This window comes from Streptomyces sp. NPDC045778, from assembly GCF_056431945.1.
The window spans coordinates 109,632-321,185 of record NZ_JBWKJZ010000008.1 but is presented as its reverse complement, the minus strand read 5'-3'; the positions used below and the strand labels follow the sequence as shown (position 1 = coordinate 321,185).

Sequence of the window (211,554 nt, the reverse complement as noted above, 5' to 3'; positions counted from 1 at the left end):
GTGTGGGGCACGCCCGGCACGAACGGCCAGCACGCGTACTACCAGCTGATCCACCAGGGCACGAAGCTCATCCCTGCGGACTTCATCGGCTTCGCGCGGCCGGTCGAGGAGCTGGGGGCACTCGCGGGCCAGCACGACCTGTTGATGGCCAACCTGTTCGCGCAGGGCCAGGCGCTCGCCTTCGGCAAGACCGCCGACGAGGTGCGGGCCGAGGGCATCGCGGAGGAGCAGGTCGCCCACCGCACGTTCCGGGGCAACCACCCGACGACGACGATCCTCGCGCGGGAACTCACCCCCTCGGTCCTCGGCCAGCTCATCGCGCTGTACGAGCACAAGGTGTTCGTCCAGGGCGCGGTCTGGAACATCGACTCCTTCGACCAGTGGGGCGTGGAGCTGGGCAAGGTCCTCGCCAAGCGCGTCGAACCCGCCCTGACGGAGGGCGCCGAGGTCCCCGGCCTCGACGCCTCCACGCGGTCCCTGGTCGCCACCTACCGCGCCCTGCGCGGCCGTACCCCGGAAGGCGAGTGAACCGGCATGCAACTCGGACTCGTAGGCCTCGGCAAGATGGGCGGCAACATGCGCGAGCGCATCCGCCGCGCGGGGCACACCGTCGTCGGCTACGACCGCGACCCTGAGGTCTCCGACGTCGCCTCGCTCTCCGAACTCGTCGAGAAGCTGGAAGCCCCCCGCGTGGTGTGGGTGATGGTCCCCTCCGGTGCCCCCACCCAGTCCACGGTCGACGCGCTGAAGGACCTGCTCACCGAGGGCGATGTCGTCGTCGACGGGGGCAACTCCCGCTGGACGGACGACGAGAAGCACGCCGCCGAGCTGGGCGAGCGCGGCATCGGCTTCGTCGACGCCGGTGTGTCCGGCGGCGTGTGGGGCCTGGAGAACGGCTACGCGCTGATGGTCGGCGGCGACGACGAGCACGTCGCGCGCGTGCGGCCGGTCTTCGACGCGCTCAAGCCCGAGGGCGACTACGGCTACGTCCACGCGGGCAAGGTCGGCGCCGGTCACTTCTCCAAGATGGTTCACAACGGCATCGAGTACGCCATGATGCAGGCCTACGCCGAGGGCTGGGAGCTGCTGGAGGCCGTGGACTCGGTGACCGACGTGCGCGAGGTCTTCCGGTCCTGGCAGGAGGGCACGGTCATCCGTTCCTGGCTGCTCGACCTGGCCGTCAACGCCCTGGACGACGACGAGCACCTGGACAAGCTCCGCGGCTTCGCGGCCGACTCCGGCGAGGGCCGCTGGACGGTGGAGGCCGCGATCGACAACGCGGTGCCGCTGCCCGCGATCACGGCCTCCCTGTTCGCGCGGTTCTCCTCGCGGCAGGACGACTCGCCGCAGATGAAGATGATCGCGGCCCTGCGCAACCAGTTCGGCGGCCACGCCGTCGAGTCCAGGAGCGAGCACTGAGCCGCTCCTGATCCGCGGGGCTCCGGCACCCCGGGTCGTGTGGCCCCACGGGCAGGCCCTTCGCAGCCTGCCCGTGGGGCCACACGGAAAATCGCTGGCCGCACCACGGCAGGGGCCGTACGATCACGCCCCATGAAGTGAGTGATGACCCGCGCGCGCCGATCCGTCCGACGCCGTCCGAGCCCCCGGCTCCGGCGTCGGCGCGGCGCGCCCGCAGCACGCCCGTCATCCCCTTCACACGATCGGAACCCCATGACCGACGACGTCTTCCTGCACTCCGTCACCGAACGGCTTGCCGCCCTGCCCGCCGTGCACGCCGTCACCCTCGGCGGCTCGCGCGCCCAGGGCACCCACACCCCCGACAGCGACTGGGACATGGCCGTGTACTACCGGGGCGCCTTCGACCCGGCGGACCTGCGCGCCGTCGGCTGGGACGGCGAGGTGTCCGAACTGGGGGAGTGGGGCGGGGGTGTCTTCAACGGCGGGGCCTGGCTCAACGTCGAGGGCCGCCGCGTCGACGTCCACTACCGCGACCTCGACGTGGTCGAACGCGAGCTGACGGAGGCGCGGCAGGGGCGCTTCCACTGGGAGCCGCTGATGTTCCACCTCGCGGGCATCCCCAGCTACCTCCTCGTCGCCGAACTCGCCGTCAACCAGGTGCTGAGCGGCAGCCTGCCCCGGCCCGCGTACCCGAAGGCGCTGCGCGAGGCGGCCCCGGCGTTCTGGCGCGGCCGCGCCGCCCTGACGCTCCGCTACGCCGAGGGCGCGTACGCCGGACGCGGCCGGGCCACCGAGGTGGCGGGGGCGCTGGCCGTGGCCGCCATGGAAACGGCGCACGCGGTCCTCGCGGCGCGCGGCGAGTGGACCACGAACGAGAAGCGCCTCCTGGAGCGCGCCGGGCTGCGCGGCATCGACGCGATCGTGGCGGACCTGCGCCCGGACGCGGAGACCGTGACGCGCGCGATCGCGAAGGCGGCCGAGCTGTTCGAGGCAGCGGCCTGAACGGCGTAGGGGCGGAGGCCCGGAGCCTCCGCCCCCACGGGAGCCACGACGAACCCGGCAGGCGGCCGACGGCCGTCACGGCTCACGGCGAAGCGCTAGCGCAGCGTGCTGCCGAAGAGCGCCGCGACGGACGGGGCCGAGAGGTCCTTGGGGCCGAAGGCCACGGACTTCTTCGCCGTCAGGCCCGTGGACGTGCCGCGCAGCGACCACAGGGCGCCCGCGCTCGCGTTCTCGTTGACCGAGGACGCGCCGAGGTCGGCGCGGCCGTCGCCGGTGACGTCGAGCAGGGCGGTGGCGGCGCCGAACGCGTCGCCCTTCTCACCCACGCCGGGGATGCCCGGGGTGTCCTGCTGGAACGCCTGCGCGCCGGTGCCGGTCACGCCGGTGGCGCTGCCGCGGACCAGGACGACGGAGCCGGCGTCGCTGACGCGGCCCACGTCCTCGCCGGGCACGCCGACGGCGATGTCGGCGAAGCCGTCGCGGTCCACGTCGCCCACGGCGACGGAGGCACCGAAGGAGTCGCCGTCCTCCTCGGCGCCGGGCACGCCGGGCAGGTCCTGGTTGAACTTCTGGATCTGGCCGTCGCCCAGCTTCAGGCCGTCCTTCGAGCCGTAGGCGACCATGACCCCGGACTCGTACTCGCTGTCGCCGACCACCAGGTCGTCGAAGTGGTCGCCGTTGACGTCACCGAGGGCGAGGGCCCCGTCGGAGCCGTGGGCCTGGCCGCGCTTGAAGCCGGTGGGCGAGCCGTACAGCACCCTGTTGCCCCACTCGCCGTCGCCGTAGTAGTCGTTCATGGCGATATCGGCGCGGCCGTCGCCGTTGATGTCGCCGACGGCCTTGGGCACGACCGGGCCCTTCACGGAGCGCGGGCCGTCGATGCAGCTCTCGGGCTTGTCGGGCTCCGGCGAGCAGTTCTGACCGTCCTCGCCGTAGCCCCACCACTGCGACTTGTCCATGAAGTCCAGGGTCGCGGTGGGCTTGGCGGTGCGGGATATCGGGCCCTTCCACAGCTTGGCCCGCTGGTCGACGGGGTCGTCACCGTGGGACGTCACGGTGGCGAACAGCGCCAGGTCGGTCTTGCCGTCGCCGTCGAAGTCGCCCGCCTGCGGGGCGTGACCGTACGTGTTGATCTTCGTGCCGGTGACGAGGCCGGACGCGGAACCCCACATGATCACGGCACCGGCGTCCCGCCAGCCGGTGCCGATGACCAGGTCGGTGTAGCCGTCGCCGTCCAGGTCGCCCTTGGTGAAGGAGCGGCCGAACTCCTGCTTGGTGGCGGCGAGGCCGGGCACGCCGTCGGTGGAGCGGCTTATGAGCTTCTTGTGGGCGGGGTCGAGGCCGTTCTTGGAGCCGTAGGTCACCGCCACGTATCCGGCCTTCTTCTTGCCGGAGACGGTGGCGCCCGGGGCGCCGACGACCAGGTCGGCGTAGCCGTCGCCGTTGAAGTCGTCGGTCGCCTTGGCGGCGGCGGCCTTCTGGGCGGCGGGGGTGGCGGCCTCGGCCGGGCTCTGGCCGAGGGACCAGATCGTCAGCCCACCCGTCAGCAGGGACATGGCGACCAGGGGCGTGGTGAGACGGGCTCGGCGACGTGCTCGAGACATAGGGCTTCCATATTCCTTTGATCGAAGGTCGGCGGCATGCGTCCGTCGGGAATTCACCGCCGGTTCATCCCCCTTGACCTTCGACGCCTCCCAAAGGTTGCACGGCGCCTCGGGAGTCTCCGGGGGCTTCGGGTGTGGCTACCACCGACGGGCGGCCCGGTGTCGAGGGGGGGCGCCGGAGACACGGCTGCCCCGGTTGACATGCAGCCGCATGGCTGCCTATCGTTTTAGGCAGCTGAAAGGCTGCCTATGGGAGGGCGAGGATGGACAACCGGATGGACGAGGTCTTCAAGGCGCTGGCCGACAGCAGTCGCAGGCGGCTGCTCGACAGCCTGAACGCCCGCAACGGCCAGAGCCTGCGCGAGCTGTGCTCGGGGCTCGACATGGCCCGGCAGTCGGTGAGCAAGCACCTGGCCCTCCTGGAGGAGGCCCGTCTCGTCACCACCGTCCGGCGGGGCAGGGAGAAGCTCCACTACCTGAACGCCGAGCCCATCAACGCCATCGCCGACCGCTGGATCAGCCGCTACGACCGCGCGCGGGCACACGCGCTCGCCGATCTCAAGCAAGCATTGGAGAGCACCGCCATGAGCAGCACCGACACCACCGCGTTCGTCTACACCACGTACATCAGGACCACCCCCGAGAAGCTCTGGCAGGCCCTGACCGACCCGGTCTTCACCCGCCGCTACTGGGGCCTGGAGTTCGTCACGGACTGGAAGCCCGGCTCGGTCATGGCCTGGGAGGGGCGCGGCCTGACCGGCCCCGACCCCGAGCAGGTCGTCCTGGAGTGCGACCCCTACCGGAAGCTCTCCTACACCTGGCACACGTTCACGCCCGGCTTCGCCAAGGCGGTGGACCTGGACGACGAGACGTTCGCGAAGCTCACCGCCGAGAAGCGCTCCAAGGTGTCGTTCGACATCGAGCCGCAGGGGGAGACCGTCAAACTCACCGTCGTCCACGACGGCTTCGACCCCGGCAGCACCCTCCTGGAGATGATCCAGGACGGGTGGGCCGCGCTCCTCTCCAGCCTCAAGACCCTCCTGGAGACGGGCGAGGAACTCCCGGACCCGGCCGAGCGGGACGCCTGAGGCACGGCGCCCCCCGGTCGGTATGGAGGTAGCCTGACCGGGGAGGTGGGGGGAATGCGGGAGGCGGACCCCGGGCTCTTCGGGCCCTCGTCGGTGACGTGGCAGATGCACGGTGACCCCATGATGTGGGTCGCGGGCGTACGCGCCCTGTACCTCCAGGCGCTGCACCCGCGCGCCGTGCGCGGCGTCATGCAGAACTCCGACTTCCGCAAGGACGCCTGGGGCCGTCTGATGCGCACCGCGGGCTTCGTCGGCACCACGACGTACGGCACCACCGAGGCCGCCGAGAAGGCCGGCGCCCGGGTGCGCAAGATACACACGATGCTGTCGGCGACCGACCCGGACACGGGGGAGCGCTACTGCGTCGACGAACCCGAGCTGCTCCTGTGGGTGCACTGCGCCGAGATAGATTCCTACCTCCACGTCGTCCGCCGCTCCGGCTTCCGGCTCAGTGCCGCGGCCGCCGACCGGTACGTCGCCGAACACCGCGAGAGCGCCCGCCTGGTGGGCCTCGACCCCGCCCGCGTACCGGCGTCGACGGCCGAACTCGCCGCGTACTTCGCGAAGGTGGCCCCCGACCTCGCGGCCGGAGCGGAGGCGCGCGTCGTCGACGACTTCCTGCGACGGCCGCCCACCACGCCGCTGCTCGTCCCGGCGCGCGCCCTGCTGTGGCGGCGCGTGGCGAACCTCGCCTACGCGTCGCTGCCCCGGCACGCCCACGCGCTGTACGGAAGGCCCGCCCCGCCGCCCGCGACGGTGACGCGCCGCCTCGTCACCATGGGCACCGTGCTGCGCTGTGTTCCCGCCCGTCTGCGCTGGCAGTTGCCGCCCAAGCACATCCTGCGCGCCATGGCCCGGCTCGGCCCGGGCAGCCGCCCCGCGTCGTACAAAGTCGACAGACTGGACGCCATACTGGACGGGCCGGGGAGGGCGCGACGACGCGACGGGGGCGACAGCACGAGATGCCAGAGTCGGGGGACACCAGGCTGATCCAGGGCCGGTACCAGCTGCTCGACCTGATCGGCCGCGGCGGCATGGGCGAGGTGTGGCGGGCCCGCGACGAATCGCTCGGCCGCAGGGTCGCCGTCAAGTGCCTCAAGCCGCTCGGCCCCCAGCACGACGCGGCGTTCACCCGGGTCCTGCGCGAGCGCTTCCGGCGCGAGGCCAGGGTCGCGGCCGCGCTCCAGCACCGCGGCATCACCGTCGTGCACGACTTCGGCGAGTGCGACGGCGTCCTGTTCCTGGTGATGGAGCTGCTCGAAGGGCGCAACCTCAGCCAGCTCCTGGAGGACAACCGGCAGCACCCGCTGCCCGTCGCCGACGTCGTGGACATCGCCGACCAGGTCGCGTCCGCACTCGCCTACACGCACGAACAGGGCATCGTGCACCGCGACCTGAAGCCCGCGAACATCATGCGGCTCCGCGACGGCACGGTGAAGATCTGCGACTTCGGCATCGCCCGGCTCGGCGCCGACATCGGCCTCACCTCACGCCTGACCAACACCAACATCGCCATGGGCACCCCGCACTACATGTCCCCCGAGCAGATCAGCGGCGCCGAGGTCGACCAGCGCAGCGACCTGTACTCCTTCGGCTGCGTCCTGTACGAACTGGCCACCGGGGCACCGCCGTTCGACCTGGACGACGCGTGGGCGATCCTCGTCGGCCACCGCGACACCGAGCCCGAGCCGCCGCGCCGCCGCCGCGGCGAACTCCCCGAGTTCTTCGACCGGATCGTCCTCGACCTGCTCGCCAAACACCCCGACCAGCGGCCCGGCGACGCCCGCGAGCTGGGCCGCCGCATCGCCGCCGGCCGCGGCGCGCAGCCGAACCGGTCCGCCTACGTGCCCACGGTCGTCAGCCAGCCCCTGCGCCGCACCCAGCACCCGCCTCCCGGACGCCCCGCGCCCGACCGCCCCGCGTCCGACCGGTCCTCGCCCGGCAGGGCCGAGCCGTCCCTGCCGCCGTGGACGCGCGGCATGACCACAGGACACAAGGCGACCGGCGCGCGCCCCCTGCGCCTGAGCCCGCCCGACGCGGCCGCGGGCCTCACCGGCGAGTGGATCCCGCGCCCCACCGGACGCCACACCGTCGTGCCGCGGCCCGCCGCGGTCCGGTCCACCCCGCCGCCGGACGTCCTCGCCGCCCTCGCCGGCCGCCACAACGCGGGCCTGAGCCTCGGCCGCCTCGGCCGCTGGGCGGAGGCGGGCGAGGTGCACCGCGCCGTCGCCGCCGAGCGCGAGCACGTCCTCGGCCCCGACCACCCCGACACCCTCGCCAGCCGGTACGAGGTCGGGTTCACGCTCAGCCGCACCGGTCGGCCCGCCGACGCCCTGCGCGAGTACGTGCGCGTGGCCGAGGGCCGCGAGCGCGCGCTCGGCGACACCCACGTGGACACGCTCGCCGTCCGCCAGGAGATGGCGTACGTCCTGGGCCAGCTCGGCCGGCACTTCGAGGCCCACCAGGTGTACACATCAGTGCTCGCCGTGCGGGAGCGCATCGCGGGCCCCGACCACCCCGACACCCTGCGCTGCCGCCACAACCTCGCCTTCAACCTCAGCCGCCTCGGCCGCCTGGAGGACTCCTACCGGCTGGCCCGCGACGTCGCCGCCGCCCGCGCCCGCGTCCTCGGCCCCACCCACCCCGACACCCTCGTCACCCGCTACGAAGTGGCGTACACCCTGAGCCAGTTGGGACGCTGGCCGGAGGCGCTGCACACCTACCGCGAGGTCGCAGAGGCCCGCGCGAGGGCCCTCGGCGCCGACCACCCCGACACCCTCGCCGCGCGCTACGAAGTCGGCATCAGCCTCGGCCGCCTGGGCCGCAGCGCCGAGGCCCTGGAGCTGTACCGCGCCCTCATCGAGGACCGCACCCGCGTCAACGGCCCCGCCGACCCCGAGACCCTGCGCGCCCGACACGGCCTCGGCGTCAACCTCGGCCGCCAGGGCCGCTGGGAGGAGGCCCTTGCCGAGGCCCGCGACGTGTGCGCCGTACGCGAGCGCGTCCTCGGCGCGGACCACCCCGACACCCTCGTCAGCCGCCGCGAGATCGCCGTCGGCCTCGGCTGGCTCGGCCGCTGGGGGGACGCGCTCACGGCCTACCGCCACGTGGCTGCGGCCCGCGAGCGCGTCCTCGGCGCCTGCCACCCGGACACGCTCGCCAGCCGCAACGACGAGGCCCACTGCCTGGAGCAGCTCGGCCGCGGCGCGGAGGCGGTCGCCCTGTACCGCAGGGTGGCGGCCCTGCGCCAGCAGCGGGCCACGGGCGACCACTGAAACGACAACCGATCCGTGCTACGAAGAGGCATGCGACCCAGCTATGACGCCGTCGTGATCGGCGGCGGCCACAACGCGCTGGTGGCCACCGCCTACCTCGCCCGCGCGGGGCACTCCGTGCTGCTCCTGGAACGCCTCGGCCGCCACGGCGGGGCCGCCGTGTCCAGCCGGCCGTTCCCCGGCATCGACGCCCGCCTTTCCCGCTACTCGTACCTGGTGAGCCTGTTGCCCAGGAAGATCGTCCGCGATCTGGACCTGGACTTCCGGGTCCGCACCCGGGACGTGTCGTCGTACACGCCCACCGTCCGCGACGGGCGCCCCACCGGGCTCCTGGTGGGCGGCGGCGAGTCCCGCACGCGGGCCTCCTTCGCCCGGCTGACCGGCGACGACCGGGCGTACGAGGCCTGGCGTGACTTCTACGCGCTGACCGCCCACGCGGCACGGCGGATCTTCCCCACGCTCACCGAACCGCTGCCGGACAAGGCGGAGCTGCGGCGCGCCGTCGACGAAGACACCGTCTGGCGCACCCTGTTCGAAGAGCCGATCGGCCGGGCCATCGAGGCCCGCTTCACCGACGACCTGGTGCGCGGCGTCGTGCTCACCGACGCCCTCATCGGCACCTTCGCCGACGCCCACGACCCGGACCTGCGGCAGAACCGCTGCTTCCTCTACCACGTCATCGGCGGCGGCACCGGCGACTGGAACGTCCCCGTCGGCGGCATGGGCACGCTCACCCGCGCCCTCGCCGACCGCGCCCTGGCCGCGGGCGCCGAGCTGCTCACCGGCCACGAGGTCACACGTGTGGAGACCGACGGCCGCCTCGCCGAGGTGTCCTACCGCACCGCGGACGGCGACGGCACGGTGGCCGCCCGGCACGTCCTCGTCGGCACCTCGCCGCACGAACTCGCCGCCCTCACCGGGCAGGCGCCGCCCGCCCCCGCCGAAGGCGCCCAGCTCAAGGTCAACATGGTGCTGAAGCGACTCCCCGGGCTCCGCGACACCTCCGTGGACCCCCGCCAGGCCTTCGCCGGGACCTTCCACATCGCGGAGGGTTACGAGGACCTTGCGCGGGCCCACGCCGAGGCCGCGGCCGGCGCGCCGCCCTCGGCACCTCCCTCCGAGATCTACTGCCACTCCCTGACCGACCCCACGATCCTCGGCCCCGACCTGGCCGAGCGCGGCTACCAGACCCTGACCCTCTTCGGCCTGCACACTCCGGCCCGCCTGTTCACCGAGGCCACCAACGCCACGGCCCGCGACGCGCTCCTCGCCGCCACCCTCGCCCAGCTCGATACGCACCTGGCCGAACCGATCGCCGACTGCCTGGCCACCGACGCGGACGGCCGCCCCTGCATCGAGGCGAAGACGCCCCTGGACCTGGAGCGCGAGCTGCGCCTGCCCGGCGGCAACATCTTCCACGGGGACCTCGCCTTCCCCTACGCGGACGACGCCGACAGCGCCGTCGGCCACGAGGACCGCTGGGGCGTGGCCACCGCCTACCCGAACGTCCATCTGTGCGGCGCGGGCGCGCGCCGCGGCGGCGGCGTCAGCGGCATCGCGGGCCACAACGCCGCGATGGCGGTCCTGGAGCGCTGATCAGCGGGGACCCGCGCTGGTGTACGGTCGGTTCCGCCCGCCACGGGCGGGGCCGACGAGCGCCCCGGAGGTGTGAAGGAAACGAGAGGTGCTCACCATGGCTGCCCGACGAGACGGCCGCCGCGCGGACACGCCGACCTTCACCGAGCAGGTCCGCCGCCGCCAGCTCATCGAGTGCACGATTGACCTGATCTCCACCAAGGGCTACCCGGCGACGTCCCTTTCGGCCATCGCCGAGCAGGCCGGTCTGTCCAAGGCCGCGGTCCTCTACCACTTCGCCTCCAAGGACAACCTCACGCAGGCCACGCTGGCCCACGTCCTGGAGGAGTTCACCGCGTACGTCGGCGAGCGCGTCGCGGCGGCGCCGGACCCGCGCGCCGCCGTGGTCGCCCACGTCCGCGCCATGGTCGGCTACCAGCGGGAGAACCGCCGCCACGTCCGCGTCATCACCGAGATGCTCCTCGACGACCACGGCGGCACCCGGCTGAAGACGCCCGGAAGCCACGACACGGCGGGCCGCTGGCAGGGTCTCGCGGACCTGCTCGCCGCGGGCCAGGCGGCCGGGCACTTCCGGCTGTTCGACCCCGTCACGACCTCCTTGGCCGTCGGCGGCGCCATCGACGGCGTCATCAGCCACTGGCTGGCCCACCCCGACCTCGACCTGCACGCGGCCGAGGAGGAACTGGTGGACTTCACCCTGTACGCGATCGACCGGCGCTGACGCGGGCTCCTGTCACCCGTCCTTGCCCATGACCTTGCGCACGGCGTCACGGGTGCGGTCGACGAGCAGCGCGAGCGGCCCCAGGGCCGCGTTCGCGGTGGCCGACTCCACGCCCGGGTGCGGGCGCGTGGGTGCCATGGCCTCCGCCGCGCGCACCCCCGCCGCCATGGCGGTGAGACGGCTGGACGGGGTGTGCCGCCGCACATGGGGGAACTCGTACCGCTCCTCGGCGCGGGCGTGTCGCGTCACCTCGGCGCGCAGCACGGCGAGGGCGGGCAGGAACTTGGGGTCCTCCGGGTCCACGCCGTCGAGGCGGGAGAGCAGCTCCTTGGCCTCCTTCTCCTCCGTGAGCCGCTCCCGCACGATGTCGCGGCCACCCGCGAACGCCGTGCGGGCGAAGGGGTGCAGCACCTCCTCCTCGGCCGTCTCGTGCACCGCGAGCAGCCGTACGAGACGGCGGAAGGCGGCGCGGCGCTCGTCGCCCGTGGTGGCTTCCACCTCGTCGAAGAGGGTGCGGATGTCGCCGTGCTGCCGCATGAGCAGGGTGACGACGTCGCCGTCGCTCGCGGGTGTGTCAGGCATGGCGGTTCCTCTCGCGGGACGCGGTGTCGGGGTGGGCGCCGGCGGGCTGTGAGCGGTACTCGCGCCCGAACAGGTCGTGGTGCTGCGCCATGACGCGCTCGCTGGGGGGCTCCTCGCCGCCGTGGACCCGCTCCTGGAGGCGCTGGAACCGCTCGTGTGCCTCCCGTACGTAGCCGGTGCCGAGGGTGGTCAGGTCCATCTGGGTGTCCAGGAGGCCGCGTACGTACTCTTTGTTGGGCTCGAAGGTCAGCACGTTCGGCAGCTCGGGCGCGAGGACCTCCTGCGGGTCGCGGCCGTCGTGCCGGCGCATCAGGTCACAGGCGACGCGCAGGTGTTCCAGCTCCATGTTCAGGTGCAGCTCCCAGACCGCCTTCACCTTGGGGTCGGTCTCCTGCTCCAGGAAGGAGTGGTAGAGGTAGCACTCGTTGTACTCGTGGGTGACGAGCTGCTCCCACCACGTCTCACCGGGGTCGACGAGCGACTCGTAGTGGGTGACGTGCTCCTCCTCGATGAGTGCGATCTCCTGATAGAGCTGGCGCGCGATCGGCTCCATGTACTGCGGGCCGACGTTCATGTAGAAGTTCATGGTCTGCTGCTCGGCGGACATGACGGTCAGCGCGTGCAGCTTGGACAGCGGCTGTGCGGTGGCGCGGTCGTAGGGCGCCCGGACGTTGTCCTCGGGGTGCCGGTGGTGGAGCTTGGTGGGGCGGCCCGGCATGACCTCGGTGAGCTGCTCGACGATCGCGTCGGCCTTGCGGTGCTCGATCATCTCGTAGAGGTTCGCGTACCGGAACAGGTGGTCGAAGTCCTCCAGGACGCCGAACTGGTAGGCCTGCCGCAGCTCCGGGTCGGGCTCCGAGCGCGCCACCCAGGCGGTGAGGTCCACGGCGACCTGTTCGTACGCGATGGTCGTCTCCAGGACCGAGGCGAGCCCCGGCAGGAGCCAGTTGACGGCCTTCTGCTGCTGTTGCTCGACGTACCGGACCTCGGCGAGCTGCCGGCGCACCTCCGGATCCGGACAGTGCCGGGCGAATTGATGGCTGAAGAGTGCCGCCTCGACCTCGATGCCGTTCATCACGATGATCCGGCACCGGGTGTACGGATCGCAGTGATCGGGGTCGATCGGCTCCACGTCCAGCTCGCGCCAGGAGCGTATCTGGCGGTCAAGCGGAATGCCTCGCTGCTCCAGGGGATTCAGGGTCATGGGGACTCCTCTGCTCGGCCGTGCCGGACAAGGCCGACGCCGGGTACCCGGGGCCCGGTGGGCGAAACGACGGGTCGGCGTGGGCCGGCCGGGGGCACCCGGATCCGGGCATGTCGGCCTGCGCCCCGCGCGGCGCGGGAGCACGCTGGAGGCATGACAGCAGAGATTGTGGTGCACCGCGCGTCCCCGTCCGGCGGCCGGCGCGTGGACGTACGTGGTGAGAACGTCGGCGTCGCCCACGGCGTGGCGGACGTGGCCGAGTTCCTGCGGCGCGCGGGCCTGGACCTCGATCCGGTGGAAGTCGCGGTGTCGCCCCTCATCGAGTGGCGCGGGGGCGGGCCGGAGGTGTGGGGGCAGGGGGGTGCCGGGCGCCGGGGGTGAAGGGCGCCCTGACACAGGGCCGTATCAGGGCCATATGACGTCACGTCATATGGCCCTGTGTCGTGTTCGGCGCGTGGCCGGGTCGCGCGTGGGTGCGCGGCGTGAAGATCACTTGCGTACATCGCGCATAAGTAGTTAGGTTAGCCTTACCTGACCGAACGGGGGGGTATGCGTGGATCGCGGGCGCCGTCCCGCCAACTCCGTTCCGTCGCCGCCCAGGTGCCGCCCGGCGCGGCATCCCGCAGACCCCGTTCGCCGTCCACGGCGCGCCCTCGCGCGCCCGGGAACGCCGTCGGTACCGAATCCCACTGGAGCCACCCGATGAACCAGACCCTGTCGCCCGAGAGGATCCGTGCCGACGTCGCGGAGCTGCTCGACTGCGACCCCGCCGAGATCGCGCCCGACGACAACCTGATGGACCACGGGCTCGACTCGGTGCGGATCATGACCCTCATCGAGCGCTGGCGCGCCGCGGGAGCGGCCACCGTCGAGTTCCCCGACCTGGCCGAGCGGCCCGAACTCGGGCACTGGACCGCCGTGTTGACCGGCGGCGCGGCATGACGCTCAAGGACCACCGGGACCGGCACCTGGAGCGCATCGCGGAGGTCCGCGCGGGCCGCCACGCGGAGAAGGTGGGCTACCCGATCCGCGTCCGCGCGACCGAGGTCGTCCGCACCGCCATGGTCGGCACCGGTCTGCTGCGGCTGACCCTGGGCGGCCCCGGCGCGGCCGGGTTCGAGGCCCACGCGCCGGACGAACACGTGAAGCTGCTCTTCCCCGAGCCGGACGGCACGCTCGCGCTGCCCGAGCCGAACGGGTCGATGCTGCGCTGGCCGCGCCCCTCGCCCACCTCGCGCGAGTACACCGTGCGCCGCTACGACCCCGTCGCGGGTGAGATCGACATCGACATCGTCCCGCACGCCGGCGGCCTCGCGTCGGACTGGGCCCACCACGTCGAGCCCGGCGCCGTCGTGCACGTCGCGGGCCCGCCCGGCGGCCTGATCGTCCCGCACGCCTACGACCGCTACCTCTTCGCGGGCGACATCACCGCGCTGCCCGCGATCGCGCGGTGGCTGGAGGAGCTGCCCAGGGACGCGCGCGGCTGGGCGTTCGTCGAAGTCACCGACGCCACGCAGGAGATCGAGCTGTCCGCGCCCGACGGCGTCGAGGTGCGCTGGCTGCACCGCGGCGACCGCCCGCCGGGCACCGGCGACGCCCTCGCGCGAGCCGTGACCGAGGTGACCGTGCCCGAGGGCGAACGGCTCTACGTGTGGGTCGCGGGCGAGGCAGGGCAGATCAAGCCGCTGCGCCGCTGGGTCCGTGACGAACTGCGCCTGGAGAAGGCCGACCACGACATCACCGGTTACTGGAAGCGCGGCGTCGCCGACTTCGACGACGAGCACGACCACTGACCGTCCCTTCCCTCCCCACGGCCGCCCCACGAGGCGGCCTCCCCGAACGAGCAAGGAGCATTACATGTCGATACGCAGACCGTCGGCAGTCCACAGCCTGGCCGGCGCCGTCGCGCTGGGCCTGGTCCTGACCGGATGCGGGTCGTCCAAGGACGGGTCGGACGCCTCAAGCGAGGGCAAGACCCGGGTGTTCGCCGCGGACAACGGCAAGATCAAGATCCCGGTCGAGCCGAAGCGCGTGGTCGCCACCGGCTACGCCGTGCCCGCCATGATCGAGGCCCACGCGCCGCTCGTCGGCATCTCGTCGTGGAAGCGCGGCGAGCCCATGATGAGCAAGAGGGACCTGGCCGCCTACAAGAAGGTCCCCAAGGTCGCGGGCGAGGCCGCCACCGAGACCAACTACGAGGCCATCGCCGAGGCCAAGCCCGACCTGATCATCATCGGCGTCCCCGCCCCCGTCCTCGGCGACATCGACGTCAAGCGCCTGGAGTCCATCGCCCCGGTCGTGGCGATCGGCCCGACCGTGCCGTCCGCGTGGCGCGAGCTGTCCCGCAAGCAGGCCGACGCTGCGGGCTCGCTCGAGCGCTTCGACTCCCTCCAGTCCAAGTACGAGGCCAAGGCCGCCGGGCTGGCCAAGAAGTACAAGAACGTGCTGCCCAAGCTCAAGCTCGGCCACCTCGGCGCCTACGGCGAGGTCGCCAAGGGCACCTTCCAGCGCGAGTTCGGCCGTTCCTGGGGCACCAACATCGCCGAGGACGTCGGCGCGAAGTACTACGGCAAGGTCAAGAAGCCGGGCCCCGGCTCGCGCGCGGTCAGCGAGTACCCCTCCATCGAGGAGCTGCCTGCCTCGCTGCGCGACGCCGACGCCATCACGTACTCGGTGATGGCCGACGGCAGCGTCCCGAAGTCCGTCCAGTACGTCATGGACTCGAAGCTGTGGAAGAACCTCCCCGCCGTCAAGGCGAAGAAGACCTTCCCGATCCGCTACACCGAGGCCGCGACCTACGGGCAGGCCATGCAGACCCTGGACGCGATCGACGAGTCGTTCGCTCCGCTCCTGAAGCGGTGACCGTCGCGGGCCGCGCGTCCGATGCGGCACCCACCGAGCCCGCCGAGAAAGACCTGCATCGGGTCGGGCTGCTCGTCGGCGGCCTGGTGCTGCTCGCGGCCGTCGCCGTGATCAGCATCGGCGTCGGCACCCGCTCGGTGTCGCCCACGGAGGTCGTACGGGCGCTGTTCGACTTCCAGGGCACCGACGACCACCTGGTCGTACGGGACGTCCGGGCGCCCCGCGCGCTGCTCGCCGTCGCCGTGGGCGCCGCCCTCGCGGTGGCGGGCGCGCTGATCCAGACGCTGGCCCGCAACCCACTGGCCGAGCCCGGCATCCTCGGGGTCACCGCGGGCGCCGGGTTCGCCATCACCATCGGCTCCGCCCTCGGCCTGGCCGGCGGGCAGGTGGGCGAACTGGGCTTCGCCGTCACGGGTTCCGTGCTCGCGGCCCTGCTCGTCACCGCCGTCGGACGGCACTCACCGCTGCGCCTGGTGCTCGCGGGCGTCGCCCTCACCGCGGTCCTCAACGGCGTCGCCCTCGGCCTGCGCCTGATCCTCCCGGACGCCTTCGACACCTACCGCTTCTGGTCGGTCGGCTCGCTCGCGGGCCGGGAACAGGCGCCGCTGGCGTGGCCGTTGACCGCGATCGCGGTGTGCCTGCTCGGCGCGCTGCTGCTGAGCCGGGCCCTGAACGTCGTCAGCCTCGGCGAGAGCGTGGCGCACACCCTGGGCACGAGCGTGGTCCGCGTGCGGGCCGCCGCCCTCGTGCTGATCACCGTGCTCAGCGGGGCGGCCACGGCGGTGGCCGGGCCCATCCTGTTCGTCGGCCTGATCGTGCCGCAGCTCGTCCGCAAGCCCGCCGGGGGCTCCGTGCCGTGGCTGATCCTCTACACGATGGTGCTCGGCCCGATCCTGCTCCTCGTCGCCGACATCGGCTCCCGGGTCCTGCTGCCCACCGGCGAGGTGCCGGTGGCCATCGTGACCGCCTTCCTCGGCGGACCCATGCTGATCTGGGCGGTCCGCCGCCACGGGGCGGGGGCACTGTGAACACGCACGACACGACCGCCGTACGCACCCGGCGGGGGAGCGCGGTGAGCGCGCTCGGCCTGCGGGTCGAACGCCGCACGGTGGTGCTCGTCGCGGTACTGACCGCGCTGATCCTGGCCCTCGGCCTGGTGGGGCTCTGCTACGGCGCGTCCTGGTCGACCCCCAGGGAGGTCTTCGCCGCGCTGAGCGGGGCCGAGCCCTCCGTGGTGATCCGCGACTGGCGCCTGCCGCGGGTCCTGGCCGCCCTCGTCTTCGGCGCCGCCCTCGGCGTGGCCGGGGCCCTCTTCCAGAACCTCACCCGCAACCCCATGGGCAGCCCGGACGTGATCGGCCTCGACGCCGGTGCCTACACCGGCGCCCTGGTCGCCCTCACCGTCCTCTCGGGCACCTCCGCGCAACTGGCCGCGGGCTCGGTGCTCGGCGGGCTCGTCGTCGCCGCCGTGATCTACCTCCTCGCCTACGACCGGGGCTTCTCCGGGCTGCGCCTCGTGGTGATCGGCGTCGCCGTCAACGCCATGGTGACCGCGCTCAACTCGTGGATCGTGCTGCGCGCCGAGCTGGATGTCGCCATCGCCGCCGTCGGCTGGAGCGCGGGTTCCCTCAACGACGTGGACTGGGACGACGTGGGCATCCCCTTCACGGTCATCGGCGTCCTGCTGGTCCTGATCGCCACCCAGGCCCACGCCATGCACCAGGCGTCGCTCGGTGACGCCGTCGCCGCGACCACCGGGGTCGGCCTCGACCGGCTGCGCCTCCTCATGGTCCTCGTCGGCGTCGGCTGCACGGCCACGGTGACCGCGGTCGCCGGACCGATCACGTTCATCGCCCTGGCCGCCCCGCAGATCGGCCGCAGGCTGGCGGGCGCGCCCGGCGTGCCGCTGCTGCCCGCCGCGCTGACCGGCGCGGTCCTGCTGCAAGGCGCGGACCTGATCGCCCAGATGCTGCTCGCGCCCGTCTCCCTGCCGGTCGGCGTGGTGAGCACCGCGATCGGCGGCTGCTACCTGATCTGGCTGCTTACCAAGGAGGTGAGGCGCGCGTGACCGCACGCCTGACCGCGCGGGACATCACCCTGCGCTACGGGGACCGCGTGGTCTCCACCCGGCTGAGCCTCGACGTCCCCGACGGCGCGTTCACCGCCATCGTGGGCCCCAACGCCTGCGGGAAGTCGACCCTGTTGCGGGCGCTCGTACGTCTGCTGCGCCCCGGCGCCGGCCAGGTCGCGCTGGACGGCCGCGAGGTCGGCGGCTACGCGCCCAAGGCCCTGGCCAAGCAGCTCGGCTTCCTGCCGCAGGATCCGCTGGCCCCCGAAGACATCAAGGTCCGCCAGCTGGTGGCCCGGGGACGCTTCCCCCACCAGTCGCTCCTCGCCCTGTGGTCGCCCCGGGACGAGGAGGCCGTCACCGCGGCCCTGGCCGCCGCGGGCGTCGCCGACCTGGCCGACCGGCTGGTGCAGGAGCTGTCCGGCGGTCAGCGCCAGCGGGTCTGGATGGCCATGGTGCTCGCCCAGGAGACCCCGTACCTGCTGCTCGACGAGCCGACGTCGTTCCTGGACATCACCCACCAGTACCAACTGCTCGGCCTGCTGGCCAGGCTGCGCGACGAGGGCCGCACGGTCATCGCCGTCCTGCACGACATCAACCAGGCGTGCCGCTTCGCCGACCACCTGGTCGCCATGAAGGACGGCCGGGTGGTCGCCGAGGGCGAGCCCGGCACCGTCGTGGACGCCGCGCTGATCAAGGACGTGTTCGACCTGCCGAGCATCATCGTCCCCGACCCCGTGACGGACACGCCGATGGTCGTCCCCACACTGCAAGGAGAGTGAATTGAGCACCGCACGCGTGTCCTCGGACGGGCTGCTCGACCTGACGAGGGCCCAGCTGGGCATCTGGAACGCCCAGCGCCTCGAACCGGATTCGCCGTACTACGTGGTCGGCGACGTCGTGGAGATATCCGGCGAGGCGCCGGTCGACGTGGACGCCCTGGTCGAGGCGGTCCGCGCCACCACCGCGGAAGCCGAGACGCTGCGGCTGCGGGTGCGCGAGACGCCGGACGGACCGCGGCAGTCGGTCAGCGACGAGCCGGTCAGGGCGCCCCAGGTGCTCGACGTCAGCGGCGAGGCCGACCCCGCCGCCGCGGCGGCCGCGCTCGTCGACGCCGAGCGCGCGCGGGCGGGCGAGACATGTCGAGGCATGGTAGAACGAACGCTCTATTCACGCGCGGTCATCAAACTCTCCGACCGCGAGGTCTGGTACACCCAGCTCGGCCACCACCTGATCTTCGACGGCTACACCGCCGCGATGCTCGCCCGGCGCACCGCCGCCCGCTACACGGCCCTCGTGCGCGGCACCGAGCCGCCCGAGTCGACCTTCGGCTCCTTCGCCGACCTCGTCGCCGCCGACCGGGCCTACCGGGACAGCGACCGGTCGGCAAAGGACCGCGCGTACTGGGTCGAGCGGTTCACCCCGCTGCCCGACCTCGGTGACGCCGACACCGCCGCCGGTCCTCCCGACCGCACCCTGACCGCCCGCGCGGTCGTCCCGGCCGATGAGGTGGCCCGCTTGCGCGCGTTCGCCGACGAGGCGGGCGTCACCTGGGGCGAGGCGCTGATCGCCGGGTACGCGGCGTTCCTGCACCGCATGCTGGGCCGCACCGACGTGGTGTTCGCGCTGCCCCTGATGTGCCGTACGGGCTCGACCGAACTGCGCACCCCCGCCATGGCGGTGAACGTGCTGCCGCTGCGGGTGACCGTGCGCCCCGCCGACGGCCTCGGCGAGCTGGGCCGGCGCGTCGCCGCCGCCATGAAGGAGATGCGCGACCACCAGCGGTACCGCGGCGAGGACCTGCCCCGGGACCTCGGCGTGCCCGGCGCGGGCGCGCTCCTCCACGGCCGCGGCATCAACCTCAAGGCGTTCGACCTCACCCTCGACTTCGCCGGGTCCACCGGTGTGATGCGCAACGTCGCGGGCGGCCCGCCGGAGGACATGGGCCTGAGCGTCCTGCCCACCCGCGACGGCGGCCTGCTCCTCGGCTTCGAGGTCGACGCCCGCACCAACGACCAGGCCGCGGTCGACGGCAAGCTGACCGGCTTCAGGACCCTGCTCGCCGGGCTCACCGAAGGCCTGCCCGTGGGGGGCGTCGCCCTGACCGACGACGTGGACCGGCTCCTCGCGGACTGGGCCACCCCCGCCCTGCCCGGCACCCCCGTGGACGTGCCGACCGCCTTCGCCGCGACGGCCGCCGCCGACCCCGCCCGCACCGCCCTGGTGTGCGGCGCCGAGCGGCTCTCCGCCGGGGATCTGGCGGGCCGGGTGCACCGCGTCGCCCGCGCGCTGCGGGCCCGCGGGATCGGGCCCGACGACCTCGTGGCCCTGGCCCTTCCGCGCTCCGCCGACCTGGTGGTCGCGCTGCTCGCGGTCCTCGACGCGGGCGCCGCGTTCCAGCCCCTGGACGCCGCGCACCCCGCCGAGCGGCTGCGCGAGCTGATCGACGACACCCGCCCGGCGCTCGTCCTCACCGACGGCACGCTCGACGGGCTGCCCTGGGCCACCCTCCTGGAGGAGGCCACCGGGCTGTCCGCCGCTCCGCTGCGGGACGACGAACTGGCCGCGCCCCGCCACCCCGAGCACCTCGCCTACGTGATCCACACCTCCGGCTCGACCGGCCGCCCCAAGGGCGTCCTCGGCCGGGCCGGCGGCCTCGCCGCGCTCCTTCACCACCAGCGGGCCACCGTCGTCGCCGAGGCCGAGGGGGCCGCGGGCAGACCGCTGCGCGTCGCCCACACGTATTCCTTCGCCTTCGACTCCGCCTTCGACCACCTGGTGTGGCTGCTGTGCGGGCACGAACTGCACGTCTACGACGCCGAGACCACGCGCGACGCCGACGCCCTGCTCGCCGCGTACGCCCGCGACGGCATCGACGTCGTGGACACCACGCCGTCGATGGCCGCGCCACTGGTCGACGGCGGCCTGCTCGACCTGCGCCCGACCCTGCTCGTCCTGGGCGGCGAGGCCACCCCGCCCGCGCTGTGGCGGCGCGTCGCCGCCTCGGGGATCGCCGCGCGCAACATGTACGGGCCCACCGAGGCGACCGTGGACGCCACCACCGCGCGGGTCACGGGTGAGGAGCCCACGATCGGCCATCCGCTGGCGGGCACCCGGATCCTCCTGCTCGACCACGCGCTGCGACCGGTGCCGCACGGCACGGTGGGCGAGCTGTACCTGGCGGGCCCGCATCTGGCCCGCGGCTACCTCGGCAGGCCCGGGGCGAGCGCCGAACGCTTCGTCGCCGACCCGTTCGGCGCGCCGGGGCAGCGGATGTACCGCACCGGCGACCAGGCCCGATGGGTGGCGGGGCGCGGACTGGAGTACCTGGGCCGCGGCGACGGCCAGCTCAAGATCCGAGGCCACCGCGTGGAGACCGGCGAGGTGGAGGCCGCGCTCGGCGCGGTGCCCGGCGTCACCGCGGCGGCCGCCACGGTGCGTTCGTCCCGCCTGGTCGGCTACGTCGTGTCCACCACGGCCACCGGCGACGCCGTGCGCGCCCACCTGGCCGAGCGCCTGCCCGAGCACATGGTGCCCGCGGCGGTGGTGGTCCTCGACGCGCTGCCCGTGACGCCCAACGGCAAGCTCGACCGCGCCGCCCTGCCCGCGCCCGCGGCCACCGGCGGCGGCCGGGAGCCGCGCACCGAGCGGGAGCGGCTGCTGTGCGCCGTCCTCGCCGAGGTGTTCGACGCCGAACGGGTCGGCGTGGACGACGACTTCTTCACCCTCGGCGGCGACAGCATCACCGCCATCACCGTCAGCAGCCGACTGCGGGCCAAGGGCTTCGAGCTGCGACCTCGCGATCTGCTTGCCCGCCGCAGCTTCGCCGCCCTGGCCGCCTCCGCCGACACGGTGGACGACGGCATCCCGCTGACGGAGCTGACGGACGACCCCACCGGGCCCGTGCCCGCGCCGCCGATCGTACGGGGCCTGCTCGACCCGCACCCGGACGTGGACACCGTCGCCGGATACGCCCAGTGGACCGCCCTGCGCGTCGGTGAACTCGCCTACGGAGACCTGGCCAAGGGCGTCCAGAGCGTGCTCGACCACCACGACGCGCTGCGGCTGCGCGCGGACGACGGCCTGGAGGTGCTGCCCCGCGGGGCGGTGCGCGCCGTCGTCAACGAGGTGCACGGCGAGGACGTGACCGCCCTTGCCGAGCGCCTCGCGGGCGAACTCGACCCGCGCTCGGGGGACCTGCTGCGCGCCACCCTGGTGCGGACCGCCGACGGCACCCCCGACCGCCTGGTCGTCGTCGTGCACCACCTGGCCATGGACGGCGTCTCCTGGCGCGTCCTGCTGCCCGACCTGCACACGGCCTGCACCGGCGGCACCCTCGCCCCGGCCGGCGCGTCCTGGCGGCGGCACGCGACGCTCCTCGCCGCGCAGGGCACCTCCGGCGCGCGACGCGGCGAACTCGACCACTGGCGCAGCGCGCTCGACGCCGCGCCCCGCCTGGGCGCCCGGCCCCTGGACCAGACCCAGGACACGGTCGCCACCGCCCACCGCTCGGTCACCGTGGCCTCGGCCGAGACCACCGAAGCCGTCCTGACCACCCTGCCCGCGGCCTACCGCGCCGGAGTCGACGAGGTCCTCCTCGCCGCGCTCGTCCTCACCCTGCGCACCTGGGGCGTCGGCGGCGACGCGGTGACCGTGACGATGGAGGGCCACGGCCGCGAACACCTCGACCTGGCCCGCACCGTCGGCTGGTTCACCAGCGAGTACCCGGTGCGCGTGCCCGCCTCCGGAGACGTGGGACGGCTGCTGCGCGCCGCCAAGGAAGCACGGCGCGCCGTCCCCGACGGCGGCGTCGGCTACGGCGTCCTGCGCCACCTCGACCCCGAGGCCGGGCCCGGCCTCGCGGCGACCCCGCCGCCGGACGTGCTCCTCAACTACCTGGGCCGCTTCGCCCCGCTGACCGGAACCGGCTGGCGCCTGCCGGAGCGGGACGCCTTCGCCGTCACCGAACCCGAGGGCAAGGCCCTGGAGCAGGTCCTCGCCCTCAACTGCTTCGTCCACGAGGAGGGCGCACCGCGCCTCGCCGTGGAGTGGACCGCCGCCACCAAGGTGCTCCCCGCCGACGCCGTGACCGCCCTCCAGACGGCCTGGGCCGCGGCCCTCGACGCCCTCGCCGCGCACGCGCGCCACACTCCCGGCGGACTCACCCCCTCCGACCTGCCCCTCGTCGACCTCGACCAGGACGCCATCGACGCCCTCGAACGCACCGGCCGCGTCGCCGACGTCCTGCCCGCGACCCCGCTCCAACTCGGCCTGTCCTTCCACACCTTGGTCCGCGAGGCGCAGGACACCGACGTCTACGTGGTCCAGGCCGTGACGACCCTGGTCGGCGACCTCGACCCGGACCGGATGGCCGATGCCGCCCGCGAGTTGCTGCGCCGCCACCCCGCGCTGCGGGTGTACCTGGGCACCGCAGGGGACGACGTGGTGCAGGTGATCCCCGCCGACGTCGCCCTGGACTGGCGGCAGGACGACCGCTTCGAGGACGCCGCCCGCGCCGAACTCCAGCGCCCCTTCGACCCGGCGCGCCCGCCCCTGATCCGCTTCCTGCTGTCCCGCGTCGGCCCGCACGAGCACAAGCTGGTGATCACCAATCACCACGCCCTGCTCGACGGCTGGTCGATGCCGCTGGTCGGCCGCACCCTGCTCGCGATCTACGCCGAGCTGGGCGGCGGCCCCGCTGCCCCCACCGCGCCGCCGCTCCAGGAGTACTTCCGCTGGCTGGCCGGGCGGGACCACCAGGCGTCCCTCGCCGCGTGGCGGCACGCCCTTGAGGGCGTCGACGACGCGACGCGCCTCGCCCCCGCGCGCACCGTCACCGGCGTCGAGCGGCCCGGCCGCGTGACCGTCGACCTCGGCCGGGAGTTCAGCGACCGCCTCCGGGCCTTCGCCCGCGCCCAGGGCGTCACCCTGACCACCGTGCTCCAGACGGCCTGGGGCTTGCTGCTCGGCAGGCTCACCGGGCGCCGCGACGTCGTGTTCGGCTGCCCGGTGTCCGGGCGGCCCGCCGAGGTCGACGGCGTGGAGTCGATGATCGGCCAGCTCGGCACCACCATCCCGGTGCGCGTGGCCCACCCCCAGGACCGCACCGCGCGCGACCTCATGGCCGACGTACACGCCCAGAGCGTGGCCCTCGCCGACCACCACCACGTCGGCCTGCCCGCGATCCAGCGCGCGGTGGGCGTCGGCGAGCTGTTCGACACGATGCTGGTGATGGAGAACTTCCCGCTCTCCAGCCGCGAGCGCACCCCGCTCGCCCCCGGCCTCGACCTGACCGGCGTGGACATCACCGACGCCACGCACTACGCGCTCACCGTCATCGTGATCCCCGACGACGCGATCACCATCGGCCTGGGCTACCAGCCGAGCGCCTTCGCCGAGTCGACCGTGCGCGACTACGGCCGCTGGCTGCTCAACCTCCTGCGGGAGATCGTCGCCGACCCGGCACGGCCAGCGGTCCGGCTGCCCGCCCTCGACCCCGAGGAGCGGCAGCGGATGCTGCGCACCGGCACCGAGGCCGTCCCCGCCAAGGCCCGCGGCCACTGGCTGGAGGAGTTCGCCGCCTGGGTGCGCCACAAGCCCGACGCCGAGGCCCTGGTCTGCCGCGACCGCAGCCTCAGCTACGCCGAACTCGACCGCGCGGCCAACCGCCTCGCCCACGCCCTGATCGCGCGCGGCGTACGGCCCCAGGACCCGGTCGCCGTGCTGCTCGGGCGCGACATCGAGATGACCGTGGCCCTGTTCGCCGTGGCCAAGGCCGGCGCGGTGTACGTCCCCCTCGACCCGAGCTACCCGCGTGAGCGCCTGGCGTACATGCTCGACGACATCGCCCCGGCCGCCGCCGTCACGACCGGCGCCGAACTGCCCGCCGAGCGCGACATCCCGGTCCTGCGGCTCGACGAGCAGGCGACGCTCGCCGCCGTCCCCGACACCGACCCGGCCGAGGCGCGCGCCAAGCTCACCGACGACGCCCTCGCCTACGTCATCTACACCTCCGGCACCACAGGCCGCCCCAAGGGCGTCGGCGTCACCCACCGCGGCGTGCCCGACCTGATCGCCCTCCAGGAGGAGGTCGTCGGCGTCACCGAGCACGACCGGTATCTGCACTTCGCGTCGACGAGCTTCGACGTCGCGTTCTGGCAGACCATGGTGCCGCTGCTGTCCGGCGGCACCTCCGTGATCGCCCCCGAGGAAGTACGGGTCCCCGGCGACGAACTCCTCGACTACATCGTCGAGCACCGGGTGACCGGAGTGAACCTGCTGCCGTCGTTCCTGGCCGCCATGCCCGACGACCGCACCGTCGACCCCGACGTGTTCTTCGTCGTCGGCGCCGAGCGCCTCGACCCGGAGCTGGCGCGGCGCTGGGGCACGGGCCGCAAGGCACTGTTCAACGCCTACGGCCCCACCGAAGTCACCATCAACTCCGTGACCTGGCACTACGAGGCGGACGACCCCGGCCCGCTGCCGATCGGCCGCCCCGACCCGGGCGTCCGCGCCTACGTCCTCGACGGCGGGCTCCAGCCCGTCGGCGTCGGCGTCACGGGCGAGCTGTACCTCGGCGGGCCCAGCGTGGCCCGCGGCTACCTCGGCCGCCCCGGACTGACCTCCGAGCGGTTCGTCGCCGACCCGTTCGGCGTGCCGGGGGAGCGCGTGTACCGCACGGGCGACCTGGTGCGCTGGCGGCCGGACGGGCAGCTGGTGTTCCTGGGCCGCGTCGACCACCAGGTCAAGGTCCGCGGCTTCCGCGTCGAGCTGGGCGAGATCGAGTCCACGCTGACCCGCCACCCCGACGTGCGCGCCGGCGCGGTGATCGTGCGCGAGGACCGGCTCGTCGGCTACGTCATCCCCACCGACGGCGCCGACCTGGACACCGGCGAGGTGCGCGCGTACCTGGCGGGCGAACTGCCCGACCACATGGTGCCGACCGCGCTCGTACAGCTCGACCGGCTGCCGCTGAGCCCCGGCGGCAAGCTCGACACCACCGCGCTGCCCGCCCCCGAGACCGAGGCCGCCGCCCGCCGCGCACCGGCCACGGAGGCCGAGGCGCTCCTGCTCGGCGTGTTCCAGGACGTCCTCGGCACCGAGGACATCGGCCCCGACGACGCCTTCTTCGCCATCGGCGGCGACAGCATCGTGTCCCTGCAAGTGGTCTCGCGCGCCCGCCGCAAGGGCCTCGGCCTCACCGCGCGGGACGTGTTCGAGGGCGAGACGGTCGCCGGGATCGCCGCGCGCGCCCGCGCCCTGGAGGGCGCCACAGGACCCGTGACCGGGGACGCGCCGCTCACCCCGATCATGCGGGACCTGCTGCGCCGCGCCGGCACCGCCGCCGACGGCTTCTGCCAGTGGGTGGAGATCTGCGTACCGCCGGGCGGCGACGAGGCGGCCTGGCACACCGCGCTCGACGCGCTCCTGGCCCGGCACGACGTGCTGCGGGCGCACCTGGTGGACGACGCCCTGCGCATCCCCGAGCCCGGCGCCGTCACCGCGGCCGACGTCCTGACGTGCGTACGGACGGACGACGATCCGCGCGCCCTGGTGGACTCCCACGTCGCCGCGGCCCGCGAGGCGATGGACCCGCGCACCGGACCGCTCCTGCGCGCCCTGTGGGTGGACGCAGGACCCGAACGGCCCGGCAGGCTCGTCCTGATCGCCCACCACCTGGTCGTCGACGGGGTGTCCTGGCGCGTCCTCCTCGACGACGTGCGCCACGCCTGGTCCGGCGGCACCCTGACCCGGCACGGCCAGTCGTTCCTCGCCTGGGCGCGGTCCCTCCGCGACGCCGACCGGCGGGCCGAACTGCCGCACTGGCAGCGCATGACCGCCACCCCGGCGCTCGCCGGGCCCCTCGACCCCGCCCGGGACACCGTGGCCACCGCGGCCCACCACGAGATCCGCCTCGACGCCGACACGACCCGCGCCCTCGTCACGACCCTGCCCGCCGCCTACCGCGGCACGCCGGACGCCGTACTCCTGACGGCGCTCGCCCAGGCGGTCCACGCCTGGCGCGGCACCCCGGAGGTCCTCGTCGCCCTGGAGAGCCACGGCCGCCCGACCCGGGTCGACCTGTCGCAGACCGTCGGCTGGTTCACCGCCGTGCACCCCGTACGGCTCGACGCGCGCGACGACGTACGAGCGGTCAGGGACCGGCTGCGCGCCCAGGGCGACGGCCTCGGGCACGGCATCCTCACCGCCGCGGGCCTGCTGGACCTGGTCACACCGGAGGTCGCCTGGAACTACCTCGGTCAGTTCCCCGGCGCCCCCGCCGACGAGACGCCCTGGCAGCCGGCCCCTGACGCCGACCCCCTCGGCTCCGGCGGTACCGGCGAACTGCCCCTGCCGCACAGCCTGATGGTCAACGCCCTGGTGCGCGACGACGCCCTCGGCGTGCGGATCACCTGGCCGTCCGCGCTGTTCACCGCCGCCGAGGTCGAGGAGTTCGCCGGACATCTGCGGGCCGCGCTCCTTCGCACCGCCGCCGCACCGGAGATCAGCGGGCTCGACGAGGGCCGGCCGGTCGCCGAGGTGCAGCCGCTGACCCCCTTGCAGGAGGTGATGCTGCGGCACGCGCGCACCGAGCGCCCCGACCCGTACACCGTGCAGTCGGCGTTCACGCTCGCGGGGCCGCTCGACACCGACGCCCTGCGCGCCGCGGGCGCCGCACTGCTGGCCCGGCACCCGAACCTGGGCGCCGTGTTCCCCGGGGGCCTCGCGGTGATCCCCGAGTCGCCACGGCCGGACTTCCGCGTGTCCGACGGGCCCGCCGACGAGGTCCTGGCGGCCGACCTGGCCGAGCCGTTCGACCTGGCCGAAGGCCCGCTCGTGCGGCTCACCGTGATCCGCCGCGGCCCCGACCTCGCCGACCTGGTCCTGACCACCCATCACGTCCTCTCCGACGGCTGGTCGGCCCCGCGCATCCTGACCGAGCTGTTCGCCCTGTACGCCGCCCGCGTCCGGGGTGCGGAGCCGGACCTGCCCGCGCCCGTGCCGTTCGGCGACTACCTGCGCTGGCGCGCCGAGCACGAGCCCGACCTCGGCGTCTGGGCCGCGGAACTCGACGGCCTGCCCGAGGGCGACCACCTGCACAGCGGCGAGCCCGGCCCGGCCTGGCAGGAGCCCACGCTCATCACCTTCGACGCGCCCCTGGTGGCCGACCTCACCCGGCTCGCCGCACACCGGGGCCTGACCCGGAACACCCTGGTGCAGGGCGCCTGGGCGGTCCTCCTCGCCCGGCGCTCCGGGCGCACGGACGTCTGCTTCGGCGCCATGGTCGCCTGCCGCCCCCCGGAGCTGGAAGGGGTCGAGGAGATCATCGGTCTGCTCGCCAACACCGTGCCCGTCCGCGCGACGCTCGGCGGCACGCTCGCCGACACGCTCACCGGCCTCCAGGCCCGGCAGCGGGCGCTGGACGAGCACCAGCACGTGGCCCTGACCGACCTGGAGCGCCTCACCGGACGCCACCGGCTCTTCGACAGCCTCGTGGTGTTCGAGAACTACCCGGTCGACCCCGACCGGCTGCGTGAACCCGCCCCCGGGCTCACGGTCGTCGGCACCCGCTTCCGCGAGGCCACCCACCACCCGGTGACCCTCACGGTCATGCCGGACGGCGACGGCTGGACCGGCGTGCTCGCCCACCGGGCCGGCGTGGACGTCGACGGGCTCGCCGACGAACTCCTCGACCTGCTGCGCACCGTGGGCGACCACCTCGACACCGACGTACGCGACCTCCTGGAGCGCCGATGAGCGAGAAGGTCGCACCTGCGCCCGCGCGGGTCGACGCCGACCTGCTGCGCATCGCGTTCATCCTGGTCCTCGGCACCTTCATGGCCACGGTGGACGCCACGATCGTCAGCGTCGGCATCGACACCCTGTCCGCGGAGTTCGGCGCGTCGGTCACCGAGATCCAGTGGGTCTCCACCGCCTACCTGCTGGCGGTGGTGGCCGCCGTACCCGCCTCCGGCTGGCTGGCGGGGCGGTTCGGCGGCCGCCGGACGTGGCTCGCCGCCGTCGGCGTGTTCCTGCTCGGCTCGGCGCTGTGCGCCCTCGCCTGGTCGGCGACCAGCCTCATCGTGTTCCGGGTGATCCAGGGCCTCGGCGGCGGGATGCTGCCCGCCACCGGGCAGGCCCTGCTCGCCCGGATCGCCGGACGCGAGCGCACCGGCAAGGTGATCAGCGTCGTCTCGGTCGTGCCGCTCCTGTCCCCGGTCCTCGGCCCGCTGGTCGGCGGCTCCCTCCTCGGCGTCGCCTCCTGGCCGTGGCTGTTCCTGGTGAACCTGCCCATCGGCGCGGCCGCGGTGCTCCTCGCCCGCCGCTACGTGCCCGAGGTGCCGCCGTCGCCCCAGCGGACGGCGTTCGACCTGCGCGGCGCCGCGCTCCTGTCGCCCGGCCTTGCCGTCCTGGTCTTCGGCCTCACCGAAGTCGCCCACGGCCGCACCCTCCCGGCCACGCTCGGCGTCTCGGCGGGCCTCGCGATGCTCGTGGCCTTCACGGTGCACGGGCTGCGCACGAGCCGGACACCACTGGTCGACCCGCGCCTGTTCACCCGGCCGCCCTTCGGCGCCGCCGCCCTCGCGCTGCTCGTCCTGGGCGCGTCGGTGTTCGGCACGATGTTCCTGCTGCCGCTGTACTTCCAGACGGGCCGTGGCCTCTCCGCCTGGGAGGCCGGGCTGCTCCTCGCCCCCCAGGGCCTGGGCGCGGCGGCGGGTTCGGTCCTCGTCAACCGCACCATCGACAAGGTCGCGCCCCGAAGCCTGGTGCTCACGGGCATCGCGCTGATCATCGTGGGCACGGTCCCGTTCACCCAGCTCGGCCACGAGCCACCGGACCTCGTGATCGCCGCCGCCCTCACCGTGCGCGGCGTGGGAATGGCCATGATCGGGGCCCCGGTGATGAACATCGTCTACAGCCGCATCGAACCCGAGCACCTCCCGCGCGCATCCGGGGCGCTCAACCTGCTCAACACCGTGGGGGGCTCCCTCGGCACCGCCGTCCTCGCCGTGGTCCTGCAGAACCGCCTCTCCGCCCGCGACGCCGACATCTCCTGGGCCTTTGGCGACACCTTCTGGTGGGTGCTCGGCTTCTGCCTGTTCGCCGCCGCGGGGGCGACGCGGCTGCCCCGCACCCACGCCGGGAAGCCCTGACACGTTCTTACGTGCTTTTGCCGTCGCTCTGCCGTCGCTGTGCGCCACGCCCCGCATCGTGGTGCTCGCACCCGGGGAACACCGGGGGACCCGGGAGCCCGAGGGGCTCGATGCGGAGGAGAGGGCGATGACGTACAAGAACACGGCGCGGCGCGCGGGTCTGGCGGTGGGCCTGACGGTGGTGGTGGCCTCGGTGCTGCCCACCGCCACGGCGACGGCCACCGGCGCCGCGCCGACGAGCGGCCCCCCGGCCGCGGCGGCCCCCGGCTGGTGCCCGACCGTGCCCGGCCACGAGGTCGACTGCGGCCAGGAGAAGCGCCCCCTCGTCACGGGCAAGCCCGGACTCGGCACGGTCAAGGTCAGCTACGCGGTCGTGCGCCACCGCGCGCCCGGCCCCGCCAAGGGCACCGTCGCCCTGAACCCGGGCGGCCCGGGAGAGACCCTGATCGACAAGGCCACGGAGGTCACCTGGGCCCTGGAGGGCCTGCTGAAGGACCACGACGTGCTGCTCGTCGACCCGCGCGGCACCGGCACGTCGCAGCGCGTCCCCTGCGGCGTCACCGACGCCGAGTACCGGCTCGGCACCCGCGCCCAGCAGCGGGCCGCCGTCGAGCGCTGCGGCAAGAACCTCGGGCCCAAGGCCGCGGGCTTCACATCGGCGGCCACCGCCGACGACATCGACGCCGTCCGGGCCCGCCTGAAGGTGCGCAAGCTCAGCCTGTACGGCCTGTCGTACGGCACCTACCTGATGCCGGTCTACGCCTCCCGGCACCCCGACCGCGTACGCAACATCGTGCTCTCGGGGGCCTACCCCCTCGCGCTCGACACCATGGCGCGGCCCAGCGCACAGGCGGTCTCGACGACCCTGCGCCGGGTGTGCGAACGCAGCGTCCCGGCGGCGTGCGACGGGAAGCGGGCGGTCAAGGACCTGGCCACCACGGCGGCCCGCCTGCGCGCCGAGCCCCTGACGATTCCGATCACCACCGACCACGGCGTCTACAAGAAGAAGTTCACCGAGGACAAGCTCGCCAACCTGCTGTTCGAGGCGGCCAGCAGCCAGGTCGGCTTCCAACCGGAGAAGCCCTCGCTGCTCGGCCAACTGCCGTACGCCCTGAACCGCTTCGTCAAGGGTGACACCGTGCCGCTGCGCGAGCTGGTGCGCGAGGAGGGTGAGTCGGGCAGCGAGCTGGACCAGGCGCCGTACATCGCGGTCGTCTGCAACGACTACCGCAGGGACTGGTCGAAGGACGCGCCGCTGTCCGAGCGGTGGCGCCAGTACCGCGCCGCCCTCGCGGCCGTACGCCCCGGTGAGCACGGCGCGTTCAGCGCCAAGGGCTTCACCGAGGGGACCACGGACGCGGGCGACGTGTGCATCGGCTGGCCGGGCAGGGACACCCCCGACCCGCAGCCCACGAAGCCGAAGCTGCCGAACGTGCCGGTCCTCGTCCTGTCCGGCGACCTCGACTCCAACACCCCCGACGCGAGCGGGAAGAAGGCCGCAGCGCAGTTCCGTGACAGCCGGTTCTTCTCGGTCCGCAACATGGGCCACGTGCCGGAGCTGGAGCTGAGCCGCTGCGTGACGGGCGTCTCCTCGCGCTTCATCCGCGCCGACAGCCCGGGCGACACCTCCTGCCTGCGTACGCTCCCGCCGATCGCGGTCACTCCGGTACGGGGCTGACCCCGCAGGGCTCCGGGTGTCACTCCCGCCGCGGCCCCGGCGAGCCGATGAGGGTGAACGCGGCCCAGATCTCCGGGGCCTGCCACTTGCGGCGCGTCATGAGCACCGCGCGGCGCAGCGCCTCGGCGGGGTCGAAGGTCCGCGCCAACTCCTGGTGGAAGCGGACCAGGGCGTCATGGGTGGGCTCCTCGGGCACCTCCCAGAGCGTGGCGACGACCGTGGAGACACCCGCCATGAGGAAGGTGCGGGCGAGGCCGAGTACGCCGTCGGCGGTCACCAGGCCCTGACCGGTCGCGCAGCACCCCAGGACCGCGATCCTGGCCCGGGTCGGGGTGCTGGCCAGGAGCGTGCTGGTGAGCTGGCCGTGCTCGGCGCCGGCGGGGGTCAGCGCGATGCAGCCGGGGAGCTGGTCGAGCCGCAGCCGGGCGTCGAGCACGGCGTGGCAGGAGAAGTGCAGCAGGTCCGCGGAGCCCATCCGGTCGAGCACGGCCGGCACGGTCGCCGCCGGTCCCGCGAGGGCGGAACCTCCGTGGACGCGAGCGACGGCCCGCGCGGTCTCCAGGGTCAGCGGCAGGTCGGACAGCGGCAGCAGGCGCCCGTCCGGAGTCGGCACCACCGCACCCCGGACGCCGCCCACCACGAGCGCCCCGGACCCCCCGGCCTCCGGCCCGCCCCCGCGCCACACGTCCTCGTGCGCGATCAGCTCCAGCGCGTGCAGGGACGGCACCATGGTGAGGGAGCACCGGCTGATGAGCGGTTCCCCTGGGGCGACGGGCAGCGCGGCGAAGGGGACCGACCACAAGCCCCGCTGCGGCACGATGACCAGGCGCGCGGCCGGCCCCGAAGGCAGCAGGTGCGCGACCCTTCCCAGCAGGACGTCGGCCCACTCCGCCATGAGGGCGTCATCGCCGACCTGGCGCTCCAACTCCCGTACGGCATCGAGCAGTTCCACCGGGCGCGACGCGTCCGAGGGGTCGTGGGCGGCGAGACCGCCCCGCACCTCGTGGTGGATGTCCCCGTCGGGAGTCACCACCCACATGTGGATCTCCCGCAGCCGCGGGGCCCGCCCGCTGACGGCCTCGATCTCGAAGTGAGGGGCGTACACGAGCAGTGTCGCCCCCATGCGGCGGGCCAGCCGCCGCATCCGCTCACTGCCGGGCGGCTCCGCGGGCACCCGGGCCCGCGCGGGGCGGGCCGCGCGGACGCGCTCGCTCAAGGGCCCGGAGCGGCCCCGCTCGGCGGCTTCCAGCGCCCCGGTCACGTCGTCGACGCCGAGCCGCAGCTCCTGGGCGACCTGGGTGAGGGCCGTGGCGTGCACGTCGAAGAGGCCGACCGAACCGGCCTCGTCGCTCGCGGCCCCCAGCAGGGGTCCCCACAGTTCCTCGGCCCGCCGCGCGTGGTGACGGGCGGCGGGCAGGTCGCCGGTGCCCAGGAAGGCGTGCGCCAGATTGAGGTGGCCGATCGCCATCCCCCGGTGGTCGCAGAGGTGCCGTTTCAGCTCAAGGGCGCTCTCCAGGTCCGCGACGGCCTCCGCGGGGCGGCCTCCCTGGAGGCGGATCCCTGCCCGCAGGTTGAGCGCGACGGCCCGCTGCCGCGGCTGCCCCTCGGGGAGCGCGGCGAGCAGCGCGCCGGCCAGGGCCACGGCCTCGTCGTGCCGGCCCGCACGGCTGAGCACCTCCAGCCTCGTCACGCGTGCCTGCTGGGCGAGCAGCGGAATGGTCCGGGCCGCGGCCCACGCCCGCTCCATGGCCTCCTCGGCCTCCGCGGTGTGCCCCGCGCGGCTGAGGGCGAGCGCACGGTTGCCCTCGACCTCGGCCACCACCAGGTCGTCGTCGCCGGACCGCACGCAGCGGTGGGCGACCTCGGCCCACTCCAGGGCCCGCTCCCGGTGCCCCACGCCGTTCGCGGCCAGGCTCAACTGGCTCGCGGCGAGCGCCGCCCTGGCGGCGCTGTCCAGCTCCCGCGCGACCTCGAAGGCGCGGTGCTGCACCTGCTCCGCCTCCCCGAAAAGCCCGGCGTGGGCGAGGGCGCTGCCCAGGTTGCTCAGCAGCGACCAGCGCAGTTCCCCACCGGTCTCGTCAGCCGGTTCGCCCAGCGCCACCAGAGCCTCGCGGAACGCCTCGGCCGCCTCCACGAGACGCCCGATCTGCACGAGCACCTCGCCGTACTTCCCGACGGCGGTGGCCCGGTCCTCGGGGCCGCCGTGGTCCGCGGCCCACGCGCGGTAGTCGACGGCACGCCGCTCCGCCTCCTCCAGGAGCCCCGCCATCATGCAGACGGTGACCAGGGGTTCGAGCACCTTGCGCAGCTCTGCGTCCAAGCCCTCCGCGGTGAGTGACTCCAGCGCGAGGGTGAGGTCGTCACGGGCGGCCCGCCAGCGCCCCTCACGCGCCGCCTTCACCCCGTCGACGCGCTTGACCTCGGCCAACAGCCGTCGCCTGATCCCCATGCCGCCCCCCTGTCCTGTACGCACGCCGCCCTTGGGTTCACGCTGTCCCGGGGCTCACGCCGCCTTGTGCTCATGTCCCGTTCGGCCCGTGCCGCCCGTTCCGCCCGTTCTGTGTACGCCGCCTTCGGCCGAGCACGTCGGCCGTCACCGCGACCACCGCACCGGCCCCGGCGCCCACCAGCGACCACCGTGCCTGTTGCGCACCGCCCTCGGTGCCCTCGGCCACCAGGGTCGCCACGGTCCACCCCACCGCCGCGCCCACGGCTCCCAGCAGGACGTGATGCAGCGCGGCGAAAGGGCCCGTACGCACCGCGCTGCGCGACCAGGCGATCACCGTCACGGGCAGCGTCAGGGCGAGCGCCGCCAGCAGGGCGATCACCGGCCCCTGCACCGGGCCGGGCACCGGCACGCGGTAGCCGAACGCCTGGACGGCGGCGAGACCCATCAACAGGGCGCCGACGAAAGAGGTCTGCAACAGCGTCAGGTGCTGTCTGTGGTCGGCCAGGTGCACCTCGGTGGCCGCCAGGGCCTCGCGGGACACCTCGGCGGACGACTCGACGGTCGCCTGGAGGTACTCCAGCTCGTCGTCGATGTCCTGCCGCAGCCGCTCCGCGAGCAACCGGTCACCGCCGAACGGGCTCGCGGCCGGCAGCACGGCTCCCGGCGGCGGATCGAACTCCCCGGGCACGGCCGCCGCGAGGTTGTCCCGGGCGATCTCCACCGTGCGGCGCATCATCCGAAGCCTCGCCGCCGCCACGGTCAGGCCGTGGGCGTCGGCCCTCAACCCGATCAGTACGGCACGCGCGTCGAGGGCCTCGCGCAGCGCGGTCTCCTCCCCGCCGAGCAGGCGCCCGGTGACCTCCCACGCCCGCCGCACCGCCTCACCGGCACGGTCGCGCAGCTCGCCGTGCCGGCTCCGCTCAAGAACGGCCCGCTCGTACCGCAGCTTCGCCGCGTGCAGCACGTAGCGCGTCAAAGGGGCGGGACGGTCCCGGGCGTGCCAGGCGAAGGCGTCGAGCTGCCGCTCCTGGTCGACCGGGGCGAGCGCCACGAGACGCCTGCGCGCCGCCGGGCCGTCGGCCCCGGGCGCCTCCCAGAGGGCGAAGCCCTGCTGGGTGCGGTGCGGCTCGCCTGGGCGGTGCGGCTCATCGGGGCGGTGCGGCTCGCCGGGGCGGTGCGCGAACAGACAGCCCACGTCGGCGGCCACGTCCGGCGCCACCGCCCCGGAGCCGTCCGCCGTGAACAACGCCCCGGCGCTGAGCCCGAGCAGGACGTGCACGGACCCCAGACTCCCCGGACAGGGCCACGGCACCAGCCCCTCAAGGGCTTCCCAGGCGCTCTCCCGCTCCGGCGCCAGCAGGAGCGTGGCCCCGACGACGTCATGGGTCTGGAAGAGCAGCGCCTGACGCAGACCGCCGCCCGTGCGCTGCCGCGCCGCCAGGACGCGGTAGCGGGGCGCGGGCCCGGTGATCGCGGGCACCCGGTCGAGCAGGGGCTCGCCGGGCACGGCCGCGTCGAGGCCGAGGCGGCCGCAGCCGTCCCAGACGCGCTGGACGTGGGGCGTCCGGCCGCCCAGGCCCGCGGGGCCGACCCGGTAGAACACGTGGAGCAGCAGTGCCCGGCGCACCACCGGGCTCACGCGTCCGCCCCGTCCTCGTCGTCGGGGGCGGAGGAGCCGTCCACGTCGGGACCCGCCGAGGAGGCCTGCGAGCGGTTCAGGATCTCCGTGACCAGCACGTTGGACCGCTCGTGCACATCGGCCGGCGCGGGGACCAAGGGCTCGTCCTCGTGGCGCGTGGCCACAAGACGCGGCCCGGCCAGGGCCAGCCGGGCCGCCGCGAGCCGCAGCTGTTCACCGTCACCGGCCCGCCACGCCCGCCCCATGGCCTCGACGGCCGCTGCCACAGCTCCCCATCGGGCGGCGGGCATCCACCACTCTGCGACGCGCCGCAGAGCGGACGACGCCTGCCGGGCCGCCTCTTCGAAGTCGTTTCCCGCCGCCGTGTCCGTATCCGTCACGCTGCCCCCCAGCCGCGCACCCGCCCTCACGCGGGAACGGATGCCGATTGTCTTCGACTCCGCGCGGCCCGTACACCGCTTCGGCGGATCCGGTGTACCGGAAGGCTGCCGACCGCCCGCAGGGCGCACAGGAGCACGACGGTCTTCACCCGTGTGGGGGACGGGTATTGGCCAACCACATCGATCCGGACGAGACTGCGCCCGGTAGGCGGAGTCAGGGCGGCCGACCCGTGGGGGGTGTGCGGCTTCAGCCCGATCGGCCGTAGGGGGGCGTTTCCCATGCGTGACAAGGACGATCTCACCGATTGCAACAAGGACGATCTCACCGATCGCGACAAGGACGATCTCACCGAGCGAATGACGGCTCTGGTCCCCGCTGTGGCGCGGTGCGCGCTCGAAGCGGGCAGACGCGACCTGACCGTACGCCTGGACGAGGTCGAACGGCGGGCGCGGCAGGCGCAGTTGACCGTGGTGGTCCTCGGCGAGTTCAGCAGCGGCAAGTCGTCGCTGCTCAACGCGCTCCTGGAGGACGCGACGCTGTTCCCCGTGGACTCGTACGTCTCGACGCGGGTGCTCACCTCGGTGCGGTGGGGCGCGCGGGAGACCATCACCGTGGAGCTGACCGCCCCGGGCGAGGGCGCCACGGAGGAACGCGACGTGGGGCGCGAGGCACTGCGCGCCCACATCTGCGAGGCCGAGGTGCAGGACGGCACCGCCGACGCCGACGCCGAGCGGGTGCGCACGGCCTCGATCCGCACGCCCAACGCCAAGCTCCGCGACGGCGTCGTCTTCGTCGACACACCAGGCATCGGAGGAGTGCACCGCGGTCACACGGCCGCCGCCCTGGGCGTGCTGCCCCAGGCCGACCTCGTGCTGTACGTGATCGACGCCATGCGGCCGCCGCTGCCGTCCGAGATCGCCTTCGTCGAGCGGGTGGTGCACGCCCTGGGCGCCGACGAGAGCCCGGAGCGGCTGCTGTTCGCCGTGACGAAGGCCGACCAGGCCGCAGACCCCGACCGGGCGGTCGACGACGTCCGCGCCCGCCTCTTCGCGGTTCCGGGGCTCGACGCGCGGTCCGCGGTCCTCGCCGTGTCGAGCCGCAGCCGCCTGCTCCAGCTCACCGGAGCCGAGCCGCCGGCCGGCAGCCTCACCGGCTTTCAGGAGTTGGAGGCGCGCCTGTGGGAGGCCGTCGCCCGCGCCCGGCTGCGGCTGCGCACGGGCGCGGCACTCGCCGAACTGCACTCCGTCGTCCAGGGCCTGCTCGAACCCGTCGAGGAGGCCATCACGGTCCTGGAGACCCGGGACGCGGCAGCCCGCGACAAGCTGGCCGCGGCCGCGGCCGCGCGGCGTGCCGAAGCAGGGCGCCTGGGCGAGGGCTCCGCCACCTGGCCGGCGGACCTGGACACGGCCCTGGCCGACGTCACCGCGGCGCTGCGGGTCCGCGCGGACACCGCGCTCGCCAAGGCCTGGCGCGACCTGCGGGCCCGCTACCGGAGCGACGCCGCCTTCCTCGAAGACCCCCAGGCCGTCCTCGACGAGCTGGCGGGAAAGCTCGCCGTCCTGGCCGGGCAGCTGGGGCGCTCGGCGTCCGACCTGACCGGGGCCGCGTGCGAGGGAGTGGCCGAGCGCGGCGGAATCCGGTTGCGGAGCCCGGTGTTCACCGACCTGCCGCTGCCGCCCCTGCCGGATCCGCTGACCGTACCCGCGCCGTCCGCGACCGCCGCGCCGAGCGCCGTCACCAGCCTCATGACGGCCTTCGACGCCGCCGCCCGCGGGGCGCAGCTGGGCGTGGCCAGGGGCGAAGTCGTCGGCGCCATCGCCTGGGACCAGGCCGTGCAGCTCTCGCTCCCCGGCGGCAGCCGTACGGTCAAAGTGGTGAAGGGCGTCCTCCAGTCGGTGACGGAGGGCGAGGGCTCGCGCGCGCCCACCCCGGGCGTCGTGGCGGGGCGCGTCGTCGGCGGCCTGGTCGGCGCGGTCCTCGCCTTCACCGGGCAGATCCGCGAGACCCGCAAGGCGACGCAGACCGAGCACATCGCGGCCCTCGACCAGCTGTTCGCGCCGTGGGAGGCACAGCAGCGGGACTTCCTGCACGGGGCCGTACAGGACCTCGTCCAGGCCTACGGCGCCCGGGCGCGGGCCGAGCTGCGCGACCGGATCGCACAGCGCCGGGCCGAGTGCGAGACGGCCACGGCCGAAGTGGCCGCGGCGCTGGAAGCGGCCCGCCGTGACGCCGACGCGGCCCTCGCGCCGCTGGCCGCCCGCCGCGACGGCCTGCGGCGGATCGAAAGGGACCTCACGGGCCTCGTCGACGAGCTGCGCGGCCGCCTCGCGGCGGCCGGGGACGACTGACGCGGGCCCCGTCGCGGGCCGTCGCCGCGCTGAGCGGTCGGGCTGAACACGCAGGTGCCGTACGCCTGCCGGGCCGGGCCCGCCCCGGCACGCGGCACCGCCACCCAAGACGGACGGGGACGCACCCATGACCCTTCGGCACAGAGCCGAGCGAGCCGTGCGCGACGCGCTCGGCCGGATCCCCGTGACCACGGGCACGCGGCGCCCTCGCGCACTCCTCGAAGCCCAGCTGCCCAAGCTCACCGCCCCGCTGCGGATCGCGGTCGCCGGGCGGGTCAGCTCCGGCAAGTCCACCCTGGTCAACGCGCTCATCGGCGCCCCCGTCGCGCTCACGGGCAGCGCCCCGCTCACCCTGGTGGTCAGCGTGCTGCGCCACGGGGACCGTACGGCCCTGACCGTCCACCACAAGGACGGGCCGCCCACGCACCTCGAAGGCCTGGGCCGGATCGACGAGTTCACGGCCCGGGGGCACGGGCCGGCGGAACCGCGCCCCGTCGACTTCGTCGAGGTCTTCGGTCCGCACGCCTGTCTGCGGCGGTTCGACCTCGTCGACACGCCGGGATTCGACTCGCCCTACGCGCAGGACACCCAGGAGGCGATGCGCGCCATGGGCGTCGACCGGGACGCGGTGGCCGCTTCTTCGGCCGCCGGGCTCCGTGGCGCCGACGCCGTGATAGCCGTCCTCAACAGCGATGTGACCGCGCCCGACGCCGATGTGCTGCGCCGGTTCCACGACGCCGACGGCACCGGCTTCACGCCGACGCCCGTCACCTCCATCGGCGTCCTGACGAAGGTCGAACTGCTGTGGCCCGGTGAGATCGGGCAGCCGGTCGACGACCCCCGCGACACCGCGCGGAAGCACGCCCGCCGCATCATGGCGTCCGCGCACACCGCGCGCATGTTCCACGACGTACGCCCTCTTTGCAGCCTGTTGGCGGCGGGCGCGGCGGTGTTCGACCACGAGGACGACTTCGAGGCGCTGCACGCACTCGCCGACGTGCCCCCGGGCGAACTGGACCTGAGGCTCGGCCATCTGTCCGGCTTCGTGTCCGCCACCGACCTGCCCCTGCCCGCGGACCGGCGGCGGCGCCTGGCCGAACTGTTCACCCCGTACGGGGTGTCCCTGGCCTGCCGTCTCCTGCGGGACGGCGTGGACCGGCCCGCCGTGCTGCGCAGGGAACTGGAACGACGCAGTGGGATCACCGCGCTGCGCGAGGAGCTGACGGAGCGGTTCGCCGCCCGCAGCGGCCTGATCAAGGTGGCCAGGGTGATCGAGGAGATACGCGGCCTGCCGGCTCTCCTCGCACCGGACACGTCCGACCGGGACCGCGACCTCGTCGTCCGCGCGGTGGAGGCGATCACCGGCCTCGAGCACTCCGAACCCGCCTTCATGGAGTTCGACCTGCTGCTGCGGCACTACACAGGACGGCTACGGCTCCCCGAGCACGCCGCACGGGAACTGGAACGCGTCACCGGCGAACACGGCACCACGGTGGCGGCCCGCCTTGGCCTGCCGCCGGACACGAGCCTGGCCGCACTGGAGCGCGCCGCGCTGGACCGCCTCGCCCACTGGAACGGCCAGCGGCCCCCGCAGGGACCGGGCGACAGAGCCGTGGCCCACGTCCTCAAGCGCCGCTACGACGACGTGTACCACCGGCTGCGGCGGGCCCGGGCGCTCCTCGACGACGTCCCCGCGGGCGACGACGAGCCGGAGCCCGCGCGCCTCCCCGGCGCCACGGACCTCCCCGACCCCTCCGGCCCCTTCGACCGCACCGGCGGCGAGCCGGTCCTCGTGGTCGACCTGGGCACCACCACGTCCTCGGCGATCCTCCTCAGCGACGGCAGGACACGCCTCCTGAAGGAGCCCGGCACCGGACGGGACTGGTGGCCCACGTCGGTGTACGACGACGGCAGGCTGCTCGTCGGCTCCGTCGCGGAAGCCCGCAGGGCGGGCGGCCCGCACTGCTTCCGCACCGAGTTCAAACCCGAGATCGGCAGCCCCGTACCGGTGCTGCGCGGCCCCGGCGGCGCCCACACGGCGGAGGACCTCGCGGTGGCCGTCCTTGCCGCCTTCCGCCGTCGTACGGAGCGGATCCCCGGCGGCGCCCCCGCACGGCTGCTCGTCACGGTCCCGGCGCGCACCGCGGGGCGACGGCGGAACGCGATGATCCGCGCGGGCGAACGAGCGGGCTTCACCGATGTCGAACTGCTCGAAGAGCCCGTGGCCGCCGCCCTCGCCCCGTCCGACGGCGGGCCCTGGCCACCCGGCAGCACCGTGCTCGTCTACGACCTCGGCGGCGGCACCTTCGACGCGGCCCTCGTCGCCATCGGCGAGAAGGGGCACACCCTCCTCGGCACCGCGGGCCTCGCCGACGGCCACGGAGGGCGGGACATCGACTCCGCGATCGTGCGCGACCTGGCCCCGGCCATGGAGGACTGGCTGCGGGCGGCCCCCGGACGAGCCGGTGACCGCGACGAGTTGGCGCGGTTCACCCTGCGCACCGCCATCCGCCTCAAGCACGGCCTGGCGGCCGAGGACTGCCCCGTGGAGACCGTCGTCCCCGGCATGCCGCCGCAGAGCCTGAGCCGCAAGCGCCTGGCGCAGCTCACCGAGGAACTGCTCGCCGACTCGGTCGTCTGCTGTCGCACGCTGCTGGCCGAGACCGGAGTGGATCCGGCGGACGTCGACGTCCTGCTGGTCGGCGGAAGCACCCTGATGCCGTCGGTACGCCCGTACGTGGAGCGGCACCTCGGCACCCGCGTACCGGTCCGCTCCGCGCTTGATCCGGTGCTCGCCGTCGTGGAGGGGGCCGTGAGCTGGGCCGAGGGCATCCCGGACCGGCGGGTCACGAGCGACGAGCCCTCCTCGCTGCGCGCGCCCCTGTCCTGGACCCTGCCGGGCGGCCGGGCGACCCTGGTGCGCTGGTTCGTGGCCCCGGGAGCCACCCATCGCGCCGACACGGCCCTGGCCCGGGTCCGCCTCGCCGACAACAGCCTCCTCGACCTGCACGCGCGTACGGAGGGCCGACTCGAACAGCAGCACGTGTGGCCCGGCGACACGCTGTACTCGGGCACGTGGACGGCGACGACCCTGCGCCCGGCGGGCCCGGCCGACCTCCTGCCCCGCCCACGCGGAGTCCTGCGCTCGCCCGGTGTCGTCACTGCCCTGGCCGTCGCCCCCGACGGCCGCCACGTGGCCCTCGCCGTGCGGGAGGGCCCCGAGGACTCCGTGCTGCGGCTCCTCGACGCCCTCACCGGGGAAAGCAGGGCCGAACTCCGCATCCGTGGCCGGGTCCTGTCCGCGGCGTGGTCCTGCCCGGGGACGTGGCCGGTCTTCGGAGTGTCGGGGTCCGAGGGGTACGAGCACGGCGTGTGCGCCCTCGCCGCCCCGGCCGGCGACGATACGCCGGCGCGACTGCGACACCTGGCGGAGCAGCCCGCGGCGGTCCTCGGCCTCGCGCAACTGCCGGGTGGGCGGGAGGTCGTGGCGCTGTGCGGCGACGGCACGCTACGGATCGTCGACACGACCACGGGAGGGGACCGGGTGGTCGCGGAGTTCCAGCACCGCCCGGCCGTGCTCGCGGTGTGTGCGGACGGCAAGAGGGCCGTGGTGGCCGGCGGCGGTGCGCGTCGGGACGTCGTGCACTTCGTCGACCTCGCAGACGGCGGTCGACGGTCGTCCCGGCCCCTGCCGGCGCAGATCAGAGGACTGGCGTGCGGCCCGGACACCGAGGTCCTGATGGGTGGCGTGACCTCGGACGACCTGGGCTTCGTCGGACATCTGGGACAAGGCGACAGGCTGATGCCCTCCAACGCGCAGCAGGTGCGGGCCGTCGCCGTCTCGCAGGACGGAGCCCTGTTCGCGGCGGTCACCGTCGACGGTCATGCCTGGGTGGGAAGAACAGAGGGCCGCCGCACCTGGACGTGCCTGGGCTACCCGGACACGGCCGTCGCCCTGGCCTTCTCGCCCGACGCCCACTACCTCCACATCGCGGGCGACGCCGGACTCCGCACCTGGGCCCTCACCGCGGCCCACCGCCGGGCGAGCGGCGACCCCGCCGCCCCGGCCGACCCGCCCGCACCGCGACAGGAGCCGAGCCGCCATGACACCTGACAAGGCGCGCACCCCCGAGTCAACTCCCGCCCCGGAAGCGGACCCTGAGGACACCGCCCCTGACGGCCGCCCGCCCCTCGACCCGCGCACTCTGACGGACCTGTTCGCCGCCGCCCGGGGGAGAGCGGTCCCGCCCGCGAGCCTGAGTCCCGCGTACGGCATCGGGCAGGCGGTCGGCAACGCGATCGACGACGTACGCCGCGGCCTGGACGCGGAGCGACTGGATCCGCACACCCGCTACCAGCTCACCCACGTACTCGACGCGCTGAGCACCGCGGTGACGGAGACGGTCCGCGCGGTCCTCACCCAGCACGCCGCGACGGCGCCTGGAGCGCGGGCCGCTGAGGCGGAGGCCAAGACCTGGAGCGACAGGCTCAGGTCGGGCGGGAGCAAGCGGAAGGGCCGCCCGCCCGCCGACCCCCGACGGTCCGCCGCGCCCCGTCCCTCGCCCACCCCGGCCCTCGACGCGGTCGGCAAGGCCCTGCCCCACGTCGAGAAGGCATTCGGAAGGCAGCCCCCGTCGACCGGGCCGCCCGCCCGGCCCTGGTACGAGCACGACGTGATGATGGAACTCATCCAGGACCTCGTCAGCCTCCGCGACCGGGGCCGCGCGGAACGGGTCTGGGACCGCGTCGGGGTGTTCCGGGAACTCCTGCGGGCCCAGGGCATCGAGATCCTCACGTTCGACCCGGGGGTCAAACCGGAACAGCAGGCGGACGCCTTCCACGTGGAGCAGGTGACGCGGGACGCCGCGTGCCGGTACGAGACGGACCTGCCCGCTCTCGTCCTGCACCCCGACGGCGACGACCGCCGCGTCCTCGTACGGGGCAGGGCCCTGCGCCTGCCCGCCACGACCGCTCAGAACAGTGATCCAGGCAAGGAGGGCGACCGATGACCAGGTGGGAACGGACGCCGGAGGACGACAGGAGCCTCGTCATCGGCTTCGACCTGGGCCATGGGGAGACCGCCGTGGCCACCCTGTGGTCATCCGCCGACGGAGAGCCGCACGTGGAGGACATCTCCCGCACCCCGAGCCGCGTACACCCCACCGTCGTCGCCCTCTGCCGGGCGGAGGGCGACGACGGCGGAGCCACGACCCTGGTCGGGGAGCAGTGCTTCGCGGCGGTGTCCGCGCAGCTCGCCCGCGTTCCCGAGGCCTCGCGGGACGGTCTCGTGGCGGGTGAGCCGGAGTTCTACATGGCGTTCAAGCACGCCGGTCTCGACGCGCGGACGCGGCGGGCGACGGACCTGTTCCTGCGGCAGGTGGCCCGGGATCTCGCGTCGGAACGTACCGACGGCGTCGAGACCTCCGGCATCCTCAAGATCACGCCCGGGACGCGGCTGCACTGGGTCTTCGGCGTCCCGTCCGGATGGGACGAGACGGAGTACGAGGAGTACGAGCGGCTCCTGCACGCCACCGTGACCGGACTCTTCCCCGGTCAGAGCGTGGAGTTGGTGCCCGAGTCGCGCGCCGCGATGCTCTACGCCAAGGAGTCGGAGGAGTTCAAGGCCGCCGAGCAGGACCTGATGGGGTCCATAGCCGGGCGAGGCACGGTACTGGTGATGGACATGGGGTCCCTGACGACGGACTACACGTTCGTGTCCGGGATGAGCGAACTGCCCGTCGCCGACTGGAACTCCCGTTTCGGCGCCTCGCTCATCGAGCAGGAGTTGCTGCGCCGCATCGTGGCCCACCACCGCGACAGCGCTCTCCTGGAGGAAGCGCTCGCGCACGACCCGCTCCAGCGCGCGCGGCTGGAGTTCGCCTGCCGTCGTGCCAAGGAGCGGTACTTCGGGCTCTCTCCCGAAGAACTGCGGCTGAATCCCGGACCGCGACGCCTCGGCGGCGACGACGTCGTCACCCGGTCCGGGGAGCTGATCGAGGTCTCCATCCGGCTCTCGCCACCGCTGATGGACGACATCCTGGACACCCGCCTGGACGACCTCGGCCGGTCCTGGCGCACGGCGTTCAGGGAGGCGGTCGACGGCGTGCGCGACAAGCTGGTGAAGGAGACCGGGAAGCCGCCGGACATCGTGCTGATGACCGGCGGGGCGTCCCGGATGCGGTTCGCGCAGGAGATCTGCCTCGACGTCTTCGAGGCGGGGGAGGGCGGCACCCGGGTGCTGCTCGGCGTCCGCCCCGAGCACGCGATCGCCAAGGGCCTGGCCATCGCGGGCCGTACGCGCCGCCGGGTCGAGGGCTTCCTCGCGGAGGTGGACGAACTGGCCCGCGAACGTGTCCCCGCCGTCATCGGTGACAACCTGGAGTCCCTCGGCCTGGCCCTGGGCGTGGTGACCGTGGACCGCATCGTCGACGACCAGGTCTGTCCGGCCGCCGTACGGTGGCGCGAGGGGGAGCTGCGGCTGCTCACGGACATCGCCGTGGAGGTGGCGGCGAAGCGCGAGGCGTACCTCAAGAGCCCCGCGGGACAGGCGAAGCTGACAGAGGTCACACGTGCCTGGTACGCGGAGGTGACCGCGGTGATCGACCGTGAGGCCGCGGCGATCGCGCACCGGTACGGCATCCCGACCGAACCGCTGCGGGTCTCGCCCTTCGGCCCCGCGGCGACGACACCCCGGCCCGACGTCAACCTCGAACCGCTCCTGGAGACGCTGGACACGATCCTCGGCCTGGTGGCGGCCTGGATGACCACCATGACGGCGGGGGCGGCCCTCGGGGTCATCTCGGCGGCGTCGCAGAGCGCGGCAGGGGCCGGAGCCGTGGCCGCGGCGTCCAACCCGATCGGCTGGGTCATCGGCTCCCTCGTGGCGGCCGTGGCCGTGGTGATCGGCATCTGGGTGGGCAAGGACGCCCTGATGAAGTGGATCTCGGGCGCCGACATCGCAGGCCCTGTGCGCAAGCTCAACCGGGAGAAGACCCTCCTCAAGAAGATCCGCGGCCGGGCCGAAGAGGACCGCCTCGAAGCGAAGGCGGCCGAGGACTTCGCGAAGCAGTTCGCCGCCGGCCACCGCGAGACGATCGTCGCCCGCCTCTCCGCAGCCGTCGGAGCCCAGCTCACGGAGGCGGCACGGGAGGCGGCGCTCCTGATCGACCGCCGATCGGGACCGGTGTGAGCTACGGGGAGGGCCCGGGAGCGACCACTGGTGGCTGGTGGCCTGGCCGGTGCTGCGCTCACCGGCTGTGGGTGCGGTACCGGATGCTCCGCCTCCGGCTTGTTCGGCCTGCCGTGCCCCGCGTTTCCGGCCCGGGGGCCGGGGAACCCGAAAAGCACGCCACGGAGAGCCGGTGCCGCCCCACGACGGCACTGCCGCTCCTTCGACCGCCTTCCGACCCAGAGAGAAGTTGACGTGCCGTGACCACGCGCACCGGCAAGAGGGAAGTCCTGCGCCTGTACGAGACCGGCTGGGCGACGGCCCGCCGCCTACGCGGCAGGGGCGTACGCACCTGCGTCCGCCCCGTGGCCGACGACAGCGTTCAGCCCGCGGCGCAGGCGAGTCCTGAGCAGGTGAGTCCTGACGGGAACATAGTGCGGGGCGACGACTGAGGGCTCGCCGGCTTCCGCGGGGCCATCGGCTTCTGCGGGGGCTCACCCGCTTCCGCGCAACCCATCGCGTTCCGCGTGCCGGGATCGAATGATCCGGCAGACCGCTGACGGGCCGCCGGCCGTCGCGCGGAGGTGCGCGATACCGGTGTCCAGGGCCGCCTTGAGGTGGGTCGAGTCGCCGGTGGACATCATGATGGTCACGCCCTCCTGGATGCCCCGCACGCAGCGCGGCTGCCTCATGGGGCACGTCCGCCGGACCGGAGAGGTCGGCACCCCGGAGGCCGTCGCGCACGCGGCGGTGCGGGCTGCGCCTCGACAGCGTGCTGCGCCCTACGCGCGGCTTCCTCGCGCGGCCCGGCGGCACCGCGTTCAGCCTCCGATCACGCGCAGCGAGGCCCACAGCGCCACCACCGAGAGCACCAGCGCGGCGGGCACGGCGAGCAGGCCGAGCCGGGTGAACTCACCCAGGTCCACGTCGCTGTCGTGCTCGCGTACGATCCGCCGCCACAGCAGGGTGGCCAGGGAGCCGGCGTAGGTGAGGTTGGGGCCGATGTTCACCCCGAGCAGCACCGCGAGGACGGCTCCGGGCCCGGCCGGGGCGGTCAGCGGCAGCAGCACCAGGACGGCCGGAAGGTTGTTGATGACATTGGTTAGTACGGCGGCCAGGGCCGCGGTGCCGAGCAGCGCGGCGAGCCCCGTACCGTCGGGTACGGCGTGGCCCAACGCGTCGGCGAGCCCGTTGTCGACGACCGCGCGGACCACGACGCCCAGTGCGAGGACGAAGGCGCAGAACGGCAGGGCCGCGGCACGCACCAGGGCGCTGGGAGTGGTGCGGCGCCGGAGCAGGGCGCGGCCCCCGAGCACGGCCGCTCCCGCCGCTGCGGCCCATGCCGGCTCGATCCCGGCCGCCGAGGTCAGCACGAAACCCACCAGCGTGCCGGCCACCGTGGCCAGGGCGAACACCGGCACCTCGCGAGGTTCCGCGGCGGGCGGCGCCTCCGCTCCGGCGTCGAGGTCGGTGGCGAAGTACCGCCGGACGACCACGTACTCGACACCGATCGCGACCAGCCACGGCAGGGCCATCAGGGCGGCGAACCGCGTGAAGCTCAGCCCGCACGCGGCGAACGCGAGCAGGTTGGTGAGGTTGGACACCGGCAGCAGCAGGGAAGCGCTGTTCGACAGGTGGGCGCAGGCATAGACGTGCGGTGTGGGCCGGGCGCCGAGCCGGGCCGCGGTGGCGAACACCACCGGCGTCAGCAGGACGACCGTGGCGTCCAGGCTGAGCACCGCGGTGATCAGCGAGGCGGCGCCGAACACCTGCACCAGCAACCGGCGCGGGCTCCCGGCCGCCCGCCGGGCCATCCAGGCACCACAGGCCTGGAACAGGCCTTCGTCGTCACACAGCTTGGCCAGGATCAGCACGGCCGCGAGAAAACCGATCACCGGGCCGAGGCGGGCGGTTTCGTCCGCCACGTGGTCCAGCGGGACCGCCCCGGAGGCGACGACCACCCCGGCGGCCGGGACGGCGACGACCGCCTCGGGCCAGCCCCACGGCCGGATCACCGCGCAGGCCAGCACCGCCAGGAGCATCGTGGCGGAGAGGATTTCGGCGAGGGGGGTGTTCAGGAGCGGAGCCTTTGCAACGAGGTGGGGGAGGAGGGATACGGCAGGACAGCATGATCCGCTGTCGTGTCATCCTCCAAATCCACGGGGGCCCGGCGGTGGACGCCCTCGCTTCCGGGGCGGCCGGACCATCCGGGCGCGCGCGTCTACCGCCCACCGGTTACGTCAGGGCGCTGAAGCCGACCGGTCGGGTGCGGGCTTCCGGTCATCGGGAGCGGTCGCAGTACCCCTTTTGGAAAGCGGTCCAGAAGGGCGCGTCGATCCCTGTGTCGACGAGGGGGTTCCAGTTGGTGTGGGCCACGAGCTGCCCGTGCCCGTCACGGCTGTTGAGGGCGAAGGTCAGGTATCCGGGCGCGCTGCCTCCGTGGCCGTAGGCGGGGCCGCACTCCGTGGCGTAGACGTACATCCCCAGGCCGTAGCCGACCGCGGGGCGGGGGCTGCCGGTCGTGGGGACGGTGTCGTCGAGCATCCGCCGCAGGACGGCCGGGGGCAGCAGGCGCCCGCGCAGCAGGGCCCGGTAGAAGCGCGCGGTGTCGGCCGCGGTGGTCACGAGGGCGCCCGACGCCCCGGCTTCGGACGGGCTGAGGGAGGTGACGTCGTAGCGGGCGGGGTCCGGCACGTGCGGCAGCAGGCGGGAGACGTCCGCGTAGCCGTGCGCGTGGGGCCCGTCGATGGTGGGGTCCGCCAGCGGGTACGAGGTGTTCCGCAGGCCGAGCGGCTTGAGGATGCGTCGTTCGAGGTTGCTGCGCAGGTCGCGGTCGGTGACCCGTTCGACGATCAGGTCGAGCAGCAGGTAGTTGGTGTTGGAGTAGCGGAACCGGGTGCCGGGCGCGGGGAAGTACCGGTCTTCGCCGAGGCCGATGGCGATCAGCTGGTCACGGGGCCAGTACTGGTCGAGGCCGCGGAAGCGGGGGAGCAGCCCGTCGAGGTAGTCGTACAGGCCGCTCGTGTGGTTGAGCAGCTGGCGGACGGTGATGGGCGCGCCGGACAGGGCGTTGCCGGCGCTGACCTGGTCGGGCAGCAGGCGCTGCACGGTGTCGTCGAGCCGCAGCCGGTGCTCGGCCACGAGTTGCAGGACGACCGTCGCGGTGAAGGTCTTGGTGAGGCTTCCGGCGCGGAACCTCAGGTCCGGGCTCATCGGAGCGCCGGTGGACCGGTCCGCGACACCGGCCGCGCCGAAGCGGGTCCGCGAGCCGTCGCGGGCCAGCAGGAACGCGCCGGGGTTCGGGCGCGGGGCGGCCACCACCCGCTCGGCCAGCGCCTGCAAGTCCGGATCGCGGGCGGGACGGCGGCTGTCCTCTGCCTGGCCGGCACCGGCCGGGCCGGCCGCGGCCACGCCGGAGGGCAGGAGGAAGGCGAGAGCAAGTGCCAGGCCCAGTAAGCGGATTGAGCGACGTCGGATCATCGAAAGCCCTCCGTTCCGGTAGCAATATATGCGTACGGTTATAGCGCAGGGTACCTTCTTCACGTGCCGAGAGTCGCCGACCATGACGCCCGCCACGGGCAGATCACCGACGCCGTCCAACGCCTGATCGTGCGGGACGGCCTGGCCGCCGTGACCGTCGCGCGGACCGCGGCCGAAGCGGGCATGTCCGTGGGGCTCGTGCAGCACTACTTCACGGCGAAGGACGAGATGCTCCTAGCCACGTTCACCCGCGTGAACGCGCGCTTCAGCGCGCGCGTGGAGGAGCTGGTGAACCGCGGCGAGGCCGAGGGCCGCACCATCGCCGCGATGCTGCGGCAGGCCCTGGCCGAGCTGATCCCGCTCGACGAGGGCCGCCGCGCCGAGTTCCTGGTCCGCCTCGCCTTCGCGGACCGGGCCGCGCACCACTCCCGCCTCGCCGCCGTCCAGGGAGCGACCCTCGCGGGGATCCGCTCACGCGTCTCCCGGGCCATCGACAACGGCACCGCCTGCGGCGAGGTCGCCCAGGGGGTCGACGCCGCGGGCCAGGCCCTGCGGATCGTCGCCTTCGCCGAAGGGCTCGCCCTGCACACGCACGTCGACCCCGTCGGCACACCGGAAGCGGCGGTCCTCGCCGCCCTGGACGAGCACCTCGCCCGCGTCTTCACCGGAACGTGCCGACGTGCCCGGCGCCGGGAAGAAGGCTGAGGCGCGGCCGCCCGTGGCCCCGGCTCGGGGGCTGGTCCGCAGCGGCTAGCCCTGGGGGGCGAGCACGACGGCGGTTCCGTACGCGCACACCTCCGTGCCCACGTCCGCCGCCTCCGTCACGTCGAAGCGCATCATCAGGACCGCGTTGGCGCCGCGGGCCCTGGCCTGCTCCACCAGCCGTTCCATCGCCTGGTTCCGCGTTTCGACCAGGGTCTTGGTCAGCCCCTTCAGCTCGCCGCCGACCAGGGACTTCAGGCCCGCGCCGATCTGTGAGCCGAGGTGCCGCGAGCGTACCGTCAGGCCGAAGACCTCGCCGATGACCCGCTGCACCTGATATCCGGGAACGTCATTGGTGGTCACCACCAAGACGTCGGACTGCTCTGTCTGGCCGCCGCCGAAATCCTCGATGCCCATGCGTGTGCACCTCCTGGAGGTCAGCATCGCCTGCTCGGCGGCGTCGTGCCAGTGGGCCGCGCCCGGTGCTCCCCACGGGGAGCGCGGGCGCGGGCGCGCGAAGGCTCCGCGCACCCGGCCCCGGCCGCGAGCCGGGACGGGGTGCGCGGAGGGGTGCCGTGGTCACTCCGATGTGCGGGCCCGGCGGGCCGTGGTGCGGGCCGCCTCCTGGGCGGTGTCCCTGATCGACGACGCGGCCTCGCGGGCCGGTTCGCGCAGCTGGGCCCCGGCCTCGCGGGCGGCCTCCTGGGCGGTCTCCTTCACGGGGGCCACGAGGTCATCGGAGTGGTCGCGCACGCGCTGGCCGACCCGGGTCTCGGCGCTGGTCGGCGGGAACAGCGCGCCGACCAGCAGACCCGCGCCGAAGGCGACCACCCCGGCCGCCAGGGGGCTGCCCTGGGTCTGGGCGCGCACGCGCTCGGGCATCTGCCCCGCGGTGTCGCCGACCTGTGTGGTGGTGGCCTGGGCGGTGCCCATGAGCCGGTCCTTGACGGTCGCGGCGCGGGAGCGCACGGCCTGCGTGCGGCGGCGCACCACACGGGGCGGGCTGATCCGCTCGGCGAGGCGGTCCACACTGTCGGACAGGTGCGCGCGGGTCTCCTCGGTCTCCTGCCTCAACTGGTCGGGTGTCGGGCCCATTTGGCGTCCTCCTTCAACGAGTCCTTGGTGCGTTCGGGGGTGAGCTGCACGCCGCGCATCCGCTTGCGTCCCGTGACGTAGAGGACCGCGCCGACCACCGCCCACACCACGGCGACGATCAGGGCGGCCCACGCGCGGTCCATGACGTGGTCGAGGCCGAAGACCGCGGCGAGACTGGCGAGCGCGAGGGCGAGCCCGATGGCGTACCCGGAGCCCCCGTACAGGCCGGCCGCCTGCCCCGCCTGCCCGCCCTGCTCCTTCAACTCGGCCTTCGCCAGCTCGACTTCGGTGCGCACGAGGTGAGTGAGGTCGCTCGTCACCTCACCGACGAGCTGCCCGATGGACGCTTCGCGGTCGCGGTCGTAGTCGCGCGCGTGGTGCGGGGGTACGTGGCCGCGGTCCGGGTCGCGCTCGTGCACGGGGACCGGGACGGGGCCGCGGCCCGCCGCGCCAGGCATCTCCGGACGCTCGGCGCGCCGGGCCGAGGGGCGGTCGGTGTGCGGTGCGGGCACGGTCACCACCCCCGGCCGGTCGGCGGCGGAGCCGTCGGGCCGGGAGGCTCCGGCGTCGCAGAGCCGAGACGCGGCATGGGCGGTGGCCCCTCACCCGGAGCCAGGGCGGGGTCGGGCGGATAGGCCGGAGCGGGCACTTCGCGGGCGGGGGCCTCCCGGCCGGACGTCTCCCCGGCGGGGACCTCCCGACGCGGCTCGTCCGCCTCGGCGTGAGCGGCCGCCGTGGACGAGCCCGCCGCCGCGGCGCCCCGGCCGACGCGGGAGGCCGCGAACCCGGCGAGGGCCGCACCGACGAGGAAAAGGCCCGGGCGGCGCCGGGCGAAGTGCCGCACGTCGTCGACGAGGTCGGCGGCGCCGCCGTGCTCGATGCGGTCGGCGACGCGGTGGCCGCCGCCCGCCACCTGCCGCACCAGCGAGGCCGCGGGAGAGTCCGGCTTGCCGCTCTCGCCCATGTGCCGCAGGTCCGTCGACAGCTGGCGGAGGGTGTCCGCCAGGCGCCGCAGCTGCGCCTCGGTCTCGTCCACGGCCTGCTCGCGCAGCCGCTCGTACAGGTCCCGGCCCCGGTCGGCGGACTCGTGCAGCACGTCGGCCGCGCCCTCGCGGGCGGCGCCCGCGACACCGGGCCCCGCCGCCCGGCCCCGGCCGGTCTCGTGGGGCCTGTCGATCCGATCCATGGTGCCTCCTCGTGCCGGATGCTGATGTCGGACGCGGCGCCGGGTACCCGGGGCGCTGATCGGAACACCGTCCGTACACGACACGCGACGGAGCATTCCGGATTGGTGGGGGAGCGATCGGGACACCCGTGCCCGTATGGCAGACGGCGACGAGCGAGTGAACCGGCGAAACAGCGAGGTGGCCGACGCGCGGCAGCGGCCACAACCGGCCCCGGAGACGACGACAGCGGAGCGCGGCGACCACCCGCGCGCCACCGGCACGGCCGACGCTCCGCGGGAGCGGCGGCCGGACGCCGCGGCGGACGAGGCCGGACAGGAACGGGAGGCCGGCCCCGGCCAGGAGGTCGAGCGGGCCGCCCCGGACGAGCCGAGCCAGTTGGCCGCCCGCTCCTGGTGGGCGGTGCTGCGGCGCACCGTGAAGGAGTTCATGGACGACGACCTGCCCGACCGCGCCGCCGCCCTGACGTACTACAGCGTGCTCTCCCTCTTCCCGGCGCTCCTGGTCCTGGTGTCCGTGCTCGGGGTGATCGGCGAGTCCGCCACGCGCACCGTGCTCGACAACCTCGACGACCTGGCGCCGGGCCCGGTGCGCGACCTGCTGACGGACGCCGTACGGCAGTTGCAGGACCGGGGCGGGGTCAGCGGTGTGGTGGCCCTGGCGGGTCTCGCGGCGGCGGTCTGGTCCGCGTCCGGCTACGTAGCCGCCTTCATCCGCGCGGCCAACGCCGTCTACGACGTGGCCGAGGGCCGCCCCGTGTGGAAGCTGACCCCGCTGCGGCTCGGGCTCACCCTGATCCTGATGGTGCTGCTCGCCGTCAGCGCGCTGATCGTGGTCTTCACGGGCCCGCTCGCCGAGCGCGCGGGTGATGCCATCGGGGCGGGCGACGTGGCGGTCACGGCGTGGTCCATCGCGAAGTGGCCGGTGCTCTTCGTCCTGGTCGTCCTGATGATCGCGCTGTTGTTCTGGCGCGCGCCCAACGCCCGCTCCTCCGGCTTCCGCTGGATCAGCCCCGGCAGCGCCCTGGCCGTCGTCCTGTGGCTGATCGCCTCCGCGGGCTTCGCCGTGTACGTGGCCAACTTCGGCTCGTACAACAAGACGTACGGCACACTCGCGGGTGTCATCATCTTCCTCGTCTGGCTGTGGCTGACGAACCTGGCGGTCCTCCTGGGCCTGGAGTTCGACGCCGAACTGGCCCGCCAGCGCGCGATCAGCGGCGGGATGCCTGAGACGCAGGAGCCGTACGTGGAGCCGCGCGACACCCGCAAGTGGCCGCGCGAGCTGCGGAAGCGGCTGCGCAAGAGCGGCGGCGACGAGCAAGGGGGCCGGTAGGGGCGGCTCCCGCCCGAGGGCGGTGTCCGCCTCCGGCGCGGTCGGCCGGTCACCGGCGGGCGAACCCCGGCGCGTGCTCCGGCCGCACCCCCACCCCGCCCAGATACCCGGCGACCGTCCGCAGCGGCGGCACCTTCTGGAGCAGCTTGAGCGGCAGCGGGAGGCGGTCACCGCGCAGCGTCCCGGCCAGGGCGGGCCGCAGCAGCGTCTCGTGCTCGCCCCGCTGGGACGCGTGCGTCACGGCCGTGGGCAGCCGGCGCCGCTTCTGCACCCGCTCCAGGTCCCGTACGCCGACGTCGCCACGGCGCAGCGGCGCGGCGAGGAGACGGGCCGCCGCCACCGCGTCCTGCACCGCGAGGTTGACGCCGACGCCGCCGACCGGCGACATGATGTGCGCCGCGTCCCCGATGCACAGCAGTCCTTCGCGGTACCAGCGGCGCAGCCGGCCCATGGTGACCTCGAGGAGCTTCACGTCGTCCCAGGACTCGATCCCGCGCAGCGCCTCGCGGTCCCAGTCGAGCAGGGTGGCGAGCCGGTCCCGGAACCACTCGATGCCGTGGGCCCGCAGCCGGGCGTCCGCGCCCTTCTCGATGAGGTAGGAGGTCTGGTAGTAATCGCCGCGGTCCATGGTGGCGGCGACCTGGCCGTCGCGGACGCTGAGGAACACGCGGCCGTCCTTGACCGCGTCGCGCGGTGCCGGCACGCGCACCTGCCACACGTCGATCGGGACGTCGAAGTACTCGGGCGTGAGCCCAGCCTCCTGGCGCACCCGGGAGCGGCGGCCGTCGCAGGCGACGGTGAGGTCGGCGGCCAGTTCGCCGTGGCCCCCGTGCTCGTCCACGAACGTCACGCCGGTGACGCGGCCGCCGGGGTCCGTGCGCAGGCCCGTCACCTCCGTCCGCATCCGCAGGGTGAACGCCGGCTCCTCGGCGGCCGCGCCCGCCAGCAGATCGAGGAAGTCCCACTGCGGCACCATCGCGATGTACTTGTGGCGGCCGGGGATGCCGCGCAAGCTGCCCGCTACGACCGTCGTGCCGTCGATGCGCATCCGCATCTCGTGGAGCTTGCGCGCGGGCAGCGCGGCGAAGCGCTCGCCCAGGCCAAGCTCGTCGAGCAGGCGCAGGGTGGAGGGGTGCACGGTGTCCCCGCGGAAGTCGCGCAGGAAGTCCCCGTGCTTCTCCAGGACGGTCACCTCGACCCCGGCCCTGGCCAGCAGCAGGCCGAGCATCATGCCCGCGGGCCCGCCACCCACCACACAGCACGTCGTGCGCTCGCGTTCCATGTCCGCCACCTCGTCCCTCCCAGGGCGCCTCGTCCCATCGGGCGCCGCCCGCACAGCACTCTAACCGATCGGTCAGACATCTGACCGATCGGTCAGCCACGTGGTCTTCGCGGTGAATCTGACGTTGCATCAGAAAATCTCTTCCGTCGTCCGGGCGCCTGCGGCATCCTGCGCCCATGCAGACGGAGCTGAGCAAGCGACTGGGAGCCGAGCACGCCGTCTTCGGCTTCACGCCGTTCCCCGCGGTGGCCGCCGCCATCAGCAGGGCCGGGGGCTTCGGGGTGCTCGGCGCGGTGCGCTACACGGCGCCCGACGACCTCGCGCGCGACCTCGACTGGATGCAGGACCACGTGGACGGCAGGCCCTACGGCCTCGACGTGGTGATGCCCGCGCGGAAGGTCGAGGGCGTCAGCGAGGCCGACGTCGAGGCGATGATCCCCGAGGGCCACCGGCAGTTCGTCAAGGACACCCTGGCCCGGCACGGGGTGCCCGAGCTGGCCGAGGGCGAGGCGGCGGGCTGGCGGATCACCGGCTGGATGGAGCAGGTCGCCCGCGGCCAGCTCGACGTCGCCTTCGACTACCCGATCAAACTCCTTGCCAACGCCCTCGGTTCACCGCCCGCGGACGTCGTCGCGCGCGCCCATGAGGAGGGGGTGCTCGTCGCCGCGCTCGCGGGCAGCGCCCGGCACGCGCGCAAGCACGCCGAGGCCGGCCTCGACATCGTGGTCGCCCAGGGCTACGAGGCGGGTGGCCACACCGGCGAGATCGCCTCCATGGTCCTCACGCCCGAAGTCACCGAGGCCGTCGCGCCGTTGCCCGTGCTCGCCGCGGGCGGCATCGGCAGCGGCGAACAGGTCGCCGCCGCCCTCGCCCTGGGCGCCCAGGGCGTGTGGCTGGGCTCGGTCTGGCTCACCACGACCGAGGCGGACCTGCACTCCCCGGCCCTCACCCGCAAGCTGCTCGCCGCGGGGTCAGGTGACACGGTCCGCTCCCGCGCGCTCACCGGCAAACCCGCGCGGCAGCTGCGTACCGCGTGGACGGAGGCCTGGGACGACCCGGCGGGGCCCGGCGCGCTGCCCATGCCGTTGCAGGGGCTGCTCGTCGCCGAGGCTGTCTCGCGCATCCAGAAGTACGAGGTGGAGCCGCTGCTCGGCACGCCCGTCGGGCAGATCGTCGGCCGGATGACGTCCGAGCGCAGCGTCCAGGCCGTCTTCGACGACTTGACCAGCGGCTTCGAGCGCGCCGTCACACGGCTCAACCGCATCGCCGGCCGTGCGTGACCGCGTCGGCGGGCGGACCTGACCGCGTTTCCGCACACACCCGACCCCGCGCTCCTGACCGTGTCTCCGTACGAACCCGGTCGTGTCTCCGTACGAACCTGGTCGCGTCTCGTACGCACCCGATCGCGTACGAACCCGACCGCCCCGGCCCGAACCCGCCCGAGGAGGCAGCCCGATGACCGACAGCGCCCCGCCCAACGGCTTCTGGGCCCAGGCGACCGCAGACCCGGACCGGACCGTGCTCACCGCGCCCGACGGGACCCCGTGGACGGCGGGCCGCCTGCACGCCCGCGTCAACCAGCTCGTGCACGGGCTGCGCGCGGCGGGCCTGGAGCGCGGTGACGCGTTCGCCGTCGTCCTGCCGAACGGCGTCGAGTTCCTCACGGCCTACCTCGCCGCCTCGCAGGCGGGCCTCTATCTCGTCCCCGTCAACCACCACCTCGTCGGCCCGGAGATCGCCTGGATCGTCGCGGACTCCGGCGCCAAGGTGCTCATCGCCCACGAGCGGTTCGCCGACGCGGCGACGGCCGCCGCCGACGAGGCCGGCCTCCCGACAGCGCACCGCTACGCCGTCGGCGACGTCCCCGGCTTCCGCCCGTACGCCGAACTCCTGGCCGGGCAGCCCGAGTCGGCGCCGCGGGACCGGACGCTCGGCTGGGTCATGAACTACACGTCGGGCACGACGGGACGGCCGCGCGGCATCCGCCGCCCCCTGCCCGGAAAGCCCCCGGAGGAGGCCTACCTCGGCGGCTTCCTCGGCATCTTCGGCATCAAGCCCTTCGACGGCAACGTGCACCTGGTGTGCTCCCCGCTCTACCACACCGCCGTCCTGCAATTCGCGGGCGCCGCCCTGCACATCGGACACCCCCTGGTCCTCATGGACCGGTGGACGCCCGAGGAGATGCTGCGCCTCATCGACCGCCACCAGTGCACGCACACGCACATGGTCCCGACCCAGTTCCACCGCCTGCTCGCGCTGCCCGACGCGACCAGGGCCGCGTACGACGTGTCGTCGATGCGGCACGCGATCCACGGGGCCGCGCCCTGCCCCGAGCACATCAAGCGGGCGATGATCGACTGGTGGGGGGAGTGCGTAGAGGAGTACTACGCGGCCAGCGAGGGCGGCGGCGCCTTCGCGACCGCCCGGGACTGGCTGAAGAAGCCCGGCACGGTCGGCAAGGCCTGGCCGATCAGCGAACTCGCCATCTTCGACGACGCGGGCGACCCGGTGCCGCCCGGTGAACTCGGCACCGTCTACATGAAGATGACCACCGGCGGCTTCTCGTACCACAAGGACGAGGCGAAGACGCGTGAGAACCGCGTCGGAGACTTCTTCACCGTCGGCGACCTCGGCTATCTGGACGAGGACGGCTACCTCTACCTCCGCGACCGCAAGATCGACATGATCATCTCGGGCGGCGTCAACATCTACCCCGCCGAGATCGAGTCCGCCCTCCTCACCCACCCCGCGGTCGCGGACGCCGCCGCCTTCGGTGTCCCGCACGACGACTGGGGCGAGGAGGTCAAGGCCGTCGTCGAGCCCGCGCCTGGCCGGCCTGCGGACGACGCGCTCGCCGCGGACATCCTGCGCCACTGCGAGCGGCGCCTGGCGGGTTACAAGCGGCCTAAGAGCGTCGACTTCGTCGCGGCCATGCCTCGCGATCCGAACGGCAAGCTCTACAAGCGGCGGCTCCGGGAGCCGTACTGGAAGGGCCGGGAGAAGCCGGTCTGAGGCTCCGCCCCGCCCGCGACGGCTACCACGGCTCTCGGGAGAGGCCCGGCGCCCGCTCCCACACCGAGGCGTCGTGGGCGAAGCAGACCCTCCGCGGTTCGAACGCGGCGAGCCGCTCCAGCCAGGGCGGGTACGCGGGCAGCGGCGCCGCCACGCCGTCCAGCGCGGCCCGCCGGGCGAGCTGGTCCCCCGCGAACTCAGAGGCGAAGTCCCGGGCCTGGCCCGCGAGGACCACGGCGCCGTCCGCCCGGCGCACGACCAGCGACTGGTGCCCGTCGGTGTGCCCGGGCGTCGGGACGATCCACACCCCGGGCCAGACCTCCGCCTCGCCGGACAGCTCTCGGTAGCGCACGCCGGGGAAGTCGACGAGGTGGCCCGCGGTGTAGCCGTCCCGGCGCGCGGCGGCCAGCTCCGCCTTCTGCACGAGCACCGGCCTGCCCGCCAGGAGGGGGTTGCCGCCGCAGTGGTCGAAGTGCAGATGGCAGTTCACGACGAGCGTGATGTCGTCCGGGGTGACTCCGGCGTCCGCCAGGGCCTGCCGGAGCGGGCGGCGGCGTGGCCGGTAGTGGGCCTCGGTGTCGGGTCCTGCCTCGCCGATGCCGGTGTCGAAGAGCAGCAGGCCCCGCTCGTGCCGCACCAGATAGGCGAGCACGGGCTCCACCCGTGGCTCCGGCCCGCCCGCTTCGGAGGCGGGCCGGACGAAGTATCCGAGGTCGAGTCGGCGTATCCCTGTGCGGTTCGGCATGCGGGGAGCCTGCCCGGAGCGCGGCGCCCGTGCTCGTCGCGTCTGCTGTGGGCAGAAGCGGATGGGCAGAAGCGGGTGGGCAGAAGCGGGTGGGCGGTAGCGGGTCGGCGGAAGCGGAGCGAGGGGGCCCGTCCCGGGGCAGGGCCTTCCTCCGCTGGTCGCGCGCCCGTACGTCGCGGGTGAGTCACCTCCGGTGAAGCGCTGTTGAGATACTGGGCGCCATGTCCCAAGTGATCTTGCGTACCGAACGGGTCCAGCTGGTCCCGCTGTCCGATGAGCATGTCGAGCATCAGGTCGAGCTGGACGCCGACCCTGAGGTGATGCGCTATCTGGGCGGGGTCCGCAGCCGTGAACAGGTGGTGGGGACGGCGCACCGCCTGGCCCTGGAGGACGCGAAGCGGGGCGCTGGTCTGGGGTACTGGGCCGGTTTCGTCGGGGGAGACTTCGCCGGCTACTGGATTCTGCGTCCGCCGGGGTCCGCCGACGAGGAACCGGCCGCGGGGCAGGCCGAGCTGGGCTACCGGCTGCTGCGCCGCTACTGGCGACAAGGGCTCGCCAGCGAGGGTTCGGCCGAGCTGGTCCGGCACGGCTTCGAGGACCTCGGTCTTTCCCGGATCTGCGCCATGACCTCGGCGGGCAACGCCGCCTCACGGGCGACGATGGCCGCCGTCGGGCTGCGGCACGTGCGCGACTTCGACGCGGACGCCAGTTGGTTCCCGCCGGGGACCGACCTCCGTTCCGTCGAGTACGCGCTCACTCGGGAGGAGTGGCGCGAGAGCCGGGGCGCGTGAGGCGCGGGCCGGGGCGCGTGAGGCGCGTTCTGCTGTGAGCGCGGGGCGCGTCCGGCGCCGCCGCCGTGTCCAGGTCGCCGCACCGGAGGCCCTTTCCGGTGCGGCGACCTCGGGGCCCCGGTCAGGGCTGAGAGCGTCGACGCTGGTGGTAGGCGTAGGTGAGGCCGAGCAGCAGCGGTCCCCACAGGTTCATCAGCCCGCTCACCACCATGGCGAGCACGTCCCAGCCGGCGTCGTAGGGCCAGGCCTGGGGCCCGCCGGTGACGGCTTCACAGAGCCAGTGGACCCCGAGAGCGGTGAAGAAGAGTCCGCCGAGGGCGGCGGGGACGATCGCGGCGGCGGGCGGAACGCGGCGTCCGCCGATGCGGGGCATCCAGTGCGGCACGGTTTCGCCCCAGTGGCGGACGAGCCCGAAGCTCAGCAGGGCGAGCAGTTCGGTGAGGAGCGTCAGGCCGAAGACGTAGGGGACGTTGTACCAGGCAGGGGGGAGCGGCTCGCCGCCCATGCCGTGCCCGAAGGCGATGGGCAGCCGCCAGATCCCGACCGGCAGCACCACCAGCGGGATGGTGTGCGCGACCCGCTCCGCCCAGACGGGCACGGCGAGCGCGGTCGTGCCGTGCCCCGCGGAAGCGGACGGCACGGGGGCGGGGCGCGAAGGCGTCGTGGTGGTCATGGCTCCACCCTGCCGGGATCCACCTCACGTCGGGTCACCCCGGGGGCGGGACCTCCTCCGTCGCACGGCGGAGGCCCCGCGGGGCCTCAAGGGCGACACGGCCCGCCGCGCGGCGGTGCGCCGGCGCCGTGTGCCGGTCAGGCGCCGTGGGGGAGCGGGGCGCCCGGGCTGACCAGGCCGGTCTCGCGGAGTTCCGCCCAGAACGCGGCCGGGATGTCCTCGTGGAGGGCGGCCAAGTCCTCGGCGATGCGGCTGGGGCGGGTGGCCCCGGGGATGACGGCGGCGGTGGCCGGGTGGGCGAGGGAGAACTGGAGGGCCGCGGCCTTGATGCCGACGCCGTGCCGCTCGGCGAGGGCCTTGAGCTTGCCGACGCGCTCGACGATCTCGGCCGGGGCCTGCTGGTACTCGAAGTGGGTGCCGCCGGCGAGGATCCCGGAGCTGTAGGGGCCGCCCACGACCATGTCGACACCCTGCTCCTGGGCCGCGGGCAGCAGCCGCTGCAAGGCGTGCTCGTGGTCGAGGAGGGTGTAGCGCCCGGCGAGGAGGAAGCCGTCGGGGCGGGGCTCGTCGAGGTCGAGGGTCAGCTCGATGGGTTCGGTGCGGTTGACGCCCAGGCCCCAGGCCTTGATGACGCCCTCGTCGCGCAGCCGGGACAGGACGCGGAAGGCGCCGGTGCGGGCCTCCTCGAACTTCTGGAGCCACTGGTCGCCGTGGAAGTCCTGGGCGATGTCGTGGACCCAGACGATGTCGAGCCGGTCGGTGCCGAGGCGCTTGAGGCTGCCTTCGATGGAACGCTCGGTGGCTTCGGCGGTCCATTCGTGGACGACCTTGTTCGGGTTGCCGTGCTCGAACAGGCCGCCCTTCTCGCCGAAGTCGGGTACGTCGGTCTCGTGCTCGTCGAGGATGACGCGCCCGACCTTGCTGGACAGGACGTAGGAGTCGCGCGGCTCGGTCGCCAGGACCTCGCCGAGCCGCTCCTCGGCCAGACCGGCGCCGTAGAAGGGGGCGGTGTCGTAGAAGCGGATGCCCTGGTCCCAGGCCGCTTCGACGGTGGCGCGGGCCTGGTCGTCGGGGATCGCCCGGAACATGTTGCCGAGCGGGGCCGTGCCGAAGCCGAGTCGGCCGGGGAGGATCTCGCGGAGTGACATAGGGGTGCCTTCGCGGGGTGTGGGTGGGTGTCCGTGAGCGCGACGACGGCTCCGTCGGGGGGCCGGGGCGCGGAGGAAGGGGGAACCACCGGAGCTGTGCGCACGCCCGCATCGAGCATTAGATGCAGACGCGCCTTACAGGCGTTAACAATAGTTGCAGGCGCGGGCTAATGCAAGAAGTGCCGATGGTGCGGGAGCGCCCCCGGGCACCCGGGCCCGCCGGGAGCCCCCCCCCCCGGGGCACCCGGGCCCGCCTGGCGCGCTCCCCGCACCAGGGGTGTTACGCCCTACCTCGGCGCCTGAAAGCCCCCGATCTCCCGCTCCAGCAGCTCCGCGAGCCGCAGCGGGGTGCGGTCCTCGAACATCGGGCCGATGAGCTGCACCCCTACCGGCAGGCCCTCGGGTGAGAGGCCCGTCGGCACAGCGGTGGCAGGCAGGCCGGGCATGGTGGCCACCCCGGCCCAGGCGAGCTGGTCGAAGTACGGGTACGCGACACCGTCGATGTCGAGAAGGCGCTCCCTCGGATCAGGGTGGTGGTCGTGCGGGAACGCGGGAGTGGGCGAGATCGGACACACCACGGCGTCGAACTCGGCGAAGAGCTGCCGCCAGCCGTGGCGGTGCAGCTCGCGCCGGCCGTTCGCCTCCATCCAGTCGTGGTGGTGGAACAGCATGGCGCGCAGCCGCGTCGCGTCGAGGCTCCGGTCGTCCGCGCTCAGTCCGGCGGCGCGGGCCCGCAGCTGCTCGTACGGTTCGACGGGGAAGCGCGCGACGGAGCTGGAGAACAGCAACTGCGTGTAGAGTCTCGCGGCCTCGGCCAGGTCGGGAAGGAGCGGGCTGTGCCGCTCGACCCGGGCGCCGACGGCGACCAGCGCATCGGCCACCCGGTGCACGCCCGCCAGCACGGCGGACCCGGTCGGGATGTACGGGTGCTGGTCGAGGACGAGGACCCGGAAGTCGCGGAGCCGCTCGTGACGCGCGGGCGGCAGCGCCAACGTGTGCGCCACACCGAACGTCAGCGGGTCCGGCCCGGCCATCACGTCGAGCAGGAGCGTGAGATCGCGGGCACTGCGCGCCATCGGGCCGACGACGGCGAGGTCGGCTTCGGTCGGCAGGGCCGGCGCGGGCGGCGGCACCATGCCGCGCATGGCCGCGAGGCCGAGCGTCGGCTTGTGGGCGTAGACGCCGCAGAAATGCGCGGGAGTGCGCAGGGAACCGGCGATGTCGGAGCCTATGGACAGCGCCCCGAATCCGGACGCCAGGGCCGCCGCGGATCCGCCGGACGAACCCCCCGAGGTGCGACTGTGATCCCACGGATTACAGGTGGTGCCGTAGATCTCGTTGAAACTCTGCACGTCTTGCAGTCCCACGGGCACATTCGTCTTGCCGAGCACCACCGCGCCCGCGGCCTTGAGCCGCGACACCTGCACCGCGTCCTCGGGCGGGAAGAAATCCCGGTGCTGAGACAGGCCCCAGGTCGTGGGAAGCCCGGCCATGTTGTAGGACTCCTTGACCGTCACCGGAACGCCGAGCAGCGGCCGGTCCTCACCGCGGGCGCGCGCCTGGTCAGCGGCGCGCGCCGCGGCGCGAGCGCGGTCGAAATCCGGAAAGCAGATCGCGTTGACGGCCTTGTCGTCCCGCTCGATGCGGGCGATCGCCTCGTCCGTCAGTTCTTTCGATGTCACTTCACGGGCACGCAAGGCAGCCGTGAGTTCTTCAGCCGTCGCACTGTTCCATTCCATGAATCGACCGTAACGACCTGTCGAAGAAGCCATAAAACGCCGCTTCACGCAATGAGTTGGAAGGTCACCTTTCCCTTGTGCGGAGAGAAGGCCGCTGCCCCTGAGAAACACCGAAAAGGGGACTCTCAGCGCTCGCGCACCTTCACCACCTTCAGGCCGGGCGCTTTGCGGATGTCCCGCTCGCAGAACCGCGACGTCACCCAGCGCTCGGCGGAGTACAGACGTGTCTGGTCGCTGTGGTGCGGCGAGCGGGGGTTCGACGACTGGGAGTAGGCAAGGAGCGTCCGGGCCCGCGGGCAGCGGGAGTCGTCCCAGCCGACGGCCTGGATGTGGCTGGAGCCGCTGCCTACCTCCGCGTACCCGCCCGCCGCGGGGTTCCAGCGCCCCTCGATCTTGTTCCACACGCCGAGGGACTCCGTGCCGCCGTGGATCGGCAGGCGCTTGCCGTTCCGTACGACGAACTGGTGGTCACCGAGCCGCGCGTCGAGCGGGACGCCCGCGCCGCGCAGCTCCGCCACCGCATCGGCGAGCGCGGTGGCGAAACCCGGCGCTTCGGTGTTGAGGGAACGGGGAGTGCGGACCGGGTCGGAGACGCTGAAGGGCACCTTCCACAGCTGCGCGCCCGGCACCTTCGCGATCAGGGCGCGCCAGAAGCGGTCGAAGAGCAGCGCGCCCCGCGACCCGGAGTTCGTCGTGCGGTCCCAGGCCTTGAGCACGTCACAGGCCTCGCGCACGTCGACGGCCGTGCCGTCGCTGCCCGTCGCCGACCCCGGGGGAAGGGCCGCGCAGGCGCGTGCGGCGTCGGCGGCGGCCAGGTCACCGGCGGGCGCCCGGTTCGCGAACTGCTGCCGCTGGAGGTCCTCGACCGTCAGACCGCCGCGCCGGGCAAGCGCGGAGACGTCCTCGACGGCACCGCGCGTACGCATCGAGCGCTCGGTGCCGATGGTGCCGAAGATCCGCTCGTAACCGGTGAGGGGCCGGTCGGCGTTGGACAGCCAGGCGCTGTCGTTGGAGTTCGACGCGTACGGGGCGTCCTTCAGGGTGGGCATGCGCGCCGGGCCGAACGTGCCGGGCTGGAGAGCGTCGTCGTCCGAGCCGAGCGCGCAGTCGCCCCGGGAGCCGTCCAGGACCGCCACGCCCGCCGCCGGATACGTCAGCTTGCCGAGCGGGGTCGAGCAGCGCGCGGCGAGGTCGTCCGTGACGCGCGGCAGGATCTGTGACTGGGTGAGCAGCGAGTGCCCGGCGCGGTCCGCGGCCACGGTGTTGACCCACGGCAGCCCCTGCGTGTCACGCAGCGCGCGCAGGACGCCCTTGACCGAACGGGCCTTGCCCAGGCGCAGGCCGGCGTCACCGGCGCGCAGCTGCGCCGCGTTGGGGTCGTTCAGCGCGTAGGCGGTCCTGGCCGTCCAGGGCAGGGGCAGCTGGGGGCCGAGCGCGGTGACGACCGGTCCGTAACGCGTCCACCACTGTGTGCGGGTGACCTGGGCGCCTCCCCGCACGGCCACGGTCACTGTCCGCCGCGTCATCCGCTTCCGCTCGCCGTCGACGAGGTACGCGGTCGGATCGGCGGGGTCGAGCGTCAGCTCGTGCACGGTGAACGGGACGCCGGTCGCGACGGTGTGGCTCCACGCCACGTGGCTGTTGAAGCCGATGTTGACGACGGGCGTGCCGAGCAGGGCCGCGCCCGAGACGTTCAACTCGCCCGGGATGGTCTGCTGGAGCTGCGTGAAGCGGCGGCTGCCGTGCCAGGGGTAGTGCGGGTTGCCGAGCAGCAGGCCCCGGCCGCCCGCGGTGGTCCTGCCGCTGAAGGCCACGGCGTTGGAGCCCATGTCGGCGCCCTCGGGCGCGAGCGTCCGGCGCGCCGCCTCCGCGGTCCCGCGCGGGTCGGGGGAGCGGCGCCTCTCGCCGGGGCCGGGCGGGCGCGCCCCGGTGATCCCGTCGACGACGCGGCCCTGCCCGCCGAGGACCGACACCGCGTGACCGAGGCGGGCCGCGTCCAGGGCGGACGCCGGACGCACCCAGTCGGCCTTCGCGCAGGCCGGGTCCGTGACGCGGTTCTGCCGCAGCCACGCGTTGTATCCCGCGGCGAAGCCCCGCATCAGGTCCTTGGCGGCCCGGCTCGGGCCGCGCGGCGCGGGCTGCTTCAGGAGCTTCTCGACCGTGCCCGCCTGCCGTACGCCCCGGAAGTACAGGTCGCTCGCCAGGTTCGTGGTCGCCGACGACAGTCCGCCACCCGGGTCGGCCTCCGGCCCGAAGTACCGCGAGCGCTCCCCGCGTACGGTGGTGAAGCCCTGGGCGAGCACGCACACCTGCTCCGCTGCCTGGGCCCAGCCCGTGCCGAAGCCGAGGTCCGCGTAGCCCTTGGCGAGGACGTGCGGGACGCCGTACTCGGTGAAGCGGATGGTGGCGGACAGGCCGCCGCCCGAGAGCCGCCGCCCGTCGTCCGGCGTGGCCGCCGCCGTGGCCGGCAGCAGGGCCACGCCGGTGAGGAGTGCCGTTCCCCACGCCACGAACGGTCTGGTACGCATGCGCATCGTGCCTCCCAACTACGGTGAGAGCAGTGGCCGTTGGAGCGTACCAACCGGTACGTAACATGTCTGGAGGGCGTACGGCGAGCGTTCCGCGGGGCGTGCGTCCTGTCGCTGCTGTCGCTGCTGTCGGGCAATGCCGCAGCGGCCGACGGATCCGGCGCGCGGCCCTCCGCCCACCACCGGTCCCCGGCTGGATATTCGGTGACGGCTCAAGTAGGGGTGCTGTAGGGTCCCTTCCCCGCACGCGCCCCGGCCTCCGTCGCCGGCGCCGCACCTCGGGGCGAGGGCCGGGCGTCAGCTCAGCAAGGGCAGGACGAGGGCGAGCACGATGAACGTACTGGTGAACGCGGTGGCCGCCGAGGCCAGTCGCTTCGGCCCGCTCAGCGCGGCAGCGGGCGGACCGCCGGCCTGCGCGGGGGCCGGACCGGTGACGTCGTACGCCACGAACCCGAGGAACAGCGCGAGGGCGACGGTGACGACCGTGACCGCGACGCGGGCGGCCCGGGGAGGCCCGTCCCCGAGTTCAAGGGTCGCGGCGACCGTGCACACGTCGGTGATCACGGCCATCGCGGAGGCCCCGGCCGCACCCCAGGCCCCGGCGCGGCCGGCCCCGTCCGTCAGGGCGAGCCGGAAGGCGACGCGCGCGCAGGCCGCGGCGGCAAGGGCCGTGCACCCCAGGAGCACGGCGACGACGACGGACACGGGGACCCCCTCGGGGCGAAGCGCCTCGCGGACACGACGAGAGGACAGGGCTGACGGCGGAGTCCCCTCACGCCACTGTCCCAGAGTTTCTGAGACAATGGAAACAACGCAGTTGAACGGTGATGGCGGGGGTGGTGATCCGACATGACGACGCGTCGCGCCGGGCGTCCCATGGCCGCGCTGCGTCCGGACCTCCCGCCCGCGCTGCGCTCCTTCGTCGTCGAACTGCGGCGCCGTCGCGCCGAGTCGGGCCTCACCCTGCGCGAGCTGGCCGGAGCCACCGGACTGAGCCCGGCCTCGCTGTCGCGGGTGTTCAACGGCGAGCGTCTCGTCGGCGAATCCGACCTGCGCCTCCTGGCCTCCTCGTTCGGTCTGACCGAGGACGACACGAAGGCGCTGGAACTCCGCTTGCGGCAGGCCCACTCCGAGGACCGGCCGACGACAGGCGGCCAGGGGGCCGGAGCGAGCGACCTGCACGACCATCTGCTGGTGCTGCACGAGGAGTCCGGGCTCAGCCTGCGCGAGATCGCCCAGCGCCTGGAGGACGCCGGAAGTCCCCTGGGGAAGTCCACGATCGAGCGCGCGCTCCGCAGCCCCGCTCCCACGCTGCCGCACGCCTTGCAGGTGGCCGAGGTCCTGATCGGCACGCTGCCGGACGCCGAACGCGAGCCCGCCACCCAGGGAGTGCTCTGGGCCGCCCGCGCCGCCCTCGCCCCACCTGCCGTGCGGGACGACGCCCCGCACGCCGCACGGCCGATCAGCCGGTGGAACGCGCTCGACCTGGCGGTCCACCCGGCGGGCACGGCCGCCGGACAGACGCTGCCGGGATACGTCCCGCGCGCCCACGACCGGTCCCTGGCCCGCGTGGTGTCGGCCGCCGCCGAGGGCACCAGCGGCATGGCGGTCCTCGTCGGGTCCTCCTCCACGGGCAAGACCCGTGCCTGCTGGGAAGCGGTCAAGCCGCTCGCGCCGAAGGGCTGGCGCCTGTGGCACCCGCTCGATCCCACGCGGGCCGACGCGGCACTGCGCGGTCTCGACGACGTACGGCCCCAAACGGTGGTGTGGCTCGACGAGACGCAGCACTACCTCGGCCAGCCCCGCCTCGGCGAGCGGCTCGCGGCCGCGCTGCACGACCTGCTCGTACGGCCCGAGCGCGGCCCGGTCCTCGTCCTCGGCACCCTGTGGCCGGAGTACGCGGACCAGTACTCCCTCCCGCCCGCGCCCGGCGCGCCCGACCCGCACCCACGAGCCCGCGAGGTACTCGCCGGACGCCTCATCCCCGTCCCCGACGCCTTCGACCAGGACGCGCTGAGATCCGCGGGCGCCCTGGCGCGGCACGGCGACGCGGCCCTCGCGGAGGCCCTCGCCTGGAGCAGTTCCGGGCGCGTGCCCCAGTTCCTCGCCGGCGGCCCGGAACTCCTGCGCCGCTACACCACGTCCACCCCGGCCGCGCGGGCCGTCCTGGACGCCGCGATCGACGCCCGCCGGTACGGCGCGGGCGCCGCGCTGCCGCTCTCCTTCCTCACCGAAGCCGCGGCCGGCTACCTCACCGACTCCGAGTACGACGGCCTCAGCGGCGACTGGGCCGCGGACGCGCTCGCCGAAGCCACCGCGCCGGTCCACGGCCGCATGGCACCTCTGCGACCGCTGCGGCCGGGCCCCGCGCGGGAGCGAGGAGACGCGCGGGCCCCCGCCCGCCGGGCGTTCCGAGTCGCCGACTACCTCGTACAGTTCGGCCGCGCCTCACGCAGGACGCGCTTCCCGCCCTCCTCCTTCTGGTACGCGGCGTACGCACACCTGCCGGCCCGGGACCTCTTCGTCCTGTCCACGGCGGCCTTCAGGAGTGCTCGGCTGGAGTGGGCGAACCAACTGATCCGCCGTGCGGCCGAGTTGGGCGGCGCCGTCGGCGGAGGCACGGCCGCCCTCTACTCGAAAGCCGCCCTGACGGAGCGTGCGGGCGACCACGAAGGCGCCGAGCAGCTGTACCAGCAGGCCGCCGAAGCCGGGGACCCGCTGGCCCTGTTCCGACTGGCACAGGCCTACGAACGCGCGGGCGACGCGGACGGCGTCGAACGCCTGGCCCGAGGCGCGGCGGACGCCGAGGGATTCCTCCCCCTCACGGACGCGAGTGCGCGCGAGCGCGGAGGCTCCGAGCTTCTGTATCGCCGAGCCGCCGAGGCCGGAGACCCCCACGCCCTCTTCCGCCTCGTCCGGATGCGCGAGCGGGACGGTGACCTGGAGGGCGCCGAGCACGCGGCCCTGAAGGCCGCTGACGCCGGTTACGCCTGGCTGTTCAACTTCCCTGCGCGATGGCCCGACGGTCTGGACGCCGAGGGCAGGATCACGCCTCCTCCTCCGCAGCCCGACGACTGAGAGTCAGGCGCCATGACGGCCGCTGGAGGGCACGGAAACCAGCGTGACGGCCGCCTGGAGGGCACGGAAACCAGCGCCCCACGCGCACCCTGGCGGGACCTGATCACCACAGGCCTATGATCACCGGCATGGCGACACGACTCGTTCAGATTTCGATGCAGGCGCGGGACAATTCCGCGGTCGGGCGGTTCTGGGCCGACGCACTCGGCTGGAAGGTCACCGGCGACAAGGGCGCCGAGACCAACGTCGAACCCGAGGGCTTCTCCTACCCCGGCGCTGCCGCCGTCTGCGTCGACGTCATCGGGGTCCCGGAGCCCAAGACGGTCAAGAACCGCGTGCACGTCGACCTCGCCACCACCTCCGCGGCCCACCAGGCGGAACTGGTCGCACGCCTGACGGCCCTCGGAGCGACGCCCGCCGACGTGGGCCAGGGCGACGTCCCCTGGACGGTCCTCGCCGACCCGGAGGGCAACGAGTTCTGCGTCCTCGAACCCCGGGAGACCTACCGGGACACCGGGCCGATGGCCGCGGTGGTGGTCGACTGCGCGGACCCCCGCGCCATGGCCCGGTTCTGGGGCGAGGCGATGGACTGGACCGTGCACGAGGTGACCGACGACATCGCGGTGCTGCGCTCCGCCGAAGGGGTCGGCCCCTACCTCGAGTTCCTCCGCTCGTCCGCCGCGAAGACCGTGTGGAACCGCGTCCACCTCGACCTCCGCCCGTACGCCGGTGACGACCAGGCGGCGGAGGTGACCCGGCTCCAGGCCCTCGGCGCCACGCCCTTGGACGTGGGTGACACGCCGTGGACGGTCCTCGCCGACCCCGAGGGCAACGAGTTCTGCGTCCTCACGCCGCTCTGACGCGGCAGGGTGGAGTCGGCGAGGGGCTGATCTCCACCTCCGATTCCACCCCTGGGTCCAGGCGTTCCGGGCCGCCTCGCAGCAGCCTTGAGGGCATGACGACAACTGAGTGGATCACCGACATCGCCCTCGTCCTCGTCGTCTTCCGGCAGCTGCGGGAAGACCGACTCGACCTCAAGACCTTCCTGGTCCCCCTGGGAATCGTGGCCTTCGTGGCCTATTCGTACCTGGACTCCATCCCCACCGCGGGCCATGACCTGGTGCTGATCGCGGCCCTGATGGGCGTGGGCGCCGCCCTCGGCATCGCCGGCGGTGTCCACACCCGGATCCGCACCCTCGACGGACACCTCCTGATCAAGGCGGGGGCGGTCTCGGCGATCCTGTGGGTGGTGGGTATGGGCGCCCGGATGGGGTTCCAACTGTGGGTCGAGCACGGCGGAGGCGCCGACGACGTGGCCCGGTTCAGCCTCGCGCACCACATCACGAGCGAGCAGGCCTGGGTGACGGCGTTCGTGCTGATGGCACTCACCGAAGTGGTGACGCGCGTGGCCACGATCTTCATACGGAGCCGGACCCGGAGCCTGCCCCGGACAGTGGCCCACCCCGTGCCCGCCACCGACCGCACGGCCTGACCATGCAGTATGTTCTGCCCGTGTCCGCCATGCCGAGTTCCCCGAAGCCCCAGCAGGCCGCGGACCAGGAGGCGGGCCCGCGGCCGGTTCCCGGGCAGGACCCGCGTGTGCAGTGGGCCGTGAGCCTCGCCGTCATCGCCGTCGGGGTCCTGACCATCCGGCCCATGGGCCTCAGCGGCCGGGGCCTGGCCGTCGCCGCCCTCTTCGTGGTCAACGCGGTGGCGCTGCTGGCCCGGCGCCTGCCCGAGCACAAGGTTCCCCAGCACCTCGCCCTCGTCTGGCTGTCGCTCGGCATCGTCGCGGCGGCCGCCCTGATCGGCACCAGCAGCAGCGGCACGGGCTACCTCTTCGCCTTCTTCCTAGCCGGCCACATCGGGTACCGGCTCGACACCAGGCCGGCCCTCGTGCTCGCGGGGAGCTGCGGCCTGCTCTGCGGCGGCGTCCTGTACTTCCACCTCGGCCCGGGCCACCACCTGCTGCCCTGGACGCTCGGACTCACCACCGGCACCCCGGTCCTGATCGGCATCATCAACCGCAGTCAGCGCCGGGCCGTACGGGCGGCGATCGAAGCGGCGGAGTCCGCCGAGCGCGCCGCCCGGGCCGAGGCCCGCACCGCCGTACTGACCGAGCGCGGCCGCATCGCCCGGGACGTGCACGACGTCCTGGCGCACTCGTTGGCCGGGATCAACATGCAGTTGGAACTGGCCGACGCACTCCTCGAAACCGGCGACCTGGACCGGGTACGGGAGGCCAACGACAAGGCCCACGACCTGGTCAAAGAGAGCCTGAAGCAGGCGCAGTGGACCGTGCGCGCGCTCCGCGAGGACGCCCTGCCGCTCCTGGAGAGCCTGACCGCGATGCTCGCGTCGACGGGCCATCGCGAGGTGCTCGCCGTCACCGGGACCGTCCGCGAGGTCCCGGCCCAGGTGACACAGAATCTGCTGCGGATCGCCCAGGAGGCGCTGACCAACGCCGCCCGGCACGCGCCCGGGGGAGAGGTCGGGGTGGAGCTGGAGTTCACCGCCTCCGCGACCACGCTGAGAGTCCGCAACCGTCCCGCCACCCGTAAGGTGAGCGTGGATGTCGGCAGCGGGATGGGACTGATCGGAATGCGCGAGCGGGTCGCCCTGCTGGGCGGGACGGTCACCGCGGGCCCGGTCACCGACGGGCCGTATCAAGGCGGCTGGCAAGTGGAGGCAGTGATCCCGGGATGAGTGAACCGACGCAGGAGCCGCAGCGGTTGAGGGTGGTCGTCGCCGACGACCAGGCCGCCGTCCGCGAGCCGCTCGCCGCCGTACTCGGCCTGTCCGAGGACATCGACGTCGTCGCGGCCGCCGAGAACGGGAGCGAGGTGCTGACGGCCGTCGCGGCCGGACCGGTGGACGTGGTCCTGATGGACCTGCGCATGCCCGTCATGGACGGCATCGAGGCGACCCGCCGGCTGAGCGAGGAGCACCCGGAGGTGGCGGTGGTCGTCCTCACCACCTTCGCCGACGACGACTCGATCCTGGGTGCGCTCGGCGCGGGAGCCCGCGGCTACCTCACCAAGAACGCGGGACGCCAGGACATCACCCGTGCGCTCCGGGCCGCCGCAGCGGGGCAGTCCGTACTCGACCGCGAGGTCCAGGACCGGCTGCTCGCCACCGTCAGGACCAAGGCGCCGACGCGGGGAGAGACCCTGCCCGACGACCTCACCCCCCGTGAGCGGGAGGTCCTCACACTGATCGGCCAGGGCCTGCCCAACCGGGGCATCGCCGAGAAGCTCTTCATCAGCGAGGCCACGGTCAAGACCCACATCAACAACCTGTTCGCCAAGGCGGGCATCCGTGACCGCGCCGACGCCGTCCGCCGCGCCATCGAGGCCGGCCTGGCCTGACAGCCCCCTCAAGGGCCCTCGGCCGCCGGTGACTTACGGCTCGTACAGAGGCAGGAAGTGGATGACGGCCTCCTCGTACGGGTGGGCGGCGCGGACCGCTTCCTGCACGGCGCGGGCCTGGTCCACCTCGCAGACCGATTCGATCCGGCACTCCTCACCGTGCCGTACGGCGCCCACCTCCCCGTCGTACGGCTGTGATCCGGGCAGCGGCTGCCAGGTGCCGGTCACCTTCCACGCGCTGGAACAGCGCGCGTACGCGCCGACCCGCCCGGCTCCCGCCGCGTGGAGAGCGTCGACCACCCTCTCCACATGCGTCTCGGGAACGGATATCTCGATCTTCAGTCGCGCCATGATCGGGACCCTAACAACCCGCGCGATCAGCGCTTTCCCCTCACCTCGCGCGAACGCGCGGCTTGTGCGCCGCCGTTGCCTTGACCGCCGCTCCGACAGCCCGCAGGATCACGCCATGACGGGTGTCCGCAGCAGCACGGTCGACGGAGTCCTGCGGCGCAGCGCGCGCCGCACACCGGAGCGCACCGCCCTGCGCTACGGCGAGCGCGTATGGACGTACGCCGAACTCGACGACGCCGTCTCCCGCGCCGCACGGGTCCTCAGCGGGAGCGGCCTGCGCAGGGGCGACCGCGTCGCGGCGTACGCGCACAACTCCGACGCCTACCTCATCGGCTTCCTGGCCTGCTCACGGGCGGGCTTCGTGCACGTGCCGGTCAACCAGAACCTCACCGGCGACGACCTGGCGTACATCGTCGGGCAGTCCGGGAGCGCGCTGGTCCTCGCCGACCCGGACCTCGCGCCCCGGCTCCCGGACACCGTGCGCGCGCTGCCCCTGCGCGACACCGCCGACTCGCTGCTCACCCGGCTCGCCGCCGTGCCGCCGTACGACGGTGAGGAGCCGGACACCCACGACCTCGCGCAACTGCTGTACACCTCGGGCACGACCGCCCGCCCCAAGGGCGCCATGATGAGCCACAGCGCCCTCGTCCACGAGTACGTCAGCGCGGTGCACGCCCTGGACCTGAAGGCCTCCGACCGGCCGCTGCACTCCTTGCCGCTGTACCACTCCGCGCAGATGCACGTGTTCCTGCTGCCGTACCTGGCGGTGGGCGCCGAGAACACGATCCTCGACGGGCCCGACGCCGCGCGGATCCTCGACCTCGTGTCGGCGGGGCGCGCCGACAGCCTGTTCGCGCCGCCCACCGTGTGGATCGGCCTCTCCCAGCACCCCGACTTCGCGACCCGTGACCTGAGCGCGCTGCGCAAGGCCTACTACGGTGCCTCGATCATGCCGGTGCCGGTCCTCGAGCGGCTGCGGGAGCGGCTGCCGGGACTCGCCTTCCACAACTGCTTCGGCCAGAGCGAGATCGGCCCGCTCGCCACGGTCCTCGGGCCCGACGAGCACGAGGGGCGGATGGACTCCTGCGGGCGGCCGGTGCTCTTCGTGGAGGCCAAGGTCGTGGACGGCTCCGGCAAGGAGGTGCCCGACGGCACGCAGGGCGAAGTCGTCTACCGCTCGCCGCAGTTGTGCGACGGCTACTGGGACGAGCCGGAGGAGACCGCGGCGGCCTTCCGCGGCGGCTGGTTCCACTCCGGCGACCTGGCCGTGCGCGACGCGGAAGGCTACTTCACGGTCGTCGACCGCGTGAAGGACGTCATCAACTCCGGCGGGGTGCTGGTCGCCTCACGCCAGGTCGAGGAGGCCCTCTACACCCACCCCGCCGTCGCCGAGGTGGCGGTGATCGGTCTGCCCGACGCGCGCTGGATCGAGGCCGTGACGGCCGTCGTCGTCCCGGCCCGCGACAAGGCGGCGGTCACCGAGGCGGAACTCATCGCCCACGCCCGGGAGAAGCTCCCCGGGTTCAAGGCGCCCAAGCGGCTCCTGTTCGTGGAGGAGCTGCCCCGCAACGCCAGCGGCAAGATCCTGAAGCGGGAGTTGCGGGACCGGTTCTCGGACGGCTGACCCGTCGGCACGCGAACGGGCCGACCGCCAGGGTGTGCCCTTCGGGATGTGCCGGCCGAGCGTGTTCAGCGGATCGCAGGGCACCGGTCTGAGTACGCGTACTCAGGACCGGGCGCTCACCACCGACCACAGTGGAGGGCAGACCGGACAAGTAACAGGAGACCACCATGCCCTCCAGCACCAGCCGCCCGCGCACCGCCTCCCGCGCCTCCCGCCGGCACGCCCGCACGGCCGCGGTCGCCGCCCTCACGGGAGCCGCCGCGGTCGTCGCGCTCAGCGGTTGTTCCGGTCTCTCCTTGAGGGAAGACATCTGCGGCGGTGGCGAGTACCCCGTCATGACCATCGGAGGGACCGGCTCCGCGTGCGTCGAGGACGGCAAGAAGGCGCCGAAGGGGTACACGCGTTACCCCGAGGGCAAGGTGCCGCGGAAGGTCGACGACAAGTGGGACGTGTACTGGCGCACCCACACTGTCGACAAGAAGGGCGCCATCATCGACGCGCCGGACGGGGAGTGAGCCGTCCGGTCCCGCGTGCCACGTGGCCGCCCGGCGACGGCCGCCCCGGGACGGTCGGCCCGGTCATCCGGGCGGAGGCCCCTACCCCTCCGGATAGAACACGAACAGCGTGCAGCCGGTGGTGGTCGAGGGAACGTGCCACGAACCGGCCGGGGCGTGCAGGAAGGTTCCGGGCGGGTAGTCGCGCGCTCCGTCGTTGAAGGTGCCCGCGACGACGTAGACCTCCTCCGGGCCGGGCTCGTGGACATCGCGGTGCGGCCAGGAGGTGCCCGCGTCCATCTCCAGGATGCTGGCGTGCGCGCCGGTCGGCCCGCGCCACAGGGGACGTACGCGGATCCCGGGGAACAGCTCACGGACCGGGGACGCGTCGACTGAGACGGAGGTGTAGCCCTCTTGCTCGAGTATCTCGGTGTGCATGCCCGCAACACTGCCGTGCGGGGCCAGGGGAGGGCAGAGTCCGTCATGACGTCATGGGGTACTTTCGTGCCATGCATCGCGTGGTGGCACTGGTGAGGCCGGTGCAGTCCGTGTTCGAACTCGGCTGCGCCGTCGAGGTCTTCGGCACCCAGCGGCCGGGAGTGCCGCGGCACTACGCGTTCGAGACGTGCACGGAGGCGCCCGGCCCGGTGCCCACCACCGGCGGGTACGCGATGTCCGTGACGCGGGGGCTGTCGGCGGTCGAGGACGCGGACACCGTGATCATCCCGGGATGGCTGCCCGTGGAGGAGCCTCTCTCCGACCCCGTGCGTAAGGCACTGCTGCGGGCGCACGAGCGCGGGGCGCGGCTCGTCACGATCTGCTCCGGGGTGTTCGCGCTGGCCCGTACCGGACTGCTGGACGGCCGCTCGGCCACCACGCACTGGGCGCGCGCCGAACAGCTGCGGCGTGAGTTCCCCCGGGTGCGCGTGGAGCCGGACAGGCTGTACGTGGACCACGGCGACGTCGCCACCAGCGCCGGCGCGGGCGCGGGCTTCGACCTGTGCCTGCACCTCGTACGCAACGACCACGGAGCCGCGTACGCCGCCCTGCTCGCCCGGCACATGGTGCTGCCGCCGCACCGCGAGGGCGGCCAGGCCCAGTACGCGCCGCCCCCTCAGCCCCAGGACGCGCTCGACGGCCTGCTCGGGTGGGCCGAGGACCGCCTCGGGACCCCCTTGACGGTGGACGACCTGGCCGCACGCCTCGGCGTCTCGCCCCGGACCCTGGCCCGGCGCTTCGCCGACCAGCTCGGCACCAGCCCGGGCGCCTGGCTGCTCTCCCGGCGCGTGGCCGCGGCACGCGCCCTCCTGGAGGACACGGACCTGCCGGTCGAGGCGATCGCGACCCGCGTCGGCCTCTCCTCCGCCGTCAACCTGCGCCGCCGCTTCCGCGCCCGGACGGGCACGACCCCGGGCGCCTACCGCCGAGCGTTCCGGGTCCCATGACCCACCGCCCTGGCGGGCAACAAACCTCTGTGACCGTTGAATCCTGTGCCATAGGTGTTGTACGCGGCTCCGACGGACGCCGCTTGTGCTACCGCGACTACGGCGGCCCGGGGCCGGCCCTGCTCGCCTTGCACGGCCACTTCGGCGACGGCCTCACCTTCGCCCCCCTGGCGCGGGCGCTGGCCGGTCGATGGCGCCTCGTCGCGCTCGACCAGCGCGGGCACGGCCGCTCGGACCGGGCCGCGGACTACTCCCGGCGCGGCTACGTCGACGACGCCGCGGCGGTCCTGGAGCACCTGGGTCTTACGGACACCGTCGTGCTCGGCCACTCGCTCGGCGGAGTCAACGCCTATCAACTGGCCGCCTGGCACCCCCATCTGGTGCGCGCCCTCGTCGTCGAGGACATCGGAGCCGAGCCCGCCGGGGACCTGTCCTTCTGCCTGGACTGGCCACACCGGGCGCCCTCCCGGGACGCCCTGATGGAGGCGCTGGGCGCGTCGGCTCCGTACGTGGCCGGTGCGGTGCGTGAGTACTCCGACGGCTGGGGACTCGCCTTTTGCCCGGCGGACATGGTCGCCTCCCAGGAGGCGGTGAACGGCGACCACTGGGACGACTGGCTCGGCAGCGACTGCCCCGCCCTGTTGGTCCGAGGGCGCCGCAGCCGCGTTCTGGACGCCGCGCAGGCGCGGGCCATGGCTCGGCGGCGGGCGCGGGTCCAGCTCGTGGAGCTGAGCACCGGGCATACGGTGCACGAGACCGACCCGCAGGGGTTCGCCGAGGCCGTGCGCGCGTTCCTGGCGGAGCTGTGACAGGGCGCGCGGGCCCTGTCGGCCGACCCGGCGTCAGGGCTTGCGGTTGCGGAGGTCCACGATCCGCTTCACCTTGCCCACCGACCGCTCGATCGACTCCGGTTCCACGACCTCCGCCGAGATCGAGACGCCGATGGAGTCCTTCACCGCCGACTCGACCTCGCGGGCAGCGGTGACGCGGCGTCCGCGCGGCGTGTCCACGCGGGACTCCACGCGCACCGTGAGGGCGTCCATGCGGCCCTCCCTGGTGAGGCAGAGCTGGAAGTGCGGGGCGAGGCCGGGCGTGCGCAGGATGATCTCCTCGATCTGCGTGGGGAAGAGGTTCACACCACGCAGGATGACCATGTCGTCGCAGCGGCCCGTCACCTTCTCCATGCGGCGGAAGACCCGGGCCGTGCCCGGAAGCAGACGCGTCAGGTCGCGGGTGCGGTAGCGGATGACGGGCATGGCCTCCTTGGTGAGCGAGGTGAAGACCAGCTCGCCCAGCTCACCGTCGGGCAGCACCTCGCCGGTGATCGGGTCCACCACTTCCGGGTAGAAGTGGTCCTCCCAGATGTGGAGCCCGTCCTTCGTCTCGACGCACTCCTGCGCGACCCCGGGGCCGATCACCTCCGAGAGGCCGTATATGTCCACGGCGTCGATGGCGAAGCGCTCCTCGATCTCGCACCGCATCTCCTCCGTCCACGGCTCCGCGCCGAAGATGCCGACCTGGAGCGATGTGCTGCGCGGGTCGATGCCCTGCCGCTCGAACTCCTCAAGGAGCGTCAGCATGTACGTCGGGGTCACCATGATGATCTCGGGGCGGAGGTCGAGGATCAGCTGCACCTGACGCGCGGTCATGCCGCCGGACGCGGGGATCACCGTGCAGCCGAGCCGCTCCGCGCCGTAGTGCGCGCCGAGCCCGCCGGTGAACAGGCCGTACCCGTAGGCCACATGGACCTTGTGCCCGGGCCGCCCGCCCGCCGCCCGGATGGAGCGGGCCACGACGTCCGCCCACATCGACAGGTCCTGCTCGGTGTAGCCCACGAGGGTGGGGCGGCCCGTGGTGCCGCTGGAGGCGTGCAGACGACGCAGCTCCGACTGCTCGACGGCGAACATCCCGAAGGGATAGTTGGCCCGCAGGTCCGCCTTCGTGGTGAAGGGGAAGCGGGCCAGGTCGGCCAGCGTATGGCAGTCGTCGGGGCTGAGCCCCGCCGCGTCGAACGCGGCCCGGTAGTGGGGAACGTTCTCGTACGCGTGCAGCAAGGTGTCCTGAAGGCGCTCGAGCTGCAACGCTTCGAGCTCCTCACGACCGAGCCGCTCCGCGGCGTCCAGGAGTGCCGGTGTACGCGCCATGGGCGGATACCCCCGTCCGAGCCGGGCGGCCGAGCAATCGGCCGATCTTGTTTCGGGGTCAGTAATTCAAGGTTTCATGGCTTGCGGCAAGGGTCTCGCACCCCGTGCCGCGGCCGCAGCAGCGGGCGCCGCGCGCCCGGCGGGAAACTAGGGTTTGCGGGCGACCGCGCCGTACATGGCGATGTCCTCGTCCTTGATCGTTTCACCCTCCGTGCCGTCCGGGCGCCACTTGTGGACCTGCACGATCCCGGGCTCCACCAGGTCCAGGCCCTCGAAGAACCGCGCGGCCTCGGCCCGGGTCCGCAGCCGCATGGGCAGGCCCCGGGCGGCGTACTCGCGCGCCACCCGCGCCACGTCTTCCGGCGCGAAGTCGGCGGTGCCGACGGACATCGCCAGATAGCTGCCCGACGGCAGGGGCTCCAGGAGGCGCTTGACGATGCCGGTGGCGTCGTGCTCGTCGAGGAGGAAGTGCACGATCGCGATGATCGTGAGGGCGACCGGCTCGCCGAGGTCCAGCGTCCCGCGCAGCTCGGGCGCGTCCAGGATCGTGTCCGGGTCGAGCATGTCGGCCTCGATGTACGAGGTCACGCCCTCGGTGGTGCTGGCGAGCAGCCCCTGGGACAGGGTGAGCACGATGGGGTCGTTGTCGACGTACACGACCCGGGACGCCGGGGCGACCGACTGGGCGATCTCATGGAGGTTCGGCGAGGTCGGGATGCCGGTCCCGATGTCGAGGAACTGCCGGATCCCCGCCTCCCGCGCCAGATACGACACGGCGCGGTTCATGAAGTCGCGGTTGGCCCGCATGTGGACGGGGAGGGCGGGCCACTCCTGGGCCATCACGTCCCCGGCCTCCTTGTCCGCGGGGTAGTAGTCCTTGCCGCCGAGTATGTAGTCGTAGATGCGCGCGGAGTGCGCGCTGGCGGTGTCGATCCGGTCGGCCGGCCATCCGTCGTCGTGCGACACGGCCCCTCCTGTCAGTCGTGATCTCGCTATGCGGTGACCTGGGCGGTCAGCTGTGCGGTGAACCGTTTCGCGGGAGCGGCCGGGGCCGCGCGCGGAAGCGGGGAAGACCTGGGGCCCGAGGGCCCCTGAGCTAGCAGAGGAAGTCGGCGTCGCCCGCCTTCACGCTCGCGAGGAAGCGCGCCACTTCACGAGGGGTGAGGATCAGCGCGGGCCCCGCGGGGTCGGTCGACTGGCGCAGCGCCACGCGCCCGTCGACGAGCTTCTTCGCCTCGAGGCAGGCGCCTCCGGCGTCGTCGCTCCAGGGCTTGCGCCAGCCGTGGGCGCCGAGTTCACGGGAAGGCATGCCGTTGCGTATGGGGTGCACTCACAGCTCCTTACGGATCGCGCCGAGCAGGGCCTCGGTCTTCCTGGCGGGCGCCGCCTGGGCGCCCAACCGGTCCAGGGCCTCGCGGTAGACCACCACGTCGTCGCCCTTGTCGAGATACACGGCCCCGACCAGGCCGTTGACGTAGACGATGTCGGGCAGTTCGGGGGCCTTGAACCGAAAGATGTGGAACGCCCCCGCCCGCATGGCCGGGTGCGGGCCGTTCTTGAAGGGCATGATCTGCAAGGTCACGTGCGGCTGCGCCGTCACGGCGATCAGATGGTCGATCTGCGCGCGCATCACGGCGCTGCCGCCGACCGGCCAGCGCAGCACGGTCTCGTCCATCACGACCCACAGATGCGGGGGAGAGGGACGGGTCAGCAGTCCTTGACGCTCCATGCGCAGGGCGACCTGGCGCTCGGTGACCTCGTCCGAGGCGTGCGGATTGCCCGCGCTCAGCAGGGCCCGGGCATAGTCCTCGGTCTGCAACAGGCCGTGGACGAACTGCGACTCATAGGCACGGATCTGGTGGGCGGCCTGCTCCAGGCTGAGGTACGCGGCGAACCAGTCGGGCATCACGTCGCGGTAGGAGTGCCACCAGCCGCGCTGGTTGGCCTCGCGGACCGACTGGAGGAACGTGTCGATCTCGTGCTCGTCCGCGACGCCGTACGTCCGCAGCAGCTTCTCCACGTCGGAGAGCCGCAGCCGCGCCACCTTGGCGGCTTCGAGGCGCCTGATGGTCGAGTGACTGACGCCGATCGCCTCGCCCGCCTGCTCGTACGTCAGGCCCGCGCGCGACCGCAGGGCCTCGAGGCGCTTGCCGAGGATCATGCGCAGGACCGAGGGGGCGCCGCCCCACGCCGTTTGCGCTGTCATGCCCCACCTCCCCGCATCCGTCCGCATCCGTCCGCGCAGCTGTCCGCGTTCGCGCGCGCCGAGGGCGTCGCCCTGGTGCCGCGCTCGCAGTCTGTCACGATCATCGGCCGATGTGAGCAGGATGCGCGTGACGAATTGAAAATTTCAACTCAGCGGTTGCAGTTCGCTCTTCACAGGTGTCACAGTGGTCCGGCTGTCACAGGAGCACCAAAGAGCCGTGATCATCACGGAGTTGACAGCCCGTCATGGCCGCACGGACCCCCTCGGGGCCAGGCCGTGACCCGCCCGCGACGGCGCCGGTCCGGCACCACCGCATCGGCGGCCCGACGGTGGGCGGAGGGCGAGCACGCACGCGTCGTCACGCCGTGGTGCGTGGCGGACACCGTCGGTCAGGCGACGGCGAACGAAAGGCGACCCACGTGGTTTCCCCCACCCACCCCACGCCTTCGGATCTCGTGCCCGGGCCGCTGCCCGCGCACCGGTCGACCATATTCCGTTTACCGGCCGCCGCCGCTTCCGTACGGGCGGCCCGCACGCACGTACGCGAGCGGACGACCGAGTGGGGCATCGCCCTGGACGTCGGTGACGACGCGGTCCTCCTGATCTCCGAACTCGTCACCAACGCGATCGCGCACGCCTTCGGCGACCATGTGGTGTGCCGCCTGCGCGTGACCGGGCAGCGGCTGCGGATCGAGGTCGAGGACCAGGCCCGCGGGGACACGGTCCCCGCGCGGCGCGCACCGGACCCCGACCGGGAGAGCGGCCGGGGACTCGCGCTGGTGGACGCGCTGGCCAGGGACTGGGGCGTCGCGCGGGCCGGGGGCGGTTCCGGCCAGGTCGTGTGGGCCGAGCTGGCGCCGGTGGCACCGGACTTCGGCGACGCGGACGCCTGAGGGACACGAAGGGGGCCGGCCCGCGCCTGGCACGCGCGCGCCGGTGCCCCTAGGTTTTCCCCGTGGACGCGCTCACCTGGATCTCGGCGGCCGTGGCACTGGCCAGCGCGGTGACGACCGCGTTCCTCGGCTACTGGCAGCAGCGGCGGGTGGCCGCCGCCGAGCGGCTCAACTACATGAACCAGTACGGCGCGTCGCTCGCCTGGGCGGCTTTCGACCTCCAGAGCCGCCTGTACAACATCCTCCGCGGCCGATACCTGAGCGTTTTCCTCGTCCGGGGGACGGAGAAGGACGCGGAACTCGTCCGGCGCAGCACCGTGTTCGTCCTCGCCGAGTACCTGGGCTGGGTCGAGATCCTCCGGCGCGACGTGCAGTTCCTCGACCTCGGCGGCCACGGACCCAACCGCGAGGTCATGACGCGGCTTTCCGGCATCGCCGAGACCCTCAACAGGTCCACGGGCCACCACGACGAGCTGCGCCTGTTCCGCGTCCAGCAGCGCGCCATCGGCAGCGTCATGATCCACCCGGAGAGCGAGCCCGGCCGCCGGCGCTGCCTCGACTACGCCGAGTTCTGCGCGCGCCTCGACGGCGACGAGCACTTCAGGTCGTGGTTCAGGGACGCGCTGGCCGACGTGGACACGATCGCCGCGGACGGCGCCCCCTCCGCGCCGCGCCTGCGGGCCTTGCAGCGTCAACTGGTGGAACTCATCGACCTGCTCGACCCGGACGCCGAGCGGTTCCCGCAGTTCCACCGCCAGGTGTACCCGGACGACGAGGGGAGTACGGACCCGTCGGACGTGTGGTGACCGGCGCGCCTGGTGTCGGCCTCAGGCCGGCGCCGCGGTCTCCTCCGGCGCCAGGGGGCTCCTGAAGACCTGCCGGGAGCCGCCCTCCGGGCCCGGCTCGGCGGCCTCACCCGGGGTGAAGCCGAGACGGACGTAGAAGTCGCGCGCGCCGCTGGTGACGGCGCCCGGGTGATCGGCGCCGAAGGTGATCACCTCGATGGTGCCGGGCCCCGGTCCGAACCGGCGCCTGGCCTCCGCCATCAACGCTTGGCCCACGCCCCGGCCACGGGCCTCCTCGGAGATGACGAGCCAGTGGACGTGGTAGGTCGGGGCGCTCCCGCCGAACAGCAGCCCGCCCAGGAGCCCCGACCCCGAGGGCGCGGGGGCGACGAGGGCGGAGGCCTCGCCGATGTGCTCCTTCACGGCACGGTGGAAGCCCGGTTCCGCCACCATCGGGCCGAACCAGTGCTCCACTTGGGCCGCCAGGCCGATGAAGCCGGGGAAGTCGTTCTCTGTCGCGAGTCTGACGATCATCCGGACATTTTCACAGCCGCCCGCGGGCAGACCGCGGCCGGGGGAGCGGGGCGGGCCCCGCCGTACGCCTGGCCTGATAGGAGCGGGCCGGGGAGACGTACGGTGACACGAGCCGGGAAGCTCCACCAAGGGGCTCAGATTCCGTACGCCGGTCGCGCACGGTGCTGCGGCCCGCACGGTGGGGTGGGACCCTTTCGGCACGCGGCGTACGCACGGCTGTCCAGGGGGATGCGATGCGGACAGGACGACACCTCAGGGGCACGGGCGCGGTGGGCTTCCTGGTGGCGCTGGTGGTCTGCGGCGCGGCGGCCTGCGGCGGTGGGGGAGCGGCCCCGCCGGACCAGCCGGGCGGCACCGACCGCACCGACCGCCCGTCGTTCCCGCTCACCTCATCGCCCGCCGGGGACGCGAGCGCGGCCGTGCCCGGCGCTTCCGGCGATGGCGACCACGGCGGAGCCGGAGCGGGGGGCGCGGGCGACCGCGGTGGCCACGAGGGCGGGGACGACATCCCACCGGCCTCCGCGCCGCCCGTCGCGCCGGGCAGCGATGGCGCGATCAGCGGGATCGGGGTGCATCCCGGCGGAGAAATCGGCGGCGTCGACAGCAGCAGCCCCACCGTCGACGGGACGACGGGCAGCACGTCGAGTTCCCCGCCGCCACCGTGCGGCGGCTCCGCCGACGAAGCGAGCCCCTGCGCCCCGTCGTCCATGCCCCGGGCCTCCGAGGCGGCACCGCCCACCGCGGGCGAAGAGCCCTGAGCCGCCAGACCCGGCACGCTGCCCGGGTATGTGCCTCCGGCACGTTTGGAGACGGACGCCGACTGCTGGATAGAGTTGGGTCATCACCGCTGGTCCTGGGGGCGATCGGCGCTCGGTGGAAGGCTGACGTCCTGGGGAGGGCTTACCGCGCATGAGTCGTCGCTCTAGTGGTCTGGTCGGTGTCTGGACCGAGGTGCAACGTCAGCAGCAGCGCCAGCGGGCGGCCGAGGCCAGGCTGCTCCGGGAGCAGGAGCGGCAGGCCCGGGCCCACCAGCGCCAGCAGGCCCGGGACTACCGAGAGCACCGCCACGCGGAGGCACGGCGAAGGACCGGGGAACTCGAAGCCCAAGTCGAGTCCCTTGAGGGCCTGTTGGCATCGGGGTGCCGTGGCCCCGCTTTCAGGGCGGCCATGCTCATGCGGCCCGAAGAGGTCGAGCCGTTCTCGCCGGGGCACCTGGCGGCCCCGGTCACCATGCCGGACCCGAACCAGTACCAGGCCCAAGGCGGTTGGACGGCGGGCCGTCGCGCACAGGCACAGGCCGAGGCACGCGCCAGGTTCGAGCACGACTGGCACGCGGCGCAGGCCGCGGAGGTCCAGCGGCAGCAGCGCCTCGCCGCACTCCACCAGCAGTACACGCGATGGGCCGACAGTCAGCTGTCGGAAGTACGCGGCTACAACGCGAGCATCGCCGAGGTGGCCGCGGGAGTGGGCCGCCGCGACCCCGAGTCCGTGGTGGAGTACTTCTCCGCCGCCCTCTACGCGTCCACCGCGTGGCCCGAGAGCTTTCCGCGCCGGCTCTCCGCGGCCTACGATCCGGCGGCACGGCAACTGGTCATCGACTGGGAGCTTCCGGGCTACGACGTCGTCCCCGAGACGAAGTCCGTGCGGTACATGGTGACCGCCGACGAGGACAAGGAGACACCGCGCCCGGTGAGCCAGCGCCGGTCGCTGTACCGCGGTGTGCTCGCCCAGTGCGTTCTGCTGGTCCTGCACGACCTCTTCGCCGCGGACGAGTACGGGGCGCTGGAGTCGGTGGCCCTGAACGGATTCGTGGACGACCACGACCCGGCGACGGGCCGGCAGACGGAGATCTTCCTGGCCACCGTCATGGCCCCCCGCGCCACGTTCACCGAGATGCGGCTGGAGCAGGTGGACGCGGTGAGCTGCCTGGCCGACGGGCTGAGGGGGCAGCTGTCCTCACGGCCGGACCAACTGGCCTCCGTACGCCCCGGACGCAGGCCCCAAGAGGTCGGCAACCGGGTCGTCACCCACGGCGGTGACGGAGACGAACCGGATCTGTACGACATGGACCCGATCATGTTCGAGTCGCTCGTCGCGGAACTCTTCGGCGCCATGGGCATGCAGGCGGTGGTGACGCAACGCTCGAACGACGGCGGCGTGGACGTCGACGCCCTGGACCCCACCCCCATCCGCGGTGGCAAGATCGTCGTGCAGGTGAAGCGCTACCGCAACACCGTTCCGCCCACGGCGGTGCGTGACCTGTACGGCACGGTCCAGGACCGCGGCGCCAACAAGGGCGTGCTGGTCACCACCTCGGGATTCGGACCCGGCTCCCACACCTTCGCCAACGGCAAGCCCCTGGAGCTGATATCCGGCAGTGAACTCGTCGACCTGCTGCACCGGCACGGGCTGCGCGGCCGGCTGGGCGAGCGCGGCACGCCCCCGCCGCCCCCCGAGCCCGCGCCCCAGGCGGAGGACTACAACGTCCTGGGCATGTCCTGGTCCGGCTCCGTGGCCCTCGACGTCTGCGCCCTCGTCTGCGCGGGCAACCGCGTCCTCAGCGACGACCACTTCGTGTTCTTCAACAACCCGCGGACGCCTGACGGTTCAGTGCGCGTCCACGACGCCACGCCGCCCGACAAGGCCGCCCTTCGCGTCTCCTTCGAAGCGCTGCCGGAAGCGGCGGACCGACTCGCCCTCGTCGCCGCGATCGACCCCGAGACGAACCCGGACGCGGACCTCGCGGGGTTCACCGATGCCCGCATCCGTCTCCTGGATCCCGCGATGACCGAGCTGGGGCGGCTCGAAGTCTCCGACGGCCGTTCGCGGGAGACCGCCCTGGTCCTGGGCTCCTTCCGGCGCCGGGCGAGCGGCGACTGGGACTTCGTCCTGGGAGGCAAGGGGTACCCGGGCGGCCTGGAACAGCTGCTGCCGGACTACGGGATCGCGGTGGAGTAGCGCCCCCCGTCCCGGGACGCCCGCCGCGAGGCCGCGCGAGACGCCGCGCCGGCACGCCCGCAGCGGGGCCGCGTGAGACCCGATCGCGGGGGCTTGCGACCGCGCACCACGAGATCCGGCCCACCTCATGCGGTGCTGACGGCCCTGTCCCATAACCTCGTATGTACGCGGACGTCACGTGTCACGTGCATCCGCGGCCCCTCGTACTCGCACCCACCCGTATCCGTAACCACCTGTATCCACTTCGAGGAGGCGCTGGTGCTCGGTAGGAGCATGCGTTTGCTCGCGGGCGCCATGGTCGTGGCCTGCACGGTGCTCGTCGGCCCCAGCGCGCCGAGCGGGGCCGTCCTCGGCGGCTCCCCGCCCGTCGAAGCCGTCAGGGACGTCGTACCGAACCGGGTCATGACGTGGAACATCTGCAACCCCTGCGGAGAGAACAACAACGTCGGCAGGGCAGCGGAGATCGCCGCGTACGCGCCCCAGGTCATCGGCCTGCAAGAAGCGTGCGTACGTGACGTCGAGAGGATCCGGGACTACCTGGAGGACCTCCACGGGCTCGTCTACCACGTCGAGTACGGTTCGGTGCTCCGCAACCGCGGGCGCTGCGGGGGATGGCCGTGGAACCCCGGGGGCTTCGGCCAGGCGATCCTCTCCGCGGCACCGATGACGGACCGCGTGACCGTGGAGTACCCCGACGGCGGATCCGAGGACCGCGGGTACATGGCCGTCACCACCCAGGTGGGCGGCAAGGCCGTCCGGGTCTTCAACACGCACCTGGCCCAGCGGAGTCAGGAAGCGGTCCGGGCGGACCAGGCCGGCGTGCTCGCCGCCGCTGTCGCCCGGCACGACCGCGCGATCGTCCTCGGCGACTTCAACGCGGTGCCGGACGCTCCCGAGCTGGACCGGATGTGGGCCCTGGCCACGGACGCCGACCCCGAGTGCAGGCCCCCGCTCGTCGGCGGCTGCGAGCCGACCACGGACTGGCAGCTCAAGTTCGACTACGTCTTCCTGCGAGGCATCGCCCCGCTTGGCCACCGGGTGCTCCCCACCCCCTACTCGGATCACGACCTGCTGCACACCGACTTGGACCTGACCTAGAGCGCTGCCGCGACCCCGGATCCGGGGCGCGAGGCTGAGGAAAGGACAGAAGAGCACCAGCAGAGCAGCAGCGGGGCGTGCGCCCCCGGCGCTCGGCTTCAGCCGAGCGCGCCGCCGCACCCCACTGCGCTCCCGTGGCCGGAAACGACCGGGGCCCGGCCGTTCGTCCCAAGAGAGGGAGCCGAGGGGGCGCGGCCTGGGGAGGCCGTGCGGTGCGCTGGGGGGCACGGACATGAAGCGGACGGGACGCGTACGGGACCGACGGTTATGGGGGGCGCTCCTGGGGGCGGTGCTCCTCATCACGACGGCGGCGATGCCGTGTGTGGCCGTGGCCGGGACCGCGGCAGACCCCGCACCGGGGCCGTCGAGCACGGCCGTGTCCCCCTCGGAGACACAGCCGAACCCACAGCCTTCGGGCAGCGGGACCGACGACACGGGGCAGCCCGAGCCCATCGACCCGTCACTGGGCCCGCAGGACGAGGTGGTGGCGCAGGGCGGGACGTTCACGGCGGTCGGCAGCGACTTCGACTGCTCCGACCAGGACGGGCTCGCGGGCCCGCTGACCTTCACCGTGCAAGGCCAGGCGCCGGTGCCCTTGACGGTCGACGACAGCGGAGGCTTCGCGCAGGCCGTCTCCGTGCCGGAGGACGCCGCCCCGGGACGGTACGAGATGACCGCGACCTGCTCGGCCGTGGACGACGCGCCCACCGCCACGGCCGCGTTCGACGTCGTGGCGGCGGCCCGGCCCGACCCGCGGATCTCCCTGTCCTCCGGCTCCGGAGAGCCGGGTGACCATCTGACGGTCAGGGGCACGGGCTTCCTGTGCGACGCCGGATCGGGGGTGGCCGTCCTGTGGGACGGGCAGCCCCTCGCCGACGGCACGCCCTTCGACGGCGGAGGCTTCACCATCCGGGCGCACGTACCGGCGTCCGCCGCGGCGGGGGAGCACGAGGTGACTGCGAGCTGCCGGACCCCGGGAGACGTCCGCGCCTCGGCGGCCTACCGGGTGAACCCGCCGACCGTCACCGAACCGACGAAGGACCCCCGCGAGGTCACCATCCACATGGCCGGCTACCCGGCCGCCTGCGTCCGCGGCTCCATCGTCATCGGCGGCCGCCGACTGGACACCTGGCTGGACGCCGACTCGCACGAGGGCGCGGCCGGGCAGGGGCGCTGGGAGCTGATCGACCTCCACGCCCGGATCCCGGCCGACATGACAGGCCGCCGGGAGGTGGCGCTCGACTGCCGGGGCCGGGCCCCGGAGACGGCCGGCCGGATCACCCTGCCACCGCCGGACCGGTTGACGGTCTTCCAACTGCCCCTGGGGTCCACCCGGCATCCGGAAGGGGAGACAGGACCGATCACGCCGACGCCGTCGAGCAGCCCCACGAAGAAGCGCGGCGGGGGCACGGACCCGTCGGCCGGAGGCGGAGGCCATCGGGGCGAGGACCACGATGACGACGGCGACGCAGCGAACCGCGACAAGACGGGGGAGGGCGACAAGGACGAGCGGGGCTCGACCCGCCCCGATCCTGACCTCGGCCTCGTCGGAGCCCTGCGCACCCCGGCCGACGTCTCGTGGGCGCTGAAGGACCTGGCCGGATCGGTCGGCATGGCCGCCTGGTTCCTGGTGGTGGTCCTGCTCCTGGAGCGCGCCTTCCCCTCCCAGCTGGCGGACAACGCGCTGGGGCGCTGGTGGCTCCGCCGGCAGGAGGCGAGGCGGGCCAGGCCGCCGCGGCTGCCCGGCTGGGCCAGGGTGTGCGCTTTCGCGGTCCTCGGCGGCTCCTTGGCCGTCTGGGCCGACACCAGGAGCGACATGAGTCCTGCGACCGCCGTGAAGATCGCCGGTGCGGCCGTGGGGATGCTGGTCATCCTGGTGGCGTACGAGAAGACCAAGGACTCCCTGCTGCGTCCGCGCCGGGAGGGGATCCGCTCCGAGCTGCGGGTGGTCCCCGCGGGGCTGCTGCTCGCCGGCGTGATGACGGCGATGTCCCGGTTCCTGGAGTTCCCCGTGCCGTACGTGTACGGACTGGTCGCCGTCTACATGGCGCTCAGGGCTCCCCGGCGCGGCGCCGACGACCCCGACGACGGCCTGCCCAAGGGCCAGGCGGTCCTGGTCGGCGGGATCTGCGTGCTGGCCGCCGTGGTGCTCCTGTGGGTGGTGGGCGCTCCCTTGCTCGAAGCCGCCCGGGCACAGCATTCCGAGCCCGGCAGCCTCCGGTACGTGATCGCCTACGCCGTGGGTCTCACGGTCGTCGCCGGCATCGAGGTGGTGGTGTTCGGCCTGCTCCCGCTGTCCGGCATGGACGGGCACAGCCTGAAGGAGTGGAACAAGCCCGCCTGGTACGCCCTCTATCTGATCGGCCTGACCTTCTTCTTCCACGTCCTGCTGCACAGCCTGCACCCGGGGGTGGGCAGCGGCCTCGCGGTGGACGGGGACCTGCGCTGGTGGACGCTCGGCATGGCCTCCGCCCTGTTCGTGGCGTTCGGGGCCGCCTCCCTCGCCCTGCGGTGGTACGTGGCGCGTGCCGAGCGGCGGCCCCGGACGGCCTGATGGGGAGCACCCGCCCGCGCCCGTGCGACCATGGCCTGTCATGACCACAGACGGGGACCTGAACGACGGCGAGCACGGGGCGGGCGGATGGCCCGACCTACCCGGTGACACGGCACTGACCATCAAGGTCCCCGAGGCCGACGCGCTGGTCCGGGCCGGGTTCCCCGCCCATGTCACCGTGCTCTACCCGTTCCTGCACGAGAGCAGGATCGACGCACGGCTCCACCGCGCACTCGCCACGCTCTTCGCCGGGCACGACGCCTTCACCCTGACGTTCGCCGAGTTCGGCCGCTATCCGGGGGTGCTCTATCTCGATCCATGGCCGCGCGACCCGGTCCAGGCGCTCACCAAGGACCTCACCCAGCGGTGGCCGGAAGCGGTGCCCTACCGGGGGATCTTCGGCGCCGGGCTCGACCCGCACCTGACGCTCGCCAACAGTGAGGGCCCCGGCACGCAAGAGGCCGCGTACGACGCGCTGGAGTCCGACCTCGCGCCCCTGTTGCCCCTGGTCTGCCACGTGCGGGCGGTCGAGCTGATCGTGTGGGACGGCTCCCGATGGCAGGGCCGGGCCGCGTACGCGCTCGGCTGACGGCTCAGGTCCCCCTGGGCGCGCGGCCGGTGCGCAGCATGCGCAGGACGGCTCGCTCGGCGGGCCCGTGCGTCGCCGGGATTCCGTACGTGCCGGTGGCTCCCAGGCGCGGCAGGACGGCGGCCACGGTGACGCCCTCCTCGTACAGCTCGATGACCCGGGGGTTGATGTAGGAGGCGCGGCAGACGGCGGGCGTGTTGCCGAGGTACGCGGCGACCTCCCGGACGGACCGGCTGATGGCGCGCCGGCGCGCGCTCTCGCTGTGCGCGGCGCCCTGGGACACAGCGAGCGCCACGGCGGCCATGACGGTGGCGTGCCAGGTCCTGAAGTCCTTGGCGGTGATCTCCAGACCGGCCAACTCCTTCAGATAGGCGTTGACTTCCGCGCTGCTGACCTCGTGCCAGTTGCGGCGCTCCCAGTAGACGAACAGCCGGTCGCCGCCGCTGCGGCGGCGCGCGAGCGCGACGAGGCTGCGGCACGCGGGCGGATCGGCCACCGCGTGGGTCTGCTCCTTGCCCGACTTGGAGGGGTACGTGAACACCACCTCGCCGCGCTCGCAGCGGGTGTGCTCGCGCAGCAGCGTGGTGAGGCCGTAGGTGTCGTTGAGGTCGACGTAACGCTCGCTGCCGACCCGGAAGAACCCGAGGTCGAGGAGGCGTACGGCAGTGGCGAGGACGCGCTGCCGGGTCAGTCCGCGGTCGCCGAGGTGGGCTTCCACGGCCTCTCTCACCTTCGGCAGGCGGGCCGCGATGTCGAGGACGTGCTCGTGCTTGGCCTGCTCCTGTTCGGCCCGGAACTGCGGGTGGTACAGGTACTGCCGGCGTCCGGCGGCGTCGGTGCCCACGGCCTGCAAGTGGCCGTTCGGCTTGGGGCAGATCCACACGTCCTGCCACGCGGGCGGGATCACCAGGGCCTTGATGCGCTCAAGCTCGGCGCGGTCGCGCAGGGGCCGGCCGTGGGCGTCGAGGTAGCGGAAGCCCCGCCCGTGCCGTTTGCGGACGTAGCCCGGTTCAGTGGGGCGGGAGTGGGAGAGGCGCACGCGAACCTCCTGGCCTCGCGGCGGTCGCTGTCCGCGTGTCAGCCGGCCGCGTTGTCGACGCGCAGCCGCACCTGTTCCTCCAGCCGTTGGAGGCTGCTGTCCAGCGCGGCCTCGACGGTCTCCTTGCCCGGATCGTGGCTCTCGTCGCGGAAGGTCAGGTGCACCGTCGCCTCGCTGGAGCCGCCGTCGACACCGGTGACCTGGAGCCAGCCGGTGTAGCTGTCCTCGTCGCGGGTGCCCCATTCGAGCCGCATGGCGTCGCGTCGGGCACGCAGTTCGGCGGAGGTGTCCTCGTCGGTGCGGTCCTCGTGCACGGTGACCTCGGGGGGACGCCCGGCCCGCACGTGCAGGGCGTCCGGCAGCCAGGTGTCGAGCTGGTCGACGTTGGCGGCCTGGTCGAAGACGTGCTCGGGCTGCGCGGGCATCGTGCGTGAACGCTCGTACTCGGTCATGGCGGTTCCGTCCTCGGGTGGCGGCTGTACGGCGGGCACGAGTACCCGCCGTACGCGGACATGAGCCTCCCGCGGGAGGCGCGGAGCCGGGCGTGCTCCTCAGTGGCCGAGGGCGCGCTTGAGTTCCTTCTTGTTCATCGAGGAACGGCCCTCGATGTTCTTCTTCTTGGCCTCTTCGTACAACTGGTCGCGGGTGGGGCCCTCAGATCCGCTGTGCGAGCGCTCGCCGCCGCGCTGGTACGAGGACTTCTTGTCCCGCGTCGAGGTCTTGCTCGCGGTCTTGGACTCGCCCGAACGTGCCCGTTCCTTGTTGACCGTGCGGGCGGCGATTTCCTTCGCGCGTTTGGTGGACTCGCCGCGGTCCTCCGCGCTTTCCTTGATGTGCTCGTACTGGCGCTCACGCTTCTTGCTGGATCCAGCAGGCATGGGACAACCTTTCTTCGGTTCTGCCTTTTGTGTTTCGTCTGTCGTGGTCGCGGGCCCGAGACGCCCTATTTCATGGACGGCGAACGCATGAGAACTCGCTCCTCGACCGCGCCCGCGTGAAGAGGGCGTCGCGGCGCGGCCGGACGCGCGGCCCGATGGAGGCCGCACACGACTTCGGCGGTGCCGCGTCGCGAACGCGCCTCCTGTCCGAAGCACGCTGCTCGCCTGCCCTTCCACTCTCGGGGCAAACGGACGGGGCCGCCCGTCGAGACGCCGGGACAGCGGCCCCGTGCAACGCGGGTGACACGTGGTGAAGCTGGGTGGGAATGAGGCCCGACCCGGGCGCAGGGGGTGCCCCGGAGAGCACACGGGCGCGGACAGCGCGAGGCGCCCCGGTGGCCGACACTCACCGGAGGGCCGGTTCGGCTAGCCGAGGCCGCCGCCCCCGAAGCTGCTGCCGCGCCCCTTCCTGTGGTCCTTGGGGTCCTGGGACTCGCTGGGGTGCGTGCTCGACTGGCCGTAGCCCTCTTTCAGCTCGTGCGGGGTGCGCCAACCGCCGTCGTGCGGCACTTCGTCCGGGTCTCGATACTCCCGGACTTCTCTGACGGGGCCGCCCTCGGGCAGGTGCGGCTGCTCGTCCGGGCGTGGCCGCCTGGCCTCTCGCACTTGAATGCGACGGCCCCAGATAAAGGCGCCGATGAGAACGCCGACCACGGCAAGACCGGCGATCCACATCAGCAACGCAGCGCCGGACGAGACCGCAAGCTCCCACTCCATGGTCTTCATATGAGTGTTGTACCCGCCCCCGTCCGAAACATAGCCAGTCATTTGTGCCTCCCAATAGGAACGGGTGGAAACCCGCTGTTGCGTACTATGTGCCTTCGGAATGGATATTCACGTTCGTGCGGCCGGATGCCCCGGCCTGTTGATTTCAGAGGAAACCGGCATGCGTTCGCCGGCATGGATTTACGCCCGTGTCAGCCGAGGAAGCGGGATGCGATCCGCAGGTCGGACACGAGACCCGCGAACGCCTCCTCCCGGTCCTTGGAGCGCAGTACCGCCGAGGGGTGCACGGTGGCCAGCAGGCAGCGGTGGGCGTCGTCGGCACTGTCCTTTCCCTCCTCGGTGGTCAGCGGCAGATCCGCGCCCGGTGTCAGGGAGAGCAGGGCACCCCGCGACGCGGTCACTTTGAAGGAACTGCCCAACATGGACTTACCGGCGGTCGCGCCGAGTGCCACGACAAGCTCCGGATCCACCCGCTTGATCTCGGCGGCGAGCCAGGGGCGGCAGGCGGTCATCTCCCCGAGGCTCGGCGCCTTGTGGATGCGGCGCTTCCGGCCCTCGGGGGCGGGCGCGAACTTGAAGTGCTTGACGGCGTTGGTGAAGTACACCTGCTCGTCGTCGATCCCGGCTTCCCCGAGCGCCGAGCGGAGCAGTCGCCCGGCGGGCCCCACGAACGGCTCGCCCGCCCGGTCCTCCTGGTCGCCGGGCTGTTCCCCGACGAGCATGAGGCGAGCGCGAGCGGGGCCGGCGCCGAACACGGTCTGCGTGGCCCGCGCGTACAGCGGGCAGCCCCGGCAGTCGGCGGCGGCACGTCGCAGTGCCGGGATCCCGCCTCGCGCGGGCACGTAGGGAAGCGCGCTGTCGGCAGCCCCCTTGGTCGAATTCGGCACGGTGCCTCCTTCGTCATGCCGATCGGCACGCTGCGGGGTACCCCGGCCGGCCGGGCGCCATGCCGGGGAAGGCCGGGCGGGTGGCACCGGCCGGGTCCCGTTGGGTCAGCCGAGTGACTCCCCGGGGTGGGCCTGCGTCTGGAGCTGCCAGTACTCGCCCGCGCAGCCCGCAGGAAAGGGCGGAAAGCGGTGCCCCTTCACATCGGTGCTCCAGTGGTGCTCGCCGCCGCAGTCGCACTCGTAGATCCCGCTGGAGGGCACGACCTCGCCGGGATGCCATGTCGTCTTCTCCTCGCTCATGCCTTCAGGTCTACGTCGGCCGCGCACGCGCCGCGACCCGGGCGCGAGCTGGCACATGGGTGCCGCGTCCGCCGCCAGTCTGGTGCCACGGCAGGCTGCGGTGTGCCGGACGTCGATACGACATGTGCTGCGACCTCGCCCTGAGCCGACGCAGCACTAGGCCTCTGACCTGCGTGCTCGCCGGCGTGCCAGGGTGTGGTGCCACGGGAGATGCGGATGGCGCCATAAGTGGCTCGCAATGGCGCCATGGATGTGCCATGATGGCGACATGAGGGGGTGCTCCTCGGTCTCACAAGGCCGGGGGCGCGCGTTTCGCGGAGAGCCATCGAAGGGGTCGGACCATGGAGACAGCGCAGAGCCAGCAGCAGGTCGCGGCACCTGGCGCCGTCGCCGCCTTCGCCCGCTTCGTGCTCTGCGGCGGCGGCGTGGGACTCGCCTCCAGCTTCGCTGTGGCAGCTCTCGCGTCCTGGATCCCCTGGGCCCTGGCCAACGCCCTGATCACCGTGGTCTCCACGCTCCTCGCCACCGAGCTGCACGCCCGCTTCACCTTCGGGGCGGGCGGGCGCGCGACCTGGAGCCAGCACGTGCAGTCGGCCGGGTCCGCGGCGGCCGCGTACGTGGTGACCTGCGTGGCGATGTTCGGTCTCCAGCAGCTGGTGGCGGCGCCCGGCGCGGTCCTTGAGCAGGTCGTCTACCTGTCCGCCTCCGCACTCGCGGGCGTCGCGCGGTTCGTGGTGCTGCGCCTCGTCGTCTTCGCGCGGAACCGCTCGCGGACCGCGACCGCCTCCCCCGTGCAGGCGACCGTGGCCCGCGCCGCGGTCCCCGCCGGGCCCGCGGCGCTCTGCCGCGCCGCCTGACCCGTCCGTCGGAGCGACGTACGGCATCGAGGGGCCGGCCCGTCCGCCAACGGAATCAGATTCCCTACGACGACCACGCGCAGTGCTGCGCACCGGGCCGCCCGGTGGGACCCTTTCGGCAGGCAGCGCAGCGTACGTACGGGCTGTCCAGGGGGATGCGATGCGGACAGGGCGACGCGTCAGGGGCGCGGCCGCGGCGGGCCTCGCGGTGGCCCTCGTGGTCTGCGGTGTGTCGGGCTGCGGGGGAGGGGCAGGGACAGGCACTCCCTCGGACCCGCGCGGCGGCTCCGGCCGAACGGCCTCCTCACCGACCTCGGCGCAGTCCGGACACTCGGGCACGCCCGACGACCACGGCGGCGGTCGCGGCGGCGACGAGCGTGGCGGTGGAGGCGAAGGCGGAGACGACATCCTGCCGGTCCCCGCACCCCCCGTCGCCCCCGGGCGCTCGGGCGGCGGCACCGGCGGCAACATCGGCGTCTACCCCAGCGGAGACACCGGCGGCACCGGCGGCGGGCACCAGACCGCATCCGCCGGCGGCTCCGGGGGCACCACCACCGACCCGCCGACACCACCGTGCGGCGACTCCGCCACCGAGGCCGCCTCCTGCCCGCCGTCCGCCACACCCGGAGCCTCCGAGAGCGTCCCGCCCACGGTGGGCGACGGGACCTGAGGCGCCGATGACCTCGCCGGATCCACCACGGCGCCAGCCCCGCCGTACGCCTCCGCCACGCCGAGCGGGCCCGCGCCACCGCCCGTCGTCCCGGCGCCGCGCGCGCGGCCCCGCCCGCCCGGCCCCACGCCGGTCACGGCTCCGACAGCCACCGGAGGAGCCCTCGGCGGCCGACACCGGCGGGCACCTGGAGTACGCCAACTCCGCGCTCGGCGCGGGCTCGTTCGCCGTGGCCCTGATGCTCTACGCGGGCTACCTCTACATCGACGCCTTCTACAGCTACTTCCACCTCGGCACGTTCGCGGTCGGGTTCGACTCGCTGGAGTTCGCCCTGCGGAGTCTGCGACTGTTCACCCTGCCGGTGTTCGCCGCGCTCGCGGGGCTCGCCCTCATCCCGTACACACCGGATCTCATGGCCTTGCTCGGCGTTCCGGAGCACCATGTGCGGGCCGCCCGTGAGTACGGCCACACCCTCGCGCGGCTGCACCCCTTCCTGATCGTCGCCGGGGTCGTCCTCATGGCGCTGTGGCCGGCGCTCCGGGGCCTCAACTGGATCGCGCCCCTCTGCGTCGCCGTGGGACTGCTGCTCGGGCAGACCTCCGCGGCGAGTGCCCGCTCGCCCCGGCGGCGGCGCGCGTGGGAACGGGCGGTCTCCCTCGTGGTCGCCGGGGTGTTCCTGATGTGGGTCGTGGCCCTGGTGGCCGGCGACCTGGGCCGCCGGGACGCGCGGCGCACCGCCCACCGCCTCGTCAGCCGCGTGGCCGTCGTCGTCCTCAGCGCGGAACGCCTCAGCCTGACGGGCCCCGACGTCGTCGCCGAGGACCTCGGCAAGGGCCTGCGCTACCGCTACCGCTACAGCGGCCTGCGGCTCCTGGTGGAGCGCGACCACCGGTACTACGTCCTGCCGCTGGGCTGGCGGGAGGACCGGGACGCCACGTTCGTCATCGAGGACGACGACTCGGTACGCGTCGAACTGCGGCCCGGCACCCGCCCGGCGGGGGCACACGGGCCGGCCGGGCAGGCGGGAACACCGCTGGCCGAGGGGGCGGTGAGGTCACTAGCGTGACGTCGGCCCGTACTCCCGACAGCGAAGCGCCGTGATGACCACCCCTGGACGAGACGTACTCGCCGCCTTCCGGCTTGCCGGCCGGCCCCTTCCCCTGACCGGCGGCGAAGGCCACAGCGTCCGCGTGGGAGACGCGGTACTCAAGCCGGCAGGACCGGACCACCAGTTCGCCGAGTGGCAGGCCGACCTCATGGCCTCGCTGCCGGAGGCCGGCTTCCGCGTCGCCCGGCCCCTGCGCGCCACCACCGGGGCGTGGAGCCACGGCGGCTGGACCGCGTCCCGCTTCGTCCCCGGTGCCGAACCCGACCACGCCGCCGCACCCCGCTGGCTCGACGTCATCACGGCGGGGCGCGCCTTCCACCGCGCGGTGGCCGACATGCCCCGGCCCGCCTTCCTCGACCGCCGCCACGACTGGTGGGCGACCGGCGACCGGGTCGCCTGGCAGGAAAGGGAGCCCGACCTGCTCCCCGCGGCGCACGAACCGTACGACCAGTTGACCGCGCTGCTCGGCCCGGAGCCGCGGGCCAGGCCCCAACTCGTGCACGGCGACCTGACGGGCAACGTCCTGTTCGCTCCGGGCCTCGCCCCGGCCGTCATCGACTTCTCGCCCTACTGGCGCCCGCCGGCCTTCGGCGATGCGGTCGTCGTGGCCGATGCCCTGATCTGGCACGGCGCGGGTCCCGGCCTCCTCCACGAGGCCGCGCCCACGAACGGACCCGACTTCGTCCAGTACGTCGTCCGCGCCCTCGTCTTCCGGCTCGTCACGACCAACGAGCGCCTCCGCGCACAGGGCCGCGACACGAGCGACGAGATGCGCCGCTACGGGCACGCGGCACGCCTTCTCGCCGACATCGCCCCCCGCCCGGAGGGCTGACACCGCCGTCCGGGCCGGCCGGCGCTTCGGGCGGCCGTCAGCCGCCGATCGTGGCCAGTGCCGGACGGAAGGAGGAACGGGCACCGCCGACAGGCTGGGGAGCGGACCACGTGTTGCCGACGAGCCGGCTCCACCAGACCTGCTCGTCGCCCGTGACGCCCTTCCACGCCATGAACACGCCCGCGTACGGGGCGAGGGCGGGGCCGACGCTGCTGGAGGCTCCGATGACCCGGACCGGCCCGGACCAGGAGGCGCCGTCGAACCGGGCCCACCAGATCTGTTCCTCGCCCGCGCCCCTCCAGGTCATGTGGAGCGGCCCGCCGGACGGGCCCGCCAGGGCCACGCCCGCGCTCGTACGGGCGCCGGGCACGGGCCGCGCTCCGGACCAGCTGCCGTTGTCCCAGCCGTTCCACCAGATCTGCTCGTCGCCTGTGACGCCCTTCCACGCCATGAACGTACTGCCGTCACTGACGCCTTGTTCCCCGCGCGCGGACACCTCCGACGCGTGCGCGCCCGGTGAGGCGATTCCCTGTACGCCTGCCGCCGCCACGGCCGCGGCGCTGACGCGCAGCACCTGGCGGCGGCTGGGTAACGCGTGTGCTTCGGACTCCCTCATCGTTCCCCCTCAGCTCGTGAACCCCATCGGCCCGGGCCCTCACAGACGCGGGCCCGCCCACCATGCAGAGAGACACCGGAGCGTGGCCAGGGCCGGTCCACTCAGCGGAACGGGACCGGCGGCATCCGGACACAGGGTCGCCCGAAGAGCGCGGGCCCTTTGCCACCACCGTGCGGAGCGGCCCGGCCAGCGGTCGGGCGTGTGCATCCTTCGGCCTACCGGCAGGTCCGACCGGCGGACGATGCCCAGGTCCTGGGCGCGCGCGACGCTGAAGGCATGAAAGACATCATCGCCATCGTCGGTTGGGTCGTCGGCATCCAGGGCGCCCTGGGAGTCCTGGGGCGGCTCTTCGGAGGGGACTCCTGGGGCCTGATCCAGAAGTGGTGGGACGTGCCCACGGCGGGCTACGCCGTGCTGTTCGTCCTCGGCGCCGCGCTCGCGGTCTACGGGGAGTTCGGCAAGGCACGGATCCGCCGCTAGGGCGTGCCTTCAAGGGCCCCTGCCGCCGCGGGCCCGGCGGCCCGTACGCAGCGTTCGAGGGAGTCCGTCAGCCACAGATGTGACGTACCGAAAGTGACGGGGTCGCCGCTGGCCTCGGCGACCAGGTGCCAGTAGCGGCGCATGCCGCGGTCGTGGTCGGCGGCGACGTCGGCCAGGAGGCGGCGGCGGAACCGCGGGGTGTCGGTGGTGCCGCGCACCGAGGCGTGCACGGCGACGAACCGGTCCAGCTCGGGGCCCACGCGGGGTGCTTCGCCCGCCCGCACCCGGGGCTCGGCGAGGGCGCACGCCTCGCGGACGCCGTTGATCAGCTCGACCTCGTCGGCGATCAGCTCGGCGTTGGCCCGCGCCATCGCCAGCAGGCCGCGGGTGAGCACCCGGTCACCGGTCAGGGCCACCAGTTCCGCGAACGCCACGACCTGCGGCGGGGTCGGGTCCGCGGGCGGCTCCGGCACGGCCATGGTCACGAAGGCGGAGAGCGAGGCCTCGGACACCGGGGCGACCATCGTGCGCCTCCAGAAGTCGATCAGGGCGTCGCGGGCCGCGCCCCCGCCCTCCACGGCGGCGAGCAGTTCGAGGCGTGCGGCCCGGTCGGCGGGCTCGGCCTCCTCGACCGCGCGCAGCGAGGCCCGCCGCCAGGCCATGTCCGCGAGCTGCACGTCAAGGGCGGCCCGCTCGGCGGCGACCACCTCCGCGACGGAGCGCTCGCCGACGAGCACCTCCCTGATCGACGGCAGTCCGAGGCCGAGCCCGCGCAGCCGCCGGACCAGGCAGAGCCGCTCGACCGCCGACGGGTCGAACCTGCGGTGACCGCCCGTGCTCCGCACCGAGTCGACGATGCCCTCGTCGCAGTAGAAGCGAACGGTCCGCACCGGCACGCCGGTCAGTCGTGCCAGATCGCCGATGCCGAGCGTGCCATCGAGTAAAGGCACTTGAACCTCCACTGGACTGGAACTCCTACCGTAGCGGCGAAGCCCCATGGGAGGAGATTTCGTGATGTCGTCGACGCTGCACACCGCACGGCTCGTGGAGGGACTGCGGGAGCAGACCGGAGGGTTCATCCGCGCGGTCGCCGGAAAGCCGCAGGACACCCGGGTGCCCACCTGCCCCGAGTGGCCGCTGCGCACCCTCGTCGGACACGTCGGCCAGGAACACCGGTGGGCGGCCGAACTGGTGCGCAAGGGTGAGCAGTTGCCCGTGCCCGATCCGTGGGAGGCCGATCCGGGCGCCCCGGACGGCTGGGCGCGGTGGCTGCGGGAGGGCGCGGACGCGGTGGTCCAGGCGCTCCAGGAGACCGGGGCGGACACCGAAGTGCAGACGTTCCTCGGGCCGCGGCCCGCGGTCTCCTGGCTGCGCAGGATGCTCAGCGACACCTGTGTCCACCACTACGACGCGGCCTGCGCGACAGGCGCCCCCTTCGAGGTCGCCGACGACCTCGCGGCCGACGCGATCAGCGAGAACCTGGAACTCCTGGCCACGCCGGCCTGGGAGGCGCTCAAGCCCGCGGTGGCCGAGCTGCGCGGACACGGCGAGCGCATCGGGTTGCGGCCCACGTCCGAAGAGGGCTGGCTGGTCACCCGTACACCCGAGGGCGTGCGCTGGGAGCGCGGCCCCGCCGACGCCGACGTGGTGGTGTCGGGCGCCGTGGCGGACCTGCTGCTGGTGGTGTACCGCCGCGTCCCGCCGGAGGGTGACGGGGTGACGGTGACGGGCGATCGCGCCCTGCTGGACCACTGGTTGGCGCACGCGGCGCTGTGACCGGCGGCGGACCCCGGAACGGAGACAGCGGGAGCCGACAGGAGGCGACCGGGGCCCGCCGAAGGCGGCGGGAGCCGAGCGGAGGCAGATGGGCGAGGTCTTGGTCTATACCAACAACCCCTCTCCCAGTACCCTCATCCGTGGCCAGTAGCACACCCTTCCCCCCACCCAGGTTGCGTGCTGGCACGGGCGACACCCCCTAGATCTGTCCCGAGCAGCCGGGTGACCTCCCCCACTCACCGCCTCCAGGAGGATCACGGTGAACGTACGCACCAGAAGCTCGGCGATGGTCGGCACCCTCTGCCTCGTCGCCTCCCTCGCCCTGAACACGGCGTCCGCCGACGAGCGCGCCGCCCCGGAGCAGGCGGCGGAGGTCACGCTCACGAAGGTGGCCACGGCCCAGAACCCCATCGCCGGAACCCCCGGACCCGGTGGCACGGTCTGGATAGCCGAACGCGCGGGCACCGTAAGGGTCCTGGGCGCGGGCGGACTCGGGAAACCCGTCCTCGACATCTCGAAGGAGACCACCACCGACGGCGAGCGCGGCCTGCTGGGCATCGCCTTCGACAGGAGGTTCGCGCACCTCTACATCTCGTTCACGAACCTCGAAGGCACCAGCGTCGTGGACGAGTTCGCCGTACGGAACGGAAAGATCCTGCCGCATACCCGGCGCACCGTCCTCACCCAGACGCAGCCGTACGCGAACCACAACGGCGGCGACATCAAGTTCGGCCCGGACGGCTACCTCTACATCGCCTTCGGCGACGGCGGCGCGGGCGGCGACCCGCACGGCAACGGACAGAACCTCGACACGCTGCTCGGCAAGATGCTGCGCATCGACCCGAGGGGCGGCAAGCCGTACGCGATCCCGCGGGACAACCCGTTCGTGAACGACCCGAAGGCGAGGGACGAGATCTGGGCGTACGGGCTGCGCAACCCGTGGCGGTTCTCCTTCGACGCGGGCACGGGCGACCTGCTGATCGGTGACGTGGGCCAGAGCGCCTGGGAGGAGATCGACTGGGCCCCGGCCAGGAGCAAGGGAGGCGAGAACTACGGCTGGTCCCAGATGGAAGGCACCCACCCGTTCCGCGGCGGCACGGAGCCCGCGAACCACGTGCCGCCGGTCCACGAGTACGACCGCAACGGCCTCGGCTGCTCGGTCACCGGCGGATTCGTCTACCGGGGCCGGGCCGTCCCGGCGCTCAGGGGTCAGTACGTGTACAGCGACTACTGCGACGGCACACTGCGCACCCTGAAGATCGAGAACGGGAAGGTGACCGGCGTGGGCGACCTCGGGGTCAACGGCGGCGAGGTCGTCTCGCTCGTCCAGGGCCGCACGGGCGAGCTGTACGTGCTCGACATCGGCGGCAGCGTCCACCGCGTCGACCCGGCGTGACACTCGCCCCGGGGGCGCGCGGCAGCTAGGCGAGCGCCCCACGGAGGCGGACGGGGTTACCGGGGCCCTTCGGCCTTCCCGAGTTCCGCCAGGCGGGTCAGCGCGGGCAGCGCCGCGGCCAGCGCCTGGCGGTCCTCCGGGGCGAGCCGCGCGATCAGCGGGGCCAGATGCCGGGTGCGGTCGTCGTGGCGGGACCGGCCGATACGCCGTCCCGCCTCGGTGATGTGGACGAGGACGGCACGCCCGTCGCTCGGGTCGGGCCGGCGCTCGACCAGGCCGTCCCGCTCCAGGCGGGTGACCAGCTGCGTGATGGCGGGCTGAGTGATCTGCTCGGTCCTCGTCAGCTCGGTCAGCCGCCTGGGGCTGCCGCCGAAGGCCAGGGTGTCAAGGACCGACAGGGTGGTGAAGGGGTGCTTCTCCAGGGTGGGCAGCCGGATGTAGAAGCGGTTGAAGTTCTCGACGGCCGCCGTGAAGGCGTCCACGTCCAGGTCAGGGACGTACGACGGGGTGCCGTCGGCCGGAGAGGTGTGCGGGGGAGGGCTGTCCGGGGCCTGCGAGATGTCGTCCACGGCTGAAATATATCGCGCCACTTATATAAGGTGCTTATGCTGTTGGTGGTGGGCGCCCCGTGGGACAGCTGGCGGGGCGGGCCCGTCACTTCGGCGCGCCACGACCCGGCGCACCGGCGCGGCACGCCACCGCGCGGGAACGCCGCCGGGCGGCAGCGCCGACGCGCGGGAACGCCCCGCGCGAGGACGCCAAAGGAGACACCATGACTGTGCGCATCGGCATCAACGGCTTCGGGCGGATCGGCCGCAACGTCTTCCGCGCGGCGGCGGCCCGCGGCGAGGACCTGGAGATCGTCGCGGTCAACGACCTCGGTGACGTGCCCACCATGGCCCATCTGCTCGCCCACGACTCCGTACTCGGCCGCTTCCCCGGCGAGGTCACCGCCGGGCCCGACGCGATCCGCGCGGGGGACACCACCGTCAAGGTCCGCGCCGAGCGCGACCCGGCCGCGCTGCCGTGGGGCGACCTCGGCGCGGACGTCGTGATCGAGTCCACGGGCGTCTTCACCGACGCCGCCAAGGCCCGCGCGCACGTCGACGGCGGGGCCAAGAAGGTCATCATCGCGGCCCCGGCCAGCGGCGAGGACGTCACGATCGTGCTCGGCGTGAACGACGACGCGTACGACCCGCTGCGCCACACGATCATCTCCAACGCCTCGTGCACCACCAACTGCCTCGGCGTCCTCGCCAAGGTGCTGCACGACGCCGTCGGCATCGAGTCCGGCATGATGACCACCGTCCACGCCTACACCCAGGACCAGAACCTCCAGGACGCCCCGCACAAGGACCTGCGCCGCGCCCGCGCCGCCGCCCTCAACGTGGTGCCGACCTCCAGCGGCGCCGCCCGGGCCATCGGCCTCGTCCTGCCCGAACTCCGGGGCCGCCTCGACGCGTTCGCCCTCCGCGTGCCGGTGCCCAACGGCTCGGTCACCGACCTGACGGTCACCACCACCCGCCCCACCACGGTGGAGGAGGTCAAGGCGGCGTACGCGAAGGCCGCCGCGGGCGCCTACAAGGGTCTCCTGACCTACACCGAGGCCCCGCTCGTCAGCAGCGACATCGTCACCGACCCCGCCTCGTGCGTCTTCGACGCCGAACTGACCCGCGTCGTGGGCCCGCAGGTGAAGGTCGTCGGCTGGTACGACAACGAGTGGGGCTACTCGAACCGGCTCATCGACCTGGCGCTGCTCGTGGGCGGCTCCCTGTAGCACCGGTGAAGGCCCGTGCCGCGCCGGCCGACCGGCCCGCCACAATGACCTCATGGCTGACAACACGCTCTGGGTCGGGGTCCTGGCCGCCGGAACCGCCGTGGTCGCGAGTTGGGTGACCAGCAGGGGCACGGCCAGGGCCGCGCGCATCCAGGCGGAGTCCGCCGCCGAGAGCCAGCACCTGGACCGGTCGCGCGCGGCCCGGCGCAGCGCGTACGTCGACGTCATCGAACAGGCCCAGCGCATGGGGGAGTTGTACTGGAAGGTCTCCGGCACCGCGGGCGACCCCGACGCGGCCGACCGGGCCGGGGCGCTCAAGGAGCTGCGGCTGCGCCTGCGCGACGAGTACGCCGTCCTGCGCCACCGCGTGTGGGTGGTGGACCTGGAGGGCCCCGCCGATGCGGCGGAGGCGGCGAACCGGCTGCGCCGGTCCACCTCCGACAACTACCGCGCCCTGGCGGCGATGATCGCGGGCGAGGAGGGCGCGGACGAACGCTTCAACGCCTGCTACGCGCCGTTCTGGCAAGCGGTGCTCGCCTTCGTGGCGACCGCACGCGAGGCGCTGCGCCGGACGACGCCCTCGTAGAACCGGCGGGGCATGCCGCACGGCGGCGTCACGTCCCCGCCGCTATCCGAAGGGGCAGCCCGGATTGGGGGCGTCCTGGGAGAAGGGCGCCCCGTGCGGCAGGACGTAGAGGACCTCGAGGACGAGGTCGGTCGTGCCGTGGTTCTGCCCGATGTGGACGTGGTCGGCGCCCGGAGGTTCCTGCGTGGTGGGGTGGGGCGGGGCCCGAGAGCGCCTGCTGCGAGGGTGCGCGCCCGAGGCCCGGGGCGGGACAGGCTCACCGTGCCATGTACCGGTCGAGTTCGCGAGCCCGTTCCCGGAGGCGGCCCGACCACTCCTCGTCCTCCAACTCGGCCACGACACCGGCCCGTTCGGCCAGGGCGAGGACCGTGGCGAGGAACCCGTCCGTCAGGGCGAGGACGACGGCGTGATGGGTCCTGCGGTGGTGGGCCACCAAGGCGTTGACGAAGTCGCCGAACGCGTCGGGGTCGATGTGCGACTCGTCGTTCTCCATCGGACCGACGCCGGAGGGCACACCCAGCTCCGCCTCGAAGACCTCCACCTGGCGCAGGAAGAGGCGCGCCGCCCCGCCGGAGGGGTTCCACAGCGTCTCGTCGCCCATCTCGAAGTACTGGCTCAACTGGCGCCTTTCGGGTCGGATGGCGGACAGCGGGATCAACGGCCAAGATCGTACGACGCACCGCGACCCAGGGTGACGAAACCGGGGAACTTCCGTACCCGAAGGCCCACTTCTCCCCCTTAGGTCGTCACTGTCAGTGATGCGCAGTCGCTGTCGGCACCGGATCTCACCCGGCGGTCACCACGGCACGCCACCACCCCAGGAGCGCCCTCGCTCCTGTCCGGAACGCGCGGGTGCCTTCGCGCGCGTCAGTAGCATTTCCCGGTAGCCGTCGGCGGACGCGCCGTTGCCGGGCACGGGGGGCTGGAGGACTGGTGAACGCGCGGGATACGCAAGCCGACGCCGTCGCGTCAGGGCACGAGCGCGGCGGACCGGCGCACTCGGCGAGACAGCTCAGGGCCACCGGGATCGGCGCGGTGGCCGTCCTGCTGTGGGCGTCCCTGGCCCTGGTCACCACGCTGACCGGGCGGGTACCGCCGTTCCAGCTCACCGCGATGGCGTTCCTGGTCGGCGGGGTCATCGGGCTGCCCCGGGCCCTGCGCGGCGGCGCGGCGCTCGCCCGCGGGCTGCCCGGCGGGGCCTGGGCGCTCGGCATCGGCGGCCTGTTCGGCTACCACTTCTTCTACTTCCTGGCCCTGCGCAACGCCCCCGCGGTCGACGCCGGGCTCATCGCCTACCTGTGGCCGCTGCTGATCGTCGTGTTCTCCGCGGCCCTGCCCGGCGAGCGGCTGCGCTGGTGGCACACGGCGGGCGCGGTGCTCGGCCTCGGCGGCACCTTCCTCCTGGTCACCGGCGGCGAGGGGCTGCACCTGCGCGGCGAGCACCTGCTCGGGTACGCCGCCGCGGCCGTCTGCGCGGTGGTGTGGTCGGCGTACTCGGTGGCCAACCGCCGTTACCCGCAGGTCCCCACGGACATGGTCGCCTTCTTCTGCCTGGCCACGGCGGCCCTCGCGGCCGTCTGCCACCTGCTGTTCGAGACCACGGTACGACCCGACGGCTGGCAGTGGGCCGCCGTGCTCGCCCTGGGGCTCGGCCCGGTCGGCGGCGCCTTCTACGTCTGGGACCACGGCACGAAGCACGGCGACATCCGACTCCTCGGCACCTTCTCGTACTTCGCGCCGCTGCTGTCCACCGCGCTCCTCGTCGCCACCGGCCGTGCGGACGCGAGCTGGCCCGTGGCCGCCGCCAGCGTGCTGATCGCCGGCGGCGCCACCCTGGCCTCGGCCGACGCCGTGCGCTCGGCGCGCAGGCGGGGCCGTGCCGGGCCCAGCCGCCCGCGAAGGGGCTGAGCCCGGCCGGGGGGGTCAGGCGTCCACCGGCCAGGTGCCCCGGCGGACCATCTCCACCACCTTGTCGGCGCCGTTGGCCCGCACCAGGAGTTCCAGGCGCGCGCGCTCGATGTCCTCCGCGCTCCACCGGTCGGTGGCCATGGTCCCCTTCTCGTGCGACCAGCCGTTGTCGTAGTGGCGTACGACGTAGTCCTTCTGGAAGTCCCACATCTTCGTGCCCGGCAGCGGCGTCACGATGAAGGGGTTGGCGTACGCCATGCCGTGACCCATGAGCGTGACGGCGTAGTCGATGGTCTTCTCGATCTGCTCAAGGGACTCGATGTACGGCTCGTCCCCGGGCCGCTCGGGCGGGTTGACGAAGCCGAGCATGAAGCCGCCGGTGACCTGGATGCCGTACTCCGTGAACATCTCCACGACGTCCCCGGTCGCCTTCTGGAAGGCGTTGAGGCGGGGCTTGCCCGACTCGACGAGGCTGTCCTCGTTGGCGCTCTCCACCGCGAGGTAGACGCTGTAGCAGCCGCCGTCGGCCATGGCCTTGATCAGGTCCCGGCAGGTGAGCCCGGCCCGCATCGCCGCGAGGACGTTGCGGAAGTTGGGGTTGCGCCGCTCGGCCTCGTCCATGCCGTCCGCGAACTCGGCGCCCAGGTGCAGCAGGACGAGGTTGAACAGGCTCAGGCCGCCCTCCTCCACCCACGGCAGGTCGTGCTTGCGCAGCAGCTTGAAGGTCTCCATCGCGTACAGCGGGTCGTGCAGCAAGTGGTCGTCCTCGATGAGGACTTCGGTCACGCCGTGCTTGCGGATCTCGGCGAGGTGCAGATCGAACCAGTCGGTGCCGAGCGCCCGCCACGGGCCGTTCACCATCGGGATGTAGCAGAAGTCGCAGCCCACATTGCAGCCGATGGTGGAGAAGATCTGTGCCCAGGAGCCCTGGTCGCGCACCCGCTTGCCCGAGGAGTGGTAGCCCTGCTCGTACTGGCGCATGTCCAGCATCCCGAAGTCGGGCAGCGGCATCATGCCGAGCCGTTGGTCGAGGCCCTGGCGCTTGGGCAGGATCCGCATGTACGGCGACATGGCCGTGGTCCGGACGACGGCCCCGTCGGCGCGCCGGTACGCGATGCCGGGCACGGCGTCGATGTCACCGTCCGCCTCGGTCAGCGCCTGGAGGAGGGCGGTGAAGGTCTGGTCCGCCTCGTTGATGACCACGTAGTCGAAGGGGGAGTCCGGCACGGCGTACCGCCAGTCGCCGCTCGGGTGGGCCCCGCCGGTGACGGTCACGATCCCCGGGTCGATGTCCTTGACCAGGTCGGCGAGGGCGCGCGCGTTGCCCCACTGGACCGTGTAGATGCACTGGACCCCGACGACATCGGGGTCGAACTCCTCGATGAGCGCGCGCAGTTGGGTGTCGTCGAGGCCGTAGCGCACCAGGCTGCTGCCGCTCCCGAGGTCGACGAGGTGGCGCTCCTGCTCCCAGCCGGCGAAGGGGGAGTCGACGATGCGGACGTCGAAGCCGGAGAGGCGGGCGTTCGCCGCGATGCGCAGCAGGCCGATGGGGGTGCCCGCCCGCTTCATGACCTCGAACGTGTCCAGGCCGAGCGCCCGGAAGCTGCTCCGCGGCGGGGAGGGCTCCACGACCCGGGTGTACGAGGGCACGAGGAGCAGCACGCGCGGCGCCTCGCCGCGGACGCGCCGCCGGGTGCCGGACCGCGACGTACGCAGAGAGGGACTGCCCAGGTGCCGCAGGGCCGGGCGTTGTGGAGCACTGGAGAACTTGATGGACGGTCTCTCTATGAGCACGGGCGCATGGGAACCGGTTCGCGTCATGAGCGCTCCATCTGTCCGGGTGGGGTGTCCGAGTGAGGTGAGGGAGGTGAGTGGCGAAGGAAGTGAGTGAGGTGTCCGATCGATCTGTCGCTTGATCTGGCTGGTTCGAACGGAGAATTCGTTCAGATCGTGACCGCCCGCACACAGTGAGGACAGGGTTCCGCGGCGAATGGCGTGAACCAGCGCATGGGGCCCCGTACACCTGATCTGCGAGAAGGCCGAGGGGCGCGCTGGTCGTGCCATGCGTCGCGAGGTGGCGCGTGGGTGCGGAACCGGCGCCCTCGCCGCGCTGCGGTGCGCCCCCACGGGCGGGCCCTGGTCGCTTTCCAGCCGTGCCCGGCCGCGCCATGGTGAGCGGAAGGCACACCGCGTGTGCAGGGGGGCACCATGAAGCTGTCCACAGGACGACGCGTCGCGGCGGCGCTCACCGCCGCCCTGCTGATCGCCGGCCCCACCACCGCCTGCGGCGGCGACGAGGACGCGAAGGAGAAGGTCACCCCGGTGGCGGCGGGGGAGCTGGGGCCGGACCCGTTCTTCGCGGGGGCCGTGGGCCGCGACCGGCAGGGCCTGACACCGCGGTCCGGGGCGGCGTACGGGCCGGGCACACCCCGGGGCTCTACGGCGGGACGCTCAACGAGAGCAGGTGCGACAAGACCGCGCTGATCGGCTTCCTGACCGACGAACGCCATACGAAGAAGGCGGCGGCCTGGTCACAGGTGCGTGGCATCGGCGTCAAGGACATCCGGCGGTACGTCCGGAGCCTGACGCCCGTCCTGCTGCGCACCGACACGCTGGTCAAGAACCACGGCTTCCGCAAGGGGGCGGCCACGGTCTTCGAGGCCCTCCTCGAAGCGGGCATCGCGGTGCTCGTCGACCGCTTCGGCCAGCCGGTGGTCAAGTGCAACTGCGGCAACCCGCTCGCGCGCCCGTCGGTGAGCCCCGGCGACATCGACCCGGACAGCATCGGGGACCCGGACTGGCGCGAGCGCTACGACCCCGGCAGGACCACGACCGTCAAGCCCGGCAAGAAGCCCAAGCGCATCGGCAGGTTCCGGCTGCTCGACCTCGACAGCGGCAAGGGCATCGGGCGTACGGCGGGCACCGACGCGGCGCGGGACGTCCGGCTGCCCGCACCGCCACCGCTGCCACCGGCCGAGACCGAAGCCGCGACCGAAGCCCCGCAGCCGTCGAGCGCCACGCCGACGAGCACGGAGCCGACCAGCACCGAGCCGACGAGCACCGAGCCGTCGAGCAGCACCCCGACGAGCGCCGGGCCGCATCGCTCCGGCATCGTCGGCACCTGGGAGCTGGCCGGGGGACGGGTGCGCGTCGAGGAGCGCGGTACGGACACGTTCACCGGCCGGACCGCTTCGGAGGACCAGGTCGGCACCGGCGGCTGCGTCGTCGATGCGGGCCGTGAGATCTGGACCGTGAACGGGAGCGGGCCGCGCTACACCGGCACCGTGCTCTCGCTGGACCCGCAGACGTGCCAGGAGGGGGAACGGTTCGACGCCACCTGGGAGTTGACCGGCACGGACACGCTCAAGGTGTGTGCGAGTGTCGCGGGGCAGCAAGGGTGCAACACCCTGACGCGGGTGACGGAGTAGGCCCCTGAGGCGCCGGCCCGCCAGAGGTCGCGGAGGGACGGGCGCACCCACCCCGCGGTGATCCCGCCGTAAGGTGCCCCTGGTCGTGTCAACGCTCAGGTCCGACGAACCGCCTCCAGGGGGCTCCCGTGCACCTCACCACTCCCGCCGTCTTCCGTCTCGTACGTCTGCTGGCCGCCGGCGGCACCGCCGCCGCGCTGGCCCTCGGGGGGAGCGCCGCCGTCGCCGCGCCCGCACCCGCGGCGCGGCCGGCGCACGCCGTCAGCGCGGGCACGCACTCCGGTCCGTACGGTCACCTCCGCGCCCTCGCCGCGCTCTCCGCGGACCGCCTGGCCACCGCCGACCTCGTCGCCGCGGCCAAGTACGGCACGGGCAGCCCCGTCGACGACCCCGCGCGCGAGCAGCAGGTCCTGGACGCCGTGGCGCGCCAGGCGGAGCAGGCGGGGGGAGACCCGGAGGTGACCGTGCGCGTCTTCCGCGACCAGATCGAGGCGAACAAGCTCGTCCAGCGCGCCCTGCACCACAAGTGGGATGCCACCCCGCCGACTGCGCCCGCGCCCGCGCCCACCGAGCGCCCCGACCTCGGCGAGGTCCGCGAGGAGATCAACCGCGTCAACGGCGAACTCGTGCGCGCCCTCGCCGCATCGACGCCCGCGCGCACCGCACCGGCCTGCGCGGGGCTGCTGACAGCGGCCACCGCACACGTACGGCACGAGCGGCGTCTGGACGCGACGCACGCGACAGCGTTGCGCAGAGCGTTGCCGTCCGTGTGCGGATAAGCAAGCGATGGCGCGAAGTCACCCCTGAATGGATGCACGTCGGCATACACCTCCCCCAGCGCGTACGGAAGATGCGACCCTGACGTATCAGCCACTGTGAGGCCGTTGCGAGCCGAGTACGGGAGTGTGTGCATGGGCGAAGTCTGGATCGACGCGGGAGACGCCGCAGGGGCCGGGGCGCTCGCCGGATGGCTGCGGCGCGACCCGGGAATGGCGCGGACAGGGATCGAGGTCGAGGCCGCGGGAGCCACCCCCGGCGCGTCCTCGGGCGCGGACGGCGCGATGGGCGCGGCGGAGATGGTCACCGCCGCCTTCGACAGCACGGTCGGCGTCCTCTCGCTCCTCGTCGCCGTCGCCGCCTGGCGCCGCCCGCGCGGCATCAAACAACCCCTCGTACGGGTCATAGAGGACGACGGGACAGTGGTGGAGGGAACCGCTCAGGAGGTGCTCGACACCGTACGGGCACGCCGCGAGCGGGAGCAGTCCGAAGCATGACCGTGCGCCTGTCGGCCCGCACCTCCTCCCGAGCGGTACTGATCGGGGTACACGCCTACGCGGAGGCGGCCGGGCTCTCCCCCTTACCCGCGGTGCGGCGCAACATCACGGCGCTGCGCGAGGTCCTGTGCGACGAGGTCGGCTGGGGCCTGTCGTCCGCGAGCTGCCGCGTCCTCGGCCCCGAGGCCACCGGTGGTGACGTCATGCGGGCCATCGACGAGGCGGTGCACGCGGCCAGCGACACCCTGTTCGTCTACTACGCCGGGCACGGACTGCTGCACCCGGACCGGCCCACCGAACTCCACCTGGCCCTGCACGACTCCAACGAGCAGCAGATGTGGCGGGCCCTGCCGTACGCCTACATCCGGGACGAGGTGCGCACGGCACACCGGCAGCGACAGCTGAAGTGCGCCGTGGTGCTCGACTGCTGCTTCAGCGGCGCGGCCGTCGAGGGCGGGATGAGCCACCGCGAGACGCTCCTGAAGCAGGCCGCCGACATCGACGGCGTCTGCGTGCTCACCTCGAGCGCCGCCACCGAACTCGCCTACGCGCCGCCCGGCGAAGAGCTGACCGCCTTCACCGGCGCCCTCGTCGACCTGGTGCGGACGGGGGTGCCCGAGGCCGGCCCTGTGCTCGACTTCGGCACCCTCCACGCGCGCCTGCACCAGCGCCTGAGCGCCCGCCAGCACCCCCAGCACCCCCAGCTCGGTACCCACAACTCCGGCGAGCGCATCGCCGTCTTCCGCAATCGCGCCTACGTCGAGCACGCGCGGCCCGAGGAGCACAGGAACGTGGCGGCGCCCCAGCCGCCGCCGGCGGAGCGGCTGTTCGGCCGCGACCGCGAACTGCGCGAACTCGCCGAGGCCGCGGCCAAGGGGCCCGGCGTCCTCGTCATCCACGGGCCGCCGGGCGTGGGCAAGTCGGCCCTGGCCGCCGCGCTGCACCAGCGGCTCACCGGCCGCCGCCAGGGCCACCCCGAGGTGGGGTTCCCCGTCGTCCTCCTGGACGACGTCACGGACGTCGCCGAGGTGGCAAGGACCGCCGGGTCCTCGGCCGACGCGCTCGTCGTGGTCACGAGCCGCGCCTCGCTCACCGAGGCGGGGCCCGACGCCCGCCGCTACCCGCTCGCTCCCCTCGCCCTGGAGCACGCGGTGGAGATGATGCGCCACCTGAGCGGTCTGACCGGACACGACGGCGAACTGGCCGAGATGGCGCGGATGCTGAGCTGCTTCCCGCTCGCCCTGTACCCCGTCGCCGCCCGCCTGCGCCGCACGCCGCCCGACCTCATGCTGGACGCCATGCGCGAGTCGGACCGGCCGCTCCAGCACCTGCGCTGGGACGACGACCGCGTCCGGGCCGCGTACACCATGTCGTACGACGCCCTCGACGAGCGGCAGCGGCACGTCCTGCACGCCTGCGTGAGTCACCCCGGGCCGGACTTCGACCGCCACTCGGCCGCTGCCCTGAGCCGCATGCCGCCCGGCATCTGCGGGCTGATGCTGGAAGAACTCGTCGACGCGGGGCTGCTCCAGCGGAACGACGGACGGTACGCCTTCCACACCCTGTACCGCAGCTACTCGCACACCAGCGCCGAGGAACAGGCCCTGTGCCGCACCTGGCTCTACCTGCACCTCAGACGGCGGCTGAAGGCCACCCGCGAGGGCGGCGCCGACCGGGTCTGGCGACTCGCGGCCCTGCCCGAGCTGCGCGCCGCCGCGCGCGCGGCACGCCGGGACCGCTGGACGGTGGCGACCGAGCTGAGCTGCGAAGTGGCCGACGCCCTGCGCGAGGAACGGTGTCTGGACGAGGCCAGGGACGAGGCCGAGGCCGCCTACCGGTACGCGGCGGGCCGTGCCGACGGCCGGGGCATCGCTCGGGCCCGGGGCTGCCTTGCCCTCCTGGGTGGCGAGCTGGGCCCCGGCGACCCGCGGCAGCGCTCCCGTGAACTCGCCACCGTGCGGCAGGCGGTGACGGCCGACATCCGCCGCGCGGCACGGACGGCGCGGCAGGGGACGGAGGGCGCGGCCGACCCGGTCGACCTTGGCCACCAGTTGATGAGCCTCGCCGAACGGGCCCTGGTCGCCGGGCTCGTCGAGGACGCGATGCGGCTCCAGGCCGAGGCCCACACCTGCTTCGAGGACGCGGGCGACGAGAGGCTCCTGGCCGAGTGCCTCGTCGGGCAGGCCGCGCTGCACACCTTCGCCGGGCGGTTCCCGGCCGCCGCGGCGCTGGCCGACCAGGCCGCCGGGCTCCTCGCCGCCCGCGGCGACCAGGAGGGCGCGGCCCACGCGCACGCCTCGGCGGCGGAGGCCCTGCGCAAGGCCGGTGACCTCGCGGCGGCCGCCCAGCACGCCTACGACGCGCTCACCCTGTTCCAGAGCACCGGTGACCCCGCGAGCCTCAACTACGCCTACCGGCTGGCCGCGAAGGTCGAGTGGGCGCGGCAGAACCACCCGCTGGCCCGGCAGCTCCTGGACAAGGCCCGTGCGCTGCCCCGCGACCCGGGCGCCGCCGAGGACGGGCCCTCCACGCAGGCCATCGCCCACCCCTCGCGGGCGTTCCGGGCCGCGCGGCAGCAGGAGGGCACGGACCCCTCGGGCACAGACCCCTCGGGCACGAGCCCTTCGGGCGCGGGCCCCGCCACGGGCCCCGAGGCCGGGCAGGCCGACTGGTGTCCTACGGGGTGACCCCCGGAGGACTCCACCGCGAGCCGGGGCGGAGGTCGTGGGCAGGGCGGGCGGACGTAGCATGCCGCGCATGACGACGACCCCGGCCCCCACCCCGGCCCCGGCCGCGACCTCCGCCCCGGACGGCGAGGCCCTGCGGCCGTTCCGCATCGGCGTGCCCCAGAGCGATCTCGACGATCTGCACGGGCGCCTCGACCGCACCCGATGGCCGGACGAACTGCCGGGGGTGGGCTGGGCCTACGGCATACCGCGCGGCTACCTCCAGGACCTCGTGCGCTACTGGCGGCACGAGTACGACTGGCGGGCCGCCGAGGCGGAGCTGAACCAGTGGCCCCAGTTCACCACCACGATCGACGGCGCGAACGTCCACTTCGCGCACATCAGGTCGCCCGAGCCGGACGCGACCCCGCTGCTCATGACGCACGGCTGGCCCGGCTCGGTCGTCGAGTTCGCCGACGTCATCGGCCCGCTCACCGACCCCCGCGCGCACGGCGCCGCCGACGCGGAGGCCTTCCACCTGGTGCTCCCCAGCATCCCGGGCTTCGGCTTCTCCGGCCCCACGGTGCGGACGGGCTGGGAGTTCAAGCGGGTGGCCGCCGCGTTCGCCGTGCTGATGGAGCGCCTGGGGTACGCGCGCTACGGCGTACAGGGCGGCGACTGGGGCGCTGCCATCTCCAAGGAGCTGGGCCGCGCCTGGCCCGAGAAGGTCACCGGCGTCCACCTGAACCTGCTCCCGAACTCCTTCCAGGCCGCAGAACCCACCCCGGAGGAGCTGGCCCCGCTCGACCCGGCGGAGCGGGCGCGGGCCTTCGCCTCCTGGGCCCGCTTCCAGGCGTGGCGCCGCGACCGCCAGGGGTACGCCGACATCCAGGCCACCCGGCCGCAGACGCTCGCGTACGGCCTGACCGACTCTCCGGTGGGCCAACTCGCCTGGATCGCGGAGAAGTTCAAGGAGTGGACCGACCCCGGGAGCCACCCCGACGACGCGGTCGGCCGCGACCGGCTGCTCACCAACGTCATGCTGTACTGGCTCACCGGCACGGCCGGTTCGTCCGCCCGCCTCTACTACGAGCGCGCCCACGCGGACTACTGGGGCACCCCGCCCGAGCCCTCGGCCACCCCGACCGCGCTCGCCGTCTTCCCGTACGACAACTTCATCCCCCTGCGGCACATCGCGGACCGTACGAACAACATCGTGCGGTGGACGGAGTACGACCGGGGCGGTCACTTCCCCGCACTGGAGCAGCCGGCGCTTCTCGTGGACGACATCCGGAAGTTCTTCCAGGGCCTTCGGGGCGGGCCGGAGGCCGCGGGTGCGGACCGTTCGCCCGCCGCCGGGTGAGGGGCACGCGGCAGATGACCGGCGGGCGTGCGGGGGCCCGTTTGACCTTGACACGGTGACAAGGTCTTCACTGCCTGCCGAGGAGGTGGTCGCGATGACGATCACGAGACAGGACGCGGACGCGCTGCGAGCACTCGAAGGGCTGGAGGACGGCCGGACGTCCGTGCGGCTGCGGGCCGCACTGGCGATCGGCACGAAGCCCGACCCCCGCTTCGTCGACAAGCTCGTCGAGCGCAGCGGGATCGAGCCCGAGTTCTTCGTACGCGACATGCTGACCTGGGCGCTCACTCGCCACCCGGTGCCCTTGACGCTGCCCGCGCTGCTCCGCGAAACCCGTTCGGAGCGTGCGCGGGCCCGGAGCCAGGCGCTGCACACGCTGTCAAAGATCGGGGACCGGCGGGCGTGGCCGGCGGTCGCACGGGCGCTGTTGACCGACGCCGACGACGAGGTGGCGCGGAGCGCCTGGCGGGCCGCGGTCGTCCTGGTGCCGGAAGGAGAGGAGCCCGCGTTGGCCACGGTGCTCGCGACGCAGCTCGGGCGCGGCGGACGGGAGACACGGCTGAGCCTCAGCCGGGCCCTGGCCGGCCTCGGCGACGTGAGCGCTCCGGCGCTGCGTGCCGCGACGGCGGCCGCGGACCCGCGCGTGCGCACGCACGCGCTCGCGACGGAACGGCTGCTGCGGGACCCGGACGCCGGATTCGAGTTCGCGGTCGAGGAGGCGAAGCGCGTCGTGGCCCTAGGCGGGTCCGGCCGGGAGGGACGATGAGGCGTGTTGATCGGTGAGGTGGCGCGGCGCTCCGGGGTCAGTGCCCGCATGCTCAGGCACTACGAGTCGCTCGGCCTGGTGCGCCCCTCGGGGCGTACCAGCTCCGGCTATCGCGAGTACTCCGGGGACGACATCCAGCGGATCTTCCATGTCGAGAGCCTGCGGTCACTGGGGCTTTCGCTGCGGGAGATCGGACGCGCCCTGGACGACCCGGGCTTCACGCCGTCGGGGCTCGTCGACGACCTCATCCGGCAGACGCGCGAACGCATCGCGGCGGAGACCGAGCTGCTCACGCGGCTGCGCCGGATCGGCGCCACGGACCCCGCCGACTGGGAGGGCGTCCTCCAGGCCGTCGCCCTCCTCCAGGCGCTGGGGTCGAAGAGCGCCGCCGTGCGGCAGCGCGCGGCCCTGTCCTCGGCCGACGAGCTGCCGGTGCCCGTGGAGGCGCTGGTCGAGGCGGCCCTGAGCGAGACGGAGCCGAACGTCGCCGGGGCCCTGCGGTGGGCGCTGGCACGCTCCGAAGGCGGCGGCCCGGACCTGCTGGCTGAGGCCCTCGGCGCCCCGGCGGCCGCGGTGCGCGAACGTGCCGTCCAGTGCCTGGCGGAGATCCCCGGTGACGAGGCCACGGCGCGGCTGCGGGACGCCCTCGCGCATCCCGACCTCGTGGTCCGCGGCCATGCGGCCCTGGCGCTCGGCGCCCGGGGGGTGGCTGACGCTGTCCCGGTACTGATCGACATGATCGTGGAGGGACGGCACGACATCGACGCGGCCGACGCGCTGAGCGTGCTCGCGAGCGACACCGCGGCGGCGGACCGGATCGCGCGCGGGCTCGTCGACCGCCTCGCGCACGGGGCCGCCGAAGCGCCTGTGCGCGGGCGCCTTGCCCAGGCGCTGGCGGGCGTCCCGGGGGCGACGGCCGCGGGCGCCCTCGCGGAGCTGTCGCAGGACCGGGACCGTGCCGTCGCGCTGACCGCGGCGTACCTGCTTGAGCTGCGCGACGCACGGTGACGGCTCGCTCCCACGGCGCCCGAGCAGAAGGGCCGCACCAGCCTGACGACGCCCGGGTCAGGCCTGGGCCGCCACCTTGCGGGCCCACCGGTAGTCCGCCTTGCCGCTGGGCGAGCGCTGGATGTGGTCCGTGAACACCGCGGAGCGCGGGATCTTGTAGCCGGCGAGGCGGCTGCGGCAGTGGGTCTGGAGGTCCGGGAGGCCGAGGGGCGCGGCCTCGGGGCGGAGCTGGACGACGGCCGCGACCCGGGTGCCCCAGCGCTCGTCCGGGACCCCGGCGACCAGGGCGTCGTACACGTCGGGATGGGACTTGAGGGCCTGCTCGACCTCTTCGGGGTAGACCTTCTCACCGCCCGTGTTGATGCACTGCGAGCCGCGCCCGAGGACCGTCACGATGCCCTCGGCGTCGACCGTGGCCATGTCGCCGAGCAGGACCCAGCGCTCGTCGCCGCGCTGGAAGAACGTCTCGGCGGTTTTCACGGGGTCGTTGTAGTAGCCGAGCGGTACGTGGCCACGCTGGGCGATGCGGCCGGGCTCGCCGACCGCGACGGGCTCGTGCGTCACCAGGTCCACCACCTGCGTACGGGAGTTGACCTGGATGCGGAAGCCGCGTTCGGGGCCCGCGTCGGCCGTGGCCGTGCCGTTGAAGCCGGACTCGGACGAGCCGAAGTTGTTGAGGAGCATGACGTTCGGGGCGAGCGCGGTGAACTGGGCGCGGACCGTGTCGGACATGATCGCGCCGGAGGAGGAGACGCTGAACAGGGAGGAGAGGTCCGTGCCCGCGCAGGGGCCGGTCAACGCGTCGATCAGGGGGCGCAGCATCGCGTCGCCCACCAGGGAGACGCTGGTGACCCGCTCGCGCTCGATGGTGCGCAGCACCTCATCGGGGGCGAACCTGCGGTGGATGACCAGGCGTTGGCCGAAGTGGAAGCAGATGAAGGCGGTCAGCGTCGAGGTGCCGTGCATGAGGGGAGGCGTCGGGAAGAACGTCAGGCCGTCGCCACCAGCCGCCACGCGCTCGGCGACCTCCTCGGGCCGGGTGACCGGCTCGCCCGTGGGCGCCCCGCCGCCGAGCCCGGAGAAGAACAGGTCCTCCTGGCGCCACATCACGCCCTTGGGCATGCCGGTCGTGCCGCCGGTGTAGATGATGAAGAGGTCGTCCGCCGAGCGCGGCGCGAAGCCCCGCCCGGGCGAGCCGGACGCCTCCGCCTCGGCGAAGGGCACGGCCCGCGGCCCGTCCGCGGCGGCCTCGCCGACCCGGATCAGATGCCGCAGCCCGGGCGCGCGGGGGAGCGCCGCCGCCACCCGCCCGGCGAACTCGGCGTCGAAGACGAGCGCCGCCAGGTCCGCGTCCCGGTACAGGTAGGCCAACTCCTCCTCGACATAGCGGTAGTTGACGTTGACCGGGACCAGGCGGGCCTTGAGGCACGCGAGGACCGTCTGGAGGTACTCGACGCCGTTGTACAGGTGCAGCCCGAGGTGTTCGCCGGGCCTCATGCCGCTGTCGAGCAGATGGTGGGCGATGCGGTTGGCCGCCGCGTCGAGGGCCGCGTACGTCAGGCGGCGTTCTGCCCCGGTGCCGGGGTGGTCCAGATGCACGAGCGCCTCACGGTCCGGCACCGCGTCGACGACTGACTCGAACAGGTCGGCAAGGTTGTACTCCACCGCTCCTCCTGACCCCGACGCCGTGTCGTGCCGTGTGGCGGTCATCACAGCAGAGGCGCCCGGAAGGCGGAAGGGGCCGCGCGGAATAAATCTGACTGGGTGTCAGAATGCTATTGAACTGGCACCTCCCCTCCTGCAACCTGTTCCAGGTCTGATGACGGGAGGACGGCCATGGGCGGCACGGAACATCTCTCCGTGCGGCGCGAAGGCGCCACACTGATACTCACGCTGAACCGGCCCGAAGCCAGGAACGCGCTCTCACTGCCGATGCTCGTGGGCCTCCACGACGGCTGGCTCGCCGCCGACGCGGAGGACGGCGTACGGTCGATCGTCCTCACCGGGGCGGGCGGGGCGTTCTGCGCGGGCATGGACCTGAAGGCGCTCGCGGGCAAGGGGATGGACGGCGCCGACGACGCACGGTGCCGCGAGCGCCTCGCGGCCGACCCCGATCTGCACTGGAAGGCGATGCTGCGCCACCACCGGCCGCGCAAACCCGTCCTGGCCGCCGTCGAAGGGCCCTGCGTGGCAGGCGGCACCGAAATCCTCCAGGGCACCGACATCCGCGTCGCGGGGGAGTCCGCGACCTTCGGGCTCTTCGAGGTCAGGCGCGGCCTGTTCCCCATCGGCGGCTCCACGGTGCGCCTCCAGCGGCAGATCCCGCGCACCCACGCACTGGAGATGCTGCTCACCGGCCGCCCCTACACCGCGCGCGAGGCCGCCGACGTGGGCCTCATCGGCCACGTCGTGCCGGACGGCACCGCCCTGGAGCGGGCCCTCGCCATCGCCGAGCGGATCAACGCCTGCGGCCCCCTCGCCGTGGAGGCCGTCAAGGCCTCCGTGTACGAGACCGCTGACCTGAGCGAGGCCGAAGGGCTCGCCGCCGAACTCAAGCGCGGCTGGCCCGTCTTCGACACCGCCGACGCCCGGGAAGGAGCCCGTGCCTTCGCCGAGAAGCGTCCGCCCGTCTACCGGCGGGCCTGACCCGAGGAGCCAGCGACATGCCCGACGTGCTCAGCGCCCCCTTGGTCGTGGAGTTCCCCTTCGCCCGCTCCCTCGGCCCCGTCCAGTCCGCCTTCCTCACCGGCCTGCGCGAGCGCACCGTGCTCGGCGTGCGGACCACCGCGGGCCGGGTGCTCGTCCCGCCCGTCGAGTACGACCCCGAGACCGCCGAGGAGATACGGGACCTCGTCGAGGTCGCGCCCACCGGCACCGTCACCACCTGGGCCTGGAACCCCGCGCCCCGGCGCGGCCAGCCCCTGGACACGCCCTTCGCCTGGGTCCTCGTCCGCCTCGACGGGGCCGACACCGCGCTCCTGCACGCCCTGGACGCACCGGGCCCCGACGCCGTCCGCACCGGCCTGCGCGTCCGCGTCCGCTGGGCCGCCGAACGCACCGGAGCCATCACGGACATCGCCTGCTTCGAACCGTACGAAAGCGAGCCGACGGACCGTCAAGCAGTCGCGCACAGCGGTGAGTTCACGGGCGAGGCCGTCACCGGGATCGTCGCCCCCGCCCGCCTCGACTACACCTACACCCCGGGCCGGGCGCAGACCGGCTACCTGGCGGCCCTCGCCGAGCGCCGCGCCGTCGGCGAGCGCTGCCCGCGCTGCCGCAAGGTGTACGTGCCGCCGCGCGGAGCCTGCCCCACCTGCGGGGTCGCCACCACCGAGCAGGTGGAGGTCGGACCGCGCGGCACCGTGACCACCTTCTGCGTGGTGAACATCAAGGCGAAGAACCTCGATATCGAGGTGCCCTATGTCTACGCGCACATCGCCCTGGACGGCGCCGACCTCGCCCTGCACGGGCGCATCGGCGGCATCCCGTACGACCAGGTCCGCATGGGCCTTCGCGTCGAACCGGTGTGGACCGACGACGGGCGCCACCCCGACCACTACCGGCCGACCGGCGAGCCCGACGCCGACTACGAGACGTACAAGGAGCTGCTGTGACAGGGGAGTTCACCGGCGCGGCCCGGGACGTGGCGATCGTCGCCTGCGCGCAGAGCGACCACCGGCGCCGCACCGACGAGCTGTCCGAGGTGGAGATGCTCATGCCGGTCCTGCACCAGGTCCTGGAGCGGACCGGCCTGACCACCGCCGACATCGGCTTCACCTGCTCCGGCTCCAGCGACTACCTCGCGGGCAGGGCCTTCTCCTTCACCATGGCGCTCGACGGCGTGGGCGCCTGGCCGCCGATCTCCGAGTCGCACGTCGAGATGGACGGCGCCTGGGCCCTGTACGAGGCCTGGGTGAAGCTCCTGACCGGCGAGGCGGACACCGCGCTCGTCTACGCCTACGGCAAGTCGTCGCCCGGATCCGTACGGGACGTGCTCACCCGCCAGCTCGACCCCTACTACGTGGCCCCGCTGTGGCCCGACTCCGTCGCCCTCGCCGCCCTCCAGGCCCAGGCCCTCATCGACGCGGGCCACACCGACGAGCCGGCGCTCGCCGCCGTCGCCGCGCGCAGCCGGGACGCGGCCGCCGGCAACGCCCACGCGCAGCTCGTGGGCGCGCGCCCGCAGGGGGAGTACGTCGTACGGCCGCTGCGCACCGGTGACTGCCCGCCCATCGGCGACGGCGCCGTCGCCGTGGTCCTCGCGGCCGGGGACCGCGCCCGCGCGCTGTGTGAGCGCCCCGCCTGGATCCGCGGCATGGACCACCGCGCCGAGGCCCACTCCCTCGGCGTCCGCGACCTCACCGACTCGCCCTCCACGCGCCTGGCCGCCGAGCGCGCCGGAGCCTTCACCCGCCCCGTCGACACCGCCGAGCTGCACGCGCCCTTCACCTCCCAGGAAGTCGTGCTGCGCAGGGCACTCCGGCTCGACGACGGCGTCCTCGTCAACCCCTCGGGCGGCGCGCTCGCCGCCCACCCCGTCATGGCCGCCGGGCTCGTCCGCGTCGCCGAGGCGGCCGACCGCGTCCACCGCGGCGCGTCAGACCGCGCCCTCGCCCACGCCACCTCCGGCCCCTGCCTCCAGCAGAACCTGGTCGCCGTCCTGGAAGGGGAGCCCCGTGCCTGAAGCCGCCACAGCCAAGGAGTGCGTCGCGGTCGTCGGGATCGGCCAGACCAAGCACGTCGCCGCCCGCCGCGACGTGTCCATCGCCGGGCTCGTCCGCGAGGCCGCCCGCCGCGCGCTCGACGACGCGGAGCTGGACTGGGCCGACATCGACGCCGTCGTCATCGGCAAGGCGCCCGACTTCTTCGAGGGCGTCATGATGCCCGAGCTGTACCTCGCCGACGCGCTCGGCGCGGTCGGCAAGCCCCTGCTGCGCGTACACACCGCGGGCTCCGTCGGCGGCTCCACCGCGCTCGTCGCCACGAACCTCGTCGCGAGCCGCGTCCAGCGCACCGTGCTGACCCTGGCCTTCGAGAAGCAGTCGGAGTCCAACGCCATGTGGGGGCTCTCCCTGCCCATCCCCTTCCAACAGCCGCTGCTCGCGGGCGCGGGCGGCTTCTTCGCCCCGCACGTACGCGCGTACATGCGGCGCAGCGGCGCCCCCGACGCCGTCGGCTCCCTGGTCGCGTACAAGGACCGGCGCAACGCCCTGAAGAACCCCTACGCACACCTGCACGAACACGACATCACCCTGGAGAAGGTCCAGTCGTCGCCCATGCTGTGGGACCCCATCCGCTACTCCGAGACCTGCCCGTCGTCCGACGGCGCCTGCGCCATGGTGCTCACCGACCGCGCCGGTGCCGCCCGCGCGCCGCGGCCGCCCGCCTGGGTGCACGGCGGCGCGATGCGCAGCGAGCCCACGATGTTCGCGGGCAAGGACTTCGTGTCCCCGCGCGCGGGGAAGGACTGCGCGGCCGACGTCTACCGGCAGGCGGGCATCGGCGATCCGCGCCGCCAGATCGACGCCGTCGAGATGTACGTGCCGTTCTCCTGGTACGAGCCGATGTGGCTGGAGAACCTCGGCTTCGCCGACGAGGGCGAGGGCTGGAAGCTCACCGAGTCCGGCGTGACGGAACTGGACGGTGACCTCCCGGTGAACATGTCGGGCGGCGTCCTGTCGACGAACCCCATCGGCGCGTCCGGCATGATCCGCTTCGCCGAGGCCGCGCTCCAGGTGCGCGGACAGGCCGGGGAGCACCAAGTCGACGGCGCGCGCAGGGCACTTGGGCACGCCTACGGCGGCGGCGCGCAGTTCTTCTCGATGTGGCTCGTCGGGGCCGAACCTCCCACGACCTGATGCGCCCCCTCCCGCCCCACCGCCGACCTCACGTCGCGGCCTGTCCGGCACAGGGGCGGAAAGCTAGGCTGGCGGCGGACGACGCACTGGGAGGAGCACGGACGTGGCCGACAGCACCACCACTCAGCAGCATCCGCTCGCGGGCTGGGAGAAGCCGGACCTGGACCTCAGCGCCGCCGAATGGCGGTCGAGCAGCGAAGGCCGCGGGGACGTGCAGATCGCCTTCGTCGAGGGCTTCATCGCGATGCGCAACAGCGGGCGCCCGGAAAGCCCTTCGCTGATCTTCACGCCCGCGGAGTGGGGGGCCTTCGTGCACGGCGCCCGGGAGGGGCGCTTCGACCTGACGTGACACGTGGCCGGCCGCCTTCCGGCTGGCCACGTGTCCGTCGCGTCGGTGCGCGCGCCCGGTCGCGACGGCGGTGAGCCGCACCCGCGGCCCTCGCCCGTCAGCCCGCGATGTCGCGCACCACGCGCAGCGCGACGTCCACGTCCCGCGCGGAGTTCATGACGCCCGTGCCGATCCGCGCGTACCCCAGACTGTCGTGGTAGAGCGAGGAGAGCCGGACCTTGCGCTCGGTAGCCAGCTCGACCACGGCGGAGCCGGCGAGGTCCCGCACGCTGAAGCAGGTGATGCCCGCGGACATCCCGGGCGCGGCGGGCGTGTGCACCCGTACGCCCGGGATGCGGGCGAGGCCCCGCTTGGCCCGGGTGGACAGCTCCGTGATCCGCCCGGCGACCCGGGAGCGGCCCAGGGCCTGGTGGAACGCGACCGACACCGGCAGGGCGAAGGCGTGCTCGTACGCGAGGAATCCTCCCGGTGACAGCGGCGCGGCGCCTTCCTCCCCCATGAAGCTCGCGAATGTCGGACGCACCTGCGCCAGCGCGTGCGGAGCCAGCCACACCAGGGCGGTGCCACGCGGCCCGAACAGCCACTTGTGCGTCCCCGCGACGACCACGTCGGCCCCCAGGCGCGCGGCGTCGGCGTCCACCGCGGCCAGGCCGTGCACCCCGTCGACCACCAGCAGACAGCGATCGGCTTCCCCGCGCCCCCGGTTGGCCTCCCGGACCACGCGCGCGATGGCCTCGACCGGCATCCGCACCCCGGTCCTGGACTGCACCCAAGTGACGCCGAGGACCCGGGTCGTGGGGCGCAGCTGCCTGCGGACCGCGTCCACCACCTCCTCCGCGGTGGCCTCCGCGGAGTCGGCGAACCACGAGGCTAGGCGCACCCGCGCCCCGTGCTTCTCCGCCGCGAGGCGCGCCGCGGACCGGTGCACGGAGTGGTCGTCCTCGCTGAGGAGGAACTCCTGGCCGGGGCGCGTGAGTACGCCGTTGTACACGAGCCCCAGGCCGACGGTGGTGCTCGTGGTGAGCGCGACGTGGCCGGGCTCGCCGCCCAGGTACGCGGCGAGGGAACCCCGTACGCGCTCCCAGCCCGTCGGCCCGTCGGGCAGCGACAGCTTCGTCGGCGCCAGCATCGGGTCGGCGTCGAGCTGCCGGGCCAGATGGTCCACGGCCGCCCGTACCGCACGCGGCTGGGAGGCCAAGTAGAACGTCGACAGATGGATCCAGTTCGGATCGAGGCGGAACTGCCCGCGCACCGCCCCCCAGTCCGGCCGCCCGTCCGGCCCGAGGATCCGCCCGCCGCCCGCCCCGGCGACCTCGGCGCCCGCGGCGTCCGCGGTGTCCTCGATTGCCGCGGCGACCCCACCGCCCCACGCCGCCACCGCCACGGATCCGACCGCACCCGCCAGCACACTCCGCCTCTGCATTCTGGTACCTCCAGACCTCGGGACCCAGCCACGGACAAGGATCTCGTGGGACACGCCGTCGCGAGGGACGAATCGGCCGCGACGGTGCGGCGGGGGCGCCGCGCACAGGGGCGTGCCCGCCTCCGGGTCGAGGGAGGCGGGCACGCGGGGGGAGGAGGAGTGGTCAGGGCACCGGCGTGTTCTCGGTCTCCACGTGGGGCGACTTCGCCATCGCGGCCGCGGGCGCGGGGCCGCCCTCGCTGAGGCCGAAGCGGGCGTGGAAGGCGCGCAGGAAGCCGGGCGCGTACCAGGCCGAGCGGCCGAGCAGGCGCATCGCGGCGGGGACGAGGACGCCGCGGACGGCGATGGCGTCGATGAGGATGGCGAGCCCGCTGCCCAGGCCGAACAGCTGCATGAAGCTGATCTCGGCCGTGCCGAAGGCGAAGAAGCTCACCGCGAGCAGGACGGCCGCCGCGCTGACGATGCGGCCCGTGTGCCCGAGACCGTCGGCCACGGCGGACTCGTTGTCCTCACCGAGGTCGTGCAGCTCCTTGATGCGGCTGGTGACGAACACCTCGTAGTCCATCGAGAGGCCGAAGGCGACGCAGAACATCAGCACCGTCATCGACGTCTCCATCGGCTGCGGGGTGAAGCCCAGCAGACCGGAGAGGTTGCCGTCCTGGAAGATCCAGGTCATGACGCCGATGGTCGCCCCCAGGCTGATCATGTTGAGGACCAGCGCGCGCAGGGGCTGCACGACGCTGCCGGTGAACAGGAACAGCAGCAGGAACGTGGTGACGGCGATGAGGCCGACGGCGAGCGGGAGCCTGCCGCCGATGGAGTCGTTGGAGTCGACAAGGTCGGCGTCGGCCCCGCCCACCAGCGGGTGCGTCCCGGCGGGCGCGGCGGCCGTCCTGACGCCCTCCACCAGGTCCTTGGCCTCGTCCGACTTGGGTGTCAGGGAGCTGACCACGTTGAGCTGCTGCGCGCCGGGGCGGCCGAGCGCCGCGTTGCCGGGGCCGGTCGCCTCGGACCTGCCGTCGCTGTAGACCCCCGTGCTGGCCTCGACGCGGGCGACGCCCTCAAGGGCGGACAGCGCGGTCGCGTACGACTCCAACGGCCCCTTCTCCACAGGCTTGTCGATGACGACGCGCAGGGCCGCGGCGTCGTTGCCGTCGAAGTTCTCCCGCAGCGCCGTCGCGACCTGGCGGCTCTTGGCGTCCTCGGGCAGCACGCGCTCGTCCGCCGTGCCGAAGGTGATGCCGAGGAGCGGGCTCGCCGCCGCCATGAGCACCGCGAGCACGGGCAGCGCGGTCAGCGCGGGCCGCCGCATGACGGTACGGGCGAGGCGTCCCCACGCGGAGGTCCCCGACGGCACGCGATCCGGCTTCGCCCACGGCATCCGGCCGCTGTTGACCCGGTGGCCCAGGACGTTGAGCAGCGCAGGCATCACGAAGAGGGTCGCCAGGGCCGCGATGAGGACCACCCCGACCCCGGAGTAGCCGAACGAGCGCAGGAAGTACTGCGGGAACACCATGAGCGCCGCGAGGGCCGCCGCCACGGTCGCGGCGGAGAACGCGACCGTTCGGCCCGCGGTGCTCATGGTCTTCCGGACGGCGTCCTCCACGCTCGCCCCCGCCGCGAGCTGCTCCCGGAACCGGCTGATCATCAACAGGGCGTAGTCGACGCCGAGTCCGAGGCCGAGAGCCGTGGTGAGGTTGATCGCGAAGACGGACACGTCGGTGACGCTGCCGACGACGTACAGCTCCGCGAACACCCCCACGATGGCGATGAGCGCGATGGCCAGGGGCAGCAGGGCGGAGACGGCCGTGCCGAAGACGACCAGGAGCAGCAGGAGGATCAGCGGCACCGCGATGGTCTCGGCCAGGACGAGGTCCTCCCCGGTCTGCGGACCCATCTCGTAGCTCACGCCGGCGCTGCCTCCGGCCTGGACCGTGAACGTGTCCTCGTACGTCCCGGCGTACTCGTCGATGACGCCCTTGGCGTTCTCCTGCCGCTCCGCGTCGTGGCCCTTCACGCGGGCGAGCACGAGGGCCTCGCGGCCGTCCTCGGAGCGCAGGCCGGGGCTGTTGGCGTCCCAGTACGAGACCACGTCGGCGAGGTCCCGTTCCTCCTTGAGGTCGGCCACCAGGGCCCGGCCCGCGCGCTTGGCGGCCGGGGTGTCGACACGGCCGTCGGCGGCGCGGACCAGCAGCACCAGGTTGGTCTCCCCGCCGAACCTCTCGTCGATGACGTCCCTGGCCCGGGAGGACTGGGAGGCCGGGTCGTCGAAACCGCCGCTCAGCAGCTTCCCGAACGCACCGGCGCCCAGGGCGCCCATGAGGGCCACCACCACAGTGGCGACGATGAGGACCAGCCGGGACCGACGGATCGCCAGCTCGGCTATGCGTTCGAACACGCGCTCTCTCCTTTGCGTTCCTGCGGTGAAAGCGACGTGGAGCAGCCCGAGTTGACAGGGGGTTCCAGCGCGGTGCTCCCGGCCGGGGCCTCGCCCCGTCGGCAGCAGGTGCGGTGGTCGCACTCTTCGTCGCCGCAGGACGAAGGTATTGAGCGGAAAGAAGATTTGGCAGTGTTAGATTTTCCGAGCAGTGCAAAAATCTCGTGACACCGTCAGGCTCGTTGTCGTACGGTCGCCGTATGACCGCAACGGACGAACTCGCCACGGCCCGGCCCACCTTGCGCGAGCGGCGGCGCGCCGCCGCCACCCGGGAGATCCTGGAGGCCGCCGAGTCGCACCTCCGGGAACAGGGCCCCGCGGCCCTGTCCCTGCGAGCCGTCGCCCGCAGCCTCGGCATGACGGTGCAGGCGCTCTACCACTACTTCCCGAGCCGGGACGACCTCGTCACCGCGCTCATCGCCAAGACGTACGACGACTTGGCCGCCGCCATGCAGGACGGCCTCGACGCGGCGACCGACGAGCCGGACCGGCGGCGCCTGCTGCCCGTGGCCGAGGCCTACCGCCAGTGGGCCGTCGACCACCCCGAGCGCTTCCAGCTCCTGTACGGGACGCCGCTGCGGTACTACACGGCGCCTCCCGAGGGCCCCACCACACAGGCCGTGCGCCGCATGGGCGCGATGTTCGAGCGCGAGCTGTTCGGCGGGTTCGCCACGGAGCAGCTCGCCGCGGCCGACGTGCCGCAGCTCTCACCCGCGCTCCGCGCGTATCTGGAGCGGCTGCCCGCGGACGGCCTGGGCACGCTGCCGCCGCCCGCGGTCGCGCTGCTCATGAGCGCGTGGGGGCACCTGCACGGCCTGGTCGTCCTGGAGGTGTTCGGGCACACCTCGTTCCTCGGGGACCACCAGGCCGAGATCTTCCGTCTGGCGATGCGGAACCTGATCGAGGACCTGCACCGCCGGATCCCGGCCGCGGCCGGAAGCGTCACGTGACGTTGACGGCGGCCCAGGCGGCGCCCACCGCGCGGTGTTCGGCGCTGTCCGTCCCGTACAGGGCGGCGGCCGCCGCGAGGGTGGCCGAGCGCGCGGAGCGGTAGGCAGTGGTGGACGTCATGTACTGGGTGAGCGCGCGGTACCAGATGCGCTCCGCCGCGGCCCTGCCGACGCCGGTGACGGGCTTGCCGTCGTACGTCGGGCTGTCGTAGGTGACCCCGTTGACGACCTTTCTGCCGCTGCCCTCGGCGAGCAGGTAGAAGAAGTGGGCGGCGGGGCCCGCGGAGTGGATGGACGCGAGCTGGCCGATGCCCGCGTACCAGTGGTCCTTGGACTGGCCGTCCCGTGAGGGGCGGTCCATGTGGCGCAGGGCGGTCTCGCCGGTGATGTCGACGCGCTCGCCGAAGAGGTAGTCGCCGGGGTCGGCCGGGTTGGCCGCGCGGAACTCCACGGCGGCCGCGACCATGTCGCTCGTCGCCTCGTTGAGGCCTCCCGGCTCGCCGGAGAAGCCGAGGCCCGCGGTGGCCGCGGTGACACCGTGGGTCATCTCGTGCGCGCCGACCTCGATGCGGACCACCGGCCTCGCGGGGTTCGACGTGCCGTCGCCGTACGTCACGCAGTTGGAGGCGGATTCGTAGAACGCGTTGAGGTGGTCGCGGCCGTAGTGGACGCGGCTGCACCCGCCCTTGCCGTCGCCGCGCACCCCCTTGCGGCCGTGGACCTCCAGCAAGTAGTCCCAGAACACCGCGTGGATGTAGTGCGCCGCCACGGCGTCGGCCTGACGGCCGCCCTCGCACCAGGTGTTGTCGTCATCGGTCACGACGGCGCCTGTGCCGGTGCCGTTCTGCATGTCGTACGTCTTGTGGCTGCCCCGCTTGGGATCGTCGAGTTCGTAGCGGCCGGTGCTCGGGTTGTACGTGGTGTCCAGCGGCACCCGGCCCACGCTCGTGCCGCAGCCGACTCCGGCCGCGGCACGCTCCCCGTTCGGGCTCGCGCCGGCCAGGCCGCCCTGGACGACCGAGGCCAGGACGACGGCCGTGGCGAGCAGGAGGCGTGCTCCGGGGCGACGGTGGCGGCGGGGGGATGTGCGGGGCGGGGCCATGTCGGCTCCTTCCGGCGGCTGGTGCGCGGGGCGGGTGGGGGAGTGCGCCGGGACGAGCCTGCCAGCACGGCGGCAGCTTGTCAGGACCGCGACAAGCCAGCGTTGTGCGCCGGGCCGTCGCCCCGGAGGTCCGGCCCCCGCGGTCAGGCCGGCGCGCCGTCGAGGCTCTCCTCGCCCTCGACGAACGTACGCACCACCTCGATGTCGCCGATGCGCCCGGGGTCCACCCGCCTCGGGTCGTCGCCGAGGACCACGAGGTCGGCGCGCTTGCCGGGGGAGAGGCTGCCCGCGCTGTCCTCCCAGCGGCAGGCGTACGCCGCGTCGACCGTGTACGCGCGCAGCGCCTCGTCGACGCTCAGCGCCTCCTTGGGGCCGATGAGCCGGCCGGACGCGGAGGCCCGCTCGACCATGAACTGGACGGCACGCAGCGGCGCGCCGTCGGCGACGGGCCGGTCCGAACTGCCCGCGATGCGCACCCCGTGGTCGAGGAAGCCGCGCCCCCGGTACATCCACGGCGCCCGCTCGGGCCCCATGATCGCGGCGTAGTCGTCCCCGAAGTACCGCAGGAAGCTGGGCTGGACGACGGCGATCGCCCCGAGTTCGGCGAAGCGGGCGAGCTGGTCCGGGCGGACGAGCCCGGCGTGTTCGACGCGGTGGCGGGCGTCGGCGCGCGGCTTCGCGCGCCGGGCCGCGGCCAGGGCGTCCAGGGCGAGGTCGACGGCACGGTCACCGATCGCGTGCACCGCGAGCTGCCAGCCCGCCCGGTGGCCCTCGACGATGGTCTCCGTGAGCAGCTCGGGGTCGGCCTGGAGCTGTCCGCGGGACGCGCTGCCCACATAGGGCTCGGTGAGCGCGGCCGTGCGCGCCATCATGCCGCCGTCGGTGAAGACCTTCAGGGCGCCGAGCGAGAGGCGGCCGTCGCCGAACCCCGTGCGCAGGCCGAGGCCGAAGGCGCGCGTCGTGGTGTCCTCGCGCGCGGCCCCGACCGGGCGCAGGGCGTCCGCCGCCACCATGAGCTGGACCCGCAGCGGAAGGCGTCCCGTCTCGTGGGCGAGCTGGAAGGCCGCGCCCTCGATGGGACTGTGCGCGAACAGCGCGCTGCCGATGCCCGCCTCGGCGCAGGCCGTGACGCCCTGGGACCGGCACACGCGGCCGGACTCCGCGACGGCGTCGGCCAGTTCGGCCAGGGTGTGCGGCGGGCGCAGAGCCAGGGCCGCGCCCATGGCGTCCTCCGCGAGGAAGCCGTCCGGGCTCGCCGCGTGCGGCGGCAGCTTGCTGAGGACGGCCGAGTTGACCAGGCAGGCGTGCCCGGAGATGTGCCCCAGGTACACCTTGCGGCCCGCGCTCACCGCGTCCAGGTCGACAGCGGTCAGCGGCCGGTCGAGCGTGCGCTGGTCGTACCCCCCGAAGGTCACCCAGGCGCCCGCGGGCGCCGCCGTCACCGCTTCGGCCACGGCCGCGAGGACGGCGTCGACCCGCCTGCTGGGCGCGACGCTCGGAGCCCGCGCCTTGAGGCCGGCCCACAGGAGGTGGACATGACTGTCGATGAACCCGGGGAGCACCGTCGCGCCGCCGAGGTCCAGGACGCGTCGCGCCGGGAGCCCCGCCACGTCGGAGTCGAGCCCTACGACGCGGCCTCGCCAGATGCCGAGTTCCCGCGCGGTGGGCCGGGCCGGATCCATCGTGAGGACGGTGGCGTTGGTGATCCTGGAGCAAAGCACGAACAGATCCCTTCGGAGGAGTGAATCTTCGTTCCGCGCGAGCTATTGTTAGGTGAGGCTATCCTAAGTATTCACGGTGGTGGGTGGGGTGGACGAGAGACGGGTGGAACGCCGGCGCGCGGCCTGTGGGTGCCGGCTGGAGGCCTGGGCCGATGGTGTGGTCGCGGGCCTCGACGCGCAAGAAGACGTCGAGCGGTCCTTACTCCGTGCCCTGCGGGGCGACCCGAGCCTGCGTGAGGAGACCGCCGTGCGCCGCGCCGACGCGCTGCGCGCCGCCGCGCTCGGCCTCGGCCTCGCCGGGTGTGCCGTGGCGGCGGGCGTGTCCCCGCGCATGCTCCGCACCTGGCAGGAGCAGGACCCCGCGTTCGCCGCCGCCATGACGGCCGCGGCGGGGCTCGCGGAGCAGGAGCGCGAGCGGGCGGCGACGGCAGCCCCCGGGCTCAGCCCGGCCGCCCTGCGCGTGGTCCTCAAGGCCATAAGGGAGGGGTCCGTCCAGTCCGCGGCGGCCGCCCTCGGCGGCTGGTCCGAACAGTCCCTCCTGCGGCTGCGCCGCAAGAGCCCGGAGGTCGCCGCCCTGCTCGCCGCCGCGCGCCGGGCGCGCACCAAGAAGGCGGACCGGCGCGGGCGCCCGCCGTTCGAGCGGGGATATCGACTGGTTCGCGTGGATGAGGGTGATATGGGTGCCCGCGCGCGCACCGGCCGGAGGGACGGCGAGGGCGCCGACGACGGGGCCGCTTGACCCCTGCGCGGTCTCGAGCCGGGACGTCGTACGACATCGACCTCGTACGACATCGACCTCGTACGACATCGACCTCGTACGACATCGACCTCGTACGGCATCGACCTCGTACGGCAGCGACCGGACATGGCGGCGCCGCCGCGCGGACTGGGATCCGCGCGGCGCCGTTGCCGTATCCGGCCCCTGGGGCCGAGGAGGAGGGGGCGGCGCGTCAGGCGCGCTGGGTCAGGTACCCGCCCATGGAAGTGAAGTACTCGGACGCGGCCAGCTCGCGGCCGTCCTCGGTCCGCACGCGCGTGATGGCCAGGCCGTGGTTGCGGCCGGTGCGGGCGTCGGCCCCGGCGACGATCACCACGCCGTCGCCCTCGCGGTAGAAGATGCGGCCGGGCGTACCGCCGTAGCGGCCCTCGGAGACGACCGCGGCCAGGACCTCCAGGCGCTTGCCCTTGTGGAAGGTGAAGGCGCTCGGGTACGGCTCGGACTGGGCGCGGACGAGGCGCTCGAGGTCCTCCGCCGGCCAGGTCCAGTCGATACGGATGTCCTCGGTGGAGCGCTTGTGGAAGAAGGTCGCCTGGGACCGGTCCTGCTTCGTGAACTCCGTCTCGCCGGAGGCGATCAGGTCGAGCGCGCCGGTGGTGACCGGGGCGATGAGGTCGACCGTCTTGTGGAAGAGGTCGGTGGCGGTGTCCTTCGGGCCGACCGGCACGGCCTCCTGGCGGACGATGTCGCCCGCGTCCAGCTCGTCGTTCATCATGTGCGCGGTGACGCCCACTTCGGTCTCGCCGTTGATCAGCGCCCAGATCAGCGGGGAGAAGCCCGCGTACTTCGGCAGCAGCGAGTCGTGGACGTTCAGGGTGCCGTGGCGCGGCAGGCCGAAGATGCGCGGGGGGATCCAGGTCCGCCAGTTGTTGGCGACGATGATGTCCGGGTCGGCCTCCTTGAGGCGCTCGAACAGCTCGTCGTCGTCGGGACGGTTGCGGATGAGCACCGGCACGTCGTGCGCCTCGGCGAGATCGGCGACGGAGTCGCTCCAGATCTTTTCGTACGCGTGCTCGCTCTTGGGGTGCGTCACGACGAGGACCACGTCGTGCTCGGAGTCCAGGAGGGCTTGCAGGGTGCGGTGCCCCCAGGTCTGGTAACCGAACATGACGACCCGCATGGGGTTCCTCCTCAGAGCAGGGATTGACCGGCGGTAAGTAAAGCAAGCCTTACCTTGGTGTGCAATGGGCGCACGGGGTGCCGAAGTTGAGGGATGCCGGTACTCGCGCACGGCGACCGCCCCCTCGACCCCAGTAGGAGTTTAGCTTAGGCTAGCCTAAGTGGCATGAGGGGGGTCGGTCCGGGCGGGAACCGCCGCCAGCTAGGGTGGCGGGCGCGCCGCAGCGCTCTGCCAGGGGACCAGGGCGGGGCGCGGGCGTGGGCGCGTTCCTTCCGGGCGCGAGGTGCCCCCTTGGCCGTGCGTCCCCGCCCGAGCAAAGGGATAACGTACGTCGCATGGGCATAACTGCAGTTGAGCGCCTTGCGCCCACGGGTTCATCAGGGGCCCGCCGACGGCGGATTGTGGGTCTGGGCGTGCTGGCGGCGGTCCTCGTGATCGCGGCGGCCGCGTCCTTGGCCGTCGGCGCGCGCGCGTTGAGCCCCACCGAGGTGTGGCACGGCCTCTTCGCCTCGCCGGACACCGATCAGCGGCTCAACGAGATCAGGCTCATCGTGCAGACCGTGCGGGTGCCGCGGACGGTGCTCGCGATCGTCGCGGGCATCGCCCTGGGAGTCGGCGGAGCGCTGATCCAGGGGTACACGCGCAACCCGATCGCCGACACGGGCCTCCTCGGCGTGAACGCGGGCGCGTCCTTCGCCGTGGTGTCGGTGATCGCCGTGCTCGGGCTCTCCAATCCGTTCCAGTACGTCTGGTTCGCCTTCCTGGGCGCGGCCGTCGCCGGGGTCGTCGTGTTCTCGCTCGCGAGCCTCGGCAGGGGAGCGGGCAATCCGCTGACCCTCGCCCTCGCCGGGCAGGGCATGACGGTGTTCCTCGCGGCGATGACCACCGCGGTCGCGCTGTCGGACCAGAAGTCCCTGAACGCGCTGCGATTCTGGAACGCGGGCTCGGTCGCCGGCGTGAAGTTCGACGTCATCTGGCCGATCGCCGGGTTCGTCGCCGTCGGCCTCGTCCTCGCGGCGATCACGCTGCCCTCGCTCAACCTGCTCAACCTGGGCGACGACGTGGCACGCGGCCTCGGCGTGAACATCGCGCTGACCCGGACCATCGGCATCGCCGCCATCACCCTGCTCGCGGGCGCGGCCACGGCGGCGTGCGGCCCCATCGCCTTCCTCGGCCTCATGGTGGCGCACATCGCCCGCTACCTGACCGGCCCCGACTACCGCTGGTTGGTCCCGTACGCGGGCCTGCTCGGCGCCGTCGTCCTACTGGTCTGCGACATCGTGGGACGCCTGGTGGTGCGGCCGGGCGAGCTGGACGCGGGGGTCATCGTCTCCCTGCTGGGCGCCCCGTTCTTCGCGGTGCTGGTGTGGCGTGGAAAGTTCAAGAGCGCGTGAACGGGACGGACGTCGTGAACGGGACAGATGTGAAGTCGTCGGTGGCGCCGGGCATACGGATCGGCCCGGTGTCGTTCGTGTGGCGGCCGTGGGTCGCGTTCGTCACGCTGGTCCTCACGGCGGCGACCTTCGTGGTGTTCTGCCTGTCCATCAGCATCGGTGACTTCCCCGTCGACCTGTCCCGGGTGATCGCCACCATCTTCGGCCGGGGCGAGCAGGTCGACGAGTTCGTGATCATGGACCTGCGGATGCCGCGCGCCCTCGCCGGGCTCGTCGTGGGCATCGCGCTCGGGGTGTCCGGCGCGATCACCCAGTCCATCGCCCGCAATCCCCTGGCCAGTCCGGACGTCCTGGGCATCACGCAGGGCGCGAGCGCCGTATCGGTGTTCCTGCTCACGGTGTCGGGCGGGGCGTCGGCGGCGGTCGTCAGCTCCGTGGGCCTGTCCGCGGCCGCGCTCGGCGGCGGCCTCCTCACGGGCCTCCTGGTGTACTTCATGGCGTGGCGGCGGGGCATCGACGGCTTCCGGCTCATCCTCATCGGCATCTCGGTGAGCGCGGTGATGGAGGCCCTCACGACCTGGCTCCTTGTCACGGCCGACATCAAGGACGTGGCCCGGGCGCAGTCCTGGCTCGTCGGCTCCCTCGACAACCGGTCCTGGGACGAGGTCTGGGTGGCGTTCTGGTGCGCGCTCGCGCTCTTCGCCGTCGTCGCGTGCGTGGCCTTCCAGTTCAAGCCCCTGCACTTCGGCGACGAGGTCGCCGCGGGCCTCGGCGTCCGCTTCCAGGCGGTGCGGGCCATCCTGCTGCTGTGCGCGGTCCTGCTGGCCGCCGTCGCGGTGAGCGCCGCAGGACCGGTCCCCTTCGTCGCGCTGGTCGCGCCCCAGGTGGCGATGCGGCTCGCGCGGTGCCCGACGCCGCCGATGGTGGCGTCCGGCATGGTGGGGGCGCTGCTCCTGATCGGCGCGGACCTGGTCGCGCGCACCGCCCTGCCGGTCACGCTCCCGGTCGGCGTGGTCACCGCGGCCGTGGGCGGGCCCTTCCTCATCTACCTCCTGGTGCGGGCGAACCTCAAATAGCCTGATACAAAGGTGAGGCATACCTAAATGCGCAGAGGGGGGCTTGTGGTCACTCAGTACATCACCGAGATCGAGTCCGACGTCGACGACGCCGCACGGCTCGCGGCCAAGGGCGTCAGCGTCGGCTACGGCGCCAGGACCGTCATCGACGATCTCGACGTGGCGATACCGCCAGGGGTGATCACCACGATCATCGGCCCCAACGGCTGCGGCAAGTCGACGCTGCTGCGGACCCTCTCGCGGCTGCTCAAGCCCAGCAAGGGCTCCGTCGTCCTGGACGGCGAGGACATCGTCCGGCTCAAGACCAAGGACGTGGCGAAGAAGATGGGCCTGCTGCCGCAGGCCCCCGTCGCGCCGGAGGGCCTGACGGTGTCCGACCTCGTCGCCAGGGGCCGCCATCCGCATCAGAGTTGGCTGCGGCAGTGGTCGTCGGACGACGCCGACGTCGTGGCGCGCGCCCTCGCCATGACCGGCGTGTCCGACCTGGCCGACCGGCCGGTCGACTCCCTCTCGGGCGGCCAGCGCCAGCGCGTCTGGATCTCCATGACCCTGGCCCAGGGCACCGACCTGCTCCTCCTCGACGAGCCGACGACCTATCTGGACCTGGCGCACGCGGTCGACGTCCTCGACCTCGTCGACGACCTGCACGAGTCCGGGTGCGCCGTGGTGATGGTCCTGCACGACCTCAACCTGGCCACGCGCTACAGCGACAACCTCATCGTGATGAAGGACGGCACGATCCTGGCGCAGGGACACCCGCGCGACGTCATCACCTCCGAGCTGCTGTACGAGGCGTTCGGGCTGCGCGCCAAGGTGATTGACGACCCGGTGGGCGACAGGCCGCTCATCGTGCCCATCGGCCGTACGCACGTGCAGCTGGGCTGAACTCCGCCCGCGCGGGCTGGAAGGGCCCTTCGCCGTGTGCTGGAGGGGCCTCTCGTGGGCCGAGAGCATGCCCCGGCGTGCGGCAGCCCGCCGCGCGCGGTGCAGCCGCGCCTGCGCCCCTGCGGCGCGCCCCCACCCTCATAGCGCGCCCTCGCGCTTCCGCGCCCCTCGGTGCGCCTCAGTCGGGCCCGACCGGCCCCACCTGCGGCTCGACCACGTGCGCGGGCGGATGGTTCGACTGGCCCCTCGCACAGACAAGTTGAAAGTTAGGCTAGGCTTACCTCACAACCGCAAGGTAAGGTTTGGCTGCCCTGAGACAGGGGCGCACCGGACAGCGTGAAAGCAAGGGATCTCGGATGCATCTCCATCGAACGACGACCATGAGGCCTTGGCGGCGGATGGCGGCCGTGGTCTCCGCCGCGGCCCTCGGGGTCGGACTCCTCGCGGGATGCGGCTCGGACAAGTCGGACAAGGGTGGCGACGACGCCGCTCCGGCTGCCGCCGCCGGCAAGTTCCCCGTCACCGTGGAGCACGCGTTCGGATCCACGAAGATATCGAAGGCCCCCAAGCGGGTCGTCACCGTCGGCTACACCGACGACCAGACCGTCCTCGCGTTCGGCACCAAGCCGGTCGGCATGACCGACCAGTACCCGAACCCGGCGGGCAAGTCGCCCGACATCAACACCCAGTGGCCCTGGGTGAAGGACAAGTGGGGCGACGCCAAGCCCGAGGTCATCATGAAGAACGGTGACTCCGGCCCCAACTACGAGAAGATCGCGTCGCTGCGGCCCGACCTGATCATCGCGGTGTACTCCGAGATCGACAAGGCCGCCTACGACAAGCTCTCCAAGATCGCGCCGACGGTGGGCCGCACCAAGGGCGAGAAGGAGCCGTTCAGCGCTCCGTGGCAGGACAACGCCCTGCACATCGCCAAGGCCCTCGGCCAGGCCGAGAAGGGCGAGAAGCTCGTCAAGGGCATCCAGGGCAAGATGGACGCCGCCAAGAAGGCGCACCCCGAGTTCGCCAAGGAGAACGCCGTCGCGCTGTCCTGGTACAAGGACTCCGTCGCGCCGTTCACCTCCACCGACGTGCGCGGCCGTCTGGTGACGGGCATCGGCTTCAAGTACCAGACCAAGATCGACAAGGTCGCGGGCGGCAAGTTCTTCACCGTCCTCTCGCCCGAGCGCATCGACCTGGTCAACACCGACCGCATCTTCGTCATCAACGACAAGGCGGACATGAAGGCGCTCAAGAAGTCCGAGCTGTTCAGCAACCTGGACGCGGTGAAGAAGGGCAACGTCTCCTACCTGCTGGACAGCGAGGGTCCCGCGGTCGGCGCCGCCATCTCCCAGGGCACCTTGCTCTCCATGCCCTACGCCATCGACGAACTCGTCAAGTCGGTCGGCTAGGTGTGAGCACCACCGCTACGAAGGTCGCCCCGGCGACCCTGCGCACGGCGACGGGCCGCGAGGCCACCCGCTGGGTCACCACGCACTGCCGTGAGGTCCCTTGGCTGACGACGGCCACCGTGCTCACCACGGTGGCCGGCGCGGCCCTCCAGGTCCTCCCGGTCCTGCTGCTCGGCCGTGTCGTCGACGGGGTGGTCGAGGGCGAGTCACGCTCGGTCCTGCTCACCGTCGGCGTGCTGATGGGGGCCGCCGCGCTGCTCGGCGCGGTGGCCACCGCGGCGTCGACGTACCTGATCGGACGGCTCGGCGCGGACCTGCTCGCGCGGCTGCGCGAAGGCGCCGTCCGCGCGGTGCTCGGCATGCCGAGCGCACGCGTCGAGCAGGTCGGCAGGGGAGACGTCCTCTCCCGGGTGGGCGACGACGTGGCCGTCCTGTCCAAGGGCATCCGCATGGCCATCCCCACGGTGTTCTCCGCGGGCGTCCTCGTCTTCATCGCCACGGTCGGCATGTTCGGCCTCGACTGGCGGCTCGGCCTGGCGGGCGCGGGCGCCCTGCCCGCCTACGCCCTCGCCCTGCGCTGGTACCTGCCCCGGTCCGCCCCGCTCTACAAGAAGCAGCGGGTCGCCCAGGCCGACCGCGCCCAGGCGCTGATCAGCGGCTTGAACGGGATCGACACGGTCCGGGCGTACCGCCTTGAGGACTCCGTCCGTGAGCAGGTCACCCACGAGTCGTGGCGCGTGCGCAACTACGGCATCGAGGTGTTCCGGTTCTTCGGCCGCTTCGTCGGCAGGGAGAACCGCGCCGAGTTCATCGGCCTCGTCCTCATCCTCGTCGTGGGGTACGCGCTCCTGGAGGCCGACGCGGCGACGCTGGGCGAGGTGTCGGCGGCCCCGCTGATGTTCCACCGCCTCTTCACCCCGCTCGGCGCCATCATGTTCACCTTCGACGAGGCGCAGAAGTCGGGCGCGAGCCTGACCCGGCTCGTCGGGGTCCTCGGCGAGCCCGCGGAGGAGCGGCTCGTCGGCGACGCGGACGCCACCCCGGCGGACACCACGCCGTACCCGGTGACGGTGAAGGGCCTGACGTATCGCTACCCCGACACCGAGCGGCCCGTCCTGGAGGACGTCGACCTGACGATCCCGGCCGGTGGTTCGCTCGCCCTCGTGGGCGCGACGGGCGCGGGCAAGTCGACCCTGGCCGCGCTCATCGCGGGCATCGGCACCCCGCAGGCCGGATCGGTGCGCATCGGCACCACCGACCTCGCGGGCCTCGACGAGGCCGGGGCACGCGCGTTGGTGAGCATCCTGACGCAGGAGACCCATGTCTTCTCCGGCTCGCTCGCCGACGACCTGCGCCTGGCCGCGCCGGAGGCCACCGACGCCGAGCTGACGGACGCGCTGCGCACGGTCGGCGCCCACGGCTGGGTCGAGGCGCTGCCCGAGGGGCTCGACACCCCCGTCGGCGAGGGCGGCGAGCGCCTGGACGTCACCAAGGTCACCCACATCGCCCTGGCCCGCCTGGTGCTGAGCCGCTCCCCGGTGGTCGTGCTCGACGAGTCGACCGCGGAGGCGGGCAGCGAGGGCGCCGCCGAGCTCGAGCGGGCCGTGCGCGCCGCGTGCGCGGGCCGGACCACGCTGTTCGTGGCGCACCGGCTCACGCAGGCGATGGCGGCGGACCGGATCGCCGTCCTCGACGCGGGCCGCGTCGTGGAGCTGGGCACCCACGACGAACTGGTGGCCCTGGGCGGCCGGTACGCGCGGCTGTGGCAGGCGTGGCGAGAAGGTAGTTAGGCAACCCCGGTCACGGTCAGGTCCACCCTGGCCACGGCCGGGTCAACCCTGACCACGGTCAGGTCAACGTTCGTTCCTTGGAAGGAAACGCTGAGTCTTCGATGAACGCTGAGTCTTCGACGATGGAACCGGGCGCTCGCCGCGTACGGCTCTCTCCCGCGGCCCTGGCCGACGTACGCCGCCGAACGGGCGACCACTCCGACCGGACCATCGCCGAAGCGTGCGCCATCGGTCTCTCGTACTGGGCCACGGGTCACAGCCCCGACGGCATCGACCTCACCGCGGGCACGCTCTTCGCCGACGTCCTCGCGTGGGTCGACAACGGCGGGGCCGCGCCCGCCGGTTGGGAGGCCGGCGCGGACGGCCGGAGCATCGCCGTCCCCGAAGGCGTCGTGCTCGACGACGCGCAGCTCGCGCTCGACGACCTGGCCGACTTCCCGGACCGGCCGCTCGGCACCATCGGCCCCTCCGGCGTCGCGGACCGGCTCGCGGCCCTGGCCGAGTGGAACGACACGCACGCCGACCGGATCCGCCCGACCATCGTGGAGATGTTCCTGGAGCAGGCGCGGACCCGGCCCGACGCCGTCGCCGTCGTCGACGAGCACCGCTCGCTGACGTACGGCGAGGCGGCCGCGCTGTCCAGCCAGCTCGCCCACCACCTGATCGAGCGCGGCCTCGGCGCCGAGCAGGTCGTCGGCATCTCCCTCGGCCGCTCCGCCGAGATGGTCATCGCCCTGCTCGGCGTGCTCCAGGCCGGCTGCGCGTTCGTGCCGCTCGACCCGCAGTGGCCCGCCGCGCGCCGGTCCGTCGTCATCGCCGACGCCCGGGTCGTGCTCCAGCTGAGCGGGTCCGGCGCACACGACCCGAGCGAACCGGACGCCGTCGCCGTGGACCTCGGCGACTGGAAGTACGGCTCCTACCCCGCCGGGGGCACCGGGATCACCGCCCCCGGCGACGCCCTGGCGTACGTCATCTTCACGTCCGGTTCGACGGGACGGCCCAAGGGCGCCATGATCCGGCACGAGGCGATCAGCGAGCGCCTGCTGTGGCAGGTCAACGAGATCCTCGGCTTCGGCCACGACGACGCCTCCCTCTTCAAGGCGCCGCTGTCCTTCGACATCTCCATCAACGAGATCTTCCTGCCGCTGGTGTGCGGCGGCCGCCTCGTGGTCCTGCGGCCCGGCGGCGAACGCGACCCGCACCACCTGCTGAGCGTGATCGCCGAACAGCGCGTCACCTTCACGTACCTCGTGTCGTCCATGCTGGACGTGCTGCTCGAGATAGCGGGCGACTCCGGGCGCCTGGACAGCCTGCGGCACGTCTGGTGCGGCGGCGAGGTGCTCACCCCCGAGCTGTACGAGCGGTACCGCACCCGGCTCGACATCCCCATGTACCACGGCTACGGCCCGGCCGAGACGACCATCGGCGTCTCCCACGTCATCTACCGGGGCGCGGCCGAGCGCCTGTCGACATCCATCGGCAAGGCCAACCCCAACACCCAGCTGTACGTCCTCGACGACGAGCTGCGCCCGGTCCCGGTCGGCGTCGGCGGCGAGCTGTACGTGGGCGGATTCCTGCTCGGCCGCGGCTACGTCAACGCGCCGGGCCTGACGGCGTCCCGGTTCGTGGCGAATCCTTTCGCCGCCGACGGCTCCCGGCTCTACCGGACCGGTGACCTCGCCCGGTTCGCCCCCGACGGCTCCCTGGACTTCCTCGGCCGGGCCGACAACCAGATCAAGATCCGCGGCATGCGCCTGGAGATCGAGGACGTCGAGGCGGGCCTCGCCGAGCACCCCCGCGTACGGCACACCTGCGTCGTCGCGAAGAAGAACGCGGCGGGCGGCACCTACCTCGTCGGCTACGTGATCCCGGCCGCCGGCAGCGAGGACCTCCAGGCCGACGACGTCAAGGCGTGGGCCGCCGCGCACATGGTCGAGTACATGGTGCCCGCCCACGTCGTCGTGATGACGGAGTTCCCGCTCACCGCGAACGGCAAGCTCGACCGCAACGCGCTGCCCGAGCCCGTGCCGGCCACCGGCTCGCTCGTCGCGCCCGCCACCGAGAACGAGCGCGTGGTGTGCGCGGTCGTCGCCGCGCTCCTCCAGCTCGACGAGGTCGGCGCCGACCAGGACTTCTTCCAGCTCGGCGGCGACAGCATCCTGGCGATCTCGCTGCTGAGCGCGCTGCGCGACGCGGGCCTGTTCGTCACGGCCCGGCAGATCTTCGGCAACAGCGTCCTCGGCGCCCTCGCCGCGGTGGCGAGCCGGGAGGACGTCGCCACCGTGGACCACGGCGACACCGCGACCGGCGCCGTCGTGGGCTCGCCCATCGTGCAGTGGCTCGGCGAGACCACGGACGCGATCGACGGCTTCGTGCAGTCGGTGGTCCTCAACACCCCGGCGGAGCTGACCGCCGACGCCCTCGACGCGCTGCTCGCCGCGGTGGCCACCCGCCACGACATGCTGCGCGCCAAGCTGGTGCGCGGCGAGCGCTGGAGCTTCGACATCCCCGAGGCCGACCGGGCCGCCGTGGGCTGGCAGGAGAGCGACCTGCCGCTGGAGGAGTGCGTCGCGCTCGCCACCGAGGGCCTGGACCCGGCGGACGGCGTGATGCTGCGCGCCGTCTGGCGCCGCGCGGACCGACAGCTGGTCCTCGTCGCCCACCACGTGGTGATCGACGGCGTGTCCTGGCGGGTCCTGATGGAGGACCTGGCCACCGCCTGGCGGCAGTACGCCGAGGGCGCGGAGGTCGAACTGCCCCCGGTGGGCACCTCGTTCCGGCGCTGGACGCAGCTCCTCGGCCACGCCGGGTTCGACGCGGACCGCGCCTACTTCCAGCGGCCCCTGCCGGACGCCGACGCGCCGGTGGGCAGGCGCGCCCTGGCCGCCTCCGACACCGTCGCACGGGAGCGGATACGCACCGTCTCCGTCGGCGCCGAAGCCACGGCCGCGCTCCTCGGAGAGATACCCGCGAAGTTCCACGCGGGCGTCAACGACGTCCTGCTCACCGCCCTCGCCGTCACCCTCGCCCGGTGGCGCCGCGACCTCGGGCAGCAACAGACGTTCGCGCACATCGAGCTGGAGGGCCACGGCCGCGAGGGCCAGTTCGTCGCGGACGCCGCCGGCTTCGAGCCGGACCTGTCGCGCACCGTGGGCTGGTTCACCACCCTGTTCCCCGTGACCGTGGACCCCGGCGCCGCCGCCGACCTCACCGCGCCCGCCTACCTCGCCGCCGCGCTCAAGGCGGTCAAGGAAGACCTCGCCCGGGTGCCGGGCAACGGCGTCTCCTACGGCGCCCTGCGCTACCTGACCGACACCGTCTTCGACGCGCCCGCGCCGCAGGTCCTCTTCAACTACCTGGGCCGCTTCGACGCCGGCGCGCCCGGGGACTGGCAGCTCGCGCACACCACCGGGCAGCTGGGCGAGAAGCGCGACCCCGCCATGCGCCTGCCGCGCGCCCTGGAGTTCAACGCGATCGCCGAACCCGCCGCGAGCGGCGAGTACGAGCTGGTCACCACCATCTCCTGGCCCGACGGGATGTTCTCCGACCAGGACATCACCACCATCGGCGGCTACTTCCAGGAGGCCCTGGCCGGCCTCGCCGCGCTCGACGACGGCGGCCACACGCCCAGCGACTTCCCGCTCGTGCCCCTCACGCAGGCCGACGTCGACGCCCTGGACGGCCCGGCGCTGCGGGACGTCCTGCCGCTGACCCCGCTCCAGGAAGGCCTGTACTTCCACTCCGTCTTCGACGACGACTCGGCGGGCGCCTACGTCGAGCAGCAGCTCCTCACCCTGGACGGCGAGGTCGACGCCGACCGGCTCGCGGCGGCGGCCACCCGCCTCCTCACGCTCTACCCGAACCTCGCCGCGCGCTTCGTCGCCCTCGCCGACGGCCGGGTCGTCTCCGTCCTGGACAGCGGCGTGGAGGCGCCCTTCACCACCCTCGACCGGCCCGGCATCACCGACGACGAGATCCGCGCGTACGCCGAGGAGGACCGCCGGGCGGGCTTCGACCTGGCCACAGGCCCGCTGATGCGCTACACGCTCATCCGCGCGGGCTCCGGCCGCACCGTGCTGGTGCAGACCGTGCACCACATCATCGCCGACGGCTGGTCGGTGCCGCCGATGCTCCGCGCGCTCCTCGCCGAGTACCACGCGCCGGGCACCGTGTACCCCGTCGGCGGCTTCGCCGACTACGTGCGCTGGCTCGACGAGCGCGACGACGACGAGAGCGACCGGGTCTGGCGCGAGGAACTCGCGGAGCTGCCCGCCGCCTCACTGGTCGCCGAGGGCCACACCCCCTCCGAGCGGTTCGCCGACACCGTCGTGGAGCCGGAGGAGGACATCGACGCGGCCGTCCGCTCCGCCGGCGTACCGCTGAGCGTCGCCGTGCACAGCGCCTGGGCGGTCACCCTCGGCGGCATCCTGCACGGCAAGGACGTCGTGTTCGGCTCCACCGTCTCCGGCCGTGACGCGGACGTGCCCGGCATCGAGGACATGGTGGGCCTGTTCATCAACACCATTCCCGTGCGCGCCCGCTGGGCCGGGACCACCACGGCCCGCGACCTGCTCGCCGCCGTGCGCGCACACCAGAGCGCGGTGCTTCCGCACCAGCACGTCTCCCTCGCCAGGATCGGCCGCCAGGCGGGCTCCGGCTCCCTGTTCGACACCCTGGTCGTCTTCGACGTCGCGACCGACGTCGAGGCCCTGCGCCGGCCCGGCGACACGCTCGTCATCGCCGACATCGTCAACGAGGGCGCCCCGCACTACCCGCTGACGCTGGTGGTCGAGCGCGCCCTCGACGGCCGACCGCGCTTCAACCTCATCTACGACGGCGCGCTCCTCGGCGAGGCGACCGCGCAGGCGATCCTGCGCGCCTTCACCCGGACCCTCACCGGCCTGCTCACCCGGCCGGACGCCCTGGTCGACGACCTGGCCACCGCGGGTGAGCGGCGCACCGCCCCGGTCGAACCGACGACCCTGGGCGCCCTCTTCGACGCCGCCGCGCTCCGCGACCCCGCCGCCACCGCCGTCACTCAGTGCGGCCTCGACGGCGACACCCGGTCGCTGACCTACGGCGACCTCGCCGCCGCCAAGGACGACCTGGCCGCGGCCCTGCGCGCGGCCGGGGTCGAGCCGGGCAAGCGGGTCGCCGTCGCCGTGCCGCGCTCCGTCGAGCAGGTCGTCGCCCTGGTCGCGATCGTCAGCGCGGGCGGCGCCTACGTACCGCTGGACCTGGCCTACCCGGACGACCGGCTGGAGTACGTCATCGCCGACGCGGCGCCGCAGGTCGTCCTCGTGGACGCCGACCAGCGGGACCGCTTCACCGACCTCCTCGCCCGCGCCGGCGTGCAGGCCCGCGTGCTCGTCCAGGGCGACGAGTTCCCGCAGGCCCCGGCCGGGCCCGCGCCCGAGGCGCGCTGGCACGACCCCGCGTACGTGATCTACACGTCCGGTTCGACAGGACAGCCCAAGGGTGTCGTCGTCCCGCACTCCAGCGTGGTGACGCTGCTCGCGAACACCCGGGCCGACATGGGCTTCGGCCCCGACGACGTGTGGGTGCAGTTCCACTCCTACTCCTTCGACTTCGCGGTCTGGGAGCTGTGGGGCGCGCTCGCGCACGGCGGCGAACTCCTGGTGCCCGAGTACGGTCTGACCCGCTCCCCGGTGGACTTCCACCGCCTGGTCCGCGAGCGCGGGGTGACCGTGCTCAACCAGACCCCGTCGGCCTTCTACCAGTTCATCGAGGCCGACCGGCTCGCCGACGAGCCCGTCACCGCGCTGCGCCGGATCATCTTCGGCGGTGAGGCGCTCGACATCGCACGGCTGCGCGGCTGGGTCGAGCGCCACGGCACCGCCACGCCCGAGCTGGTCAACATGTACGGCATCACCGAGACCACCGTGCACGTCACGCACCGGGTGCTGACCGACGAGGACTTCGGCCCCGGCGACGACGTCAGCCCCATCGGCGGGCCGATCCCGGGCCTCGCGACGTATCTGCTCGACGACCGGCTCCGGCCGGTGCCCCCGGGCCGCGTCGGCGCCATCTACGTCGCCGGTGACCAGGTGTCACTCGGCTACCTGGGGCGGCCGGGGCTCACCGCGGGCCGGTTCGTGGCGGACCCGTTCGCCGCCGACGGCTCCCGCATGTACCACACGGGTGACCTCGCCCGCCGCACGCTCGACGGCGAGCTGGAGTTCGCGGGCCGCGCCGACGACCAGGTGCAGCTCAAGGGCTTCCGCGTCGAGCTGGGCGAGGTGGAGTCCGCGGTCAGGGACCTCGAAGGCGTGGTCGACGTGGCCGTCACCGTGGCGGACACCGGCGACCACCTGGTCGCCCACGTCGTGGGCCGGGTGCCCGGCGACCTCGCCGCGCTCCTGGCCACGAAGCTGCCCGTGCACATGGTGCCCGGCCGGGTCCTGCCGACGGACGCGCTGCCGCTGACCGTCAACGGCAAGCTGGACCGCAAGGCCCTCGCCGCCCGTGCCGCCCGGGACGACGCGCGGGTGGACACGGGCGCCGCGCGGGCCGACGCTCCGCCGGCCGCGGGCGACGGCGTGCTCGCCACCCTGGTCGACCTCTTCGCCGAGACGCTGCCCGGCTCCGCCGTGGACGGCGACACGGACTTCTTCAAGGCCGGGGGCGACAGCATCGTCGCCATCACCCTGATCAACCGGGGCCGGGCGCTCGGCCTGCGCTTCGCGCCCCGCGACGTGTTCCTGTTCAGGACGCCGCGCGCGCTCGCCGAGCACCTGGACGCGCGCACGCCGCAGGCCCCGGCGGCCGCGGCCACGCCCGCCCGCCGCGACGACGGCCCGCTGACCCCGACGCCGATCATCCTGCGCCAGCGCGAACTGGGCGGCTCCCTCGCCCGGTTCGCCCAGGCCAGGGCGCTGGTGGCGCCCGAGGGCACCGGGTTCGCCGACGCCCGGCGCGCCGCGAACGCCGTCGTCGCCGCGCACCCGGCCCTGCGCATCAGGCTGCGTGCCGAGCACGGCGCGTGGGCCCTGCGCACCGAACCGGCCCGCGACGTCACCGTCGTACGCCCCGACACGACCGACGCGACGGCCGTGGCGAACGACGCCGCCGGACGCCTCGACCCCGAGTCCGGGGACGTCATCGCCTTCGCGTGGCTGGAGGCCAGCAGGACCCTGGTCGTCACCGTGCACCACATCGCCGTCGACTCGGTGTCCTGGCTCGTCCTCCTGGACGACCTGACCACCGCCATGAACGGTGTCGAGCTGGCGCCGCCGACCACCTCGTACGCCGAGTACGCCGAGGCCCTCACGCTCCGCGCCACGCAGGCGACCGACGGCCTCGGGCACTGGATCGACACGCTCCGGGCGCCCGCCCTCGTCCCGGCGGTGGGCGAGCTGCGCGAGACCACCGTCGTGCTCGCGCCCGACGTCGGCGACCGCGTGACGCGCACGGCGCCCGCGGCCCTCGGCGTCGACCTGACCGAACTCCTCTGCGGCGCGCTGCGCACCGCCCTGACGCGGATCCAGGCCGAACCCACCGACCTCGCGGTCGAACTCGAACGACACGGCCGGGTCCCGGTCGACGAGCACCACGACTACACCCGCACCGTCGGCTGGTTCACCGCCATCGCGCCCGTGCGGCTCAGCGCGCACACCGACCCCGTCGAGGCCGCGCGCGAGGTCGCCGAACGCCAGCCCGACGAGCACGGACACCTCACCTACGGCCAGCTCAGGTACCTCAACCCGCAGACGGCCCCGCTGCTCACCGCCCGCCCGCAGGTCCTGTTCAACTACCTCGGCCGGGGCAGCGAGTCGAAGGCGCTCCACCTCACCGGCGGTGACCAGGGCAGCCCCTACGCCGTCGAGGTCAACGCCTGGACCGACGCGGCCACCGGCAGCCTGCACGCGGCCTTCACCCTCGCCGACGGCATCCCCGACGAGATCACCGCGCACTGGCTGAGCGCCCTCGAACACCTCGCGGACGCCGCCACCACGGCCGAACGCACGGCTCCGGTCACCCCCCTCCAGCGCGGCCTGTTCTTCCAGGCCCAGATGGCGGGCGCGGCCGGGCACTACGTCGCGCAGAGCTACTTCACCTTCGACCGGCGCCTGGACACCGACGCCCTGGCCGAGGCCATGGCGTACGTGATCGCGCGGCACCCGGTCGTCGGCGCGGGCTTCGCCACCGACGACGACGGCAACCCCGTCCAGGTCCTCAAGGCGGGCCGTCGCGTCGACGTCCGCACGGTCGACCTGGCGACGGACGCGGAGGTCGAGGACCTGCGCGCCCGGGACCGCGACACGGGCTTCGACCCGGCCGAGCCGCCGCTGATCCGCCTCACCGTGGTCCGCAGGCCCGACGGCGGCGACGGACTGCTCCTGAGCTACCACCTGCTGCTGTGGGACGGCTGGTCCCGGGAGATCGTCCTGCGCGACCTGTTCGACGCCTACGAGGCCATCGGCGCGGGCGAGCCGCGGGACGCGACCCCGGCCACGCCGGGCTTCGAGGACTACGCCCGCGCGCTCGACGCCAAGGACGCCGCCGCCTCCGAGCGCTTCTGGGCGGAGCACCTGGCGGGCCTGGCAGGACCGACACTGCTCGCAGGACCGGCGCCCGCCCTGTCGGACGAGCTGCCGCGCGCGCTCGTACGCACCCTGTCCGCCGGCCAGTCGGACCTCCTGCGGGACGCGGCCAAGGCCCACGGCGTGACCTTGAACTCGGTCCTCACCGGCGCGTTCGGCCTGCTGCTCGGCGCCCACACGGGCCGCAGCGACGCCGTGTTCGGCGTGACCGTCTCAGGCCGTGACGGCGAGGGCCTGTCCGACATCGTCGGCGTGCTGCTCAACACCGTGCCCATGTGGACGCGGGCCCGCCCGGACGACACCGTCCGGGACTACCTGGAAGCCGTGCAGAGGGCCCGGGTCGAGGCGATGGAGCACGAGCACGTCGGCCTCGGCGAGATCCAGCGCGCCAGCGGACACGACACCCTCTTCGACAACCTGTTCGTGCTCCAGAACTTCCTGGACATGGACGCGTTCGCCGCGATGAACTCCCGGCACGGCATCACCTCGGTGAAGGCCGACGACTCCACCCACTACCCGTTCACCTGGGTGGTGACGCCGGGCGAGAGGCTCACCGTCAAGCTGGAGCACCGCGACGGCGACGCGGACAACGCCCGCCGCCTCCTCGACGCCTATGTACGCGTCCTTGAGGACCTGGCCCGCGCGACCGGGCCTGTGGGCGCGCTGCCGGGCCTGGGCGACGAGCCGCTGCCCGTCGAGCGCACGGACATCGGCACGGACACGGTCGTCGACCGCTTCGACCGGGCGGCCGACGGCGCCCCGCAGCGGGTGGCGCTCGTCGCCCAGGGCGCGACCATGACGTTCGCCGAGCTGCGGGACCGCAGCCGCGCCGTGGCGGGTGTGCTCGCCGCGCGGGGCATCGGCCCGGAGACGACCGTGGGTCTCGCGATCCCGCGCTCCCTCGACTCGATCGTGGCGCTGTTCGCCGTGCTCCGCGTCGGCGCCGCGTACGTACCCCTCGAACTGGACCACCCGGACGAGCGGATCGCCGCGATCGTCGACGACGCGCGGCCCGAGGTGATCCTCACCGTCAGCGCCGTGGCGCACCGCCTCACCGGCGACCTGATCGAGCTGGACCGCCCGCTGCCGGACGCCGCGCCGTACGTGACGTTCGCGCCGGACGACCCGGACCGGCTGCGGCACCCCGCGTACACGATCTACACCTCCGGGTCGACCGGCAAGCCCAAGGGCGTGGTCACCGAGTACGCCGGGCTCACCAACATGCTGATCAACCATCAGCGCCGGATCTTCGAGCCGGTCCTCGCCGACCACGGCCACCGGGTCTTCCGGATCGCCCACACCGTGTCGTTCGCGTTCGACATGTCGTGGGAGGAGCTGCTCTGGCTCGCCGACGGGCACGAGGTGCACATCTGCGACGAGGAGCTGCGCCGCGACGCGCCGCGCCTGGTCGCGTACTGCCTCGAACACGGGATCGACGTCGTCAACGTGACCCCCACCTACGCCCAGCAGCTGGTGGCGGAGGGCCTGCTCGACAAGCCGGAGCGGCGCCCCGCCCTCGTGCTCCTCGGCGGCGAGGCCGTCACGCCGACGCTGTGGCAGCGGCTCGCCGAGACCGAGGGCACGGTCGGCTACAACCTGTACGGGCCCACCGAGTACACCATCAACACCCTCGGCGTCGGCACCTTCGAGTGCCAGGACCCGGTGGTGGGTGTCGCGATCGACAACACCGACGCGTATGTGCTCGACCCGTGGCTGCGGCCGCTGCCCGACGGCGTCCCCGGCGAGCTGTACGTCGCGGGCATCGGCATCGCCCGCGGCTACCTGGGGCAGTACGCCCAGAGCGCGCACCGCTTCGTGGCGTGCCCGTTCGGCAAGCCGGGCGAGCGCATGTACCGCACCGGTGACCTGGTGGTGCGGCGGCCCGACGGGAACCTGATGTACCTGGGCCGCACCGACCAGCAGGTCAAGATCCGCGGGCACCGCGTCGAACTCGGCGAGGTCGAGGCCGCGTTCGCCGCGCACCCGGCGGTGCGCTTCGTGGCCGCGGTCGCCCAGCCGGACCCGCAGGTCGACGGCGCGTACCGGCTCGCCGCGTACCTCGTCCTCGAGGGCGCCGACCTCGCGGCGGTGGCCGCCGATGTGGGCGCGGGTCTTCCGGACTTCCTGCGGCCGACGCACTATGCCCAGGTCGACAGCATCCCGCTGACGGTCAACGGGAAGGCGGACACCAAGGCGTTGCCGGAGGCCAAGCCGCTGGGCGCGCTGACCACGGCGACGGAGCGGCCCCCGGCGACCGAGACCGAGACCGTGGTGTGCGAGTACTTCGCCGAAGCACTCGACCTGGATGACGACGAGGTGAGCGCAGTGAGCGACTTCGTGTCCCTCGGTGGGCACTCCATGCTGGCGGTGCGGCTCATCGGGCTGCTCCGCCGCGAGTACGGACCTGTGATCACCATCCGAGACCTGTTCACCCTCAAGACCCCCGAAGCGATTGCCCGCCACCTCGATGACCACTCCTGACACGCCAAAGCCCCGCCCCGGGGCAGACATCCTGCGCACCGCGCTGCGCCGCAACGTCGGCGCCATGGCCGCGGGCACCGTCCTCATGGGCCTGTACCAGGCCGGTGAGACCGCCTTCCCCATCGCGCTCGGCCTGATCGTCGAGCACACCATGAGGGACCGGAGCCTCACCGCCCTCGGCCTGTCGATCGGCGCGCTCGCCGTGATCATCACGACGGTTTCGCTGTCGTGGCGGTTCGGCATGCGCGTCCTGCAGAAGGCCAACACGACCGAGGCGCACCGCTGGCGGGTGAAGGTCGCGTCCTGCGGCCTCCAGCCGGTGGCGAGGGACGTCGATCTCAAGTCCGGCGAGGTCCTCACCATCGCCACCGAGGACGCCGACCAGACCGCCGACATCGTCGAAGTGGTGCCGCTCCTGATCAGCTCGCTGGTCGCGGTGGTGGTCGCGGCGGTCGCCCTCGGCCTCGCCGACTTCAGGCTCGGCCTCCTGGTGGTCATGGGCACGGTCGCGATCCTGTCGGTCCTGAGCGTGATGTCGAAGCGGATCGGCTCCAGCACCCAGGAGCAGCAGGCCCGTGTGGCGCGGGCAGGCGCGAAGGTCGCCGACCTGATCACCGGCCTGCGCCCGCTGCACGGCTTCGGCGGCAACCACGCGGCCTTCCGGTCCTACCGGAAGGTCAGCACGGAGGCCAAGCACCAGGCGATCACCGTCGCCCGGGTGAACGGCGTGTACGCGGGCACCGCCCTGGCCCTCAACGCGATCCTCGCCGCCGCGGTGTCCATCACGGCCGGGTGGCTGGCGTTCGAGGGGCAGATCACGATCGGTGAACTCGTGATGGCCGTGGGCCTCGCGCAGTTCATCATCGAGCCGCTCAAGATGTTCTCCGAGATGCCCAAGTACGTGATGATCGCCCGCGCCTCGGCCGCGCGGATGGCCCTCGTGCTCTCCGCCCCGCCGGTGACGACGCCGGGCTCCGGCCGCCCTGCCCCGGGCGGGGACCTGGAGGTGGACTGCGTCCGCTACGGCTCCCTGCGCAAGGTGAAGTTCCAGGTGGCGGCGGGCGAGTTCGTGGCGATCGCGCCCTTCCAGCCGCGCGCGGCCGCCGACCTCGCGTCGGTCCTGGCCGTGCAGGTCCCGCCGGACGCGTACGACGGCGTGGTGCGGGTCAGCGGTCAGGAGGTCGCCGACCTGTCGATGGAGGCCGTGCGCGAGCACATCCTCGTGAACCCGTACGACGGGGAGATCTTCGCGGGCACCCTGCGCTCGAACATCGACCCTTCGGGCACCAGCCGTTCGCTCGACGAGGCGGTGGAGGCGTCGATGCTGACCGACGTCGTCGCCCTGCACCGCGAGGGGCTCGACTACACGGTCCGCGACCGCGGCGCGAACCTCTCCGGGGGACAGCGTCAGCGCCTGTCCCTGGCGCGGGCCCTGGCCGCCGACACCGAGGTCCTGGTCCTGCACGACCCGACGACGGCCGTCGACGCGGTCACCGAGCAGCTCATCGCGCGCAACGTGGCGAAGGCGCGCCGGGGCCGCACCACCATCGTGATCACCAGCAGTCCGGCGCTCCTGGACGCCGCCGACCGCGTGCTCGTCCTGGACGACGGCGTCATCACCGCCGAGGACACCCATCGCAACCTGCTGGCCACGGACGAGGGGTACTGCCTTGCCGTGACCCGGTGACCCCGTGACGCACGCGGCGGTCCCGGGGAGGTTCTCCACCTCCCCGGGACCGCCGAGTCGTTTCCGCCGCGCTCTTCAGCCGGTCAGGCGAGCGCCCAGGCCACGTCGCGGAGCAGCGCGTGCCGCCAGCCCGCGCGGTCGTGGCCCGCCGCCGACCGCGAGACCCGCACGGTCGCGCCCGCCTGTTCGGCAAGGGTCTCGGTCAGCTCGCAGTGGGGCAGCATCCGCGTCTCGTGTTCCCCGACGTCGAACGCGACCCGCAGGCCGGACAGGTCGGGGCGCTCCCGCAGGCGCGCGGCGACGGTCCCGCCGACCGGCCCTCCCAGCGGGTCGGCCGTGTCCATGGCGTCGGGCGTCCACCAGAAGGAGCCCGACTGGCAGGCGACGCGGGACACCAGGTCCGGGTACTCCAGGGCCGCGTGGACCGCGCTCAGCCCGCCGAGGCTCTGCCCGGCGACCACCAGACGGTCCCGGTCGGCGCGGACGCCGGACTCGGCGACCAGCGGCAGGAGTTCGTCGCGGACCGCCTCCCACAGCTCCGGGCGGCACCCGAACTCGGCCGCCCTGTCCTTGGCGGGAAGGAAGACGAGGGTGCAGTCGGGCAGCTCACCCGCGGCGGCGGCCGCGTCGAAGGCGGTCATGGCGGGGTGCAGGTACAGCCAGTCGTCCCCGTCGAGCAGGAGCACCACCGGCCCGCCGCCGCCCACGGGGTGGACGCGCACCGTGCGCCGCCCGCCGAGCCGTTCACTGGCCCAGCGCAGCCGGGTGCGGGGCAGCGGCAGGACGTCGTCGGAGCCGACGACGGGCCAGTGCGGCTGCGCCGGGGCGTCCGGGGTGGCGGCGATGGAGCGGTCGCCGCCCGCGCCCACCGGGTTGAAGGGGTCGGCGTACGCGGCGTCGTCCGCGCGGAACTGATAGGTGACTCGCAGCCGCGCGGGCATGCGGACCTTGGCGTACCAGCAGTCCGTGTCGGCCCAGCGGCGCAGCGGCACCGGCTCCGACCAGCTCTCGAAGTCGAGGGTCGCGGGGGAGCCGCGCCACAGGAACAGGGTCACCCAGCCGCCGTCGTCGGCGGGGACCGACACGGGTGCTCCGACAGCCGCCCAGAACGTGTCGGAGTCGGGTGCGCCGGGCAGTCCGAACTCGTCGAGGGTGTCGTCGATTCCGGCTGCGAGGCCGGGGGCAGGTTCCGTCACGACAGGACCGCTCCTTGTGAGAGGGATGGGGAAGGAATAGGCTAATCTTAATTAGGTGAGCCTAACCTAATCGTGGCGCGCCTCTCCCTTTCCGGCGCGTGCCGACGAGCTGCATCGCATGCTCGACGCGGCCGGTGCCGGCCCGTCGATCCCGAGGAGACAACGAACATGAGCACCAACCCGTTTGACGATACCGAAGGCCGCTTCCTCGTCCTGACGAACGAGGAGGGCCAGCACTCGCTGTGGCCTTCGTTCGCCGAGGTCCCCGGCGGGTGGACGGTCGTCTTCGCGGAGAACACCCGCGACGCGTGCCTGGAGTACGTCGAGACCCACTGGACCGATCTGCGTCCCCGCTCCCTCGTGGCGTCCATGGACGCCTGACGAGGTCGAGCCGACCGGCCGCCCGCGGACGCGGCGCGGCCGGGCAGTGAACGGTAAGGCTGACCTTACTTTGATGCCCCGTCAGGGGAACGCGGCGACGAGCCGTTCTTCGATCGTGGAACCGAGGAAGGAAAGCCTTGATCACGGCTACGCCGCGCCCTGCTCCGCAGGCGCACGCCCGGCCCGTGCCGACGCACTCGGTGCGCACCGCCCGCCAGGAGGACGCGGCGGCGCTCGCGGAACTGTCCCGGCCCTTCGTGCGCTCGGGCGCGCTGCGGGAGCGGCCGGTGTCGCTCTACGCCGCGCACGCGGCCGACTTCCTGGTGGCGGAGGCAGCCGACGGCACCCTCGCGGGCTGCGTGGGCCTGCGCGCGCACCGGGCGGCCCCGGCGCAGGGCCCAGGCACCGCGGGCGTCGTGTACAACTTCTGCGTGTCAGGGCAGTGGCAGGGCAGCGGCGTGGGGGCCGGGCTCCTGCGCGCCGTGCTCGCCACGGCGCACGCCCAGCGCCTGGGCGCCCTGTTCACGGCCACGACCGGCGGTGGTGGCCTGTTCCTCCGCTACGGGTTCACGCCCACGACGGCGCACCTCGCGCCTCCGTCGTGGGCGGCTTCCCTCGATCCGCGCCGTAACGCCCGGATCCTCACGAAGTCCCTGTGACGGCCCGCTCTTCGAGCGCGAGGGCGTCGTCGGGGACCACGGTGGTGCCGGGGACGGTCCGCGCGAGGACGCTGCGCAGCACCGCGTGCGGCACCCGGCCGTCGACCACGTGCGCCTTGCGCACGCCGCCGCGGACGGCGCGCAGGCAGCCCTCCATCTTCGGCAGCATCCCGCTCGCGAGGCCCGGCAGGAGCCCGTCCAGCGCGTCGGCCGTCAGGTGCTCGATCACCTCGGTGCTGTGCGGCCAGTTCGCGTACAGCCCCTCGACGTCGGTGAGCATCACGAGGCGCTCGGCGTCGAGGGCGACGGCGAGGGCCGAGGCCGCGAGGTCGGCGTTGACGTTGTAGACCTGGCCGTCCTCGCCGCGTGCCACGGGGGACACCACCGGGATGTGGCCCTGCTCCAGGAGCGTGCGCACCATGTCCGGATTCACGTCCACGACGTCGCCGACGAGGCCGATGTCCACCGGCTTGCCGTCCACCCAGGCCGGCCGCGGTACGGCGGTCATCGTGTGGGCGTCCTCGCCGGACATGCCGACGGCGAAGGGTCCGTGGGCGTTGATGTGGCCCACCAGTTCCCGCTGGACGCGGCCCGTGAGGACCATGCGTACGACGTCCATGGTCTCCGGCGTCGTGACCCGCAGGCCCGCCTCGAACCGCGTGTCGAGGCCGAGGCGGTCGAGCATCGCGCTGATCTGCGGCCCGCCGCCGTGGACGACGACCGGGCGCAGGCCCGCGTGCCACAGCTCCACGACATCCTGGGCGAACGTCCGTTGCAGATCCGCGTCCACCATGGCGTTGCCGCCGAATTTGACGACGACCGCGCTGCCTTGGAGCTTCTCCGGCCACGGAAGGGGGTCGCCGGACGTGTCGATCCTGGCGGGCACCCCGCTGGTGGGCCATCCCCGGGCAGCGGTCACGCTCAACGGAGCCACTCCATTTCATGGACGGGCCCGCCTCTCCGGGCGGGCCGATCAAGATAGGTTTAGCTTAGCCTAACCTAAGTTCTATGGTGGGCCGCTGCTCTGCCCTGGAGTGCGGGAGGGTGCTCAACCATCCGTCGGGCGGCGGGTGGTGGCGAGCCGTGTGCGATCGCCGGCCCGCGGCGCGGTTGGCCGGAAGGCTTCGGTGGACGCAAGTGTCCCGCGTGGCGGCGGCGATCGGTTCGGACTGTGATGTGGGCCGCACGGTCACCTTGGGCGCCGTGAGGGCGGGGTCGCGTCCTCACGCGTGACTGGAGGGCCCTCAAGTGGGCGGCGCCCGGGGCCACTTACCGCTCGTGGCCCGGCGGTCCGCCCTCGGAATCAAGCAAGGTTCGCGGCGTCCGCCACCCCCGGATCCGGTGGCCGGAGGCGGCGTCCGGCATGTGATTCCTTCTCAGACATTGCAAGGTAAGGCTAACCTTATCTAACATGTGCCTGCTTAAGGAGGCGATGAAGCGGGTGAATGCCGTGCACAGTGGGCCGGAGACGAGTAATGAGCACAGGGGGACGGACGCGATGTATGACGTCCTGGGGATCGGATTTGGGCCATCGAACCTGGCGCTCGCGATCGCGGTCCACGAACACAACGCGCGGCTCGGCGAGAGCGACCGGATACGCGCCGGATTCCTGGAGAAGCAGCCGCGGTTCGGCTGGCACCGGGGGATGTTGATCGACGACGCGACCATGCAGGTGTCCTTCCTCAAGGACCTGGTCACGATGCGTGATCCGAAGAGCTCCTTCAGCTTCCTGTGCTACTTGCAGGAGCGGGACAGGCTGGTGGACTTCCTCAACCAGAAGACGCTGTTCCCGCTGCGCGTCGAGTTCCACGACTACCTGGAGTGGGCCGCGGCCCGCGTCGACGACCTCGTCGACTACTCGGCCGAGGTCGTCGCCGTCCGCCCGGTGACGGAGGACGGCGAGGTCACGCACTTCGAGGTCGTCAGCCGCGACGCGAACGACCCGGACCGGACCGTCGTGCGCCGGGCGCGGAGCATCTGCGTGGCCACGGGCCTGGAGCCGCACCTGCCGCCCGGCATGGAGAACTCCGAGCGGATCTTCCACAACAGTCAGTTGATCCCGCGGGTCGCGGCGCTCAAGGAGACGGCGACCCCGGTGCGGCGCGCCGTCGTGCTCGGCGCCGGGCAGAGCGCCGCCGAGTGCGTCGACTACCTGCACCGGAACTTCCCGGACGCCGAGGTCTGCTCGGTGTTCGCCAAGTACGGCTACACGCCCGCCGACGACAGCCCCTTCGCCAACCGGATCTTCGACCCGGAGGCCGTGGACCTCTTCTACCACGCGCCCCGGGAGGTGAAGCAGTCGCTGTTCGACTACCACCGCTCCACCAACTATTCGGTGGTGGACATCGATCTGATCGAGTCCCTGTCGAAGACCATGTACCAGGAGAAGGTCCAGGGGCGGCAGCGGCTGCGCATGCTGAACGTCACGCGCATCCGCGACATCGACGCGCACCCGGACCGCCTCGACATCGGCGTGGAGTTCCTGCCCACCGGGGAGCGCGAGACGCTGGCCGCCGACGTGCTCGTCTACGCGACCGGCTACCGGCCGCGCGGCCTCGGCGAGCGCCTCGGCGAGGTCGACAAGCTGTGCCGCCGTGACGACGAGGACGAGCTGGTCGTCAGCCGCGACCACCGCGTGGCCACCAACGCCAACGTCAGCGCCGCCGTCTATCTGCAAGGCGGCACGGAGCACACCCACGGCCTGACGTCGACGCTGCTGTCCAACACGGCGGTGCGCGCGGGTGAGATCCGCGACTCCCTCCTCGCCCGCCGTCAGCGCGCGAACGGCTGACAGGAGGACGGAGCCGGGCCCGGACCGGGGCCCGGCTCCGCCGTGCTCAGTGTGCGGAGCACTCGTGGAAGAAGGCCGCCCCCGGGCTGATCGCACCGGCCCGGCGGAGCGGCGTCTTCTTCATGGGTCTCCTCCTCTCGGTGGCAGGTCCCAGCGGGGCCACGTGACCTGGCGGCCGGAGGCCGAGCCGGGGCCCGATGGCTCGTCCGGCGAGCCGCGGAGACGGCGGCGGAGCCCACTCCACCGCCCGGAGAGGAATGACACCCGGATCCGGGTCGCCAGGTCACTCGCTGGAACGTTGACTGTTCCTTTCATCGGGCGGCATCCCCGGGTGGCGCGCCCGATGTGCGCACGGGCGTCAATGCCACTGCGGGAATATGCCAGGACCTCGGTGAAATCGACGGGAGCGGAATATCCAGATCCCTCTTTCACCGGTCCATGGGTAGACAGCTTGGTAGGGCGCCGCCTTTCATGTCAACCCGGGAATGGAAGCATCCGTATACCGCCGCGACAAGGCCAATTCCGCGGTGGGCAAAGCGATGCGATGTGTCCGCTCGGACTCCACGTAGCCGCAGGTCACAGACGTGCGGGCGGTCCGCGACGTACAGGAATGCCAGCTTCGGAAATCTCCCTGTACTTGAGAGCACTTAACGCGCCCGTGCTTTAAGTCAAGGAATTGTCTGCCCCGTCCGGGGCGTTCGGCGCGGAAGTGCGGACCGCTCAGCGCAGAACCACACAGCCACGGGCGCGCAGGGCCGCGACCGTGGGATCACCATCCCTTACCTCGTTCCAGCGGAGATCGAGTTTCTCCAATGCCGGCAACTCGGTGAGCCAGCCGGGAAGTTCACGCAGCCGATTGGCCCGCAGATCGAGGCGCCGCAGCAGCGGAAGCCCCCGCAGCGCCTCGGGCACGGCGGCGAAGGCGTTCTCCCGCAGCTCCAGTTCGCGCAGGGCGCTCAGCCGGCGTACGGCGTCGGGCAGCGAGGTGAGCGCGTTGCCCCGCAACCACAGTTCCCGCAGGGCGCGCAGGCCGCCGAGCGAGTCGGGGAGCGCGGTGAGCCGATTGTGCTGGGCGCGCAGCTCGACCAGGCCCGCCATGGCGCCGACGCTGTCGGGCAGGGCGGTGAGCTGGTTCTCGCCGACATTCAGATACGCGAGCCGCGTCAGGTGACCCAATTCCTCGGGCAGCGAGGTGAGGTGATTGTCGTGCAGGTACAGGAAGTCGCCCAGCGCGGTGAGGTCGCCGATCTCGCGCGGCACGGACGCGAGCTGGTTGTGGCCGAGGTCGAGGGTGCGCAGCGACGTCAGCGCGCCGACACGTGCGGGCAGGCGCGTGAGCGCGTTGTCGGGCAGCAGCAGCACTTCGAGGCGCGGGTGGTGCCACACCTCGTGCGGTACGTCGGCGAGCCCGGCCCGCCAGTAGTTCAGTACGGTCACGCTGGACACCGGTACCTCTTTCCGGGCGCGCTCCCGCGACGGCCCTTGACGCCGGCCGGGCGGCGCCGCCCGCCGCGAAGGGCGCCCGAACCGTCCCGGTGGGCCGCGCTCTCGCCCCCCCCTGAGCTGCACGGGAAACCCCGCCTAATGGATGCGGCGGAACCTATCATTAGCCCATGCCCGCACCGCCCCAGGCCGCCGCCCAGACACCCACGCCCACACGGCTCACCCTCGGCCTCGCCGCCACCATCCGCCACGACGGACGCGGCGGCGTCGCCGACGACCTCGACACCCCCGAAGGCCTCACCGCTTGGGTGCGCGACCACGCCGGGCTCCTGCCCGACGCCCTCGCGGCACACCGCTACCGCGCGGACGCCGCCGGGCTCGATCGCGTACGGGGCGTGCGCTCCGCCGTCCGCGCGCTCTTCGCGCACGCGGTGCTCCCGGGCGCGCCGAGCCCCGCCGACGCCCACCGCCTCCCGCCGCTCGCCGAGGCCGTCACCCGGCTGAACGACGCCGCGGCGAAGGTGCCCACCGTGCCCGTGCTCACCTGGCCGGGCGGCGCGGACCCCGTCGTGCGGGACGAGCCCGCGCCCGGCGCCGGGCCCCCCTCGGCCGCCCGGCGCGCCGACCTGCTCGACGCCGCCCTTGCCCGGGCCGCGCACGCCTTCATCACCGGGCCCGACCGGCAGCGCCTGCGCGCCTGCCACGCGCCGCGCTGCGTGCGGTACTTCCTCAAGGAGCACCCGCGCCAGGAGTGGTGCAAGCCGTCCTGCGGCAACCGGGCCCGCGTGGCCCGCCACCACGAGCGCGCCCGCGGCCCGGCCTGAGGCGCCGCCCGGCGGCGCCCGCGGCGATCTCGCACACCCCCGGCGCCCGCGATGACCACGGGTTTCTTCGCCGCCGCCCCCGGGCCGGAAACGTCACCGCGGGCACGTACCATGGCCGCATGTCCTTCCTCCGCCGCCGCAGCTCCGCCACACCCGCCGGCCCGGACTTCGATGTCCTCGCCATGGACCCGGGTGACTGGCCCGGCAATCTCGGGGCCGGCCTGCTGCCCGCACCCGACGGCAGCTGCCAGGGCGTCTTCCTGCGCTACGACCTGTTCGGCGGCCGCGGCCCCGCGATGATCATCGGCAATCTGCCCGAGGGCTCCCCGGCCCGCGAGCTGGCCGACGGCGAGGTGCCCTTCGAGGTGGCCCAGCTCCTCCTCGCGCTGGAGAACGACGAGGAGGTCACCGTCGTCGCCAGCGAGGACGTACCGGTGATGCAGGGGGACAACCTCCTGATCGTGCGCCGCCTGCGCCTCTCCGAAAGCCGCATCTCCTGCGTCCAGTTCGACCGCAGTGACAACGTCCTGGTGACCATCGCGGCCTGGGACCGCCCCATCACCGACGACCTGTACGCGCTCCTCAAGCCTCTGCCCGCCGAGCTGTTCCAGCAGGGCTGAGCCACCGCTCTCCGGCCCCCGCGCGACAGCACTGCGGCTGTCCGCCCGCGCGGGGCGCACCGCCGGGCCAGTCTGGCCGATACGTACCGCCATGTTCAGGATGGCGTGCTTTGTTCTGAGCGATGAGGCGCGGCCACGCCTAGCGTCGTGGGGGAGCGGGGTGTCCGCCCATCTCGGCAGGGAGGAAAGTCGCGCATGAGCAACAACGACATCCATCCGAACACACCGTCGAGCACGATCCACCGCAACATGGCCTGGACCTCGGGGAACGGCCACACGCTCCTCCGGCTCCAGGAGGACGGCAACTTCGTCGTCTACCGGGACAGCGTCGAGAAGCCCGTGTGGTCGCCGGACACCCGCCCGGGCGGGTACCGCGCGGTCATGCAGGAAGACGGCAACCTCGTGGTCTACACCGAGGACGACCGCCCCGTCTGGGCGTCGGACACCTCCGGGCGCAACGGGGCCTTCCTGTCCGTCCAGGACGACGGCAACGTGTGCATCTACCACCAGGGCCGGCCGATCTGGAGCACGGAGACCGCCGGCTGATCCACGCGCACGCACGCCGGGCCCGAGCCTGCCCCCACGCAGGTCCGGGCCCGGCGGTTCCCCGGGAGCGCCCGGGGCACGGGCCCCGGGCGCGGATCGCGGCTAGGAGCCGGAAGGCACCACCTTCACGTCGGCCGCCCGCACGAACGCCACCCGGTGGCCGAACTGGATCTCGTAGTACACGTCCTTGCCGCGCACCACGCGGTGCGGCTTCAGGTCGAACGTCGGCGCGTAGAAATACTCGCCGGGCAGCTTGTCGCCGATGGCGTACTTCTGGCCCGCGAGCAGCTTGTACGGCAGCGGGGAGACCGCCTGCACCGGGACCTCCGGCGGGTACGCCTCCTTCTCCGGGTAGGCGCGGCCGTACACCGGGACCTCGCCCACGCCGTCCTTCGGCGTCACCGTCAGGCCACGCGCGTCCACGGCCGTCGGCTGTTTCCTCGGGTTCTTGAACCACGCCTTCTGGCCCAGGTACCACACGGCCGTCCAGTCGCCCTGGCGGTCGGCGACCGCGTACCGCTGACCTGTGGACAGGCGCGAACCCATGTCGTTCACGTCGATCGTGGACGGCTCACCGCCCGGACGGCGGCCGATGTCCTTGATGAGCGGCGCGTCGTCACGGGGCTCGGTGTGGACGCGCACCGCGCTGGAGCCGTGCGGCACGCACTTCTCGCCCGGCTTGACGCAGCCCGTGAACTCCGGCTGGTTCCTGCTGAACTCGGGAGCCACCGTCACCAGGCCGCCCTGCGGGCCCGCCGAGCGGTGGAACGGCTTGCCGAGGAGCTGGAAGTAGTGCTGCCAGTCCCAGTACGGACCCGGGTCGGTGTGCATGCCGCGGATGGTGGCCGCCGTCGTGCCCGGAACCGTGTCGTGGCCGAGGATGTGCTGCCGGTCCAGCGGGACGTCGTAGCGCTTGGCCAGGTACTTCACCAGGCGCGCCGACGAACGGTACATCGCCTCCGTGTACCAGGTGTCGGGCGCCGTCAGGAAGCCCTCGTGCTCCAGGCCGATCGACTTCGCGTTCACGTACCAGTTGCCCGCGTGCCAGGCCACGTCCTTGGTGCGCACGTGCTGGGCGACGTGGCCGTCGGACGAGCGCAGGGTGTAGTGCCAGGACACGTACGTCGGGTCCTGGACGAGTTTGAGGACGCCCTCCCACCTGCCCTCGGTGTCGTGCACGACGATGTACTTGACGCCCTGGGACTTGGGCCGTTCGGCCTTGTCGTGGTTGCCGTAGTCGTTGTCGCCGAACTCCTCGTACGGAGCCGGGATCCACTCGCAGGCCAGGGACCGGGGGCAGTCCGTCTGCGCCGCGGGTGCCTTGCGCAGGCCCATGCGCTCGACCTGCGCCGCGTCCGGCTGGAGGCCCGGCCGCGGGGCGAGCACCACCCGCTGCCCGGCGTCGGTCGTGCGCCGCTCACCGTCGCGGATGACCGCGAACACCTCATTGGCGTACGAGGCGGCGCCCGCCTGCTCGTCCGCGCCGGAGAACGCGGCGACCGCCCCGTACCAGTCGGCCGGGTCGTCGCTGAACGGCTTGGCGAGGCGCTTCTGGGCGGCGGCGATGAGGGCGGCGCCGCCGCGGACGTTCGCCGCCGCGTCCCGGCGCAGCGCGCTCTCGGGGATGCCGCTGAGCCGCGCGGCGCGCTTCAACGTCTTGAGCCGGGCCGGGACTTGGGCCTCTTCGGGTACCTGGCGCGGCTTCAGCGTCGGGCGCGATTCGTCGCCGCGCGGGTCCTCGTCGCCCTCGCTGTGGTGCGGGGCCGAGGCGAGCGCGGTGCGCGCGTCGGTGAGGTGCATCGGGCCGTAACCGCCGGTCACGCTCGGGGCGCCGCCGTGGGCGTCCCAGCGGGACTGGAGGTAGGAGACGCCGAGCAGCACGCTCTGCGGCACGTCGTACTCGGCGGCGGCCGCCGCGAACGCGTGCTGGAGGGAGTCGGGTCTCGCGGGCCCGTCGGCGGGCGGGGCGGGGGCGGCGCCGATGAGCGGCACCAGCAGAGCGGCCGACGCGAGGGCGCCCGCCGTCCTCACGGTGCGTCTGCGGGCGGCGGATTCGGGAACGTGGGCGGATCCTCGCAAGGCAGCCTCCTGGGACCTCTGGCCGGTGGAGCGGAACGGGGCATGCGGGGCCGGGCGTGCGTCAGTGGTACTCGCTCTCCGACGATCCGTCAATCATGCCCAGGGGAAGGGATTTCCCATGTCAGCGACGTTTCCGCGGGTTTTCGCCCCGGGTAGCGCGATCGCCTGCCGCGCGTCAGTGGAATGGACCAATGCGGGCCCCGGGCGGGATGAGGCGCGATGAGGCGCGATGGGCCCCGGCGGGGCGCGACAGCGGGCGGCTCGGGTGTGAACCGCACCGGCGCGGGCGCTCCCCGCCGCCCGCCGTCCGGAGCGGTCATACGCGGTCAGGCGCGGTCATGCGCGGTCAGGTGCGGTCAGGTGCGGTACGTACCATCGCCACGCCGCTGACCTCGACCAGGAACTCGGGCTTCGCCAGGGCCGACACCTCAAGGACGGTGCTGGTCGGGGGAGGGTCGCCGAGCCGCCGGTCGCGTACGGCGGAGACGGCGGGCAGCGAGGCCATGTCCACGACGTAGACGACGACGCTCACCAGGTCGGCGAGCCCGCCGCCCGCCGCGGCCAGGGCGGAGTCCAGGAGGTCGAAGACGCGTTCCGTCTGGGCGCCGACGTCGCCGAGGGCCGTCGGCTGCCCGGCGGCGTCCTTGGCGACCTGGCCGCTGACGAAGACCTGTGCCGTTCCGCCCGGCAGCGGCACGACGACGACCGGTGCGTACCGGGCGGCCGTCGGCGGATGGTCTTGCGGGTACAGGGGAAAGAACGGGGCGTCCATGGAAGTCCTCTCTGGGGCGCGGATGCCGCCGGGCCGTCGCCCGGCCGGAAGGGAAGCGTGATGGGGCCCATGCGGGTGCTGGTCGTGGACAACGGGAGCCTGTCGGTCGGTGTGCTGACCGACCGGCTGGCCCGGCTCGGGGCCGAGAGCGACGTGGTGGGCTGCGGCGAAGTGCCCCGCCGCCTGGTGGGCGGCCATGGCGCCCTGGTGCTGAGCGGCACCAAGGTGCCCGCCGACCGGGGTACGCACGCGCGCGGAGCGTACGGCCCGCTCGTGGACCTGGTGGAGAGCTGCCGGGTCCCCGTGCTCGGGGTCTGCGGCGGGATGCACATCATGGGCCTTGCCCGCGGCGGCTCCCTGGTCCGGCGGGAGCAGCGGGTGGGCGGGCACGAGGTGACGGTCGACACCGGTGACCCCCTCTTCACCTACGTGGGTGACACCGTGCGGCTCTTCCAGCGGCACACCCGCTATCTGTCGGACCTGTCGGACGGCCTGGCCGTGACCGGCTGGTCCCCCCAGTGCCCGGTGGAGTTCTTCCGCTCGGCGGACGGCCGCCTCACGGGCGCGCAGGCTCATCTGGAGTTCCGTACGGACGGTGAGTTGATCCTGCGGCGGTTCCTGGAACTGGCCGCCGCGTTCTGAGCCCCGGCCCGCGGGGTCCCGGGCGGCACGGCTCCGGGAGGCACGGCTCCGGACGGCACGGCTCCCGGTGGCACGCCCCTGGTCGGCGTGGCCTCGGGCAGGTCCTCCGGGCGCGGGCCGAAGAGCGCGGCCAACTGCCCCCGGCCGCTGAGCCCGAGCTTGCCGTAGGCGCGGTGCAGATGGTTGTCCACGGTGCGCACCGAGAGGGAGAGGAGCGCCGCGATCTGCTGACTGGTCAGGCCACCGGCCGCGGACTGGGCGACGCCGCGCTCGCGGGGCGTGAGCTGCGCCGAGCCGTCGGAGGGCACGGTGACCGCGGGCGCGCCGCCCGCACGGTCCAGGAGGACGGCCGCCCGCGCCCGGAGCCGCTGGGCGTCGCCGTCGCGGCCCGCCGCCCGGCGCGCGGCCGCCGCCTCGGTGCACGCCTCGGCCGCGTGCAGGTACATGGCGCGTTCGGCGTAGCGCGCCGCCACCTTCGCCAGACCCGCCGCGTCCCGCTCCGCCCCGGCCTCGGCGTGGGCGCGCGCGAGCCCCGCGCAGGCGTGCCGGGCGCCGCCGCCCAGGGCCCGCAGCCACCGCGCCGCGGGTGCCGCTTGGCCGAGGCGCACCGCGTCGTGCAGCGCCAGCGGTGCGAAGCCCACGAGGTCCGGATCGCGCGCGACCTGCGCCGCCACCGCCCACGCGGCCCGTCCGGCGCGGGCCCGGTCGCCCTCGGCCAGGGCCGCCCACGCCCGGGTCAGCCGTGCCCAGACACCAGGTGCGGTGTCGAAGTGGTCGTGTCCCCGCGCGGCGGCGGCCCGCTCCAAGGCGTGCGCGGTGAGGCGGGCGTCGCCGGCGAGGGCCGCGAGGGCGGCGTGTTCGCGGTGCAGCGACGGCACCGCGGGCGCTCCCGCCGTCCGCGCGTCGAGCAGGCTGAGGCCGTCGTGCACCGCGCGGCGGGCCATGCCGATCCAGCCCTGGAGCCGCGCGGCCCGCGCCAGGTCCACACAGGCCCGGAGCGTCGCCCCTGACCACTCCCGGGCCAGGGCGTCCTCGTAGGCGTCGGTGGCCACGCGCACCGCGTGCCGGAACTCTCCGCTCAACAGGTAGGCCTCGCACCGGACATGGGCCAGCACCGCCCGCAGCCAGGGGCAGGGATGCGCCGCCGTGGCCGTCGCCGCGTCGGCGCGATCCAGGGCGGCGAGCGCCGCCAGGTACTGGCCCTGCCGGGACAGGACCATCGCCTCCGCGCACCACGCGAGCGCCACCGGCTCGGGCGAGGGAGCCTCGCGCGCCACGCCCACGCCGCGGGGGCCCGCGCGGACGCCCCCAGTGCCCTGTCCTGTGGCGCGCCCGTCCGCGCCCCGGCTGTCCGCCGCGCGACGCAGCGCCTCCCGTGAGCGGCCCGCACAGGCGAGCATGAACGCCTCGGCCGCCCACAGGCGTTCCGGCGCCACCGTCGTCCGCGCCGCGGCACGCAGCATCCGCAGTGCCTCCGCCTCCCGGCCCGCGTGGCAGAACACCGCCCAGGCGTCCCCCAGCGCCAGCTCGTCGCGCACCCGCGCACAAGGCCGCGTCCGCGGGGAAGCGGCTGCCGCCGAGGCACCACCCGCCGCCGAGGCACCACCCATCGCCGGGGCATCACCCTCCGCCGAGGCACCGCCCGCCGCCGGAGCACAGGTCCCCGCGTCCAGCAGCCCGGCGCGCCACAGCAGCGAGGCCGCCTCCGTGCCCTGGGGGCCGCCCGCGCAGACGTGCCCCTCCGCCCTCCCGGCCGGCCGCGCCTCAGCGGCCAGGGCCTCAGCGGCCCACTGACGGGCCCGGGCGAAGTCGCCCGCCGCGTACGCCTCGCGAGCCGCGGGCACCAGGAGCGCCGGCGGCACGGCCACGCCGCCCGCCCGGCACAGGGCCACCACGCGCGGAGGCACCGGCCCGCCGGTCCGCAGCGCGGTGTCCAGGGCGGCGGACGCCAGGAGCGCGACCCGCCGCCGTCGGCCCGCCGCCCGCAGGGTCGGGCAGCGCGCCCGTACCGCCTCCGCCACCAGGGGGACGGACAGCGTCACCAGGGGCCCGTCCGGCGAGTCCACCGTGCGGATCGCCCCCGTGGCCTCGGCCGCCTCCACCTCGGTGGCGGTGAACGCCGCCGTGAGCAGGGCGAGGGGGAGGGGGTCGCCGTGGGCCACGGTCTCGACCAGCTCAAGAGCCCGGCCAGACGGCCGCCCCAGGCGTTCGTCGGCGAGTTCGGCCAGGCGCGCGCCGACGGCCCAGGGCCCGCGCCACGTCCAGACGCCCGCGACGGGCACGAGTGCGTCCGCCGCCCGCCCGGCGGCCACCAGTTCGCTCAGCATCTCCTGCTCGCCGCCGGTGGCCCGCCACATCCGGTCCGCCGTGGGCCGCGCGACGGGGCCGCCGAGGGCCGCCGCGGTGAAGTCCCGCGTGCCGTCGCGCGTGAGGACCGAGGTGACCAGGTCAAGTGCCCTTCCCTGCTTGCCGAGTTGCCGGAAGGGGGCCGGGAGCTGGGACCTGGCGCGGGTGGCGAGCAGCGCCAGGCACCGTCCCTCCGACGCCATGCGGTACAGCAGCGCGGTGGACACCTCGTCCAGGAACTGCGCGTCGTCAGCGACCACGACCAGGCGGCGCCGGCCCGAGCGGGCGCACAGCGTCTCCGTGGCGGCGCGCAGCAGGGACGACGCCCTGGCGGGCCCGCCGGGCGGCAGCACGTGGGCGAGCGCCCCGAGCGGCAGGCAGTGCGTACCGGAGGTGGTGAGCGCCTGGACGACGCGGTGGCGTCCGGTGGAGCCGAGTTCGCGGGCGGCCCGGGCCAGGAGCCAGGACTTGCCGGTGCCCGGAGGCCCCGTCACCAGGACGGCACCCGGCGCCTGGGCCCCTCCCGCGTCCGCGCCGGGCCGGGCGGCCGCCACCGCGCGGATCACCGCGAGCCCGCCATCGCCCGTCGCGGCCTCCGCGGAGGCTTCGGGGCGCGCGAAACCCGAGAGACAGACGTCGCCGGAGACATCCGTGTGCCGCGTGGGCACAGCGTCCAAGGGGTGGGTGCGGAACGGAGGAGAGGGTTCGGTCGCGGCCAAGCGCGTCACCTCCGCCGGTCGGGCGTTGGCCTGCCACGGTGCACCCGTACGCGAGAACCCTACGCAGGGACCGGGAGCCCCCGGAAGGCGGCTCTCGGCCGAGGCCGCCGCCATGGCGGGGGAGCGCGGCCCCCGAAGGGCCCGCGCCGCTGAGGGGCTGCCGCCGTCCACCGGGGAACGACGCCGCACCGGTCCCTGAGCAGCGCGGCGGCCCGCATTGAGCAGTTCCCTACTCAGGGCATTTCCCCGGACGTGTGCTGGACTGCCCTCTTGTGCGGCCCTCGTGGGCCGAGCCGAGCGGCACGGGAACCCGAGCAGGACGGGCGTGCCGCGGCCCGGCACCGGGGGCCCGGCCGAGGCCGCCGATGCCCGAAGGACAATCACCGTGCCCGCAGCCAGCAGCGCGTCCGCCGCCCCCGTTCCTTCCCCGCCCGACTCGCCGCCGCCGCGGACCCGCCTGCCGCGCGTCTCCGACGCGACGCTGCGCGACTCCGCGCACATGGCCGGTGTCGAGTTCACGCCGCCCGGCGCCGCGGCCGTCGCCGTGCTGCTGCGCCGCGTCGGCATCGACCTGGTCGAGACCGGGTTCCTCACCGGGGCCCACTGCGCCGACGCCCCGCTCGTGGAGGCCGTCCACGAGGCCGTCGGCCCCGCCCACTGCGTCTCCCTGGTGGCCGTGCGCTCCCGGGCGCAGGTGGTCACGGCCCTGGACGAGGCCCTGCGGCTCGGCTGCCGCAGCGTGATGCTCTCGCTGCCGACCTCCGCCGAGCACGCCGGGCTCAAGCTCGGCTCGCCCAGCCTGCGGCGCCTCATGACACTGGCCCGCGTCGCGATCGGCGAGGCCAAGGATCGCCGTCTGCACGTCACGTTCAGCGGCGAGGACGCCGCGCGCACCCCACGCGCCCGCCTGACGGAGTACGTCGGATCCGGTTTCGCCGCGGGGGCCGACCGCTTCCGTTTGGCGGAGACCGTCTCCTCACTCACCCCCTGGAGCTGCGGGGAACTCGTCGGCGCGCTCAAGAAGGACGCCTGCCGCGACGCGACCGACGAGGTCGAGGTGCACTGCCACAACATGCTCGGCATGGCGGTCGGCAACTCGCTCGCCGCCCACGCGGCGGGCGCGGACTGGATCTCGGTGACCACCGCCGGCATCGGCGAACGCGGCGGCAACACCCCGCTCGCCGAACTCCTGTGCGCCCTGCGCGTGCTCTACGACGACGGCCGCTACGCCCTGGAGCACCTGCCCGAGCTGACTGCCGAAGCGCACCGGAGGGCCGGTCTCGACCAGCCGTTCGTCTCCGGCCCGGCCACCGACCGCGCCTTCGCGTACGAGATCCTCGGCCAGCTCACCCACCCCGCGGCCTACGAGTCCATCGCCCCCGAGCAGGTCGGCAACCACCGCACGCTGCGGGTCCGCACCCGCTTCGGCCCGCCCCTGCTGACCTGGGCCCTCGGCGAGGCCGCCGAGGAACTCGACGTGGACGCCTACTGCGCCTGGCTGCGCGCACACCAGGAGCGCCACGGCCGCCCCGCCCTCGACCGGGACGCCATCCGCCGCCTGGCCGAGACCTTCAAGGCCGAGACATCCAAGGCCGAGACATCCAAGGCCGAGGCCTCCGAGGCCGAGAGCTACACGGCCGAGAGCTTCAAGGCCGAGGCCTCCGAGGTCTCCGAGGCCGAGAGCTTCACGGCCGAGAGCTTCAAGGCCGCGACCGGTGGCGCACCCTCCGACGCTCCGGCCGCGCGGATCGCGGGCCCCCGGGCGGGCCTGTCATGAGCGCCCTCACGGCCCTGTGCCCCGAATGCGAGACCGAGCTGTCCCTGCCCCCGCTGACCGAGGGCGAGACAGTGGGCTGCCCCGAGTGCCTGCTGACCCTGCGCGTCACCCGGGCCGCGGACGGGCGCGCCGAACTGGAGATGGTGGAGACCGAGCTGAGGGACTGGGGCCAGTGACGGCACAGCGGACGGAGGCCGGATCGGACGCCACACCGGAGGAACGCCCGGGCCCCACCGTCGCCGTGGTGGCCGACCGGGTGGGCTGGGAGGAACGCGGGATCCTCGACGCGCTGAAGGCGGCGGGGCTCGACGGGCGCTGGGTCAACGACGAGGCGCTCTCCCTCGGGCTCCCCAAGAGCAGCCCGCCGTCCTGCGCCCTGGCGCTGATCCGCAGCCGGAGCTACGTACGCGGCCGACTGCTGGCCACCGCCCTGACCGCCGGCGGGGTGCCCACCCTCAACAGCCCGCGGACCATCGCCCTGTGCGAGAACAAGCTCGACCTGCTCACCACCCTGCACCGGACGTCCGTGCCCGCACCGGCCTTCCGGCTCGTGCTCTCCCGCGCCGACCTGCGCGCGGCCCTCGCCGAGTTCGGCACGCCCACGGTCGTCAAGCCGCTGTACGGCGGCAGGGGCCGCAGGGTGTTCCTGCTGCGCGACCGCGATCTGGCGGAGTCCTTCTACGACTACGTGGAGGACCTCGCACACGGCTACGAACAGGCCTATCTGGCCGAGCCGTTCCTCGAAGGCCCCACGCTGCGCTGCCTGGTGGCGGGCGAGCGCGTCGTGGCGACCGTCGGCTTCGGGCGCCCCCCGGGGGAGTGGCGGCGCAACGCGGCCACCGGAGGCGACCCGCGGCACCTGACCGACCGGCCCGACGCCGAGGACGTCGCCCTGCGGGCGGCCGCCGCGCTCGGCCCCGGCGTGTACGGCGTCGACCTGTTCGACCAGCGCGAAGGGCCCCTGGTCGGCGAGGTCAACCACGCGCCGGGCTTCCGCGCGCTGGCCTCCGTGGCGCCGGTGGACCCGGCGCGGGAGTTGGCCGCGTACGTCCTCCGGGTGCTCGGATGACCCGCGTGGGCGTGATCGGCGCGGCGGGCCTGAGCGGCGGCGAACTGATCCGGCTCGTCCACCAGCACCCCGGACTCGACCTCGTCCACCTCGGTGGCCACCGGCACGCCGGGCAGCGCCTCTCGGCGGTCCACCCGGGGCTGCGCCTGCGCCCCGACCCGCTGATCGAGAAGGTCACCGACGACCTGGCGGCCCGGCGCTGCGACGCCGTGCTGCTGGCCACGCCGGCGGCGGTGTCGGCCCGCCTCGCGCCCCGGCTCGCCCGCACCGGCGCCGTGGTCGTGGACCTCAGCGGCGCTTTCCGGCTGCGCTCGGCCGAGGCCCACGCCCGCTGGTACCCGGACGCCGACCGGCCGCCGGGGCTCGCGGACCACTTCGTCTACGGCGTGCCCGAACTCGTCCGCGACCAGCTGCCCGAGGCCGCGCTGATCGCCCTGCCCGGCTGCTACGCGACCGCCGCCACGCTCGCCGTCGCCCCGCTGGTGCTCGGCATGGACCTGCGCCCGCGGCGGCTCCTGATCGACGCCAAGGGAGGCTCCAGCGGCGGCGGCCTCACCGGCCGCGCCGCCGACGCGCACCCCTACCGCGACGGCAACATCACTCCCTACGCCCCTGCGGGCCACCGGCACGCCGCGGAGATCGAGGAGTTCTTCGGCCGCCGCGCGACCGAAGGCCCGCGCGTCACCATGTCGGCGTACGGCACCGGGGGAGTACGGGGCCTGCTGGTGAGCTGCTACGCCTTCACCGAACTCGGCGGCGACAGCGACGCGGCCCACGCGGCCGACACGGCCGACGCGGGTGACAGGACCCTGCTGCGCGCCTACATCCGCTTCTACCGCGACCACCCCTTCGTGCGCTTCCGGCGGCAGGGCGAGACCGCCATCCCCGTGCCCAGCCCCAAGGCGGTCAACGGCTCCAACTACTGCGACGTGAGCGCGGTGCACGATCCCGACGGCCGGCGCGTCATCGCCCTCGCCGCGCTCGACAACCTCATCAAGGGAGCGGCGGGTCAGGCCGTACAGGCACTCAACCTCCGCTTCGGCTACGCGGAGGACACCGGTCTGGCCATGCTGCCGGTGGTCCCCGTATGACCACCGGCGGCGAAGCGGAACCGCGCGTGGCGGCGTCGCGGCCGACGGACGCCCTCGTCGTGAAACTGGGCGGCAGCACCCTGCGCGAGCTGCCCGCCGCCTGGTGGGACGACTTCGCGAGGACCGCCCTTGCGCACCCCCGCACCGTCCTCGTGCACGGCTGGTCGCGGGAGCTGGCCGCGCTCGACCCGGCCCACGGAAGGCCGGAGGCGTTCGTACGGGACCGGTACGGCAACCGCAGCAGACTCACCACCCCCCGCGTCCTCGACGACATCGAACGCGTCAGCGCCGACATCGCCCGCCGGGTGGCCGCCGAACTGTCCTGCCAAGGCCGCCGCACCCTCCACCATGTGCTGGGCCACCACGGCCTGTTGACCGCCGGAGAGGGCGAACGGCTGTGGTGGCGCGACCGTGTCCTCGTCGAACTGGACAACCTGGTCGGCCCGCCCCGCCACGTCGACCTCACCCGCCTTCCGGCCCCCGGGCACACCGTCCTCGTCACCCCGCTGGCCCGCGATCCCCGTGGCCGCACCGTCAACACCGACGCCGACCGCGCGGCCGCCGCCCTCGCGGGCGCCCTCGGCTCCTCCTGCCTGGTGCTCGTCACCGACGTCCCCTACGTCCGCGTCGACGGAACACCCGTACGCGCGCTGGCCGCCGAAGACCTGCCCGCGCTGCGGCGCAAGGGCGTCACCGGCGGCATGCGCAAGAAGCTGCACGCCGCCGCGGAGGCGCTCCGGGCCGGCGTGGACACCGTGGTGATAGGAAACGGCCCCGTCAGCACGCTGGGCACCGGTCGCCTCGGCACCGTCATCACGCGCGAGCACGGCGCCGTACACGACACCGAACGAGGGACAGCGGTCCACCCGGCACGGCCGGGCAGCCCGCCCGGAGGATGAGGAGGAGGTCACGTGGGCGGTCGCGCGTGGGTGCTGTTCGTGACCGCCGCAGTACTCGGGGGAATGCCGTACCTGCTGATCAAGGTGGCGCTGGCCGACTACCCGCCCGCGTCCGTGGCATGGCTGCGCTGTCTGGTGGCCACCACCGCACTGTGCGCCCTCTCGCTGCGGCGGAGCCTGCTGCGCTGGCTGCGGCGGCGCTGGCGAGCCGTCCTGACGCTCGCCCTGGTGCAGATCACCGTCCCCTTCCTCGCCATCGCCACGGGCGAGCAGCGGGTGACCTCCTCCGTCGCCGGGGTCCTCATCGCGACGGAGCCGCTGTTCGTCGTCGTCCTCGTGCGCTACCTGACCCCCGCCGAGCGGGTCGCGCCCGGTCAGATCGCGGGCCTGCTCATCGGCGTCTGCGGCGTCCTCACCCTGCTGAGCGGCGACGGCGGCGGCTCCTCCACCGCCGTGGGCGCGGCCCTGCTGCTGCTCGCGTCCATCGGCTACGCCACCGGCGTGGTCCTGGTCCAGCGGTCCTTCCAGGACGCCTCACCACGGGAGCTGGCCACCGCGACGCTCGGCGCCAACACCCTGCTGCTCGCACCGCTGGGCGCACCGCCCGTGCTGACCCGCGCCCCCCAGGCCGACAGCGTCGTCGCCGTGGCCGTCCTCGGTCTGGTGTGCACCGCCGTCGCCTTCCTCGTGTACTACGCCCTGGTGCCCGCGGCCGGAGCGACCCGCGCGGCCGTGGTCACCTACCTCAACCCGGCCGTCGCGGTGCTCCTCGGAGCGCTGCTGCTCGACGAAGCCGTCGGCCCGGCGACCGTCCTCGGCTTCGTCCTGGTCATCGCCGGTTCGTGGCTCGCGACCCGCCGGTGGGGAGGCCGCTCCGCCACGGTCCGCGCCCGCGGCACCCCGCGAGCGGCCGGACGCACCGGCCGCCGCTGACCCCGGCCCCGCCTGCCTGCCCCGCGCCGAAGCCGTGGTAGCCGTACGCGGCGAACGCCTCCCGTATGTCTTCGAACCCGAGCCGTCGCCCTGGCGTCGGGTCACACCGTGAGGACGTCGGTGACGACCGCGTCCAGGCCGTCCTCGTACCCGGCCCGGAACGCCTTCCCGTACGCCTCGTCGCCGACGAGGCCGCGGGCCCCGGCCTCGCAGGCCTGGCGTGCCGCGGCCAAGTCCTGGGAGCCGATGCGGTCACTGCCGATGGCCTGCCAGAGCCGGTCGGCGCCGCCGAGGAGACGGGCGGCCCGCTCGGCGGCACCGGAGGCGACGGCCGCCGACGCGAGCAGGTCGAGGGCCATCGCGATGCCGATGCTGTCGTGGAAGTTCCGCTTGCCCCGCACCGCGGCGCGGCCGTGGGCGGTGGCCTCGTCGGCCCGGCCCCGGCTGAGTGCGACCAGGGCGAGCGTGTAGTCGCCGTAACCCCGCAGCCACAACTCGCCGCGGCGCGCGCACTCGGCGCACAGCTCCTCGGAGAAGGCGGCGGCCTCGTCGAACTGCCCGACACCGACGTGGGCGAAGGCGAGAGCCGTCCGGATGAGGCCCCAGGCCGAGTCGTAGCGGCCGCTCGCGGGACGGGCGCGCGGGGTCGCGGCGAACCACTCGATCGCCTCCGCGTGCCTGCCGTCGGCAGCGAGGACGGCGCCGGTCAGATACGCGGCGGCCTGCGGCACGGTCGCGTCCGTCGCGGCACCCTCACCGGCCGTGACCTCCCGGAACGCGGTGGCCGCCCGCAGGGCCGTCTCCGTGTCGCCCTGGCTCAAGGTGACGAGGCCGTAGGCCCACAGGGCCTTGCCGCGGGCGTGCCCGGGGCTGTGGGGCAGGGCCAGGGCCCGGTCGAGATAGTGGCGGCCCTCCGTGGTGAAACCGCAGGCGAACCAGAAGAACCACAGGGCCCCGCCCAGCTCCTGGGCCCCGTGCCCGTCGCCCTCGGCGAGACAGAAGTCGAGCGCGGCACGGAAGTTGGCGTGCTCGGCCTGCGTACGGCGGTACCAGTCCACCTGGTCCGGGCCGAACCAGGCGGCGTCCACGGTGCGGGCCAGGTCCAGGTAGTGGGCGAGGTGGCGGCGGCGGACCTCGCGCTCCTCGCCGAGGCCGCGCAGCCAGAACGCGCCGAACTCACGGATGGTGTCCAGCATCCGGTAGCGCGAGAGGGACCCCTCCGGCACCCACTCCACGATCGAACTCTGCACGAGGGACGCGAGCAGGCCGGACACGTCCTGGACGGGCAGGCGGTCGTCCGCGCACACCCGCCGGGCCGCCTCCTCGTCGAAGGTCCCGGCGAACACGGACAGCCGCGCCCAGGCCAGGCGCTGAGCCGGGGTGCACAGCTGATGACTCCAGCCGATGGCCGTGCGCAGCGCCTGGTGCCAGGGCGGGTCCGCCTCGTACACCGGCTGCCGCGACTCGCCGAGCACCTCGAAGCGGTCCTCCATACGGCGGTTGAGTTCCGCCGGGGGCATCTCCCGCAGCCGGGCGGCGGCCAGCTCGATGGCGAGGGGCAGCCCTTCGAGGCGCCGGCACAGGGCCACCGCCTCGCCCCTGTCGGCGTCGACGGCGGTGCGGCCCGGGGCCGCACCGCCTGCCCGCCGGGCGAGCAGGGTCAGCGCGTCGGCCTCCGGCAGCGGTTCGAGCGCCACCACGTCCTCGCCGGACAGGCCGAGCGGACGGCGGCTCGTGGCGAGCACCCGCAGGCCCGGCGCCACCATCAGCAGGGCCGCCACCGCGTCGCCGCACTCCTGGACCACGTGCTCGCAGGTGTCCAGGACGAGCAGCAGTTCCCGGCCCGCCAGATAGTCGGCGACCACTTCGAGCATCGGCCGGGTGCTCTGGTCGACCAGGGGCAGCGCCTCGGCGATCGCGTACGCCAGCATCGCGCCGTCCTCCAGCGGGGACAGCTCCGCCCACCAGGTGCCGTCGGGGAACCGCGGCCGCAGCTCGGCGGCGGCGCGCCGGGCGAGCCGGGTCTTCCCGACCCCGCCGACCCCGGTCACCGTCACCAGGCGGTGCCGGGCCAACCGTCCCGTGACCTCCGTCAGTTCACCACGCCGCCCGACCAGTCCGGTGTCGCTCCCGCGGGGCGGACCGCCCACCTCCGGCCCGTATGAATGCGTCACCTTCGCCCCCTTGAGTGCCGTACGCGAGGTGGTCCCGGCCGCGCTCGACGCTACCGACACGGGGGCAGCGGTGCGCGGGCTGTGGCGAATTGGCCACGGACCGTCATCGAAGCTGGCACAGTACCCCGCACGCAGGGGTCGTGCGCGGAAAACCGAACTTCACCAGACGACCAGGGGGACGCAGTGGAAACACGGCGCAAGTGGCTCGCCACGACGGTAGCGGTGCAGGCCGCCGCGGCCTCGGTCACGAGCCTGGCCCACGCGCCCCTGCACGTGCTGCTCCTCGCCGGTCCCCTGCTGGCCGCCCAGCGGCTTTCGGCGCGCGCCACCGCCGCCCTGGGCGCCTCCGCCCTCGCCGTGGCGCTGCTGGACGCACCGCCGGGCTCGCCGCGTGACCTGGCCGACCCGCTGAACATCGCGGCGGTGTGCGTCTGGGCGGTCGTGACGGCGCACTCCCGCGTGCGCGCCGAGCGCGCGCTCGACCGGATGACCCGGCTCGCCGAGACCGCGCAGGAGGCCCTGGCCCGCCCGCTGCCCGACCGCGTCGGTCATGTCGACCTCGCCGTGCACACCCGGCCTGCCGACGGGCATGCCCGCATCGGTGGCGATGTCCATGACGCGGTGCTCACCGCCGCGGGCCCGCGCGTGCTGCTCGCGGACGTCAAGGGCCATGGCGTCCAGGCGATGCGGGTGGCCGCCGCCGTCCTCGCCGCCTTCCGGCGGACCGCTGCCACCGAACCCGACCCGGTGCGGCTCGCCCACACCCTCGACGGTCACCTGGGCCCTGAGCTGGGCCCGGAGGACTTCGTCACGCTGCTGCTCGTCGACTTCCACCCCGGCGAGGCCCACATCGTCAACTGCGGGCACCCGCCGCCCCTGCGCACCGGCCGCCGGCTGCATCTGCTCTCCCCGCCACGGCCCTCACCCCCACTGGGCCTGCGCCCCGCCCCCTGTCTGCAACGGGTCCACCTGACCTCGGGACAGCGCCTGCTCCTGTACACCGACGGCCTCACCGACGCCCGCGACGCCGACAGCGCCCCCTTCTCGCTCGACGCCCCGCAGTGCCACACCGCCCTGACCGCGCCCACCCCGCACGAGGCGCTGCGGTGCCTGACCGACCTGCTGCACCACCACACCGGCGGCGTCCCGCTCACGGACGACCTCACGCTGCTGCTCGCCCAGCCCGCCCCCGCCCCGGTCGGCGAGGCCCGTGGTGCGCCCCCGAGGTCGGCAGGCCGTTCCTCGACGGCATGACGACGATCGTGCCAAGGCCCAGCCCCAGCCCCGGGGCTAACGGTCGCCTCCTCTCCGCAGCGCGTTGTCCACCAGGCGGAGCGTGGCGGCACTCTGGGCCTCCTGCTGTGCCTCGGCGGTGGGCAGCGTGAACGTCGCGGACGTCACGGCGCGGGAGCCGTCCGCGGTCACACCGCATTCGGAGACCACGCCCAGGTGCGTCCCGCCGTGGAACCACAGGCCCGTGCCGCTGCCCGCCACCGGCCGCCAGGCGATGCCGAGGCCGTAGCGGACGCCCTTCGCCGGGATCCAGTCCTCGGCCGGGACGGTCCGCCGCATCGCCGCGAGCTGCGCCGGGCGCAGCAGCCGACCGCTCATCAGGGCGCGCAGGAAGACGCCGTGATCGCGGGTCGTGCTGATGAGCCCGCCGTCCGCGCCGCTGACGGCGGCGAGGGTGGTGTCGATCAGGCGCGCGCTGCCGGGGAACTGCGTGTACGCCGTCGCCGTCGGCTGCGGGACATAGGCGGAGGTGCCCGGGATCAGCGTGTGCCGCAGGCCGAGCGGTTCGATGACGCGCTCGTGGATCTCCTGTGCCCACGGACGGCCCGTCACCGCCTCGATGACCAGGCCCGCGACGACGTAGTTGGTGTTGGCGTAGCCCCAGCGCCGCTCGGCCGCCGGGTTGTCGGGACGCGGAAGCCACCGCGGCGGCTTCCTGAGCGCCGCCGTCAGCTGCTCCTGAGGCGTGTGTGTGCGGAACCGTCCCTTCCGATACGCCTCCGGGGTGAACTCCCCCTCCGACATCGCGAGGTAGTCGTTCAGACCGCTGGTCTGGCGCAGCAGATTGGCGACGGTGATCCGGCCGCCGTCGTTGCCATTGCCTCGGATCACGCCGGGCAGCAGACGCTCGACCGTGTCGGTCAGCGCGAGCTTCCCTTCGCCGACCAACTGGAGGACGACCACCGCGGTGAAGGTCTTGGTGTCGCTGCCGATCCGGTAGTACGCGTCCCAGGGCACCGGCCGGCCGGATTCCAGGTCCGCCACTCCGGCGCGTGCCGTGGTACGGCCGTGCGCGGTCTGCACCTCGGCCAGCACCCCGCTGGCCCCGGTCGCCCGGACGGCGTCGGCGTCGGCCTGGAGGGCGTCGTGCCCGCGCCCCCGAGCGGTGGCGGCCGCCGCGGCCCCGGGGGACGCGCCCGCGAGCAGGGCCCCGGAGGCGACCGCCATGGTGGTGCGTCGGCTCATCGCCGGGCCGGTCCCGGTCATCGGGTCACCTCGGGGGCGGCGCAGGTCACGTCGGCGGCGGGCAGGTCCCCGCCACGCAGATAGTCGTTGACGGCCCGGTCGGCGCACGGCACGGGGCGGTACCCCTCGATGCCGCGCCCGTACACGCCGTGCGCGCGGATGTCCGCCGTCACCAGACGTGAACCGGTGAGCTTGCGGTGCAGGGCGAGACCGCCCTCGTACGGCACGTTGTTGTCGCGGCGGGCCTGGAGCATCAGGACGGGCACGTTGTTGCCGATCCTGGTGCCGGGCTCGCGCGGCGCGGCGCCCCAGAACGCACACGGGGCGATCATGCCGTTGACGTACGGTCCGAAGACCGGCTGGGTGGCGCGGCTGCGCACGCTGTTGCGCCAGTACGTCTCGGGGTCGGCGGGCCAGCCGCCCGCGGGCCAGCCGCCGTCGCCGCACATGAAGATCGCACCGCCCACGAAGCTGTCCGCCAGGTCGGGCGAGTTCAGCAGCTCCAGCATGGCGGCGAGTTCCGGGCCGGGCTCGACCGGCTTTCCGGCGGCGGCGTCCACCAGGTCCCGCACGATGGCCGCGAGGGCGGGGTCGTTCTCCTGGTGCTGGATGGGCTGCTTCAGGACGAGCCGCAGGACGGGGGCGTTGAGCCGCTGTCCGGCGATGGTGACGGGCCGCCGCTCGGCCCCGTCGAGCAGCCGCCGCACGGTGGCCCGCACCTCGGTCGCGGTGCGCCCCAGCCGGTATGTGCCGTGGTGCCGGGCGGCCCAGCTGGCCCATTCGTCCAGGGACTTCTCCAGCGGTTCGCCTGAGCGCTGGAACAGCTCGTACTGCGTGGCCGCCGGATCCGTGGAGGAGTCGATGACGACGCGGTCGGTGCGGCGCGGGAACATCTGCGTGTACACGGCGCCCAGATCGGCGCCGTAGGACACGCCGTAGTACGACAGCTTGCGCTCGCCGAGGGCGGCGCGGATCGCGTCCATGTCCCGCGCGACGTTGCGCGTGGAGGCGTGGGGGAGGAGCTGGGCGTTGTCACCGTGCTCGCGGCAGCGCCGCGCCGAGTCCCGCGCGGAGCGCACCGAGTCCTCGAAGTCCTTCCGGGCGGACGTCGTCGGCCCCGCGGGCGTGGGCGGCCCGGCCGGGGCGCAGGTGAGCGGGCTGCTCCCGCCGAGGAAGCGGGGGTCGAACCCGATCAGGTCGTAGCGGTCCGCCACGTCCTTCAACGCGGGGCGCAGGGCGAGGGTGTGCGCGAGCCCCGTCCCGCCGGGGCCGCCGGGGTTGGACAGCAGGATGCCGCGCCGGTCGCCCGGGGACTTGGCCTTGACGCGGGAGATCGCGAGCTGGATCGTCCGGCCGCCGGGCCGGGAGTAGTCGAGCGGGACCGTCACTTCGGCGCACTGCGCACCCGCCTCGTTCAGCTCTTTCTGGTCCGCCGGGCAGGCACCCCAGTCGAGGCGCTGGTGCTGGTCGGCGCGGACGGACACGGAGGCGGGGGCAGGCGAGGCCGACACGGGGACGGCCCCGGCCAACAGGCCCACCAGACCGAGGCCGACCGTGACGGCGGGTGCGACGCGCATGGTGCTCCTTTGGATCAAGCGGTGTCACCTCCGACGCTACGAGCACGCGCACCGCCACGACATGGGGCTACCCGTAGATCTCTCTGGGGGGCATCCCCCGGCGCTCGGGTACGAACGGCGCTCGGGTACGAAGTCGCGCGCACGCGAAGGCCCGTGGTGCGCCCCGCTCGGGGCGCACCACGGGCCTCCACCCCCGTCAGCGCGTGCCGACGGCCGCCCGCACGGCCCGGCGGGCCATCTGGCAGTCGTCGTGCAGGCGCCGCAGGAGCAGGCGCTGCTCCTCGCCGGACGGCACGGCGACCGGGTGGGGCGTGGCCGCCGGTGCCGCCGGGGCGGCTTCGTGCAGGGTGCGCTGCACCGCCGTCTCGCACCTCCTGATCTCGCGCGTGAGCACCAGCATCAGGTTGACCAGGAACGCGTCGCGCGCCGCCGGGCCCGCCTGCTGGGCGAGCTGGCTGATGTCGCGGCGAGCCACCGGGGCGTCGCCGAGGACCGCCCACAGCGTCGCCAGGTCGTAGCCGGGGAGGTACCAGCCCGCGTGCTCCCAGTCGACGAACACGGGGCCGGCCGGGGACAGCAGCACGTTCGACAGGAGCGCGTCGCCGTGGCAGAACTGCCACATGGCCTGCGGCTGCGGCGCGTACGCGTGCGCTATGCCGTGCAGCAGCTTCTGGAGGTCGCCCATGTCCCGGTCCGTGAGCAGCCCCAGCTCGTGGAAGCGCGCGATCCGCCGGGGGTAGTCCAGCGGCTTGCCGAACATGTCGTTCGGCGGGCGCCACTGGTTCAGGCGGTGCACGGCGGCCACCGTCGCGCGTACGTCCGCCCGCGGCGGGGCCTCCGTGGGGTGGCGCAGCAGTGCCGCGACCCGGCCCGGCATCCGCTCGATCACCAGGGTGCAGTCGTCCGGGTCGGCCGCGATGAGCCGCGGTGCGCGCACAGGCGGACGATGCCTGACGAACGAGCGGTATGCAGCTATTTCGTGCCTGATCCGCTCGGCCCACGAGGGCGAGTGGTCGAGCAGGCACTTGGCGACCGCGGTGCTCCGGCCCGTCGTGCCGACCAGCAGGACGGTGCGACCGCTGCGGCGCAGCACCTGCACCGGGTGGAACTCCGGACAGATGCGGTGCACCGACGCGATGGCGGTGCGCAGCTGCGCGCCTTGGGGGCCGGACAAGTCGAGTCTCCCGCTGAGCGGCCCGTTCGCGGTCGCCGGCGCGCGCCGCGTCCGGCCGGGTCCGAGCGGCGCCGACGCGGCACGCGCCGGGGCCAGATAGGGGCCGCCGCCCTGGAGGGGGACCTCCGCCGGGCGGGCGGGGCCACGGGACGGGGAGTGGGGGCGCAGCGGCCGGGGCGGGGCGGACACGGAGGACGATGCTGCGTACATGGGCGATACAGATCCCTTCGTGTGCCAGCGAGTTGCGGCGCCCTCCCGCCCCGGCCTCCGTGGGTGCACCCTGGGGAATGCCTCGTGGGGGCCGGGTCGGGGTGGCGCACTCCTACCTGACACCCCCAGGCCCCTGGCACACCATGTGGCGCACCCTGGCGAACCCTGGCGAATAGTCGCTCAGCAACTGACAGGCGGTTACTGTCAACTCAGCCGAGAACCTGGGGGCTTGACGTGAACGGACAACCCAACACCCGCCTGTCGGACCTCTTCGGCCTCGCCGGCTGGTCCAAGGGCGAACTCGCCAGACTGGTGAACCGGCAGGCGGCCGCGATGGGTCATCCGCAGCTGGCCACCGACACCTCGCGGGTGCGGCGCTGGATCGACATGGGAGAGATCCCGCGCGATCCCGTGCCGCGGGTCCTGGCGGTCCTGTTCACCGAGCGTCTCGGCCGTGTCGTGACCATCGAGGACCTCGGTCTGGTCCGGCACGGGCGCGTAGGCAAACAGCGCGCCGACGGGAGCGTGGAGCACCCGGACGGCGTGCCGTGGGCGCCCGAGCGAACCGCCGCGGTCCTCACCGAATTCACGGGAATGGACCTCATGCTCAACCGACGCGGCTTGGTGGGCGCGGGCGCCGCGCTCGCCGCCGGCTCCGCACTCACCAGCGCCATGCACGACTGGCTGCACACCGATCCGACCCTGAAGGCCGACGCCCCCCGTCTCGACGATCCCCTGCACGCCGACCCCGCCGGACTCGACCGCTATGAGGCCGCCCCGATCGGCTCCCAGGAGATCGAGGAGCTGGAGCGCTCGGTCGAGGTGTTCCGCGCCTGGGACGCGTCCCGTGGCGGGGGGCTCCAGCGCAAGGCCGTGGTGGGCCAGTTGAACGAGGTGGGCGGCATGCTCGCCTACCGGCACCCCGACCACCTCCAGCGGCGCCTGTGGGGCGTCGCCGCCAACCTCGCCGTCCTCGCCGGGTGGATGTCCCACGACGTCGGCCTTGAACCCACCGCCCAGAAGTACTTCGTGATCGCCGCGCACGCGGCCCGCGAGGGCGGTGACCGGCCGCGCGCCGGCGAGGCCCTGTCCCGCGCCGCGCGCCAGATGGTGCACCTGGGCAAGCCGGACGACGCCCTGGACCTGCTGAAGCTCGCCACGTCAGGCTCGGGCGAGGAGACGCTGCCGCGCACCCAGGCGATGCTGCACACCATCGAGGCCTGGGCGCAGGCGTCCATGGGCAGGGGCCAGGCGATGCGGCGCACGCTCGGCCGCGCCGAGGACCTGTTCGTCTCCGACAAGGGCGACGTGCCGCCGCCGAGCTGGATGCAGATGTTCGACGAGGCGGACCTGCACGGCATGCAGGCGCTCGCGTACCGCACGCTCGCGGACCACGAGCCGTCCGCCGCGCACGTCGCCCAGCGGCACGCCAAGGAGGCCATCGCCCTGCGCGCCAAGGGCCGCGACCGCTCCACGATCTTCGACTACATCTCGCTGGCGTCGGCCTGCTTCATCGCCGACGACCCCGAACAGGCCGACCGGTACGCCCGGCTCGCACTGGTGTCGATGGGTTCGAACTCCTCGCACCGCACGTGGGACCGGCTACGGGAGATGTACCGGCTGACCGCCCAGTACGCGGGCTACCCGAAGATCGAGGACCTGCGCGAGGAGATCAAGCACGCCCTTCCCAAGGCCGCGGGCAGGCCCGGAGGAGGAAAATGGGCGCGGGCGTGAGGAACGTCGCGTACAGCGGTACGAGGTCCGGGCCAGGGCTGCGTCACCCGCGAGGCCCGCGGAGCGATCCGGCTCCGCGAGGCCACCGGCCGCAGCACGGCATGGCCTCCGCTTCCGGGTGCCGCGGTCGGAGGGCCGTGACGGCTAGGTGTCGACCCTGGCCACCAGCAGACAGGCGTCGTCCTCGCGCGGGGCCACGCCGAACTCCTCGACCGTGACGCGCACACCGTCCTGAGCCGTCCTCGCCTCGGCGAACCGCGGCGCGAGGGCGAGCAGCCGGCTGGTCGCGGCATCTCGGGAACGCCGCGGCACCAGGCCGTCCGTGTGGAGCAGGAGCAGGTCACCGGGGCGCAGAGCCTCCTCGGCCTGGTCGTACGTCGCGCCGGACGTCGCGCCGAGCAGCACGCCGTCCGGCGGTGTCAGGACGCGCCCCGTCCCGTCGCGGAACAGCAGCGGGGCGGGGTGCCCGGCCTGGGACCAGGTCAGCACGTGCCGCTCGGGGTCGTACAGGCAGCAGACGGCGCTGCCGAGCGCGGGCTGCGCCGAGGAGTCCAGGAGTTGGTTGAGCCAGGCCATGAGCTGGCCCGGCTGGGTGCCCGCGACGGCCATGCCGCGCAGGGCGCCGAGGAGCATCGCCATGCCCGAGGTCACTGTGACACCGTGGCCGGTGAGGTCGCCGACGCTCAGCAGCATCCGGCCGTCGGCCAGCTCCAGGGCGTCGTACCAGTCGCCGCCGATGAGGGCGCTCGACGACGACGGCAGATAGTGCGCGGCCAGGTCCAGTCCGGCCGGGCCGCCCTGGGGGAAGCGCAGGGAGCCGCGCCACGGCGGCAGCACGGCTTCCTGAAGCTCGACGGCGAGCCGGTGCTCGGTCTGGGCGAGGTGCCGCTGGCGCTGGAGCGAGTCGCGGCTCTCGCTGACGGCCCGCTGGCTGCGGCGCAGTTCGCTGACGTCCCGCAGGACCGCCCACATGGAGGCGGTGGAGCCGTCGGCTGCGAGCACGGGCTCGCCCATCATGTGCACCTGGCGCTCGCTTCCGTCGGCGCGCACGACGCGGAACTCGCCGTCGATCGGCTTGCCGTCGACCAGGCAGTCCGTGACCATCGCGGTGAGCAGCGCGTGGTCGTCGGGGTGCACGAGCGAGGGCAGCTCGTCGAGGGAGAGCGGTGGCGCGGCCGGGTCGCGGCCGAGGATCTGGTACAGCTCGCCGGACCAGTTGGCCTCGTCGGTCAGGAGGTTCCACTCGGCGCTGCCCACCCGGCTGAGCAGGGAGCCGGTGGGCGGCTCCGGCCGCGCAGCGCCGCCGTGCGGCCGGAGCGTGCGCGGCGGGCCGTCCCGCAGCTGGGCCAAGTGGCCGTGCAGGTCGTTGAGTTGATGGACAGCGAGGTCGCACAGGGCGCGCTGCCAGCGGCCCGCGGGGTCGCTGTGGTCGGCGGTGGCCTCGCGGCGCACGGCGTCGACCTCGCCGCGGAGCCGGCGCGTCTGCGTGATCAGCGCGTCGACCGCGCCGCGCTCGGGCGGCTGGGCGGTTCGGTCCGCGAAGACGTGGGACGGCATGAGGGCTCCGTAGGCGATGCGATGCGGCCGGGCCGGCTCGCGGGGGCCGCGCTGGTGGGGGCGGCGGGCTTCCTGCCTGGCCGCGCTGTCGGCTTCCGTACTGACTTCAGAAACAACTCTTCGACCGGTAACGACTCTGGCACAGCGGACTCAGGCACGTAAGGGATTTGGCAACACCCGATGTGGTGGTGCTGGCGTCATATGCCACTGTCCTTCGGGCGCCCGGGGGCAAGCAGCGGCGCCCGCGCCCCGGGACCGGCGGTACGGAGGGTGCGCGTGGGGGCCCAGCCGCGGTGGCCATGTCCCGCCGTGTCCGCCCCGCCCGAACGGAACATGGCTTGAAGGTAGCGGGGCGGCTGGCTGGATCACCACACATGGAGTGTTCTGCGGGCTTTCGGTGGAGGTCGGCGTCATCGGCCATCGCGCTCAGTACGCTGATGTCCGAAAATCGCGGGTGAGGCCCCAACTCCCAGGCGGACGCGGGGTATTGGGGGGAAGTAGATGGACATCGCCCACGACGTGCTCCGCATACTGCTCACCGGTGAACCCGGGCTCGGCCAGGACGCCGCGCGGCCCGAGCACCCGCTCGTCGCGAGCGCCCGGGCCCTCGCGGCGGGCGAGCCCCGACGGGCCCTGCGCCGGCTCGCGGGCGTGCGCGAGCCGGGCGCCGCCGACGACATGGCCGCCGCGCTGCGCGTGGCGGCCCACGCCCTCGACCTGAACTGGTATCCGGGCGGCACGGGCGCCGCCCTCGCCGAGGGCGAAGCGGAGCGCCTGGCGGCGGGGCCGCCCAGGCAGCCCGTCGGCGACGCGGCCCTGGTGGAGTTCTGGGCCGCCCGCTTCCTGCCCCAGCTCCTCTCCGCCCGCGCCATCGCGGAGAACGCCCGGACCGGCGGCGACCACGAGGCCGTCGCCCACGTGCTGCGCGACACGGAACGGCAGGCGAACGACGTGCCGGGCACGGACGCCGGGCTCGTGCGCTGGGCGCGGGCGCACGTCCACCTCGCGGCCGCCGACGTGGCCCGCCGCGCGGGACGCGACGCCGACGTCCTGGCCGCCCTCGACCGGTGCCGCCACCACGCGCACGGAGACCCCTGGGTGCTCGCCCGGGTCTACCTCCTCCAAGGGGACGCGGCGCTCACGCCGCGCTCCCACCCCGACCTCCTGGGCCTGCGCCTCGGCCCGGTGGGCGCGGCCGAACCGGGCGCCGCCCCCGAGGACATACCCGTCGACCCGGCCATGGCCCGGTCCCACTACGAGGCGGCCGACGCCCTCTACACACGGCTGCCCGCCCCACGCGGCCGCGCCCGCGTCGCCCTGCGCCTGGCCCACCTGTCCCGCACACGCGGCGACGGGCCCGCCCGCGCCCGCCACGGCGAGCGCGCCGCCGCCCTGGCCGACCGCGCGGGCGCGGGCGCCCTCACAGCGCTCGCCACCACGCACCGCCTGCTCGACCATCTCGCCGACGGCACCGACGCCGACCGCCGCGACCTCGACGAACTCGCGCGCTGGTGCCGCGAGGACGGCAGCACCAGCTACCTCAAGGGCCTGGTCCGGCTCCTGCTCACGCGGTCCGCCGCCTGGCAGCGCGAGGGGCTGACCCTGGCCGCCCTGCGCTGTCTGCGCGCCGCCCGCTTCGTCACCGCCCGGATCACCGCGCCCCTGGAGGCGGACCTCACGGACCGCGCGTACGTCGACCTCGTGGACCGGCTGAACTTCCGGCAGGCCTCGACCGTGCTCCTCGCGGCCGACACCGCGCACGCCACCACCCTGCTCCGCGAGCCGGGCGCCGACGCACGGACCTGGCTGCGCGCCGCCGAACTCGCCCTGACGCTCGACCGGGCCGTGGAGGCGCTCGCCGACCCGGACCTGAAGGGCGTCGCCCAGGCCCGGCTCGACGAGGTCGTCGCCACGGCCGAACGCCTGGCCGGATCCTGGCCGCCCGCGCGGCAGGCCGTCGACATCGTCCGGGAGAGCCTGCGGCGCGCCCCCGCCCAACTGCTGCGCCACCGGGGCCGGAGGGCCCTTGAGGCCGGGTTCCGCGACGAGGCGCACGCCGCGCTCCGGGCCGCGCTCGACCGCGCCGGGGACGACGCGCTGCTGCGGACGGCGCTCCTGTACGACCTCGGCCTCCGGCAGCAGGCCCACGCCCTCGCGTCCCGCCTCTTCCGGCACGGCGGCCTGCACCCCGACCACGCCGTCAGCCTCTTCCTGCGCCTCGGCGACCCGCACACCGCGCGCCACGCCCTGGGCGTACTCGACGAGACGTCCTGGCACGGCGACCCGGAGCGCCCCTGGGAGGACCTGGCGCGCCGCGCCGAACTCGCCGGGGCCCTCGGCGACCACGCCACCGCCGCACGGGTGGGCGAGGACGCGGTGACCCGCTTCGAGCGGTGGTCGGACCAGCTCGTACGGGACGTCCTGCGCACCTCGATGACCGACGACGTGAACGTCGCCGCGATGTACCACGTCACGGCTCGCGCGCACCTCTGCCGGGCCGACGCGGCCCGGCGCGACCCGGCGGGCCCGCACGGCGACGTCGACCCCGACGCCGAACGCGCCCTCGCCTTCGAGCTGTCCGACCGCTGCCGCGGCATCGCCGTCGACGTGCTGCGCGCCCTCGACGACCTGCCGCCCGGGCTGCCGCTCGACGCGGCCCGCCGCTGGCTGCGCGCCGGTTCGGCCTGGGCGGCCGCCTACGAGGGCCTCGCGGACAGCGTGACCCGCGACGCCGCGCGCACCCCGTCCTCCGCCCGGCTGCGCACCACCGTCCTCGCCGCCGAGGACGAGCTGGAAGCCGCCGAGACGCACGTGGCCGCGCACGCGCCGGGCCTGCTGCGCGCACGCCCCGACGGCGAGCGGCGCGTGCGCGGCACCCGCCTGGACGCCGTGCGCGCCGCCCTGTCCGACGACGCGCTGCTCCTGATGTACGAGACGTTCGACGACGACCTGGTGATCTGGGCCGTCGACCGGCACGGCGCCCGCCACACCCGCCGGACCGTGCACCACCGCGATCTCGCCTGCGCCGTCAGGCGGTTCCACACCGCGTGCGCGGGCGGCCACCACGACGCCGCGGACGCGGGCGCCCTGGCGCGCCTGCTCCTCGACCCCGTCGCGGACGCCGTGCGCAGCCGTCGCCGCCTGTACGTGGTGCCGCACCGGGCGCTCACCCTCGTGCCGTTCGCCGTCCTGCCGCTCGGTGACGTGCCGCTGGGGGAGCGCTGCGTGCTCTCCCAGCTGCCCTCGGCCTCCCTCATCACCCGGCCCGGCGGCGCCCGGCCACCGCGCCGCGACGCGCCCGCGCTGCTCGTCGGCGACCCCGCGTACGCACCGGGCCGAGGACTCGCCCGGCTGCCCGGAACGGCCACGGAGGTACGGGCCGTCGCCCGGCTCCTCGGCACCGAGCCGCTGCTCGGTGAGGCCGCGACGGCCGCCGCCGTCACCGCTTCGGCGCCCGGCCGCGCCGTCCTGCACCTGGCCACCCACGGCGTGCTGCACGAGCGCGGCCCGCACCGCAGCCACGTCGCGCTCGCCGGGCACGACCGGCTGACCGTCGGAGATGTCACCGGACTCGACCTGACCGCCGACCTCGTCGTGCTCTCCGCCTGCCACACGGGACGCGGCACGGCCACCGCGGGAGGCGACGTCATCGGCCTGGTCCGGGCCGCCGTCGCGGCGGGCGCCCGGCACGCGATCGTGTCGCTGTGGCCCGTCGACGACGCCTCCGGGGCCGTCCTCATGACGTACTTCTACGAAGCGCTGCTCGCCCGCCCCGGTACACCGGTGGCCGACGCGCTCACGACGGCACAGCGCCGCCTGCGCGCCCTCGACGCCGACGGGCGCGCGACGGCGTACGAGCACCTGCGCGAGACCACCGGCGGCGGTGCCGCGGCCGCGTGCGCACGCGACGGCCGCCCGCCCACGGCCCTCACGCGGCGCACGTCCCCACTGCCCTACCACTGGGCTCCGTTCATCCACATCGGCGGGTGACCCCGCGCCGACCACGCAGAGGGCCGGGCGGCCCACCGCACCAACCCGGAGGACCACGATGCGTAAACGGGCACTGCTCATCGGCTGCCAGACCGGAACGCTGCGCGGCGTGCACGCCGACGTCGCGCTCATGGCGGACACCCTCACCCCCCTCGGCTTCGAGGCGACCCGGGTCACGGGCCGGAACGCCACGCGCCGCGGCGTCGTCCAGGCCTACCGCGCGCTCATCGGCGCCACCGAGGCCGGGGACGCGGCCGTCGTCTACTACTCGGGCCACGGCGGCCAGGCGCACGCTTCCGGCCCCGCGCCCGCACGCCCCTCCCGCCTCCAGTACCTGTGCCCCACCGACATCGACGAACCCGGCCCGCACGGCGCGTTCCGCGGCCTGTTCGCCGACGAGCTGAGCCTGCTCCAGAACGAGCTGAGCGCTCGCACCGCGAACGTCACGGCCATCATCGACAGCTGCCACTCCGCCCGCATGGCCCGCACCGCCCGGCAGCGGCCCAAGGCGCGCCCCGCCGACCACGACTGGGCGACGGTGTACGAGGCCTGGCGGACGGCGGTGCGGGCCGCCCCGCCCTCCACGGGCCGCCCCGCCGAGTCGAACCCGTCCGTCGTACGCCTCGTGGCCTGCGAACCCGACGCCAGTGCCTGGGAAGTCCAGGTGCCCGGCTTCGACGGCCCGCGCGGTCTGCTCACCGCGAGCCTCGCCCGGCTGCTGCGCGCCCCGGGCGCCCACCGTCTGACCTGGCGCACCCTCCTGGGCCTTCTGCGGCCCGCCGTCCTCGACGTCATCCCCTCCCAGCGGCCGGAAGTCGAAGGGCCTGCGGACCGGCTCCTGTTCGACACCACGGAGCGGCCGGGCACCGGGGCGCTGCCGGTGGCCGTCGACCGGGACGGGGCGTATCTGGACGGCGCGGAGCTGTTCGGCATCGCCGTGGGCGACCAGTACGCGCTGGTGCCCCCGGGCGGCGACCCGGAGCGGCCGCTCACCACCGCCGTCGTCGACCGCGTCGAGGCATGGAGTGCCCGGCTGCGCCTCCAGGGCGACGCCGGGCCGCGGCGCGAGGAGTACCCGCCCCCAGGCACCGAGGCACACCCGCTCCGCGTCTCCCTGGGCCGCCGACCCGTCCTCGTCGAACCCGCAGGCCACCCCGATCACGCCCGCGTGTCCGCCCGGCTGCGCGCCTGCGCCCATCTGCGGATCGCCCGGAGCGACGAACCGGCCCTGGCCGCCCTCACCCTCACCGCCGACGGGCTGCGCCTGGCCGACGCCGAAGGCGAGCCGCTGCGCGCCACCGCGACCCCGGCCACCGACACCGCGCTCGACTCCCTCACCCAGGACCTCCAACAGCTCGCCCGGGCCGCCCACGTCCGCGCCCTGGCCTCCGGCACGGGCCCGGCCGCACTGCCCGACGACGTCACCTTCCACTACGCGCTGCTGTACGCCGACGGCACGCGACAGCCCCTGGACCGCAGTGGTGCCCACGTCTTCGAAGGCGACGAGATCGTCGTCCGCATCCACAACCGGGGCGCCGAACGCCGCCACGTGTCCGTGTTCGACATCGGCCTGCGTGGCGCCGTCACTCAGCTCACCACCGCCGAGCCCGCCGGCGTCGCCCTCGACCCGGGCGGCCACTACGAACTGTTCCGGCTGCCCGGCAGCCACCGGCTCGCGGGCATCGAGCTGTACTGGCCCGACGGCCTGCCCCGCGGCACGCCCCGCCCCGAGACCTTCGTGGCCGTCGTCACCGACCGCCCGCAGGACCTGACGCGCCTCGCACAGCGGGGCATCGCCCGGCGTGGGCCCGGTGATTCGGACCTCCAGCGGCTGGTCGACGACGTCCTCACCGGCGTGCGCGACGGCAGGGTGCCCAGGACCGCGGAGCTTCCGGTGCGCTATCGCGTCGCGCGCTGCGACGTCCTCCTGCACCACGGCCAGCGCCCGGAGACCGGGAAGTAGCCGCGCCTGGCCGGCGGCGCACGCGCCTGCCCGCGCACCGCCGCCGTCTTACGCCCGGTACACCGCCCGGCCCGGCAGCTCCCGGCCGTCGACGCGGGCCCACAGCCGCAGCCCGGCGAGGACCTGGCCCTTGCGGCCGCCCGCGTCCAGGGGGATGTCGTTGCCTCCGGTACGGCGTCGCGCCTCGCGATAGGTCGGCGGGAGCACCTGCACGGCGACGTCGGCGCCGCTGTCCCGCACCCGGCGCCGCAGTTCGAGCACGACCAGCTGGGACGCCTCGGCGACCCGCGCCCACCAGCTGCCGGGCGCGGCCGGTGGCAGGTGAAGCACCGAGCACAGCGCCTCGTCCACCGCGAGCGCGGCCCGCAGCTCCTCGGGCGAGCCCGGTGTCTGCCGGGCCAGGCGGCCGATCCGCTGGGTGAGTTCCAGCTGGTAGGCCGCGCGGTGCTCGGCGTCGCACAGCGGCGCCACGCCCCGGTGCGCGACGCTCTCCAAGCAGTGGTGCAACTGATCGTCCAGGGCGGCCAGTTCGGTCACCCACCCGCCGATGATGACGCAGACGGCGAGCGGTGACCGCAGGTCACCGGCCGTCCAGTGCCCGCCGTGGCCGCCGCCCGCGGCGGTCACCGCCCAGTCGGCCAGGGGCCCGGCCGCGCCGAGCCGCACGCCGGTGACCCCCGCACGCGGCAGCGGCGGCAGCAGCACATCGGCGCCGTCGAGCGCCCGCCACTCGTCCCACCGCCCCTCGACCGCGGCCCCTTCCGCCACCGCCAGCCGGTCCGCCCGCCCGCGCCACCGCGTCGCGTACGCGTGCGGCAGCCGCAGCAGCGTCAGCTGGAACCAGCGCCACAGCACGGCCGTGTCGTGGGCCCCGGGCACGGTCAGCGGGCCGAGGAAGGTGGCGCTCTCCTGGCTCCGCGTCAACTCCTCGGCCAGCTCGGCCAGCTCGGGATCGGCTTTGGGGGAGGGCCGCACGGCCGGCTCCGGGGGCACCGGCGCGACCGGCTCCCGCGCGACCGGCTCCCGCGCGACCGGCTCCCGCGCGACCGGCTCCCGCCTGACCGGCACGGGTGTGCCCATCGGCGGAGTGCTCTCATCGGCTCCCGACCCCGCGGCCCCGCCGGGGGCAGGGGTTCCCTCCGGGAGCGAGCCGGAGGCCTTCTCCGGGGGCGCGCCGTCCGGCGCGAGCGCCGCTTCCACCTCCGCGAGCGCGTCCCGGCACTCCGGCGCGCCCGCGTCGTCGGGCAACGCCTCCAGGGCCACGCCCAACGCGGCCCGCAACCCCGCCAGATGGGCGCGTGCCAGGGCCGCGAGGTGCGAATCCGGCCGTCGGCTGAGCCTGCGCAGCGCGTCCACGGCGGTCAGTGCCCGCCGTTGAACGGATCGCGCTCGGCGATGTACGAGGCCTTCGTGTCGCTCATGTCCACCCGGAACACCGAACCCGGCGCACCCCACATCCCGGCCAGCGAATCGGCCCTCCAATAGGGGACCGGCGCCCGGTGCACCCGCAGCCGCCCCTGCTCGTCGAGCGTCGCCACGTACGAGACTCCCTCCTCGGCCTCCACCGCTTCCGTGCCGTACGCCCCTTCCGTGCCGCTCCGCTCGGGCACGGACACGACGCCCAGCAGATCCCACTTGCGGTCGGGCTCGCCGGGATAGCGCACGTAGAACGACCAGCCGTCGTACGGGGGCGGGCCGATCGGACCGCTCGTCATGCCCCGCACCGCCCGCGCGCGCGGCCCCGCGCCCCGCACCCGGAACACCTCGTCGAAGCGCGGCGGCTCGACTTCCGCCGCGGCGGGGCGACGGGGGTCCCGCGGGAGGCTGAAGACGACCACGCCCTTGTCGGGGCGGTCCCCGGCCACCCGGTTGTCGGCGACGATCTCGATCGGCACCCACGGGCCGCCGGGCGCGCCGCCGAGGTCGACCTGGACCGGGGCAGGGCCGTCCACCTCGTACTGCGGCGCCCCGCGCGCGAGGTGCACGGCCAGGTCGAGGTCGGCGTTCACCTCCACCTGGAACCTCGCCTCGCGGGTCCACTCCGCCATGTTCAGGCTGAACTCGGGCTCCTGGAGCCGGGCCCAGGCGTCGGGGTCGAAGGCGCCCCACTCCTTCCAGCCGGTGCCGATGTTGCGGTGGATGCGCAGGCTCGCGGGCAGGCTCTGCCACTTGCTGCGCACCGCCCAGGTGCCGCCGGGCCCGATGGGGCTCAGGCGCGCGCCGACCCGGAGCAGGGCGTGCGTGGGGTCGTTGGCCGCCAGCTGGTACGTCGGCCCGAAGTCGCACGGCAGGTAGTAGCTGAGGTTGTCCACCTCGATGCGCAGCACGTACCGGCCGCGGCCGAGGACGCCCCGGGCGTTGCGCACGGTGTGCGCGAAGCGGCGCACGTGGTGGCCCCAGCAGGCGCCGATGGACGTCGCCTTCTTGCCGTACTCCTTCTCCACAGCGATGCCCGCGGGGTTCCAGCGCACCTCGCTCTCCTGCCGCAGCCGCCGCTCCAGGGCGTGGCGCACCAGCGGCATCCGGCTGCTCTTGCCGGTCAGGAAGATCCGGTCGAGTTCGCTGGCCGTCACGATGTTCTTCGTGAGGGCCACCACGAGATCCATGATCTCCTGCAGGTCAGGGGCGAGGAGTTCCGCGAACGTCTTGGCGTCGAGCACCGGCGTCCACGCGCCGCCCGCCGCGCCGTTCGCGCCCCCTGCCCCGAGCCGGCCCAGAAGCGCCTCCAGGGTCTCCGGCAGCGGCTGGTACGCGGCCTCGCCCGCGCCGAGCCGGAACTTGGCGTCCTCGGCGAGCTGCCACAGCAGCCAGAACGTCTGCTCCGCGTCCTCGCGGGACGCCGTGACCACGGTGTCGGCGCTCCAGCGCGTCGGCACGACGCGGTCCACCAGGTCCGCCGGATACCCCTCGATCTCGGGGTCGCGGTCGAGCAGGGTGCGCGGCACATAGCGGCCGTCGACAGCGTACGGGCTCTTGAGCGAGCCCACGACGTGCTCGAACCGCTCGGCCTTGCCGGTGAGCAGATGGTCGGCGAAGGCGGCCTTGTACCAGCGGAAGAGGCGCAGCGTCATCAGGTCCCCGCCCAGCTGGAGGTGCCCGGTGGACCCGAGCAGCGTGGGCGTGAGGACGTACAGACGGCCGGTGAACCTCGGGTCCTGCCCCGGCACCGGGTCCGGCGTCGCGTCTTTGAGGCGCAGGTTGATCAGGGCGAGGTCCGTGGTGCCGCCGCCGATGTCGATGACCAGGACGTTCTGCTGCCAGGCCCGGTCCGTGCCGGGCAGCGGGCGACAGCGCGCCCGGAACGCCTCGACACCGGCGACGAAGTCACCGCCGAAGTCCCGCATGATGAAGAACAGCGCGGCGGCCACCGCCTCGTCGAACTGGGTGTCCACCAGCGTCACGCCGAGTCCGTCGCCCGCGCCGTCGGCCCCCGTGCCGACCAGCTCCCGCAGCCTGCGCCGCACACCGGGCGGCGCCACCGTCGGGTACGTCATGACGACGTGGTCGAGCCTGCCCTGGTGGAACTCCTTGGGGTTGGCGGCGAGATAGTCGTCGGTCTGGTCGAGCAGGTAGCGCAGCCCCTCGCGGATCAGGTCGTCGGCGGTGAAGGGTTCGAGGCCGGGCATCTCGTGATCGCGCCCGAGGTACTGCTTGACGCCCCGGTAGGACTGGGTCCTGCCCGTGGGCAGTCCGCCCACCGGGACCCGCTCCTGACCCATCCGCACGCGCAGCTCCGGGTCGGTGGCGACCACCTCGATGCGGCTGGCCAGCTCCGTGCCGCCGGACTGGTCGAGGTCGACGGAGAACAGCCTGAGCACGTCGAGCGGCAGCTCGTCGAAGGCCCGGTGGTAGCACTGGTGCAGCAGCGGGGCCGCCGCCCGGCGCAGCCGCTCGTCCCGGGAAGCGACCCGCAGTTCGAGCGCGGTGTACAGCGCGTGCACCCAGCCGTCGCCGCCGTACCCGCTCTCCAGGGCGTCCGCGAGCGCCTGCCCATCGCTCGCCCCGGCGCGCGGGGCGTCGCCGTCCGTGAGGTACTGCCGCGCGACGTCGGAGAGCAGCTCGTGCCACTGCCCCCGCTCGCCGGCGCACGCCTCCGGATCGGCGAGCAGCCGCATGAGTTCCTCGCGCAGGCGCGCCTCCTGGTACCGCGACATGGCGCGTACGTCGAGCTGGCGCATGTCGTGGACGGTGACCGTGGAGTTCGTGGTGCCGAAGTCCACCGCCGCGAAGCCGAAGTGGCGTACGGCGCCCTCCGGCACCCGGTGCGGGCCGGAGCCGCCGGGTGCGGCCGTCGCGGGGGCCCGGGGCGGGACCACGGGAGGCGTGTTCGGAGTGGAGCTGGACGCGGGGTGCGCGGGGGCGTGCTCGGGGGGCTTGCCTGCCGTGGGCGGCGACCACAGATGGGGGTCGTACCACTGGCCCGAGCCCGAGCCCGAGCCCGAGCCGGAGGCCGGCGTGGCGGTGGCCGGGAAGGCCGGCGGGGACGGTGGGATCGGCGGCGGCACGGCCATGTCGAGGCGGAGCGTGGTGGTGACCTCGGTCGTCGCCCGCGGGGTGCCCACGGGCCGTCCGGTGGCCGGATCGATCTCGTGATGCGTGAAGCGGACGATCAGCGGCAGCACGGTCCGGCCCAGCGGCTCGGCCAGCGCCACGGCACCGCGCGCCCGTACGGTCGTCGGCACGCGAACGACCTGGCCCTCCACCGACCGGAACGCGCCGACGAGCGCGGAGTCGTCGAGCACGGGCAGTCCGGGGTTCGTGCGCAGCACCTCGGCTCTGCTGACGACGACACCGCCGCCGCTCGGCCGCAGCTCCACGTCGGGCAGCTGCACGGCCGACAGCGGGCCGAGCAGGGTGAATCCGCCGCCCTGGGCGTCCGCCACACAGGACGGCCCCGAGGTTACGAAACGGGCGTGCAGTCCCATGGCGTCTCCGTGGGTCAGGCCGTGCGCGGGGCGGTGGGCGCTGTGGTGGGTGGCGTGGTGGTGGGGCTCTTGACGGTGGACATCCGCGCGCCGTGGGGCGTCCCGGGGTGCGCGGCCGACCGGGGCGGGGGCATCGCCTCCAGGCGCGCCGCCAGGTCCAGTGGCGCGGCGCCCTGGGCCGCGCCCTCGGCCCGCAGCCCGGACAGGAGCAGCTCGGGCGTGTCGGTGGCGTTCACGAACCGCTCGCCCTGGGCCAGGGCCTTGCCCGCCTGCCGCGCGAACTCCGCCTGATGGGCCGCCAGATGGCCGTGCACCAGGTCCACGAGGGCGGCGACCAGCTCGCGCCGCATCCGGACCACATGCGCGACGTGACGCTCCAGCGGGTCCCGGTCCTCGGGCTGGTCCGGATGCCACGGGAAACAGCGGTCGAGCCGCAGCGGGAAGCCCGCGTCGACGTCCGCCGGATCCGGCTGCGGAGGCACCGTCTGCCGCAGCTCGGCGCGGTACCACTCCGGGTTGGTCGTGGCGATCAGCGCGCCGAGCCGGTCCCGGCGCGGCGCGGGCAGCACACCGCGCCGCTGCTCCTCCGCGGTGATCTCGATCCAGCCCCGGCGCAGGTCCTCCAACGTGCCGGCGTGGTCGTCCAGCCGCTCCTCGTACGCGGCCCGGATCCGGTCGTGGACGAGGGCCAGGAGTGCCTCGTGGGACGCGCGGAACGCCACGAGGAGTTCCTCGGGGCCATCCGGAATGCCCGGGGCCGGATCGCTCTCCGCGGTGGCGGACTCCTGGCCGAAGATACCGAGGAGCGCCAGTTCGTCCCGCACGTGCTGGGCGAAGTCCGCGTCGCCCTCGGTGGCGTGCGGCGCCACGACCAGGTGCCGCTCGCGGTCCACCGCCGCGAACAGCTCCTTCCACTGCGGCCACGCGGCGACCGCCAGGGCGGCCTCGTCGACCAGGAACCGGCGCAGCGCGTCGTCGCCGCGCGCCCCGTCCGTGGCCCGCTCCAGGACCAGGACCTCGCGCAGCGCGGCCAGCGCCTGCCGCGTGGCGTGGAGGGTCCGCTGGATCTCCTGGTAGGCGGGCGGGTACTCCACCCCCGGGTGCGCCGAGCGCTCCGCGGCGATCAGCGCGAGCCGGGCCCGGTCCACCGCCCCGGCCCGGCGGCGCACCGCGCCCGCCTTGAGGGTGCCGCCGTGCTCCCGGGCGTGCCCGGTGAGTTCACCGCGCAGCAGCCGGAGCCCGCCGTCCTGGGTGTACGCCCGCAGCGCCCGGATCAGCTGGCTGCCCGGGGCATCCGCTTCGAGCCGGTCGGCCACGCGCGCCCACAGGCCGGTCAGCGCCGGCTGACCGGTGGTGTCGTCGCCCGCCTCGCGCACGCGGGTGCGCAGCGCGTCCGCCCCCTCGCGGCCGAGGGTTCCGGATGCGCGCAGCGCGGCGAGTCCCACCATGGGGGATACCAGGACGAGCTGCTTGTGCTGCCCCGCCGGCAGCAGCGACTGCGCGGCCTCGACGACCTTGTCGAGCACCGCGGTGTCGGGCTGGCCGCGCAGCCGTCGCTCCGTCAGGGGCTCGGGGGCGTCCAGGAGCGCCGCCCGCAGCCCGGCGGCGTCGTCGATCGGCAGCTGGTCGAAGCGGCCGCCCGCGACCAGGATGCTCTCGCGCAGCTCCTCGTCCGACCTGCGGTCCCGGCCGTCCGCCGTGGGCTCGCGCAGCATGTCGAAGAAGTCCTGCTCACTGGCCACGGGCCCGCGCTGGGCGTTCATCAAAACCAGGACGGTGTGGATGTCGCGCAGCTCGCGACGGCTCAGGAACCGGTCCCGCTCGCCCGACTTGGGGCTGTTCAGGCCGGGGAAGTCCATCAGCGTGAGCGCGCCCACGTCCGCCAGGTCCCACACGGCCCGCGGCACCCGCACCCGCAGCTCGATCCTCCTGATCAGCGGTACGCACGCGGTGAGCACGTCGTCCGGGATCCGGCCGCCCGGCGCCACCGTGCTGTGCCTGTCCCAGCCGCCGCCCCGGCTCTCCGGCACGCCGGGAAGCGACATGGCCTGCTTGGCCTGTGCGTCGGACAGGTCGTAGCGTCGCCCGAGCAGGGGCGCGCCCTCTTCGTACGCGTCGTGCAGCAGCAGGGTCTCCGCGGCCACCGCGCTCATCTTGGAGCCCTGCGCGGAACGGCCGTACCGGCGGCACCAGTCCACCAGCGGCTGCCACCCCTCGGAGCCCGGGCGTGCCGTGCGCAGCTCACCGAGCCCCCGCTCGCCCAGACCCTCCAGGCCCGCCAACGCCTGGAGCCTGCCGTGCAGATGTGCCATCAGCTCGGCTGTCTCGGGCGCCGTGCAGTAGACGACCGCGCGCTCTTGCAGCGTCGGCGGCTCGCTGTCGCCGGACTGGTCGATGCGGATGGCCGTCACGTTCCCGGTGGTCGGCACGTGGCTCACCGACAGGAGGCCCGGCATCCCGAGCAGCGCCTCGATCAGCAGCGATTTGCCCGCGCTGAACTCCCCGACCACACCGATGGCCAGCGGATCACGTGCCTCCCCGAGCAGATGGGCGACGGCCGAGCGGAACTCCGCCCGCCGGGACACGAGCGCTTCCTCGTCCGTGCCCTGTGCCGGTGATCGCTCCAGGGCTTCGAGCATGCCGACCGCCCACTGGGCGTACATGTCCGTGCCGGCGCCCATGACAGCGGGCCTCCCCCCTGCGCCGCCCCCTCACGTGGTGCCGCCGGTCTTCAGAGACCGTGACAAACCGCCGCAGTCGGCGCTCAGGGCAATGTCCCGCGAAACGCCCCCTTGGGCAACAGGATGTGCCAATTTCCCTGAATTCGCGCGGAGTTGTACTTGGTGAGCATCCGCCGGGAACCTCCGCGCATGGCCACGCCTCGCCAGGGCCCCCGCACTCCGGCATAGGGGGCGTCGGGTCTGGGCCTCCGTCAGGCCCGCAGATGGCGGAGCACCGCGAGCACCCTGCGGTTGTGGTCGTGCGAGGCGGGCAGCCCCAGCTTGTCGAAGACCGCCGCCACATGCTTCTCCACCGTGCCCGCCGACACCACGAGGGCCTGCGCGATCGACGCGTTCGAATGGCCCTCCGCCATCAGTTTCAGCACCTCCCGCTCCCGCTCGGTCAACCGCGCCAACTCCGCCGCGCGATGGCTGGCGCCCGCGAGCTGGGTCACGACTTCCGGGTCGAGTGCGGTGCCGCCTGCCGCCACGCGCTCCAGGGCATCGGTGAACTCCGCGACGTTGGCCACCCGGTCCTTGAGCAGATAGCCGACACCTGCCGAGCCGTCGGCGAGCAGCCGCGTGGCGTACTTCGTCTCCACGTACTGGGAGAACAGCAGCACCCCCGTGCCTGGGTGGGCGCGGCGGATGTCGATCGCGGCCCGCAGGCCCTCGTCGGTGTGCGACGGCGGCATCCGGATGTCGACGACGGTGATGTCCGGCCGGTGCTCGGCCACCGCGGCGCGCAGCGCCTCCGCGTCACCGACAGCGGCACACACCTCATGGCCCCGCTCCGCGAGCATCTGGGCCAGCAGTTCCCGCAGCACGGCGGCGTCCTCGGCGATCACGACACGCATAGCTGCATGCTCTCACGCGTGCATCGGCAGCTCGACGACCGCTGTCGTCGGTCCGCCCTCGGGGCTGTGGACGACGAGTCGGCCGTCGACGGGCCGCACCCGCTGGACGAGGCCGCTGAGTCCGCTGCCCGCGCCGATCGTCGCGCCGCCCCGGCCGTCGTCGACGACCTGGAGCCGCAGCATCCCGTCGTGGCACTCGTCCACCGTGAGGATGGCCTGGGTGGCGCCGCTGTGTTTGATCACGTTGGTGAGCAGTTCGGCCGCGCAGAAGTACGCGATGGTCTCGATGGCGGGGGTGGGGCGCCGGGGTACATGGGTGGTGAGGTCGACCGGGATGCTGCTGCGGGCGGCGAGCGTGGCGAGTGCGTCCGGCAGACCGTCGTCGAGCGCCGGCGGGTGCAGGCCCCGGGCGAGGTCGCGCAGCTCTGTGAGTGCCTCGGTGGCGTTGCGATGGGCCCCCTCGACGAGTTGCCGTACACGGGCCAGGTCGAGGGAGTCGGCGGTCGGCTCGGCTCTGTCCCCCGTGTCCGGCCCGCCGAGCCGCTCCTTGATCATGTCCAGGCTCATGGCGACTGCGACGAGCCGGACCTGTGCGCCGTCGTGCAGATCGCGCTCCACGCGGCGCAGCAGTGCCACCGAGTCGTCGACCGCGAGGGCACGGGTCTCCTCCAGGTCACGCACCCGGTCGGCCAGCCGGCTCGTGCCGAGCAGGGCGCGCAGCAGCCAACGGTCGGCCTCCACCACCAGCCGGGTCGGCCACGGCGCGAGCACCAGCAGCGCCACACCGAGCGCGAGCGCCGCGAACGTCCCGGCGAAGGTGTCCACTTCGAGGCTGCCGACGGGGATGGGTGTGAGGACGGGCATGCCGCCCACGTCGCCGGAATCGGGCTGCTGACCGAAGACCGCCCATCGCAGGGGCGCCGTGACGTTGACCAGACCGGTCAGCCACCACAGCACCGCGTACATCCCGAGCGCGCTCACCGGCAGTTTCACCAGGACGTACGACACGGCGCGCCATCCCGTGCCGTCCCGCAGTCCCGCGTCGAGCCGTCCGAAGAGCCCCGTGCCTGCTTGCGGTGGCTCCAGGGCGGGCAGCCGCTCGCCGAGGAGGCCGGAGGCCATGCGCCGGTGCACCGCACCGAGGGCCCGCGCCAACCGCACTCCCGTCACCAGGATCAGGATGCCGACGACGGCGCCGAGCAGCGACACCGTCAGGCCCGCGCCCAGGGCGAGCAGCACGGTCAGGACGACGCCGCCCACCAGCCCGAGCGGAAAGGTGAGCAGGCAGTACGCGGCCTCTCTCCAGGCACGCCGGGCGAGCGGCGCCCGCAGGACGGCTCGGAGGAAGGAACGCGCCGGGGTGGCGGGGGAGGGAGAGCGGGGGGTGGCCGCGCTGGTGTCGTGCATGGTGATCATTTTCCTGTCAGGCGTCGCGCCGGGCCAACAGCCGCGCGCCCACACCGAGGACGACGACCGTGTACAGGCACAGGACAGCGAACCCGGTCCATGGGGCGAGCATGTCGGAGACGGGCTTGGCGACCGCGAGGGAGTTACCGGCGATCATGGTCGGGAAGTATTTGGCGACAGTGGGGCCCGATATGCCGCCGATGAGCGCGGGCAGGACGAAGGTGACGCCGACGAGCGAGGCGATGGCACTCGCCGTGTGCCGGGTGATCGCGCCTATTCCCAGGCCCATCAGGCCGATCATGCCCAGATAGGCACCGGACATCAGCACGGCCCGCAGGACACCGGAGTCACCGAGGCCCGGCCTTGGCACCCCGTCGGCGAGCGCGGCGCGCCCCACGAGGAATGTCAGGAAGGCGACGGCCTCGCCCACCAGGAGCACCACTCCGCCGTACACCGACGCCTTGGCGGCCAGGAGCAGGCGGCGGTCGGGGACCGCTGCGAACGTGGAGCGTATGGACCCGGAGGAGTACTCCCCGGTGATGATGAGGACGCCGAGGACGCCGATGAGCAGTTGGCCGAGGGCGACACCCGCGAGGACGTTGTTCGTCGGGTCGAAGGTGGCTGCCTTGTCCGGCGACGGCGCCTTGGTGTTGGCCATGGTGACGATGCCGATCGCGACCATGCCGACCACGGTGAGCAGCAGCGCGTAGAACGAGGAGCGCAGTGTGCGCAGCTTGACCCACTCCATGTGGGCGGCTTGCCGGAAGCCGTAGCCGGGGGAGACGCGGGCGGGGGTGGTGAGGGGGGTGAGCGTGGTCATCGCGGATTCCTCTCGGTGTCGGCGGGCTCGGTGACACCGCGGGGTCGCTGGGGAGCTTGGGGGAGCGGGTGGGTGGTGACGCCGCGGTATCCGGCCGAGCCGCTGGTCAGCTCGAAGAACGCCTCTTCGAGCGAGCGGCCGTCCGCGGTCAGCTCCCGCACCGAGGTGTCGGCGAGCAGTCTTCCCTGTCCGATCACCACCAAGTGGTCAGCGGTGAGCGCCATCTCGCTGATGAGATGGCTCGACAACAGGACGGTGCGGCCTTCGGCGGCGAGAGAACGCATCAACTCCCGGATCCAGCGCACGCCTTCCGGGTCGAGGCCGTTCACCGGCTCGTCGAAGAGGAGCACCTCCGGGTCGCCCAGGAGTGCGGCCGCTATCCCCAGACGCTGGGCCATGCCCAGCGAGAATGTCCCCGCCCGCCGCCCGGCGACGTCGCTCAGGCCGACGGCGCCGAGCACCTCGTCCACCCGCGCCCGCGCGATGCCACCGCCTGCCGCGAGCGCCGTCAAATGCGCCCGCGCGCTGCGGCCCGGATGGAAGGTGCGAGCCTCCAGGAGCGCCCCCACTGTGTGCAGGGGCCAGCTCAGCTCTCCGTACCCACGTCCGGAGATACGGGCCCAGCCGGTGTCGGGCTTGTCCAGGCCCATGATCATGCGCATCGTCGTCGACTCGCCCGAGCCGTTCGGCCCGAGGAAGCCCGTGACCGCTCCGGGGTGCACCTCGAAGCTCAAGGCGTCTACGGCCGTGGTCGGCCCATACCGTTTGGTGAGCCCTTGGACCTCGATCATCACAACTCCTGCGGCAAGCCCGGCCAGCGCCCGGCGTGGTCAACACACCTCACGCTAGGCCGCCCACCAGCACCGCAGGAACGGTGATTTTCCTCCGACTGACCTGGGGGTTTTCCCCCAGACGACGGCCCCCACGCCCCGAGCACCCGGTGCCGCGAGTGCCCGGCCGACGAGTCCCCTGGCGCCCCGAGCACCCGGCCAACGAACCCCCTGCGTGCCGCTCCCGCTCGTGTGGGTGATGGACGAGCGTGCGGCAGGGGCCTAACGATCCGGAAGTGTCCGGAATGATCCGGAAGTGTCCGGACGAGTATCGGTGACCTGTGTGCTCGCCCTTGGTCCCACCGGCCTGGCCCAGACGGGCGGCGCGACCGGGTCGAGAGTGGCCGCCGAGGCCCGAGAATCCGCCTGCCCGCCGCCCGGCGGCGGACCCTGCTACTCGAGTACTACGACAACAACGGCCTGCGCACCATCGAGTTCGACCCGGAGGTCGGCCGCTGCTACAACACCTCCGGCGCCATCCGTGGGACCAACAAGACCAACCGCACGATCCACCTGTGGCCCACCAGCAACTGCTCCGGCAGCGCGACCGCACTGGTCTCCCCTGGCTTCTCGTGGAACGACCCGTTCCACACCTACTACTCGTTCCGGCCGATCCGCTGACACCGGGACCGGGCGGGCGCGGGGCCCGGCGGAAGCCGATGCCCCGCGCCCACCCGGGCTGTCTCAGCCGAACTGCCCGACCTGGTAGTCACCCCCAGGGTGCCCGGTGATGACGTTCAGGCGGTTGAAGGCGTTGATGACGGCTATCTCCGTGACGAGGGCGGCGAGCTGGTCCTCGTCGTAGTGCTTGGCCGCGTTGGCCCACGCCTCGTCGGTGACACCGCCCGCCGCGTCGGCGATGCGGGTGCCCTGCTCCGCCAGCTCCAGTGCGGCACGCTCGGCCTCGGTGTACACCGAGGCCTCTCGCCACGTGGCGAGCAGGTTCAGACGCGTGGGGGTCTCTCCTGCCTGCGCGGCCTCCTTGGTGTGCATGTCGACGCAGAAGCCGCAGCCGTTGATCTGGCTGGCGCGCAGCGCCACCAGCTCCCGGACCGCGGCGGGCAGGGAGGATTCCGCGAGCACCTTGCCCGCCATGGCGAGGTGCTTGATGGCCTTGCCCGATACCGGGTTGGTGAGGAAGTCGAGACGGGCTTCCATGATGATCTCCTTGGTACGCGCGGCAGTCGGGCCGCGCCGTATCGATGAGCCGGTGTGCGCGGGATCGCGTTCGTCCCACGGGTGCGAGCCGTGCCCGCCCCACATGTCCGACGAGACAACCGCGTGAAATGTGAGGTGCCGCTCCGATCTCACATTTCGGCGGGCTGTTTCGTCGTACTGACAACAGCTGTACTGACGACAGCTGTACTGACGGCAGCCGCACTCACGCAGCCGTACTGATGGCAGCGGTACCGATGGCGGTACTGATGGCAGCCGTACCGACGACCGCACACCCGCCCGAAGGAGCAGCGACACCATGAAGACCCCGTACGAGTCCGAGGACGACCGGCTCGACCCGAGCCTGAGCGCGATCATGAGCGAGCGGCGGCAGCTGATCAATGTCGCGTACCGGCTGCTCGGTTCGCTCGCCGACGCCGAGGACGTCGTACAGGAGACGTACGCCCGCTGGTACGCGATGTCGCGGAAGCAGCGGGAGGAGATCGCGTCACCCGGGGGCTGGTTGACAAAGGTCGCGAGCCGGATCTGCCTCGACCTGCTCGGCTCGGCGCGGGTCCGGCGTGAGAGCTACGTGGGCGAGTGGCTCCCGGAGCCGGTGCCCGACCACAGGGAGTGGGCCGACGCGCGGTCAGGAGGCAGGGCGGCCGACCCGGCGGACCGGGTCACGCTCGACGAATCGGTCAGCATGGCGTTCCTCGTGGTGCTGGAGTCGATGACCCCGGCCGAGCGCGTGGCGTTCATCCTGCACGACGTCTTCCGCTACTCCTTCGCAGAGGTGGCCGAGATCGTCGGCAGGACACCGGCGGCGTGCCGTCAGCTGGCGTCGTCGGCGCGCCGCCGCATGCGCGCGTCGGACGCGCCCGCGGCGACCACGGCGGCACAACGGGCCGACGTCGTCAGGCGGTTCAAGGAGGCGTGGGAGGCCAAGGACATCGCCGCCCTCGTGGGCCTCCTCGACCCCGGTGCCGTGGGGCTCGCGGACAGTGGCGGCCTGGTCAGCGCCGGGCCGCCGGCCGTGGGCAGCGAGCAGGTCGCGCGTCAGCTCGTCGACCTGATCAACCGGGTGCCGGACCTGATGCTCGTGGAGCGGACGGTCAACGGCCAGCCCGGTCTGGTGGTCGAGCACGAGGGCGTCGTCGCGTCGGTGGTGGCGTTCGACGTCGCGGGGGACCGGATCAGCCGCTTCTGGTCGGTGCGCAACCCCGAGAAGCTCAGGCCCTGGACGAAGGGCTGAGGCGCGCCGCACCGCCCAGTGGGTCAGTGCGCGATCGAGTCGATCAGCTCCCGCGCCCCTTGCCGCAGCAGCGTCACGGCCACCGAGGTGCCGAGCGTCGCCGGGTCGAGGGGGCCCGCCCACTCGTGGGCGTTGAGGACCCGCTTGCCGTCGGGCGTGAAGACCCGCGCGCGCAGCGACAGCTCGCCGCCCGCGTCACAGCGGGCGTACCCGGCGATCGGCGAGTTGCAGTGCCCCTGGAGCACGTGCAGGAACATCCGCTCGGCCGTGGCCTCGCGCCAGGTGTCGCGGTCCCCGAGCCCGCTCACCAGGTCGATGGTCGCGACGTCGTCCTCGCGGCACTGGAGCGCGAGGATCCCGGCGCCGACAGGCGGGCACATCGTGTCCACGGACAGCACCTCGGAGACCAGGTGCATCGAGTCGATCCGCTCCAGGCCGGACACGGCGAGCATCAGGGCGTCGGCCTCGCCCGCCGCGAGCTTTTGCAGCCTGCGGCCCGCGTTGCCGCGCATCGGCACGCACGTCAGATGCGGGTGGGACGCGGCGAGCTGGGCGATGCGGCGCACCGACGACGTGCCGATCCGGCTGCCCGGGGGCAGCTGGTCCAGGGTGAGACCGTCCGGGTGGATGAGCGCGTCGCGGATGTCGTCGCGCTTGAGGAACGCGGCGAACGTCGTGCCCTGCGGCAGCGGCCGGTCCGCGGGCACGTCCTTCACACAGTGCACGGCGAGGTCCGCCTCGCCGGCGAGGAGTGCCGCGTCGACCTCCTTGGTGAACGCGCCCTTCCCGCCGAGCTGCGCGAGATCGCCCATCCAGCGGTCCCCGGAGGTCGTCACGGGCAGGACCTCGGTACGGACCCCGGGGTGCAGGACGGCGATTTCGGTGCGTACGCGCTCGACCTGGGCCAGGGCCATGGGGGAGGAGCGGGAGACGATGCGGATCAGCTCGGGAGCGGACATGACGTACACGATAGGCCCTCGCGGGCACGGACCCGGCACCGGCGTGCGTCCAACTGGGCTACGGGACCCGGCGGTTGGCGGAGGCGAACCGTCCGCCTCCGCCGCGCCCGGCGCACGGACCCGGCCGCTTAGGATCAGGGCCGTACGCCGGAGCGCGGTGCGGAGGGCGGCCGGGGCTAGGAGCCGTCGGGCTCGTGGGAGCCCTCCCTGCGCCACTCCTGCGGAGACCGGCGGGCCAACTCCTCGTCGTCGCGCGCGAAGTCCGCGAGGTCCATCCGCCCGCTGTTGTGGAAGGCCAGGATCTCCCCGTCCCGCACGATCTTCGTCTGGACCGCCTGCCATTCGCCCGCGCGCGGCCCTGCGGGGACGTGCAGGGTCGTGGTGGTGTGCAGCAGCAGAAGGCCGTCCGCGAGCGGGCGGCTGTCGAGGACCCGGATGGCGAACCGGCTGCCCCGATAGATCGTGTCGAAGATGTTCTGGTGCTCCGCGGCGATCACGTCCCGGCCGTGCTGGACCCGGCCCACCACGTCGACGAAGACCGCGTCCTCGGTGAAGTGCGCCGCCCAGGCGGCACCGTCGCCCTCGTTCCACGCCCGGGCCATCCCGGTGAGCAGCTCGTCCACGGACCTGGAAATGGTCATGACGACTCCATTCCTGCTAGCTTAGAACTCGGATCCATTAAGTAGAACGACGTTCCAAGTGGAGCATACATGCCAGTGGACATCCCCGGCGTCGTCCGGTTGCGCGACAGGCGTGAGGCGCTGACGCTCCGCACGGTCCTCGGCGCGGCCCGCGTCCTGTTCGCCGAGCGGGGTTACGCGCGTACGCCGATCCGGCTCATCGCCCAACAGGCCGGTGTCGCGCCGCAGACCATCTACGCCCACTTCGGCTCCAAGGCGGGCGTCCTCATCGGGCTCGTCGACCTCCTGGACGACGAAGCGGGCATCCCCGATCTCCTGGCCGCGTCGGAGGGGGAGACAGACCCGGTCGAACTGCTCGGCATGCTCGCCAAGGTCGCCCGTCAGGTCAGGGAGCGCTGCGGTGACATCGTCACCATCCTTGGATCGGGCGCTGCGGTCGACCCCGACATCGCGGCGACGCAGGCGGAGGCGGGGCGGCGGCACCGGCTCGGCGTCGAGGCCACCGTCGGCCGCATCCGGGCGGCAGGCCACACCGTCGACCCCCGTGCCGCCGACATCCTGGTGGCCCTGCTGAGCGCCGGCGTGCATGACAGTCTCGTCACGGAGGCCGCCTGGTCCTACGACGAGTACGAGGCCTGGCTCAAGGACGCGCTCGCGACCGCCGTGCTGCGCCGTACGCAGACCTGAGTCGCCTGCCCTGCGCGGGCCGGCGGCTGTCCTACGCGGGCCGACGCCCGCCCTCGTCCCCCTCCCCGCCACACGCCCCCGGCTCCAACGGCGGTGCCGACACCGCCACATTGGCCTTGCAGTGCGGTGCGTTGCCCGGCCCGGCGTGCCAGTCCGCGGGGCGCGGCCGGACGAAGGCCACCGCCGCGAGCGCCGCGAGGACGAACAGGCCCGCGCAGCCCCACGCCGCCTTGCCGAAGGCGGTGTCCAGCGCGTCGGGGTCCGCGTACGCCGTGCCGCTCAGGCCCACGGCGAGCGGCAGGCCCGCGACCACGAGGAGCTGGGCGATGCGGGCGGCCGTGTTGTTGACACCGCTGGCGAGGCCGGCGCGGGAGGCGTCCACCGACGCGAGCACCGTCGCCGTCAGGGGCGCCACGAACACGCTCATGCCCACGCCCAGGACGACGACCGCGGGCAGCACGTCGGCGGCGTACGAGGAGCCGGGGCCGATCCGCAGCATCAGCAGGACCCCGGCGGCCGCGACGAGCGGGCCCACGGTGAGCGGCAGACGCGGACCGGCCCGCCGGGCCAGGTCGCCCGCCGAGGCCGAGAGGAGCAGCATCAGGACGGTGATGGGCAGCGTCGCCGTGCCCGCTTGCAACGCGTCGTAACCGAGGGTCGTCTGGAGTTGGACGGGCAGCAGGAACAGGATGCCGCCGATCGCGGCGTACAGGCACAGCGTCATGACGTTCGCCGCGGAGAACAGGCCGGAGCGGAACAGGCCTAGCGGCAGCATCGGGTCGTGGCGCCGGTGCTCGACGGCCAGGAAGGCGGCGCCCGCGAGCAGGCCGCCGAGCCCGGGCAGGACGCTCGCGGTGACCGACGCGTCGCCGGACGCGCCGATCAGCGCGAAGCTCACGCCCGCCAGGAACAGCGCGGCGAGCACGGCGCCCGGGACGTCGAACCGCTGGGTGGCGGCGTGTTCGTCGCGGCTCTCCGGCACGTGCCGGGCCGCGACGAGGACGACGGCGGCCAGCGGGATGTTGATGAGGAAGATCCAGCGCCAGCCCGGTCCGTCGATGAGCCAGCCGCCGAGGAAGGGGCCCACCGCCCCGGCGACACCGCCCAGACCCGACCAGGCGCCCACCGCCTTGGCCTGGTCCTCGGCGCGGAAGGAGGAGCGCACCAGGGCCAGAGAGCCGGGGGTGAGGAGCGCGCCGCCCACTCCCTGGAGGGCGCGGGCGGCGATCAGCGTGCCCGCGTCCTGAGCGAGCCCGCACAGCGCGGAGGCCAGCGCGAACCACACCACGCCGACGACGAGTGTGCGCCTGCGCCCGATGCGGTCGCCGAGCGCCCCGCCGAGGAGCAGCAGCGCGGACAACGTGAGCATGTAGGCGTTGACCACCCACTGGAGGGCGGAGAGCGAGGCGTCGAGGTCCCGGCCGAGGGTGGGCAGGGCGACGTTGACGACCGTGCCGTCCAGCAGCGCCATCCCGGAGGCGAGCACCGCGCACCCGAGGACCCAGCGGCCGCGCGGTGAGGCCAGGGCCACACCGGCGTCGTCGGCGGGCGCCGCGGCGGGGGAAGGCGTCGTCATCGCCGGCCTCGCTCCCCGCTCATCCGCGCCCGTTCACATGTGGACCGCGCCTTCGCTCAGGTGCCCGCCCGCCGGACGGCCCCTGCGGTACAGGACGAAGGTCACCACCATGCCGATCGCGAAGAAGAGGGCCGACCACCAGTACGCCGTCTCGTAGCTGTGCATCTGCGCCTGGGCCTGGACGGCGGGCGTCGGCTTCCTGCCGGTCAGATAGTTGGTCGCGGCGCTGGTGGCGAGGGTGTTGAGCAGTGCCGTTCCGATGGAACCGCCCACCTGCTGGGTGGTGTTGACCATCGCGGAGGCCACCCCCGCGTCGTGCGCGGCGACACCCGCTGTGGCCATGCTCATCGCGGGGGCGAAGATGAGGCCCAGGCCGAGGCCCATGACGAGGAGCGGCGGCAGCACGTGCGCGCCGTAGCCGCTGCTCGTGCCGAGCGACGTCAGCCAGACCATGCTCGCCGCCGAAAGGCCCATGCCGAGCGGCACGATCGGCTTGGCGCCGAACCGTGGCACGAGGACGTTGGTGGTGAGGACGGACACCACGACCATCACCGCGACCATCGGCAGGAACGCCAGGCCGGTCTTGATCGGTGTGTAGTCGAGGATCTGCTGCATGTAGTACGTCAGGAACAGGAACACGCCGAACATGCCCGCGCCGGAGATGAACATGGCGAGGAACGACGCGCCGCGGTCCCGGTCGAGCACGACCCGCAGCGGCAGCAGGGGATGCGCGGCCCGCGTCTGCCACCAGGCGAACGCGGCGACGAGCACGGCACCGATGACGAGGAAGCCCCACGTCATCCAGTCGCCCCAGGCGTGCGTCTCGGCGTTGGAGAAGCCGTAGACGATGCAGAACAGGCCCGCGGAGACCAGCAGCGTGCCGGGCACGTCCAGCTTCGGCCGGTCCGGGGGCGCCCCCGGGTGCAGCAGCCGGGCGCCGCCGATGATGGCGACCGCGGCGAAGGCGAGGTTCACGTACAGACACCAGCGCCAGTCCAGATACTCCGTCAGGACGCCGCCGAGCAGCAGTCCCACCGCCGCGCCCGATCCCGCGACGGCGCCGTAGATGCCGAAGGCCTTGGCGCGCTCGCGCGGATCCGTGAACGTGGTGGTGAGCAGCGAGAGCGCGGCGGGCGCGAGGAGCGCTCCGAACACGCCCTGGAGGGCGCGGGCGATGACCAGCATGGTGAAGCTGCTCGCGGCGCCGCCGAGGGCCGAGGCGAGCGCGAAGCCCGCGAGCCCCGCGATGAAGACGGCCTTGCGGCCCACCAGGTCCGCGATGCGCCCGCCGAGCAGCAGCAGGCTGCCGAAGGCGAGGGCGTAGGCGGTGACGATCCACTGCCGGTTGCCGTCGGAGAAGCCCAGGTCGCGCTGGGCGGACGGCAGCGCGATGTTCACGATCGTCGCGTCCAGGACCACCATGAGCTGCGCGATGGCGATGACCGCGAGGATCAGCCAGCGGTGCTCGTGCTTGCCGCCCGCGTGGTACGCGGTGTGCGCCGGGGGCGGGGCGGCGGCTTCGGCCGACCGCGGCGTCGGGTCCGCCGTGTGGGCGATCGGCTCCGCCCCATGGGGCAGCGGGTCCGGGGTGTCCCGCGGCGCGGGCTCGGGGCCGGGCGTGTGGTCCATTGGTGGCCTCCAGACCCCCCGCCTCGAAAGACACCCCCGTCACACGCTAAGCGCCCCGCTCAGGCGCCGCGACCTGGGCGGGGAGGCGGTGGGGCGGGCTCGCACCGCGTCGCTCACCGCCCGGCGAAGGCCTTGGCGACGGCCAGCGAGTCCTCGTACACGTGGTGCCGGGTGACCAGGCCGTCCTCGACGGTCAGGTGCAGGGCGAACCGGGCCCGGTAGGCGCGCCCGGTGGGCTTGGCGGTCTGCCGGATCTCGCCGAGCACGACCGCGTCCCGGCCGTCGACGAGGATCCGCTCGATGCGCGTGTCGGCCTCGCCTGGTACGTGGTAGGTGGCGAGCTGGCCGTAGTGCGCCGCGACGTCGGCGCGCGTGGACCGGCGCCGGATCCAGGGCGTGTCGGCGCGCCCGTGCTCGGCGTCGGGCCAGTCGAGCAGCCAGTCGACGCGCGGCGCGTACAGGGCGGCGGTCCGCCGCGGGTCCCCCTCGCCGATCCTGCGCAACAGCTCCTGGACGGTCGCGCGCGTGGCCGTGGACGTGTTCTCGCTCATGTGGCTCCTCCCCAGGTCACGCCGCGCGCCCTGGCGGCGCGCGGCGTGCTCGACAGTGTCGGGGGCGGCCTCAGTCGACGTCGATGACCTCGGAGGTAAGCGGCTCGGCCACCGGAGCGCTCTCCTCGGGCCGCTTGACGGGGGAGGGCTGCGGCGCCCGCCCCTGGACGTCCCGGCGCCGGGACAGGCCGCCCGCGAAGGCCGCGAGGGGCTCCACGAACCGGGCGGTGAGCGGCCCGACCACCACGAGGATCAGGACGTACGCCGTGGCCAGCGGCCCGAGTGACGGCTCGATGCCCGCGGAGACCGCGAGGCCCGCGATCACGATGGAGAACTCGCCGCGCGCCACGAGCGCGCCGCCCGCCCGCCAGCGTCCCTTGACGGAGATGCCGGCCCGCCGCGCGGCCCAGTACCCGGTGGCGATCTTCGTGCAGGCGGTCACGACGGCGAGCGCGAGGGCGGGAAGCAGCACCGGCGGGATGCTCGCCGGGTCGGTGTGCAGACCGAAGAAGACGAAGAACACGGCGGCGAACAGGTCGCGCAGCGGCGCGAGCAGGGTGTGCGCGCCCTCGGCGGCCTCGCCCGACAGCGCGATCCCGACGAGGAACGCGCCGACGGCGGCCGACACCTGGAGCTGCTGGGCGATGCCCGCGACCAGGATGGTCAGGCCGAGGACGACCAGGAGCAGCTTCTCCGGGTCGTCGCTGGAGACGAAGCGCGAGATGAGACGCCCGTAGCGCACCGCGACGAAGAGCACGGCGCCCGCCGCGCCGAGGGCGATGGCGAGGGTGAGCCCGCCCGCGGCCCAGCCGACCCCGGCGAGGAGGGCCGTGATGATGGGCAGGTACACGGCCATGGCGAGGTCTTCGAGGACCAGGATGCTCAGGATCACCGGGGTCTCGCGGTTGCCGAGCCGCCCCAGGTCGCCGAGCACCTTGGCGATGACGCCGGAGGACGAGATCCAGGTGACCCCGGCGAGGACGACCGCCGCGACCGGGCCCCACCCCATCAGGAGCGCGGCGACGGCGCCCGGCACCGCGTTGAGCGCGCAGTCGACGATCCCGGCCGGGTACTGCGTCTTGAGGTTGCTGACCAGATCGCTGGCCGTGTATTCGAGGCCGAGCATGAGGAGCAGCAGGATGACGCCGATCTCGGCGCCTATGGCGACGAACTCCTCGCTGGCGCCGAGCGGCAGCACGCCGCCGGTGCCGAACGCGAGCCCGGCGAGGAGGTACAGCGGGATGGGGGAGAACTGGAACCGCCCGGCGACCCGGCCGAGCAGGCCGAGCGCGAGGATGATGGCGCCGAACTCGATGAGCAGGACAGCAGAATGCACGCGCTCACTCCCTGCCGAGTATCGTCGCGGCGCTCTCCACACCCTCGCGGGTGCCGATCACGATGAGGGTGTCCCCGCCCGCGAGCCGGAAGTCCGGCGCGGGCGACGGGATGGCCTCCGCCCGGCGCAGCACCGCCACGACCGACGTGCCGGTCTCGGTCCGCAGCCGCGTCTCGCCGAGCAGCCGCCCGTTCCAGTGCGAGCCGCCGGCGATCTCGACGCGCTCGGCGACCAGGCCGAGGTCGGTGGTGTGCAGCACCGTGGAGCACTGCGGCGCGGGAAGCAGCGCGTCACCGAGCGCCGCCGCCTCCCCCGAGGTGAGCCGGAGCGACAGCGCGCAGGCGTCCGGGTCGTCCGACCGGTAGGCGCTGAGCGTGCGCCCGCCGTCCCGGTGCGCCACGACGGAAAGCCGTCGCTGTTCACGCGTGGTGAGGTCGTAGCGCGTGCCGATGCCGGGCAACGGGGTTCGGCTCAAACGTGAGGCGGACACAGCTCTCCCTTGGTGCTGGTGGAGTGACTTCTGGTGCTGGTGGGGTGACTTCGTGCTGGTGGGTGGCTTCGTGTTCATGCCACCCTATCGGTCCGGATTTTGCCGTTCCTTGGCCGGTACTTGGTGGTACGCGGAGACAGGGGCGGTCTGAGGGAGCGGCCGGGGGCGCCGCGAGGGGCGGTGGCCGCGTCGAGGACCGCCCTACGTGTCCGCGGACACCACGCTGTCGTACGGCTCCGCCGCGACGACCAGCACGCCCCGCTCCCCGCCCACCGGCAGTGAGGCCCGGCGGATCAGCGGCTCCCACTCGGCGGGCCACGCGGTGGTCGCGTCCCACTTGATGCCCTCGAGGCGCACGCCGTCGAGCCGCGCCTCCCGGAGGTCGGCGCCGACGAAGTCCGTGCCGGCCCGCTCCACGTCACTGATGGCGCGGCACAGGGCCACGGCCTGGTCGTGCGCGTCCGCCAGGTCGTCCACCAGGTCCTGCGCCACGAGGTCGGCGCCCAGGTAGCCGGGCGCCAGCTCCTCGTCGAGCAGCAGGCGCACGTCCCGTACCGCACGGACGAGCTGTTCCGCCCCCGGCGCGAGGAAGTCCTCTACAGCGGCGGTGTAGTCGCTGCCGATCACGGGCGACGCGCGGCGCCGGGGCGCGGGCGGGAGCCGCACCTGGGCAAGGCGCGCGTCCAGCCGACGGGCGGACTCGCGGGCCCCGACGGGCGCCGTGCCCGCCTCCAGGAACTCCGCGAGGCGCCGCGCCTCGCGCAGCGCCGCCCGCAGCGAGTCCAGGAGGCCCACAGGGCCGAAGGCGCGGGCAATGCGCAGTGCCTCCAGGCGGTACTTCAGGCGCACGGCCGCGGGCCTTCGCATCAGCGCGTTGTCCGCGGGCGCCACCGGTCCCTGTGCCGCCCTCGGCTCCCCGGCGGCTCGGGCCTCCCGGTCGAGCCGCGTGGTGACGGCGAGTCCGGTCTGCCGGTACGTGGTGGCGAGCATCCGGTCCAGGGCGAGGTCGGGGTCGCGCAGCTCGGGCGGGCCGCCCTGCCCCATGATGCGGTCGTGCACGGCGATGCCGACGCGCCGGTGGGCGGCGGCCAGCAGGGCGTCGAGCGCGCGCCCGGCCTCGCGCGCGCCGTCGCGGCCCGTCGTCCCCGCGCCGGGACTCATCGCTGCCCCTCGCGCACGGCGCCGGCGCCGCCGCCCGCCAGGCCGAGGCCTGCCCGCAGCGCGGCCCTGGCCCGCGCCAGGTTCTGCCGGACGGCGGCCTGGGTCGTGCCCATCGCGCGAGCGCTCTCCTGCGTGGTGAACCCGTCGAGGTGCCAGGCCATGGCGGCCCGCTGCTTGGCGGGAAGCCCGAGCAGCAGGGCGGTGACGCGCCGGGCCTCCTCGCCGAGTTCCGCCGCGTGCGCGGGCGTCTGCCACCGCACGAGCACGCGCGGCTCCGGTGGCTCGGCGCAGCTGTCCTCCAGGCGGACCTGCTGCGCCACCCACGAGCGCCAGGCCACCGCGCGCAGCCAGGCCTTGGGGTAGCGGATGGCCACGCCCGGCGCGCACATCTGCGTGAACGCGTCCTGCGCGGCGT

The 211,554-nt window shown here is 73.6% G+C and carries 164 protein-coding genes and 3 pseudogenes (1 of these 167 cut by a window edge); 94 read left to right on the top strand and 73 right to left on the bottom strand.

What is annotated here, in order from left to right:
• From AC07GB_RS13750 to AC07GB_RS13740, 3 genes and pseudogenes are all read left to right on the top strand, one after another.
• Positions 1 to 528: pseudogene (locus tag AC07GB_RS13750) on the top strand (glucose-6-phosphate isomerase); the annotation flags it as partial.
• A gap of 6 nt (positions 529 to 534) precedes the next feature.
• On the top strand, positions 535 to 1,419 hold the full coding sequence (gnd, locus tag AC07GB_RS13745; RefSeq protein WP_478844825.1) for a phosphogluconate dehydrogenase (NAD(+)-dependent, decarboxylating): 885 nt from the start codon (positions 535 to 537) through the stop codon (positions 1,417 to 1,419).
• 252 nt (positions 1,420 to 1,671) lie between these two features.
• Positions 1,672 to 2,421, top strand: coding sequence for a nucleotidyltransferase domain-containing protein (locus AC07GB_RS13740; protein ID WP_478844823.1), 750 nt, complete (start codon positions 1,672 to 1,674; stop codon positions 2,419 to 2,421).
• A gap of 95 nt (positions 2,422 to 2,516) precedes the next feature.
• Here AC07GB_RS13740 and AC07GB_RS13735 read toward each other — a convergent pair whose 3' ends face one another.
• Positions 2,517 to 4,025: an FG-GAP-like repeat-containing protein gene (locus tag AC07GB_RS13735; RefSeq protein ID WP_478844821.1), complete on the bottom strand. Its 1,509-nt coding sequence runs from the start codon at positions 4,023 to 4,025 to the stop codon at positions 2,517 to 2,519.
• Between the two features lie 275 nt (positions 4,026 to 4,300).
• On the opposite strand from AC07GB_RS13735, the gene AC07GB_RS13730 reads away from it, so the two are divergent.
• From AC07GB_RS13730 to AC07GB_RS13710, 5 genes are all read left to right on the top strand, one after another.
• The gene (locus AC07GB_RS13730) at positions 4,301 to 5,113 is read left to right on the top strand and encodes an ArsR/SmtB family transcription factor (RefSeq protein WP_478844859.1); all 813 of its coding nucleotides are present in this window, start codon (positions 4,301 to 4,303) and stop codon (positions 5,111 to 5,113) included.
• A 54-nt stretch (positions 5,114 to 5,167) separates the two neighbouring features.
• Positions 5,168 to 6,103, top strand: a complete 936-nt coding sequence (locus AC07GB_RS13725) for an oxygenase MpaB family protein (RefSeq protein ID WP_478844819.1) — start codon at positions 5,168 to 5,170, stop codon at positions 6,101 to 6,103.
• A complete protein-coding gene (locus AC07GB_RS13720) occupies positions 6,076 to 8,388 on the top strand; it encodes a serine/threonine-protein kinase (protein ID WP_478844817.1) in 2,313 nt (770 codons plus the stop codon). The genes AC07GB_RS13725 and AC07GB_RS13720 overlap by 28 nt, the downstream gene beginning before the upstream one ends.
• Positions 8,389 to 8,418: 30 nt before the next feature.
• The gene (locus tag AC07GB_RS13715) at positions 8,419 to 9,984 is read left to right on the top strand and encodes a phytoene desaturase family protein (protein ID WP_478844815.1); all 1,566 of its coding nucleotides are present in this window, start codon (positions 8,419 to 8,421) and stop codon (positions 9,982 to 9,984) included.
• Between the two features lie 97 nt (positions 9,985 to 10,081).
• Complete coding sequence (locus tag AC07GB_RS13710; protein WP_478844813.1) at positions 10,082 to 10,705, top strand: TetR/AcrR family transcriptional regulator; 624 nt, start codon at positions 10,082 to 10,084, stop codon at positions 10,703 to 10,705.
• 12 nt (positions 10,706 to 10,717) lie between these two features.
• Here the strand turns inward: AC07GB_RS13710 and AC07GB_RS13705 are convergent, their stop codons facing one another.
• Together AC07GB_RS13705 and AC07GB_RS13700 are read right to left on the bottom strand one after the other, a co-directional pair.
• Positions 10,718 to 11,287 carry a hemerythrin domain-containing protein gene (locus AC07GB_RS13705; RefSeq protein WP_478844811.1) on the bottom strand — a complete coding sequence of 190 codons (570 nt, stop codon included), beginning with the start codon at positions 11,285 to 11,287 and terminating at the stop codon, positions 10,718 to 10,720.
• On the bottom strand, positions 11,280 to 12,491 hold the full coding sequence (locus AC07GB_RS13700) for a hypothetical protein (RefSeq protein ID WP_478844809.1): 1,212 nt from the start codon (positions 12,489 to 12,491) through the stop codon (positions 11,280 to 11,282). The genes AC07GB_RS13705 and AC07GB_RS13700 overlap by 8 nt, the downstream gene beginning before the upstream one ends.
• 153 nt (positions 12,492 to 12,644) lie before the next feature.
• On the opposite strand from AC07GB_RS13700, the gene AC07GB_RS13695 reads away from it, so the two are divergent.
• From AC07GB_RS13695 to AC07GB_RS13650, 10 genes are all read left to right on the top strand, one after another.
• The gene (locus tag AC07GB_RS13695) at positions 12,645 to 12,872 is read left to right on the top strand and encodes a hypothetical protein (RefSeq protein ID WP_478844807.1); all 228 of its coding nucleotides are present in this window, start codon (positions 12,645 to 12,647) and stop codon (positions 12,870 to 12,872) included.
• A 321-nt stretch (positions 12,873 to 13,193) separates the two neighbouring features.
• Positions 13,194 to 13,433: a phosphopantetheine-binding protein gene (locus tag AC07GB_RS13690; protein WP_478844805.1), complete on the top strand. Its 240-nt coding sequence runs from the start codon at positions 13,194 to 13,196 to the stop codon at positions 13,431 to 13,433.
• Complete coding sequence (locus AC07GB_RS13685; protein WP_478844803.1) at positions 13,430 to 14,284, top strand: siderophore-interacting protein; 855 nt, start codon at positions 13,430 to 13,432, stop codon at positions 14,282 to 14,284. Before AC07GB_RS13690 ends, AC07GB_RS13685 begins: the two co-directional genes overlap by 4 nt.
• Positions 14,285 to 14,348: 64 nt before the next feature.
• On the top strand, positions 14,349 to 15,353 hold the full coding sequence (locus tag AC07GB_RS13680) for an ABC transporter substrate-binding protein (protein WP_478844801.1): 1,005 nt from the start codon (positions 14,349 to 14,351) through the stop codon (positions 15,351 to 15,353).
• Entirely contained in the window at positions 15,350 to 16,381 is a 1,032-nt protein-coding gene (locus AC07GB_RS13675; protein ID WP_478844799.1) for a FecCD family ABC transporter permease, read from the top strand. Before AC07GB_RS13680 ends, AC07GB_RS13675 begins: the two co-directional genes overlap by 4 nt.
• 44 nt (positions 16,382 to 16,425) lie before the next feature.
• Positions 16,426 to 17,421, top strand: coding sequence for a FecCD family ABC transporter permease (locus AC07GB_RS13670; protein WP_478844857.1), 996 nt, complete (start codon positions 16,426 to 16,428; stop codon positions 17,419 to 17,421).
• On the top strand, positions 17,418 to 18,203 hold the full coding sequence (locus AC07GB_RS13665) for an ABC transporter ATP-binding protein (RefSeq protein WP_478844797.1): 786 nt from the start codon (positions 17,418 to 17,420) through the stop codon (positions 18,201 to 18,203). The genes AC07GB_RS13670 and AC07GB_RS13665 overlap by 4 nt, the downstream gene beginning before the upstream one ends.
• Before the next feature lies 1 nt (position 18,204).
• The gene (locus AC07GB_RS13660; protein ID WP_478844795.1) at positions 18,205 to 28,179 is read left to right on the top strand and encodes an amino acid adenylation domain-containing protein; all 9,975 of its coding nucleotides are present in this window, start codon (positions 18,205 to 18,207) and stop codon (positions 28,177 to 28,179) included.
• On the top strand, positions 28,176 to 29,576 hold the full coding sequence (locus AC07GB_RS13655) for an MDR family MFS transporter (RefSeq protein ID WP_478844793.1): 1,401 nt from the start codon (positions 28,176 to 28,178) through the stop codon (positions 29,574 to 29,576). The genes AC07GB_RS13660 and AC07GB_RS13655 overlap by 4 nt, the downstream gene beginning before the upstream one ends.
• Positions 29,577 to 29,703: 127 nt before the next feature.
• Positions 29,704 to 31,254 carry an alpha/beta fold hydrolase gene (locus AC07GB_RS13650; protein ID WP_478844791.1) on the top strand — a complete coding sequence of 517 codons (1,551 nt, stop codon included), beginning with the start codon at positions 29,704 to 29,706 and terminating at the stop codon, positions 31,252 to 31,254.
• 19 nt (positions 31,255 to 31,273) lie between these two features.
• On the opposite strand, the gene AC07GB_RS13645 is transcribed toward AC07GB_RS13650, so the two are convergent.
• The 3 genes from AC07GB_RS13645 to AC07GB_RS13635 all read right to left on the bottom strand — a co-directional run bounded on the left by AC07GB_RS13645 (position 31,274) and on the right by AC07GB_RS13635 (position 35,722).
• A complete protein-coding gene (locus AC07GB_RS13645) occupies positions 31,274 to 33,703 on the bottom strand; it encodes a CHAT domain-containing protein (RefSeq protein ID WP_478844789.1) in 2,430 nt (809 codons plus the stop codon).
• A 70-nt stretch (positions 33,704 to 33,773) separates the two neighbouring features.
• The gene (locus AC07GB_RS13640; RefSeq protein ID WP_478844787.1) at positions 33,774 to 35,342 is read right to left on the bottom strand and encodes a CATRA conflict system CASPASE/TPR repeat-associated protein; all 1,569 of its coding nucleotides are present in this window, start codon (positions 35,340 to 35,342) and stop codon (positions 33,774 to 33,776) included.
• Positions 35,339 to 35,722 (bottom strand): CATRA system-associated protein, encoded by a 384-nt coding sequence (locus AC07GB_RS13635; RefSeq protein WP_478844785.1) that lies wholly within the window; start codon positions 35,720 to 35,722, stop codon positions 35,339 to 35,341. Before AC07GB_RS13635 ends, AC07GB_RS13640 begins: the two co-directional genes overlap by 4 nt.
• 279 nt (positions 35,723 to 36,001) lie before the next feature.
• Here AC07GB_RS13635 and AC07GB_RS13630 point away from each other — a divergent pair, with 279 nt between their 5' ends.
• From AC07GB_RS13630 to AC07GB_RS13610, 5 genes are all read left to right on the top strand, one after another.
• Complete coding sequence (locus AC07GB_RS13630; protein ID WP_478844783.1) at positions 36,002 to 38,071, top strand: dynamin family protein; 2,070 nt, start codon at positions 36,002 to 36,004, stop codon at positions 38,069 to 38,071.
• A gap of 127 nt (positions 38,072 to 38,198) precedes the next feature.
• Positions 38,199 to 42,185, top strand: coding sequence for an Hsp70 family protein (locus AC07GB_RS13625; RefSeq protein ID WP_478844781.1), 3,987 nt, complete (start codon positions 38,199 to 38,201; stop codon positions 42,183 to 42,185).
• Positions 42,175 to 43,080 (top strand): hypothetical protein, encoded by a 906-nt coding sequence (locus tag AC07GB_RS13620; protein WP_478844779.1) that lies wholly within the window; start codon positions 42,175 to 42,177, stop codon positions 43,078 to 43,080. Before AC07GB_RS13625 ends, AC07GB_RS13620 begins: the two co-directional genes overlap by 11 nt.
• Positions 43,077 to 45,260 carry an Hsp70 family protein gene (locus tag AC07GB_RS13615; protein WP_478844777.1) on the top strand — a complete coding sequence of 728 codons (2,184 nt, stop codon included), beginning with the start codon at positions 43,077 to 43,079 and terminating at the stop codon, positions 45,258 to 45,260. The genes AC07GB_RS13620 and AC07GB_RS13615 overlap by 4 nt, the downstream gene beginning before the upstream one ends.
• A gap of 239 nt (positions 45,261 to 45,499) precedes the next feature.
• Positions 45,500 to 45,691 (top strand): hypothetical protein, encoded by a 192-nt coding sequence (locus tag AC07GB_RS13610; protein ID WP_478844775.1) that lies wholly within the window; start codon positions 45,500 to 45,502, stop codon positions 45,689 to 45,691.
• Positions 45,692 to 45,733: 42 nt separating this feature from the next.
• Here AC07GB_RS13610 and AC07GB_RS13605 read toward each other — a convergent pair.
• The 3 genes and pseudogenes from AC07GB_RS13605 to AC07GB_RS13595 all read right to left on the bottom strand — a co-directional run.
• Positions 45,734 to 45,932 (bottom strand): annotated as a pseudogene (locus AC07GB_RS13605) (hypothetical protein); the annotation flags it as partial.
• Between the two features lie 128 nt (positions 45,933 to 46,060).
• Positions 46,061 to 47,317, bottom strand: a complete 1,257-nt coding sequence (locus tag AC07GB_RS13600) for an SLC13 family permease (RefSeq protein WP_478844855.1) — start codon at positions 47,315 to 47,317, stop codon at positions 46,061 to 46,063.
• A gap of 202 nt (positions 47,318 to 47,519) precedes the next feature.
• Complete coding sequence (locus AC07GB_RS13595) at positions 47,520 to 48,719, bottom strand: serine hydrolase domain-containing protein (RefSeq protein WP_478844773.1); 1,200 nt, start codon at positions 48,717 to 48,719, stop codon at positions 47,520 to 47,522.
• A gap of 63 nt (positions 48,720 to 48,782) precedes the next feature.
• On the opposite strand from AC07GB_RS13595, the gene AC07GB_RS13590 reads away from it, so the two are divergent.
• Complete coding sequence (locus tag AC07GB_RS13590) at positions 48,783 to 49,424, top strand: TetR/AcrR family transcriptional regulator (RefSeq protein WP_478844771.1); 642 nt, start codon at positions 48,783 to 48,785, stop codon at positions 49,422 to 49,424.
• 45 nt (positions 49,425 to 49,469) lie between these two features.
• On the opposite strand, the gene AC07GB_RS13585 is transcribed toward AC07GB_RS13590, so the two are convergent.
• From AC07GB_RS13585 to AC07GB_RS13570, 4 genes are all read right to left on the bottom strand, one after another.
• On the bottom strand, positions 49,470 to 49,838 hold the full coding sequence (locus AC07GB_RS13585; protein WP_478844769.1) for a YbjQ family protein: 369 nt from the start codon (positions 49,836 to 49,838) through the stop codon (positions 49,470 to 49,472).
• A gap of 162 nt (positions 49,839 to 50,000) precedes the next feature.
• Positions 50,001 to 50,516 carry a DUF3618 domain-containing protein gene (locus AC07GB_RS13580; RefSeq protein WP_478844767.1) on the bottom strand — a complete coding sequence of 172 codons (516 nt, stop codon included), beginning with the start codon at positions 50,514 to 50,516 and terminating at the stop codon, positions 50,001 to 50,003.
• Positions 50,492 to 51,028 (bottom strand): phage holin family protein, encoded by a 537-nt coding sequence (locus AC07GB_RS13575; protein ID WP_478844765.1) that lies wholly within the window; start codon positions 51,026 to 51,028, stop codon positions 50,492 to 50,494. Before AC07GB_RS13575 ends, AC07GB_RS13580 begins: the two co-directional genes overlap by 25 nt.
• A gap of 2 nt (positions 51,029 to 51,030) precedes the next feature.
• Positions 51,031 to 51,702: a hypothetical protein gene (locus tag AC07GB_RS13570; RefSeq protein ID WP_478844763.1), complete on the bottom strand. Its 672-nt coding sequence runs from the start codon at positions 51,700 to 51,702 to the stop codon at positions 51,031 to 51,033.
• Positions 51,703 to 51,838: 136 nt separating this feature from the next.
• Between AC07GB_RS13570 and AC07GB_RS13565 the strand changes: the two genes are divergently transcribed.
• Positions 51,839 to 53,032: a YihY/virulence factor BrkB family protein gene (locus tag AC07GB_RS13565; RefSeq protein WP_478844761.1), complete on the top strand. Its 1,194-nt coding sequence runs from the start codon at positions 51,839 to 51,841 to the stop codon at positions 53,030 to 53,032.
• 49 nt (positions 53,033 to 53,081) lie between these two features.
• Here the strand turns inward: AC07GB_RS13565 and AC07GB_RS13560 are convergent, their stop codons facing one another.
• Complete coding sequence (locus AC07GB_RS13560; RefSeq protein WP_478844759.1) at positions 53,082 to 54,314, bottom strand: FAD-dependent oxidoreductase; 1,233 nt, start codon at positions 54,312 to 54,314, stop codon at positions 53,082 to 53,084.
• Between the two features lie 176 nt (positions 54,315 to 54,490).
• Here AC07GB_RS13560 and AC07GB_RS13555 point away from each other — a divergent pair, with 176 nt between their 5' ends.
• On the top strand, positions 54,491 to 55,594 hold the full coding sequence (locus AC07GB_RS13555) for an NAD(P)H-dependent flavin oxidoreductase (RefSeq protein WP_478844757.1): 1,104 nt from the start codon (positions 54,491 to 54,493) through the stop codon (positions 55,592 to 55,594).
• Positions 55,595 to 55,769: 175 nt separating this feature from the next.
• Complete coding sequence (locus AC07GB_RS13550) at positions 55,770 to 57,326, top strand: acyl-CoA synthetase (protein WP_478844755.1); 1,557 nt, start codon at positions 55,770 to 55,772, stop codon at positions 57,324 to 57,326.
• Positions 57,327 to 57,348: 22 nt separating this feature from the next.
• Here AC07GB_RS13550 and AC07GB_RS13545 read toward each other — a convergent pair whose 3' ends face one another.
• Complete coding sequence (locus tag AC07GB_RS13545; protein WP_478844753.1) at positions 57,349 to 58,071, bottom strand: N-acyl homoserine lactonase family protein; 723 nt, start codon at positions 58,069 to 58,071, stop codon at positions 57,349 to 57,351.
• 221 nt (positions 58,072 to 58,292) lie between these two features.
• Here AC07GB_RS13545 and AC07GB_RS13540 point away from each other — a divergent pair, with 221 nt between their 5' ends.
• Positions 58,293 to 58,862, top strand: coding sequence for a GNAT family N-acetyltransferase (locus tag AC07GB_RS13540; protein WP_478844751.1), 570 nt, complete (start codon positions 58,293 to 58,295; stop codon positions 58,860 to 58,862).
• Between the two features lie 121 nt (positions 58,863 to 58,983).
• Here the strand turns inward: AC07GB_RS13540 and AC07GB_RS13535 are convergent, their stop codons facing one another.
• The 5 genes from AC07GB_RS13535 to AC07GB_RS13515 form a co-directional block, all read right to left on the bottom strand.
• Positions 58,984 to 59,535 carry a hypothetical protein gene (locus AC07GB_RS13535; protein WP_478844749.1) on the bottom strand — a complete coding sequence of 184 codons (552 nt, stop codon included), beginning with the start codon at positions 59,533 to 59,535 and terminating at the stop codon, positions 58,984 to 58,986.
• 137 nt (positions 59,536 to 59,672) lie between these two features.
• The gene (locus AC07GB_RS13530) at positions 59,673 to 60,683 is read right to left on the bottom strand and encodes an aldo/keto reductase (RefSeq protein WP_478844747.1); all 1,011 of its coding nucleotides are present in this window, start codon (positions 60,681 to 60,683) and stop codon (positions 59,673 to 59,675) included.
• 287 nt (positions 60,684 to 60,970) lie between these two features.
• Positions 60,971 to 62,422, bottom strand: a complete 1,452-nt coding sequence (locus AC07GB_RS13525; RefSeq protein ID WP_478844745.1) for an amidase — start codon at positions 62,420 to 62,422, stop codon at positions 60,971 to 60,973.
• A gap of 125 nt (positions 62,423 to 62,547) precedes the next feature.
• The gene (locus AC07GB_RS13520; RefSeq protein WP_478844743.1) at positions 62,548 to 64,956 is read right to left on the bottom strand and encodes a penicillin acylase family protein; all 2,409 of its coding nucleotides are present in this window, start codon (positions 64,954 to 64,956) and stop codon (positions 62,548 to 62,550) included.
• A gap of 291 nt (positions 64,957 to 65,247) precedes the next feature.
• Positions 65,248 to 65,655 (bottom strand): hypothetical protein, encoded by a 408-nt coding sequence (locus tag AC07GB_RS13515; protein WP_478844741.1) that lies wholly within the window; start codon positions 65,653 to 65,655, stop codon positions 65,248 to 65,250.
• A gap of 144 nt (positions 65,656 to 65,799) precedes the next feature.
• On the opposite strand from AC07GB_RS13515, the gene AC07GB_RS13510 reads away from it, so the two are divergent.
• The 5 genes from AC07GB_RS13510 (at position 65,800) to AC07GB_RS13490 (ending at position 71,396) form a co-directional block, all read left to right on the top strand.
• Positions 65,800 to 68,028, top strand: a complete 2,229-nt coding sequence (locus AC07GB_RS13510; RefSeq protein WP_478844739.1) for a helix-turn-helix domain-containing protein — start codon at positions 65,800 to 65,802, stop codon at positions 68,026 to 68,028.
• 128 nt (positions 68,029 to 68,156) lie between these two features.
• The gene (locus AC07GB_RS13505) at positions 68,157 to 68,888 is read left to right on the top strand and encodes a VOC family protein (protein ID WP_478844737.1); all 732 of its coding nucleotides are present in this window, start codon (positions 68,157 to 68,159) and stop codon (positions 68,886 to 68,888) included.
• 95 nt (positions 68,889 to 68,983) lie between these two features.
• Positions 68,984 to 69,520 (top strand): hypothetical protein, encoded by a 537-nt coding sequence (locus tag AC07GB_RS13500; protein WP_478844735.1) that lies wholly within the window; start codon positions 68,984 to 68,986, stop codon positions 69,518 to 69,520.
• 2 nt (positions 69,521 to 69,522) lie between these two features.
• Entirely contained in the window at positions 69,523 to 70,734 is a 1,212-nt protein-coding gene (locus AC07GB_RS13495) for a sensor histidine kinase (RefSeq protein ID WP_478844733.1), read from the top strand.
• Positions 70,731 to 71,396: a response regulator gene (locus AC07GB_RS13490; RefSeq protein ID WP_478844731.1), complete on the top strand. Its 666-nt coding sequence runs from the start codon at positions 70,731 to 70,733 to the stop codon at positions 71,394 to 71,396. The genes AC07GB_RS13495 and AC07GB_RS13490 overlap by 4 nt, the downstream gene beginning before the upstream one ends.
• 33 nt (positions 71,397 to 71,429) lie before the next feature.
• Here the strand turns inward: AC07GB_RS13490 and AC07GB_RS13485 are convergent, their stop codons facing one another.
• Positions 71,430 to 71,747 carry a hypothetical protein gene (locus AC07GB_RS13485; protein WP_478844729.1) on the bottom strand — a complete coding sequence of 106 codons (318 nt, stop codon included), beginning with the start codon at positions 71,745 to 71,747 and terminating at the stop codon, positions 71,430 to 71,432.
• A 115-nt stretch (positions 71,748 to 71,862) separates the two neighbouring features.
• Here AC07GB_RS13485 and AC07GB_RS13480 point away from each other — a divergent pair, with 115 nt between their 5' ends.
• Positions 71,863 to 73,371 carry an acyl-CoA synthetase gene (locus AC07GB_RS13480; protein ID WP_478844727.1) on the top strand — a complete coding sequence of 503 codons (1,509 nt, stop codon included), beginning with the start codon at positions 71,863 to 71,865 and terminating at the stop codon, positions 73,369 to 73,371.
• 167 nt (positions 73,372 to 73,538) lie between these two features.
• Positions 73,539 to 73,886 (top strand): SCO0607 family lipoprotein, encoded by a 348-nt coding sequence (locus tag AC07GB_RS13475; protein ID WP_478844725.1) that lies wholly within the window; start codon positions 73,539 to 73,541, stop codon positions 73,884 to 73,886.
• A gap of 81 nt (positions 73,887 to 73,967) precedes the next feature.
• Here the strand turns inward: AC07GB_RS13475 and AC07GB_RS13470 are convergent, their stop codons facing one another.
• Entirely contained in the window at positions 73,968 to 74,303 is a 336-nt protein-coding gene (locus AC07GB_RS13470) for a cupin domain-containing protein (protein WP_478844723.1), read from the bottom strand.
• Between the two features lie 71 nt (positions 74,304 to 74,374).
• On the opposite strand from AC07GB_RS13470, the gene AC07GB_RS13465 reads away from it, so the two are divergent.
• Complete coding sequence (locus tag AC07GB_RS13465; RefSeq protein ID WP_478844721.1) at positions 74,375 to 75,310, top strand: GlxA family transcriptional regulator; 936 nt, start codon at positions 74,375 to 74,377, stop codon at positions 75,308 to 75,310.
• Positions 75,311 to 75,339: 29 nt separating this feature from the next.
• On the top strand, positions 75,340 to 76,119 hold the full coding sequence (locus AC07GB_RS13460) for an alpha/beta fold hydrolase (protein ID WP_478844719.1): 780 nt from the start codon (positions 75,340 to 75,342) through the stop codon (positions 76,117 to 76,119).
• Between the two features lie 33 nt (positions 76,120 to 76,152).
• Here AC07GB_RS13460 and paaK read toward each other — a convergent pair whose 3' ends face one another.
• The 4 genes from paaK to AC07GB_RS13440 form a co-directional block, all read right to left on the bottom strand.
• Positions 76,153 to 77,454, bottom strand: coding sequence for a phenylacetate--CoA ligase PaaK (paaK, locus tag AC07GB_RS13455; RefSeq protein ID WP_478844717.1), 1,302 nt, complete (start codon positions 77,452 to 77,454; stop codon positions 76,153 to 76,155).
• A gap of 147 nt (positions 77,455 to 77,601) precedes the next feature.
• Entirely contained in the window at positions 77,602 to 78,420 is an 819-nt protein-coding gene (locus AC07GB_RS13450) for an SAM-dependent methyltransferase (protein WP_478844715.1), read from the bottom strand.
• Between the two features lie 130 nt (positions 78,421 to 78,550).
• Positions 78,551 to 78,763, bottom strand: a complete 213-nt coding sequence (locus tag AC07GB_RS13445) for a DUF397 domain-containing protein (protein WP_478844853.1) — start codon at positions 78,761 to 78,763, stop codon at positions 78,551 to 78,553.
• Between the two features lie 21 nt (positions 78,764 to 78,784).
• Positions 78,785 to 79,660: a helix-turn-helix domain-containing protein gene (locus tag AC07GB_RS13440; RefSeq protein ID WP_478844713.1), complete on the bottom strand. Its 876-nt coding sequence runs from the start codon at positions 79,658 to 79,660 to the stop codon at positions 78,785 to 78,787.
• Between the two features lie 419 nt (positions 79,661 to 80,079).
• Between AC07GB_RS13440 and AC07GB_RS13435 the strand changes: the two genes are divergently transcribed.
• Positions 80,080 to 80,553 carry an ATP-binding protein gene (locus tag AC07GB_RS13435; protein ID WP_478844711.1) on the top strand — a complete coding sequence of 158 codons (474 nt, stop codon included), beginning with the start codon at positions 80,080 to 80,082 and terminating at the stop codon, positions 80,551 to 80,553.
• A gap of 62 nt (positions 80,554 to 80,615) precedes the next feature.
• A complete protein-coding gene (locus tag AC07GB_RS13430; RefSeq protein WP_478844709.1) occupies positions 80,616 to 81,359 on the top strand; it encodes a hypothetical protein in 744 nt (247 codons plus the stop codon).
• 21 nt (positions 81,360 to 81,380) lie between these two features.
• On the opposite strand, the gene AC07GB_RS13425 is transcribed toward AC07GB_RS13430, so the two are convergent.
• Positions 81,381 to 81,872: a GNAT family N-acetyltransferase gene (locus AC07GB_RS13425; protein WP_478844707.1), complete on the bottom strand. Its 492-nt coding sequence runs from the start codon at positions 81,870 to 81,872 to the stop codon at positions 81,381 to 81,383.
• A gap of 233 nt (positions 81,873 to 82,105) precedes the next feature.
• On the opposite strand from AC07GB_RS13425, the gene AC07GB_RS13420 reads away from it, so the two are divergent.
• From AC07GB_RS13420 to AC07GB_RS13400, 5 genes are all read left to right on the top strand, one after another.
• Positions 82,106 to 82,630 carry a hypothetical protein gene (locus tag AC07GB_RS13420; RefSeq protein ID WP_478844705.1) on the top strand — a complete coding sequence of 175 codons (525 nt, stop codon included), beginning with the start codon at positions 82,106 to 82,108 and terminating at the stop codon, positions 82,628 to 82,630.
• Positions 82,631 to 82,781: 151 nt separating this feature from the next.
• Positions 82,782 to 84,830 (top strand): restriction endonuclease, encoded by a 2,049-nt coding sequence (locus AC07GB_RS13415; RefSeq protein WP_478844703.1) that lies wholly within the window; start codon positions 82,782 to 82,784, stop codon positions 84,828 to 84,830.
• A gap of 273 nt (positions 84,831 to 85,103) precedes the next feature.
• Positions 85,104 to 85,928, top strand: coding sequence for an endonuclease/exonuclease/phosphatase family protein (locus AC07GB_RS13410; protein ID WP_478844851.1), 825 nt, complete (start codon positions 85,104 to 85,106; stop codon positions 85,926 to 85,928).
• Between the two features lie 376 nt (positions 85,929 to 86,304).
• Complete coding sequence (locus AC07GB_RS13405; RefSeq protein WP_478844701.1) at positions 86,305 to 88,482, top strand: FGLLP motif-containing membrane protein; 2,178 nt, start codon at positions 86,305 to 86,307, stop codon at positions 88,480 to 88,482.
• Between the two features lie 40 nt (positions 88,483 to 88,522).
• Entirely contained in the window at positions 88,523 to 89,071 is a 549-nt protein-coding gene (locus AC07GB_RS13400) for a 2'-5' RNA ligase family protein (protein WP_478844699.1), read from the top strand.
• A 4-nt stretch (positions 89,072 to 89,075) separates the two neighbouring features.
• On the opposite strand, the gene AC07GB_RS13395 is transcribed toward AC07GB_RS13400, so the two are convergent.
• From AC07GB_RS13395 to AC07GB_RS13370, 6 genes are all read right to left on the bottom strand, one after another.
• Complete coding sequence (locus tag AC07GB_RS13395) at positions 89,076 to 90,110, bottom strand: DNA topoisomerase IB (RefSeq protein ID WP_478844697.1); 1,035 nt, start codon at positions 90,108 to 90,110, stop codon at positions 89,076 to 89,078.
• Positions 90,111 to 90,148: 38 nt separating this feature from the next.
• Positions 90,149 to 90,562 carry an SRPBCC family protein gene (locus tag AC07GB_RS13390; protein ID WP_478844695.1) on the bottom strand — a complete coding sequence of 138 codons (414 nt, stop codon included), beginning with the start codon at positions 90,560 to 90,562 and terminating at the stop codon, positions 90,149 to 90,151.
• A 99-nt stretch (positions 90,563 to 90,661) separates the two neighbouring features.
• On the bottom strand, positions 90,662 to 90,988 hold the full coding sequence (locus AC07GB_RS13385) for a plasmid stabilization protein (protein WP_478844693.1): 327 nt from the start codon (positions 90,986 to 90,988) through the stop codon (positions 90,662 to 90,664).
• 426 nt (positions 90,989 to 91,414) lie between these two features.
• The gene (locus tag AC07GB_RS13380) at positions 91,415 to 91,774 is read right to left on the bottom strand and encodes a DUF6479 family protein (protein ID WP_478844691.1); all 360 of its coding nucleotides are present in this window, start codon (positions 91,772 to 91,774) and stop codon (positions 91,415 to 91,417) included.
• A gap of 191 nt (positions 91,775 to 91,965) precedes the next feature.
• Positions 91,966 to 92,661, bottom strand: a complete 696-nt coding sequence (locus tag AC07GB_RS13375) for a UdgX family uracil-DNA binding protein (protein ID WP_478844689.1) — start codon at positions 92,659 to 92,661, stop codon at positions 91,966 to 91,968.
• A 105-nt stretch (positions 92,662 to 92,766) separates the two neighbouring features.
• Positions 92,767 to 92,961 (bottom strand): hypothetical protein, encoded by a 195-nt coding sequence (locus tag AC07GB_RS13370; RefSeq protein WP_478844688.1) that lies wholly within the window; start codon positions 92,959 to 92,961, stop codon positions 92,767 to 92,769.
• Positions 92,962 to 93,302: 341 nt separating this feature from the next.
• Here AC07GB_RS13370 and AC07GB_RS13365 point away from each other — a divergent pair, with 341 nt between their 5' ends.
• The 4 genes from AC07GB_RS13365 (at position 93,303) to AC07GB_RS13350 (ending at position 96,428) form a co-directional block, all read left to right on the top strand.
• Complete coding sequence (locus AC07GB_RS13365; protein WP_478844686.1) at positions 93,303 to 93,818, top strand: GtrA domain-containing protein; 516 nt, start codon at positions 93,303 to 93,305, stop codon at positions 93,816 to 93,818.
• Between the two features lie 160 nt (positions 93,819 to 93,978).
• Positions 93,979 to 94,488 (top strand): hypothetical protein, encoded by a 510-nt coding sequence (locus AC07GB_RS13360; RefSeq protein WP_478844684.1) that lies wholly within the window; start codon positions 93,979 to 93,981, stop codon positions 94,486 to 94,488.
• A 7-nt stretch (positions 94,489 to 94,495) separates the two neighbouring features.
• Positions 94,496 to 95,554, top strand: a complete 1,059-nt coding sequence (locus AC07GB_RS13355) for a hypothetical protein (protein ID WP_478844682.1) — start codon at positions 94,496 to 94,498, stop codon at positions 95,552 to 95,554.
• A 124-nt stretch (positions 95,555 to 95,678) separates the two neighbouring features.
• Positions 95,679 to 96,428, top strand: a complete 750-nt coding sequence (locus tag AC07GB_RS13350) for an aminoglycoside phosphotransferase (protein WP_478844680.1) — start codon at positions 95,679 to 95,681, stop codon at positions 96,426 to 96,428.
• Between the two features lie 37 nt (positions 96,429 to 96,465).
• On the opposite strand, the gene AC07GB_RS13345 is transcribed toward AC07GB_RS13350, so the two are convergent.
• A complete protein-coding gene (locus tag AC07GB_RS13345; protein WP_478844678.1) occupies positions 96,466 to 97,044 on the bottom strand; it encodes a hypothetical protein in 579 nt (192 codons plus the stop codon).
• A 276-nt stretch (positions 97,045 to 97,320) separates the two neighbouring features.
• Between AC07GB_RS13345 and AC07GB_RS13340 the strand changes: the two genes are divergently transcribed.
• Positions 97,321 to 97,524: a hypothetical protein gene (locus tag AC07GB_RS13340; RefSeq protein ID WP_478844676.1), complete on the top strand. Its 204-nt coding sequence runs from the start codon at positions 97,321 to 97,323 to the stop codon at positions 97,522 to 97,524.
• Here AC07GB_RS13340 and AC07GB_RS13335 read toward each other — a convergent pair.
• On the bottom strand, positions 97,521 to 98,474 hold the full coding sequence (locus AC07GB_RS13335; protein WP_478844674.1) for a MerR family transcriptional regulator: 954 nt from the start codon (positions 98,472 to 98,474) through the stop codon (positions 97,521 to 97,523). The two genes, AC07GB_RS13340 and AC07GB_RS13335, sit on opposite strands and share 4 nt — an antisense overlap.
• 64 nt (positions 98,475 to 98,538) lie before the next feature.
• Between AC07GB_RS13335 and AC07GB_RS13330 the strand changes: the two genes are divergently transcribed.
• The gene (locus AC07GB_RS13330; protein WP_478844672.1) at positions 98,539 to 99,300 is read left to right on the top strand and encodes a maleylpyruvate isomerase family mycothiol-dependent enzyme; all 762 of its coding nucleotides are present in this window, start codon (positions 98,539 to 98,541) and stop codon (positions 99,298 to 99,300) included.
• Positions 99,301 to 99,559: 259 nt separating this feature from the next.
• Positions 99,560 to 100,696 (top strand): PQQ-dependent sugar dehydrogenase, encoded by a 1,137-nt coding sequence (locus tag AC07GB_RS13325; RefSeq protein ID WP_478844670.1) that lies wholly within the window; start codon positions 99,560 to 99,562, stop codon positions 100,694 to 100,696.
• A 56-nt stretch (positions 100,697 to 100,752) separates the two neighbouring features.
• Here AC07GB_RS13325 and AC07GB_RS13320 read toward each other — a convergent pair whose 3' ends face one another.
• A complete protein-coding gene (locus tag AC07GB_RS13320) occupies positions 100,753 to 101,265 on the bottom strand; it encodes a MarR family winged helix-turn-helix transcriptional regulator (RefSeq protein WP_478844668.1) in 513 nt (170 codons plus the stop codon).
• 203 nt (positions 101,266 to 101,468) lie between these two features.
• Here AC07GB_RS13320 and gap point away from each other — a divergent pair, with 203 nt between their 5' ends.
• Positions 101,469 to 102,473, top strand: coding sequence for a type I glyceraldehyde-3-phosphate dehydrogenase (gene gap / locus AC07GB_RS13315; protein ID WP_478844666.1), 1,005 nt, complete (start codon positions 101,469 to 101,471; stop codon positions 102,471 to 102,473).
• Positions 102,474 to 102,525: 52 nt separating this feature from the next.
• On the top strand, positions 102,526 to 103,059 hold the full coding sequence (locus tag AC07GB_RS13310; protein WP_478844664.1) for a hypothetical protein: 534 nt from the start codon (positions 102,526 to 102,528) through the stop codon (positions 103,057 to 103,059).
• A gap of 42 nt (positions 103,060 to 103,101) precedes the next feature.
• Here AC07GB_RS13310 and AC07GB_RS13305 read toward each other — a convergent pair.
• Both AC07GB_RS13305 and AC07GB_RS13300 read right to left on the bottom strand, forming a co-directional pair.
• Positions 103,102 to 103,242 (bottom strand): annotated as a pseudogene (locus AC07GB_RS13305) (cupin domain-containing protein); the annotation flags it as partial.
• Between the two features lie 73 nt (positions 103,243 to 103,315).
• The gene (locus AC07GB_RS13300; RefSeq protein ID WP_478844662.1) at positions 103,316 to 103,678 is read right to left on the bottom strand and encodes a DUF6086 family protein; all 363 of its coding nucleotides are present in this window, start codon (positions 103,676 to 103,678) and stop codon (positions 103,316 to 103,318) included.
• A gap of 314 nt (positions 103,679 to 103,992) precedes the next feature.
• Here AC07GB_RS13300 and yddG point away from each other — a divergent pair, with 314 nt between their 5' ends.
• Positions 103,993 to 104,967 (top strand): aromatic amino acid exporter YddG, encoded by a 975-nt coding sequence (yddG, locus tag AC07GB_RS13295; RefSeq protein ID WP_478844660.1) that lies wholly within the window; start codon positions 103,993 to 103,995, stop codon positions 104,965 to 104,967.
• A gap of 15 nt (positions 104,968 to 104,982) precedes the next feature.
• Here yddG and AC07GB_RS13290 read toward each other — a convergent pair whose 3' ends face one another.
• Positions 104,983 to 106,761 (bottom strand): B12-binding domain-containing radical SAM protein, encoded by a 1,779-nt coding sequence (locus AC07GB_RS13290; RefSeq protein ID WP_478844658.1) that lies wholly within the window; start codon positions 106,759 to 106,761, stop codon positions 104,983 to 104,985.
• Between the two features lie 374 nt (positions 106,762 to 107,135).
• On the opposite strand from AC07GB_RS13290, the gene AC07GB_RS13285 reads away from it, so the two are divergent.
• From AC07GB_RS13285 to AC07GB_RS13255, 7 genes are all read left to right on the top strand, one after another.
• Positions 107,136 to 108,395: a DUF6777 domain-containing protein gene (locus AC07GB_RS13285; RefSeq protein WP_478844849.1), complete on the top strand. Its 1,260-nt coding sequence runs from the start codon at positions 107,136 to 107,138 to the stop codon at positions 108,393 to 108,395.
• Between the two features lie 128 nt (positions 108,396 to 108,523).
• Complete coding sequence (locus AC07GB_RS13280; protein ID WP_478844656.1) at positions 108,524 to 109,174, top strand: chorismate mutase; 651 nt, start codon at positions 108,524 to 108,526, stop codon at positions 109,172 to 109,174.
• 132 nt (positions 109,175 to 109,306) lie between these two features.
• The gene (locus AC07GB_RS13275; RefSeq protein ID WP_478844654.1) at positions 109,307 to 109,669 is read left to right on the top strand and encodes an effector-associated constant component EACC1; all 363 of its coding nucleotides are present in this window, start codon (positions 109,307 to 109,309) and stop codon (positions 109,667 to 109,669) included.
• A complete protein-coding gene (locus AC07GB_RS13270; RefSeq protein ID WP_478844652.1) occupies positions 109,666 to 112,356 on the top strand; it encodes a caspase, EACC1-associated type in 2,691 nt (896 codons plus the stop codon). The genes AC07GB_RS13275 and AC07GB_RS13270 overlap by 4 nt, the downstream gene beginning before the upstream one ends.
• 70 nt (positions 112,357 to 112,426) lie before the next feature.
• Positions 112,427 to 113,698, top strand: a complete 1,272-nt coding sequence (locus tag AC07GB_RS13265; RefSeq protein WP_478844650.1) for an epoxide hydrolase family protein — start codon at positions 112,427 to 112,429, stop codon at positions 113,696 to 113,698.
• Positions 113,699 to 113,792: 94 nt separating this feature from the next.
• Entirely contained in the window at positions 113,793 to 114,464 is a 672-nt protein-coding gene (locus AC07GB_RS13260; protein WP_478844648.1) for a HEAT repeat domain-containing protein, read from the top strand.
• A gap of 3 nt (positions 114,465 to 114,467) precedes the next feature.
• Complete coding sequence (locus AC07GB_RS13255) at positions 114,468 to 115,472, top strand: HEAT repeat domain-containing protein (protein WP_478844646.1); 1,005 nt, start codon at positions 114,468 to 114,470, stop codon at positions 115,470 to 115,472.
• A gap of 57 nt (positions 115,473 to 115,529) precedes the next feature.
• Here AC07GB_RS13255 and AC07GB_RS13250 read toward each other — a convergent pair whose 3' ends face one another.
• Positions 115,530 to 117,137, bottom strand: coding sequence for an acyl-CoA synthetase (locus tag AC07GB_RS13250; protein ID WP_478844644.1), 1,608 nt, complete (start codon positions 117,135 to 117,137; stop codon positions 115,530 to 115,532).
• 171 nt (positions 117,138 to 117,308) lie between these two features.
• Between AC07GB_RS13250 and AC07GB_RS13245 the strand changes: the two genes are divergently transcribed.
• From AC07GB_RS13245 to AC07GB_RS13225, 5 genes are all read left to right on the top strand, one after another.
• On the top strand, positions 117,309 to 118,118 hold the full coding sequence (locus AC07GB_RS13245; protein WP_478844642.1) for a crotonase/enoyl-CoA hydratase family protein: 810 nt from the start codon (positions 117,309 to 117,311) through the stop codon (positions 118,116 to 118,118).
• 17 nt (positions 118,119 to 118,135) lie between these two features.
• On the top strand, positions 118,136 to 119,086 hold the full coding sequence (locus tag AC07GB_RS13240; protein ID WP_478844641.1) for a Zn-ribbon domain-containing OB-fold protein: 951 nt from the start codon (positions 118,136 to 118,138) through the stop codon (positions 119,084 to 119,086).
• Complete coding sequence (locus tag AC07GB_RS13235) at positions 119,083 to 120,156, top strand: thiolase domain-containing protein (protein ID WP_478844639.1); 1,074 nt, start codon at positions 119,083 to 119,085, stop codon at positions 120,154 to 120,156. Before AC07GB_RS13240 ends, AC07GB_RS13235 begins: the two co-directional genes overlap by 4 nt.
• Complete coding sequence (locus AC07GB_RS13230; RefSeq protein ID WP_478844637.1) at positions 120,149 to 121,330, top strand: thiolase domain-containing protein; 1,182 nt, start codon at positions 120,149 to 120,151, stop codon at positions 121,328 to 121,330. Before AC07GB_RS13235 ends, AC07GB_RS13230 begins: the two co-directional genes overlap by 8 nt.
• A gap of 103 nt (positions 121,331 to 121,433) precedes the next feature.
• Positions 121,434 to 121,679, top strand: a complete 246-nt coding sequence (locus AC07GB_RS13225) for a DUF397 domain-containing protein (protein ID WP_478844635.1) — start codon at positions 121,434 to 121,436, stop codon at positions 121,677 to 121,679.
• 97 nt (positions 121,680 to 121,776) lie between these two features.
• Here the strand turns inward: AC07GB_RS13225 and AC07GB_RS13220 are convergent, their stop codons facing one another.
• Both AC07GB_RS13220 and AC07GB_RS13215 read right to left on the bottom strand, forming a co-directional pair.
• Positions 121,777 to 123,102: an aminotransferase class V-fold PLP-dependent enzyme gene (locus AC07GB_RS13220; protein ID WP_478844633.1), complete on the bottom strand. Its 1,326-nt coding sequence runs from the start codon at positions 123,100 to 123,102 to the stop codon at positions 121,777 to 121,779.
• A 163-nt stretch (positions 123,103 to 123,265) separates the two neighbouring features.
• Positions 123,266 to 125,500 (bottom strand): MMPL family transporter, encoded by a 2,235-nt coding sequence (locus AC07GB_RS13215; RefSeq protein WP_478844631.1) that lies wholly within the window; start codon positions 125,498 to 125,500, stop codon positions 123,266 to 123,268.
• Between the two features lie 239 nt (positions 125,501 to 125,739).
• On the opposite strand from AC07GB_RS13215, the gene AC07GB_RS13210 reads away from it, so the two are divergent.
• Positions 125,740 to 126,489: a TetR/AcrR family transcriptional regulator gene (locus AC07GB_RS13210; protein WP_478844629.1), complete on the top strand. Its 750-nt coding sequence runs from the start codon at positions 125,740 to 125,742 to the stop codon at positions 126,487 to 126,489.
• Here AC07GB_RS13210 and AC07GB_RS13205 read toward each other — a convergent pair.
• Both AC07GB_RS13205 and AC07GB_RS13200 read right to left on the bottom strand, forming a co-directional pair.
• The gene (locus tag AC07GB_RS13205) at positions 126,482 to 127,591 is read right to left on the bottom strand and encodes a M4 family metallopeptidase (protein WP_478844627.1); all 1,110 of its coding nucleotides are present in this window, start codon (positions 127,589 to 127,591) and stop codon (positions 126,482 to 126,484) included. The two genes, AC07GB_RS13210 and AC07GB_RS13205, sit on opposite strands and share 8 nt — an antisense overlap.
• A 143-nt stretch (positions 127,592 to 127,734) precedes the next feature.
• Entirely contained in the window at positions 127,735 to 129,312 is a 1,578-nt protein-coding gene (locus tag AC07GB_RS13200) for an amidohydrolase (protein ID WP_478844625.1), read from the bottom strand.
• A gap of 88 nt (positions 129,313 to 129,400) precedes the next feature.
• Here AC07GB_RS13200 and AC07GB_RS13195 point away from each other — a divergent pair, with 88 nt between their 5' ends.
• Positions 129,401 to 130,051 carry a hypothetical protein gene (locus AC07GB_RS13195; RefSeq protein WP_478844623.1) on the top strand — a complete coding sequence of 217 codons (651 nt, stop codon included), beginning with the start codon at positions 129,401 to 129,403 and terminating at the stop codon, positions 130,049 to 130,051.
• Positions 130,052 to 130,262: 211 nt separating this feature from the next.
• Here the strand turns inward: AC07GB_RS13195 and AC07GB_RS13190 are convergent, their stop codons facing one another.
• Complete coding sequence (locus AC07GB_RS13190; protein ID WP_478844621.1) at positions 130,263 to 131,210, bottom strand: methionyl-tRNA formyltransferase; 948 nt, start codon at positions 131,208 to 131,210, stop codon at positions 130,263 to 130,265.
• Positions 131,211 to 131,545: 335 nt separating this feature from the next.
• Here AC07GB_RS13190 and AC07GB_RS13185 point away from each other — a divergent pair, with 335 nt between their 5' ends.
• From AC07GB_RS13185 to AC07GB_RS13155, 7 genes are all read left to right on the top strand, one after another.
• On the top strand, positions 131,546 to 132,604 hold the full coding sequence (locus AC07GB_RS13185) for a FecCD family ABC transporter permease (protein WP_478844619.1): 1,059 nt from the start codon (positions 131,546 to 131,548) through the stop codon (positions 132,602 to 132,604).
• Between the two features lie 14 nt (positions 132,605 to 132,618).
• On the top strand, positions 132,619 to 133,680 hold the full coding sequence (locus AC07GB_RS13180; protein WP_478844617.1) for a FecCD family ABC transporter permease: 1,062 nt from the start codon (positions 132,619 to 132,621) through the stop codon (positions 133,678 to 133,680).
• 45 nt (positions 133,681 to 133,725) lie between these two features.
• Complete coding sequence (locus AC07GB_RS13175) at positions 133,726 to 134,565, top strand: ABC transporter ATP-binding protein (protein WP_478844615.1); 840 nt, start codon at positions 133,726 to 133,728, stop codon at positions 134,563 to 134,565.
• Positions 134,566 to 134,921: 356 nt separating this feature from the next.
• Positions 134,922 to 135,974 (top strand): iron-siderophore ABC transporter substrate-binding protein, encoded by a 1,053-nt coding sequence (locus tag AC07GB_RS13170; protein ID WP_478844613.1) that lies wholly within the window; start codon positions 134,922 to 134,924, stop codon positions 135,972 to 135,974.
• 2 nt (positions 135,975 to 135,976) lie between these two features.
• Complete coding sequence (locus AC07GB_RS13165; protein ID WP_478844611.1) at positions 135,977 to 137,764, top strand: ABC transporter ATP-binding protein; 1,788 nt, start codon at positions 135,977 to 135,979, stop codon at positions 137,762 to 137,764.
• Positions 137,765 to 137,865: 101 nt separating this feature from the next.
• Positions 137,866 to 148,809: a non-ribosomal peptide synthetase gene (locus AC07GB_RS13160; RefSeq protein WP_478844608.1), complete on the top strand. Its 10,944-nt coding sequence runs from the start codon at positions 137,866 to 137,868 to the stop codon at positions 148,807 to 148,809.
• Positions 148,796 to 150,496: an ABC transporter ATP-binding protein gene (locus AC07GB_RS13155; RefSeq protein WP_478844606.1), complete on the top strand. Its 1,701-nt coding sequence runs from the start codon at positions 148,796 to 148,798 to the stop codon at positions 150,494 to 150,496. The genes AC07GB_RS13160 and AC07GB_RS13155 overlap by 14 nt, the downstream gene beginning before the upstream one ends.
• Positions 150,497 to 150,579: 83 nt before the next feature.
• Here AC07GB_RS13155 and AC07GB_RS13150 read toward each other — a convergent pair whose 3' ends face one another.
• Complete coding sequence (locus AC07GB_RS13150; protein WP_478844604.1) at positions 150,580 to 151,692, bottom strand: alpha/beta hydrolase-fold protein; 1,113 nt, start codon at positions 151,690 to 151,692, stop codon at positions 150,580 to 150,582.
• Between the two features lie 168 nt (positions 151,693 to 151,860).
• Here AC07GB_RS13150 and AC07GB_RS13145 point away from each other — a divergent pair, with 168 nt between their 5' ends.
• Together AC07GB_RS13145 and AC07GB_RS13140 are read left to right on the top strand one after the other, a co-directional pair.
• Positions 151,861 to 152,073: an MbtH family protein gene (locus AC07GB_RS13145; protein WP_478844602.1), complete on the top strand. Its 213-nt coding sequence runs from the start codon at positions 151,861 to 151,863 to the stop codon at positions 152,071 to 152,073.
• Between the two features lie 137 nt (positions 152,074 to 152,210).
• Positions 152,211 to 152,732: a GNAT family N-acetyltransferase gene (locus AC07GB_RS13140; RefSeq protein WP_478844600.1), complete on the top strand. Its 522-nt coding sequence runs from the start codon at positions 152,211 to 152,213 to the stop codon at positions 152,730 to 152,732.
• Here the strand turns inward: AC07GB_RS13140 and argB are convergent.
• Positions 152,716 to 153,525 carry an acetylglutamate kinase gene (gene argB, locus AC07GB_RS13135; RefSeq protein ID WP_478844847.1) on the bottom strand — a complete coding sequence of 270 codons (810 nt, stop codon included), beginning with the start codon at positions 153,523 to 153,525 and terminating at the stop codon, positions 152,716 to 152,718. The two genes, AC07GB_RS13140 and argB, sit on opposite strands and share 17 nt — an antisense overlap.
• Positions 153,526 to 154,164: 639 nt before the next feature.
• On the opposite strand from argB, the gene AC07GB_RS13130 reads away from it, so the two are divergent.
• A complete protein-coding gene (locus tag AC07GB_RS13130; protein ID WP_478844598.1) occupies positions 154,165 to 155,523 on the top strand; it encodes a lysine N(6)-hydroxylase/L-ornithine N(5)-oxygenase family protein in 1,359 nt (452 codons plus the stop codon).
• 720 nt (positions 155,524 to 156,243) lie between these two features.
• On the opposite strand, the gene AC07GB_RS13125 is transcribed toward AC07GB_RS13130, so the two are convergent.
• Complete coding sequence (locus AC07GB_RS13125) at positions 156,244 to 156,969, bottom strand: leucine-rich repeat domain-containing protein (RefSeq protein WP_478844596.1); 726 nt, start codon at positions 156,967 to 156,969, stop codon at positions 156,244 to 156,246.
• A 167-nt stretch (positions 156,970 to 157,136) separates the two neighbouring features.
• Between AC07GB_RS13125 and AC07GB_RS13120 the strand changes: the two genes are divergently transcribed.
• The 3 genes from AC07GB_RS13120 (at position 157,137) to AC07GB_RS13110 (ending at position 158,956) form a co-directional block, all read left to right on the top strand.
• Complete coding sequence (locus AC07GB_RS13120) at positions 157,137 to 157,790, top strand: CGNR zinc finger domain-containing protein (RefSeq protein ID WP_478844594.1); 654 nt, start codon at positions 157,137 to 157,139, stop codon at positions 157,788 to 157,790.
• Positions 157,791 to 157,909: 119 nt separating this feature from the next.
• Entirely contained in the window at positions 157,910 to 158,410 is a 501-nt protein-coding gene (locus tag AC07GB_RS13115; protein ID WP_478844593.1) for a hypothetical protein, read from the top strand.
• Between the two features lie 195 nt (positions 158,411 to 158,605).
• Complete coding sequence (locus tag AC07GB_RS13110; RefSeq protein WP_478844591.1) at positions 158,606 to 158,956, top strand: hypothetical protein; 351 nt, start codon at positions 158,606 to 158,608, stop codon at positions 158,954 to 158,956.
• Between the two features lie 102 nt (positions 158,957 to 159,058).
• On the opposite strand, the gene AC07GB_RS13105 is transcribed toward AC07GB_RS13110, so the two are convergent.
• Both AC07GB_RS13105 and AC07GB_RS13100 read right to left on the bottom strand, forming a co-directional pair.
• On the bottom strand, positions 159,059 to 161,035 hold the full coding sequence (locus tag AC07GB_RS13105; protein WP_478844589.1) for an N-acetylmuramoyl-L-alanine amidase: 1,977 nt from the start codon (positions 161,033 to 161,035) through the stop codon (positions 159,059 to 159,061).
• Between the two features lie 346 nt (positions 161,036 to 161,381).
• Entirely contained in the window at positions 161,382 to 161,807 is a 426-nt protein-coding gene (locus AC07GB_RS13100; RefSeq protein WP_478844588.1) for a RidA family protein, read from the bottom strand.
• A gap of 60 nt (positions 161,808 to 161,867) precedes the next feature.
• On the opposite strand from AC07GB_RS13100, the gene AC07GB_RS13095 reads away from it, so the two are divergent.
• The gene (locus tag AC07GB_RS13095) at positions 161,868 to 162,449 is read left to right on the top strand and encodes a glutamine amidotransferase-related protein (protein WP_478844586.1); all 582 of its coding nucleotides are present in this window, start codon (positions 161,868 to 161,870) and stop codon (positions 162,447 to 162,449) included.
• Here the strand turns inward: AC07GB_RS13095 and AC07GB_RS13090 are convergent.
• A complete protein-coding gene (locus AC07GB_RS13090) occupies positions 162,380 to 165,514 on the bottom strand; it encodes a helix-turn-helix transcriptional regulator (protein ID WP_478844585.1) in 3,135 nt (1,044 codons plus the stop codon). The genes AC07GB_RS13095 and AC07GB_RS13090 overlap by 70 nt on opposite strands.
• A 385-nt stretch (positions 165,515 to 165,899) precedes the next feature.
• Between AC07GB_RS13090 and AC07GB_RS13085 the strand changes: the two genes are divergently transcribed.
• Genes AC07GB_RS13085 through AC07GB_RS13060 form a run of 6 tightly spaced genes read left to right on the top strand, consistent with a single transcriptional unit; the run spans position 165,900 to position 171,283 of the window.
• Positions 165,900 to 167,291 carry an isopropylmalate synthase gene (locus AC07GB_RS13085; protein WP_478844584.1) on the top strand — a complete coding sequence of 464 codons (1,392 nt, stop codon included), beginning with the start codon at positions 165,900 to 165,902 and terminating at the stop codon, positions 167,289 to 167,291.
• The gene (locus AC07GB_RS13080; RefSeq protein WP_478844582.1) at positions 167,288 to 167,467 is read left to right on the top strand and encodes a lysine biosynthesis protein LysW; all 180 of its coding nucleotides are present in this window, start codon (positions 167,288 to 167,290) and stop codon (positions 167,465 to 167,467) included. Before AC07GB_RS13085 ends, AC07GB_RS13080 begins: the two co-directional genes overlap by 4 nt.
• Entirely contained in the window at positions 167,464 to 168,360 is an 897-nt protein-coding gene (locus tag AC07GB_RS13075) for an ATP-grasp domain-containing protein (protein WP_478844581.1), read from the top strand. Before AC07GB_RS13080 ends, AC07GB_RS13075 begins: the two co-directional genes overlap by 4 nt.
• Positions 168,357 to 169,451, top strand: coding sequence for an N-acetyl-gamma-glutamyl-phosphate reductase (argC, locus tag AC07GB_RS13070; RefSeq protein ID WP_478844580.1), 1,095 nt, complete (start codon positions 168,357 to 168,359; stop codon positions 169,449 to 169,451). Before AC07GB_RS13075 ends, argC begins: the two co-directional genes overlap by 4 nt.
• Positions 169,448 to 170,350, top strand: a complete 903-nt coding sequence (locus AC07GB_RS13065) for an amino acid kinase family protein (protein ID WP_478844578.1) — start codon at positions 169,448 to 169,450, stop codon at positions 170,348 to 170,350. Before argC ends, AC07GB_RS13065 begins: the two co-directional genes overlap by 4 nt.
• 12 nt (positions 170,351 to 170,362) lie before the next feature.
• Positions 170,363 to 171,283, top strand: a complete 921-nt coding sequence (locus AC07GB_RS13060; protein ID WP_478844577.1) for a DMT family transporter — start codon at positions 170,363 to 170,365, stop codon at positions 171,281 to 171,283.
• Between the two features lie 101 nt (positions 171,284 to 171,384).
• Here AC07GB_RS13060 and AC07GB_RS13055 read toward each other — a convergent pair whose 3' ends face one another.
• A complete protein-coding gene (locus AC07GB_RS13055) occupies positions 171,385 to 173,457 on the bottom strand; it encodes an ATP-binding protein (protein ID WP_478844575.1) in 2,073 nt (690 codons plus the stop codon).
• Between the two features lie 183 nt (positions 173,458 to 173,640).
• Here AC07GB_RS13055 and AC07GB_RS13050 point away from each other — a divergent pair, with 183 nt between their 5' ends.
• Positions 173,641 to 174,711 carry a PP2C family protein-serine/threonine phosphatase gene (locus AC07GB_RS13050; protein ID WP_478844573.1) on the top strand — a complete coding sequence of 357 codons (1,071 nt, stop codon included), beginning with the start codon at positions 173,641 to 173,643 and terminating at the stop codon, positions 174,709 to 174,711.
• Positions 174,712 to 174,747: 36 nt separating this feature from the next.
• On the opposite strand, the gene AC07GB_RS13045 is transcribed toward AC07GB_RS13050, so the two are convergent.
• The 3 genes from AC07GB_RS13045 to AC07GB_RS13035 all read right to left on the bottom strand — a co-directional run bounded on the left by AC07GB_RS13045 (position 174,748) and on the right by AC07GB_RS13035 (position 178,896).
• Positions 174,748 to 175,956, bottom strand: coding sequence for a serine hydrolase domain-containing protein (locus AC07GB_RS13045; protein ID WP_478844572.1), 1,209 nt, complete (start codon positions 175,954 to 175,956; stop codon positions 174,748 to 174,750).
• The gene (locus AC07GB_RS13040) at positions 175,953 to 177,512 is read right to left on the bottom strand and encodes an alpha/beta hydrolase (RefSeq protein ID WP_478844570.1); all 1,560 of its coding nucleotides are present in this window, start codon (positions 177,510 to 177,512) and stop codon (positions 175,953 to 175,955) included. The genes AC07GB_RS13045 and AC07GB_RS13040 overlap by 4 nt, the downstream gene beginning before the upstream one ends.
• A gap of 196 nt (positions 177,513 to 177,708) precedes the next feature.
• Positions 177,709 to 178,896 carry an aminoglycoside phosphotransferase family protein gene (locus AC07GB_RS13035; protein ID WP_478844568.1) on the bottom strand — a complete coding sequence of 396 codons (1,188 nt, stop codon included), beginning with the start codon at positions 178,894 to 178,896 and terminating at the stop codon, positions 177,709 to 177,711.
• 234 nt (positions 178,897 to 179,130) lie between these two features.
• On the opposite strand from AC07GB_RS13035, the gene AC07GB_RS13030 reads away from it, so the two are divergent.
• Positions 179,131 to 180,630: a DNA-binding protein NsdB gene (locus tag AC07GB_RS13030; protein ID WP_478844566.1), complete on the top strand. Its 1,500-nt coding sequence runs from the start codon at positions 179,131 to 179,133 to the stop codon at positions 180,628 to 180,630.
• A 144-nt stretch (positions 180,631 to 180,774) separates the two neighbouring features.
• Here AC07GB_RS13030 and AC07GB_RS13025 read toward each other — a convergent pair whose 3' ends face one another.
• Positions 180,775 to 182,187 (bottom strand): PP2C family protein-serine/threonine phosphatase, encoded by a 1,413-nt coding sequence (locus AC07GB_RS13025; protein ID WP_478844564.1) that lies wholly within the window; start codon positions 182,185 to 182,187, stop codon positions 180,775 to 180,777.
• Positions 182,188 to 182,688: 501 nt separating this feature from the next.
• Between AC07GB_RS13025 and AC07GB_RS13020 the strand changes: the two genes are divergently transcribed.
• Positions 182,689 to 186,177 carry a CHAT domain-containing protein gene (locus AC07GB_RS13020; protein WP_478844562.1) on the top strand — a complete coding sequence of 1,163 codons (3,489 nt, stop codon included), beginning with the start codon at positions 182,689 to 182,691 and terminating at the stop codon, positions 186,175 to 186,177.
• Positions 186,178 to 186,235: 58 nt separating this feature from the next.
• Positions 186,236 to 188,140, top strand: a complete 1,905-nt coding sequence (locus AC07GB_RS13015) for a caspase family protein (protein ID WP_478844560.1) — start codon at positions 186,236 to 186,238, stop codon at positions 188,138 to 188,140.
• A 48-nt stretch (positions 188,141 to 188,188) separates the two neighbouring features.
• On the opposite strand, the gene AC07GB_RS13010 is transcribed toward AC07GB_RS13015, so the two are convergent.
• From AC07GB_RS13010 to AC07GB_RS12975, 8 genes are all read right to left on the bottom strand, one after another.
• On the bottom strand, positions 188,189 to 189,496 hold the full coding sequence (locus AC07GB_RS13010) for a hypothetical protein (RefSeq protein ID WP_478844559.1): 1,308 nt from the start codon (positions 189,494 to 189,496) through the stop codon (positions 188,189 to 188,191).
• Positions 189,497 to 189,501: 5 nt separating this feature from the next.
• Positions 189,502 to 193,065, bottom strand: a complete 3,564-nt coding sequence (locus AC07GB_RS13005; RefSeq protein WP_478844557.1) for a hypothetical protein — start codon at positions 193,063 to 193,065, stop codon at positions 189,502 to 189,504.
• Between the two features lie 14 nt (positions 193,066 to 193,079).
• On the bottom strand, positions 193,080 to 195,746 hold the full coding sequence (locus tag AC07GB_RS13000) for a dynamin family protein (protein WP_478844555.1): 2,667 nt from the start codon (positions 195,744 to 195,746) through the stop codon (positions 193,080 to 193,082).
• 251 nt (positions 195,747 to 195,997) lie between these two features.
• On the bottom strand, positions 195,998 to 196,642 hold the full coding sequence (locus AC07GB_RS12995; RefSeq protein ID WP_478844553.1) for a response regulator transcription factor: 645 nt from the start codon (positions 196,640 to 196,642) through the stop codon (positions 195,998 to 196,000).
• A gap of 12 nt (positions 196,643 to 196,654) precedes the next feature.
• Positions 196,655 to 198,049, bottom strand: a complete 1,395-nt coding sequence (locus AC07GB_RS12990) for a sensor histidine kinase (protein WP_478844551.1) — start codon at positions 198,047 to 198,049, stop codon at positions 196,655 to 196,657.
• 16 nt (positions 198,050 to 198,065) lie between these two features.
• Complete coding sequence (locus tag AC07GB_RS12985; RefSeq protein ID WP_478844549.1) at positions 198,066 to 198,869, bottom strand: ABC transporter permease; 804 nt, start codon at positions 198,867 to 198,869, stop codon at positions 198,066 to 198,068.
• On the bottom strand, positions 198,866 to 199,660 hold the full coding sequence (locus AC07GB_RS12980; RefSeq protein WP_478844547.1) for an ABC transporter ATP-binding protein: 795 nt from the start codon (positions 199,658 to 199,660) through the stop codon (positions 198,866 to 198,868). The genes AC07GB_RS12985 and AC07GB_RS12980 overlap by 4 nt, the downstream gene beginning before the upstream one ends.
• Positions 199,661 to 200,383: 723 nt before the next feature.
• The gene (locus tag AC07GB_RS12975) at positions 200,384 to 200,857 is read right to left on the bottom strand and encodes a carboxymuconolactone decarboxylase family protein (RefSeq protein WP_478844545.1); all 474 of its coding nucleotides are present in this window, start codon (positions 200,855 to 200,857) and stop codon (positions 200,384 to 200,386) included.
• A gap of 316 nt (positions 200,858 to 201,173) precedes the next feature.
• Between AC07GB_RS12975 and sigJ the strand changes: the two genes are divergently transcribed.
• Positions 201,174 to 202,109 (top strand): RNA polymerase sigma factor SigJ, encoded by a 936-nt coding sequence (gene sigJ, locus AC07GB_RS12970; protein WP_478844544.1) that lies wholly within the window; start codon positions 201,174 to 201,176, stop codon positions 202,107 to 202,109.
• A 23-nt stretch (positions 202,110 to 202,132) separates the two neighbouring features.
• Here sigJ and hemC read toward each other — a convergent pair whose 3' ends face one another.
• Together hemC and AC07GB_RS12960 are read right to left on the bottom strand one after the other, a co-directional pair.
• Positions 202,133 to 203,068 (bottom strand): hydroxymethylbilane synthase, encoded by a 936-nt coding sequence (hemC, locus tag AC07GB_RS12965; RefSeq protein WP_478844542.1) that lies wholly within the window; start codon positions 203,066 to 203,068, stop codon positions 202,133 to 202,135.
• Between the two features lie 176 nt (positions 203,069 to 203,244).
• Positions 203,245 to 203,709: an SgcJ/EcaC family oxidoreductase gene (locus AC07GB_RS12960; protein ID WP_478844540.1), complete on the bottom strand. Its 465-nt coding sequence runs from the start codon at positions 203,707 to 203,709 to the stop codon at positions 203,245 to 203,247.
• Positions 203,710 to 203,778: 69 nt separating this feature from the next.
• Between AC07GB_RS12960 and AC07GB_RS12955 the strand changes: the two genes are divergently transcribed.
• Complete coding sequence (locus AC07GB_RS12955) at positions 203,779 to 204,396, top strand: TetR/AcrR family transcriptional regulator (protein ID WP_478844538.1); 618 nt, start codon at positions 203,779 to 203,781, stop codon at positions 204,394 to 204,396.
• A gap of 31 nt (positions 204,397 to 204,427) precedes the next feature.
• Here AC07GB_RS12955 and AC07GB_RS12950 read toward each other — a convergent pair whose 3' ends face one another.
• The 7 genes from AC07GB_RS12950 to AC07GB_RS12920 all read right to left on the bottom strand — a co-directional run.
• On the bottom strand, positions 204,428 to 205,972 hold the full coding sequence (locus AC07GB_RS12950) for an MFS transporter (RefSeq protein WP_478844536.1): 1,545 nt from the start codon (positions 205,970 to 205,972) through the stop codon (positions 204,428 to 204,430).
• A gap of 33 nt (positions 205,973 to 206,005) precedes the next feature.
• Complete coding sequence (locus AC07GB_RS12945) at positions 206,006 to 207,601, bottom strand: MFS transporter (RefSeq protein ID WP_478844534.1); 1,596 nt, start codon at positions 207,599 to 207,601, stop codon at positions 206,006 to 206,008.
• Positions 207,602 to 207,714: 113 nt separating this feature from the next.
• Complete coding sequence (locus tag AC07GB_RS12940; protein ID WP_478844532.1) at positions 207,715 to 208,152, bottom strand: nuclear transport factor 2 family protein; 438 nt, start codon at positions 208,150 to 208,152, stop codon at positions 207,715 to 207,717.
• 70 nt (positions 208,153 to 208,222) lie between these two features.
• Entirely contained in the window at positions 208,223 to 209,488 is a 1,266-nt protein-coding gene (locus AC07GB_RS12935) for a cation:proton antiporter (RefSeq protein WP_478844530.1), read from the bottom strand.
• A gap of 4 nt (positions 209,489 to 209,492) precedes the next feature.
• Positions 209,493 to 209,978, bottom strand: coding sequence for a cation:proton antiporter regulatory subunit (locus tag AC07GB_RS12930; protein WP_478844528.1), 486 nt, complete (start codon positions 209,976 to 209,978; stop codon positions 209,493 to 209,495).
• A 201-nt stretch (positions 209,979 to 210,179) separates the two neighbouring features.
• Entirely contained in the window at positions 210,180 to 211,139 is a 960-nt protein-coding gene (locus AC07GB_RS12925; protein WP_478844526.1) for a hypothetical protein, read from the bottom strand.
• Positions 211,136 to 211,554: the 3' portion of an RNA polymerase sigma factor gene (locus tag AC07GB_RS12920; RefSeq protein ID WP_478844524.1), read on the bottom strand. Its footprint extends 163 nt past the window's final position; only the last 419 of its 582 coding nucleotides appear in the window; its start codon lies beyond the right edge, outside the window — the gene reads right to left on this strand; it ends in the stop codon at positions 211,136 to 211,138. Before AC07GB_RS12920 ends, AC07GB_RS12925 begins: the two co-directional genes overlap by 4 nt.

Coding starts and splice junctions, on each gene's coding strand:
- gnd (WP_478844825.1), top strand. CDS start 535: ATGCAACTCGGACTCGTAGGCCTCGGCAAGATGGGCGGCAACATGCGC.
- AC07GB_RS13740 (WP_478844823.1), top strand. CDS start 1,672: ATGACCGACGACGTCTTCCTGCACTCCGTCACCGAACGGCTTGCCGCC.
- AC07GB_RS13735 (WP_478844821.1), bottom strand. CDS start 4,025: ATGTCTCGAGCACGTCGCCGAGCCCGTCTCACCACGCCCCTGGTCGCC.
- AC07GB_RS13730 (WP_478844859.1), top strand. CDS start 4,301: ATGGACGAGGTCTTCAAGGCGCTGGCCGACAGCAGTCGCAGGCGGCTG.
- AC07GB_RS13725 (WP_478844819.1), top strand. CDS start 5,168: ATGCGGGAGGCGGACCCCGGGCTCTTCGGGCCCTCGTCGGTGACGTGG.
- AC07GB_RS13720 (WP_478844817.1), top strand. CDS start 6,076: ATGCCAGAGTCGGGGGACACCAGGCTGATCCAGGGCCGGTACCAGCTG.
- AC07GB_RS13715 (WP_478844815.1), top strand. CDS start 8,419: ATGCGACCCAGCTATGACGCCGTCGTGATCGGCGGCGGCCACAACGCG.
- AC07GB_RS13710 (WP_478844813.1), top strand. CDS start 10,082: ATGGCTGCCCGACGAGACGGCCGCCGCGCGGACACGCCGACCTTCACC.
- AC07GB_RS13705 (WP_478844811.1), bottom strand. CDS start 11,287: ATGCCTGACACACCCGCGAGCGACGGCGACGTCGTCACCCTGCTCATG.
- AC07GB_RS13700 (WP_478844809.1), bottom strand. CDS start 12,491: ATGACCCTGAATCCCCTGGAGCAGCGAGGCATTCCGCTTGACCGCCAG.
- AC07GB_RS13695 (WP_478844807.1), top strand. CDS start 12,645: ATGACAGCAGAGATTGTGGTGCACCGCGCGTCCCCGTCCGGCGGCCGG.
- AC07GB_RS13690 (WP_478844805.1), top strand. CDS start 13,194: ATGAACCAGACCCTGTCGCCCGAGAGGATCCGTGCCGACGTCGCGGAG.
- AC07GB_RS13685 (WP_478844803.1), top strand. CDS start 13,430: ATGACGCTCAAGGACCACCGGGACCGGCACCTGGAGCGCATCGCGGAG.
- AC07GB_RS13680 (WP_478844801.1), top strand. CDS start 14,349: ATGTCGATACGCAGACCGTCGGCAGTCCACAGCCTGGCCGGCGCCGTC.
- AC07GB_RS13655 (WP_478844793.1), top strand. CDS start 28,176: ATGAGCGAGAAGGTCGCACCTGCGCCCGCGCGGGTCGACGCCGACCTG.
- AC07GB_RS13650 (WP_478844791.1), top strand. CDS start 29,704: ATGACGTACAAGAACACGGCGCGGCGCGCGGGTCTGGCGGTGGGCCTG.
- AC07GB_RS13645 (WP_478844789.1), bottom strand. CDS start 33,703: ATGGGGATCAGGCGACGGCTGTTGGCCGAGGTCAAGCGCGTCGACGGG.
- AC07GB_RS13630 (WP_478844783.1), top strand. CDS start 36,002: ATGCGTGACAAGGACGATCTCACCGATTGCAACAAGGACGATCTCACC.
- AC07GB_RS13625 (WP_478844781.1), top strand. CDS start 38,199: ATGACCCTTCGGCACAGAGCCGAGCGAGCCGTGCGCGACGCGCTCGGC.
- AC07GB_RS13620 (WP_478844779.1), top strand. CDS start 42,175: ATGACACCTGACAAGGCGCGCACCCCCGAGTCAACTCCCGCCCCGGAA.
- AC07GB_RS13615 (WP_478844777.1), top strand. CDS start 43,077: ATGACCAGGTGGGAACGGACGCCGGAGGACGACAGGAGCCTCGTCATC.
- AC07GB_RS13595 (WP_478844773.1), bottom strand. CDS start 48,719: ATGATCCGACGTCGCTCAATCCGCTTACTGGGCCTGGCACTTGCTCTC.
- AC07GB_RS13585 (WP_478844769.1), bottom strand. CDS start 49,838: ATGGGCATCGAGGATTTCGGCGGCGGCCAGACAGAGCAGTCCGACGTC.
- AC07GB_RS13580 (WP_478844767.1), bottom strand. CDS start 50,516: ATGGGCCCGACACCCGACCAGTTGAGGCAGGAGACCGAGGAGACCCGC.
- AC07GB_RS13570 (WP_478844763.1), bottom strand. CDS start 51,702: ATGGATCGGATCGACAGGCCCCACGAGACCGGCCGGGGCCGGGCGGCG.
- AC07GB_RS13565 (WP_478844761.1), top strand. CDS start 51,839: ATGGCAGACGGCGACGAGCGAGTGAACCGGCGAAACAGCGAGGTGGCC.
- AC07GB_RS13560 (WP_478844759.1), bottom strand. CDS start 54,314: ATGGAACGCGAGCGCACGACGTGCTGTGTGGTGGGTGGCGGGCCCGCG.
- AC07GB_RS13555 (WP_478844757.1), top strand. CDS start 54,491: ATGCAGACGGAGCTGAGCAAGCGACTGGGAGCCGAGCACGCCGTCTTC.
- AC07GB_RS13550 (WP_478844755.1), top strand. CDS start 55,770: ATGACCGACAGCGCCCCGCCCAACGGCTTCTGGGCCCAGGCGACCGCA.
- AC07GB_RS13545 (WP_478844753.1), bottom strand. CDS start 58,071: ATGCCGAACCGCACAGGGATACGCCGACTCGACCTCGGATACTTCGTC.
- AC07GB_RS13540 (WP_478844751.1), top strand. CDS start 58,293: ATGTCCCAAGTGATCTTGCGTACCGAACGGGTCCAGCTGGTCCCGCTG.
- AC07GB_RS13535 (WP_478844749.1), bottom strand. CDS start 59,535: ATGACCACCACGACGCCTTCGCGCCCCGCCCCCGTGCCGTCCGCTTCC.
- AC07GB_RS13530 (WP_478844747.1), bottom strand. CDS start 60,683: ATGTCACTCCGCGAGATCCTCCCCGGCCGACTCGGCTTCGGCACGGCC.
- AC07GB_RS13525 (WP_478844745.1), bottom strand. CDS start 62,422: ATGGAATGGAACAGTGCGACGGCTGAAGAACTCACGGCTGCCTTGCGT.
- AC07GB_RS13520 (WP_478844743.1), bottom strand. CDS start 64,956: ATGCGCATGCGTACCAGACCGTTCGTGGCGTGGGGAACGGCACTCCTC.
- AC07GB_RS13510 (WP_478844739.1), top strand. CDS start 65,800: ATGACGACGCGTCGCGCCGGGCGTCCCATGGCCGCGCTGCGTCCGGAC.
- AC07GB_RS13505 (WP_478844737.1), top strand. CDS start 68,157: ATGGCGACACGACTCGTTCAGATTTCGATGCAGGCGCGGGACAATTCC.
- AC07GB_RS13500 (WP_478844735.1), top strand. CDS start 68,984: ATGACGACAACTGAGTGGATCACCGACATCGCCCTCGTCCTCGTCGTC.
- AC07GB_RS13495 (WP_478844733.1), top strand. CDS start 69,523: ATGCAGTATGTTCTGCCCGTGTCCGCCATGCCGAGTTCCCCGAAGCCC.
- AC07GB_RS13490 (WP_478844731.1), top strand. CDS start 70,731: ATGAGTGAACCGACGCAGGAGCCGCAGCGGTTGAGGGTGGTCGTCGCC.
- AC07GB_RS13485 (WP_478844729.1), bottom strand. CDS start 71,747: ATGGCGCGACTGAAGATCGAGATATCCGTTCCCGAGACGCATGTGGAG.
- AC07GB_RS13480 (WP_478844727.1), top strand. CDS start 71,863: ATGACGGGTGTCCGCAGCAGCACGGTCGACGGAGTCCTGCGGCGCAGC.
- AC07GB_RS13475 (WP_478844725.1), top strand. CDS start 73,539: ATGCCCTCCAGCACCAGCCGCCCGCGCACCGCCTCCCGCGCCTCCCGC.
- AC07GB_RS13470 (WP_478844723.1), bottom strand. CDS start 74,303: ATGCACACCGAGATACTCGAGCAAGAGGGCTACACCTCCGTCTCAGTC.
- AC07GB_RS13465 (WP_478844721.1), top strand. CDS start 74,375: ATGCATCGCGTGGTGGCACTGGTGAGGCCGGTGCAGTCCGTGTTCGAA.
- paaK (WP_478844717.1), bottom strand. CDS start 77,454: ATGGCGCGTACACCGGCACTCCTGGACGCCGCGGAGCGGCTCGGTCGT.
- AC07GB_RS13445 (WP_478844853.1), bottom strand. CDS start 78,763: ATGCCTTCCCGTGAACTCGGCGCCCACGGCTGGCGCAAGCCCTGGAGC.
- AC07GB_RS13440 (WP_478844713.1), bottom strand. CDS start 79,660: ATGACAGCGCAAACGGCGTGGGGCGGCGCCCCCTCGGTCCTGCGCATG.
- AC07GB_RS13425 (WP_478844707.1), bottom strand. CDS start 81,872: ATGATCGTCAGACTCGCGACAGAGAACGACTTCCCCGGCTTCATCGGC.
- AC07GB_RS13420 (WP_478844705.1), top strand. CDS start 82,106: ATGCGGACAGGACGACACCTCAGGGGCACGGGCGCGGTGGGCTTCCTG.
- AC07GB_RS13415 (WP_478844703.1), top strand. CDS start 82,782: ATGAGTCGTCGCTCTAGTGGTCTGGTCGGTGTCTGGACCGAGGTGCAA.
- AC07GB_RS13410 (WP_478844851.1), top strand. CDS start 85,104: ATGCGTTTGCTCGCGGGCGCCATGGTCGTGGCCTGCACGGTGCTCGTC.
- AC07GB_RS13400 (WP_478844699.1), top strand. CDS start 88,523: ATGACCACAGACGGGGACCTGAACGACGGCGAGCACGGGGCGGGCGGA.
- AC07GB_RS13390 (WP_478844695.1), bottom strand. CDS start 90,562: ATGACCGAGTACGAGCGTTCACGCACGATGCCCGCGCAGCCCGAGCAC.
- AC07GB_RS13385 (WP_478844693.1), bottom strand. CDS start 90,988: ATGCCTGCTGGATCCAGCAAGAAGCGTGAGCGCCAGTACGAGCACATC.
- AC07GB_RS13380 (WP_478844691.1), bottom strand. CDS start 91,774: ATGAAGACCATGGAGTGGGAGCTTGCGGTCTCGTCCGGCGCTGCGTTG.
- AC07GB_RS13370 (WP_478844688.1), bottom strand. CDS start 92,961: ATGAGCGAGGAGAAGACGACATGGCATCCCGGCGAGGTCGTGCCCTCC.
- AC07GB_RS13365 (WP_478844686.1), top strand. CDS start 93,303: ATGGAGACAGCGCAGAGCCAGCAGCAGGTCGCGGCACCTGGCGCCGTC.
- AC07GB_RS13360 (WP_478844684.1), top strand. CDS start 93,979: ATGCGGACAGGGCGACGCGTCAGGGGCGCGGCCGCGGCGGGCCTCGCG.
- AC07GB_RS13355 (WP_478844682.1), top strand. CDS start 94,496: ATGACCTCGCCGGATCCACCACGGCGCCAGCCCCGCCGTACGCCTCCG.
- AC07GB_RS13345 (WP_478844678.1), bottom strand. CDS start 97,044: ATGAGGGAGTCCGAAGCACACGCGTTACCCAGCCGCCGCCAGGTGCTG.
- AC07GB_RS13340 (WP_478844676.1), top strand. CDS start 97,321: ATGAAAGACATCATCGCCATCGTCGGTTGGGTCGTCGGCATCCAGGGC.
- AC07GB_RS13330 (WP_478844672.1), top strand. CDS start 98,539: ATGTCGTCGACGCTGCACACCGCACGGCTCGTGGAGGGACTGCGGGAG.
- gap (WP_478844666.1), top strand. CDS start 101,469: ATGACTGTGCGCATCGGCATCAACGGCTTCGGGCGGATCGGCCGCAAC.
- AC07GB_RS13310 (WP_478844664.1), top strand. CDS start 102,526: ATGGCTGACAACACGCTCTGGGTCGGGGTCCTGGCCGCCGGAACCGCC.
- AC07GB_RS13285 (WP_478844849.1), top strand. CDS start 107,136: ATGGTGAGCGGAAGGCACACCGCGTGTGCAGGGGGGCACCATGAAGCT.
- AC07GB_RS13275 (WP_478844654.1), top strand. CDS start 109,307: ATGGGCGAAGTCTGGATCGACGCGGGAGACGCCGCAGGGGCCGGGGCG.
- AC07GB_RS13270 (WP_478844652.1), top strand. CDS start 109,666: ATGACCGTGCGCCTGTCGGCCCGCACCTCCTCCCGAGCGGTACTGATC.
- AC07GB_RS13265 (WP_478844650.1), top strand. CDS start 112,427: ATGACGACGACCCCGGCCCCCACCCCGGCCCCGGCCGCGACCTCCGCC.
- AC07GB_RS13260 (WP_478844648.1), top strand. CDS start 113,793: ATGACGATCACGAGACAGGACGCGGACGCGCTGCGAGCACTCGAAGGG.
- AC07GB_RS13245 (WP_478844642.1), top strand. CDS start 117,309: ATGGGCGGCACGGAACATCTCTCCGTGCGGCGCGAAGGCGCCACACTG.
- AC07GB_RS13240 (WP_478844641.1), top strand. CDS start 118,136: ATGCCCGACGTGCTCAGCGCCCCCTTGGTCGTGGAGTTCCCCTTCGCC.
- AC07GB_RS13220 (WP_478844633.1), bottom strand. CDS start 123,102: ATGCAGAGGCGGAGTGTGCTGGCGGGTGCGGTCGGATCCGTGGCGGTG.
- AC07GB_RS13210 (WP_478844629.1), top strand. CDS start 125,740: ATGACCGCAACGGACGAACTCGCCACGGCCCGGCCCACCTTGCGCGAG.
- AC07GB_RS13205 (WP_478844627.1), bottom strand. CDS start 127,591: ATGGCCCCGCCCCGCACATCCCCCCGCCGCCACCGTCGCCCCGGAGCA.
- AC07GB_RS13190 (WP_478844621.1), bottom strand. CDS start 131,210: ATGCGGGTCGTCATGTTCGGTTACCAGACCTGGGGGCACCGCACCCTG.
- AC07GB_RS13185 (WP_478844619.1), top strand. CDS start 131,546: ATGGGCATAACTGCAGTTGAGCGCCTTGCGCCCACGGGTTCATCAGGG.
- AC07GB_RS13170 (WP_478844613.1), top strand. CDS start 134,922: ATGCATCTCCATCGAACGACGACCATGAGGCCTTGGCGGCGGATGGCG.
- AC07GB_RS13160 (WP_478844608.1), top strand. CDS start 137,866: ATGAACGCTGAGTCTTCGACGATGGAACCGGGCGCTCGCCGCGTACGG.
- AC07GB_RS13155 (WP_478844606.1), top strand. CDS start 148,796: ATGACCACTCCTGACACGCCAAAGCCCCGCCCCGGGGCAGACATCCTG.
- AC07GB_RS13145 (WP_478844602.1), top strand. CDS start 151,861: ATGAGCACCAACCCGTTTGACGATACCGAAGGCCGCTTCCTCGTCCTG.
- argB (WP_478844847.1), bottom strand. CDS start 153,525: ATGGTGGACGCGGATCTGCAACGGACGTTCGCCCAGGATGTCGTGGAG.
- AC07GB_RS13130 (WP_478844598.1), top strand. CDS start 154,165: ATGAAGCGGGTGAATGCCGTGCACAGTGGGCCGGAGACGAGTAATGAG.
- AC07GB_RS13120 (WP_478844594.1), top strand. CDS start 157,137: ATGCCCGCACCGCCCCAGGCCGCCGCCCAGACACCCACGCCCACACGG.
- AC07GB_RS13115 (WP_478844593.1), top strand. CDS start 157,910: ATGTCCTTCCTCCGCCGCCGCAGCTCCGCCACACCCGCCGGCCCGGAC.
- AC07GB_RS13110 (WP_478844591.1), top strand. CDS start 158,606: ATGAGCAACAACGACATCCATCCGAACACACCGTCGAGCACGATCCAC.
- AC07GB_RS13100 (WP_478844588.1), bottom strand. CDS start 161,807: ATGGACGCCCCGTTCTTTCCCCTGTACCCGCAAGACCATCCGCCGACG.
- AC07GB_RS13095 (WP_478844586.1), top strand. CDS start 161,868: ATGGGGCCCATGCGGGTGCTGGTCGTGGACAACGGGAGCCTGTCGGTC.
- AC07GB_RS13080 (WP_478844582.1), top strand. CDS start 167,288: ATGAGCGCCCTCACGGCCCTGTGCCCCGAATGCGAGACCGAGCTGTCC.
- argC (WP_478844580.1), top strand. CDS start 168,357: ATGACCCGCGTGGGCGTGATCGGCGCGGCGGGCCTGAGCGGCGGCGAA.
- AC07GB_RS13065 (WP_478844578.1), top strand. CDS start 169,448: ATGACCACCGGCGGCGAAGCGGAACCGCGCGTGGCGGCGTCGCGGCCG.
- AC07GB_RS13045 (WP_478844572.1), bottom strand. CDS start 175,956: ATGACCGGGACCGGCCCGGCGATGAGCCGACGCACCACCATGGCGGTC.
- AC07GB_RS13040 (WP_478844570.1), bottom strand. CDS start 177,512: ATGCGCGTCGCACCCGCCGTCACGGTCGGCCTCGGTCTGGTGGGCCTG.
- AC07GB_RS13035 (WP_478844568.1), bottom strand. CDS start 178,896: ATGTACGCAGCATCGTCCTCCGTGTCCGCCCCGCCCCGGCCGCTGCGC.
- AC07GB_RS13025 (WP_478844564.1), bottom strand. CDS start 182,187: ATGCCGTCCCACGTCTTCGCGGACCGAACCGCCCAGCCGCCCGAGCGC.
- AC07GB_RS13020 (WP_478844562.1), top strand. CDS start 182,689: ATGGACATCGCCCACGACGTGCTCCGCATACTGCTCACCGGTGAACCC.
- AC07GB_RS13015 (WP_478844560.1), top strand. CDS start 186,236: ATGCGTAAACGGGCACTGCTCATCGGCTGCCAGACCGGAACGCTGCGC.
- AC07GB_RS13005 (WP_478844557.1), bottom strand. CDS start 193,065: ATGGGACTGCACGCCCGTTTCGTAACCTCGGGGCCGTCCTGTGTGGCG.
- AC07GB_RS13000 (WP_478844555.1), bottom strand. CDS start 195,746: ATGGGCGCCGGCACGGACATGTACGCCCAGTGGGCGGTCGGCATGCTC.
- AC07GB_RS12995 (WP_478844553.1), bottom strand. CDS start 196,642: ATGCGTGTCGTGATCGCCGAGGACGCCGCCGTGCTGCGGGAACTGCTG.
- AC07GB_RS12990 (WP_478844551.1), bottom strand. CDS start 198,049: ATGCACGACACCAGCGCGGCCACCCCCCGCTCTCCCTCCCCCGCCACC.
- AC07GB_RS12985 (WP_478844549.1), bottom strand. CDS start 198,869: ATGACCACGCTCACCCCCCTCACCACCCCCGCCCGCGTCTCCCCCGGC.
- AC07GB_RS12980 (WP_478844547.1), bottom strand. CDS start 199,660: ATGATCGAGGTCCAAGGGCTCACCAAACGGTATGGGCCGACCACGGCC.
- AC07GB_RS12975 (WP_478844545.1), bottom strand. CDS start 200,857: ATGGAAGCCCGTCTCGACTTCCTCACCAACCCGGTATCGGGCAAGGCC.
- sigJ (WP_478844544.1), top strand. CDS start 201,174: ATGAAGACCCCGTACGAGTCCGAGGACGACCGGCTCGACCCGAGCCTG.
- hemC (WP_478844542.1), bottom strand. CDS start 203,068: ATGTCCGCTCCCGAGCTGATCCGCATCGTCTCCCGCTCCTCCCCCATG.
- AC07GB_RS12960 (WP_478844540.1), bottom strand. CDS start 203,709: ATGACCATTTCCAGGTCCGTGGACGAGCTGCTCACCGGGATGGCCCGG.
- AC07GB_RS12955 (WP_478844538.1), top strand. CDS start 203,779: ATGCCAGTGGACATCCCCGGCGTCGTCCGGTTGCGCGACAGGCGTGAG.
- AC07GB_RS12950 (WP_478844536.1), bottom strand. CDS start 205,972: ATGACGACGCCTTCCCCCGCCGCGGCGCCCGCCGACGACGCCGGTGTG.
- AC07GB_RS12945 (WP_478844534.1), bottom strand. CDS start 207,601: ATGGACCACACGCCCGGCCCCGAGCCCGCGCCGCGGGACACCCCGGAC.
- AC07GB_RS12940 (WP_478844532.1), bottom strand. CDS start 208,152: ATGAGCGAGAACACGTCCACGGCCACGCGCGCGACCGTCCAGGAGCTG.
- AC07GB_RS12925 (WP_478844526.1), bottom strand. CDS start 211,139: ATGAGTCCCGGCGCGGGGACGACGGGCCGCGACGGCGCGCGCGAGGCC.